The organism is Streptomyces sp. NPDC051578 (assembly GCF_044454045.1).
In the GTDB taxonomy this organism is placed as follows: Bacteria; Actinomycetota; Actinomycetes; order Streptomycetales; family Streptomycetaceae; genus Streptomyces.
The window spans coordinates 75,662-304,307 of the sequence record NZ_JBITDH010000007.1 but is presented as its reverse complement, the minus strand read 5'-3'; the positions used below and the strand labels follow the sequence as shown (position 1 = coordinate 304,307).

188 protein-coding genes, 4 tRNA genes, 3 pseudogenes and 1 riboswitch (1 of these 196 only partly in view) are annotated in these 228,646 nt (G+C 72.4%); of the genes and pseudogenes, 80 read left to right on the top strand and 115 right to left on the bottom strand.

All coding sequences use genetic code 11. From position 1 onward, the window contains the following. Both ACIA6C_RS26570 and ACIA6C_RS26565 read right to left on the bottom strand, forming a co-directional pair. A protein-coding gene (locus ACIA6C_RS26570; protein WP_399279483.1) for a DNA-3-methyladenine glycosylase family protein crosses the window boundary here: on the bottom strand, positions 1-314 show its 5' end (the start). 682 nt of this gene lie to the left of the window's left edge; the window shows 314 of its 996 coding nt (coding positions 1-314); its start codon is at positions 312-314; its stop codon lies off the left edge, out of view. Positions 315-406: 92 nt separating this feature from the next. Further along, the gene (locus ACIA6C_RS26565; RefSeq protein ID WP_399279481.1) at positions 407-1,828 is read right to left on the bottom strand and encodes a peptidoglycan recognition protein; all 1,422 of its coding nucleotides are present in this window, start codon (positions 1,826-1,828) and stop codon (positions 407-409) included. 139 nt (positions 1,829-1,967) lie between these two features. Here ACIA6C_RS26565 and ACIA6C_RS26560 point away from each other — a divergent pair, with 139 nt between their 5' ends. The 4 genes from ACIA6C_RS26560 to ACIA6C_RS26545 all read left to right on the top strand — a co-directional run bounded on the left by ACIA6C_RS26560 (position 1,968) and on the right by ACIA6C_RS26545 (position 7,867). Next, the gene (locus ACIA6C_RS26560; protein WP_399279480.1) at positions 1,968-2,717 is read left to right on the top strand and encodes a TIGR03089 family protein; all 750 of its coding nucleotides are present in this window, start codon (positions 1,968-1,970) and stop codon (positions 2,715-2,717) included. A gap of 179 nt (positions 2,718-2,896) precedes the next feature. After that, positions 2,897-4,093 (top strand): LCP family protein, encoded by a 1,197-nt coding sequence (locus ACIA6C_RS26555; protein ID WP_399279544.1) that lies wholly within the window; start codon positions 2,897-2,899, stop codon positions 4,091-4,093. Positions 4,094-4,314: 221 nt separating this feature from the next. Continuing rightward, positions 4,315-6,051 carry an LCP family protein gene (locus ACIA6C_RS26550; RefSeq protein ID WP_399279478.1) on the top strand — a complete coding sequence of 579 codons (1,737 nt, stop codon included), beginning with the start codon at positions 4,315-4,317 and terminating at the stop codon, positions 6,049-6,051. A 127-nt stretch (positions 6,052-6,178) separates the two neighbouring features. After that, entirely contained in the window at positions 6,179-7,867 is a 1,689-nt protein-coding gene (locus ACIA6C_RS26545; RefSeq protein ID WP_399279476.1) for an LCP family protein, read from the top strand. Positions 7,868-8,003: 136 nt separating this feature from the next. Here the strand turns inward: ACIA6C_RS26545 and ACIA6C_RS26540 are convergent, their stop codons facing one another. Next, positions 8,004-9,044, bottom strand: coding sequence for a glycosyltransferase family 2 protein (locus ACIA6C_RS26540; protein ID WP_399279474.1), 1,041 nt, complete (start codon positions 9,042-9,044; stop codon positions 8,004-8,006). A gap of 381 nt (positions 9,045-9,425) precedes the next feature. Between ACIA6C_RS26540 and ACIA6C_RS26535 the strand changes: the two genes are divergently transcribed. Next, positions 9,426-10,826 (top strand): LCP family protein, encoded by a 1,401-nt coding sequence (locus ACIA6C_RS26535; protein WP_399279472.1) that lies wholly within the window; start codon positions 9,426-9,428, stop codon positions 10,824-10,826. Between the two features lie 9 nt (positions 10,827-10,835). Here ACIA6C_RS26535 and ACIA6C_RS26530 read toward each other — a convergent pair whose 3' ends face one another. The 3 genes from ACIA6C_RS26530 to ACIA6C_RS26520 form a co-directional block, all read right to left on the bottom strand. Next, positions 10,836-12,350, bottom strand: coding sequence for a glycosyltransferase family 39 protein (locus ACIA6C_RS26530; RefSeq protein WP_399279470.1), 1,515 nt, complete (start codon positions 12,348-12,350; stop codon positions 10,836-10,838). Positions 12,351-12,495: 145 nt separating this feature from the next. Continuing rightward, on the bottom strand, positions 12,496-13,626 hold the full coding sequence (locus ACIA6C_RS26525) for an acyltransferase (protein WP_361137077.1): 1,131 nt from the start codon (positions 13,624-13,626) through the stop codon (positions 12,496-12,498). Positions 13,627-13,832: 206 nt separating this feature from the next. Continuing rightward, complete coding sequence (locus ACIA6C_RS26520) at positions 13,833-14,369, bottom strand: acyl-CoA thioesterase (RefSeq protein WP_329195740.1); 537 nt, start codon at positions 14,367-14,369, stop codon at positions 13,833-13,835. A 106-nt stretch (positions 14,370-14,475) separates the two neighbouring features. On the opposite strand from ACIA6C_RS26520, the gene ACIA6C_RS26515 reads away from it, so the two are divergent. Both ACIA6C_RS26515 and ACIA6C_RS26510 read left to right on the top strand, forming a co-directional pair. Continuing rightward, on the top strand, positions 14,476-15,741 hold the full coding sequence (locus ACIA6C_RS26515; protein WP_399279468.1) for an LCP family protein: 1,266 nt from the start codon (positions 14,476-14,478) through the stop codon (positions 15,739-15,741). Between the two features lie 173 nt (positions 15,742-15,914). Further along, positions 15,915-17,057 carry an acyltransferase family protein gene (locus ACIA6C_RS26510; RefSeq protein ID WP_399279466.1) on the top strand — a complete coding sequence of 381 codons (1,143 nt, stop codon included), beginning with the start codon at positions 15,915-15,917 and terminating at the stop codon, positions 17,055-17,057. A 64-nt stretch (positions 17,058-17,121) separates the two neighbouring features. Here the strand turns inward: ACIA6C_RS26510 and ACIA6C_RS26505 are convergent, their stop codons facing one another. The 3 genes from ACIA6C_RS26505 to ACIA6C_RS26495 all read right to left on the bottom strand — a co-directional run bounded on the left by ACIA6C_RS26505 (position 17,122) and on the right by ACIA6C_RS26495 (position 20,317). Further along, positions 17,122-17,928: a polyprenol monophosphomannose synthase gene (locus ACIA6C_RS26505; protein WP_399279464.1), complete on the bottom strand. Its 807-nt coding sequence runs from the start codon at positions 17,926-17,928 to the stop codon at positions 17,122-17,124. A gap of 24 nt (positions 17,929-17,952) precedes the next feature. Next, positions 17,953-19,035 (bottom strand): NDP-sugar synthase, encoded by a 1,083-nt coding sequence (locus tag ACIA6C_RS26500; RefSeq protein WP_361137081.1) that lies wholly within the window; start codon positions 19,033-19,035, stop codon positions 17,953-17,955. Positions 19,036-19,144: 109 nt separating this feature from the next. Beyond that, positions 19,145-20,317: an acyl-CoA dehydrogenase gene (locus ACIA6C_RS26495; protein ID WP_361137083.1), complete on the bottom strand. Its 1,173-nt coding sequence runs from the start codon at positions 20,315-20,317 to the stop codon at positions 19,145-19,147. 240 nt (positions 20,318-20,557) lie between these two features. On the opposite strand from ACIA6C_RS26495, the gene ACIA6C_RS26490 reads away from it, so the two are divergent. Together ACIA6C_RS26490 and ACIA6C_RS26485 are read left to right on the top strand one after the other, a co-directional pair. After that, positions 20,558-21,901, top strand: a complete 1,344-nt coding sequence (locus ACIA6C_RS26490; RefSeq protein ID WP_361137085.1) for a UDP-glucose/GDP-mannose dehydrogenase family protein — start codon at positions 20,558-20,560, stop codon at positions 21,899-21,901. Positions 21,902-22,073: 172 nt separating this feature from the next. Beyond that, positions 22,074-23,393: a glycosyltransferase 87 family protein gene (locus tag ACIA6C_RS26485; RefSeq protein WP_399279461.1), complete on the top strand. Its 1,320-nt coding sequence runs from the start codon at positions 22,074-22,076 to the stop codon at positions 23,391-23,393. 48 nt (positions 23,394-23,441) lie between these two features. On the opposite strand, the gene ACIA6C_RS26480 is transcribed toward ACIA6C_RS26485, so the two are convergent. The 4 genes from ACIA6C_RS26480 to ACIA6C_RS26465 all read right to left on the bottom strand — a co-directional run bounded on the left by ACIA6C_RS26480 (position 23,442) and on the right by ACIA6C_RS26465 (position 27,525). Continuing rightward, complete coding sequence (locus tag ACIA6C_RS26480; protein WP_366083173.1) at positions 23,442-24,521, bottom strand: dipeptidase; 1,080 nt, start codon at positions 24,519-24,521, stop codon at positions 23,442-23,444. A gap of 144 nt (positions 24,522-24,665) precedes the next feature. After that, the gene (locus ACIA6C_RS26475; RefSeq protein WP_399279459.1) at positions 24,666-25,844 is read right to left on the bottom strand and encodes a dipeptidase; all 1,179 of its coding nucleotides are present in this window, start codon (positions 25,842-25,844) and stop codon (positions 24,666-24,668) included. Next, positions 25,841-26,389 carry a 5-(carboxyamino)imidazole ribonucleotide mutase gene (gene purE, locus ACIA6C_RS26470; protein ID WP_361137093.1) on the bottom strand — a complete coding sequence of 183 codons (549 nt, stop codon included), beginning with the start codon at positions 26,387-26,389 and terminating at the stop codon, positions 25,841-25,843. The genes ACIA6C_RS26475 and purE overlap by 4 nt, the downstream gene beginning before the upstream one ends. Next, positions 26,386-27,525: a 5-(carboxyamino)imidazole ribonucleotide synthase gene (locus tag ACIA6C_RS26465; protein ID WP_399279457.1), complete on the bottom strand. Its 1,140-nt coding sequence runs from the start codon at positions 27,523-27,525 to the stop codon at positions 26,386-26,388. The genes purE and ACIA6C_RS26465 overlap by 4 nt, the downstream gene beginning before the upstream one ends. Before the next feature lie 258 nt (positions 27,526-27,783). On the opposite strand from ACIA6C_RS26465, the gene ACIA6C_RS26460 reads away from it, so the two are divergent. Then, positions 27,784-28,335, top strand: a complete 552-nt coding sequence (locus ACIA6C_RS26460; protein WP_361137097.1) for a GtrA family protein — start codon at positions 27,784-27,786, stop codon at positions 28,333-28,335. A gap of 86 nt (positions 28,336-28,421) precedes the next feature. Here the strand turns inward: ACIA6C_RS26460 and ACIA6C_RS26455 are convergent, their stop codons facing one another. Further along, the gene (locus ACIA6C_RS26455) at positions 28,422-29,687 is read right to left on the bottom strand and encodes an ATP-binding protein (protein ID WP_361137099.1); all 1,266 of its coding nucleotides are present in this window, start codon (positions 29,685-29,687) and stop codon (positions 28,422-28,424) included. A gap of 61 nt (positions 29,688-29,748) precedes the next feature. Continuing rightward, positions 29,749-30,426 carry a response regulator transcription factor gene (locus ACIA6C_RS26450; protein WP_136213631.1) on the bottom strand — a complete coding sequence of 226 codons (678 nt, stop codon included), beginning with the start codon at positions 30,424-30,426 and terminating at the stop codon, positions 29,749-29,751. A 503-nt stretch (positions 30,427-30,929) separates the two neighbouring features. Here ACIA6C_RS26450 and ACIA6C_RS26445 point away from each other — a divergent pair. Beyond that, positions 30,930-32,447, top strand: coding sequence for a peptide MFS transporter (locus ACIA6C_RS26445; protein WP_399279454.1), 1,518 nt, complete (start codon positions 30,930-30,932; stop codon positions 32,445-32,447). 80 nt (positions 32,448-32,527) lie between these two features. Here the strand turns inward: ACIA6C_RS26445 and ACIA6C_RS26440 are convergent, their stop codons facing one another. The 8 genes from ACIA6C_RS26440 to hutU form a co-directional block, all read right to left on the bottom strand. After that, a complete protein-coding gene (locus tag ACIA6C_RS26440) occupies positions 32,528-33,862 on the bottom strand; it encodes a hypothetical protein (protein WP_399279452.1) in 1,335 nt (444 codons plus the stop codon). Continuing rightward, entirely contained in the window at positions 33,859-34,941 is a 1,083-nt protein-coding gene (locus tag ACIA6C_RS26435) for a hypothetical protein (protein ID WP_399279450.1), read from the bottom strand. Before ACIA6C_RS26435 ends, ACIA6C_RS26440 begins: the two co-directional genes overlap by 4 nt. Further along, positions 34,938-36,020: a hypothetical protein gene (locus tag ACIA6C_RS26430; RefSeq protein ID WP_399279448.1), complete on the bottom strand. Its 1,083-nt coding sequence runs from the start codon at positions 36,018-36,020 to the stop codon at positions 34,938-34,940. Before ACIA6C_RS26430 ends, ACIA6C_RS26435 begins: the two co-directional genes overlap by 4 nt. Positions 36,021-36,037: 17 nt before the next feature. Further along, complete coding sequence (locus ACIA6C_RS26425; RefSeq protein WP_399279446.1) at positions 36,038-36,724, bottom strand: LPXTG cell wall anchor domain-containing protein; 687 nt, start codon at positions 36,722-36,724, stop codon at positions 36,038-36,040. A gap of 172 nt (positions 36,725-36,896) precedes the next feature. Beyond that, positions 36,897-38,072: an imidazolonepropionase gene (gene hutI / locus ACIA6C_RS26420; RefSeq protein ID WP_399279444.1), complete on the bottom strand. Its 1,176-nt coding sequence runs from the start codon at positions 38,070-38,072 to the stop codon at positions 36,897-36,899. A gap of 17 nt (positions 38,073-38,089) precedes the next feature. Then, complete coding sequence (locus tag ACIA6C_RS26415; RefSeq protein WP_399279442.1) at positions 38,090-39,430, bottom strand: formimidoylglutamate deiminase; 1,341 nt, start codon at positions 39,428-39,430, stop codon at positions 38,090-38,092. Beyond that, positions 39,421-40,611, bottom strand: a complete 1,191-nt coding sequence (locus ACIA6C_RS26410; protein WP_399279542.1) for an allantoate amidohydrolase — start codon at positions 40,609-40,611, stop codon at positions 39,421-39,423. Before ACIA6C_RS26410 ends, ACIA6C_RS26415 begins: the two co-directional genes overlap by 10 nt. A gap of 77 nt (positions 40,612-40,688) precedes the next feature. Then, a complete protein-coding gene (gene hutU / locus ACIA6C_RS26405) occupies positions 40,689-42,371 on the bottom strand; it encodes a urocanate hydratase (RefSeq protein WP_399279440.1) in 1,683 nt (560 codons plus the stop codon). Between the two features lie 103 nt (positions 42,372-42,474). Here hutU and ACIA6C_RS26400 point away from each other — a divergent pair, with 103 nt between their 5' ends. Continuing rightward, positions 42,475-43,875 (top strand): diaminopimelate decarboxylase, encoded by a 1,401-nt coding sequence (locus ACIA6C_RS26400; RefSeq protein WP_399279438.1) that lies wholly within the window; start codon positions 42,475-42,477, stop codon positions 43,873-43,875. 51 nt (positions 43,876-43,926) lie between these two features. On the opposite strand, the gene ACIA6C_RS26395 is transcribed toward ACIA6C_RS26400, so the two are convergent. Next, the gene (locus tag ACIA6C_RS26395) at positions 43,927-44,769 is read right to left on the bottom strand and encodes a MurR/RpiR family transcriptional regulator (RefSeq protein WP_399279436.1); all 843 of its coding nucleotides are present in this window, start codon (positions 44,767-44,769) and stop codon (positions 43,927-43,929) included. A 164-nt stretch (positions 44,770-44,933) separates the two neighbouring features. On the opposite strand from ACIA6C_RS26395, the gene ACIA6C_RS26390 reads away from it, so the two are divergent. Next, on the top strand, positions 44,934-45,320 hold the full coding sequence (locus ACIA6C_RS26390) for a hypothetical protein (RefSeq protein WP_399279434.1): 387 nt from the start codon (positions 44,934-44,936) through the stop codon (positions 45,318-45,320). 395 nt (positions 45,321-45,715) lie between these two features. On the opposite strand, the gene ACIA6C_RS26385 is transcribed toward ACIA6C_RS26390, so the two are convergent. Next, positions 45,716-47,101, bottom strand: coding sequence for a cystathionine beta-synthase (locus tag ACIA6C_RS26385; protein ID WP_366081262.1), 1,386 nt, complete (start codon positions 47,099-47,101; stop codon positions 45,716-45,718). A gap of 131 nt (positions 47,102-47,232) precedes the next feature. Between ACIA6C_RS26385 and ACIA6C_RS26380 the strand changes: the two genes are divergently transcribed. The 3 genes from ACIA6C_RS26380 (at position 47,233) to ACIA6C_RS26370 (ending at position 51,131) form a co-directional block, all read left to right on the top strand. Next, on the top strand, positions 47,233-48,369 hold the full coding sequence (locus tag ACIA6C_RS26380; RefSeq protein ID WP_399279432.1) for an SGNH/GDSL hydrolase family protein: 1,137 nt from the start codon (positions 47,233-47,235) through the stop codon (positions 48,367-48,369). Between the two features lie 199 nt (positions 48,370-48,568). Continuing rightward, a complete protein-coding gene (locus ACIA6C_RS26375; RefSeq protein WP_361137123.1) occupies positions 48,569-49,789 on the top strand; it encodes an acetyl-CoA C-acetyltransferase in 1,221 nt (406 codons plus the stop codon). A gap of 508 nt (positions 49,790-50,297) precedes the next feature. Beyond that, positions 50,298-51,131 carry a hypothetical protein gene (locus ACIA6C_RS26370; protein ID WP_361137253.1) on the top strand — a complete coding sequence of 278 codons (834 nt, stop codon included), beginning with the start codon at positions 50,298-50,300 and terminating at the stop codon, positions 51,129-51,131. Here the strand turns inward: ACIA6C_RS26370 and ACIA6C_RS26365 are convergent. Next, a complete protein-coding gene (locus tag ACIA6C_RS26365; protein WP_399279430.1) occupies positions 51,115-51,474 on the bottom strand; it encodes a hypothetical protein in 360 nt (119 codons plus the stop codon). The genes ACIA6C_RS26370 and ACIA6C_RS26365 overlap by 17 nt on opposite strands. 98 nt (positions 51,475-51,572) lie before the next feature. Between ACIA6C_RS26365 and ACIA6C_RS26360 the strand changes: the two genes are divergently transcribed. Further along, positions 51,573-51,803: a DUF4287 domain-containing protein gene (locus tag ACIA6C_RS26360; protein WP_136213617.1), complete on the top strand. Its 231-nt coding sequence runs from the start codon at positions 51,573-51,575 to the stop codon at positions 51,801-51,803. Positions 51,804-51,987: 184 nt separating this feature from the next. Here the strand turns inward: ACIA6C_RS26360 and ACIA6C_RS26355 are convergent, their stop codons facing one another. Beyond that, a complete protein-coding gene (locus ACIA6C_RS26355; RefSeq protein ID WP_361137127.1) occupies positions 51,988-52,836 on the bottom strand; it encodes a Bax inhibitor-1/YccA family protein in 849 nt (282 codons plus the stop codon). Between the two features lie 168 nt (positions 52,837-53,004). On the opposite strand from ACIA6C_RS26355, the pseudogene ACIA6C_RS26350 reads away from it, so the two are divergent. The 12 genes and pseudogenes from ACIA6C_RS26350 to ACIA6C_RS26295 form a co-directional block, all read left to right on the top strand. Then, positions 53,005-53,295: pseudogene (locus tag ACIA6C_RS26350) on the top strand (hypothetical protein); the annotation flags it as partial. 177 nt (positions 53,296-53,472) lie between these two features. After that, a complete protein-coding gene (gene eccD / locus ACIA6C_RS26345) occupies positions 53,473-54,828 on the top strand; it encodes a type VII secretion integral membrane protein EccD (RefSeq protein WP_399279428.1) in 1,356 nt (451 codons plus the stop codon). 61 nt (positions 54,829-54,889) lie between these two features. Next, on the top strand, positions 54,890-56,230 hold the full coding sequence (locus ACIA6C_RS26340; protein ID WP_399279426.1) for a MinD/ParA family protein: 1,341 nt from the start codon (positions 54,890-54,892) through the stop codon (positions 56,228-56,230). Between the two features lie 22 nt (positions 56,231-56,252). Then, positions 56,253-60,227 carry a type VII secretion protein EccCa gene (gene eccCa / locus ACIA6C_RS26335; protein WP_399279424.1) on the top strand — a complete coding sequence of 1,325 codons (3,975 nt, stop codon included), beginning with the start codon at positions 56,253-56,255 and terminating at the stop codon, positions 60,225-60,227. 162 nt (positions 60,228-60,389) lie between these two features. Next, positions 60,390-61,808: a DUF6177 family protein gene (locus tag ACIA6C_RS26330; protein ID WP_399279421.1), complete on the top strand. Its 1,419-nt coding sequence runs from the start codon at positions 60,390-60,392 to the stop codon at positions 61,806-61,808. A gap of 129 nt (positions 61,809-61,937) precedes the next feature. Continuing rightward, complete coding sequence (locus ACIA6C_RS26325; RefSeq protein ID WP_361137137.1) at positions 61,938-62,270, top strand: hypothetical protein; 333 nt, start codon at positions 61,938-61,940, stop codon at positions 62,268-62,270. A gap of 42 nt (positions 62,271-62,312) precedes the next feature. After that, positions 62,313-62,624, top strand: a complete 312-nt coding sequence (locus tag ACIA6C_RS26320; protein ID WP_329195808.1) for a pore-forming ESAT-6 family protein — start codon at positions 62,313-62,315, stop codon at positions 62,622-62,624. Positions 62,625-62,649: 25 nt separating this feature from the next. Continuing rightward, positions 62,650-63,090 carry a DUF6507 family protein gene (locus ACIA6C_RS26315; protein ID WP_366082719.1) on the top strand — a complete coding sequence of 147 codons (441 nt, stop codon included), beginning with the start codon at positions 62,650-62,652 and terminating at the stop codon, positions 63,088-63,090. Then, positions 63,087-65,897: a hypothetical protein gene (locus ACIA6C_RS26310; protein ID WP_399279418.1), complete on the top strand. Its 2,811-nt coding sequence runs from the start codon at positions 63,087-63,089 to the stop codon at positions 65,895-65,897. Before ACIA6C_RS26315 ends, ACIA6C_RS26310 begins: the two co-directional genes overlap by 4 nt. Beyond that, positions 65,894-66,754: an immunity 49 family protein gene (locus tag ACIA6C_RS26305; RefSeq protein WP_399279416.1), complete on the top strand. Its 861-nt coding sequence runs from the start codon at positions 65,894-65,896 to the stop codon at positions 66,752-66,754. The genes ACIA6C_RS26310 and ACIA6C_RS26305 overlap by 4 nt, the downstream gene beginning before the upstream one ends. 15 nt (positions 66,755-66,769) lie before the next feature. Further along, on the top strand, positions 66,770-67,183 hold the full coding sequence (locus ACIA6C_RS26300) for an Imm49 family immunity protein (protein ID WP_399279539.1): 414 nt from the start codon (positions 66,770-66,772) through the stop codon (positions 67,181-67,183). 7 nt (positions 67,184-67,190) lie between these two features. Continuing rightward, positions 67,191-67,958 (top strand): hypothetical protein, encoded by a 768-nt coding sequence (locus tag ACIA6C_RS26295; protein WP_399279414.1) that lies wholly within the window; start codon positions 67,191-67,193, stop codon positions 67,956-67,958. A gap of 63 nt (positions 67,959-68,021) precedes the next feature. Here ACIA6C_RS26295 and ACIA6C_RS26290 read toward each other — a convergent pair. Then, positions 68,022-68,106 (bottom strand) — tRNA-Leu (locus ACIA6C_RS26290). A 408-nt stretch (positions 68,107-68,514) separates the two neighbouring features. On the opposite strand from ACIA6C_RS26290, the gene ACIA6C_RS26285 reads away from it, so the two are divergent. Both ACIA6C_RS26285 and ACIA6C_RS26280 read left to right on the top strand, forming a co-directional pair. Next, positions 68,515-69,276: an ABC transporter ATP-binding protein gene (locus tag ACIA6C_RS26285; RefSeq protein ID WP_361137255.1), complete on the top strand. Its 762-nt coding sequence runs from the start codon at positions 68,515-68,517 to the stop codon at positions 69,274-69,276. A 53-nt stretch (positions 69,277-69,329) separates the two neighbouring features. Further along, complete coding sequence (locus ACIA6C_RS26280; RefSeq protein WP_399279412.1) at positions 69,330-71,882, top strand: ABC transporter permease; 2,553 nt, start codon at positions 69,330-69,332, stop codon at positions 71,880-71,882. A gap of 111 nt (positions 71,883-71,993) precedes the next feature. Here the strand turns inward: ACIA6C_RS26280 and ACIA6C_RS26275 are convergent, their stop codons facing one another. After that, positions 71,994-73,382 (bottom strand): class I SAM-dependent methyltransferase, encoded by a 1,389-nt coding sequence (locus ACIA6C_RS26275; RefSeq protein WP_399279410.1) that lies wholly within the window; start codon positions 73,380-73,382, stop codon positions 71,994-71,996. A gap of 364 nt (positions 73,383-73,746) precedes the next feature. Further along, entirely contained in the window at positions 73,747-75,132 is a 1,386-nt protein-coding gene (locus ACIA6C_RS26270; RefSeq protein ID WP_361137152.1) for an NAD(P)/FAD-dependent oxidoreductase, read from the bottom strand. Between the two features lie 681 nt (positions 75,133-75,813). On the opposite strand from ACIA6C_RS26270, the pseudogene ACIA6C_RS26265 reads away from it, so the two are divergent. The 5 genes and pseudogenes from ACIA6C_RS26265 (at position 75,814) to ACIA6C_RS26245 (ending at position 77,822) form a co-directional block, all read left to right on the top strand. Then, positions 75,814-76,087: pseudogene (locus ACIA6C_RS26265) on the top strand (type II toxin-antitoxin system Phd/YefM family antitoxin). After that, positions 76,084-76,353 (top strand): type II toxin-antitoxin system RelE/ParE family toxin, encoded by a 270-nt coding sequence (locus tag ACIA6C_RS26260; protein ID WP_399279408.1) that lies wholly within the window; start codon positions 76,084-76,086, stop codon positions 76,351-76,353. The pseudogene ACIA6C_RS26265 and the gene ACIA6C_RS26260 overlap by 4 nt, the downstream one beginning before the upstream one ends. 180 nt (positions 76,354-76,533) lie before the next feature. Next, the gene (locus ACIA6C_RS26255; RefSeq protein ID WP_399279406.1) at positions 76,534-76,806 is read left to right on the top strand and encodes a type II toxin-antitoxin system Phd/YefM family antitoxin; all 273 of its coding nucleotides are present in this window, start codon (positions 76,534-76,536) and stop codon (positions 76,804-76,806) included. Next, positions 76,790-77,044: pseudogene (locus tag ACIA6C_RS26250) on the top strand (type II toxin-antitoxin system RelE/ParE family toxin); the annotation flags it as partial. The gene ACIA6C_RS26255 and the pseudogene ACIA6C_RS26250, both read left to right, overlap by 17 nt. Before the next feature lie 532 nt (positions 77,045-77,576). Further along, on the top strand, positions 77,577-77,822 hold the full coding sequence (locus ACIA6C_RS26245; protein WP_399279405.1) for a hypothetical protein: 246 nt from the start codon (positions 77,577-77,579) through the stop codon (positions 77,820-77,822). 48 nt (positions 77,823-77,870) lie between these two features. Here the strand turns inward: ACIA6C_RS26245 and ACIA6C_RS26240 are convergent, their stop codons facing one another. The 7 genes from ACIA6C_RS26240 to ACIA6C_RS26210 form a co-directional block, all read right to left on the bottom strand. Beyond that, positions 77,871-78,206, bottom strand: a complete 336-nt coding sequence (locus ACIA6C_RS26240) for an ArsR/SmtB family transcription factor (RefSeq protein ID WP_399279403.1) — start codon at positions 78,204-78,206, stop codon at positions 77,871-77,873. A gap of 261 nt (positions 78,207-78,467) precedes the next feature. Further along, positions 78,468-79,532: a prephenate dehydrogenase gene (locus tag ACIA6C_RS26235; RefSeq protein ID WP_399279401.1), complete on the bottom strand. Its 1,065-nt coding sequence runs from the start codon at positions 79,530-79,532 to the stop codon at positions 78,468-78,470. Between the two features lie 188 nt (positions 79,533-79,720). Further along, the gene (locus ACIA6C_RS26230; protein ID WP_399279399.1) at positions 79,721-80,215 is read right to left on the bottom strand and encodes an asparagine synthase-related protein; all 495 of its coding nucleotides are present in this window, start codon (positions 80,213-80,215) and stop codon (positions 79,721-79,723) included. Positions 80,216-80,312: 97 nt separating this feature from the next. Beyond that, positions 80,313-80,780, bottom strand: coding sequence for a hypothetical protein (locus tag ACIA6C_RS26225; protein ID WP_399279397.1), 468 nt, complete (start codon positions 80,778-80,780; stop codon positions 80,313-80,315). Beyond that, a complete protein-coding gene (locus tag ACIA6C_RS26220) occupies positions 80,781-82,085 on the bottom strand; it encodes an MFS transporter (protein WP_399279395.1) in 1,305 nt (434 codons plus the stop codon). Between the two features lie 26 nt (positions 82,086-82,111). Further along, positions 82,112-83,098: an LLM class F420-dependent oxidoreductase gene (locus ACIA6C_RS26215; protein WP_399279393.1), complete on the bottom strand. Its 987-nt coding sequence runs from the start codon at positions 83,096-83,098 to the stop codon at positions 82,112-82,114. 75 nt (positions 83,099-83,173) lie between these two features. Next, entirely contained in the window at positions 83,174-84,196 is a 1,023-nt protein-coding gene (locus ACIA6C_RS26210) for a phenylacetate--CoA ligase family protein (protein ID WP_399279391.1), read from the bottom strand. A 238-nt stretch (positions 84,197-84,434) separates the two neighbouring features. On the opposite strand from ACIA6C_RS26210, the gene ACIA6C_RS26205 reads away from it, so the two are divergent. After that, positions 84,435-84,707: a hypothetical protein gene (locus tag ACIA6C_RS26205; protein WP_399279389.1), complete on the top strand. Its 273-nt coding sequence runs from the start codon at positions 84,435-84,437 to the stop codon at positions 84,705-84,707. Between the two features lie 156 nt (positions 84,708-84,863). On the opposite strand, the gene ACIA6C_RS26200 is transcribed toward ACIA6C_RS26205, so the two are convergent. The 7 genes from ACIA6C_RS26200 to ACIA6C_RS26170 form a co-directional block, all read right to left on the bottom strand. Beyond that, positions 84,864-85,835, bottom strand: a complete 972-nt coding sequence (locus ACIA6C_RS26200) for an exopolyphosphatase (RefSeq protein WP_399279387.1) — start codon at positions 85,833-85,835, stop codon at positions 84,864-84,866. Further along, on the bottom strand, positions 85,832-86,371 hold the full coding sequence (locus tag ACIA6C_RS26195) for a DUF501 domain-containing protein (protein ID WP_399279385.1): 540 nt from the start codon (positions 86,369-86,371) through the stop codon (positions 85,832-85,834). Before ACIA6C_RS26195 ends, ACIA6C_RS26200 begins: the two co-directional genes overlap by 4 nt. Before the next feature lie 40 nt (positions 86,372-86,411). Continuing rightward, positions 86,412-86,900 carry a septum formation initiator family protein gene (locus ACIA6C_RS26190; RefSeq protein ID WP_136213601.1) on the bottom strand — a complete coding sequence of 163 codons (489 nt, stop codon included), beginning with the start codon at positions 86,898-86,900 and terminating at the stop codon, positions 86,412-86,414. 122 nt (positions 86,901-87,022) lie between these two features. After that, positions 87,023-88,318 carry a phosphopyruvate hydratase gene (gene eno / locus ACIA6C_RS26185; RefSeq protein WP_361137154.1) on the bottom strand — a complete coding sequence of 432 codons (1,296 nt, stop codon included), beginning with the start codon at positions 88,316-88,318 and terminating at the stop codon, positions 87,023-87,025. A 272-nt stretch (positions 88,319-88,590) separates the two neighbouring features. After that, positions 88,591-89,307 (bottom strand): transglycosylase family protein, encoded by a 717-nt coding sequence (locus tag ACIA6C_RS26180; protein ID WP_399279383.1) that lies wholly within the window; start codon positions 89,305-89,307, stop codon positions 88,591-88,593. A 3-nt stretch (positions 89,308-89,310) separates the two neighbouring features. Continuing rightward, positions 89,311-89,482, bottom strand: a riboswitch (cyclic di-AMP (ydaO/yuaA leader). A 276-nt stretch (positions 89,483-89,758) separates the two neighbouring features. After that, on the bottom strand, positions 89,759-90,811 hold the full coding sequence (locus tag ACIA6C_RS26175; protein ID WP_399279381.1) for a transglycosylase family protein: 1,053 nt from the start codon (positions 90,809-90,811) through the stop codon (positions 89,759-89,761). Between the two features lie 114 nt (positions 90,812-90,925). Beyond that, positions 90,926-92,200, bottom strand: a complete 1,275-nt coding sequence (locus tag ACIA6C_RS26170; RefSeq protein WP_399279379.1) for a cytochrome P450 — start codon at positions 92,198-92,200, stop codon at positions 90,926-90,928. Positions 92,201-92,320: 120 nt separating this feature from the next. Between ACIA6C_RS26170 and ACIA6C_RS26165 the strand changes: the two genes are divergently transcribed. Next, a complete protein-coding gene (locus tag ACIA6C_RS26165) occupies positions 92,321-93,535 on the top strand; it encodes a globin domain-containing protein (RefSeq protein WP_399279376.1) in 1,215 nt (404 codons plus the stop codon). 69 nt (positions 93,536-93,604) lie between these two features. Here ACIA6C_RS26165 and ACIA6C_RS26160 read toward each other — a convergent pair whose 3' ends face one another. Continuing rightward, positions 93,605-94,591: a nucleoside triphosphate pyrophosphohydrolase gene (locus ACIA6C_RS26160; protein ID WP_399279374.1), complete on the bottom strand. Its 987-nt coding sequence runs from the start codon at positions 94,589-94,591 to the stop codon at positions 93,605-93,607. 28 nt (positions 94,592-94,619) lie between these two features. Continuing rightward, positions 94,620-95,243, bottom strand: a complete 624-nt coding sequence (locus ACIA6C_RS26155; protein ID WP_399279372.1) for a SurA N-terminal domain-containing protein — start codon at positions 95,241-95,243, stop codon at positions 94,620-94,622. Positions 95,244-95,480: 237 nt separating this feature from the next. Between ACIA6C_RS26155 and ACIA6C_RS26150 the strand changes: the two genes are divergently transcribed. Next, positions 95,481-97,826, top strand: coding sequence for a YfhO family protein (locus tag ACIA6C_RS26150; protein ID WP_399279371.1), 2,346 nt, complete (start codon positions 95,481-95,483; stop codon positions 97,824-97,826). 1 nt (position 97,827) lies between these two features. Here ACIA6C_RS26150 and ACIA6C_RS26145 read toward each other — a convergent pair whose 3' ends face one another. From ACIA6C_RS26145 to mfd, 3 genes are all read right to left on the bottom strand, one after another. Further along, positions 97,828-99,330 (bottom strand): protein kinase, encoded by a 1,503-nt coding sequence (locus ACIA6C_RS26145; RefSeq protein ID WP_366080177.1) that lies wholly within the window; start codon positions 99,328-99,330, stop codon positions 97,828-97,830. Further along, entirely contained in the window at positions 99,327-99,974 is a 648-nt protein-coding gene (locus tag ACIA6C_RS26140) for a hypothetical protein (protein ID WP_399279368.1), read from the bottom strand. Before ACIA6C_RS26140 ends, ACIA6C_RS26145 begins: the two co-directional genes overlap by 4 nt. Positions 99,975-100,130: 156 nt before the next feature. Continuing rightward, positions 100,131-103,664 (bottom strand): transcription-repair coupling factor, encoded by a 3,534-nt coding sequence (gene mfd / locus ACIA6C_RS26135; protein WP_399279366.1) that lies wholly within the window; start codon positions 103,662-103,664, stop codon positions 100,131-100,133. A 466-nt stretch (positions 103,665-104,130) separates the two neighbouring features. Between mfd and ACIA6C_RS26130 the strand changes: the two genes are divergently transcribed. Next, the gene (locus tag ACIA6C_RS26130; protein WP_399279537.1) at positions 104,131-105,390 is read left to right on the top strand and encodes a DUF2079 domain-containing protein; all 1,260 of its coding nucleotides are present in this window, start codon (positions 104,131-104,133) and stop codon (positions 105,388-105,390) included. Positions 105,391-105,483: 93 nt separating this feature from the next. Here ACIA6C_RS26130 and ACIA6C_RS26125 read toward each other — a convergent pair whose 3' ends face one another. Beyond that, a complete protein-coding gene (locus tag ACIA6C_RS26125; protein WP_399279364.1) occupies positions 105,484-108,060 on the bottom strand; it encodes an ABC transporter permease in 2,577 nt (858 codons plus the stop codon). Next, on the bottom strand, positions 108,057-108,833 hold the full coding sequence (locus ACIA6C_RS26120; protein WP_399279362.1) for an ABC transporter ATP-binding protein: 777 nt from the start codon (positions 108,831-108,833) through the stop codon (positions 108,057-108,059). Before ACIA6C_RS26120 ends, ACIA6C_RS26125 begins: the two co-directional genes overlap by 4 nt. Positions 108,834-109,532: 699 nt before the next feature. Between ACIA6C_RS26120 and ACIA6C_RS26115 the strand changes: the two genes are divergently transcribed. Beyond that, positions 109,533-111,032, top strand: a complete 1,500-nt coding sequence (locus tag ACIA6C_RS26115; protein WP_399279535.1) for an MFS transporter — start codon at positions 109,533-109,535, stop codon at positions 111,030-111,032. Positions 111,033-111,114: 82 nt separating this feature from the next. Next, complete coding sequence (locus ACIA6C_RS26110; protein WP_399279360.1) at positions 111,115-112,116, top strand: hypothetical protein; 1,002 nt, start codon at positions 111,115-111,117, stop codon at positions 112,114-112,116. 68 nt (positions 112,117-112,184) lie between these two features. On the opposite strand, the gene ACIA6C_RS26105 is transcribed toward ACIA6C_RS26110, so the two are convergent. From ACIA6C_RS26105 to ACIA6C_RS26095, 3 genes are all read right to left on the bottom strand, one after another. Continuing rightward, a complete protein-coding gene (locus ACIA6C_RS26105; protein ID WP_399279358.1) occupies positions 112,185-113,045 on the bottom strand; it encodes a cellulose-binding protein in 861 nt (286 codons plus the stop codon). Between the two features lie 162 nt (positions 113,046-113,207). Then, the gene (locus tag ACIA6C_RS26100; RefSeq protein WP_399279356.1) at positions 113,208-115,481 is read right to left on the bottom strand and encodes an SUKH-4 family immunity protein; all 2,274 of its coding nucleotides are present in this window, start codon (positions 115,479-115,481) and stop codon (positions 113,208-113,210) included. A gap of 7 nt (positions 115,482-115,488) precedes the next feature. After that, a complete protein-coding gene (locus ACIA6C_RS26095) occupies positions 115,489-116,484 on the bottom strand; it encodes an SMI1/KNR4 family protein (protein ID WP_361137170.1) in 996 nt (331 codons plus the stop codon). A gap of 304 nt (positions 116,485-116,788) precedes the next feature. On the opposite strand from ACIA6C_RS26095, the gene ACIA6C_RS26090 reads away from it, so the two are divergent. Together ACIA6C_RS26090 and ACIA6C_RS26085 are read left to right on the top strand one after the other, a co-directional pair. Then, on the top strand, positions 116,789-117,316 hold the full coding sequence (locus ACIA6C_RS26090; protein ID WP_399279533.1) for a YwqJ-related putative deaminase: 528 nt from the start codon (positions 116,789-116,791) through the stop codon (positions 117,314-117,316). 5 nt (positions 117,317-117,321) lie between these two features. Beyond that, the gene (locus tag ACIA6C_RS26085; RefSeq protein ID WP_361137171.1) at positions 117,322-117,846 is read left to right on the top strand and encodes an SUKH-3 domain-containing protein; all 525 of its coding nucleotides are present in this window, start codon (positions 117,322-117,324) and stop codon (positions 117,844-117,846) included. Between the two features lie 48 nt (positions 117,847-117,894). Here ACIA6C_RS26085 and ACIA6C_RS26080 read toward each other — a convergent pair whose 3' ends face one another. Continuing rightward, on the bottom strand, positions 117,895-119,154 hold the full coding sequence (locus ACIA6C_RS26080) for a sensor histidine kinase (RefSeq protein ID WP_399279531.1): 1,260 nt from the start codon (positions 119,152-119,154) through the stop codon (positions 117,895-117,897). Positions 119,155-119,285: 131 nt separating this feature from the next. On the opposite strand from ACIA6C_RS26080, the gene ACIA6C_RS26075 reads away from it, so the two are divergent. The 6 genes from ACIA6C_RS26075 to pth all read left to right on the top strand — a co-directional run bounded on the left by ACIA6C_RS26075 (position 119,286) and on the right by pth (position 124,447). Continuing rightward, a complete protein-coding gene (locus ACIA6C_RS26075; RefSeq protein WP_399279354.1) occupies positions 119,286-120,191 on the top strand; it encodes a hypothetical protein in 906 nt (301 codons plus the stop codon). Between the two features lie 11 nt (positions 120,192-120,202). Then, positions 120,203-120,273 (top strand) — tRNA-Gln (locus ACIA6C_RS26070). Positions 120,274-120,396: 123 nt separating this feature from the next. Then, positions 120,397-121,845: a bifunctional UDP-N-acetylglucosamine diphosphorylase/glucosamine-1-phosphate N-acetyltransferase GlmU gene (gene glmU, locus ACIA6C_RS26065; protein WP_366080168.1), complete on the top strand. Its 1,449-nt coding sequence runs from the start codon at positions 120,397-120,399 to the stop codon at positions 121,843-121,845. 145 nt (positions 121,846-121,990) lie between these two features. Continuing rightward, entirely contained in the window at positions 121,991-122,968 is a 978-nt protein-coding gene (locus tag ACIA6C_RS26060; RefSeq protein ID WP_136213578.1) for a ribose-phosphate diphosphokinase, read from the top strand. Positions 122,969-123,162: 194 nt separating this feature from the next. After that, complete coding sequence (locus ACIA6C_RS26055; protein ID WP_399279351.1) at positions 123,163-123,747, top strand: 50S ribosomal protein L25/general stress protein Ctc; 585 nt, start codon at positions 123,163-123,165, stop codon at positions 123,745-123,747. Between the two features lie 109 nt (positions 123,748-123,856). Further along, the gene (gene pth / locus ACIA6C_RS26050; RefSeq protein ID WP_361137175.1) at positions 123,857-124,447 is read left to right on the top strand and encodes an aminoacyl-tRNA hydrolase; all 591 of its coding nucleotides are present in this window, start codon (positions 123,857-123,859) and stop codon (positions 124,445-124,447) included. Between the two features lie 96 nt (positions 124,448-124,543). Here pth and ppc read toward each other — a convergent pair whose 3' ends face one another. After that, positions 124,544-127,237: a phosphoenolpyruvate carboxylase gene (ppc, locus tag ACIA6C_RS26045; protein WP_399279529.1), complete on the bottom strand. Its 2,694-nt coding sequence runs from the start codon at positions 127,235-127,237 to the stop codon at positions 124,544-124,546. 380 nt (positions 127,238-127,617) lie between these two features. Between ppc and ACIA6C_RS26040 the strand changes: the two genes are divergently transcribed. From ACIA6C_RS26040 to ACIA6C_RS26030, 3 genes are all read left to right on the top strand, one after another. Further along, positions 127,618-128,598, top strand: coding sequence for a fatty acid desaturase (locus tag ACIA6C_RS26040; RefSeq protein ID WP_366080164.1), 981 nt, complete (start codon positions 127,618-127,620; stop codon positions 128,596-128,598). Continuing rightward, entirely contained in the window at positions 128,595-129,272 is a 678-nt protein-coding gene (locus ACIA6C_RS26035; RefSeq protein ID WP_366080163.1) for a TetR/AcrR family transcriptional regulator, read from the top strand. Before ACIA6C_RS26040 ends, ACIA6C_RS26035 begins: the two co-directional genes overlap by 4 nt. 192 nt (positions 129,273-129,464) lie before the next feature. Next, positions 129,465-131,258, top strand: a complete 1,794-nt coding sequence (locus tag ACIA6C_RS26030) for an FG-GAP repeat domain-containing protein (protein ID WP_399279349.1) — start codon at positions 129,465-129,467, stop codon at positions 131,256-131,258. A gap of 63 nt (positions 131,259-131,321) precedes the next feature. Here the strand turns inward: ACIA6C_RS26030 and ACIA6C_RS26025 are convergent, their stop codons facing one another. Then, positions 131,322-131,684 (bottom strand): glyoxalase, encoded by a 363-nt coding sequence (locus ACIA6C_RS26025; protein WP_399279347.1) that lies wholly within the window; start codon positions 131,682-131,684, stop codon positions 131,322-131,324. A gap of 1 nt (position 131,685) precedes the next feature. Beyond that, complete coding sequence (locus ACIA6C_RS26020) at positions 131,686-132,543, bottom strand: trans-aconitate 2-methyltransferase (RefSeq protein WP_399279345.1); 858 nt, start codon at positions 132,541-132,543, stop codon at positions 131,686-131,688. A 176-nt stretch (positions 132,544-132,719) separates the two neighbouring features. Here ACIA6C_RS26020 and ACIA6C_RS26015 point away from each other — a divergent pair, with 176 nt between their 5' ends. Further along, positions 132,720-133,217: a MarR family winged helix-turn-helix transcriptional regulator gene (locus ACIA6C_RS26015; RefSeq protein WP_136213571.1), complete on the top strand. Its 498-nt coding sequence runs from the start codon at positions 132,720-132,722 to the stop codon at positions 133,215-133,217. On the opposite strand, the gene ACIA6C_RS26010 is transcribed toward ACIA6C_RS26015, so the two are convergent. From ACIA6C_RS26010 to rsmI, 12 genes are all read right to left on the bottom strand, one after another. Continuing rightward, complete coding sequence (locus ACIA6C_RS26010) at positions 133,176-133,949, bottom strand: LuxR C-terminal-related transcriptional regulator (protein ID WP_399279343.1); 774 nt, start codon at positions 133,947-133,949, stop codon at positions 133,176-133,178. The two genes, ACIA6C_RS26015 and ACIA6C_RS26010, sit on opposite strands and share 42 nt — an antisense overlap. Positions 133,950-134,484: 535 nt before the next feature. Next, positions 134,485-135,444, bottom strand: coding sequence for a UDP-glucose 4-epimerase GalE (gene galE, locus ACIA6C_RS26005; RefSeq protein WP_399279341.1), 960 nt, complete (start codon positions 135,442-135,444; stop codon positions 134,485-134,487). A 147-nt stretch (positions 135,445-135,591) separates the two neighbouring features. After that, positions 135,592-136,293, bottom strand: a complete 702-nt coding sequence (locus ACIA6C_RS26000) for a LuxR C-terminal-related transcriptional regulator (RefSeq protein ID WP_361137183.1) — start codon at positions 136,291-136,293, stop codon at positions 135,592-135,594. 129 nt (positions 136,294-136,422) lie between these two features. Continuing rightward, positions 136,423-138,195, bottom strand: coding sequence for a PQQ-binding-like beta-propeller repeat protein (locus tag ACIA6C_RS25995; protein WP_399279339.1), 1,773 nt, complete (start codon positions 138,193-138,195; stop codon positions 136,423-136,425). Positions 138,196-138,238: 43 nt separating this feature from the next. Continuing rightward, positions 138,239-139,915, bottom strand: coding sequence for a PQQ-binding-like beta-propeller repeat protein (locus ACIA6C_RS25990; RefSeq protein ID WP_399279337.1), 1,677 nt, complete (start codon positions 139,913-139,915; stop codon positions 138,239-138,241). A gap of 158 nt (positions 139,916-140,073) precedes the next feature. After that, positions 140,074-141,882, bottom strand: coding sequence for an ABC-F family ATP-binding cassette domain-containing protein (locus ACIA6C_RS25985; protein ID WP_361137186.1), 1,809 nt, complete (start codon positions 141,880-141,882; stop codon positions 140,074-140,076). A gap of 55 nt (positions 141,883-141,937) precedes the next feature. After that, positions 141,938-142,855 (bottom strand): 4-(cytidine 5'-diphospho)-2-C-methyl-D-erythritol kinase, encoded by a 918-nt coding sequence (locus ACIA6C_RS25980; RefSeq protein ID WP_399279527.1) that lies wholly within the window; start codon positions 142,853-142,855, stop codon positions 141,938-141,940. Between the two features lie 68 nt (positions 142,856-142,923). Beyond that, complete coding sequence (gene rsmA / locus ACIA6C_RS25975; RefSeq protein ID WP_361137187.1) at positions 142,924-143,826, bottom strand: 16S rRNA (adenine(1518)-N(6)/adenine(1519)-N(6))-dimethyltransferase RsmA; 903 nt, start codon at positions 143,824-143,826, stop codon at positions 142,924-142,926. After that, the gene (locus tag ACIA6C_RS25970) at positions 143,823-145,373 is read right to left on the bottom strand and encodes a ubiquitin-like domain-containing protein (RefSeq protein WP_399279525.1); all 1,551 of its coding nucleotides are present in this window, start codon (positions 145,371-145,373) and stop codon (positions 143,823-143,825) included. Before ACIA6C_RS25970 ends, rsmA begins: the two co-directional genes overlap by 4 nt. A 753-nt stretch (positions 145,374-146,126) precedes the next feature. Next, positions 146,127-147,032 carry a TatD family hydrolase gene (locus ACIA6C_RS25965; RefSeq protein WP_399279334.1) on the bottom strand — a complete coding sequence of 302 codons (906 nt, stop codon included), beginning with the start codon at positions 147,030-147,032 and terminating at the stop codon, positions 146,127-146,129. An 85-nt stretch (positions 147,033-147,117) separates the two neighbouring features. Continuing rightward, positions 147,118-147,618 carry a hypothetical protein gene (locus ACIA6C_RS25960; RefSeq protein WP_399279332.1) on the bottom strand — a complete coding sequence of 167 codons (501 nt, stop codon included), beginning with the start codon at positions 147,616-147,618 and terminating at the stop codon, positions 147,118-147,120. 159 nt (positions 147,619-147,777) lie between these two features. After that, the gene (gene rsmI, locus ACIA6C_RS25955; RefSeq protein WP_399279330.1) at positions 147,778-148,674 is read right to left on the bottom strand and encodes a 16S rRNA (cytidine(1402)-2'-O)-methyltransferase; all 897 of its coding nucleotides are present in this window, start codon (positions 148,672-148,674) and stop codon (positions 147,778-147,780) included. Positions 148,675-148,752: 78 nt separating this feature from the next. Between rsmI and ACIA6C_RS25950 the strand changes: the two genes are divergently transcribed. Together ACIA6C_RS25950 and ACIA6C_RS25945 are read left to right on the top strand one after the other, a co-directional pair. Then, positions 148,753-150,519, top strand: coding sequence for a dolichyl-phosphate-mannose--protein mannosyltransferase (locus tag ACIA6C_RS25950; RefSeq protein ID WP_399279328.1), 1,767 nt, complete (start codon positions 148,753-148,755; stop codon positions 150,517-150,519). Between the two features lie 200 nt (positions 150,520-150,719). Beyond that, positions 150,720-152,342, top strand: coding sequence for a penicillin-binding transpeptidase domain-containing protein (locus tag ACIA6C_RS25945; protein WP_399279326.1), 1,623 nt, complete (start codon positions 150,720-150,722; stop codon positions 152,340-152,342). A gap of 434 nt (positions 152,343-152,776) precedes the next feature. Here ACIA6C_RS25945 and ACIA6C_RS25940 read toward each other — a convergent pair whose 3' ends face one another. The 4 genes from ACIA6C_RS25940 to ACIA6C_RS25925 are packed head-to-tail and all read right to left on the bottom strand — an operon-like array spanning position 152,777 to position 156,564. Next, positions 152,777-153,943 (bottom strand): serine hydrolase domain-containing protein, encoded by a 1,167-nt coding sequence (locus tag ACIA6C_RS25940; protein ID WP_399279324.1) that lies wholly within the window; start codon positions 153,941-153,943, stop codon positions 152,777-152,779. Positions 153,944-153,957: 14 nt separating this feature from the next. Next, the gene (locus ACIA6C_RS25935; protein ID WP_399279322.1) at positions 153,958-154,770 is read right to left on the bottom strand and encodes an energy-coupling factor ABC transporter ATP-binding protein; all 813 of its coding nucleotides are present in this window, start codon (positions 154,768-154,770) and stop codon (positions 153,958-153,960) included. Beyond that, positions 154,746-155,507, bottom strand: a complete 762-nt coding sequence (cbiQ, locus tag ACIA6C_RS25930) for a cobalt ECF transporter T component CbiQ (protein WP_399279320.1) — start codon at positions 155,505-155,507, stop codon at positions 154,746-154,748. Before cbiQ ends, ACIA6C_RS25935 begins: the two co-directional genes overlap by 25 nt. Position 155,508: 1 nt before the next feature. After that, positions 155,509-156,564, bottom strand: a complete 1,056-nt coding sequence (locus ACIA6C_RS25925) for an energy-coupling factor ABC transporter permease (protein ID WP_399279318.1) — start codon at positions 156,562-156,564, stop codon at positions 155,509-155,511. Between the two features lie 181 nt (positions 156,565-156,745). Between ACIA6C_RS25925 and ACIA6C_RS25920 the strand changes: the two genes are divergently transcribed. Next, positions 156,746-157,132: an SsgA family sporulation/cell division regulator gene (locus tag ACIA6C_RS25920; protein ID WP_366083280.1), complete on the top strand. Its 387-nt coding sequence runs from the start codon at positions 156,746-156,748 to the stop codon at positions 157,130-157,132. Positions 157,133-157,265: 133 nt separating this feature from the next. On the opposite strand, the gene ACIA6C_RS25915 is transcribed toward ACIA6C_RS25920, so the two are convergent. Both ACIA6C_RS25915 and ACIA6C_RS25910 read right to left on the bottom strand, forming a co-directional pair. Beyond that, complete coding sequence (locus ACIA6C_RS25915; protein ID WP_399279315.1) at positions 157,266-159,458, bottom strand: MMPL family transporter; 2,193 nt, start codon at positions 159,456-159,458, stop codon at positions 157,266-157,268. A 138-nt stretch (positions 159,459-159,596) separates the two neighbouring features. Continuing rightward, a complete protein-coding gene (locus tag ACIA6C_RS25910; protein WP_399279313.1) occupies positions 159,597-160,187 on the bottom strand; it encodes a TetR/AcrR family transcriptional regulator in 591 nt (196 codons plus the stop codon). A gap of 154 nt (positions 160,188-160,341) precedes the next feature. On the opposite strand from ACIA6C_RS25910, the gene ACIA6C_RS25905 reads away from it, so the two are divergent. Then, on the top strand, positions 160,342-163,698 hold the full coding sequence (locus ACIA6C_RS25905; RefSeq protein ID WP_399279311.1) for a S41 family peptidase: 3,357 nt from the start codon (positions 160,342-160,344) through the stop codon (positions 163,696-163,698). A 117-nt stretch (positions 163,699-163,815) separates the two neighbouring features. Here ACIA6C_RS25905 and ACIA6C_RS25900 read toward each other — a convergent pair whose 3' ends face one another. From ACIA6C_RS25900 to ACIA6C_RS25890, 3 genes are read right to left on the bottom strand one after another with little or no spacing between them, the layout of a single operon-like run. Then, positions 163,816-164,709 (bottom strand): SDR family oxidoreductase, encoded by an 894-nt coding sequence (locus ACIA6C_RS25900; protein WP_399279309.1) that lies wholly within the window; start codon positions 164,707-164,709, stop codon positions 163,816-163,818. Continuing rightward, positions 164,706-165,656, bottom strand: a complete 951-nt coding sequence (locus ACIA6C_RS25895) for an alpha/beta fold hydrolase (RefSeq protein ID WP_399279307.1) — start codon at positions 165,654-165,656, stop codon at positions 164,706-164,708. The genes ACIA6C_RS25900 and ACIA6C_RS25895 overlap by 4 nt, the downstream gene beginning before the upstream one ends. Then, positions 165,653-167,236, bottom strand: a complete 1,584-nt coding sequence (locus tag ACIA6C_RS25890; RefSeq protein WP_399279523.1) for a flavin-containing monooxygenase — start codon at positions 167,234-167,236, stop codon at positions 165,653-165,655. Before ACIA6C_RS25890 ends, ACIA6C_RS25895 begins: the two co-directional genes overlap by 4 nt. A 161-nt stretch (positions 167,237-167,397) precedes the next feature. Between ACIA6C_RS25890 and ACIA6C_RS25885 the strand changes: the two genes are divergently transcribed. Beyond that, the gene (locus tag ACIA6C_RS25885) at positions 167,398-168,114 is read left to right on the top strand and encodes a MerR family transcriptional regulator (RefSeq protein ID WP_399279305.1); all 717 of its coding nucleotides are present in this window, start codon (positions 167,398-167,400) and stop codon (positions 168,112-168,114) included. Here the strand turns inward: ACIA6C_RS25885 and ACIA6C_RS25880 are convergent. Continuing rightward, a complete protein-coding gene (locus ACIA6C_RS25880) occupies positions 168,096-168,899 on the bottom strand; it encodes an exodeoxyribonuclease III (RefSeq protein ID WP_399279303.1) in 804 nt (267 codons plus the stop codon). The two genes, ACIA6C_RS25885 and ACIA6C_RS25880, sit on opposite strands and share 19 nt — an antisense overlap. 38 nt (positions 168,900-168,937) lie before the next feature. Here ACIA6C_RS25880 and ACIA6C_RS25875 point away from each other — a divergent pair, with 38 nt between their 5' ends. Continuing rightward, entirely contained in the window at positions 168,938-169,432 is a 495-nt protein-coding gene (locus ACIA6C_RS25875; RefSeq protein ID WP_399279301.1) for a GNAT family N-acetyltransferase, read from the top strand. 206 nt (positions 169,433-169,638) lie between these two features. On the opposite strand, the gene ACIA6C_RS25870 is transcribed toward ACIA6C_RS25875, so the two are convergent. The 7 genes from ACIA6C_RS25870 to galU form a co-directional block, all read right to left on the bottom strand. Continuing rightward, positions 169,639-169,712 (bottom strand) — tRNA-Ala (locus tag ACIA6C_RS25870). 78 nt (positions 169,713-169,790) lie between these two features. Continuing rightward, on the bottom strand, positions 169,791-170,807 hold the full coding sequence (locus tag ACIA6C_RS25865; RefSeq protein WP_399279299.1) for a hypothetical protein: 1,017 nt from the start codon (positions 170,805-170,807) through the stop codon (positions 169,791-169,793). Between the two features lie 146 nt (positions 170,808-170,953). Beyond that, the gene (locus tag ACIA6C_RS25860; protein WP_399279297.1) at positions 170,954-171,592 is read right to left on the bottom strand and encodes a GNAT family N-acetyltransferase; all 639 of its coding nucleotides are present in this window, start codon (positions 171,590-171,592) and stop codon (positions 170,954-170,956) included. Between the two features lie 17 nt (positions 171,593-171,609). Then, positions 171,610-172,155, bottom strand: a complete 546-nt coding sequence (locus ACIA6C_RS25855; RefSeq protein ID WP_361137265.1) for a MogA/MoaB family molybdenum cofactor biosynthesis protein — start codon at positions 172,153-172,155, stop codon at positions 171,610-171,612. Positions 172,156-172,202: 47 nt separating this feature from the next. Next, on the bottom strand, positions 172,203-172,715 hold the full coding sequence (gene moaC / locus ACIA6C_RS25850) for a cyclic pyranopterin monophosphate synthase MoaC (protein WP_361137206.1): 513 nt from the start codon (positions 172,713-172,715) through the stop codon (positions 172,203-172,205). A 74-nt stretch (positions 172,716-172,789) separates the two neighbouring features. Continuing rightward, positions 172,790-174,127, bottom strand: a complete 1,338-nt coding sequence (glp, locus tag ACIA6C_RS25845) for a gephyrin-like molybdotransferase Glp (protein WP_399279295.1) — start codon at positions 174,125-174,127, stop codon at positions 172,790-172,792. A gap of 4 nt (positions 174,128-174,131) precedes the next feature. Beyond that, a complete protein-coding gene (gene galU / locus ACIA6C_RS25840; protein WP_361137208.1) occupies positions 174,132-175,034 on the bottom strand; it encodes a UTP--glucose-1-phosphate uridylyltransferase GalU in 903 nt (300 codons plus the stop codon). 140 nt (positions 175,035-175,174) lie between these two features. Between galU and ACIA6C_RS25835 the strand changes: the two genes are divergently transcribed. Next, on the top strand, positions 175,175-175,795 hold the full coding sequence (locus ACIA6C_RS25835) for a 5-formyltetrahydrofolate cyclo-ligase (protein WP_399279293.1): 621 nt from the start codon (positions 175,175-175,177) through the stop codon (positions 175,793-175,795). Here ACIA6C_RS25835 and ACIA6C_RS25830 read toward each other — a convergent pair. Continuing rightward, positions 175,785-178,643, bottom strand: a complete 2,859-nt coding sequence (locus ACIA6C_RS25830) for a penicillin acylase family protein (protein WP_399279291.1) — start codon at positions 178,641-178,643, stop codon at positions 175,785-175,787. The genes ACIA6C_RS25835 and ACIA6C_RS25830 overlap by 11 nt on opposite strands. A 248-nt stretch (positions 178,644-178,891) precedes the next feature. Between ACIA6C_RS25830 and ACIA6C_RS25825 the strand changes: the two genes are divergently transcribed. The 6 genes from ACIA6C_RS25825 to mscL all read left to right on the top strand — a co-directional run bounded on the left by ACIA6C_RS25825 (position 178,892) and on the right by mscL (position 184,895). Beyond that, entirely contained in the window at positions 178,892-180,382 is a 1,491-nt protein-coding gene (locus tag ACIA6C_RS25825; RefSeq protein ID WP_399279289.1) for a potassium/proton antiporter, read from the top strand. Between the two features lie 439 nt (positions 180,383-180,821). Beyond that, the gene (locus tag ACIA6C_RS25820; protein ID WP_399279287.1) at positions 180,822-182,120 is read left to right on the top strand and encodes an MFS transporter; all 1,299 of its coding nucleotides are present in this window, start codon (positions 180,822-180,824) and stop codon (positions 182,118-182,120) included. A 108-nt stretch (positions 182,121-182,228) separates the two neighbouring features. Further along, positions 182,229-182,534, top strand: coding sequence for an FmdB family zinc ribbon protein (locus ACIA6C_RS25815; protein ID WP_399279285.1), 306 nt, complete (start codon positions 182,229-182,231; stop codon positions 182,532-182,534). A 112-nt stretch (positions 182,535-182,646) separates the two neighbouring features. Then, on the top strand, positions 182,647-183,480 hold the full coding sequence (locus tag ACIA6C_RS25810; protein ID WP_361137213.1) for an S-methyl-5'-thioadenosine phosphorylase: 834 nt from the start codon (positions 182,647-182,649) through the stop codon (positions 183,478-183,480). 149 nt (positions 183,481-183,629) lie between these two features. After that, the gene (locus ACIA6C_RS25805; RefSeq protein WP_399279283.1) at positions 183,630-184,208 is read left to right on the top strand and encodes a hypothetical protein; all 579 of its coding nucleotides are present in this window, start codon (positions 183,630-183,632) and stop codon (positions 184,206-184,208) included. A 147-nt stretch (positions 184,209-184,355) separates the two neighbouring features. Then, complete coding sequence (gene mscL / locus ACIA6C_RS25800; RefSeq protein WP_361137215.1) at positions 184,356-184,895, top strand: large conductance mechanosensitive channel protein MscL; 540 nt, start codon at positions 184,356-184,358, stop codon at positions 184,893-184,895. Positions 184,896-184,905: 10 nt separating this feature from the next. Here mscL and ACIA6C_RS25795 read toward each other — a convergent pair whose 3' ends face one another. Further along, complete coding sequence (locus ACIA6C_RS25795; protein WP_399279281.1) at positions 184,906-185,163, bottom strand: hypothetical protein; 258 nt, start codon at positions 185,161-185,163, stop codon at positions 184,906-184,908. 182 nt (positions 185,164-185,345) lie between these two features. Between ACIA6C_RS25795 and ACIA6C_RS25790 the strand changes: the two genes are divergently transcribed. Both ACIA6C_RS25790 and ACIA6C_RS25785 read left to right on the top strand, forming a co-directional pair. Next, the gene (locus tag ACIA6C_RS25790; RefSeq protein WP_399279279.1) at positions 185,346-186,500 is read left to right on the top strand and encodes a low temperature requirement protein A; all 1,155 of its coding nucleotides are present in this window, start codon (positions 185,346-185,348) and stop codon (positions 186,498-186,500) included. Between the two features lie 60 nt (positions 186,501-186,560). After that, on the top strand, positions 186,561-187,814 hold the full coding sequence (locus ACIA6C_RS25785) for a cytochrome P450 (RefSeq protein WP_399279277.1): 1,254 nt from the start codon (positions 186,561-186,563) through the stop codon (positions 187,812-187,814). Positions 187,815-187,896: 82 nt separating this feature from the next. Here ACIA6C_RS25785 and ACIA6C_RS25780 read toward each other — a convergent pair whose 3' ends face one another. After that, positions 187,897-188,391 (bottom strand): DUF5949 family protein, encoded by a 495-nt coding sequence (locus tag ACIA6C_RS25780; RefSeq protein WP_399279275.1) that lies wholly within the window; start codon positions 188,389-188,391, stop codon positions 187,897-187,899. 68 nt (positions 188,392-188,459) lie between these two features. Next, on the bottom strand, positions 188,460-189,074 hold the full coding sequence (locus ACIA6C_RS25775; protein ID WP_361137220.1) for a hypothetical protein: 615 nt from the start codon (positions 189,072-189,074) through the stop codon (positions 188,460-188,462). A 161-nt stretch (positions 189,075-189,235) separates the two neighbouring features. On the opposite strand from ACIA6C_RS25775, the gene ACIA6C_RS25770 reads away from it, so the two are divergent. Next, a complete protein-coding gene (locus tag ACIA6C_RS25770; protein WP_399279273.1) occupies positions 189,236-189,688 on the top strand; it encodes a DUF6299 family protein in 453 nt (150 codons plus the stop codon). Positions 189,689-189,807: 119 nt separating this feature from the next. On the opposite strand, the gene ACIA6C_RS25765 is transcribed toward ACIA6C_RS25770, so the two are convergent. The 4 genes from ACIA6C_RS25765 to ACIA6C_RS25750 all read right to left on the bottom strand — a co-directional run bounded on the left by ACIA6C_RS25765 (position 189,808) and on the right by ACIA6C_RS25750 (position 195,303). Further along, complete coding sequence (locus ACIA6C_RS25765) at positions 189,808-189,975, bottom strand: hypothetical protein (RefSeq protein WP_361137222.1); 168 nt, start codon at positions 189,973-189,975, stop codon at positions 189,808-189,810. Positions 189,976-190,057: 82 nt separating this feature from the next. Continuing rightward, positions 190,058-192,166: a SpoIIE family protein phosphatase gene (locus tag ACIA6C_RS25760; protein WP_399279271.1), complete on the bottom strand. Its 2,109-nt coding sequence runs from the start codon at positions 192,164-192,166 to the stop codon at positions 190,058-190,060. A 323-nt stretch (positions 192,167-192,489) separates the two neighbouring features. Next, positions 192,490-193,767, bottom strand: coding sequence for an NAD(P)-binding domain-containing protein (locus ACIA6C_RS25755; protein WP_399279268.1), 1,278 nt, complete (start codon positions 193,765-193,767; stop codon positions 192,490-192,492). A 138-nt stretch (positions 193,768-193,905) separates the two neighbouring features. Next, a complete protein-coding gene (locus tag ACIA6C_RS25750) occupies positions 193,906-195,303 on the bottom strand; it encodes an ATP-grasp domain-containing protein (protein ID WP_399279266.1) in 1,398 nt (465 codons plus the stop codon). A gap of 149 nt (positions 195,304-195,452) precedes the next feature. Here ACIA6C_RS25750 and ACIA6C_RS25745 point away from each other — a divergent pair, with 149 nt between their 5' ends. After that, a complete protein-coding gene (locus tag ACIA6C_RS25745; protein ID WP_399279264.1) occupies positions 195,453-197,051 on the top strand; it encodes a glycoside hydrolase family 26 protein in 1,599 nt (532 codons plus the stop codon). A gap of 59 nt (positions 197,052-197,110) precedes the next feature. Here ACIA6C_RS25745 and ACIA6C_RS25740 read toward each other — a convergent pair whose 3' ends face one another. The 9 genes from ACIA6C_RS25740 to ACIA6C_RS25700 all read right to left on the bottom strand — a co-directional run bounded on the left by ACIA6C_RS25740 (position 197,111) and on the right by ACIA6C_RS25700 (position 208,376). Further along, positions 197,111-198,253: a GNAT family N-acetyltransferase gene (locus ACIA6C_RS25740; protein ID WP_399279262.1), complete on the bottom strand. Its 1,143-nt coding sequence runs from the start codon at positions 198,251-198,253 to the stop codon at positions 197,111-197,113. Continuing rightward, positions 198,250-198,984, bottom strand: coding sequence for a lipopolysaccharide biosynthesis protein (locus ACIA6C_RS25735; RefSeq protein ID WP_399279260.1), 735 nt, complete (start codon positions 198,982-198,984; stop codon positions 198,250-198,252). The genes ACIA6C_RS25740 and ACIA6C_RS25735 overlap by 4 nt, the downstream gene beginning before the upstream one ends. A gap of 67 nt (positions 198,985-199,051) precedes the next feature. Further along, positions 199,052-200,416 carry a glycosyltransferase gene (locus tag ACIA6C_RS25730; protein WP_399279521.1) on the bottom strand — a complete coding sequence of 455 codons (1,365 nt, stop codon included), beginning with the start codon at positions 200,414-200,416 and terminating at the stop codon, positions 199,052-199,054. Then, entirely contained in the window at positions 200,413-201,189 is a 777-nt protein-coding gene (locus tag ACIA6C_RS25725; protein WP_399279258.1) for a polysaccharide deacetylase family protein, read from the bottom strand. Before ACIA6C_RS25725 ends, ACIA6C_RS25730 begins: the two co-directional genes overlap by 4 nt. Continuing rightward, positions 201,179-202,954, bottom strand: a complete 1,776-nt coding sequence (locus ACIA6C_RS25720) for a lipid II flippase MurJ (RefSeq protein WP_399279519.1) — start codon at positions 202,952-202,954, stop codon at positions 201,179-201,181. Before ACIA6C_RS25720 ends, ACIA6C_RS25725 begins: the two co-directional genes overlap by 11 nt. Before the next feature lie 125 nt (positions 202,955-203,079). Continuing rightward, a complete protein-coding gene (locus tag ACIA6C_RS25715; RefSeq protein ID WP_399279256.1) occupies positions 203,080-204,462 on the bottom strand; it encodes an O-antigen ligase family protein in 1,383 nt (460 codons plus the stop codon). Positions 204,463-204,464: 2 nt separating this feature from the next. Next, entirely contained in the window at positions 204,465-205,970 is a 1,506-nt protein-coding gene (locus ACIA6C_RS25710; RefSeq protein ID WP_399279253.1) for an exopolysaccharide biosynthesis polyprenyl glycosylphosphotransferase, read from the bottom strand. Continuing rightward, positions 205,967-207,160: a glycosyltransferase gene (locus ACIA6C_RS25705; protein WP_399279517.1), complete on the bottom strand. Its 1,194-nt coding sequence runs from the start codon at positions 207,158-207,160 to the stop codon at positions 205,967-205,969. Before ACIA6C_RS25705 ends, ACIA6C_RS25710 begins: the two co-directional genes overlap by 4 nt. 100 nt (positions 207,161-207,260) lie before the next feature. Beyond that, the gene (locus ACIA6C_RS25700; protein WP_399279251.1) at positions 207,261-208,376 is read right to left on the bottom strand and encodes a DUF3344 domain-containing protein; all 1,116 of its coding nucleotides are present in this window, start codon (positions 208,374-208,376) and stop codon (positions 207,261-207,263) included. A 400-nt stretch (positions 208,377-208,776) separates the two neighbouring features. Between ACIA6C_RS25700 and ACIA6C_RS25695 the strand changes: the two genes are divergently transcribed. The 4 genes from ACIA6C_RS25695 to ACIA6C_RS25680 all read left to right on the top strand — a co-directional run bounded on the left by ACIA6C_RS25695 (position 208,777) and on the right by ACIA6C_RS25680 (position 211,526). Further along, positions 208,777-209,187, top strand: a complete 411-nt coding sequence (locus tag ACIA6C_RS25695) for a rodlin (RefSeq protein WP_329195967.1) — start codon at positions 208,777-208,779, stop codon at positions 209,185-209,187. A gap of 243 nt (positions 209,188-209,430) precedes the next feature. After that, the gene (locus ACIA6C_RS25690; protein ID WP_399279249.1) at positions 209,431-209,664 is read left to right on the top strand and encodes a chaplin; all 234 of its coding nucleotides are present in this window, start codon (positions 209,431-209,433) and stop codon (positions 209,662-209,664) included. Positions 209,665-209,785: 121 nt separating this feature from the next. Beyond that, complete coding sequence (locus ACIA6C_RS25685) at positions 209,786-211,018, top strand: chaplin family protein (protein WP_399279247.1); 1,233 nt, start codon at positions 209,786-209,788, stop codon at positions 211,016-211,018. 160 nt (positions 211,019-211,178) lie between these two features. Next, positions 211,179-211,526, top strand: coding sequence for a hypothetical protein (locus ACIA6C_RS25680; protein WP_361137233.1), 348 nt, complete (start codon positions 211,179-211,181; stop codon positions 211,524-211,526). 81 nt (positions 211,527-211,607) lie between these two features. Here ACIA6C_RS25680 and ACIA6C_RS25675 read toward each other — a convergent pair whose 3' ends face one another. Next, complete coding sequence (locus tag ACIA6C_RS25675) at positions 211,608-211,850, bottom strand: chaplin (RefSeq protein WP_361137234.1); 243 nt, start codon at positions 211,848-211,850, stop codon at positions 211,608-211,610. 182 nt (positions 211,851-212,032) lie between these two features. After that, on the bottom strand, positions 212,033-212,524 hold the full coding sequence (locus ACIA6C_RS25670; protein WP_399279245.1) for a hypothetical protein: 492 nt from the start codon (positions 212,522-212,524) through the stop codon (positions 212,033-212,035). A 334-nt stretch (positions 212,525-212,858) separates the two neighbouring features. Here ACIA6C_RS25670 and ACIA6C_RS25665 point away from each other — a divergent pair, with 334 nt between their 5' ends. Continuing rightward, positions 212,859-213,269: a rodlin gene (locus tag ACIA6C_RS25665; RefSeq protein ID WP_361137271.1), complete on the top strand. Its 411-nt coding sequence runs from the start codon at positions 212,859-212,861 to the stop codon at positions 213,267-213,269. A gap of 154 nt (positions 213,270-213,423) precedes the next feature. Here the strand turns inward: ACIA6C_RS25665 and ACIA6C_RS25660 are convergent, their stop codons facing one another. Next, complete coding sequence (locus ACIA6C_RS25660) at positions 213,424-214,095, bottom strand: vitamin K epoxide reductase family protein (protein WP_399279243.1); 672 nt, start codon at positions 214,093-214,095, stop codon at positions 213,424-213,426. A gap of 183 nt (positions 214,096-214,278) precedes the next feature. On the opposite strand from ACIA6C_RS25660, the gene ACIA6C_RS25655 reads away from it, so the two are divergent. Further along, positions 214,279-215,040 (top strand): DUF6227 family protein, encoded by a 762-nt coding sequence (locus ACIA6C_RS25655; protein WP_399279241.1) that lies wholly within the window; start codon positions 214,279-214,281, stop codon positions 215,038-215,040. Between the two features lie 120 nt (positions 215,041-215,160). On the opposite strand, the gene ACIA6C_RS25650 is transcribed toward ACIA6C_RS25655, so the two are convergent. Further along, entirely contained in the window at positions 215,161-216,708 is a 1,548-nt protein-coding gene (locus tag ACIA6C_RS25650) for an MFS transporter (protein ID WP_399279239.1), read from the bottom strand. 62 nt (positions 216,709-216,770) lie between these two features. On the opposite strand from ACIA6C_RS25650, the gene ACIA6C_RS25645 reads away from it, so the two are divergent. Beyond that, positions 216,771-217,721, top strand: coding sequence for a YafY family protein (locus tag ACIA6C_RS25645; RefSeq protein ID WP_366080870.1), 951 nt, complete (start codon positions 216,771-216,773; stop codon positions 217,719-217,721). Between the two features lie 155 nt (positions 217,722-217,876). Here ACIA6C_RS25645 and ACIA6C_RS25640 read toward each other — a convergent pair whose 3' ends face one another. From ACIA6C_RS25640 to ACIA6C_RS25625, 4 genes are all read right to left on the bottom strand, one after another. Beyond that, positions 217,877-218,857, bottom strand: coding sequence for a sigma-70 family RNA polymerase sigma factor (locus ACIA6C_RS25640; protein WP_361137240.1), 981 nt, complete (start codon positions 218,855-218,857; stop codon positions 217,877-217,879). Positions 218,858-219,265: 408 nt separating this feature from the next. Further along, complete coding sequence (locus ACIA6C_RS25635) at positions 219,266-220,030, bottom strand: dioxygenase (RefSeq protein WP_399279515.1); 765 nt, start codon at positions 220,028-220,030, stop codon at positions 219,266-219,268. 161 nt (positions 220,031-220,191) lie between these two features. Next, positions 220,192-221,724 (bottom strand): MFS transporter, encoded by a 1,533-nt coding sequence (locus tag ACIA6C_RS25630; protein ID WP_399279236.1) that lies wholly within the window; start codon positions 221,722-221,724, stop codon positions 220,192-220,194. Positions 221,725-221,831: 107 nt separating this feature from the next. Next, on the bottom strand, positions 221,832-222,542 hold the full coding sequence (locus ACIA6C_RS25625) for a TetR/AcrR family transcriptional regulator (RefSeq protein WP_399279234.1): 711 nt from the start codon (positions 222,540-222,542) through the stop codon (positions 221,832-221,834). Positions 222,543-222,837: 295 nt separating this feature from the next. Between ACIA6C_RS25625 and ACIA6C_RS25620 the strand changes: the two genes are divergently transcribed. Both ACIA6C_RS25620 and ACIA6C_RS25615 read left to right on the top strand, forming a co-directional pair. After that, the gene (locus tag ACIA6C_RS25620; RefSeq protein WP_399279232.1) at positions 222,838-224,115 is read left to right on the top strand and encodes a M6 family metalloprotease domain-containing protein; all 1,278 of its coding nucleotides are present in this window, start codon (positions 222,838-222,840) and stop codon (positions 224,113-224,115) included. A gap of 125 nt (positions 224,116-224,240) precedes the next feature. Then, a tRNA-Arg gene (locus ACIA6C_RS25615) sits at positions 224,241-224,313 on the top strand. Between the two features lie 89 nt (positions 224,314-224,402). Here ACIA6C_RS25615 and ACIA6C_RS25610 read toward each other — a convergent pair. The 3 genes from ACIA6C_RS25610 to ACIA6C_RS25600 form a co-directional block, all read right to left on the bottom strand. Next, complete coding sequence (locus tag ACIA6C_RS25610; protein ID WP_361137244.1) at positions 224,403-224,606, bottom strand: hypothetical protein; 204 nt, start codon at positions 224,604-224,606, stop codon at positions 224,403-224,405. Positions 224,607-224,695: 89 nt separating this feature from the next. Further along, complete coding sequence (locus tag ACIA6C_RS25605) at positions 224,696-226,474, bottom strand: MFS transporter (protein ID WP_399279230.1); 1,779 nt, start codon at positions 226,472-226,474, stop codon at positions 224,696-224,698. 286 nt (positions 226,475-226,760) lie between these two features. Then, a partial coding sequence (locus tag ACIA6C_RS25600) for a hypothetical protein (RefSeq protein WP_399279228.1) occupies positions 226,761-228,646 on the bottom strand: 1,886 nt, incomplete at its 5' end.

Here is a 228,646-nt window from a genome sequence, read left to right as displayed (position 1 = left end):
TCGAGGGCCCAGGCCGCGCCGGGGCCCCAGGCTTCGGCGCGGACCTCGTGGGCGGCGGCGGCCAGGCGGAGGGTGGCGGGGCCGTCGGGGGTGCGGCTGGTCTTCCAGACGGAGCCGTCGGGGGTGGTGCGGAAGGTGGGGTCGGCGGGGCCGCGGCGCAGGGGGCCGAGGGTGAGGCCGAGGTCGACGGGGCCGGGCGGGGCCCAGACGCGGCTGCGGGCGCCGGCTCCGGCGGGGCGGCCGGTGCCCGCGGGCACGCCGGTGCGACCGCCGCGGGCGGCGGTGGGCGTGAGGGGGTCGAAGCGGGCGGCCACGCCTTGAGCGTATCCCGGGGCCGGGGGCCGGGATCCCCCCCGGCGCCCCCGGCCCGCCGGGCGGGCTCGGGGTGGGGCGGGGGGATTCGGGGTCAGCGGCCCTGGAGTCTGGCCGAGGTGGTGCGGGTCGGGGGGAGTTGGTCGTAGAGGCGGCGGCCGGGGCATTCCGTGGCGAAGCCGTCGCGGTGGCCCGAGATGACGTTCATCCGGACCTTGGTGCCCTTCTTGAACCGGTTGCCGCCGCCCGAGGTGAGGGTCGTCTTCGCGCGGGGATCGACGCCGAAGAGCCCGAGCTTCCAGGCCGTCAGGCCGGCCACCGCCTTGACCGCCGCGGCCGGCGGGGCGGTGGAGGTGAAGGTGCCGATCACCGCGACGCCCATGCTGTTCGTGTTGAAGCCCATGGTGTGCGCGCCGAGCACCGGCTTGGCGACTCCGCCCGCCCGGCCCTCGTACACCGTCCCGCACTTGTCGACGGCGAAGTTGTAGCCGATGTCGCGCCACCCCTCGCTCAGCACGTGGTAGCGGTACAGGCTGCGCAGCACCGACGGGGCGTCCTCGCAGGCGTAGTTGTTGCCGGAGGCGGTGTGGTGGACGAAGGCCGCCTTCACGGTGCTCGTGTACACGAACCCGGATTCGCGCAGGCTCTCGTCCGCGCCCCACCCCTTGCGGGTGACGATCCGGGGCCGCGGCCCGATGTAGGGGCGGGCGGCGGCGCTGAGGCCGCCGTCGCTCGCGGCGACCGCGTCGGCGGTGGAGTCGGCCTTGTCCAGGGCCGTGATCTCGTCGGCGCCGAGCGCCGCCAGCGGGACGTTCGCGGCGGAGGACTCCGTCATCTCCATGGTCATGCCGGGGGCCAGTTCCGCGTCGCCCTTGTCGTCGTCGCGCGGACGCCCCGCCGCGCGCCCGCCGGTCCCGCCGGGGTTCTTGCCGTCGGCGACCGTCGTACTGGTCTGCGTACCGGGGTCGACCAGTTCGAGCCGCATGCCCGAAGGCAGCGGGGAGGCCGCCCGGGTGCCCTGTTCGGCCTGGACGCGGACCTCGACGCCGTCCGATTCGCCGACCCACAGCGGGGCGGTGCTGCCGCGGACGCGTCCGGAGCCGCGTTCGGCCGTGTCGGGGTCGGCGGCGTGATCGCCGTTGTGGGTCTCGATGTCCTGCCAGTCGGACCAGGCCGCCGTCCGGGCGGAGCGGGTACGGACCTGTACGCGACCGAGGAGCCGGGTGTCCGCGTCGTCCCAGACCACGCCGACCAGCGAGAACTTCTCGACCTCGCGTGCGGTCAGGCCGCGGGTCTCGGGCAGGCGCGGGGCGGTGCTCATGCCGGGGACGCCGGGCGTGCGGTCCGCGGCCGGTCCCAGGGGGACCAGCGGCAGCGACTGGGTGGACCCGGCTGGGTTCACGGGGGCGGCCGTGCCGAGGGGCACGGCCGCCAGGGCCGGAGTGGTCAGGGCGAGCGGCAGGGCCAGTGCGGCAGCCGTCGCGACGCCGATCGAGGAAGCAAGGAATCCACGCATGGGAAGAATGCTGGGCACGCCCCTCGCGAACCGCCATCGGGGAACTGACGGCCCGTCCGCTGCAACGCGGATACCCCTCCACTGTACGGGGGAGCCGCCCTCCGCCGTACGGCGGAGGGCGGCGCGTACGCTGTGGCGGGTGAACGCCACTGACCGCACCCCTGCCGACCTGCTGCGATCCGCGCTCGCCGCCGATCCGGGCCGCCCCCTCGTCACGTTCTACGACGACGCCACGGGCGAGCGCGTCGAATTGTCCGTCGCCACCTTCGCCAATTGGGTGGCCAAGACCGCCAATCTGCTGCAGGGAGACCTGGGCGCCGAGCCCGGGACGCGGCTCGCGCTGCTGCTCCCCGCGCACTGGCAGAGCGCGGTGTGGCTGCTCGCCTGCGCCTCCGTCGGGGTCGTCGCCGAGGTGGGCGGCGATCCGGCCGCCGCCGATGTGGTGGTGAGCGGGCCGGACACCCTGGAGGAGGCCGCGGCGTGCTCCGGGGAGCGGGTGGCGCTCGCGCTGCGGCCGCTGGGCGGGCGCTTCCCGCAGCCGCCTGCCGGGTTCGCGGACTACGCGGTGGAGGTGCCGGGCCAGGGCGACCGGTTCGCGCCCTTCCAGCCGGTCGACGCGGACGCCCCCGGGCTGGTGGTCGGCGGCGAGGAGCTCTCGTACGCCCAGGTCGTCGGGCGTGCCCGCGAGGACGCGGCGAAGCGGGGCCTCGGCGAGGGTTCGCGGATGCTGTCCGGCCTGGGTTACGACACCTGGGAGGGGCTCTCGGCCGGACTCTTCGCCCCTCTCGCCTCGGGCGGCTCCGTGGTGCTGTGCCGGAACCTGGACCGGCTGCCGCAGGACGCGCTGGCGCAGCGGACCGAGAGCGAGCGGGTCACCCACACCGCCTGACCGGCGTTCGGCCCGTACCGCCCGCACCTTCGCCATTTGTCACCCGCACGGCCCTTTACAAGGCCCTGCCCCCGGGCCGCCCCGGCCGGCCGGGGGCAGGATCGGCACAGGCCGTACCCACCCGTGCGGCCGATCGGTACGGGTGAGGGGACGGTGCGGAAGTGAGGGGCAGCGCGGGCATACGAGGCGGCACCGGACGGCCCGGAGGTGTTCCCACGCCCCCGCGCGGCCGCCGGCGCCGTCTGTTGCGCTGGATCGCGCTCGGGCTGGCCCTGATGGTGCTGGCGGGGGCGGCCGCCGGCTGGTGGCTGTACCGGAAGCTGGAGGGCAACATCCGGGCGGACGCCTCCGCCGCCGCCGAGCTGGAGCGCTACGAGCGCGAGCGCCCGAGGCACCTCACCGATGGCGCCCAGAACATCCTGCTCATCGGCTCGGACACCCGTTCGGGCAAGGACAACGCCCGCTACGGCCGGGACAGGGGCACCCAGCGCTCGGACACCGCGATCCTGCTGCACCTGCCGGCGGACCGGAAGAGCGCGACGGCCGTGTCGATACCCCGTGACCTGGTGACGGAGATCCCGGCCTGCCTCAAGGCCGACGGCAGCCGCACCGAGGAGCAGCGGGCGCAGTTCAACTGGGCGTACGAGTGGGGCGGGGCCGCCTGCACCATCCGTACGGTGGAGAAGCTCTCCGGGATCAGGATCGACCACCACATGGTGCTGGACTTCGGCGGGTTCAAGAAGATGGTCGACGCGGTCGGCGGCGTGGAGGTGTGCCTGCGACAGCCGATGGACGACCCGGAGGCGAAACTGCGGCTGCCGGCGGGCCGTCAGCTGCTGCACGGGGAGCAGGCCCTCGGTTTCGTGCGCGCCCGTTACAGCCTGGGCGACGGCAGCGACACCGAACGGATGCGGCGCCAGCAGCAGTTCCTGGGCGCGCTGGTGCAGAAGGTGCAGAGCAACGGGGTGCTGCTGAACCCCGGGCGGCTCTACCCGCTGCTGGACGCGGCGACGTCGGCGGTGACCACGGACCCGGGGCTGGCAACGCTGCGGGGGCTGTACGAACTGGTCCGCGGGGTCAGGGACGTACCGACGGACGAGGTCAGGTTCCTCACGGTGCCGCGTCGGCCGTACGCCGCCGACCCCAACAGGGACGAACTGGTCGAACCGGACGCGGACCGGCTGTTCCTCCGGCTGCGCACGGACCAGCCGCTGACGGTCACCCCACCCTCACCGACGGCCCCCCAGCCGCCCGCGGGACCGTCCCCGACGGACGGGCCGAAGGCCGTCTACCCCTGGCTCGTGGGAACCGGCGTGCCCCCCTCACCCGTCCCGACGTTCACCGGGACCACGGCGGACACCCCGGGATGCCGGTAAAGCAATCCAAAAAGCCAACGGCTAACCGCACAGGTTGGGCGTTTTGGGCGTTATGCGGGGGGTGGGTTTTGTCACCGCCATGGTTTGCGGCCGACATGGCCGGATAAGGTGAGCGATCCGGTGCCCAGGCCGCTAAGGACGCCGGGTACCAGCAGCCGGACGTTGACCGTGCGCCTTGGGGGAGGCGCGTCGCGAGGCACCGACGGAGGATTCGAGCAACCGTGGATTCGCAAAGCCGTGGGCGGGCGGACGAAATCGACCCCGCTGACCAGTGGGTTCTCAACCCCCGCACCGGCAACTACGAACTGCGACTGGGCAATTCCGCTGCGCAGCAGCCGTCCGTCGCCGCCCCCCGCAGATCGCGCACTTCGCGTACGGCTCCCCCCGCCACCCCCGCGTCCCCGGCTGTCCCGGGGCCCCGGCGCGGCGACGTCCCGCCCGGGGGCGGCGGGCGCAAACCCGGGCGCTCCCGCAAGGGCGGCGGCGGGAAGCGCCCGTTCCGCGGCAGGAAGGCGCTGGTCATCGGTGGCGGATCCCTCGCGTTCGTCCTCGTCGCCGGCTCGTTGGGCGCGTACCTGTACTACGAGCACCTCAACAGCAATCTGAACGTCATCGACACCGGTTCCGCGGGCACGGGCGGGTTCAAGAAGGACCAGCCCATCAACATCCTGGTCATCGGCACCGACAAGCGCAGCGGCGAGGGCAACGAGGGCTACGGGGACGCCAACAGCGTCGGCCACGCGGACACGACGATCCTGTTCCACGTCTCCAAGGACCGCAGCAACGCGACGGCGCTGTCCATCCCGCGCGACCTGATCACCAACATCCCGGTGTGCCCGACGAAGCAGCCGAACGGTTCGGTCAAAGACATTCCCGGCCAGCGCGCGACCCGGTTCAACGAGAGCCTGGGCCAGGAGGGCCGTGACCCCGGCTGCACGATGCGCACGGTCCAGCAGATCACCGGGATCCAGGTCGACCACTTCATGATGGTCGACTTCAACGCGGTGAAGAACCTGAGCACGGCCGTCGGCGGAGTGCCGGTCTGCGTGGAGAAGGCCGTCCACGACAAGGACTCCAAACTCGACCTGCCGGCGGGCGAGAGCCGGTTGCAGGGCGAGCAGGCGCTGGCCTTCGTACGCACCCGCCACGCCTTCGGCAACGAGAGCGACCTGGACCGCATCAAGACGCAGCAGCAGTTCCTCGGCTCGATGATGCGCGAGATGAAGTCCAAGGAGACCCTGACCAGTCCGAAGAAGTTCCTCTCGCTCGCCGAGGCGGCCACCAAGTCGCTGAGCGTGGACCAGGGCATAGGGTCCATCGGGCAGCTCACCGCGCTGGCGGGCGAGCTGAAGAACATGAACCTCAAGAACATCACCTTCACGACGCTGCCGGTGCTCGACAACCCGAACGAGCCCGTGGGCCACAAGGCGACCGTCGTGCTGAACCCCTCGCAGGCCGATCCGTTGCTGCGGATGGTCCGGGGCGACGTCTCGCTCACCGAGGTCGAGCAGAAGGAACAGGCGGCGAAGCAGGACGCCAAGAACAAGCAGGACGCGCAGCTCCAGGGCAACCGCGCGCCCGCCGGGGACGTCCGGGTCAACGTGCTCAACGGCGGCGGTCCGGCCGGGTCGGCCTCGACCACCTTGACCTGGCTGCAGAACAGCAAGGGCGTGGGCAAGGCCAGCAACCTGGGGAACGCCCCGGTGAAGGTCGACACCACGCAGCTGGAGTACGCGCCCAACCAGGCCGACCAGGCCCGGGCGCTGGCGGACATGATGGGGCTCGCGGGCTCGGCCCTCAAGGTGGGGTCGATGGACGCCGCGCCACGGACTCCGATGAAACTGACCCTCGGCGCCGACTTCAAGGAACCGGGCGTCCCGATCTCGGGTCCCGTACCGGAGCAGGCGCCCGAAGGTGTCCAGCGGGTAGAGGCGGACAAGGCCATCTGCGCCAAGTAGCGGCGCCCGAGGGCGTCCTGGGGGGGCGGCTGACAGCCGCCGTGCTCGTCGACCGGCCGCCGAACGGCGGCCGGCAGCCGGCAGGACCGGCAGCACACCGATCGATGTGATCTTGAGGGGGGTACGCGTGAGGCACAGCAGCGTGCGTGGGGAGGGGGCGCCCGACCAGGCCACCGGCGACGGCATACCCGGCGGCGGTGGGGGTGCGACCGGCGTCGTGCCCCCACCGCGGTCGGGTTCCGCCGGGGCCCGGCCCCCGGGGCGCCAAGGGCGGCCCGTCCGCCGGCGCCGTCGGCGGGTGCTGTTCTGGGTGGCCTCGGTCCTGGCGTTCCTGATCCTTTCGACGTCGGCGGCCGGGTACCTCTACTACCGGCACCTCGACGGCAACATCCGCAGCGGCCAGCGGCTCAGCGGTGAGAGCGGCGTGGCCAAGACCGAGGCGAACGCCAAGGGCCAGCGTCCGCTGAACATCCTGCTGATCGGCTCGGACAGCCGGAACAAGCCGGAGAACCTGGAGCTCGGCGGCGACCGGGACGCCGTGGGAGCGCCTCCGCTCGCCGACGTCCAGATGCTGCTGCACGTCTCCGCGGACCGGAAGAACGCCTCGGTGGTCAGCGTTCCGCGCGACACCCTGGTGGACATACCCGAGTGCACCGACCCGAAGAACGGCGAGAAGTTCAAGAAGACCCACGCCATGATCAACGAATCCCTCGGGCGTGGGGGTCCCGGCTGCACGCTGGCCACCTGGGAGAAGCTGACCAACGTCTACATCGACCACTGGATGATGATCGACTTCTCCGGCGTCGTGCAGATGGCGGACGCGATCGGCGGCGTCGACGTCTGCGTGAAGGACAACGTCTGGGACCGCCCCCTGCCGACCTCCAACGGCGGCTCCGGCCTCAAGCTGAAGGCCGGCGTCACCAAGGTCAAGGGCGAGCAGGCGCTCCAGTGGCTGCGCACCCGTCACGCGTTCAGCAGTGACCTGGGCCGGGCGCAGGCGCAGCACATGTACATGAACTCGATGATGCGCGAGCTGAAGGGCCAGAACGCCTTCACCGACGTGGGCCGGATCACGGCCCTGGCGGAGGCGGCCACGAAGGCGCTGGAGGTCTCCGAGGAGATCGGCTCGGTCAAGAAGCTGTACGGCCTGACGATGCAGCTGAAAGACGTACCGGTCAACCGCATCACCATGACGACCATGCCGACGTTCCAGGACCCCCGGGACAAGGACCGGCTGATCGTCAACCAGGGCGACGCCGACAAGCTGTGGACGATGCTCCGCAAGGACGTGGCCTTCGACAAGAACGGCGACCCGCAGGCCGCCCAGAGCCCGCAGCCCGGCCAGCCGGCCCCGCAGCCCGGACAGAGCACGCCGGGCGCGGGCGCGTCGCAACAGCCGGTCACCGCGCCCGACAAGATCACCGTGCACGTGGTCAACGGCACGGGCGCCGGGATGCCGCTCGCGCCGCAGCGGGCCTCCGCCGTCGCGGGGGCGCTGGCCGAAAAGGGGTTCACGGGGGCCAAGGCGGACAGCGCGCTGATCCCGGAGAAGACCACCGTGGTCCGCTACCCGAGTGCGGACCTGGCCGATGAGGCGCAGAGCGTCGCCGCGGCGCTGGGCATCCCCGCGAGCGCGGTGCAGCAGTCGGCCGACGTCTCCCGGATCACGCTGATCGTGGGAGCCGACTGGCGTGAGGGGACCGCCTACCCGCAGCAGGCCGCCCCGGTGGCCGGGTCGGTCCCGGACACGGCCGAGGCGATCAACGGCGCGGACAGCGGGCAGTGCATGGACGTGTACAAGCCCTACCGGTGGTGACCTGAGCCGGAAGGGCGAAGGGGTGGCCCCGGTCCGCTGCTGCGGACCGGGGCCACCCCTTTCCCCTGCGGGCCGTCCCCTTCGCGTACGGGCCGTCCCCTTCGCGTACGGGCCGTCCCGTTCAGGCGCGGGCCGCTCAGACCTCGGAGGGGTCGCGGCGCACCGAGGGGCGGCGGCTGGCGATGACCTTGTCCGCCAGCGCGCGCGGGCTGGTCAGGAAGCCGAAGCCCCAGCTCATGTGCATGGTCGCCAGGGCCACCGGGATCTGCGCACGGGCCTTGAGGGAGAGCCCCTTGCCGGCCGGGACCGAACCCGCGGTGATCGCCGCGAGGTAGCCCGCGGGGACGGCGAAGGCCCAGGGGGTGAGGGCGACACCCGCCACCAGCCCGGCCGCAATGGCGCAGACGGCGGTCGGCGGGGCCAGGTAGCGCAGGTTGATCGAGCCCGAGTGGTAGCGGGCCACGACGTGGCGCCAGCGTCCGTAGTCCTTGTACTGCTTGGCGAGCGCCCGTACGGAGGGCCGCGGGCGGTACCGGACCTTGAGCTCGGGCGAGAACCAGATGAGCCCGCCGGCCTCGCGGATGCGGAAGTTCAGCTCCCAGTCCTGGGCGCGGATGAACTCCTCGTTGTAGCCGCCCTGCTGCTCCAGTGCCTCGCGCCGGAACACGCCCAGGTAGACGGTCTCGGCGGGGCCGGCCTCGCCACCGGTGTGGAAGGCGGCGTTGCCGACGCCGATCCTGGAGGTCATCGCGGCGGCGACGGCTTCCTCCCAGGCGTTCTCGCCCTCGGCGTGCATGATCCCGCCGACGTTCTGCGCGCCGGTCTCCTCCAGGAGGCGGACGGCGGTGGCGATGTAGTCCGGGGAGAGCATGCCGTGACCGTCGACGCGTACCACGATCGGGTGACGCGAGGCCTTGATGGCCGCGTTGAGGGCGGCCGGGGTACGGCCGGTGGGGTTCGGGACGGTGTGGACGCGGGCTCGTTCGTCGGACGCGGTTTCGCGTACGAGCTCGGCGGCGATCTCGTCGGTGCGGTCCGTGGACGGTCCGAGTGCGATCACCACCTCCATCTCGCCTGAGTACTCCTGGCCGAGGATGTGCCGGACGGAGTCACGCAGATGGCGTTCCTCGTTGAGCACCGGCATGATCACCGAGACTGCGGGCTGCTGGGCGGGCATGTGGTCCTTCACGGTCGGGTATCGGTGTCACGTTACCGCGTACGGGGGAACCGGGTGCGCGGCGGACGAGCGGTACGGCCGGACGCTGATCGTATGGGCCTACTGTTCTGACGATCCGCCAATCCCCCATAGCCGACAAAACCGCCGATATTACCTTTTTCGGCACTGCCTGTCCCTGCTGTCCCTGCCGCTCGCTGTCGTTCCCTGCCGCTCCTCCCCCTGCCCTGCTGCTCCCCCGCGGAGGTGTCCCCCGTGCCCCAGCCGCACCGTCCCACCCGTCCCGCCAGGCCACGGCCGCCCCGGCGCGCGCCGCACGGTGGTGGCGGCGGTGGTGGTGGCGGAGGCCCGGTCCGGCGCCCCGGGGAGGGGCCCCGGTGGGGGGTGCGGTTCGCGGGCGGCCTGGCGGTGGTGGTGCTGTCCTGCGGGGCCGTCGGGCACGCCGTGATGACCGGCCTGGACACCGGGATCGACCGGGTGGACCCGTTCAAGGACATGAAGAACCGCCCGCAGGCCGGGCACGGGATGAACTTCCTGCTCGTCGGCACCGACGGCCGGGACAAGATCACCCCGGAGGAGAAGCGGGAGTACCGCCTCGGCGGGGCGCCCTGCCACTGCACGGACACGATCATGCTGGTGCACCTGTCCGCCGACCGGGACCGGGCGACCGTGATCAGCCTGCCCCGGGACAGCTACGCCGAGGTCCCCGCCCACCAGGACCAGAACACCGGTCGCCCGCACAAGGCGCACGCCGTCAAGCTGAACGCCGCGTACTCGGAGGGGGGCCCCAACCTGACCGTGCGCACGGTGGAGAACATGACCCGGGTGAAGATCGACCACTACCTGGAGGTCGACTTCACCAGCTTCATGAAGACCGTCGACGCGGTGGGCGGTGTGACGATCTGCACCGCCAAGACGATGCGCGACAGCTACACCGGGCTGGAGCTGCTGCCCGGCACCCACCGCCTCACGGGGGGCCAGGCCCTGCAGTACGTACGTTCGCGCCACGTCGACGGGGCCGCGGACCTCGGCCGGATGCAGCGCCAGCAGCGGTTCATCGCGGCCCTGATCAAGCAGGCCACGAGCAGCGGGGTGCTGCTGAACCCGGTGAAGTTCAAGCAGGTCAGCTCGACGCTGCTGGGCTCGGTGCGGGCCGACCGGGACTTCGGCTCGGAGCAGATGCTGGCTCTGGGGCAGGCGATGCGGGGCTTCACCCCCTCCTCGTCGGAGTTCGCCTCGGTGCCGGTCGGCGACACCGCGTACGAGGTCAAGGGGATCGGCTCGACCGTGAAGTGGGACGAGGCGAAGGCGGCCAAGCTCTTCGAGTCGCTCCGCGAGGACCGGCCCCTGGCCGACGCCCCCGCCGGGCGGCCGGCCCAGCCCGCCCAGGGCGGCGGCCGGCCCCCGACGGCGGTCCCGGTCGACGTGCCGCCCGACGAGATCCGCGTCCAGGTGGAGAACGGCACCCGCATCGCCGGCCTCGGCGGCCGGGTGGACTCCGCGCTGCGCGCCACCGGCTTCGACACCACCGGGGTCCCCGGCGCCGGCGCCCGCCGGGACGTCAAGCGCACGGTGATCACCTACGACCCCCGCTGGGACCGCTCGGCCCGCACGGTGGCGACGGCCCTGCCCGGCAGCGAGCTGCGCGCGGTACCGGGCCAGGGCCGCACGGTCCTGGTGACGGCGGGCACGGACTACCAGAAGGTGATCCCGGTCCGCGCGGACGACCCTTACCGGGGCCAGTTCGCGGTGGCCACCGGCGACCAGGTCAACTGCGGCACCTAGCGGGCGGGGCTACTTCGTCCGCTCCAGCAGGGACACCTGGAGCCCGCGGACGCTGGTCTTGCGGAGCACCTTGTAGTGGCTCTGCAGTGCCTTCGCCTGCGCGTCGGGGAGCTTGTGGTACGGGTTGTCCGTCCCGCTCCAGGTGACGACCCAGATGCGGCGCGTGGTGTCGAGGCAGTCGACGGGCCGGGGGCACTCCTGCGGGAACAGGTCGTCGCGCTGCACCGCGGTGCGCTCGGAGAACACGTCCCGGAGCTTGACGCGGTCGGGGAGGAAGTACTCCACCTGGAAGTCGATCATGTACACGCTGTCGGAGCCCCGGACGGGCACGAAGCCGTCCCCGGGCTGGTACCCCTTGGCGATGATCCCCGCGGCCGCCTCGCCGTCGAGGCCCACCCTCACGAGCTCCGTGCGCTGCTGGCGCTGGTCGGGGAGGCCGAGGAGCACGATGGCGGCCAGCCCGGCCGCGCCCACCGCCTTCGGCTTGACCGCGGCCAGCCCGGCGGCGGCCAGCACCACCCAGGCGGGGACGGTGAACAGCAGGTACCGGTCCATGAAGTAGGAGGTGCTGCCCTGCGAGACGAGGAAGTCGGCCGCGACGGGGACCGCCCCGATCAGGCCGAGCTCCAGCGCGGGTCGCCGGCCCCGGGCCCATGCGAGGGGGAGCAGTGCGGCCGCCGCGACGGCGAGGGCCACGAGCGGGCTGCCGTAGAGGGAGCTCCAAAGGTCGGCGAGGCTCCGCAGGTGCGGGGTCTTGATCCAGCTGATCTGCCGGCCCACCTGGCGCTGGCCCAACAGCACCAGCGGGATCACCGGCACCAGCGCGACGGCGGTCGCCAGGGCGTACGTACCGACGGTGCGGCCCCGGCGGTCGCGCCGCCACCGCAGCAGCACGATCAGGGCGTGGGGCAGCAGGAAGAGCAGCGAGACGATGTGGAACAGCCCGGCCAGCGCCACCGCGAGGGCGTACGGGGCCCAGCGCCGCAGCGTCGGCCGGTCGAGCGCCCGCATCAGCAGCCAGGTGGCGGCGGTGACCGCGAGCAGCACGAAGGCGTACGACCGGGCTTCCTGGCCGTACCGGGAGACGGACGGGAGCAGGGCGAAGAGGAGGCCGGCGAAGACGGCGGTGCGGCGGTCGAAGAGCCGACGGGCCGTCAGTACGACGAAGCCCGCGGCGGCGGCCATGGCCAGCGCCGACGGCATGCGCAGCATCGTCTCGGAGTCGCCGGACACCGACATCCAGAAGTGCAGGACCAGGTAGTAGAGGCCGGAGACGGCGTCCACGTGGCCGAGCGTCTCGATCAGGTCCCCGGTGCTGCGCGAGGCGGCGCTCCAGCTCGCCAGCTCGTCGCGCCAGGGTTGCACCCCGGCGCTGCCGTAGACGGTGACGGCGAGGGTCAGCAGCGCCGCCCACAGCCAGTCGAAGCGCGCCGCCCGCGAAGCCGGTGCGCCGTCCGTCGCCGGGTGCGTCACGCGGTGGACCGAGCCGGCCTCCGGTATGGCAGCCGTACTCCTGCTCGTCATCTGCTCGTACCTTCCGGGTCCACGGGACGGCTGCGGTGCGCCGGCGCATGGGAAATCCGGACCGGGGCTCGACGTGCCAGGGTAGATCAGTCTCCGGGGCCGCAACCAATCCGCGACGGTTCGTACCGCGCTGCGCGGCCCGCGGTCACCTGGGGCGGACGGGCGGATCGCTCTTGGGCAGCGAGACCTTCGCCCCGTCCAGCAACCGCTTGAGCACCGCCGACAGCGGCCGCTCGGCGAAGCGGTGGACGAGCCAGGAGAGCAGCAGGATGACGGCCAGACAGAGGGCGAGCAGCTGGAACGGTGCGATGCCGTGGTTGCGGCCCCAGCGGATCATCGCCCAGCCGAGCTCCTGGTGGAGCAGGTAGACGGGGTAGGTGAGCGCACCGGCCACCGTGAGCCACTTCCAGCGGATCCAGTTGAGGGCGCCCATCGCCGCGGCGAGCATGACGAGGAAGGCCGCGGCGGAAACGGCCGCCATCACCGGCCAGGACAGGGTGTGGTGCACCTCGTACTCGTAACCGCCGACGGTGATGTGCAGCCGGTTCTGCGCGAGCAGCCAGGAGAAGGCGACCACTGCGAGCAGCAGTGGGTTCACGCCGAACCGGTAGATGAGGTACATCGCCACGCCCGCGATGAAGTAGGGGGCGTCCTGCGGCATGAAGACGGTGTCCATCAGTTTGCTGTCCGCACTCGGCGTGATCACCGCGAGGATCGTCCAGATCCCGCAGAACGCCAGCACCCGGCGGTACGTCAGGCCCATGACGGCGACGATCGCGAAGAGCAGGTAGAAGCGGAGCTCGATCCAGAGCGTCCAGTACACGCCGTCGGCCTCGGTCACGCCGAGGGGGCGCTCCAGCATCGTGAGGTTGGTCAGCACGTCGCTGACGCTCATCGGTTTGCGGCTGGCGCGGACGGTGGCCGCGAAGTTCACCACGAGGGTGGTGATGACGATGCCGGCCCAGTAGGCGGGGTAGAGCCGTACGACCCGGGAAGTGAAGTAGTCCCGGGGAGAACGGCCCCAGCACGACATGCAGATGACGAAGCCGCTGATGAGGAAGAACAGCTGGACGCCCATCCACCCGTAGGAGGCGACCCGGTGGACGCTCGGCATCAGCGTCCGCGGGGTGGCGCCCCACACCTCGGGGTGGATGTTGACGCCGGCCCAGTGGAAGGAGACCACGGAGAGCGCCGCTATCAGCCGCAGTCCGTCCAGGACGTAGAGCCGGGGGCGGCGCGCGGCGCCCCCGGCCTGCGGGGCCGTTCGTGCGGGCACGGCATCCAGCGCAGGCGGGGGTGGTATCACAGCTGACATGGGGGCTCGACTCCGCGATGTGTCCGGCTCGGGATCCGACGTCGCATCCGCTGGCGACCACGCCCCGACGTCTGACGCAACCTTACGGGCGGCTTACGGCGCCGCACGACGGGATGGCGGTTCCGTGATTCGAAACACGCGCCGATTCGATCCGCGCGCTCCCGGGCTCAGGCCTCGAACCCCTGGGCGGCGCGCTCCTCGCGCAGGGCCATGATCGCCTGGCGGCGGGCCAGCCGGTGGGTGCGGCGGATCTGGGCCTCCTGGAAGCGGCGCTCGTCCTGCTCCGTCTCCGGGAGGACGGGCGGCACCACGCGCGGCTTGCCGTCGGCGTCGACCGCCGCGAAGACGAGGTAGGCGCTGCCGACCTGGGTGGCGGGGGTGGATTCGTTCCAGCGCTCCGCGAGGACCCGTACGCCGATCTCCATGGAGGTGCGGCCGGTCCAGTTGCACTGGGCCTTCACGTGGACCAGGTCGCCGACCCGGACCGGGGCGAGGAAGGCCATCTCGTCCATGGACGCGGTGACCGCGGGACCGCCCGAATGACGCCCGGCCACGGCGCCCGCCGCGTCGTCCACCAGCTTCATGATCACTCCACCGTGGACGGTGCCCAGGAGGTTCGTGTCGTTGGCGGTCATGATGTGGCTGAGGGTGGTCCGGGAAGCCGAGATCGGCTTGCCCGGCGGATCGCCCGCTATCTCTGTCATACGAACACCTTAAAGCCGTCCCCGAAGCATCAGCTCTGCAACAGCACCGGTACGAACCGCCCACCGGGCTGTCGGGCGGCTCCGCCGGGAAGGCATCCTTGGGCACATGAATGACTGGCCCGAGCCCGAGGGTCCGCAGCGGATGCGGCACATCCAGCGGCAGCAGCCGCCCGTCCGGCAGCCCGGCCCGCCCCGGCCGCCCGCCGACCCTCCGGTGCGGCAGCCCGGGTACGGCGTGCCGCCGCAGCAGGCGCAGAGCCCCGGCGGTTACGACAGCGGCTACAGCACCGGGCAGGTCTACGGCACGCCCGCGGGCGGCGGAGGCGGGCGGCCGCCCGGCGGCCCGCGCCGGCCGGGGCAGGGCGGCCAGGGGCCCGTCCCCGTCCGGGTCGTCGTCGACTGGCGCAAGCGGATCAAGATCGGGGCGATCGTCCTCGTCTCCGCGCTGGTGGTCACCACGGTCGGCACCTACTTCTGGGCCGACTCCAAGGTGCGCCGAGAGGTGGACCTCTCGAAGGTCATCGAGCGCCCGAAGGAGGGCGACTGCACGACGTACCTCATCGTGGGCTCCGACAGCCGCGAGGGCATGTCCGACGAGGAGAAGCGCAAGCTCCACACCGGCTCCGCCGAGGGCAAGCGCACCGACTCGATGATGGTCCTGGCGAAGTGCTCCAGCGGGAACACCATGATCTCGCTGCCGCGCGACTCGGACGTGGAGATCCCGTCCTTCGTCGGCTCGCAGTCCGGCAAGAAGTTTCCCGCCCAGGGCCGCCGGGTCAAGCTCAACGCGGCGTACGCGGAGGACGGCCCGGAGCTGCTGGTGCGCACGATCGAGTTCAACACCGGTCTGCGGATCGACCACTACGCCGAGATCGGCTTCGCCGGTTTCGCGAACATCGTGGACGCGCTGGGCGGCGTGGAACTGGACATCGAGAAGGGGTTCAAGGACGAGAAGTCCGGAGCCGACTTCAAGGCCGGCCGGCAGACCCTGAACGGCAGCCAGTCGCTGGCGTTCGTCCGTACCCGGTACGCCTTCGCCGAGTCGGACCTGCAACGGACGAAGAACCAGCAGAAGTTCCTGTCGGCGCTGGCCAGTCAGGCGGCGACCCCGTCGACGATCCTCAACCCCTTCGCCCTCTACCCGGTGATGGGCGCGGGCCTGGACACGGTGATCGTGGACAAGGACATGGGCCTGTGGGACATGGGGCAGATGTTCTTCGCCATGAAGGGCGTCAACGGCGGTGACGGCGTGTCGATGAACATGCCCATCTCCGGTGAGCGCGGCGGCAACCTGATCTGGGACAAGGCCAAGGTGCAGCAGTTGGTGAAGCAGATCCAGAACGACGAGAAGGTCACCGTGCAGAGCCGCTGACCGCGTGCGGGGGGGCGCGGCGGCGCGGGCGTCGGCGTGCGCCGGGGTACGGGAACGGTCCGGTAGGTTGCCGTGAAACGTGTTGCGGCTCACGCGCCGGGGGGAGTCCGGGAGTCCGTGCTTTCGGTGCGGCATGGAACCGGACGGGCGTCCTTCCTCCCCCTGGAGCGTCCATGTCCCTGCATCCGTCCCCGCGCGCCTTCCCCAGGCCGCAGTCAGACGGTGACCACCTCGCGAGCCCTCGCGCCATCCCCGGACAGGCGGCGTCCGGGCGGGCGACCGGGCCGCGGCTGCGCGTCCTGGACGGGCTGCGCATCGTCGCGGCGATGGCCGTGCTCTTCCACCACTACACGCGCGAGGGACTCTGGGGGCGCGACGCCTTCGGCTGGCTGACGACCTTCGGCCGCTACAGCTGGCTCGGCGTCGAGCTGTTCTTCATGATCAGCGGTTTCGTCATCTGCATGTCGGCCTGGGGACGGCCGCTCGGCGGCTACCTGCGCAGCCGGGTGGTCCGCCTCGGACCGGCCTACTGGTTCTGCGTGCTGCTCACCACGGCCGTGCTGCTCGTCGACGGCGAGCCGTCGGGCGGTTCCGGCCCCGGGCTGAGCCAGGTCCTGACGAACCTGACGATGTTCCAGACACCGCTCGAACGCGACCACCTGGACATGTCGTACTGGACGCTGTGGTCCGAGGTCCGGTTCTACCTGCTCTTCGCCGTGGTCGCCCGGACGGGGCTGACGTACCGCAAAGTGATGAACTTCTGCTGGATCTGGACGGTGGCCTCGCTCCTGGCGCCGACGTCCGGGCTGCCCGTCCTCGACACCCTGGCGAACCCGGTCTATTCGCCGCTGTTCGTCTCCGGCATCTGCTTCTACCTGATCCGCCGGGAGGGGCCGCGCGCCGGCGAGCCGTGGGCCCTGGTGGGCTTCTCGTGGCTGCTGATGCAGCGCTGGCTGGACGACATCGTCCACTGGAACACCGTCAAGGGCGACCGGCTGTCCTGGGGGGCGTGCCTGGCCGTCATGAGCGCCTGCTACCTCGTGATGGCCGCCGTCGCCCTGCGGTGGCTCGACCGGATCGACTGGCGGTGGCTGCCGGTCGGCGGCGCGATGTCCTACCCGCTGTACCTGCTGCACCAGCAGATCGGCATCACCCTGCTGCGCCGGTGGCACCGCGACGTCGAACCGTGGACGCTGCTGCTGTCGGCGGTCGCCGTGATACTGGCGGCGGCCTGGCTGATCCAGCGCTACGTGGAACGGCCGTCCGCCCGGCTGCTGAGGCACTGGCTCGAAAGCCGGCCCGCGGCGCGCGCCTGACCGCCGGGCACGACGGAAGGGGCACCCCCGAGGGGGTGCCCCTTGCGTCAGGCGGGTTCGACGGCTACTTGCCGGCGCGGGCGCGGAGCTTCCACGGCATGGCGATGGACTCCAGCTGCACCGCGAGGTTCATCTTGGACTCGCCGACGGTGCGGTCCTCGAAGTGGATCGGGACCTCCATCACCTGGAAGCCGCGGCGCAGGGCCTTGTACTTCATCTCCACCTGGAAGCTGTAGCCGGCGCTGCCGATCGACGCGAGGTCGATCGCCTTGAGCGCGTCGGCGCTCCACAGGTTGAAGCCGCCCGTGATGTCGCGGACGCGGGTGCCGAGGATGGTGCTCGCGTAGGCGTTGGCCCAGCGGGAGAGCAGCTTGCGGTGCGCGCCCCAGGCATCGGAGAGGGTGCCGCCGGGCACGTAGCGGCTGCCGACGACGAGACCGGCGCCGGTGGAGCGGGCGACGCCCAGCATCTCGGCGATCTTCGCGGCGGGGTGGGAGCCGTCCGCGTCCATCTGGAGCACGTACTCGGCGCCGTCCTCGACGGCCTTGGCCATGCCGGCCGCGTAGGCACGGCCGAGGCCGTCCTTGGCGGTGCGGTGCAGGACCGACATGCGCGGCTTGCCGTCCTTGGTGAGGAAACCCTCGGCGAGCTCGTCGGCGATCTTGCCGGTGCCGTCGGGCGAGGAGTCGTCGACGACCAGCAGGCGCAGGCCCGGCTGGTCGAGGCCCATGAGCAGCTCGACCATGCCCGGCAGGTTGCCCGCCTCGTTGTACGTGGGCATGACCACGGTGAGCGGGGTGTGCGCCCAGCTGTCGGGGAGCTTCGTGGATGCGACGTCGGTCGCGCGGGGAGTCTGCTGCTCGCCTATCACAGGGTTATGCCTCACTGGAGTTGGTCACCGGTCGGAGGAGAAGCGGACGGATGCGGACGGCAGTTCTGCCTCGCACCACACCCGTGCCCCCGCGCGGAGTTCGTTGTCAGCCCCTACGACGGCGCCGTCCCCGATGACCGCGCCGTCAAGCACCGTGCGCGAACCCACCGAAGCGCGGGCGCCGATCAGGCTGGCGCTCACGTTGGTGTCCGCACCGATGATCGCGCCTTCCAGGACGATGGAGCCCTGGACGACCGCTCCCGCCCCGATGCGGGCGCCAGCCCCGACAACGGTACCGCCCGACAGCTTGGCGTCGTCCGCCACCTCGGCACCCGGGAGCACCAGGGCCTCACCGCGCGGGCCGGGGACGGCCGGGGAGGAGACGATACCGCGCACGAGGTCCGCGGAGGCCTGGACGAAGGACTCGGGCTTGCCGAGGTCCAGCCAGTAGGTGTCCTCGGTGACGCCGTGCAGCCTGGCACCGGAGGCGAGCAGGCCGGGGAAGGTCTCGCGCTCGACGGACACCGGCCGACCGGCCGGAATGGAGTCGATGACGCTGCGGCGGAAGACGTAGCAACCGGCGTTGATCTGGTCGGTGACGATCTCCTCGGGGGTCTGCGGCTTCTCGGTGAAGGCCAGCACCCGCCCCTCGGCGTCGGTCGGGACCAGACCGAAGGCGCGCGGGTCCTCGACCCGCACCAGGTGCAGGGAGACGTCGGCCCCGGCCGTCTGGTGGGACTCGACCAGGCCGGCGATGTCCAGGCCGGTGAGGATGTCGCCGTTGAAGACGAGGACGGGGGCGTCCGGTCCGCCCGTCAGCCGCTGCGCGGCGTTGCGGATCGCGCCGCCGGTGCCGAGGGGTTCGTCCTCGACGACGTACTCCAGCTTGATGCCGAAGTCCGACCCGTCACCGAAGTAGGGCTCGAAGACCTCGGCGAGGTAGCAGGTGGCCATCACGATGTGGGTGACACCGGCGGCGGCGGCCCTGGCTATCTGGTGTGCGAGGAACGGAACACCCGCGGCCGGAACCATCGGCTTGGGGGTGTTCACCGTCACGGGACGCAGCCGCGTCCCCTGCCCGCCAACCAGCAGGATCGCTTCCGTCATTGCTTTCTCCCCAACCGGTTCGGGCGTACGAAGGTTCAAATTTAGCCCATCAGCAGGCGCGCAAAGGCCGGAGGTGGCTGCCCCAGCCTCCTCCGGCCCGCTGTGCGTTCTACGGCAGGTTGCGCGCCATGACGATGCGCTGGACCTGGTTGGTGCCCTCGTAGATCTGGGTGATCTTGGCGTCGCGCATCATGCGCTCGACCGGGTAGTCGCGGGTGTAGCCGTAGCCGCCCAGGAGTTGGACCGCGTCGGTGGTGACCTCCATGGCGACGTCGGAGGCGAAGCACTTGGCCGCGGCGCCGAAGAACGTGAGGTCCTCCTTGTCACCTCCGGCGGACACGCGCTCGGACTTGGCGGCGGCGGAGTACGTGAGCTGGCGGGCTGCCTCGATCTTCATGGCCATGTCCGCGAGCATGAACTGCACGCCCTGGAAGTCGCCGATCGGCTTGCCGAACTGCTTGCGCTCCTGGACGTAGCCCTTGGCGTAGTCCAGGGCGCCCTGGGCGATGCCGAGGGCCTGGGCCGCGATCGTGATGCGGGTGTGGTCCAGGGTCTTCATCGCGGTGGCGAAGCCGGTGCCCTCGGCGCCGATCATGCGGTCCGCGGGGATGCGCACGTTGTCGAGGTAGACCTCGCGGGTCGGGGAGCCCTTGATGCCGAGCTTCTTCTCCGGCGCGCCGAAGGAGACGCCCTCGTCGCCCTTCTCCACGACGAAGGCGCTGATGCCCTTGGAGCGCTTCTCCGGGTCGGTGACCGCCATGACGGTGTAGTACTCGGAGACGCCCGCGTTGGTGATCCAGCGCTTGACGCCGTTGAGGACCCAGAAGTCGCCGTCGCGCACCGCGCGGGTCTTCATGCCCGCGGCGTCCGAGCCCGCGTCGGGCTCGGAGAGGGCGTACGAGAACATCGCGTCGCCCTTGGCCAGCGGGCCGAGGTACTTGGCCTTGAGCTCCTCGGAACCGGAGAGGATCACCGGGAGCGAGCCGAGCTTGTTCACGGCCGGGATGAGGGAGGAGGAGGCGCAGACGCGGGCCACTTCCTCGATCACGATCACGGTGGCGAGCGCGTCCGCGCCGGCGCCGCCGTAGGTCTCGGGCACGTGGACGGCGTGCAGGTCGTTGGCGACCAGCGCGTCGAGGGCCTCCTGCGGGAAGCGGGACTCCTCGTCGACCGTCGCGGCGAACGGCAGGATCTTCGCCTCGGCGAGCGAGCGGACGGACTCGCGGAGCATGTCGTGCTCCTCGGCCGGGCGGTACAGGTCGAAGTCGGCAGAACCCGCCAAGATCTCTCACTCCCCAGGTGTGATGCGTGGTGCGCGCTGCGTGATGTCGGCGCGCGGTCCGTGATGCTAACTACCGTTAAGTAACCCGAAGCTTAGTCTCCGGCGTCAGGGCAGCGATATGTACGGAGTACGTGAGCTGCGTGACAGCGGGGGTCCGTGGTGCCTTCGTGGGGAGCGTCCCCCGGGGCGGGCCCGACTATGCTCAGTGGCCGCAAACGGCCCCGCACCTCTGGAGCACCCATGGCCCCCCTCAGGATCACTGTGATCGGCACCGGCTACCTCGGCGCGACGCACGCCGCCGCCATGGCCGAGCTGGGCTTCGAGGTGCTGGGCCTGGACGTGGTGCCGGAGAAGATCGAGATGCTGGCCGCGGGCCGGGTCCCGATGTACGAGCCCGGGCTGGAGGAGCTGCTGGCCGCGCACGTGGCCGGGCTGCCGGGGTCGTCCGGGCGACTGCGCTTCACCCGGTCCTGGGAGGAGGTCGGCGCCTTCGGCGACGTCCACTTCCTGTGCGTCAACACGCCGCAGAAGCACGGCGAGTACGCCTGCGACATGTCGTACGTGGACTCCGCGCTGGAGTCGCTGGCCCCGCACCTGACCCGGCCCGTGCTGGTCGTGGGCAAGTCCACGGTCCCGGTGGGCTCGGCGGAGCGCCTCTCGGCGAAGCTGGCGGCGCTGGCCCCGGCGGGCGCGGACGCGGAGCTGGCGTGGAACCCGGAGTTCCTGCGGGAGGGCTTCGCGGTGCAGGACACCCTGCACCCGGACCGGATCGTGATCGGCGTGCAGGGCGACCGCGCCGAGAAGGTGCTGCGGGAGGTCTACGAGACGCCGATGGCGGAGGGCACCCCGCTGGTGGTGACGGACTTCCCGACCGCCGAGCTGGTCAAGACGGCCGCCAACTCCTTCCTCGCCACGAAGATCTCCTTCATCAACGCGATGGCCGAGGTCTGCGAGGCGGCCGGCGGTGACGTGGTGAAGCTGGCCGAGGCGATCGGCTACGACGAGCGGATCGGCTCCAAGTTCCTGCGGGCCGGGATCGGCTTCGGCGGCGGCTGCCTGCCCAAGGACATCCGCGCGTTCATGGCGCGGGCGGGCGAGCTGGGCGCCGACCAGGCGCTGACGTTCCTGCGGGAGGTCGACTCCATCAACATGCGCCGCCGCGGGCACATGGTGGAGCTCGCGCGCGAGGCGGTGGGCGGCTCCTTCCTCGGCAAGCGCGTCGCGGTGCTCGGGGCCACCTTCAAGCCGGACTCCGACGACGTGCGCGACTCCCCCGCGCTGAACGTGGCCGGGCAGATCCACCTCCAGGGCGGGCAGGTCACCGTCTACGACCCGAAGGGCATGGACAACGCGCGGCGCGTCTTCCCCACCCTCGGGTACGCGGGGTCCGCCGTCGAGGCGGCCCGGGGCGCGGAGGTCGTCCTGCACCTCACCGAATGGCGGGAGTTCCGCGAGCTGGACCCGGCCGCGCTGGGCGAGGTCGTCACGGACCGCCTCGTCCTGGACGGCCGCAACGCCCTGGACCCCGACCTGTGGCGGGGCGCCGGGTGGACGTACCGGGCGATGGGGCGCCCGCGCGCCTGAGGGAGCCGGGGCCCGCGCGGCATACCGCGCGCCTGAGGGGGCCGGGCCCGAGCGGCGTGCCGCGCGCCCGGAGGGACCGCGTCCCGAGCGGAACACGGTGCGCCGAGGGCCCGCCCGGGTCCGGTCCGGACCGGGCACCTCGGGGGGCGGCGGATCGGTAGAGTGGCGGCCGATGAGCGCTACCAGCAGCCCCGCGGCCGCCCCCGACTCGGCCCCGGCGGCCCCGCACGACGGCCGGGGGACCTCCCCGGCAGCCGCGCGCGGACGCGGCGCCCTCCTCGGTGTGGCGGCCCTCTGGGCGGCCACCCGGGCGCTGATGCTGTGGATGCTCGTGCACGACTTCCACAGCTCGAACCTCGTGCGCGTGGACATCAGCGGGACCTACCACAACTGGTACGACGTCCTGATCACCTGGTCGATGCCGCACGACGACATCACCTGGCAGTACCCGCCGGCGGCCGCGGCGATCTTCCTCTCGCCCGATCTGCTGCCCTTCCTCACCTACTTCCAGGCCTTCGTCGCCCTGACGGTGCTCTGCGACGGCGTCATCCTCGCGGGCCTGCTCCGCGCCGGCCGCCGCGGTGACGGCAGCATGGCCGGCGCCCTGCTCTGGCTGCTCGCGCTGCCGCTGCTGATGGCGACGCCGTTCGCGCGCTACGACGTCCAGGTGACGCTGCTCGCGGTCGGGTCGCTGCTCTGCCTGCGCCACCGCCCCCGGCTCGGCGGGGTGATCGCGGGTATCGGCGCGATGGTCAAGGTGTGGCCGCTGCTGACCCTGCTGGGCACCCCGCGCGGCAAGTCCACGCGGGAGGCCGTCACCGCGGCCGCCCTGTCCTGCGCGGCGCTGCTCGCCGTCTTCGCGGTCCTCTTCCGGGACTCCCTCGGCTTCCTCGGCAACCAGGGGGGCCGGGGCGTCCAGGTCGAGTCCGTCGGCGGTTCGGCACTGATGCTCGCCATGAGGACGAAGGTCTGGCCGGGGAAGATCACCTTCCAGTACGGCGCCTTCGAGTACGTCGGCCCGTACGTCCCGGCCGTCGCGCGGGCCTCGCTCGCCCTCACCGTGGTCGGCTTCATGCTGCTGCTCCTGTGGCGGGTCAGGGCACGTCGCTGGACGGCCGCGACCCCGCTGGACGCCGCGCTCTGCGCGGTCATGGTCTTCACGGTGACCAGCCGCGTCATCAGCCCGCAGTACATGATCTGGCTGCTCGGCCTCGCGGCCGTCTGCCTGACCTCCAGGCACACCACCCAGCGCCCGGTCGCATGGCTGCTGGCCGCCGCCGCGGTGCTGACCTCGCTGGTGTTCCCCGTCTGGTACGGCGACGTCCTGCAGAACACCTGGTTCGGCACGCTCCTGCTGTGCGCCCGCAACGGCCTGCTGCTCTGCGCGACCGTGTGGTCCGGCGTCCGGCTGTGGAGGGCGACCGTCGGCGCCGGGGCCGAGGAAGCCGGCCCGGCCCGCGACCCCGAACCCGCCGGGGCCCCGCGCGGGTAGAACGGGCGGCCGGACCGGGCGGGTAGAACGGGCGGCCGGACCGGGCGGCTAGGCCGGGCGGCGGTGCTGGGCCGCGCGGGCGGTGAACTCCGCGTCGCGCAGGACGCGTTGGGCGTTGCCCCAGGTGAGCAGGGCCAGGTCGGGTTCCGTCCAGCCGCGCTCCAGGAGTTCGGCGACCAGCCTCGGGTAGCCCGAGGGATCGGTCAGGCCGGCCGGGCGGGGGCTGCCGGGTTCGGCCCCGAACGCGGCTCCGAGGCCGACGCCCTCCGGGCCCGCGAGCGCCCGTACGTGGTCCACGTGGTCCGCCACCGCGTGCAGGGAGTCCCCGGTCCGCTCGGTGTCGAAGGTGACCATCGCCAGCCCGCCCGCCGCGCGCAGCGCGAGCAGCACCTCGTCGCTCACGTTCCCCGGGTGCGGGTTCAGGGCCGCGGCCCCGGTGTTCGAGATGACGACCGGCGCCTTGGAGGCGCCCGCGAGCTGGCAGGCCACCGCCGACGGGCATCCGGCCAGGTCGACCAGCATCCCCAGCCGGTTCATCTCCTTGACCACCTCGTGGCCGAAGACCGTCAGGCCCTCCCGGGCCCAGGGCGCCCCCGCGGGCGCGAGGAGGCGTACGCCCAGCGCGTGGAACGCGCGCAGGGCCCCCAGGGAGCCGCTCAGCGTCCGGCCGGGCACCGGGCCGAGGAACGCGGCGATCCGGCCCCGGTTGCGGGCGTCCGCCATGTCGTCGGGGGTCAGCGCGAGGCACAGGCTGTCGGGGTAGCGGCGCACGAGGGACAGCGCCACGTCGATCTGCTCCAGGGTGTCGGACACCACCTGGTCGGAGGCGGGCGCCTCGCTCGGCGTCAGCAGGGACCAGAACTGGGCACCGACCCCGCCGGCGCGCAGCCTCGGGATGTCGGTGTCGACGCCGAGGTCGGGGGTGTCGATGTCGTGGTACGGGCTCTGGCGCAGGGTCCAGACCAGCGTGTTGCAGCCGTCGGCGACGGGATGTTCGCTCAGCAGCTCCATGGCCCGGTCCAGGGCTCCGGGCGCCGCGCCGTGGGCGGCGAGGTCTTCGGATCCCAGGGAGCCGGGGCCCACGTCGGTGCCGGGGCTCGGAAGGGGTTCGTCCTGCAAGTCGGCCATGGCGTTCGCTCCGGTCTCGGCGCAGCAGGGAGAGAAGCGGGGTTCGTCTGGCCACGGTGACATGCGGGGCGCGCGGGTTCACGGCGGGTGTGGCGTTCGGGTGTCACCGCGGAGCGGGCACCCGAACGCCAAGGCGTCCCGGCCCTAGATCACCGCGTTGGAGGGGCCGCGGGTGGCCGACAGGTCGCGCGCCACCGCCTCGGCGTCGCGCAGCGCCCGTACCGCGTTGGACCAGGTCAGCTTGGCCAGGTCGGCCCGCGACCAGCCGCGGGCCAGCAGCTCCGCGATCAGGTTCGGGTAGCCCGCCACGTCGTCCAGCCCGGACGGGGTGAAGGCCGTGCCGTCGTAGTCGCCGCCGATGCCGATGTGGTCGACGCCCGCCACCTCGCGCATGTGGTCCAGGTGGTCCGCGACGGTGGCGGCCGTGGCCACCGGGCGCGGGTGCTCCGCCTCGAAGGCCCGGTGCAGGGCCATCGCCTCGGGGGTGGTGTCGAGGTGGTGGAAGCCGTGCGCGCGCAGGTTCTCGTCGGCGGCCAGCGTCCACTCGACGGCCCCGGGCAGGATGAACTTCGGCACGAAGGTGGCCATGGCCACCCCGCCGTTGGCCGGGAGCAGCGCCAGGACGTCGTCCGGGACGTTGCGCGGGTGGTCGCACACCGCCCGCGCGGAGGAGTGCGAGAAGATCACCGGCGCGGTGGACACCTCGATGGCGTCCCGCATCGTCGTCTCGGCGACGTGCGAGAGGTCGACGAGCATGCCGATGCGGTTCATCTCGCGCACGACCTCGCGGCCGAAGCCGGTGAGGCCCCCGTGCCGGGCTTCGTCGGTCGCCGAGTCCGCCCAGTCGATGGTGTCGTTGTGCGTGAGCGTCATGTACCGCACGCCGAGCTGGTGCAGGGCGCGCAGGGTGGCGAGCGAGTTGTTGATGGAGTGGCCGCCCTCGGCACCCATCAGCGAGGCGATCCGGCCGTCGGCGCGGGCCGCCTCCATGTCGTCCGCCGTCAGCGCCCGGGCGAAGGCCTCGGGATAACGGGCGATCAGCTGGCCGACGCCGTCGATCTGTTCCAGGGTGGCGCTGACCGCCGTGTCGCCCGCGTAGTCCGACCGTACGAAGACGGACCAGAACTGCGCGCCGACCCCGCCGGCGCGCAGCCGGGGGATGTCGGTGTGCAGGGTGCCGCGCTGGTCACCGGCGATGTCCAGCCGGTCCAGGTCGTAGCGGGCCTGCTCGCGCAGCGCCCAGGGCAGGTCGTTGTGTCCGTCCACCACGGGGTGCTCGGCCAGCAGCTCGCGCGCCTCGGCCAGGCGCTGCGCGGCGCTCACTTGGCGAATCCGAACGACTCCGTGCCGGCGACCTTCGTACGCAGCCGCTTGCCCTTCTCGGTGGCCTGGTCGTTCAGCTCCTGCTGGAAGTCCCGCATCCGGGCCAGCAGCTCGGTGTCGTGGGCGGCCAGCATCCGTACGGCCAGCAGGCCCGCGTTGCGCGCTCCGGCGACCGAGACGGTGGCGACGGGAACCCCGGCGGGCATCTGGACGATCGACAGCAGGGAGTCCATGCCGTCGAGGTACTTGAGCGGCACCGGGACGCCGATGACGGGCAGCGGGGTGACCGACGCGAGCATGCCGGGCAGGTGGGCGGCGCCGCCGGCGCCCGCGATGATGGCCTTGAGGCCGCGGGCGTCGGCCTGCTCCCCGTACGCGATCATCTCGCGCGGCATCCGGTGCGCGGAGACGACGTCGACCTCGTAGGGGATCTCGAACTCGTCCAGCGCCTGGGCCGCGGCCTCCATGACCGGCCAGTCCGAGTCGGAGCCCATGACAATGCCGATGACGGGGCCCGCGGGGCCTGCATGAGAGCTGGTGCTCATTCGGTGATCGTCCCTCTGAGGTAGCCGGCTGCGTGACGTGCGCGCTCCAGCACATCGTCCAGGTCGTCGCCGTAGGTGTTGACGTGGCCGACCTTCCGGCCGTGTTTCACGTCCTTGCCGTACATGTGGATCTTGAGCTGCGGGTCGTGGGCCATGCAGTGCAGGTAGGCCGCGTACATGTCGGGGTAATCGCCGCCCAGGACGTTCGCCATGACCGTCCAGCGGGCGCGCGGGCGCGGATCGCCCAGCGGCAGGTCCAGCACCGCCCGGACGTGGTTGGCGAACTGGGAGGTGACCGCACCGTCCTGGGTCCAGTGGCCGCTGTTGTGCGGGCGCATGGCCAGTTCGTTGACCAGGATCCGGCCGTCGGTGGTCTCGAACAGTTCGACGGCCAGGTGGCCGGTCACGCCGAGTTCCTTCGCGATGCGCAGGGCCAGCGCCTGGGCCTCGCCCGCCAGCTCCTCCGACAGGTCCGGGGCGGGCGCGATCACCGTGTCGCAGACGCCGTCGACCTGGATGGACTCCACGACGGGGTAGGCCACCGCCTGGCCGTGCGGGGAGCGGACGATGTTGGCCGCGAGCTCGCGGACGTAGTCCACCTTCTCCTCGGCCAGGACCGGGACGCCCGCCTTGAAGGGGGCCTCCGCGTCCTGCGGGGTGCGGACGAACCACACGCCCTTGCCGTCGTAGCCGCCGCGCACCGTCTTGAGGATGACGGGGAACCCGCCGACCTCTTGCGCGAAGGCCGCCGCGTCCGCCGGATCGCTGACGATCCGGTGGCGGGGGCTGGGCACGCCGATCTCGTCGAGCCGGGCGCGCATCACCCCCTTGTCGGCGGCATGCATCAACGCGTCGGGCCCCGGGCGGACGGGGATGCCGTCCGCTTCCAGGGCCCGCAGGTGTTCGATGGGTACATGCTCGTGGTCGAAGGTGATCACGTCACAGCCGCGCGCGAAGGCACGCAACGTCTCCAGGTCGCGATAGTCGCCGATGACGACATCGTTCACGACCTGGGCCGCCGAGTCCTGTGGGGTGTCACTGAGGAGCTTGAATCTGATGCCGAGGGGGATACCCGCCTCGTGGGTCATGCGGGCGAGCTGTCCGCCGCCGACCATGCCGACTACCGGGAACGTCACACCTCCAGGGTATCCGTCGGTATTCCGCCATCCGGACGCAGCCCTGGCGAGGACTCGCCGGGCCCCCCGTGTGCCGTGCGTCGCACGGGGCGCCGGGGGCGGACGCAGCCGGGGGGCGGCACTTACCATGGACGGACGACGAGATTCGGTTGACGGATACGTGTGACGCAGAAGACTGTGCGCCGAGACGGGTCGTCGACGACGAGTGACGCCTCCCGCACGGAGGGCGGCGACGACGGACAGGGACTGAGCCATCACATGAGCACGCCGAAGAACGTACCCGCCCTCGAACGCATACGCGGTATGGCTCGGGAGGTCGCCAAGTTCGGGGCGGTCGGCGGGCTGGGCGTGCTGGTGAACATGGGTGTGTTCAACCTGATCCGCAGCACGACCGACCTCCAGGTGGTGCGCGCCAGCGTCATAGCGACCGTGGTGGCCATCGCGTCGAACTACCTCGGCTTCCGCTACTTCGCCTACCGGGACCGCGCCGACAACAGCAGCCACACGCGCACGCGCGAGCTGACGCTGTTCGCCGCGTTCAGCGTGATCGGCCTGGTCATCGAGAACGGTGTCCTGTACACGGCCACCTACGGGCTCGGCTGGGACGGCTCCCTCGCGACGAACTTCTTCAAGTTCGCCGGTATCGGCATCGCCACGATCTTCCGCTTCTGGTCCTACCGGACGTGGGTCTTCAAGGCGCTGCCCGCGCCCGCCGCCTCGCTGGTCGTCGAGCAGCGCGACGGACAGGCCGCCACGGCGACCCCGGCGGCGCCCCTCGCGCCGGAGCCGGCCGCCACGCCGGTCCGCTGACGCACCCGGCCGCACGGACGGTCAGGCTGTGACGGCCCTGGCCGCACGGGCGGTCCGCTGACCGGCCCGGCCTCACGGATGGTCCGCTAGCGGACCGGACGCTCGGGCTCCGGCGGCGCGGGCGCCGTCCGGCTGAGGAACAGGGCGAACACCGGCGGCTGCGTCTGGAGCAGCTCCAGGCGGCCGCCGTCCGCCTCCGCGAGGTCCCGGGCGACGGCGAGGCCGATCCCGGTCGAGTTGCGCCCGCTGATGGCCCGCTCGAAGATCCGGTTGCCGAGGTCGGGCGGAACGCCGGGCCCCTCGTCCGTGACCTCCAGCACCGCCTGGTTGCCGATCACCCGCGTACGCAGCGCCACCGTGCCGCCACCGTGCATCAGCGCGTTCTCCACGAGGGTGGCCAGCACCTGGGAGACCGCCCCCGGCGTGCCCACGGCCCGTATGCCCGTCTTGCCGGAGCGCACGATGGCCCGTCCGGCGCTGCGGTAGGCCGGCCGCCACTCCTCCACCTGCTGCTTGACGACCTCGTCCAGGTCGAAGGGGACCGCCGAGCCGGTCCGGGGGTCGCGGGAGTTCGTCAGGAGCCGCTGCACCACGTCCGTGAGCCGCTCGACCTGCGTCAGGGCGATGCTCGCCTCCTCCCGGACGGTCTCGAGGTCGTCGGTGACGGTGATCTCCTCCAGCCGCATCGACAGGGCCGTCAGCGGCGTCCGCAGCTGGTGCGAGGCATCGGCGGCCAGGCGCCGCTCGGCCGTGAGCATCCGGGCGATCCGCTCGGCGCTGGAGTCCAGCACGTCCGCCACCCGGTCCAGCTCGGGGACCCCGTAGCGCTTGTGGCGGGGCCGCGGGTCGCCCGAGCCGAGCCGTTCCGCCGTCTCGGCGAGGTCGGTGAGTGGTGAGGCCAGCCGGTTCGCCTGCCGGACGGCGAGCAGGACGGCCGCCACGACGGCCAGCAGCGCCACCGCGCCGACCACCACGAGGGTTCGTCCGACCTCCTTGGTGACCGTGGAGCGGGACTCCTCGACCACCACCACCTCGCCCTGCTCCCCGCGGGCGGTGCCGCGGATGACGCTGTCCGGGATCCGTTCGCCCACCTCGACGGGCGGCCGGCCGGGCACGGTGATGCGGGCGTACCTGCCCATGTCCAGCTGCTCGGCGAGCGCGGTCGCGTCGACCGGCTTGCCCTCCAGGACGTCGGTCTCGACGATGCCCACCAGCCGCAGCGCCTCCGACCCGATGCGGTCCTGGGCGCTGCTGGTGATCGTCCGGGTCTCCACGATGACGAGGGAGACCCCGAACACGGCGATCACGACGAGTACCACGGCGAGCGTGGAGTTGATCAGACGGCGGCGCATGGCTCGGTCCGCACCCGGTTCTCGCTCGGTTCTTCTTCCGGCTCTTCGTTCAGCTCTTCGTTCAGCTCTTCTCGAAACGGAAGCCGACGCCCCGCACGGTCGCGATGTAGCGGGGGTTCGCGGCGTCGTCGCCCAGCTTCTTGCGGAGCCAGGAGATGTGCATGTCGAGGGTCTTGGTCGAGGACCACCACGTGGTGTCCCAGACCTCGCGCATCAGCTGGTCGCGGGTCACGACCCGGCCCGCGTCCCGGACGAGGACCCGCAGGAGGTCGAACTCCTTGGCGGTGAGCTGGAGCTCCTCCTCGCCCATCCAGGCCCGGTGCGACTCGACGTCGATCCGCACCCCGTGGGTGGCCGGCGCCTGCGAGGCCTCGTTCGCGCCGCGCCGCAGCAGGGCCCGTACGCGGGCCAGCAGTTCGGCGAGCCTGAACGGCTTCGTCACGTAGTCGTCGGCGCCCGCGTCCAGGCCGACGACCGTGTCGACCTCGTCCGCGCGGGCGGTCAGCACCAGGATCGGGAAGCCGTGCCCCTCCGCGCGCAGTCGTCGGGCCACTTCCAGGCCGTCCATGCCGGGCAGGCCCAGGTCCAGGACGACGAGGTCGACGCCGCCCTGCAGCCCCGCGGCCAGAGCGGTGGGGCCGTCCTCCCGGACCTCGACCTCGTACCCCTCCCGGCGCAGGGCGCGGGCCAGGGGCTCCGAGATGGATGCGTCGTCCTCGGCGAGCAGTACACGCGTCATGTGGGTGATGGTAGTGCGCGGCGACCGAATCGTGGGCCAGCCCGCAAACCCCTGCCGATCTGGGCTTATGGACTATCCGCCGCCTTCGAATATGGTCGAACGGTTCCCGGGGCGCCTGTGATCCATGTCTCAAGTCCTTCCATATGCCGCAGTGTCGTGTCGTATGGTGGCGAGACGCCTGATGCACTACCCAGGGGACCTTTGTGCCGAAAACGAGCCAGGGGTCTCCCCTTCTGTCCTGGGCGGACCGGCAGCTTGATGCGTACACGTGTCAAGTGATGCCCCGTCCGCCCCGGGTGAAGTGAATGACCTAGGGGCCGGGCCCTCGCGCGAAGGATGCGCGCAGGGCGTGGATCCCGGTTACGGACCTTCTTTCGCTCCCACCCCGTGGGGCGAGACCCCGAGGCGTGGGGTGGGCGGTCCGTCGCCGGTGCCGGCCACCCCCCACCGGGCGCTGTCGAGCTCACGAAGCCAGGCACCCGAATCAAAAGCAAGGATCGACCATGGCTTCCAGCCTGACGAAGGAATCGGCGGCTCCGGCCTCCGAGAAGACCTTCTTCGGCCACCCCCGTGGCTTGGCCACTCTGTTCATGACCGAGATGTGGGAGCGCTTCTCCTACTACGGCATGCGCGCCCTCCTCGTGTACTACCTGGTCTCGGGCGGCGCCGACGCCGCCACGGGCAGCCAGGGCGGCGGGCTGGCCATGACGGCCGCCACGACCACGGCCATCTACTCCGTCTACGTCTCCATGGTCTACCTGATGGCCATGCCGGGCGGCTGGTTCGGCGACCGCATCTGGGGTGCCCGCAAGACGGTCGCCATCGCCGGCTTCGTGATCATGGCCGGTCACCTCTCGCTGGCCCTGCCCGGCCAGGCGATGTTCTTCCTCGGTCTGATCCTGGTCGCGGTCGGTTCCGGTCTGCTCAAGGCCAACATCTCCACGATGGTCGGCCACCTGTACGACGGCCCGGAGGACCCGCGCCGCGACGGTGGCTTCACGCTCTTCTACATCGGCATCAACCTCGGCGCCTTCGTCGCCCCGCTGGTCGTCGGTACGGTCGGCAAGGAGCACAACTGGCACCTGGGCTTCGCCCTCGCCGCCGTCGGCATGGGCCTGGGCCTGACCCAGTTCCTGCTCGGCACCAAGCACCTGAGCCCGAAGAGCAGCCTGGTCCCGAACCCGCTGACGCCGGAGGAGCGCAAGGCCGTCCTCACCAAGGTCGTCCTCGCGGTCGTGGGCATCGCCGTCTTCTACGGCGCCGTGGTCGGTCTCGGCATGTACACGCTGAACTGGGCGCTGGTCCCGCTCACCTTGGCCGGTCTGATCATCCCGATCGCCGTGCTGACGCGCATCAAGCGCGACAAGGACCTGTCGGGCGCCGAGCAGTCGAAGATGACCGCGTACATCTGGTTCTTCATCGCCGCCGCCGTCTTCTGGATGATCTACGACCAGGGTGGCTCCACGCTGTCCCTGTTCGCCGACGACAAGACCGCCGGCACCGTGTTCGGCTTCGGCTTCTCGGCCACCTGGTACCAGTCGCTGAACCCGCTGTTCGTGATGGCCCTGGCCCCGGTCTTCGCCTGGCTGTGGCTGTGGCTGGCCCGCAAGAACCAGGAGCCGAACACCATCGTGAAGTTCGCGATGGGCCTGGTCCTGATCGGCGCCTCGTTCTTCGTCTTCATCATCCCGATGAACATGGCGGGCGGCGACGTCAAGGTCTCCCCGCTCTGGCTGGTCTCGATCTACATGATCCAGACCATCGGTGAGCTGTGCGTCTCCCCGGTCGGCCTCTCCGTCACCACGAAGATGGCCCCGCAGAAGTACGCCTCGCAGATGATGGGCGTCTGGTTCCTCGCCGTCACCGCCGGTGACTGCATCACCAGCCTGCTCTCCATCGCGGGCGTCGACCTGAACGGGCTCGGCATCATCGCGCTGCAGGCCGCGGCCGCCGCGCTGGCCGGCTTCGCGGTCTACGCCTACCGCAAGCGCGTGCAGACCCTCATGGGCAGCGTCCACTGACGCACCCCGCCAACGGAAACGGCCCGTCACACCTTCCGGTGTGACGGGCCGTTTCCGTTGCGGCGCCTCGCGGTGGAGTTTCAGCGGTCTGCGCGCAGGCGGCGCCAGGGGGTGAAGGTGAAGACCGCCGCGCCGAGCAGGACGACGGTGCCGGCGACCAGGCCGAGGGCCTTGAGGCCGCCCCCGTCCTCCGCGCCGGTCTCGGCGAGGCCGCCCGAGGCGGCGGACCCGCTGGTGGTGCTGCCGGTGGTGGAGGGCGAGCCGGATCCGCCGGGCTGGGCGGTGGTGTCCAGCTCCAGCGAGACGCCGCTGCTGGTGGCCTTGCAGGGGACGTTGATCGGCGTGGCGCCGGGGGCCATCGTGACGTCGATCGTCAGCTGGTCCGGGCTGAGCGTCACCTTGCCGGACTTGCCGGGCTTGTAGGTACCGGTCATGTCGCTGAGACTGACCGGGGCCTTGTCCGGGATCGGCTCCGCGTTGGCCGGGCCGGTGACCTTGACCGTACCGCTGTCGGCGCCGCCGAGCTTGATGTCCATCGAGGGCTTGAGGGCGCCCGCCGGGAGGGCCATGGGGCTGGCCATCGCGCCCTTGGCGGTCTTGACGGTGAGGTCGTAGCCGCTGCCGTTCTTCTTCGCGTTGATGGTGACCGGGGTCTTGATACCGCCGGGGACGACGGCCCCGCAGTCGAAGGCGACCTCGACGGGCTTGCCGGGGAAGTCGGTCTGGCCGCCGGCGCCACCGGTGGTCGAGCCGCCGGTGCTGCCCGTGGTGGAGCCGCCGGTCGTGCCGCCGGTCGTGGTGCCGCCGGTGCCGCCCGTGGTGGAGCCGCCGGTCGTGGTGCCGCCGGTGCCTCCTGTGGTCGAGCCGCCGGTGGTGCCGCCGCCCTCGGTGACCTTGATGGTGGCGCCGACCCCGGCCGCCTCCTGCGGGGAGCACTTCGTGACGAAGCCGCTGAAGTCCACGTCGTACTTGCCCGGCGTGATGGTGACGTCACCCGCCTTGGTCAGCTTGACCTTGCCCTTCATGTCGGACATGACCATGGGGGCCTTCTTCGGGATGGGCGGGTTCTTCCGCTCCCCCTCCAGCTTGACCTCCGAGCTGAGCGCACCGCCGAGCGTGACGTATCCGGTGGGCTTGACGGTGTCCTTGCCCAGGTCCATGAGGTCGGTGTTGTTCGACGCCGGTTTGACGGTCTTCCAGACCACCTCGACCTCGTCGCCGACCTTCGCGGTGGCGGGCGCGGTGATGGAGACGGTGGTGGTGCCCTGGACCGGGCCGCCACCGCCCGCGGGCGGGATGCACTCCACCTTGTAGGAGACGTCGGCCGCCTGGGCGGGGGCGGCCGCCAGCAGGATGCCCGCGCCGCCGAACAGCAGCGCGACCGCGGCCGCGCTCACCCTCCGTTGGGTCTTCACGAATGTCCCTTCGTCGTCGGACTGTTCTCGGACGGTGCGGATGTCTGCGGTGTACGTGGTGCGGGTGGTGACGGTGATGCGGGTGGTGCGTCTGTTTCCGGCGCGGTGTCCGGGGTGAACCACGGCAGTACCGCCGTGGGGGCTTCGGAGGCGACCGCCGGGGCGGCCGGGACGGGACGCGGGGCCGGGGCGCCGCGCGGGCGGACCCGGTCGACGACGGCCATGCCGATGCGGAAGACGGCCGTCGGGATCACCACCAGCAGCAGGGCCCAGAACAGCAGCACCCCGTACGGGCGCCCCACGCCCCAGGGCTGCGTGGCCACCACCTTGTCCCCGTACTTGAGCGAGACGGTGTAGTCCCCGTGCGCACCCGCGGCCAGGCTCACGTCCAGCCGGACCTCCGCCTTTCCGCCGGGCGCGATGGTGCCCTTCCAGCGGGCCTCCTCCCACAGGGGCGCGTACACCCCGTGCGAGGTGCCGAGTTGGAAGACCGGGTCCTTGACCGGGGCGGAGCCGAGGTTGCCGACGGTGACCGTGAACTTCCGCGTGGGCGGGGCCCCGAACCAGGTCAGCACCCCGTCGTCGCCCTCCAGCCGGACCCCGGTGAGCAGTGCGAGGCGGCCCGTGCCGGACTCGGCGGGCAGCTCGGCCACGGGGTGGTCGGTGATCTTGATCGGGAGGGCGATGGTGGACTGGTCCCCGTTGACGGAGGTCACGTTCACCACGCAGGGGCACGGCTTGGGCGGTCCCACGACGGGGAGCCGCGCGGTGAAGTGCCCGTCGTCGCCGACCGCGACGGCGACCCCGTCGGCGTTGGCGCAGCTGTTGGTGCCGCCGATCATGTTCTGTCCGCAGACCAGCAGCATCACCAGCGTCCCGGCCCGCCAGCCGGTACCGGTGACGGTGAGGCCGGCGCCCTTGGCGGCCTCCTGGAGGGAGAGCGCGGCCGTGGGCGTGCCGTCGGCGGCCGGGGCGGCTGAGGCGGCCGACGGCAGCAGCGCCAGGACGCACACCGCCAGGCCCGCCGTGAGCAGGGCCGTGATCCGCGCGCGGGCCGTCCCGCCGGAGTCGGCGCTCACCTGGACGCTCCCGTCAACTGTCGGCTCCGCTCGTTCGGCAGGGGTTGCGGTGCGGGGTCCTCGCGGAGGTCGCGGACCCTGCGGGCGCGCCGGGCGCGTACGAGGAGCAGGGCGGCCGCGGTGGCCCCGCCGAGGGCGAGGAGGCCGAGGCCGGCCCGGGCGGCGGTGGAACGCGGCAGGCACCACGCGGAGGCGGCGGCCGTGGCCCGGGCGGCCCCGGGGGCGGTGACGGTGAGCGTGAGGCGCACGCGGCCGAACTGCGGGGCTCCGGGCCAGGGCTCGGTCAGCCGGACCCGCCGGCCGGGCAGCAGTTCCACCGGCAGGGCGTGCGGGGCGCGCCCGGGGACCTCGCCGAAGCTGCCGTCGGCGCGGACCGCGAGGGTGGGGGCGAGGGCGACGTTGCCGCGGTTGACCAGGGTGTACGCGATGACCTCCGCCCCGGCTTCGTCCCGTACGGCGACGTCCTCGACGGTGAGGGCCGCCACGGCCGGACCGCCGACGCGCAGGTTGACCCGTACGGCCACCTCGCGGCCGGCTTCGGCGGCTCGGCCGGCTTGGCTCGATGCGCCGGCTTCGGCGGCTTCGGCGGCTTCGGTGGCGACCAGCGCGGCCGGGTGGTCGCCGGGCGCGGAGCCGGGCGGCAGGGTGACGGTGAAGGGCACCACCGCGCGGGTACGGGCGGGGAGCCGGACCGTCGCGCCCCGGCCGAAGCTGATCCAGGAGCCGGCGCCGGGGACGGCGCCGCCCTCCGCGCCGGGTTTCGCCGCGGGGCGTACGGCGAGGGCCCCGGCGGCGGTGTCGTAGGCGTCGGCCCCGCGCAGCGTGACGGTGTGTTCCCGGTCGGTGGGGTTGGCCAGCGCGAGGCTGTCCTCCAGCACCGTGCCGGGGGCGCCGGCGAGGTAGAAGTACGGGCGTACGGCGGCGCCCGCGCGGCCCGCGGCCGGCTCGGCGGTCCAACCGGGGCCGTCGGCGGCGTGGGCGGCCTTCGCGGGCACCCCGCCGAGCAGCGCGGTCACCGCCAGGAGGGCGAGGCCGAGCCGCCTGGGGACGCGGCGCCGGGGCGCGTGGGGCAGGGGCATGGGCGGGGCCGCCCCGTTCAGGGCCGGGTCCGCTGGACCGGCCGGCCGCGCCGGGTCAGCCAGAGCACCCCGGCCGCGCCGGAGAGCAGCACGGTGGCGCCCAGGGTGCCGAGCGCGAGGGCGGAGTCGGCGGGGCCGGTCTGCGGGAGGGTGTCGGGGGCGTCCTGGGCCCCGCCTGCGGCCGTCACGTCGAGTTCCAGGGACGGCTTGGGGCTGTTGCCGGGCGTGCAGGTGGTGGTGGTGCCCATCGCCTTGATGGTGAGCACACCGGCGGTGAAGGTGACCTTGCCGCTCTTCTTCGGGGTGTAGGTGCCCGAGAGGTCGGAGATCTTGATGGGGGTGTCGGCGGGTACCGCCTCGCTGTTGGCGGGACCGGTGACGGGCACCGACACCTTCTCGGCGCCGTCGGTCTGCAGGACGGCGCTGGGGTTCATCGCCCCCTTGCCGAGTTCGATGGGGCTGGAGGAGACGCCCTTCTGGAAGGACATCGTCAACTTGTAGGCGTCCCCGTCCTTGACGGCCTTGACGTCGATGGGCGAGACAGCCGACTTGTCCCCGATGGGGGTCTGGCAGTTGTACGCGACGTCGACCACGTCGGCGTGGGCCGCGGGGGCGGCCGCCAGCAGGGCGGCCGCGGACCCGGCCACCGCGCAGAGCAGGGCGGGGACCGGTACGGGCATGGTGGAGCGTTTCCGGTTGGACACCTTCGTCTTCCCCTCGGACCACAAGTTACTGACGGCACATCAGATCGGTGGCTCAAGGTACGCCCGGGGCCTTATGGAGGGAAGACAAAGGACGAGGGTGTTCCGGCGGGGCGCCGCACCGGTTCCGGGGCGGTGCGGCGCCCGCCTCCCGGGCGGTTCGGCGCCCCGTCCCTCAGGCGGCGCGGACGCCCCGCTGCCAGACGGCGGAGACCAGCGGGACGCCGGGCCGGTAGGCGAGGTGGACGTGGCTGGGGGCTTCCAGCAGGGCCAGGTCGGCGCGGGCGCCGGGGGTCAGGACCCCGATGTCGGTGCGGCGCAGGGCGCGGGCGCCGCCGGCGGTGGCCGACCAGAGGGCCTCGTCGGGGGTCATCTTCATGTCCCGGACGGCGAGGGCGATGCAGAACGGCATGGAACTCGTGTACGAGGACCCGGGGTTGCAGTCGGTGGACAGGGCGACGGTGGCGCCCGCGTCGAGGAGCCGACGGGCGTCTGGCCACTGGGCGCGGGTGGAGAACTCGGCGCCGGGGAGCAGGGTCGCGACGGTGCTGGTGCTCTGTGCGAGGGCGTCGACGTCCGCGTCGGTGAGGTGGGTGCAGTGGTCGGCGGAGGCGGCTTCGAGCTCGACGGCGAGCTGGACGCCGGGGCCGTGGGAGAGCTGGTTGGCGTGGATGCGCGGGATGAGCCCGGCGGCGGCACCGGCGGTGAGGATCGCGCGGGCCTGGTCGCCGTCGAAGGCACCCTTCTCGCAGAAGACGTCCACCCACCGGGCGTGCGGGGCGCAGGCCGTGAGCATGTCGCCCGTGACGAGGTCGACGTAGGCCGCGGGGTCGTCGGCGTAGTCCGGGGAGACGATGTGCGCGCCGAGGTAGGTGACCTCCTCGGTGTGCGCGGCGGCGATGCGCAGGGCGCGGGCCTCGTCCTCGACGGTGAGGCCGTAGCCGGACTTGGTCTCGAAGGTGGTGGTGCCCTGGCGGCGGGCCTCGTCGAGGTGGCGCAGCAGGTTGGCTTCGAGGGCGGCGTCGGTGGCGGCGCGGGTCGCGGCGACGGTGGTGCGGATGCCGCCCGCCGAGTAGGCGCGGCCCGACATCCGGGCGTTGAACTCGGCGGTGCGGTCGCCCGCGAAGACGAGGTGGGAGTGGGAGTCGACGAAGCCGGGGATCACGGCCCGGCCGGCGGCGTCGAAGGCGTTGTCGGTGGCGGGTGCTTTGCTGGATTCACCGACCCAGGCGATGCGGTCGCCGTCGATGACGACCGCCGCGTCCGGGATCAGTCCGAGGGGGGAAGCGTCACCGAGGGAGGGGTCGTTCGTGACCAGGTTGGCGATGTTGGTGATGACCGTGGTGCTCATGGTGTTCAGGGGCTCCTTCAGCCGCGTACGGCCGCGATCGACTCGGCGAGGGCTGCGGGGACGTCCGGGACCAGGGTGTGCACCCCGTCCCGTACGAGGTGACGGCCGCCCACGACCGTGTGGCGCACGTCCGCCGCGGAGGCGGCGAATACGGCCGTCTCGGCGCCCAGTCGGGGCAGCGGCCCCGCGGTCCTGACGGAGTCCAGGGCGATCGTGGTGAAGTCGGCGAGGGCGCCCCTCTCCAGGCGGCCCGCATCGGGGAGGCCGAGGGCGGCGTGGCCGTCGGCGGTGGCCGCGGTGAGCAGGGCGTTCGCCGTCCAGTGGCCGCGGGTGCGGCTGCTGAGGCGCTCGTTCAGCTCCATCGCCCGGGCCTCTTCCAGCAGGTCGATCACCGCGTGGCTGTCGCTGCCGAGGGAGAGGGGGCTGCCCGCCTGCTGGAGCTGGCGGGCGGGGCCGATGCCGTCGGCGAGGTCGCGTTCGGTGGTGGGGCACATGCAGGTGCCGGTGCCGGTGCCGCCCAGGAGGCCGATGTCCAGGTCGGTGAGGTGCGTGTTGTGGACGCCGGTGGTGCGGGACCCGAGCACTCCGTGTTCGGCGAGCAGCTCCGTGGGCGTGCAGCCGTGGGCGGCCTGGCAGGCCTCGTTCTCCGCCGTCTGCTCGGAGAGGTGGACGTGCAGCGGGGCCCGCTGTTCGTCGGCCCATCGGGCCACGGTGGCGAGCTGGCCGGCGGGTACGGCGCGGACCGAGTGGACGGCGGCGCCGATCAGGGCGTGCTCGCGGGGGCGCAGGGCGCTGACGCGCTCGGCCCAGGCGTCGGCGGTGCCGTCGGAGAAGCGGCGCTGGTGGGCGTTCGGCTCCTGGCCGAAGCCGGCGGAGAGGTAGGCGGTGTCCAGGAGGGTGATCCGGATCCCCGCCGCGGCCGCCGCCTCGATCAGGGCCTCGCCCATCGCGTTCGGGTCGGCGTAGGGGGTGCCGCCGGGTGCGTGGTGGAGGTAGTGGAACTCGCCGACGTTGGTGATGCCGGCCAGGGCCATCTCCGCGTACACCGCGCGGGCCAGGGCGAAGTACGTGTCGGGGGTGAGCTTCTGGGCGACCTCGTACATGAACTCGCGCCAGGTCCAGAAGGTGCCGCTGCCGACCTGGACGAGGGAGCGCAGCGCCCGGTGGAAGGCGTGGCTGTGGGCGTTGGCCAGGCCGGGGAGGGTGAGGCCCCGCAGGGCTTCCGCGCCGCGCGGCGGGGCGTGGACGCCGCCGGCCAGCCCGGCGATCCGGCCGTCCTCGGACACCTCCAGGGCGACGCCCGGCTCGACGTGGTTGCCGAGCCAGGCGTGTTCCAGCCAGTACGTCTTCAACGGCACGCGAGACCTTCCAGTACGTCGGCGAGGGCGAGGACTCCGGCGACGCAGTCGTCCTCGGCGGCGAACTCCCGCGGCGAGTGGGAGACGCCGGTGGGGTTGCGTACGAACAGCATCGCGGTCGGGACGGCGGCGGAGAGGATTCCGGCGTCGTGTCCGGCCCCGGTTCCGAGGACGGGGACGGCCCCGCCCAGGATCCGGTTCAGTTCGTCGCGCAGCGCGTGCTCGAACTCCACGACGGGGGTGAAGGACTCCCGGACCACGGCCAGGTCGATCCCGTCCTGCTCCGCGCGCTCGTGGGCGGCCTTCTCGATGGCGGTGACGACCGTGTCGAGGGTGGCCTGGTCGGTGGCGCGGGAGTCGAGCCAGCCCCGTACGAGTGAGGGGATGGCGTTGACCCCGTTGGGCTCGACCGCGATCTTGCCGAAGGTGGCCACGGCCCCGGCGAGCGCCGCCTCGGTGCGGGCGGCCAGGACGGTCGCCGCGTACGTGAGCATCGGGTCGCGCCGGTCCACGAGACGGGTGGTGCCGGCGTGGTTGGCCTCGCCGCGGAAGTCGAAGCGCCAGCGCCCGTGGGGCCAGATCGCGGAGGCGATGCCGACGCGGTCGCCGGACAGGTCCAGGGCCCGTCCCTGTTCGACGTGCAACTCGACGAAGGCGCCGATCCGGGCGAGGCGCTCGGGGTCGGCCCCGATCGCGTCGGGATCGTGTCCGGCGGCCTCCATCGCCCGGGGCAGGCTCACGCCGTCCCCGTCGCGGAGCTCGTACGCCTTCTCCTTGGTCAGCTGCCCCGCGGTGAGCCGGGAGCCGACGCAGGCGAGACCGAAGCGGGCCCCTTCCTCGTCGCCGAAGTTGGTGATGGCCAGCGGCCTGGAGAACTCCGCACCCCTGCCGCGGAGTTCGTCCAGGGCCGCGAAGGAGGACACCACGCCGAGGGGGCCGTCGAAGGCGCCGCCGTCGGGGACGGAGTCCAGGTGCGAGCCGGTGACGACGGCGTCCCCCGCGAGGGGGTCGCCGAGCCAGGCCCACTGGTTGCCGTTGCGGTCGGTCTCGTACGTGAGCCCGCGGGACAGGGCCTGCTCCCGGAACCAGGTCCGGCAGTCGGCGTCCGCGCCGGTCCACGCGTACCGGCGGTACCCGCCCGTGTCCGCGTTCCGGCCGATGGGGGCGAGTTCCTTCCACATGCTGTGGAAGGAGGGGGCGCCCCCGGGCGCCGCAGGGGCCGGGGCTCCGGCGGCGCCGTGGTCGGGGGTGTGCGAGGTCACGCGTCGCCCTCGCGCATCGGGACGCGCACGCCGCGCTCGTCCGCCACCGTCTCGGCGATGTCGTAGCCGGCGTCGACGTGGCGGATGACGCCCATGCCGGGGTCGTTGGTCAGGACGCGGCGGATCTTCTCGCCGGCGAGCTTCGTTCCGTCGGCGACGGAGACCTGGCCCGCGTGGATCGAGCGGCCCATGCCGACGCCGCCGCCGTGGTGGATGGAGACCCAGGAGGCGCCGGAGGCGACGTTGACCATGGCGTTGAGCAGCGGCCAGTCGGCGATCGCGTCGGAACCGTCGAGCATGGCCTCGGTCTCGCGGTACGGGGAGGCCACCGACCCGCAGTCGAGGTGGTCGCGGCCGATGGCGAGCGGGGCGGCCAGCTCACCGGAGGCGACCATGTCGTTGAAGCGCTCGCCGGCCTTGTCGCGCTCGCCGTAGCCGAGCCAGCAGATGCGTGCGGGCAGGCCCTGGAAGTGGACGCGCTCGCCGGCCATCTTGATCCAGCGGTGCAGGGACTCGTTCTCCGGGAAGAGTTCGAGCATCGCCTTGTCGGTCTTGTGGATGTCCGACGCCTCGCCGGACAGCGCCGCCCAGCGGAAGGGGCCCTTGCCCTCGCAGAACAGCGGCCGGATGTAGGCGGGGACGAAGCCGGGGAAGGCGAAGGCGCGCTCGTAGCCGGCCAGCTGGGCCTCGCCGCGGATGGAGTTGCCGTAGTCGAACACCTCGGCGCCGGCGTCCATGAAGCCGACCATGGCCTCGACGTGCTTGGCCATCGACTCGCGGGCGCGGGTGGTGAAGCCCGCCGGGTCCTTGGCCGCGTAGTCGGCCATGTCGTCGAAGGCGACGCCGGTCGGCAGGTAGGCGAGCGGGTCGTGGGCGGAGGTCTGGTCCGTCACGATGTCGATCGGGGCGCCCTCGGCGAGCATCTGCGGGAGCAGGTCCGCCGCGTTGCCGAGCAGGCCGATGGAGAGCGGCTTGCGGGCGTCGCGCGCCTCGACCGCGAGCTGGAGCGCGTGCCGCAGGTTGTCGGCCTTCACGTCCAGGTAGCGGTGCTCGATGCGGCGCTCGATGGCGCGCGGGTCGACGTCGATGCAGATCGCGACGCCGTCGTTCATCGTCACGGCGAGCGGCTGGGCGCCGCCCATGCCGCCGAGGCCGGCGGTGAGGGTGATGGTGCCGGCCAGGGTGCCGCCGACCCCTCCCTTGCCGATCGAATGCAGCTTCGCCGCGACGGCCGCGAAGGTCTCGTAGGTGCCCTGGAGGATGCCCTGCGTGCCGATGTAGATCCACGAACCGGCGGTCATCTGCCCGTACATGGTCAGGCCCAGGTGCTCCAGGCGGCGGAACTCCTCCCAGTTGGCCCAGTCGCCGACCAGGTTGGAGTTGGCGAGCAGGACGCGCGGCGCCCACTCGTGCGTCTGCATCACGCCGACCGGGCGGCCGGACTGGACGAGCATCGTCTCGTCCTGCTTCAAGGTGCGCAGGGTGCGGACCATCGCGTCGTACGAGCGCCAGTCGCGGGCGGCCTTGCCGGTGCCTCCGTAGACGACGAGCTTGTCGGGGTGCTCGGCGACCTCGGGGTCGAGGTTGTTCTGCAGCATCCGCAGGGCGGCTTCCTGCTGCCATCCCAGGGCGCTGAGCTCGGTGCCTCGCGCGGCACGTACGGGGCGGGGTCCTGACATGGCGGTGCCTCCTCCGATGTTGGTCAATCCATTCACATCCTCGCTGCATGAATAGATCCAGTCAACAGCTGCGGGCCACCGCGCCGGATGATGGGATGCGGTCATGGCTTGCGACAGCGCTTCCGAGACGACTCCCGCCGGCGCTTTCGACCGGTCGGCGCGCTCCGCCGCCCGGCGGCGCGACCTGGCCGTCAGAGCCGCCGTGGAACAGGGCCTGGTGGGCGGCGCGGAGGCGGCGGAGCCGCTGGTCTGCCTCCTGGACACCGCCGGGATCCGCGCCTCCGCCCAGGCCCTGAACAGCGCTTTCGCCTCGGTGCTCGCGCCGGGGACCCCCGTCCTGCACGCCTTCGCGGTGAAGGCCGCCCCGCTGGTCCCGGTACTGCGGCTGCTCGCCGACGAGGGGATCGGCTGCGAGGTGGCGAGCCCCGGGGAGCTGGCGCTGGCCCGGGCGGCCGGGGTGGCGCCGGAGGCCACCGTCCTGGACTCGCCCGCGAAGACGGTGGCGGAGCTCCGCCAGGCCCTCGCCCTCGGCATCGCCGTCAACGTGGACAACCGGCAGGAGCTGGAGCGGCTGGACGCCCTGGTGTCCGCGGGGCCGCCCCGCTCGCCGGTCGGCGTCCGGGTCAACCCGCAGACGGGCGCCGGCACGATCGACGCCCTCTCGACGGCGACCGCCACCTCCAAGTTCGGGGTCCCGCTGCGCGATGCGGGGGCCCGCGCCTGGCTGGTGGAGGCCTACCTGGCCCGGCCCTGGCTGACCCGGCTGCACGCCCACTCCGGGTCGCAGGGCGTGCCGTTGGCCCTGATCGCACAGGGCGTGCGGGAACTGCACGCGCTGGCGCAGGAGATCAACGCGGCCGCCGGCCGGCGCCAGGTCGACACCCTCGACATCGGCGGCGGCCTCCCGGTGAACTTCGCCTCGGACGCCACCGCCCCGACGTACGCCGAGTACGTGGCGGCGCTGCGGGAGGCCGTCCCCGCCCTGTTCGACGGGGGCTACGGCCTGGTCACCGAGTTCGGGCGGTCCCTGCTGGCCAAGCACGGGCTGATCCTGGCGCGGGTCGAGTACACGAAGGCGACGGGCGGCCGGCGCATCGCGGTGACCCACGCGGGGGTGCAATTGGCCACCCGCACGGTGTACGCCCCGGCGTCCTGGCCGCTGCGGATCCTCCCGTACGACATCAAGGGCGCCCCGCTGACCGGCCCGCCGCTGGCCCAGGACATCGCGGGCCCGGCGTGCTTCGCGGGAGACCTGCTGGCGACGGCCCGGGAGCTGCCGGAACTGTCGCCGGGCGACCTGATCGGGGTCCCGGACACGGGCGCCTACTTCTTCACCGCCCACTACGGCTACAACAGCCTGCCCCGCCCGGCCGTCCACGGCTTCACCCTGACCGCGCCCGGGGCCGCGCCGGGGGACGTCCGCTTCGCCTTGGTCCGGCCGGTCCAGCCCGTGACCTCGCTGGTCGAGGAGGCGGGAGGCGGGAGGCGGGACGCGCTGCTGTGAGGGGGCGGAGCCCGGGTCCGTGTCCGCGGCCCCGGAGCCTCCCCGGCCCCCTCACTCCACGAACAGCCCCCGCGACACCGCCCGCGCGTCGAACGCCTCCAGGCGGGACTGGGCGTCGGGGAGGGCGTCGGCCATCGCCTCCAGCAGGACGCGGCCCAGCAGCATCGGGGCGCAGGCGGTGTCGAAGGCCAGGCCCGTGCCCACCGGGGCCGGGATCAGCAGGTCCGAGTGGCGCGCCACCGGGGCGAAGGCCGAGTCGGCGACCGTCACCACGGTCAGCCCGGCCGCCCGGCCGTGCTCCAGTGCCTCGACCACCTCCCGGGGATGTCGGGGCAGCGCGAAGCACAGCATCGCCGACGCCCCGGCCGTCACCGCCGCGTCGATCCGGTCGGCGAGCATCGAACCGCCCTCGTCGAGCAGCCGTACGTCCGGGTGGACCTTCGCGGCGAAGTACGCGAAACCCCTGGCCTGCGAGGACGCCGCGCGCAGGCCGAGCACCGGCAGCGGGCGGGAACCGGCGAGCAGCCGGCCCGCCTCCTGGACGGGGGCGGGGTCGGCGAGCATGGCCGAGAGCCGGCGCAGGTTCTCGATCTCCCCTTGGACGGCCTGCTGGTACTCGTTGTACGGGTCCTCCCCGCCGCCCTCCGGCCGCTCGGCCGGGGCCACCTCGCGCAGGTGGCGGCGGAGCGCGGGGTACCCGTCGAAGCCGAGCGCCACCGCGAAACGGGTCACCGACGGCTGGCTGACCCCGGCCAGCTCCGCGAGCTCCACGCTCGACAGGAAGGGCACTTCCGCGGCCCCCCGCACCATGCAGTGCGCGATCCGTCGCTGGGTCGGCGTCAGCCGGTGTCCCTCGAACAGCTTCTGCAGCCTCGCGGCCGGGCTGTCGCTCATCCCGTCCCCTCCGTCCCCGTACCGGTGAATATTCAGTCACCGAGCACTCTGCATGTGGTTATGCAGGACGGCAAGCCGCGGGCCGCTCCGCGAGACGAGAGCCGGCGCGCGAGACGGGGGCTACCCCCAGTGCCGGGGAGCACGGAGGTCCCTACGGTGGGCGCATGGAGCGCCAGGAGCTGAAGAAGGAACTCGACGCGACGCTGGACGCGCGCCGGGAGCTGGGGCCGGAGTACGAGTCCGCGCTGGTGGACTCGTTCGTCGACAAGGTCCACACGCAGGTCAGACGCCGGCTGGCGGAGGACCGGATGGCGGCCGCCCGTGGCGACGACCCCGCCGGGCCCTCGGCGGACGGCGGCTTCGGCGAACGGTTCGGCTTCGCCGTCATCACGCTGGTACTGGCGGTTCCCCTGACGGCCATCGCCGCCGCCCAGGCCCACCTGCCGGGACTGCTCGTCGCCTGGGCGGGCATCGTGGCGGTGAACTTCGCCCATGCAGCGGGGCGACTGCCGCGCCGTGACCGACCCGGCCGGGGCGCCCCGTCGCACTGAGTCCCCGTGGACAGGGGTGTGCGCGGGAACCGCCGCACCCCCGGTTGCCCGGGGGGCGGGACGACGGCGGTCCCCGCGCGGGACACGGGCCGGGTCAGGGCCGTCCGCGTCCGTGGCGTTCACGCGGTCCGGGAGCCGCTCCGGAGGTACGCCAACGCCGTTCGGTGGTGTCGGCCGGGGCTCTTGCCGCTCCCCCGCCGACAACCACCACTGTGCCGGAGGCGTGTTAAGCCGGTGCTGCCGTCACGTGTCGGGCCCGTACCGTTTGGGCGACGGGCCGCACGAGGGGCATACCGACGGCCTAAAGCAGCGGCCGGACCGAAAGCCCGACCGGCCTCCCGGTCGTCACCCGGCGAACCGGCAACCGGCGCCCGGCCGTCACCCGGCGGACCGGCCTACTTGCCCGACTTCGCGAGGAACGCGAGCAGGTCCTGGCGGCTGACGACACCCGTGGGCTTGCCCTCCACCAGCACGATCGCCGCGTCCGCCTCGCCCAGTACCGCCATCAGCTCGGCCACCGGCTCGCCCGAGCCGACCTGCGGCAGCGGCGCGCTCATGTGCTTCTCCAGCGGGTCGCCCAGCGAGGCCCGCTGCCCGAACAGCGCCGCCAGCAGTTCCTTCTCGACGACGGAGCCGATGACCTCGGCCGCCATCACGTCCGGGTGACCGGCGCCCGGCTTGACGATCGGCATCTGCGAGACGCCGTACTCGCGCAGCACCTCGATGGCCTCGCCGACCGTCTCCTCGGGGTGCATGTGGACGAGGGACGGCATGGCGCCCTCCTTGTCCGCGAGCACGTCACCGATGCGCGCCGACGGTCCGGCCTCCTCCAGGAAGCCGTGGCCCGCCATCCACTCGTCGCTGAAGATCTTGCTCATGTAGCCGCGGCCGCTGTCGGGCAGCAGGACGACGACCACGTCGTCCGGGCCCAGGCCCTCGGCGGCCTTGAGCGCGGCGACGACCGCCATACCGCAGGAACCGCCGACCAGGAGGCCCTCCTCCTTGGCGAGGCGGCGCGTCATCTGGAAGGAGTCCTTGTCGGACACCGCGATGATCTCGTCGGTCACGTTGCGGTCGTAGGCGGTCGGCCAGAAGTCCTCGCCGACGCCCTCGACCAGGTACGGACGGCCGGAGCCGCCCGAGTAGACGGAGCCCTCGGGGTCGGCGCCGATGACCTTGACCTTGCCGCCGGACACCTCCTTGAGGTAGTTGCCGGTACCCGAGATCGTGCCGCCCGTGCCCACGCCGGCCACGAAGTGCGTGATCTTCCCGTCCGTCTGCTCCCACAGCTCGGGACCGGTGGTCTCGTAGTGCGAACGGGGGTTGTTCGGGTTGCTGTACTGGTCGGGCTTCCAGGCGCCCGGCGTCTCGCGCACGAGGCGGTCGGAGACGTTGTAGTACGAGTCCGGGTGCTCCGGATCGACGGCGGTCGGGCAGACGACCACGTCGGCGCCGTACGCGCGCAGCACGTTGATCTTGTCCAGGGACACCTTGTCAGGGCAGACGAAGATGCACTTGTAGCCCTTCTGCTGGGCCACGATGGCGAGTCCTACGCCGGTGTTGCCGCTGGTCGGCTCCACGATGGTGCCGCCGGGCTTGAGGGCACCGCTCTGCTCGGCGGCCTCGATCATCCGGACGGCGATCCGGTCCTTCACGGATCCACCGGGATTGAAGTACTCGACCTTCGCAAGGACGGTGGCCTGCAGGCCTTCGGTCACACGGTTGAGCTTCACCAGCGGGGTGTTGCCGACGAGGCTGATCATCGAGTCGTGGAATTGCACCATGTTCTCCAAGGAGGGGACTCCACGGGTTCTCCGGGAGGTCCGGCCAGAGTATGCGGAAAGGGATTGGCTGACCGGCTCTACGGGGCAGGAAGGTCATCGGGACCGGCAGGAAAGCGAGGTGCCCAAAGGTGTCCAGGGCGAGGACGGCCCGCCGGATCGCGGCGGGCGCGGCGTACGGAGGAGGCGGGCTCGGGCTGCTCGGAGTCGCCGCGGTGGGACTTGTACTGGCGGAGGTCCAGTTCGCCAAGCGCACGGTGGGCACCGGCCTGCCCGATCCGCCCCGCGCGGACGGGGTGTACGGGAGCGAGTTCGGTGGTCCCGAGCTTAGTCCCGGTCCGCTGCGGCTGGGCATGCTGGGCGACTCCACGGCCGCCGGTCTCGGGGTCCGGCGGGCGCGGCAGACGCCGGGCGCCCTGCTTGCCTCGGGCCTGGCGGCGGTGGCCGAGCGGCCGGTGGAGCTGCGCAACGTGGCCCTGTCGGGAGCGATGTCGGACGACCTCGACCGCCAGGTGGGGCTGCTGCTGGACGGCGACGCCCCGGCCCCGGACGTGTGCGTGATCATGATCGGTGCGAACGACGTGACCCGCCGGATGCCGCCCACCCAGTCGGTCCGCCTGCTGACCGCGGCGGTACGGAGGCTGCGGCTCTCGGGCTCGGAGGTCGTCGTCGGCACCTGCCCTGACCTGGGCACGATCGAACCGGTCTACCAGCCGCTGCGCATGCTGGCCCGCCGGGCCTCGCGCCAGCTGGCGGCCGCCCAGACGATCGGCGTGGTCGCCCTGGGCGGCCGTACGGTGTCGATGGGGGACCTGCTGGGGCCCGAGTTCGCGGCGAACCCGCGCGAGATGTTCGGCCCGGACTCCTACCACCCGTCGGCGGAGGGGTACGCGACCGCCGCCATGGCCGTCCTGCCGACCCTGTGCGCGGCGCTGGGCCTGTGGCCCGGATCGGACCGCCTCGACGTGTCCCGCGACGAGGACCTGCTGCCGGTGGCGGAGGCCGCCTCCGCGGCGGCGGGCGAGGCGGGCACGGAGGTCACCCCGGCCCGCGGCCCGTGGGCCCTGCTCAAGCACCGGCGGCGTCGGCGGGTCCCCGAGTCGGAGCCGATCGGCCAGCCGGCCGAGGCGGCGGAACCGGCGGAGGCGGGCGGTACGGGCGCAGCCGCCGGGCGTCTTGGAGCCACCGGGGCCACCGGGGCCACCGGGGCCACCGGGGCCACCGGGGCCACGGACAGCACGGACGACGCCCCGGTTTCCCGCCCCTGACGCGGGATTCCGGCCCCTGAGGCGGCCGCCCTCCCGCCGCCGGGCGGGACACCGGGGGCACCGCCGGCCGCCCGGCTCCCCCGCCGGCCGCGCCGGTGCGGTCCTCATCACACCGCGAGGCCGGTGACCTCGACGGTACGGGCCGGTAACTTCACATGCTGGTCCGGTACGAGCCGCAACGCACCCCCTTGGAGCCCCGATGCCCGAAGCAGTCATCGTTTCCACCGCCCGCTCGCCCATCGGGCGCGCCTTCAAGGGGTCCCTCAAGGACGTCCGCCCGGACGACCTGACCGCGACGATCATCCAGGCCGCCCTGGCGAAGGTCCCGGAGCTGGACCCGCGCGAGATCGACGACCTGATGCTGGGCTGCGGCCTCCCGGGCGGCGAGCAGGGCCACAACCTGGGCCGCATCGTGGCCGTGCAGATGGGCATGGACCACCTGCCGGGCTGCACGATCACCCGTTACTGTTCCTCGTCCCTCCAGACCTCCCGCATGGCCCTGCACGCCATCAAGGCGGGCGAAGGCGACGTGTTCATCTCGGCGGGCGTCGAGATGGTCTCCCGCTCCGTGAAGGGCTCCTCCGACGGCCTGCCGGACACCCACAACCCGCTGTTCGCCGACGCCGAGGCCCGCACCGCCTCCGTGGCGCAGAGCGAGGGCGCGTCCTGGCACGACCCGCGCGAGGACGGCCTGATCCCGGACGCGTACATCGCGATGGGTCAGACCGCCGAGAACCTGGCCCGGCTCAAGGGCGTGACCCGCCAGGACATGGACGAGTTCGGCGTGCGCTCGCAGAACCTGGCCGAGGAAGCCATCAAGAACGGGTTCTGGGCGCGCGAGATCACCCCGGTCACGACCCCGGACGGCACGGTCGTCTCCACGGACGACGGCCCACGCGCGGGCGTCACGCTGGAGGGCGTGCAGGGCCTCAAGCCCGTGTTCCGCCCCGACGGCCTGGTGACGGCCGGCAACTGCTGCCCCCTGAACGACGGCGCCGCCGCGCTGGTGATCATGAGCGACACGAAGGCGCGCGAGCTGGGCCTGACCCCGCTGGCCCGGATCGTCTCCACCGGCGTGACCGGCCTGTCCCCCGAGATCATGGGCCTGGGCCCGGTCGAGGCCTCCAAGCAGGCCCTCAAGCGGGCCGGCCTGACGGTCGGCGACATCGACCTCTTCGAGATCAACGAGGCGTTCGCCGCGCAGGTCATCCCGTCCTACCGGGACCTGGAGATCCCGCTGGAGAAGCTGAACGTCAACGGCGGGGCCATCGCCGTCGGTCACCCGTTCGGGATGACCGGCGCGCGCATCACCGGCACCCTGATCAACAGCCTCCAGTTCCACGACAAGCAGTTCGGCCTCGAAACGATGTGCGTGGGCGGCGGCCAGGGCATGGCCATGGTCATCGAGCGGCTGAGCTGAGCCGTAGCGGAGGGTAGGGACGCCCCGAGGCACGAGGGGCGCACCTGCCCGCAGCGGTGGCGAAGCACAGCGCGACCACAAAAACGAGCGGCTGAGCTGAGCCGTAGCGGAGGGTAGGGACGCCCCGAGGCACGAGGGGCACACCTGCCCGCAGCGGTGGCGAAGCACAGCGCGACCACAAAAACGAGCGGCTGAGCTGAGCCGTAGCGGAGGGTAGGAGCGCCCCGAGACAGGAGGGGCGCGCCCCGCGGTGCACCCCGGGGCACGGGGCGCGTGCGCCCGGTTTCCAACCCCGTCGCGGCCGACCTGTGACCGAATCTCCCCCAGGATGTGACCTATGTCCTGGGGGATCGGCATTTCCCCAGGTCAGGGACGTGCGTCAGACCTCCGGGGGACCTATGGCCTGTCCAATTCATGACGTAATGCACTGCATGCCATTCCCAGCACACGTCAAGCTGATGTAGGAAGTCGGGGGATCGAATCAACCAGGAGTTAGTCAGTGAGCGCCATGTCTCTTGCCCTGCTGCTGACCACGGCCGCTGCCACGGCCGTGGGCGCCGCTGCGCTGCACGCCGTACACGGTCTGCGTAAGCAGGTCACGGCCCTGCGCGGCGAGCTGGCGATGCCGGCCCACCCGCGCGGAGCGACCGTGCCGCACGCCCGCAGCGCCGTGGAGTCCCCCGCCGCCGAGATACGAGCCGCCGTCGCCGAAGCCCTCGCGGAGGAGCGGGAGCGGGAGCTGGCCGAAGCGCGGGCCTTCTGGGCCGCGCAGGAGGCCCGCGATGCCGCCGACGCCTCTCCCAGCTTCGCCGGGGAGGCCCCGACCTCGCTGCTGGGCGGGCTGCCCGGTCTCGGCGAGGACAGCCCGCTCTTCCTGCCCCGGCAGGCGGACCTGGTGGGCCTGGAGCCGGTCCTGGGCGAGGACCTCCTGGACGAGTACCCCGAGGACTCCGCCGAGCTGGCCGCGGCCCGCCGGCGTCACCCCTCGCACCCCGACTTCGTCCCCGTCCAGGCCCCGCACCCGGGCGTGGACCACGAGCGCACCGTCAGCCGCCTGGAGGAGCTCGCGGAGGCCCGTACGGCCCTCGCGGACGTCCGGCCGGGCCCGCTGGGCACGCTGGACGTGTACGTCTTCGCCGACGGCACCACGCTCTGCATGACCCCGGGGCACCGCGAGACCGCGGAGCGGCTGGCGGAGGCGCTGCGCTCGGGTACCGCGCCGGTCCTGCTGGGCGGCTCGGGGATCTCCGGCGCCTACGCCCTCACGTTCTCCTGCGGGGACTCCGAGGACCCGGACAGCAACGTCTACATCCTCGCGGACCGCGTCATCGCATCGCTCTGAGTTCTGCCTGCTCCACCAGCCGCACGGCCTCGTCCAGCATCTCGGACGGGGCCGTTCCGCTTTCCCCCTCGCGGATGCCGCGCAGCGCCTCGGCGAGGTCCTGGCCGGTGACGGCCACCTGGTCCCCGACCACGAAGACGCCCTCGTCCGGCACGACGCGCGCCGGAGCCGCCCCCTGCGGGTCCCGGACCCGGTCCTCCAGCCGCTGGGCCCGCAAGGCCAGTTCGCGGGCCAGTTCCAGCGCCTCGGCGGCGGCGCCACGCTGGAGCCGGCTCTGCGGGGCGGACCGCAGCCGGTCGGCGAAACGTTCGACGGCGGCGGTCAGGGGCGAAGTATCGAGCACCCGGCCGACCTTACGCGCCGCCCCGGCGCCATTGCCAACGGGCGAACGCTGAGGCACGGTGTCGTGAAGAGAACAAGGCGATACCTCCGGAGGCGCCCATGTCCGTAGAGTTCTCGGAGCAGACACACCGCAACATGATCGACAGAATCCCCCTGACCACCGGTCGTGAAGTGTCCGACTGGCTGCGCACCGTGGACGACGGCCCCTCCCTCGTCCGGTTCGAGGAGAAGGTCAGCTGGCTTCGCGGCGCGCACGACCTCTCGTACGGCCAGGCGAAGGCGATCATCCACGAGTACGACCTGCGCAGGGCCGCCCGCAGACTCGGCTGAGCCGCTGCCCCCGACAAGTCCCCCGACCGACCCCCATCCGTACCGCTTCGATCCGTACCACTCCACGACGCGGGAAGGCCCCGCGAGCGCACGCGCTCGCGGGGCCTTCCTCTGCCGGGTCTTCCGGGCCTGCCGGACCGCGCCGGGTCTTCCGGGGCTGCCGGACTGCCGGAACCGGCCGGATCTAGTCGTCGCCGGAGAGGATCTGGAACAGCCGCAGCAGCTCCAGGTAGATCCACACCAGGGTCAGGGTGAGGCCGAAGGCCGCCAGCCACGACTCCTCGCGCGGGGCGCCGTACGCGATGCCGTCCTCGACCTGCTTGAAGTCCATGGCGAGGAAGCACGCGCCGAGGATCACGCCGACGACACCGAACAGGATGCCGAGGCCGCCGCTGCGGAAGCCGAGGCCGTCGCCGCCCCCGAACAGGGAGAACAGCAGGTTCACGACCATGAGCAGCATGAAGCCCATGGCAGCGGCCATCACGAAGCCCGTGAAACGGCGCGTGACGCGGATCCAGCGCATCTTGTACGCGAACAGCACGGCCGCGAAGACGCACATGGTGCCCAGCACGGCCTGGATGACCACGCCCGCACCGATGTAGGTGCTGGTGGCCGAGCTGATGACACCGAGGAACACGCCCTCGAAGGCCGCGTACGCCAGGATCAGCGCGGGGACCGGGGTGCGCTTGAACGACTGGACGAGCGCCAGGACCATCGCGATGAGCGCGGCGCCGATGGCGATGCCGTACGACTTGTTGATGTTCGCCGGGTCGACGGGCAGCGCGATCCAGGAGATGACCGCGGTGAGCACCACGGTGCCGAGCGTCATGGCCGTACGGCTCACGACGTCGTCCATGGTCATCGCGTGGGTGCGCGCCGGCGCCTGCGGCATGCCGGTGACGGCGTCCGCGGCATAGGGGTTCGTCGCGTACGGGTTGGTCGCGGTCCCGGCCTGCTGCGCGTCAAAGCCCGCGTAGCCGCCGGTGTCGCGGCTGAACCCCCGTCGCGAGAAGACCGGGTTACTGCTCCTCATCTCACTCCTCCGTTGGCCGCGGGACGCGGCCGTCATGAACAAGAGTAATGCGTTAGCAAAGAAACCACCCTACTGCTGGAGGAGGATCTTAAGAGGGCCGCGCGTGTTCCAAGCTGATAAATGCTTTATGTTGCAGAGGCAAAACACGGGGGAGGCGGCGGACGGCACATGGCACGGGACTACGACAGCCAGTTGCTGGAGTCGGTGGCGGTACGCCGGCGCAGGATGCGCGACGCGCTGCTGTTCGGCGCGCAGCGGGCGCGGCGCACCGCGGACGAACGCCTCGGCAAGATGTTCGCGGGCATAGCCATCGCGGCCGTCCTGTGCGCGGGGTGCGTCGGATGGTCCTTCATCCAGGCCACGCTGGCGAAGCAGAAGGCCGAGCAGCAGAAGCAACAGCAACAGCAACAGAGCCAGATGCAGCAGTACGGGCAGACGCCCGGCCCGCCGCCCGGACCGGCGGGCTCGCCGGCCGCGTCGAAGGCCGTGGTCCCGCCCGCGTCGGGACACCCGTCCTCGAAATCGCCGAAGCCGTCGAAATCGCCGTCCTCGCCCGCCGTGAAGTCCCCCCGGCCGAGCGGCTCGTAGAAATTCCGTCCCCGAGGCCCGCGACACCGCGATGGTAGGTTCCTGCAAGTGGTGAGCACAGCAACGACTTCCCGAGCACAGCTGTCCCGGGTGACCCTGGTCGGCGAGCGGCGCCGGGCCGACATGGTCCTGCCTTCCGATACGCCGATCGGGCAGCTGCTCCCGGACATACTCCAGTTGCTCGACGACCGGGCCGCCTCGCGGCCGATGACGCGCCAACTGCTGACCTCGGACGGCTCCGCACTCCCGCAGGACAGCACCCTCGCTTCGGCCGGCATAGCCGACGGCGCGGTCCTACGGCTCGTCAGGATCCATTCGGCGCCGCCCGCCCCCGTCGTGCACGACGTGACCGACCTGGTGGCCGACGACCTCGACCTGCGGGCGTGGCGCTGGCGTCCCGCCGCCCGCAGGGGCAGCGCCGGGGTCGCGACCGTCGTCTTCACGATGACCGCCGCGCTGCTCGCCCGGCGCGAGGTCGCCCTCGGCTCCCTGGCCGCCGCCCTGCTGGCCGTCACGCTCGTGCTGCTCGCCGCCGGTGCGGTCGGCGCCCGGATCGGGCAGGGCAACCGGGGCCTCGCCACCGCGCTGCTGTTCGCCTCCGGCGGGCTCGGCGTGCTCACGGCGTGGACCGCCGCCGACGCCCACCACTGGCCCTGGGAACTGCGGCTCGCCGCCGTCGCGGGGGCACTGCTCGTGACGCTCGTCATGCTCGGCTACTTCTCCCCGCTCGGCCGTGGCGGGCTCATCGGTGCGGGGGCCGTCGCCGTCATCACCCTCGTGTGGGAGGCCGTCGCCGCCGTCCAGGGCGACCCGGCGCGGCTGGGCACGGTCATGGCCCTGTTCTCCGTACTGCTGCTCGGGCTGCTGCCGCGGCTCGCGCTGATGGCTTCCGGTCTGACCGCGCTGGACGACACGCGTTCCGGGGGGACCTCCGTCAGCCGCCACCAGGTGGGCAACGCGCTCGCCGCCACGCACCGCGGCCTCGCCCTCGCGACGGTCGCGACCGCCGTCTCGGCCGCCACCGCGGGCTGGCTGCTCACGCTGGCCGCGGAGCCGAACGTGTGGACCGTGGTGCTGCCGTCGCTCGTCGCGGTGGTGCTGCTGTCCCGGGCGCGGGCGTTCCCGCTGGTCGCCGAGGTCGTGGCGCTGCTGGCCGCGGCGGCGGTGCTGCTCGTACGCCTCGTGGTGCTGTGGATCGGGCACGGCGGCGGTACCGGGGCGATCGTCGTACTGTGCGTGGCCGCGCTGCTGCCGCTGCTCGGACTCGCCGTGCAGCCGCCCGAACACGTGCAGGTCCGGCTGCGGCGCACCGCCGACTTCGTGGAGTCGGTGGGGGTCGTGGGGCTGTTCCCGCTGGGTGTCGGGGTGTTCGGCATCTACGGGCAGCTGCTCGACAAGTTCTGAGTCAACTCGCAGGCGGCTCCGGGCGGGGCGGCAGGTCGGTACGAGAGGGGTAGGGGCAGGGATGCCGAGCGGAGAGAACTGGCAGGGCGATGTCCTGCGCGACCTGAGGGGCTGGGCCCAGCAGCCGCACCCCCAGGGGCAGGAGCCGGTCCGGCCGGACCCGCAGGCCGCGACCCCGGCCCCGAGCGCGGCGCCGGGCCCGGGCGCGGTCCCGGCGCAGGGCTCGACCCCCGCCCCGGCCCACGGGACTGTCCCGGCCCACGGCGCGGTCCCGGCCCACGGTGCAGTACCGGCCCCGGCCCCGGCCCACGGCGCGGCCCACGGCGCCGGAACCCCCGCGCCCGGCTACCCGGCCCAGGCGCCGCCCGGGCACGCCGCCGCCCCGCAGCCCCACGCCGCGCAGCCCCACGCCGCGCAGCCGCACGCCGCGTACGGGTACCCGCAGGGCGCCGCCGGAGAGGCCGCGGGCCGTCCGGGTCGCACGCTCGACTCCCGCCCCGCCGTCGACCCCGGCCTCGTCCGCGCGGGCCGCAAGCCCCGCAACGGCGAGCCCTTCGTGTCCCGTGCCGCCGCCGCGATCTGGCGAACCGTTTCCGCATCCGTCTCCCGCGAGGTCGCCGAAGCCTCCCGCACCGCGGAGCTGCTCCAGCAGCCCGTGACCACCGGCCGCCAGATCGCCGTCACCTCCATCCGCGGCGGCGCCGGCAAGTCCACGGTCGCCGCCCTGCTGGGCACGACGTACGCGCACTACCGCCAGGACCCGGTGCTCTTCGTCGAGGCCGACCCGGCCCTCGGCTCGCTGCCCATCCGGCTCGGCGCCGAGTCGCTGCGCTGGACCACCGGTGACCTCGCCGGGATCATCGAGCCGCAGATGTCGCTGCTCGACGTCACCGGCTACCTCGTCCAGCTCCGCGACAACGCCTGGCTGCTGCCCGGCAGCCAGGGCCAGATCGGCGCCATGCTCGACACCCGCTCCTACGAGCGGGCCATGGTCGCCCTGCGCCGCTACTTCGGCGTGACGGTCGTCGACTGCGAGACGCTGCCCGCCGAGGTCGCCCGCGTCGCGCTCTCCGCCTCCCAGGCCCGCGTCCTGGCCACCCCCGCCACCCTCGACGGCGTCGCCAGCACGTACGCGGTGCTCCAGTGGATGCAGGGCCTGCCCCCGCACGTGATCGCCGGCACGGTCGTCGTCCTCACCGAGCAGGCCCCGCACGCGGGCATCGACGTGGAGGAGGCGGTACGCACGCTGCGGACCACCGGCGCGAGCGTCCACGTCCTGCCGCACGACCGCCACCTGGCAGACGGGGGCGCCATCCGCAGCGACCTGCTCGCCCGGGCGACGAGGTCGGCCGCCACCCGGATCGCCGCGGACGCCTTCCAGCTCTCCCAGAAGCGCCACTGACGGACGACGACGGACCACGAAGATGAGCACCCGACTGATCCACCGCCCGGCCAGGACGGTCCGGCCCCCGGCCGCCTCCGAGGCCCGCACCATCGAGGCGCCGCCCAACCTCCCCGAGGGCAAGGCGGGCAACATCGCGATGTCGCTGCTGCCCGTGGCCGGCGTGATGTCGTCGGTGGTGATGATGACGGTCGTCCGCAACAGCCAGTTCGCGGCGCTCGGCGCGCTGATCCTCGTCGTCACCGTCGTCGGCTCCGTCGGCCTCGTCTTCTCGCAGCGCGGCAAGGCCCAGCGCACCCGCCGCACCCAGCGGGAGGCCTACCTCGCCTACCTGGAGGACCTCCGGGAGGAACTCGCCGCCGAGGAACGCGAGCGGGCGGAGCACGCCGGCGTGCTCAACCCGCCTCCGAGCGCCCTGTACGACATCGTGCGCGACCCGGCCCGGCTGTGGGAACGCCGCCGCGTCGACGGGGACTTCCTGCGGGTGCGCGTGGGGACCGGCGAGATGCCGGTGCGCGACCTGCGGATCGCCGAGCAGGGTTCGACGGTCCTGACCCCACCGGACCGCTTCATGCTCAACGAGGCCTCGGCGCTGACCGCCCGCTTCCGCACCGGCACCGAACTGCCGCTGACCGTCCCGCTGGACCGCGTCGGCAACGTCACCGTGATCGGCCCGCGCGAGGACGGGCTGCGCGTCGCCCGCGCCCTGATGATGCAGGCCGCCGCCACCCACGCCCCCGACGACGTGGCCATCGCCCTGGCGGTGCCCGGTGACCGGCTGGGGGACTGGGAGTGGGCCAAGTGGCTGCCGCACCTGCTGGACACCGAGCAGCTCGACGGCCCCGTCGCCGCCCGCCGGATCGCCCCGTCCACGCCGCAGCTCGCCCGCCTGCTGGGCCCCGAACTGCGCCGCCGGGCCTCCTACGCCGCCGAGGTGCGCCGCGGCCTGTCCGGCAAGGACGCCCTGTCGATGACTTCCCGGCTGCTCGTCATCGCCGACGGGCACGGGGAGGACGCGGTCGAACTCCCGCGCCCCGACGACGCCGTCGGGCTGCGCGAGATGGGCGTCACCGTCCTGCACCTCCTCGACCAGCGGATCCAGGAGCCGGGCCACGTCGGCGTACGGATCACCGTAGAGGGCGACCGGGTGCTCATCGAGGACCTGCGCGAAGAGCGACCGGTCAGCGCCCACGGCACGGTGGACGAGGTCGGCGTCCCCTTCGCCGAGGGCCTGGCCCGGATGCTGGCGCCGCTGCGCCTGTCCGCCGAGTCGCTGATCGACGCCCCGCTGTCGGGCCCCGTCGACTTCGCGAGCCTGCTGGGCATCGAGGACGTCGCCCAGCTCGACGTCAACGGCCTGTGGGCGCCGCGCGGGGAGCGGGCCTTCCTGCGCGTGCCCATCGGCATCAGCGACTCCCACGAGCCGGTGCTGCTGGACTTGAAGGAGTCGTCCGAGCTGGGCATGGGCCCGCACGGCCTGTGCGTCGGCGCGACCGGCTCCGGCAAGTCGGAGCTGCTGCGCACCCTCGTCCTCGCGCTGGTGGCGACGCATCCGCCGGAGGACCTCGCGCTGGTCCTCGTGGACTACAAGGGCGGTGCGACGTTCGCGCCGTTCGCCGGTCTGCCGCACGTCGCCGGAGTCATCACCAACCTGGAGAACCAGGCCGGTCTGGTCGAGCGCGTGCACGCCTCGCTCGCGGGCGAGGTCAAGCGCCGCCAGCAGGTCCTCAAGGACGCGGGCAACATCGCCGACATCGGCGACTACAACGCGCTGCGCGCCGAGCGCCGGCCCGATCTGGAGCCGCTGCCGCACCTGTTCGTGGTCATCGACGAGTTCGGCGAACTCCTCACCGCCAAACCGGACTTCATCGACCTTTTCCTGTCCATCGGGCGGATCGGCCGCTCCATCGGCGTACACCTGCTGCTGTCCAGCCAGCGGATCGAGGGCGGCAAGCTCAAGGGCCTGGACACCTACCTCTCCTACCGGCTGGGGCTGCGCACGTTCTCCGCCGACGAGTCCCGTACGGTCCTGGACACCACGGACGCCTTCCACCTCCCGCCGCTGCCCGGCTTCGGCTACCTCAAGGTGGACACCAGCCACTACGAACGCTTCAAGGCGAGCTACGTCTCCGGCGGCTACCGGGGCCCCGTCCAGCGCGCCGACGAGCAGGACAGCGGGCCGCTCGCCCTCCCGTACGAGGCGTTCAACAGCCCGGCCAGGCCGGACGGCGCGCAGGCGCAGGAGCCCGCCGCGCGGCGCCGCGAGACCGGTCCGACCGAGCTCGGGGTCATCGTCGGCCAGTTGGAGCAGGCCGCCGCACCGGTGCGCCGGATCTGGCTGCCCCCGCTGCCCGGCGCGATCGCGCTGGACACGGTCGCGGGCCCGCTGGACGTGGGCCCCCGCGGGATGCAGCTCGCCAGGCGGCGCGGCCGGCTGGCGGTGCCGCTCGGCGTGCTGGACGACCCGACGAAACAGTGGCAGGGCGAGTGGTACCTCGACCTCACGGTCGCGGGCGGGCACGCCGCCGTCATCGGCGGGCCGCAGTCCGGCAAGACCACCCTGCTGCGCACCCTGGTCCTCTCGCTCGCCCTGACCCACACCCCGCAGGAAGTCGGCGTGTACGGCCTCGACCTGGTCGGCGGCGGGCTCCAGGCCCTCGCCGGGCTACCGCACGTCGGCGGGATCGCCGGCCGGGCGGACCGCGAACGGGCGGCGCGGACCGTGGAGGAAGTGCGCACGATGCTCGCCGCCCGCGAGGAGCTCTTCCGCGAGCACGGCATCGACTCCGTCGAGCAGCTGCGCACCCTGCACGCGGCGGGCCGGCTGCCGCAGCTCGCCTCCGCGGAGATCGTCCTGGTCATCGATGGTTTCGGCGCGCTGCGCGACGACTTCGAGAGCCTGGACGACGCGGTCGTCGACATCCTCAAGCGCGGCAGCGGGTACGGCATCCACGTCGTCGCCGGCATGCTGCGCTGGAACGACGTACGGATCGCCACGCAGTCGAACTTCGGCACGCGGGTAGAGCTGCGGCTGAACGACCCCAGCGAGTCCAGCGTCGACCGCAAGCTGGCCGAGACGCTGTCGCCCGACGAACCGGGCCGCGTGCTGACCGACGGGAAGCTCTTCGCGCAGGTCGCGCTGCCCCGGACGGACGGCCGGGCCGACCCGTCGGAGCTGGGCGCCGTGCTGGAGCGCACGGCCCGAACGGTGCGCGCCACCTGGAGCGGGGAGACGGCCCAGCCGGTACGGGTGCTGCCGCACGTGCTGGAGCCGCACCTGCTGCCCGGTCCGGCCGCCGAGCCGAAGCGGGTGCCGATCGGCCTGGACCAGCAGGCGCTCGCGCCGGTCCTGGTCGACCTGTTCGGGCACGACCAGCACCTGCTGGTCCTGGGCGACAGCGAGTGCGGGAAGACGAACCTGCTGGCGACGATCGCGGGCGGGCTGATCGAACGCTATAACGAGGAAGAACTGGTCTTCGCCGTCATGGACCCGCGGCGCGGCCTGCGCGGGGTGGTCCCGGAGGAGTTCAACGGCGGCTACGCGTACAACGCGAAGCTGTGCGCCGGGCTGTCCGCCGGCATCGCCACCGAGCTGGAGCGGCGGATGCCCGACGACACCGCGCCGCTGGAGGACCTGGAGCCGGGCAGTTGGGGCGGCGGCCCGCGGATCGTCGTGCTCGTCGACGACTACGACGTACTGACCACGGCCGGGCAGTCGCCGCTGGCGCCGTTCCTGCCGTACGTCCCCTCGGCCGCGGACATCGGCCTGCACTTCGTCCTGACCCGCCGGGTCGCCGGCGCCTCGCGCGGCATGTACGAGCCGCTGGTGCAGGGGCTGCGCGAGTCGGGCGCCTCGGCCCTGGTCATGGCGGGCGACCGCAGCGAGGGCCAGCTGCTGCCCGGGGTGTACGCCTCGCAGCAGCCCGCCGGGCGGGGGGTGCTGGTGCGCCGGGGCCAGTCGAGCCGCCTGATCCAGACCGTGTACGGCCGCCGGTGAACGGTGGGCGGCCGCGGGTGCATCGCGCACGGCCGCGTGTGAACCACGCACAGCCGCGGGTGCATCGCGCACGGCCGTGTACGAACCGTGAACAGCCGTGGGTGAGCGCCGGACCCGTGCCCGCTCCCCGCACGCCTTTCGACCGAAGGATCTGACCAGCACATGACCAAGGACGTCGTCGCCCTCACCGAGCGGATGCCCGACCCGTGGACCGTGCTCGCCGGACTGCTCTCCGGCGGCCCCGACAAGCTGGTGAACGCGGCGGCCGAGCGGGCCGTGGTGCAGCTGTGCGACGAGCAGGGCCGCCCGCTCGTCTCCATCGAGGCGCCGCTGCTGGTGCAGGTCGAGGGGGAGGCCGAGCGGCTGCTCGGAGCCACCGCCCCGCCGGTCCCGTTCTGGTGGACGGAGGCCCGCGCCACCACCGGCGTCGAGGACGCCGCCCGGCTGGCGGGCACCTTCGCGGCCCGGCTGGCCGCGCTGGCGGGGGGCTCCGCCTGGCCGCGCGAGCCCGGGCGCTCGCTGGGAGTGGTGCGGACCGAGGGGGTGGCCGTGGCGCCGGAGCCGGCCGCCGCGCAGCCCGCCGTGGACGTGCTCACCGACCGGGTGGCCGTCGTCATCCAGGACCGCCCGGTGGTGGCCATGACCGCCTGGCTCTCGGACGCCTTCCGGGCCGCCGCCGAAGCCGAGCTGGGCCTGCAGATCGTCACCCCGCCGGGCACCACCCTCTCCCCCGCCGTCAGGGACGGCCTGAGCGGCTGGCCCTCGCGCTGGGTGGTGCAGGACGAGCGGGACGGCTACTACGACGGCCTCACCGGGGCCGTACTGCGCTGGCAGAGCGGGCTGTTCGCCCCGGTCGAGGCGCTGGACGCGACCCCCGAGGACCCGCGCACCCCGGTGGCCGCCGCGTTCCGGGACGTCGCCGCGACCGGGGAACGGCAGCTGGCCGTCACCTTCCGCGCGGTCCACCCCGCCGATGAACGGCTCGTCCTCGGGGACGCCCTGGAGGCCGTGTGGCGGGAGCTCACCGGCGGGCCGCCGGCCGGGTGGGGCACCGCGGAGCCGGCCAACCTCCCGTGGTCCCCGGCCCGGCTGACCGACGTCGCGTACGCGCGGGCGCCGGAGCCGTCCTGGTTCGTGGTGGTCGGCGGGCCGCAGCGCCCGGGCGTCGCCACGGTGCGGGTCCGCCGTACGAAGGCGGGCGTCGAGGAGGAGGTCACCCTCGCGTTCGGCTACGGGGCGGACGAGGAGCCGCCGTTGGACGCCCTGCCCCGGACCGCCGAGGTCCTCGCCACCCGCCACCACCTGCAGTCCATGCTCGTACAGCTGCGCAGGGCCCGCCGCGATCTGGCGGTGCCGCCTTGGTTCGAGGGACCGGGCGTGCCGGTGGCCTTCGTCCTGGGTGCGGAGGAGGTGCGTGCGATGGCGGGCGACCGGGCGCGCAACACCCCGCTGGCGCAGCGGCCGTTGCCGCTGGGTCCCAAGAGCCGGCCGGCGCTGTACTACCCGCTGCCGGGGGACCCGTCGGACCTGGCCGGGTGGGCGGACTTCGAGCTGCTGATGCGGCATCTGAAGGGCGCGTGAGGACACTGGTTGGGAGGCGGACATCGATGTCCGGCTTTGGTCACAGCTGCCGGTTGCTGGTTGCGAAAGCGATGTAGGTTGGCAGAATCGACCATACTTGTGGTCGTTCTCTGGTGATGGGGGTGTGGGATGAAGTTCGACATGGGGACGCAGGTTCTGACGAACCTGATGTCGGGGTCGCGGACGTCGAGTACGGATCTGGGGACGCTGATCCAGCAGTTGATCACGGCGGCGCATCCGTTGGAGGGCAAGTTCAACGGTCAGGGCAAGGTCGCCTTCGATTCGTTCAAGGAGCACTCGGACGGGATCACGAAGGAGCTGAACGCGGCTCTGTCGGCGATCCTGGGCGGTCAGTCGGGGATGGAGCAGGCCTTCGGCACCGGTGACCACGAGCAGGGTGACAACGCGCGGCAGCAGATGTCGGCGGCGAACTTCGACGCGGCCCGCTTCGCCGGCCGCTGAACGTCGTAAGTCTTTCCAACCACACGGGGAGTGTGATGTGTGATGGCCGGTGGCACGGACCGTCGTTCGTATGACACGGGTGCCTCGACCGAGGCGCAGGGCAACATCCAGGTCGTGATCGGGCAGCTGGAGCAGGTGATCGCGGCTCGGGACGCGCAGGTGAAGGCGGCGATGTCGGACTTCGCGGCCGATGGCGTGGCGGATGAGTACCACGGCAAGGAACTGCGCTGGAAGAACGCGTCGCAAGAGGTGAAGAACATCATCCACCTGTTGAAGTCGACGCTGGAGAAGAACGACGCGACGGCGCAGCAGACGATCGCGCGGGCGAAGGCCGCGGTCGACAACATCGGCTGAGCGGAAACGGTTTTTCGGGGGACGTATGACGGCGTGGGACATCAAGCCGCAGGGTGTGCAGAGCCAGCTCAAGCTCACCGGTGAGCGGGCGGGTGAGCTGGAGAAGGCGCTGAACGCGCTGATGACGCACATGTCGGAGGCGGCGTACGCGGCGGGCACGGCGGTGCCGGGTTCGGCGGCGACGGTGCCGAACGCGGCGCGGCAGGGTCCGGTGGCGACGGGGCAGGTGCCGTTGTCGCACCGGGGCACGACGGGGCCGGTGGGTGCCGCGCTGTCGCAGTACCTGGAGAAGCGCCAGCCGGACGTGAAGGCGATGGTGGACCGGATCCAGGCCGCGGTGCTGGGTGCGGCGAAGGCCACGAACGAGTACATCGAGGGTGACTTGGACGCGGCCAAGCACGCGCAGGACGCGGCGAAGAACGTGCGGCTGGACGAGCTGCGGGACGCCACGGGGGGCGCGAAGTGAGCAACAACGATCCGGTCGATCCCGCCGAGGTGCCGGTGTTCACCGGTGAACTCGCGGTGCTGGACGAGAAGGTCAAGGCGCTGTCGGGCGACGGCGGCGCGCTGGCGAACGCCGGCTCCTCGGTGCACACCACGTTCGGCGGAATGTCCGCGTACTACAAGGCGCCCGAGGCCGAGCAGCTCTTCGCGGTGACGAAGCCGGTCGTGGACACCACCTTGTCGTTCTCCACCGACATGTGCACCATCGCGGGCGCGCTGGGGACGTACGCGAGCGAGATCCGCCCGCTGGTGAAGAAGCTGGAGACGCTCAAGGCGGAGGCGGCGTCGTTCAAGTCCAAGGTCTCCGGCGACGACAAGTGGAACGAGGACGGGGATCTCGTCGATGAGAACCTCGACCGGCGCAACGAGATCGCCGAGGTGTGGTCGCAGTTCCAGACGGCGGAACGCAACGCGTACGACAAGATCGTGGCGCTGGTGTGCGGAGCGCCGCTGAAGGTCGACGACGGCTCGCACGGCGCGAACATGTACGGCTATGACGCGGAGGCGCTCAAGCACTCCAAGTCGCTTCCGTGGGGTGACGCGGTCGAGGAGTCGGTGCCGTGGTGGCAGGTGTGGGAGCACGCCTACGACTTCGGCAAGGGCGTCATCGTCGACGGCGTGTGGGGCACCATCAAGGGCCTGGGCACGCTGGTCGGCTTCGACGGCTGGGACGCCACCAAGCAGGCGTGGACCGGGCTCGCGAAGCTGGCCACCGGTGTGTCCATCGCCATCATCCCGGGCGTCGGTTCGGTGTACATGACGATGCCGAGCAAATACCTCCCCTCCTGGCTGCGTGATTCGCGGACGGCGATGAAGGAGACGGGCAAGGCGCTGCTGGCGTGGGACCAGTGGAGCGAGAACCCGTCGCGGGCGGCGGGCGCGGTCACCTTCAACGTGATCACCGCGATCTTCACCGACGGCGCCGGCGCGGCGGCCTCGGGCGCGGGCAAGGCGGGCGTCGCGGCGAAGGCGCTGTCGTTCGCGGGCAAGGCCGGGCGGGCCATCGACCCGATGACGTACGTGTTCAAGGGCGCGGGTGCCGGCCTGTCGAAGATCGGCGATGTGATGGCCGGTCTGCGGGGCATCGGCAAGGTCGAGATCCCCAAGATCTCCGACGGCGCGTTCGCCCTGCCGGACGGCTCGACGATGCTGCCTGACGGAACGATTCACCTCCCCTCCGGCACCGCCGTCCCCGAGGGTGCGATCAAGCTTCCCGACGGGGGCATCAAGCTCCCCGAGGGCACCGCCACCCTCCCGCCGGGCACGGTCAAGCTGCCCTTCGACGACAGCCCCGCGAAGTACATCGACGCGGCCGGCAACCTCTACACGAAGGACGGCAGCCTCTACCAGCACGCCGCCGACGCGAAGCCCGAGACGGTCCCGGCCACGGCCCACGCCCCCAAGGCCGAAACCCCCGTCCTGGTCGGCGTCGGCGCCCACAACGCCGACAACGCCATCCGCCTCGGCTCCGACATCTCCGACCCCGTCCACGCGGCCGACAACGCCGCCCACACCGGGAACCACACCCCGGGCGGCCACGCCCCGGACGGCATGCCCCGCAACGACCTCAACACCACCCCCGGCGGCGGCACCTCCCACCCGACGCACACCCCCTCCACCGGCGGCCACGGCCACGGCGACACCCCGAGCACGGGCGGCACCCACCCGGACGGCCCCTCCACCGGCGGCTCCCACCCCGACGGCCCGGGCACCGGCGGCTCCCACCTCCCCGACACCCCCGGCGCGGGCGGCTCCCACCTCCCCGACACCCCCGGCGCGGGCGGCTCCCACCTCCCCGACACCCCGGGCGGGGGCGGCCATGACAGCCACCCGACCACGGGTGGTCACGATCCCGCCCCCCGCCAACCTGTGAAACGTCCTGACTTCATGCAGGATGGCCCGAACCCCTACGGGGAACGCGAGAGCCTCACCAAGGAACAGATAGAAGAGATTCAGGTCTACCGGGCCAACGAGGAACCCGGCTATCGCGAGCGGTATTACAACCGTCTCGGTCGCCGCTTGCGCTTGGACCTCAAGGACGAGAGCGGGTTCACACCACCCCACCTCACCAAGCTGGCTGAGGATGCTCCTTGGATTCCTGCCAAGGACACACCCGAGCCCCCTGCACCCCACTTCCTGGACGACGACTACAAGCCTCTGGGGGCTGACGACGTCTCAGACCTTGACCGGCTCGACAATCTCCACGGATTCGCCCAGAGGCGTCATGCCGCCATCACGTGGAACAATCTCGTCACCGAGTGGAAAAACTCGTCCGGCTTGCCTCAAGCCGAAGCCGTGTACAAGGCGTCCCACACAGGAATGAGAGACGCGACCGAGGCATTCGGCGAAGCAACTGCCCGGCACCACTTCGTCGCAGAGAACTACCCGGACTTCGCCGAGCAAGAGCTACTGGGACCGAAGAACGGTAACGATCAGTTCGATCAGGTGTGGTTGCACGATGACGGACGAGCCCTCGTCATCGAATCGAAGAGCAGCATTGACACACGCCTCGGCAAACGCGACCTTCCGGCACCTCCCAACATGCCCGGCGTCAAGGGGCCGTCCGTTTCCCAGGGGACCAGGGAATACTTCCTCGACATCCTGAGGGAAATGGACAAGCGGGGTGAAACGGAGCTGTCGGACAAGCTTCGAGCGGCGCTCAGAGACGGCAAACTGGAATATATCGTCGTCAAGGGTGGCAAGAACACCGGAAGCTACACTGGCTTGGAGTACCGGAGGTTCGACATCAGCAAGAGGAGTCTTCCGTGACCACATCTGTCGCCCGGCACATCGCGCCCCGCCCCGATGCGGAAGAGTTCGCCGACCGGCTGAGCAAGCGGATGGTGGGCTACGTCGAGGAGCTCGAAGAGTCGCCGCACATGATCGACTTCACGTTCAGCAGCGCTCTCCTCGCATTGCAGGCACACGCCGTGGCCGATCCTTCGGGGGCCCGGCTGGAGACGTGGGAAGCCACGGTTACCGCGATGCAGGTCGGCTCGGCGCTGTTCGCCGTGACCGGCACGAGCGAGGGCTCCGTGCAGTGCTTCATCAACGACAAGTTGCGCACCATTCCGGCGATCGGCCACCAGCCGTTCGCCAATGCCGGAAACTGGCTGAGCGCCTTCTGGCTGGCCGTCATCTGCCGCGAGCAGAAGCGGATGACGCAGCTGTGCGAAGTCCCGATCGAGCGATTGCGCTCACCGGAAGGCACCTACGATGAATTCATCTATCACTGGATCGACGTCCAGCAGACTTACTGGCTCCGACGCCCGGGCTTGGCTGAAAAGCTCATGGCCGCGTTCGAGGCCTCGAATCCCGAGGTCGCACGCAACACCCCGCCCGATGCTCTGCAAGGCGTGATCTATCCGCCACTCAACCTTTTCTACCACTTCGTCCGCAAGCATGAGGAAGAATTCGGCCCGGCTTTGACGGAGGCGCTGAACTCGCACAAAGCGTACTGGACGATGGATGAGGAGCGGGCGACTGACATCGACGGCGCTCTCGCCCTCGGACCACTCGCCATGGCATGCCTGGCCTATGACGGGAAACTTCCGATCGGTGTGGAGTCCCCGTTCATTCCCAAGTACCTGTTGGAGCACGGATGGCTGGGCGAATTCCCCACCTGATCCGGCGCCGCCCCCCTGAACGCCGGTACCTGGGTGCAGGCTTTCCACCTCGCGCTGATCTGCCGGGAGACCGCCCGCCTCGACATGCCGGCGAAGGTACCGGTGTCGCTGCTGCGTGAATGCGGCGGTGTGATGGACGAGTACGTGTCAGGGAGAGCAGTGGTCGAGAGCGTGTCCCGCCACCCGTTTCCCACCGGGAACGCAGAAGCGGGAGTCGCCGGACTCCAGGAGAGTGCCGAAGGGTGGATCGACGGCCTGGAGGGCGATTGCACGGGTCTGGGCGAAGCCTTGGACACCACGCTCATGCTGGCCAAGGCCCACTGCCTGGTGGACCCGAAGGGCGAGATCTACCCGACTTGGGACGCCTGGGTGAACGCGATGCAGGTGGGCTCGGCCGTGTTCGCCGCCGCGACCGCGACCGGCGGCTGAACCTCAAGTGACCGACCATCCTTCGCGCACCGTGCTGGACCGGCTGCGTGCGGTTGACTGGAGTGACGAGACCTCGGCTTTCGGGCGGGAGCACTCGCGGGCGCTGCTGGTGCGGGAGTTTCTGCGCCGCTCGGCGCTGTGGGCCCGGGCCTGCGGGGCCGAGGAGGCGTGGCCCTTCTTCGACGTGGCGGAACACGTCGACGCCGAGGTGCAGACGCCCGCCGACGTGGCCGCGGAGGTGGAAGAGCTGGTGCAGGGTTTGGCGCCGGAGTTACTGCGGACGACGTGCCGCGCGGCCGTCCGCTGGGCCTGCCTGGGTGACGCCCGCACCGAGCCGACCGCCGGTCTGCCGGACCCGTACGAGCCGCTCCTGCTGATGTTCGAGCGCGGTGGCGGGTTCCACCTGGAGGAGTACCTCGACCTCAACGGCGTGATGATCCCGCTGGGCACCGTGGAGACCAACGCCTCCGCGCCCCCCTTCCTCACCCTCGCCCCCGCCACCCTGGACGCGCTGGATGCCGAGGGCGACGTCACGTACTACGCGAAGATCGACGAACGGCACCCGCGGCAGAGCCCGAGGGGCATCCTCCGCCGCCGGGTCGAAGAGGACGGGACCCACGACGAGGCATTCACCCGCAACCTCCGCTGGGAGCCGACCGAGTACCTCAAGCGCTACGCCCTCGGTCACGACGACATCGACCACGTCCCCGTCGCCGAGCACGAAGCGGCCGCGTTCATCGAGTCGGTGACGGCGAAGCCCACGGGCTCGGGGTGAGGCGGAGGGGTGGTGTTCCGCCGGGGCGGTGCGCCGGCGGGGCGGCCGGGGGGTGGGGGGGTGTGGTGCCCGGAGCCGGACTTGAACCGGCACGGCCCGAAGGCCAGCGAGGTTTAAGCTCGCCGTGTCTGCATTCCACCATCCGGGCAGGGCTTGGCGGCCCCCGTGGAAGAACTGTGGACGCCCAGGGTGAGCCTATCCGTAAGTATCCCTGCTCCGACCTGGGCGTCTGTCCGATGTTGTCTGATTCTATTGGCGCTTGAGTGGGCGTCAGGTGCGATAACGCACGGTCGGCACCTCGCGGGGGATGATCCCTGCCGCGCGCATTTGACGGGATTTCGCCTCCCCGCGCCACCCCACCCGCCACCCCCCGCGCACGGCGCCCTCACGGGGAGCGGCGTCATACCAGAGGAGGAGGTGTACGCCCCCGTGTCAGCCTCCAGTGGGCCGTCGAACCGGCACCGCGGCTGATCCGGGGCGGGGGTGCGCGCGGCGAGGATGGGAGGGTCCCGCCCCAGCGCAGCATCCCGCTCGACAGGAGTCACCCGTGACCGCCATGAACTACGCCCCCACCACCCAGGCGGTGGCCGCCCGTGCCACGCAGCTGTCCAAGGTGTACGGCCAGGGCGAGACCCAGGTGGTCGCGCTGGACAACGTCTCCGTCGACTTCGGCCAGGGCCGGTTCACCGCGATCATGGGCCCCTCCGGCTCCGGCAAGTCCACGCTCATGCACTGCGTCGCGGGTCTGGACACCTTCTCCGGCGGCTCCGTGCGTATCGGTGACACCGAGCTCGGCTCCCTCAAGGACAAGCAGCTGACCCAGCTGCGCCGCGACAAAATCGGTTTCATCTTCCAGGCCTTCAACCTGCTGCCGACCCTGACGGCCCTGGAGAACATCACCCTCCCGATGGACATAGCCGGCCGCAAGCCCGACCAGCAGTGGCTGGACTCGGTCATCCGGATGGTCGGCCTCTCCGACCGCCTCGGCCACCGCCCCACGCAGCTGTCGGGCGGCCAGCAGCAGCGCGTTGCCGTGGCCCGCGCCCTCGCCTCCCGGCCGGAGATCATCTTCGGTGACGAGCCGACCGGCAACCTCGACTCCCGTTCCGGCGCCGAGGTACTGGGCTTCCTGCGCAACTCCGTCCGCGAACTCGGCCAGACCGTCGTCATGGTCACCCACGACGCGGTCGCCGCCTCCTACGCGGACCGCGTCATCTTCCTCGCCGACGGCCGCATCGTCGACGAGATGCTGAACCCGAGCGCCGACGGCGTCCTCGACCGCATGAAGGCCTTCGACGCCAAGGGCCGCACCAGCTGAGGGACGCCCCCTCCCCGTCCCCGCTGACCCCCCGACCACTGGACGCCTCCACCATGTTCCGTACCGCCCTGCGCAACGTACTCGCGCACAAGGCCAGGCTGTTGATGACGGTGCTCGCCGTCGTCCTCGGCGTGGCCTTCGTCTCCGGCACGCTCGTCTTCACCGACACCGTCGGCAAGGCCCTGTCCGGCCAGTCCGCCAAGAGCTTCACCGGCATCGCCGTCTCCGTCACCGCCGACGGGCCCTCCCGCAACGACGACGGGACCAAGGAGGGCGAGCCGGGCATCAGCGCGCAGACCCTCGACAAGGTCAAGGCCCTCCAGGGCGTCGACACCGTCTCCGGCCGCGTCTCCGGCTTCGCCGGTGTCGCCGACCCCTCCGGCAAGCTGATCGGCAGCGGCTGGGCCAACCGCGGCTCCAACTTCGCCCCCGTCAAGGACGGCAAGGACCCGCGCTACGCCTTCACCCAGGGCAACGGCCCTGCGAAGGCCGACCAGATCGCCCTCGACAAGGAGACCGCCCGCCGCGGCGAGTACGCGGTCGGCGACAAGGTGCGGGTGGCCTCCAACGGCCTCCCTGGCGAGTACACCCTCTCGGGCGTGTTCACCACCGAGGACGGCCAGGTCAACGCGGGCGGCTCGCTGGTGCTGTTCGACACCGCCACCGCCCAGAAGCTCTACCTGGCCCCCGGCTTCTACCAGGAGCTCTCGGTCAGCGCGAAGCCCGGCACCAGCGCGGACCGGCTGCTGTCCGAGGTCAAGCCGCTCGTCGGCAAGGACGCCACGGCCAAGACCGGCGCCGAGCTGGCCGCCGAGCAGGCCAAGGACATCGAGCGGCAGATGGACACCACCAACCAGATGCTGCTGACGTTCGCGCTCATCTCGCTGTTCGTGGGCATCTTCCTGATCTACAACACCTTCACGATGCTGGTCGCCCAGCGCACGAAGGAACTGGCCCTGCTGCGCGCCATCGGCGCCAACCGCGGCCAGGTCAAGCGGTCCGTGCTGGCCGAGGCCCTCGTCGTCGGCGTGATCTCCTCCGCCGTCGGTCTGCTGGCCGGCGTCGGCCTCGCCGTCGGCATGCGCTCCCTGATGGACTCCATCGGCGCGAAGATCCCGGCCGGCCCGCTGGTCGTCAGCCCGGTGACCATCGCGAGCGCGATCGCCATCGGTGTCCTCGTCACGCTGCTCGCGGCCTGGCTGCCCGCCCGCCGCACCGCCAGGATCGCCCCGGTCGCCGCCATGGGCAGTGCCCACCTGCCGGCCACCGCCAAGTCCCTGGTGCTGCGCAACAGCATCGGCGGCGCGCTCACCCTGTTCGGCCTGGCCGGGATCCTCGGCGGCGCGCTGATGGGCAAGGACGGCAAGATGGTCATCGGTGGGGGCGCGTTCCTCACGATGATCGGCATCATCGTCCTGCTGCCCGCGCTCTCCCGCCCGGTCATCGCGGCCCTGCGCCCGGCGCTGCGCAAGGCGTTCGGCGTCGCCGGCAAGCTGGCCGCGCAGAACGCGGTGCGCAACCCGCGCCGCACGGCCGTCACCGCCGCCTCGCTCGCCATCGGACTGACCCTGGTCACCGCCCTGTCGGTGCTCGGCGTGACCATGGGCAAGGCCGTGGACCGGATGACCACCGACAAGCTCAAGGCCGACTACAAGATCTCCCTGTCCGGCGGTTTCGGCGGCCTCGACCAGAGCGTGATCGGCGCACTGGCCAAGGCTCCGGGCGTCAAGGCGGTCTCCCCGCAGCAGGCCGGCTCACTGCGCTTCGGCGGCGGCAAGGAGTTCTCCTCCGCCTCCGGCGTCGAGCCGTCCGCGATCGGGTCGCTCCTCAACATCGAAGTCGTGTCCGGTTCTCTGGACAGCCTCGGCAAGGGCCAGTTGGCGGTCGCGGACACGACGGCCAAGTCCCGTGGCCTCAAGGTAGGTTCGGTCCTCAAGACCGCCTTCGACGACGACAAGAAGGCCGATCTGGTGGTGGGCGCCGTCTACAAGGAGATGGACGGCATGCTCTCCCCGTACGTACTGGACTACAAGATCCTCAGCCAGCACGAGGAGAAGCCGTACCTGCCCGAGGTCTTCGTCAAGATGGACGGCGGCCCCTCCGCCAAGGCCCAGCAGACCCTCGTCGACGCCCTCGGCAAGAACCCGGCGATGAGCATCGCCACCCAGCAGGACATGCGCAACGAGCTGGGCGGCGCGATCAACACCGCGCTCAACATCATGTACGGCCTGCTCGGCATGGCGCTGATCATCTCGGTGCTCGGCGTCGTCAACACCCTGGCCATGTCCGTCTACGAGCGGACCCAGGAGATCGGCATGCTGCGCGCCATCGGCCTGGACCGGGGCCGGGTCAAGAACATGATCCGCCTGGAGGCCGTCGTGATCTCGCTGTTCGGCGCGGTCATCGGTGTGGTCCTCGGTACGTTCATCGCCTGGGCCGTCGGCCAGACCATCAAGGACGGGGTGCCGCACTACGCGCTGGTCGTCCCCTTCGACCGGATCGCGGTCTTCATGCTGCTGGCCGGTGTGGTCGGCGCCCTGGCGGCCATGTGGCCGGCCCGCAGCGCCGCCCGGCTGAACATGCTGACCGCCATCAAGACCGAGTAGGCGCGGCCCGCCTGCGGCGAGGCCCCGCGACCGCAGTTCCGCTCGCGCAGCATGCGGCGAGGCCCCGCGACCGGAGTTCCGGTCGCGGGGCCTCACCCGTACCACCACCTGCTACGGATTCTGCGGCGCGCCCCACTCGCGGGCCCGCAGCGGCATCCCGGAGACCCCGCCGCTCCCCGGGCGGACCGCGAGGACCTGGTTGACGCCGAGCCGGTTGTGCTCGAAGCCGAGCGCGGAGGCCGCCATGTACAGCAGCCACACCCGGGCGCGGCCGGGGGAGGTCAGCCGGACCGCCTCGTCCCAGTGCCGCTCCAGCCGGGCCACCCAGGCCCGCAGGGTCAGCGCGTAGTGCTCGCGCAGCGCCTCCACGTCGCGGACCTCGAAGCCGGCCCGCTCCAGTTCGCCGACGGTGGTGCCGATCGGGGACAGCTCCCCGTCGGGGAAGACGTAGGCGTCGATGAACTCGTCGATCCGGTAGGCCTCTTCGTCGGGCTCCGGCGGCCGGGCGATCTGGTGGTTCAGCAACCGGCCGCCGGGGCGGAGCAGTTCGTGCAGCGTGTGCGCGTACTCGCGGTAGCGGGCGGCGCCGACGTGCTCGGCCATGCCGATCGAGGAGATCGCGTCGTACGGGCCGTCCTTGACGTCCCGGTAGTCCTGGACCCGGATGTCGATCCGGTCGGCCAGACCCTCCTCGGCGACCCGCTTGCGGGCGTAGACGGCCTGCTCCTGCGAGAGCGTGATGCCGGTGACCTGGACCCCGTACTCACGGGCGGCGTGCAGGGCCATGGAGCCCCAGCCGCAGCCGACGTCGAGCAGGCGCAGGCCCGGGGCGAGGTCGAGCTTGCGGCAGACCAGGTCGAGCTTGTCGCGCTGCGCGTCCTCCAGGGTGCCGCCGGGACTCCAGTACGCGCAGGAGTACACCATCGAGGGGCCCAGGACGTGCTCGTAGAAGGCATTGCCGACGTCGTAGTGGTGGCTGATCGCCTGGCGGTCGCGGCCCTTGCTGTGTATGGCGCCCCCGCGGCGGGCGGCCTCCTCGGGGGGCGGCGCGGGCGCCGGCCAGGGCCGGGCCAGGGCGACGAGGTCGCGTACGGCGGCCCGTACCTCGGGGTCGCGCAGCAGAGCGGCCGTTCCGGCGGCGCCGGAGGCGGCGGCCGGCAGGTGCGGGCGCAGGGCGGCGAGCTTCGCGAGGCCGGTGGCCGCGGGCTTCGGGGCCGGCGCGGGGGCGGGCTCGCGCTCCCAGAGCAGCCCGGCCACCCGGTCCAGCAGCTCGAACAGGTCCCCTTCGACGGTCAGTTCACCGGCCACCCAGGCCCGGGCCAGACCCAGTTCGCCCGGTTTCCACACCATGCGGCGCAGCGCCCGGCGGTGGTTCAGGACCAGGGTCGGTCCAGTGGACGGGCCGGCCTCGCTGCCGTCCCAGGCTCGTATGCGCACGGGCACGGGGGCGCCCAGCAGGGTTTCGGCGAGAGCGGCCAGCCGCGGCGCGGCGTCGGTCATGGCAGGCACCTCCAGAAGTTCCGACCGAACGGCCTACCCATTTCCGGCGAGGGTTAGGCCCTGTACGGACGATCTTCGCGGAGGCGGCTCAAGGAACACCCCAGGACGGCACGAGGCGTGCGTGTCAGGGGCTCCGCCCCGAAGCCCGGGCCCCCGCCCGGAAGCCCGGGCCCGCGCCCGGAAGCCTGGGCCCGCGCCCCGAAGCCCGTGCCCCCATCCCGAAGCCCGGCCCCGAAGCCCCGCCCCGACGCCGGGGCCCCCGCCGACCGGGGGCCGCCGCGATGGCGGGAACGCCGAAGGGGCCGCCCGCACCACGGATGGCGGGCGGCCCCTTCGGGGCGTGCATGGCGTGCTCAGGCGCGCGTCAGGAGGCCTTCGCCTTCTGGGCCGGGGCCTGGGCGGCTGCCGGGGCCGGGGCCGGCTTGGCGGCCTCGTAGAACTCCTCGCGCGGGGACTCCAGCGCGCCGAGGGAGACGACCTCGCGCTTGAGGAACATGCCGAGGGTCCAGTCGGCGAAGACGCGGATCTTGCGGTTCCAGGTCGGCATGGCCATGCCGTGGTAGCCACGGTGCATGTACCAGGCGAGCCGGCCCTTGAGCTTGATCTTCATCTTGCCCATGACGATCATCGCGACGCCCTTGTGGAGGCCGAGGCCCGCCACCGCACCCTTGTTGGAGTGCGAGTACTCGGTCTGCGGGAAGCCCCGCATGCCCGAGATGACGTTGTCGCCGAGGACCTTGGCCTGGCGCAGCGCGTGCTGGGCGTTCGGCGGGCACCAGGCGTTCTCGACGCCGGCCTTGCGGGACGCGACGTCCGGGACCTGGGCGTTGTCGCCCGCGGCCCAGATGTAGTCGGTGCCGGTGACCTGGAGGGTCGGGGAGGCGTCGACGTGGCCGCGCGGACCCAGCGGGAGGCCGTAGCGGGCCAGGACCGGGTTCGGCTTGACGCCGGCGGTCCAGACGATGGTGTTGGAGTCGACCTCGAGGCCGTTCTTCAGCACCACGTGGCCGTCCACGCAGGAGTCCATGGAGGTGTTGAGGTAGATCTCGATGCCGCGGGACTCGAGGTGCTCCTTGCCCCAGGTGCCGAGCTTCGGCCCGACCTCGGGAAGGATCTTGTCCGCCGCGTCGACCAGGATGAAGCGCATGTCCTCGCGCTTGATGCTGGAGTAGTACTTGGCCGCGTCGCGGGCCATGTCCTCGACCTCACCGATGGTCTCCGCGCCGGCGAAGCCGCCGCCGACGAAGACGAAGGTGAGGGCCTTGCGGCGGACGTTCTCGTCCGTCGTGGACTCGGCCTTGTCGAGCTGCTCGAGGACGTGGTTGCGCAGGCCGATGCCCTCTTCGACGCCCTTCATGCCTATGCCCTGTTCGGCGAGGCCGGGGATCGGGAAGGTGCGGGAGACGGCGCCGAGCGCGATCACCAGGTAGTCGAAGGGCAGCTCGTACGCCTCGCCGACGAGCGGCGTGACGACGGCGACCTTGCGGTCCTGGTCGATGCTGGTGACCCGGCCGGTGAGGACCTCTGCCTTGGGCAGCACGCGTCGCAGCGGGACGACGACGTGCCGAGGCGAGATGCTGCCTGCGGCCACTTCGGGGAGGAAGGGCTGGTAGGTCATGTACGAGCGCGGGTCGACAACCGTGACGGTCGCCTCGCCGTAGCGCATCTTCTTCATGATGCGCTTGGCTGCGTACAGGCCTACGTACCCACCTCCTACAACGAGGATCCTGGGACGCTCCGTGGTGCTCATGGAACGAGTATCCAGCACCCCAAGGGGTGACGCTCGTGAGCCCCTTCACAAGGTACTCGGAACCCTCTGCTACACTGCGCCGCCCACGTGACCCACGTCATGGTGCCGAACGGGAACCACGGTGCAACGACAGACGTTGTTCACCCGTCCTGAACTGGCCTCCTAGGCCGAAAACGGAGTAGACCACCGGGTTCGTGGATACCTACCGAGCCGCGCGTCCGCCCTCCCGCAATCGCACGAACGCTCGCACAAAAAGGGCCCGCGGGGCCCGGGAACGCCCCGAAGGACCCTCCGCGTCACCCTGCGGACCTCTTTTCCTTGTGAAGAACTTCACGAAGCTCGTGCATTCGAAGGCTCTTCCGCCTCCCGAACAGGCCGCCACAAGGCCGGGTCGATACCCGCTCCAGGCCCGAACCACCCCCGGACCAGGCCGACTCCGGCCACGGAACTCCCGCCGCCGACTTCAAGGGTGGGCTACCGTCGCGGCGTCTGAACGCGGCCGAGGCGCCCCGGGCGGGTCACCAGGGCGGCGCGGGCTCAACGCGTCGGAAGGTCAGGGCCGGCGGTCCGCCGTCTCCACCGCTTCCGCGGCGTCGAAAGCGATACCGCCCTATCTCCGGTGAATCCGCACTCCGTCGCCACCCGTCGGCGCGTGTACACATCCGCGAGTACACTGCCGACATGAGTGAGGACGCAGTGACCGTGCGCGAAGCCCGAGCCCACCTCGCGGACCACATCAACCGTGCCGAACAGGGCGCACCGACCATAATCGCGCGGAACGGCGCCCCAGTGGCCGCCCTGGTCCCCATCGCGGACTTCAACGCACTCGACGAAGCGGCCGACGAACTGCTCGCCCGCGAGGGCGAGGCAGTACTTGCCGGAGGCGGCCCGACCGTGGCCATGGCCGAAGCTGCCGGCCGACCTGTTCAGCGAGGGGGGTGACGGCTCGGCGTGAAGCACGTCTTCCGGTTCACCACCTCGGCACGACGGCAACTTCGTGCGATCGACAAGCCGGCCGCGATGCGCATCCTCGCCGCGCTCACCGCTCTGGGTGACGATCCCTTGCGCGAGGACGCAGACATCAAGAAGCTGACCGGGCCCTCCGGCCTCTACCGGCTTCGGGTCGACAGCTACCGCATCGCCTACCAGGTACTCGACGGCGAGCTCGTCATCCTCGCCGTCAAGGCCGGCGACCGCCGTAACGTCTACCGCAACATCTGAAGCAGGGGGGTGGCGCTCCGATCGGCTCATCGAAGCGCCGCCTCAGCAGGCAGGACCGCTGCTTGTCGGTCTCGACCGCTTCCGCGGCGACGAACGCGATGCCGTCCAGTATCTCCGGCGAACCCGCACCGGTTTGACGCCGAACAGGTGCGTGTACACACCCGCGCGTACACTGCTGTCATGAGTGAGAACGCTGTGACCGTGCGCGAAGCCCGTGCCCATCTCGCGGACCACATCAATCGTGCGGAGCAGGGCGCACCGACCATAATCACCCGTAACGGCGCCCCGGTGGCCGCCCTGGTCCCCATCGCGGACTTCAACGCACTCGAAGAAGCGGCCGACGAACTGCTCGCCCGCGAGGCCAAGGCCGTTCTGGCCGAAGGCGGTCCGACGGTGACCATGGCCGAGCTGCTGGCCGACCTGTTCAGCGAACGGGGTGACGGCGCGGCGTGAGTACGCGTTCCGGTTCGCCACCCCGGCACAACGACAACTCCGGGCGATCGACAAACCGGCCGCGATGCGCATCCTCGCCGCACTGACGGCGCTGGGAGACGATCCGTACCGCGAGGACGCCGACGTCAAGAAACTCATCGGACCGTCCGGCCTCTACCGGCTCCGCCCAGTAGTTACCGGATCGCGTGAGAAGCCCTGGACGGCGAGCTTGATCCTCGTCGTCAAGGTCGGCGACCGGATAAGTATCGCGAACCCCACCCTGACCTGCACAAATACGACGCAGGAGGGAACTCGTAGGCGCCTCTGGGACTTTCCTGGGACTCAGGCCAGGCCGGAGGCTTCGAGTGACGGACACTGGAGTACTTATGTGGCCGTCCGGCGGACCGCTGGGAGGCAGTCCGCCGGCGGCCACAACGCGCGGCACCCGCGGCCAGTCAAGGGGATCCGGACGTAGGACCAGTCCAGGCCGAGCGCCGCCTACCCGCCTTTCCTGGGCGTCCACGCACATCGCATCCACTGGAGCCGGGTCGTGGAGAAGCGCGGCCCGGTGTGGAATCTGAGCGCAGCCTGGCATTCACCGGCCTGGAGGCCAGGTGCCTTCTGCGGCGGGAGTGGCAGCACTGGCTCGATGAGCGCCCGCAACCGTCGTCCGCGTCTCACGACTGGTTTCCGACGCCTCACCGAGGGCGGAATCGCTACCTGTCACCTCATGGACGACCGAGCAGCGGTCGATTACCTCCGACAGCTTCACTATCCAAGTCAGCTCCTGAGTGAGCCTGCTCTTCGCCGGCGCCGAGGCCATATGGGGGCTGCACCCTCTCTTACCGGCTTCGCTCACCGACCCGGACCGGTCGCTTCCCGTGACGCTGCGGGTCGCCGCACACCTCGGCGAGGCGCTGGTCGATTCTGTGCTGCGGGCTCTGTCGGACGCGCTGCACGACCTGCCCGTCGAGTTCCTGGCGATGAACCCGGCGATCGGGGATGTGCTGGAACTCACCCCAAGCTCCGCCGCCTGAGGCGCCGCACCGGGGGAACGGGCGCCCCGGAATCCCCCAGGACGGCTCCTACTCGCCGGTGACCGGCGCGGCGGGGGCTGGATGGGCCAGACAGCGGATCACGGCGTCGAACAGGCCGGGGAAGCGGGCCTCGAGGTCGTCGAGCCGCAGCGAGATGAATCTCCAGGTGCCGTCGACCCTGGTGTGGGTGATCCCCGCCTCCCTGAGCACCTTGAAGTGATGGGAGAGCGTCGACTTCGCCAGCTGTGTGTTGAGCTTGCTGCAGTTGCGTTCCTGACCGTTGGCCAGGTCCTGCACGATGTGCAGCCTCGCCGGGTCGCTGAGCGCGTGGAAGACGGCGGCGAGCTGGATGTCCTCGCGGGCGGGCTCGCTGAGAGAGCGCAACAGGGGCTCCGTGGTTCGCTTGTTCGGTGATCGTTGAACTTCAACCGTACCTCCCGCTGTGGCGGAAGGTGCGGTCCGGTGCGGCGGCCACCATCCAGATCGAAAAGGACGGTCCGATATGGCGGCCGGCCCGTCACCTCGTACGGCCGCCGTTGAGGGCCGGTTCGCGGACCGTCGACTCGTCGCCGCGTGACTCACCGCGCACCACGCGGAGCGACCGGCTCCCCCACGTTTCGACACGGACTGCCCATCCCTCGTCCGTCAACCCGCGTGCGAGATCCAGGGCCTGGTGGGGCGGCACCGTGAAGACGGCACGGCCTCCGGTCTCGTCGGCTCCGTAGTCCAGACCGCCGCCTGGGCAGTGTTGCCTGTCAACTCACCGGCCAGGTCCAACAGTTGGGATAGGGCTCCGGACTCGTCGGCGAAGGCCACGGCCACGGTGACCGTACCGGGTCTGGTTCCGGCCTGCGTCCCCGTCACCCGGGCCCGTCCGGCGACACCGCGGGCGAGCATGTCGGTCAGCACTGCTCCGTCCACCGCAAGCGCGCCGCCCCGGTCCGGACTCAGGGCGCGGAGGGTTCCTATGACCTGCGAGAGGTCCGCACTCACCAGGTCCAGGACGTCCGCCACGTCCGCCGCGTTCTGCTGGAGGATGTCCGCCCAGAGGACGGGGTCCGCGGCGGCGATCCGGGTCACGTCCCGCAGCCCCGTCCCGGCGAGCCGTACGGCAGCGTCGGGGGCGGGTATCAGCCGCGCCGCCATCAGGGCGGCCAGCACATGCGGCACGTGGGATGTCAGAGCGACGACCCGGTCATGGAGCCCGCTGTCCATCACCATGGGCACCGCCCCGCAGGTAGCCACCATGCTCAGGGTCCGGTTGAGCGTCTCGCCATCTGTCTGCGATGAGGGCGTGAGCACCCACGTACGGTCCTGGAACAGGTCGGCCCGCGCCCCGAGCGGCCCGGAGCACTCCCGGCCCGCCAGGGGGTGGCCCCCTATGAAGGTGGACGTGTCCACCCCGAGCTTCGCGAAGTGCCGTTCGGTAGCCCGCTTGACGCTGGCGACGTCGGTGTAGCTGTGCGCCAGCCGCTGCCGTTGCCACTCGGACAGGACCGGTCCCACCATGCTCGGCGGCACGGCCAGCACGGCCAGGTCGACCGGTTCCCTGGGCGCCGTCGGCGTCCCGGCCCCCAGGGAGGCGGCCGTTCGGACCGCCACGGCGTCGGTGTCCACAAGATGCACCTGGACGCCGGCCCGGCTGAGGGCGAGGGCCACCGACGTGCCGATCAGGCCGGTCCCGACCACGGCCGCGGTCCGCAGGATCACCGCGCGCTCCCCGCGACCGGGGCACGGCCGGCTGCCCACCGCGGCACCTCGGGCAGCAGAATCCGGGCCCGGTGAAAGGTGCTACGGGCAGACATCGTCAGCTGCCGGTTCACGGCCATGAATCGTTCCTTTCCCAGCGGTCGGGTGGTACCCGCGTGGCCTGCGCGCCGCTCGGGAGGACCGTGCCCTCAGAGGACGACATCGACCCGGTAGCGCCGCAGCCACGCGTCGAGCTGGAGGATGCGGGGCAGCATCGGCGGTGGGCTGAAGGAACCCGAGCCGCTCTCGGTCGCACGGACCATGCCCGCGACGGCATCCGTGTCGATCAGCGCGAGAACCGGCGAGGAACGGTCGGCCAGCAGTGCGCGGGCCCGCCCTCGGGTCGCCGCCAGATAGGCGGAGCCGACCCCCGACGGGAAGGCGCTCTTGGGCCGGTCGACGATGGCGTCGGGCACCAGTCCCCGGGCGGCCCGGCGCAGGACACTCTTCTGGACACCGTCGGCAGTGTGCAGGGACCAGGGAATGTTCCAGGCGTACTCGACGAGGCGGTGAACGCAGAGCGAGAGCCAGGTGCCAGCGGCGTCGGGTCCACGGCACACCATGGTCTGGGTCATGGCCTCCACCGTGTCCTTCTCCTGGGTGAGGTCACGTTCCCAGTCGGCCCGGCCGGCGATTCCACACATGCTTTCTCCTTGAAGATCTCTGCTTCGGTTACGTGTCGTACCGCGACGACACGGGTGCGGCACGATCGAGGGGTGCCGGAAACGCCGCCGGACCGGTTCAGTCCCCGGTGGGGCCGCCCTCGGTCCTGCAGGTCCAGCTGCAGCCCCGGTCGGCGAGTTCGTGAGAGAGCGTGGCTCCCAGCTGCTCGGCGGTGCGGTAGCGGAAGTCGACGCAGAACTCGCAGGGCCGCTTCAGGGTCAGTTCGACGCCCTGCTGCTGGACACGCTCCCGGTAGTCGTAGATGCCGCAGCGCCGGACTTCCAGGTGCTTGGTCCCGTCGGCTTCCGTGGTGGTGTAGTCGGAACCGTAGACGTCGAGCATGCTCGCCAGGCCGTCCAGGAGGCTGCGTGCCTGGTCCGCGGGGTCGAGCGGCCGCTTCCTGGTCGACTCGGCCGTGATCCCGGCCATGTACTCGGTCCACTCCGGGAGCCGTTCCGCTCCCATGTACTTCTCAATCGCCGCCTGGGGGCGGAAGTAGACCCCGAGGACGAACTGGGCCTTCTCGGCATCTGTCATGGCAGTCATTCAGCTGGCCTTTCCTTCGGGGCTCGATGCCGGGGCGGTGGAGGAGGCGCCGACGGCCCCCGGCTCGGCTGCGTCGGCGGTACGGGTCCGGGAGACCAGGACCAGGGGAACGACGATGAGCGTGCACAGCGCGCACAGCGCACCGATGACGAAGAAGCTGGAGCCGGCCGACAGCAGCGCGGTGGCGGCCGCGGTGCCCACCATGACCCCGACGTACTGGGAGGACGCGTTCAGCGACAGCGCCGTCCCACGGGCGCGGGGGCTCAGCTCGCTGACGAGGGTGGTCAGGGATGCCTGGCCGAAGCCGATCGCGGCGCCCCAGATGCCCTGCACCACGATCGCCGCCACGAGGGAGCCGGTGGTCAGGGAGAAGACGACGACGGCGAGCGCGGCAGCGACGCCGGCGATGGCGATCACCAGGCGGCGTCCGTACCGGTCGGCCGTCCTGCCGCCGTAAAGGTTGCCGAGCACGCTGCAGGCGCCCGCCAGCAGCATGGCCAGGCCGGTCTGTCCGGTGGTCAGGGAATAGGCGGACCGGTAGAACTCGCCGACGTTGGCGAACATGCCCTGCAGGCCCGCGCTCCAGAACATCGTCGAGCCGAGCACGAACAGCACGGGCTTCATCGACAGAGCGGCCTTGAACTGACCGATGTACACCTTGACCGGCCCGCCGGGCAGTTGGCGGGGCGGCTGACCGCCGGGGAACCGCAGCGCGGCCCATACCAGGGCCACGGCGCCCAGCGCACCGATGCCGAAGAAGCACCAGCGCCAGGAAGCCACCTGGGCCACCAGGGCGCCGGCCGGCACACCGATGACCGAGGAACCCATGAGCATGCCGGTGATCACGCCGATGGCGGAGCCACGGCGCTCCGGCGGGACCCGGTCGGAGACGGCCGCGAAGACGCTCGGCAGCAGCATGGCCGCACCGAGACCGGCCAGGGCGCGGAACGCCAGGGTGAGGGCGAAGCTGGAGCCCACACCGGTCAGCGCGGTGCTGACCGAGAAGACCACCAGGCCGGCCAGGGCGGTGGGCTTGCGGCCCCAGCGGTCGGAGACGGGGCCGAACAGGGGCCCGACCACGGCGTACACCAGGGCGTACGCGGTCACCAGCAGGCCCCCCGAGTGGGCGGAGGTGTGGGTGGCCTCGGCGATGCTGGGGATCAGGGGTGACACGACGAGCGTGTCGGACCCGACGAGCAGGGCGGCGAAGGCGCCGACGGTGAGCAGGGCCTTGGTGGGCGCGTCGAAGGACGCGGGCCGGCCGGTGCCGTCGGCGGTGGCGGTGGCGGTGGCGGTGGCGGACATGATTCCTCCGTGGGGGGACGTTGCGGTCAGGAGCCTGCCGGGGAGAGGGCGTGCAGGGCGGCTGTGGCGCCGGGCAGGCCCCCGCCGAACTCGGGTGGGGGGATGAGCGCGATGATCGTGGTGTCGATGCCGGCGGCCACGAAACGCTCCAGGTGCTCCCGGCACTCCTCAGGGCTGCCGTGCACGAACAGTTCGTCCAGCAGCCGGTCGGGCAGCAGGGTCTGCGCCCGGTGCCAGTCGCCGGCGAGCCAGGCTTCGCGCATGGGCCCGAGCAGGTCGGCCCGTCCCAACCAGGAGTGGAACGCCCAGTAGGTGCGGGCCATGAGCATCGGGGTCAGCACGCGCCGCCCGATCATGCGGCCGAGCTCCCGGTCGGCGGTCGGGCACACGAAGAAGCGCCCGAGGGCGCGATCACCAACGTCCTGACCGTCGAGGACGTACCGTGTGTCGCCAAGGAGTTCCGCGCCGAGGGCGGGGGCAAGGAGCTGATCGGCCTCGCGGGCGGCGAGCCGCAGCATGCCCGGCCTGAGGGCGCCGAGCATCACGCGCGGCGCCCTGGGCGGGAGCTGGGACAAGTGGAATCCCTTGATGCGGAAGGTGTCGAAGTCCCCCTGGACCAGCTCACCGTGGAACGCGGTGCGCAGGAACCGGGCGGTGTCCCGCACGTGCCGGTAGGGCTCGCGGAACGGAATGCCGTTGATGTCCTCGACGAACGGCGGGCCGGAGGCCCCGATCCCGACGACCACCTCTGCGTCGGTCGCCTCAGCCAGGGTCGCCGCCGTCATCGCCAGGGTGGCGGGGCCGCGGGTCTGGGCCGGGATCACCGAGGTGCCCAGCCGTAGCGATGGGCACCAGGCGGCGGCGAGCGCGAGGGGGGTGAAGGCGTCCGGACCCGCCGACTCGGCGGTCCAGACATCCGTGTAGCCCCAGTCGGGCGCCCTCTCCAGAAGCGTCCGGTGTTCTCTGAGCGGTAACCCCGGGATCGGGATCGAGAATCCTGCGCGGTGTGTCATGGCTTTCTCCAGGCGTCTCGGCTGCCGGAACGGCAACAGACCCTGACACTATGCATAGTTCGCTGGTTCTACAATCTACGAACTAGCCACCTCGGCAAGGGTCTTCCGGACGATGTCCGCGATCGGGGCCGGAAGTCGGCCCGGTCGGCCCCAGTTGCGCTCCTCGTCCGAGTCCAGCACGCGGGACAGCTTCCAGCCCAGGTACTGGCCCAGCGACGCCAGCGGAGGAAGCTGCTCCACCGCCCGGACCACCAGCCGCTTGCCGGGGAAGAGGTCCGCCAGCGTGTCCGCCATCTCCTCCGCCCAGGAAGGCGACGGCGGCTCGTCGGTCGTGGTCAGGCACAGCACGTCGTCGCCGCGCAGGATCAGCATGTAGTTGAGGACGACCGGCCGGGGAGCGGTCTGCGCCCACATCCTCGCCTCGACGTCGTTCTGCCGGATCCCCCGGTCGGACAGCGGCAGGACGTCCTGCGACCGACCTTGGGTGCGCAGCACCGGCAGCGCCAGGCCGCACGCGCAGCTGCCGGAGTCGGTCTCGACCAGGTCACCGGTGCGGTAGCGCAGCAGCGGCCGGCCGTCCAGATCGAGGGTGGTGACGACGAGTTCGCCGCGGTCCGGGCTGCCGTCGATCAGCCGAGTCCCCGAGTCGTCCAGCAGTTCCAGGACGTAGCTCTGGGTCTGTAGGTGCAGCGAGCCCTCCTCGCAGCTGAGGGCGGTGGTCCCGGTCTCGGACGAGCCATACGCGGCCACGTACGCCGTCGCGCCGGTGAGCCGCTCCATATGGCGCAGGAAGCTCGGGCCGGTCTGCTCGGCCATCAGCAACAGCGTCTTGAACCGCGGCACGGCCGCGCCCTGGCGCCGGGCGAACTGGATCAGCTCCAGCAGCCGGGAGGGCGGCCCGACGAAGACGTTCGCCTTCAGGTCCTCGACCAGCCGCAGAACCCGGCTGTAGTCGCCGGTGATGTTGTCGACCCAGGGGCGCAGCGACATCACGCCCAGGTACTCCAGCACCTTCTCGAACTGGTAGGCGGCCGGCGCGAAGGGAGCGTTGATGAGGATCATCGCCACGTCGCCGGGGCTCACGATCTGGCCCCACATTTCGCCGATTTGACCGTGTTGACCACCAGATCGTCCACGGCCTTGGGCGCGGCGATCGGGTTGCCGGTCGTCCCCGACGACTCGTAGTAGTGCACGAACTCGTTGAGCTGCCGGGTAAAGGCCCCCTGCCCCAACCTGCTCGGCAGAGGCTTCTCCAGGAGCGGCAGGGACGGGAGGACCTCGTCGCACCGAGCCAGCGTAGGCGAGCACCATGGCCATCTGCAGGAGTGTCTTCAGCTTGCCGCTGACCTGGTCGGCCCGAGCCCCGGGCGAGCGCTACCAGAACACCGACGACATCGTCGCCGCGCGGGGGCGCACGGTCGCCGGCATCTTCATCGAGGAAGGCGAGCCTGCCACGCGATCGAGAAGGGCCGTTCCAGCAACCATGAGCGAGTCGGTGACGCGGATCAACGCCAGCAGCACGGCCCGCACCGATCGACGACCCGCGGACCGTGGGAGTCCCCCTGGGGCTTTCCAGGACTTCCGGCTGCATGAACAGGCACGAGCGTGAAACACCCGAAAGACCATTACTGCATGTCAGCACCCCGTGATCGGCCAGCCCTGCAGGTCACAACGCTGGCTGGTCTCTTCCGCGGCATCTGAGTCCGGCACGACGACGGCGCCCCGGTCGGCTCACCGGGGCGCCGCGGCTCCGCGCGTCGGGGGGTCAGGACCGGCGGTTCGCCGTCCCCGCCGCTTCCGCGGCGGCGAACGCGATGCCGTCGAGGATGTCGTGCTCCGAGACGACCACCTCCGAGGCGCCGACCCGCTCCATGATCGCGAGGAGGACCAGGGCGCCCGCGCCGATGACGTCGACCCGGCCCGGGTGGATCACCGCGATGGCCTCGCGTTCGGCGTGCGTGGAGGTCAGCATCCGCTCGGCGACCTCGCGGACCTTCTCGTAGGGGATCCGGGAGTGGTGGATCGCCGACGAGTCGTACTCGGGCAGGCCCAGCGCGATCGCGGCGACGGTGGTCACCGAGCCGGCGAGTCCCACCAGGGTGCGGGCCCGGCCCAGCGGCACGGTCTGCGAGGCGAGGTCGAGGGCGGCTTCGACGTCGGCCCGTATGGCGGCGACCTGCGCCCCGGTCGGCGGGTCGGCGACGACGCCGTCCACCACCAGGTGCCGTTCGGTCATCCGGACGCAGCCCACGTCCACGGAACGGGCCGCCTCGACGTGCTCCGAGCCGACCACGAACTCGGTGGAGCCGCCGCCGATGTCCACGACCAGGAACGGCCGCTCCAGGTCGGTGCGGCCCGTGAGTTCCTTGGTGGCGCCGTTGAAGGAGAACTCCGCCTCCTGGTCGCCGGTGATCACCTCGGGCTCCACACCCAGGATGTCCAGCACGCCCTGGACGAACTCCGCGCGGTTCTCGGCGTCCCGCGAGGCCGACGTGGCCACGAAACGCACCCGCTCGGCGCCCAGCTCCTCGATCACCGCCGCGTACGCGCGGCAGGCCGCGAACGTGCGCTCCAGCGCCTCCGGGGCCAGCCGGCCCGTCTCGTCCACGCCCTGGCCGAGCCGGACGATGGTCATCCGGCGGTCGAGCTCCACGAGGTCACCCGTCGCCGGGTCGCAGTCGGCGACCAGCAGGCGGATGGAGTTCGTACCGCAGTCGATGCCCGCGACCCGGATCACTGCGACGACTCCTTCTCCCCGGTGCACGGCGTGACGCAGGGCCCCTTGGACCACCACTCGGGCAGCATCGCCAGCGCCTCGTCGCCGAACGGGTTCACCCCGGGCCCGGCCGCCAGCGAGTGGCCGACCAGGACGTGCAGGCACTTCACCCGGTCCGGCATGCCACCGGCGCTCGGGAAGCCCTGGAGCACCTCGATGGCGTCGCGGCGGGTGATGTAGTCCTCGTGCGCGGCCCGGTAGGCGGCGGCCAGCTCCGGGTCCTCGGCGAGCCGCGCCTGCATCTCCCTCATCACGCCGTTGGCCTCCAGCGTGCCGATGGCTCCGGCGGCGCGCGGGCAGGTCAGGTAGTACAGCGTCGGGAAGGGGGTGCCGTCGGGGAGCCGGGGCGCGGTCTCCACGACGTCCGGCTGCCCGCAGGGGCAGCGGTGGGCGATGGCGCGCAGGCCGCGCGGCGGGCGGCCGAGCTGCTGCTCGAACGCCTCGATGTCCGCGGCGGTCGGCTCGGTTCGGTCGGTCTGGGGCGGGGGCGTCTGCATGCCTGGAGTGCGTCTCTTCGTTTCGTGTGGGTGGTCTGGGTCAGTCGCCGGGCCGGTCGGCCTTGTCGACGCCGTCCCAGACGTTCGAGTACCAGGGCCGGTCGGAACCGGCCTGCCCGGTGCGGCGGTGCTCGGCGGCCTCGGCCCCGGGGTCGTTCATGATGTAGCCGATCTCGCCCGGGCGCAGGAAGTGCAGGTGCTTGCGCGCCTGCTGCTCGGCGTAGGCCGGGTCCTGCCAGCGGGCCTTCTCGTCGCGCAACTGTTCGAGGCGTTTGCGCGCGCCGTCGGCGGCCCGCTGCTGGTCCGCGATCTCCGAGCGCTGGGACACGTACTGGCGCATCGGATAGGCGAGGGCGACGACCAGCGTACAGAGGACGAGCACCAGCAGCGCCGCCCGGCCGGTGAGCCGGCTGCGGCGGACCTGGCGGCGCGACTGCGAGCGGTAGACGTGGGCGGCGGTCCGCTCACCGAGTTGCTTGAGCCTCGTCGCGGTCGAGAAGGTGGAGAACCGATCCCGGTTCCCGGCCATGGCCCCGCCTCCCCTTCACCCGCAGTACGCAATACGTCCCCGCACACGGTACGGGACCGAGTGCGGGGACGTACGGAGGCAAGAGGGTAATTACCCCTCGCCATCACACCTGCCTGCTGTGCCTACTGGTCCGCGGGACGGAACCGCGGGAACGCCGAGCGGCCCGCGTAGACGGCGGCGTCGTCGAGGATCTCCTCGATGCGCAGCAGCTGGTTGTACTTGGCGACACGGTCCGAGCGGGCCGGGGCGCCGGTCTTGATCTGGCCGCAGTTCACCGCGACCGCGAGGTCGGCGATGGTGACGTCCTCGGTTTCGCCGGAGCGGTGCGACATCATGCACTTGAAGCCGTTGCGCTGCGCCATCTCGACGGCGTCCAGCGTCTCGGTCAGCGAACCGATCTGGTTGACCTTGACGAGCAGGGCGTTCGCGGAGCCCTCCTCGATGCCGCGGGCCAGGCGCTCCGGGTTGGTGACGAAGAGGTCGTCGCCGACGATCTGGACCTTGGAGCCCAGGCGGTCGGTGACGGTCTTCCAGCCGGCCCAGTCGTCCTCGAACAGCGGGTCCTCGATGGAGACGAGCGGGTACGCCTCGACGAGCTCGGCGTAGTACTCGGTCATCTCGGCGGCCGAGCGGGACTGGCCCTCGAACTCGTACTTGCCGTCCTTGTAGAACTCGGACGCGGCGACGTCGAGCGCGAGCGCGATGTCCTTGCCCGGGGTGTAGCCGGCCTGCTTGATGGCCTCGACGATGAGGTCGAGCGCGGCGCGGTTGGACTCCAGGTTCGGGGCGAAGCCGCCCTCGTCGCCCAGGCCGGTGGACAGGCCCTTGGTGTGCAGGACCTTCTTGAGGGTGTGGTAGACCTCCGCGCCCCAGCGCAGCGCCTCGGAGAAGGACTCCGCGCCGATCGGGGCGATCATGAACTCCTGGATGTCGACGTTGGAGTCGGCGTGCGACCCACCGTTGAGGATGTTCATCATCGGGACGGGCAGCAGGTGCGCGTTCGGGCCGCCGAGGTAGCGGAAGAGCGGCAGGTCCGAGGCCTCGGACGCGGCGTGCGCGACGGCGAGGGAGACGCCGAGGATGGCGTTGGCGCCGAGGGAGGCCTTGTTGTCGGTGGCGTCCAGGTCGAACATGGCCTGGTCGATCAGCCGCTGCTCGGTGGCGTCGTAGCCGACGAGCTCCGGGCCGATCTGCTCGATGACGGCGAGGACGGCCTTCTCGACACCCTTGCCCATGTAACGGTTGGGGTCACCGTCACGGAGCTCGATGGCCTCGAATGCACCGGTGGAGGCGCCGGACGGGACTGCAGCACGGCCGGTGCTGCCATCGTCGAGGCCCACCTCGACCTCGACCGTGGGGTTGCCTCGGGAGTCCAGGATTTCCCGGGCTACGACGACGTCGATGGACGGCACGAGCATCTCCTTCTGGGATGTGACGCTGGGTGTGCGGTGGCGGGTGGCCGTGGGACGGCCCTGCCGACTAGAGCCTAACCGGCTCCGGGCACTGGACCGGCCGACCGCCCGGGTCCTGGGACGAAAAACCGGCCGGACACCCGTTTTCCAGGACAAAGGGTGCGCCGATCGGCCCGCTCCGGGTCCGGTTGCGGGCCGGGCCCGCACGCGCACGCACCACCGCCCGGCGCGTGGGGGGACGCGCCGGGCGGTGGTCGGAATCGGTGTTACCCGATGGTTCAGCCGAGCTTCAGCTTCTGGCCCGGGAAGATCAGGTCGGCGTCGGAGACGGTGTCCTTGTTGAGCTCGAACAGCTTCTCCCAGCCGCCCTTGACGCCGTTCACCTGGGCGATGGTGCCCAGGGTGTCGCCCTCCTTGACCTCGTACGAGCCGTTGCCCGCCTTCGGGGCCTCGGTCTTCGGCGCGGCCTTCGGGGCCGGGGCGGCCTCGGAGCGCTCGGAGCGGGTGACCGGGGCCTCGGGCCGCTTGGTCTCCTTCTTCGGCGCCGGCGCGGCCTTGGTCTCGGTCTTCGGCTTCGGCTTGGGCGCCTCGGCCGCGCCGCCGCCGCTGTACGAGGAGTTCGACAGGCCCACGCCACAGGACGGCCACGCGCCCTTGCCCTGGCTCTTGAGGACCTTCTCGGCGACGGCTATCTGCTGGGACTTCGAGGCCTGGTTGGCCTGGGCGGCGTACGCCTTGCCGCCGTAGGCGGCCCAGGTGGAGGACGAGAACTGCAGGCCGCCGTAGTAACCGTTGCCGGTGTTGATGGCCCAGTTGCCGCCTGACTCGCAGGCTGCGACGCGGTCCCACTCGGAGGCGGTCGCGGCGCTGGCGGAGCCGGCCGCCATGAGCGGCGCGGCGACGGCGACACCGGCGACACCGGCGAGCGTGACGATGCGGGTGGTCCGCTCAATGGCCGTGGCGCGGCGGTGCTTGCCCTTGCCGGAAAGCAGCATGGAGTTTCTCCTCACCGACGCCTGCGAGGTGAGCTGTCGGGTTCGGGCGAGTGAGTTGCCCGGCCGCGCGACCAGCGCGCGGCTTAACCCCTAGCCGGTTCCCCGGCCGTCTCTCAACGGCCGTTCCCGGCGCCTACCTTGGTTCCCCCGCTCCTGCCTTCGGCGCTTTACGCGACGACTGTTCTCTCCGTCCGCCGGCAGGATTCGGCGATGCGGTCGAAGAGGCTCGCGGTGGCGAGCGATTCAGAAGGTAGACAGGTCTCTCCCCGATGTTCAACGAGGGACATCGGGGAGAAATCGACCTGCTTGCGTTCCGCTTAAGGGCGTTTTCGCAGGTGAGGGCGGGGTTTGCGGGAGCTTCGGTACGAGACACGCCAGTTGACCGGAAGAGACGCATGTCTCACTTGCGGATAACGGGCATTCAGCTCTTTACGGCCGTCCGAAGTGCCCGTTATTTCTTGGTTAGATCCAGATTCTGACCGGGCTTGATGAGGTCGGCGTCGCTGCCGATGACCTGCTCGTTGGCCTTGTAGAGCGCGTTCCAGCCCCCCTTGAGCCCCTGGGCGTCCGCGATGGCGGTCAGGCTGTCGCCCGCCTTCACCGTGTACGTGGGGTCCGACGCGGCGTCAGGCGCCGCCGCGGGCGTCTCGACCGCGGCCGGGCCGCGGTGCTTGCCGCCGCCCTCCGTCACGGAGTCGGCCGCGGGTGCGTTCGGCGCGGCGGAGGGGGTCCCGGTCGCCGGGGCGGCGGGCGTGGAGGGCGCCCCGGAGGGGGACGGCGTGGTGGGGGTCGCGGAGGTGCCCGGGGTGGCGGGGGCGCCCGGGAGGGTCGGGGTCGCGGGGGCGGTGGCGTTCGGGTCGCCCGGCAGCGTCGGCGTCGGCGTCGCGGGGTCCGGGTCGGGCATGACGGGCAGCCCGCTGTTGGGCGCGAGCGGCGCGATGGGCAGCGTGAACGGCGCCGTGGCGGCCGGACCCGGGGCGGCGGGCGCCGGGGCGGCCGGGGTGGGCGCGCCGAAGTCGGTGGCGGGGTCGGCCGAGCCGGTGCCCGGCACCGCGTCGGGGCGCGAGGGGCTGGGGGCGACCTGCCGCGGGGAGCCGAGGGCGCCGGGGTCGACGTCGGCGGCGGGGCCGTCCTTGACGAGACCGGACGACGCCGCGCACAGCGGCCACGCCTGGGGGCCCTGCGAGGCGAGCACCCGCTCGCCGACGGCTATCTGCTGGGACCGGCTGGCGAGGTCGGGGCGCTTGGCGAATTCGAGCCCGCCGGCGTTGTTCCACTGCTCCTGCGTGAACTGGAGCCCGCCGTAGGCCCCGCTGCCGGAGTTGGCGCTCCAGGTACCGCCGCTCTCGCAATCGGCGACGCTGTCCCAGGTGGACGTGTCCGCTGCCGAGGCGCTGGTGGCCGCGAGCAGCGGCAGTGCCAGCGCGGAGCCCGTGACTCCGGCGGTTACGACCAGGGCGGGTACCTGGCGGGGGCGTCTGTGGCGGCCGTTCCCGGAACGCATGTAGTACACCTTTCGCATAACGGCTGGGTAACGGCAGAACCTAGCCGCCTTCGAACGCATGTCACAAGTTCGGCCGGGAACTGACTCCGGGTCAGGCGGCGCCCACGCCGGCCCTCACGTGTTTCGGGGTGTGAAGCGGACCGGAAGGGTGCGCAGGCCACGCATGATCAGTCCGCCGCGCCAGCGCAGGTCCGCAGGCGGAACAGCCAGTTCCAGATCTGGCAGACGCATCAGCAAACTCGCGAGGGCGGTCTGCCCTTCGAGCCGGGCGAGCGGCGCGCCGAGGCAGTAGTGGATCCCGTGGCCGTACCCGAGGTGCTGATTGTCACTGCGGGACAGGTCCAGGGTGTCCGGATCCGCGAACCGCCCGGGGTCGCGGTCGGCGGCCGCGAGGACCACCAGGACCGGGTCGCCGGCCGCGATGTGCTGCCCGCCGAGGAGGAACGGCTCGGTGGCGAAGCGCCAGGTCGCCAGCTCCACCGGGCCGTCGTAGCGCAGGAGTTCCTCGATGCCCGTGGCCAGCAGCGCGCTCTCCCCGGCGGCGAGCGAGGTCTGCAGGCGCTCGCGCTGACCGGGGTTCATGAAAAGGGCGTGCAGCCCGTTGCCGATCAGATTGACGGTCGTCTCGAAACCGGCGAACAACAGGATGAAAGCCATCGCCGTGGCCTCGGCCTCCGTCAGGTGGTCGCCGTGGTCGCTGGCGCGGATGAGGTCCGAGATGAGGTCATCGCCCAGATCATCCCTTTTGCGGTGGATGAGTTCGCCGAGGTACGTCCGCATCTGCTTGACCGAGCGGGCCACACCACCGCGCGGTCCGCCGCCGTGCCGGATCATCATCCCGGCCCAGTCCCGGAAGTCGTCCTGGTCCTCGCGCGGGACGCCGAGCATCTCGCAGATGGCGTAGATGGGGAGCGGGAACGCGAACTCGTGGATGAGGTCCGCCTCGCCCCTGCCCTCGAACTGGCCGATGAGGTGGTCGGTCAGTTCCTGCACGCGCGGGGTGAACTCGGCGACCCTGCGCGGGGTGAACGCCTTCGACACCAGCCGCCGCAGCCGGGTGTGGTCCGGCGGGTCGATGTTCAGCAGGTGCGTCATCAGCTCCGCCTTGCGCTCGCCCGGGATCCCGGTCTTGCCCTTGGCGTGCGCCGGCTCCGCGTGGTGCGCGGGGTTCTTGCTGAGCCGCTGGTCGGCGAGGGCCTGACGGGCGTCCGCGTAGCGGGTCACCAGCCACGCCTCGACCCCGCTGGGCAGCTTCGTGCGGTGCACGGGCGCGTGCTCGCGCAGCCAGGCGTACGCCGGATACGGGTCGGTGGCGAACTCCCAGTCGAACAGGGTGGGGCCCTGGGGGGAGGAGGGGTCTTCGGGGGCTGCGGGAGTCTGCTCGTGCACCCGTCGACCGTATCCCGGCCGCCGGCCGGCACCCGCTATGGCCGGTTCGTCGGGGCTGGCCGTAGATGTGCCGTCGCTTGACCCGGCCGCTCGCGCCGTTCCTACTTCGGTCCTGTGGACGTGAGGATCTTGAAGAGCAGCTTCGCGGTGGTGGAGAGACGCGCCGAGCACGCGGCCAGGTTCTTCTACTCCCACCTCTTCTGGCACCACCCCGAGCTCCGCGGGCTCTTCCCCGCCTCCGCCGAGGAGATGCAGCGGCAGCGGGACCGGCTGTTCGCCGCCCTCACGCATGTCATCGCCCAGCTGGACAGCGAGTCGCTCCTCCCCTATCTCCGCGACCTCGGCCGCGACCACCGCAAGTTCATGGTCGGTCCCGAGCAGTACGCGGCCGTCGGCAGCAGCCTGCTGGCCGCGCTCGCCGAGGCCGCCGGGGAGGCGTGGACCCCGGCCGTGGCGCGGGCCTGGACCGAGGCGTACCGGGTGATCGCCGGGGTGATGACCACCGCGGCCGAGCAGAGCGAGGACCCGCCCTGGTGGGACGCGGAGGTCGTGCGCCGGCTGCGGTACGGGCGGGACCTCGCCGTCCTGACCCTGCGCCCGCACGCCCCGCTCGGCTACCGGCCCGGCCAGTACGTGAGCGTGAGCAGCGACCGCGTCCCGGCCGTCTGGCGCACGTACTCCCTGGGCAACGCGCCCCGCCCCGACGGGACGGTCGACCTGCACGTCAGCCGGATCGAGGGCGGCCGGCTCAGCACCGTCCTGACCGGCGGCACGGACCCGGGCGAGGTGCTGCGGCTGGGCGCGCCCGCCGGCGGGACGACCCTGCGCCGCGAGGGCCGCCCCGTCACGTTCATCGCCGCCGGCACCGGCTGGGCCCCCGTCCGGGCCCTGCTGGAGGAACTCGCGCAGCATCCGCCCGATCAGGAGGTACGGCTCTTCGCGGTCGCGCGGGACGCCGCCCACCTCTACGACCGCCCGTTCATCGACGCGTACGCCGCCTCCGGGCGGCTCGCCGTCACCTACGTCACCCCGGCGCCCGGGCAGCACCGCAACGAGGCCACCGGCCGGCTGGCCACTGCCCTCGGGCGGCAGGGGCCGTGGTGGGGGCAGGACGTCTACCTCAGCGGGCCGCCGCAGTTCATCGAGGAGACCGCCCGTCTGCTGGAGGGACTCGGCGCACACCCCATGCGCGTCTTCCACGACACCGTGCCCGTCCCGGCCGCCGGTGGCGGCCACGGTCCGGACGGGCGCCCCCTCGGCTTCGGCGAGTGGTTCCTCAGCCGGCCCTCACCGCACTGGCACAACCCCGCGGCCCGCGCGCCCCGCCGGCCCTGACCACTCCCCTACCACTCCCCTACTACTGCCCTCCCCTACTACTGACCTCCCCTACTACTGCCGCTGCGACTACTCCTGCGCTGCGACGCCCTCCGCCGCGCGGATCGCCGCCCGGTAGGCGCGGGCCGCCGCGCGCAGCGCCGTCTCGGGGTCGATGCCCTGCGCCTCGGCGCGCGCCGCCAGTTCCAGCAGTTCGTAGCCGATGCCTTCGCCCCGGGGCAGCTCCACCTCTACGGCGGCCGCCCTGGCGCGGCCCGCCAGCTTGGCCGCGAGCGCCAGCCCGGGCTGGCCCAGCGGGACGCCGTCGGTGACCGACTCCCGCTGCTTCTCCACCGCCTTGGTGCGCTGCCAGTGCGCGCTGACGTCCTCGGGGGTCTCGGCCGCCTCGTCGCCGAAGACGTGCGGGTGGCGCCGGATCAACTTCTCGACCAGGTTCCCGGCCACGTCGTCGATGGAGAACGGCTCCTGCGTGTCCTCCTGCGCGATCCGCGCGTGGAAGAAGACCTGGAGCAGGACGTCGCCCAGTTCCTCCCGCAGCTCCTCGCGGTCGCCCGCCTCGATGGCCTCGACCAGCTCGTACGCCTCCTCGATGGCGTACTTCACCAGCCCCTCGTGGGTCTGGCGGGAGGTCCAGGGGCATTCGCGGCGCACCCGGTCCATGACCTGGACCAGATCGAGGAGGCGGGCGCCGGGCAGGTCGTAGGAGCCGGGCATCAGCTCCAGGTCGGGCATGGCGACCCGGCCGGAGCCGGCCAGGCGGGCCAGTCCGTCGGTGAGCCGCCGGTCGCCCTCACCGGCCGGCAGCACGACGACGGTGCGGCCGCCGGCGCACGCCTCGACGAGGGCGTGGGCGTCGGGGTCCTCGTGCTCCACCTCCACGCCCGCCTCGCGCAGGTACGGCAGCTGCGGGTGGTCGGGGTCCGCGCACAGCACCCGGTCGGCGGCGTGCAGGGTCTGCCACGCCGACCAGGACAGCAGGCCGGGGGCGACCCGGTGGCTGGTGGTCAGCAAGACGATGCGGCCGGTGGGCTCGGAGGGCGGCGCGTGCTCAGTCACCCTCCGAACCTACCTCCGCGCCCACGGGTCACGTCCCGGCGGGTGCCTGATCCGGCCGGGTCTGCTGGGTGATCCACGGGGTCGTCTCGTCGCCGAGCAGGATCTGCCGCGCGTCCCAGCGGCCGTAGCGCGGGTTCACCTGGACGTGCAGCGCCTTCGCGGCGGCGCTCAGCTTCTCCAGCGCCTTGTCCTGGTTGCCGTAGTGCTCGAACAGCTTGTCCCGCAGCAGCTTGAAGCGGGTGTCCGCGTCCATCTGGTCCGGGGCGAGCTGGGCCTGCTGGAGGGCCGCCGTCTCCAGCGCCGCGGGGGTGCCCGCCTGCTGGAGCTGGGCCTTGCGGACGTCCTCGATCTCCTTGGTCGTCACGCTGACCCCGGCGTCCTTCGCGGCGCGCTCCAGCACGGCGGACTGGATCATCCGGTTCAGCTTGGACCGGTCCAGGCGGGGCGTCGCCTCGATGAGCTGGGCGCCCTGATCGGAACGGTTCTGCGCGCTGCGGACCTCGTTCACCTGGGCCTGGAGGGCGGAGGTGGTGATGCGTTCGCCGCCCACGACGGCCGCCGTGCCGGGATGTGCCTGGCCGGAGCAGGCGGACAACAGGGGGGCCGCCGCGAGCAGGGCGGCGGAGACGGAGAGCGCTGTGCGACGGTGCAAAGGAGCCTCCAGGGCCGGGAGATTGTGCGGCAATGCACAAGAAGGCCGTGCGGTGATCGATGGTATGCAGTCGGGGGGTTCCGAGCCACCGGTTCGACCAACGATCCGCGCGGTGTCGGGGTGCGCCGCGCGTGCGCGGCGGCCCGCGGGCGGGGCTCGGTCGTGCGGCGCCTGTTCGTGCCGGCGCCACCGGGCGGTCACCGCGCGGACCGGTGCCGCTGTCAGGGTCGGCCCACCATGTCGACACCGCACCGCTCCCGGCGCCGCACCTCACTCCTGGGTGCGGTACTCGCCGCCCTGACCACCGCGGCCGCCGAGTGCGCGGGCGACGCCCTCGCACGCGTCTTCCCGTACGGGCACCGCCACCGCAGCGTCAACGACCTCGGCAACCAGTTCGTACCCTTCCACGCGCACCTGTGGGACCTGCTGCACGGGCGCGCCGGGGGCGGGATGCTGCTCAACTGGCAGTCCGGGTACGGCACGAGCTTCCTGCCCGACTACGGCACGTACCTGAGCAGCCCTTTCGCCCTGCTGGTCGGGCTCTTCCCGCGCGCCGAGACCGACCTGGCGGTGTACGTCGTCACCGTGCTCAAGACGGCCGTGGCGGGGGCGGCGACGGCCTGGCTGCTGCGCACGCAGCGCCGCGGGCCGTGGTGGGCGGCGGGACTGCTGGGCGCCTCGTACGCGCTGTGCGGCTGGTCGGTGATCGAGGCGTCCTACAACCCCATGTGGCTGGACGGGCTGATCGCGTTCCCGCTCCTGTGTCTGACGGGTGAGTGGGCGCTGCGCGGGCGGCGGCCGGTGGTCGGGGTGGCGGTGGTGGCGCTGTGCTGGACGGCGAACTTCTACACCGCCTACATGGCGACGCTGGGCGCCGCGCTGGTGCTGCTGGTACGGGTGGTGCTGACCGGGGACGGCGTGCGGGAACGGCTGCGGGTGGCGGGGCGGGCGGCGGTGACGACCACGTCGGGCGTGGCCCTGTCCGCGCCGGTGCTGCTGCCGGTGTTCCTGAGCTCGAAGCGGGCCTACCCGGGCTGGTCCAAGGAGTTCCGGCCGGTGCCGGCGGCCGACCTGCTGGCGCGGCTGCTGCCCGCCACCTACTCCTTCTCCTCCCCGGCCCTGTTCGTGGGCACCGGGACGCTGCTGCTGGCGGCCGCGCTGCCGTTCCACCGCGCGCTGCCGCTACGGGTCCGGCTGTGGTGGGCGGGCCTGGTGGTGGCGGTGCTGCTGTCCCTCCAGTGGACGCCGACCCATCTGGCCTGGCACGTCTTCGCGACGCCGAACGGCAGCCCGTACCGGCAGACCTTCGTCCTCGCCGGGATCGTGGTGATCGCCGCCTGGACGGCGCTGGCGGCGGGCCCGCCCCGCCCCGCGGCCCTGGCGGCGGGGGCGGGGGTGCTGGCCGCCGTCGCGCTCGGCGCGGGCGCGAGCGGGCTCGCGACCGGCTGGGGGTACGCCCTGTTCGGCGCGGGGGCCGCTCTTGCGGCGGCCGCCTGGGCCGCGCACGGCCGCCGCGGCCGGCCCGCCTGGCCGGCGGCCTGGGGGCTGGCCCTGGTCCTGGTGGCGCAGGCCGCGGCGACGACCGCGTACGGGCACCAGGGGACGCTGCGCGGACTGGACGACTACCCCTCCTGGGGCCCCGCCCACGCGGCGCGCGCCCGGGCGCTGGCGGGTGCCGAGGGCTGGCCCGCGTACCGGACCGAGCCGGGCCGGCCCGCCCTGACGGGCAACGACCCGTTGCTGCTGGGCGGGGAGGGCGGCGCCTACTACAGCAGCCACACCCCGGACGTGTTCACCCGCACGATGGCCGCCCTGGGGGCCGGCTGGACCTCGCGGGGCCGCAACGTGCAGAGCCTCGACAACCCCGTCACGGACGCCCTGTTCGCGGTCGGCGCCCGCCTGCGGCCCGACGGCACGCTCATCCGCGCCGACACCCTTCCGCTGGTCACGCTCCGCCCGCCGGGCCCGTCCCCCGCCTACGGGGAGTCCCCCTTCGCCAACCAGGAACTCCTGCTGGGCGCCCGCGTCTACGAGGACCCCGTCGCGCCCGGGGTGTGCCGGGCGGGCACCGAGGCGTTCCTGTGGGCGCCGCAGTACAACGCCACCGCCCGCCTGGCGGACGGTCCCGCGTTCCGCCTCAACTCCACTCCCCCGCGCAACCGGGCCGCCCTCCAGCCGCTGGGCCCCTCCCGGGGCGCCTCCTCCGCCCTGCTCTTCGACGCCCCGGCGCCCGCACGGTGGCAGCTGTCCTGCCTGGACCGGGCCCGCCTGGACGCGGCGGTGGCGGCGCTGCGCGCGTCGGGGCCGGTCGCGGTGCGGGTCGGCGCGTCCGGGGTCGGGGCCACCTTCCGCCCGGGCACCGAGGGCACCGCCGTCCTCGCCGCGCCCGCCATCGCCGGCTGGACCTGCGACGGGCGTCCCGCCGGGGCGCACCTGGGGCTCGTCGCCGTCCCGCTGGACGGCCGCACCACCACGGTGGACTGCTCCTTCCGGCCCCCGGGGCTGCTCCCGGGAACCGCCCTCGCGGCGGCGGCCCTGGCGGTGGTGGCCCTGCGGGCGGCCCGGCGGCGCCTCCGGCGCTGAGTCAGCGGACCTGGCCGAGCCACTGGAGGGTGCGGCGGATCTCCGAGGGCAGCGGGTGGGCCGGCCCGTGGAGGCGGTCCGCGTCGAACAGGAGGCGGACCAGGGTGTCGTGGGCCGCCGCGCGGTCGCCCATGGACAGCAGCAGGTGCGCTATCCGGCGCCGGACCTCCAGCGGCAGGCCCGGGTCCGGGTTGGCGTAGTGGTTCTCGAACAGCGGGAGCAGCGAGCGGTATTCGGCGAGCGCCGCCGCCGGTTCGCCGAGCTGTTCGAGGCACTGCGCGGCGTCGTAGCGAAAGCGCAGCGCCTGGGCGTCCCCGGCCGGGAACTGCTCGGCGAGCCAGCGCAGTTCGGGCAGGGCCCGGCGGTACTGGCCGTCGTCCATCAGCGTGGCCGCGTACTGCTTGCGCAGCGAGCGGACCACCGGCGAGTGCTCCCCGTGCTCGGCGGCGGCCGCCGGGAGGATGCCGCCGAGGATGTCCACGGCCTGGGTGAGCTGCCCCTGGTCCAGGAGCTTGCGCGCCTCGTCCACCGCTCCCGGGATGTCCGGCCGGGGCGCGGCGGGGGGCTGCGGCGGTGCCTGGGGAGCGGTGGCGCGGTCGGGCCAGGGCGCCTGGGGGCGCAGGAACGGCCGGGTGGGGTCGAGCGGGCCGGAGGGGGCGCCGCCCTGGCGGGGCAGCAGCGGGGCGAGGGCCTCGTAGACCGCCTGCGCGGAGGCGGGCCTGTCCTGCGGGTCCTTGGCCAGCAGGTGCAGCAGTACGGCCTCCAGCGCGTGCGGGACCTCCGGGCGTCCGGGGCGCACCGGCGCCGGGGGCTCGTACAGGTGCCGGTGCAGTACGCCCAGCGCCGTCGAACCGGCGAAGGGGACGTTGCCGCTGAGGAGTTCGTAGAGCAGCACGCCGAGCGCGTACAGGTCCGTGTACGGGCCCACCGCGCCGCCCATGGCCTGTTCGGGGGCCATGTAGGCGGGGCTGCCGATGGGGGTGCCGGTGTTGGTGAGGCGGGTGGTGTCGGTGTCCATCACGGAGGCGACGCCGAGGTCCAGCACCAGCACGGTGCCGTCGGGGCGGACCATGATGTTGCGGGGCTTCAAGTCGCGGTGCACGATCGGCACGGCGTGCACCGCCGACAGCACGGAGCACAGCTGCGCGACCACCGCGACGGCCCACTGCCACGGGTAGGGGCTGTGCTCCACCAGGTGGTCGGCCAGGTTGGAGCCGTCGACGTGGCCCATCACCAGGAACAGTTCGTCGCCGTCGTTGCCCGCGTCGTGGACCGTGACCAGGCCGGGGTGGTCGACCTGCGCCGTGACCCGGCATTCGCGCACGAAGCGGCGGCGCAGCTCCTCGGCGACGGTGCCGGGACCTGCGACCTTGTCGGGGCGCAGCAGTTTGACGGCGACGCGGCGGTCCAGGCGCCGGTCGTAGGCGGTCCACACCTGGCCCATGCCGCCCTGGCCGAGGAGGGAGGCGAGCTGGTAGCGCTCGCCGATGAGCCGGTCGGTCACTGCTCGGGGCCCTGCACGGCGGTCCGGTTCGGGTCCTGGTAGGGGCCGCCGGGGGGCGGCGGGGTCTGCTTGCGCAGCAGTTCGCTGAGCTCGTCGAGTTCGGCGCGGACCTGCCCGATGCGCGGGGGCGGCGTCGGCTGCGGCGGGACCTGCGGCGGCGGGGGCGTCGGCAGCGGCGTCTGCGCGGGGGACTGCATCGGCGGCTGGACGGGGGGGTAGCCGTAGGCGGGCGTGGTCTGCTGTTGCGGGCCCGAATAGGGCGGGTTCTGCGCGGCGTACCAGTGCCCGGCGGGGGCGGCGGCCCGCTTCTCGTGGTGGCGGATGTCGGCGACGAGGAAGTACACGCAGGTGGCGAAGCCGGTGAGGAGGATGATGCCGGCGCCGGCGTTGCCCTGCCAGCCGCTGGTGTCCGGGGTCGGGTCCGCGCCGATCAGCGCGACGGAGGCCACCGACAGCAGGCAGCTGAGCGCCAGCAGCGTCCAGTCACGGGTCGCGCGGGTCACTATCGCGAGCCGCAGCATCGTGCCCCAGGCCAGGAATCCGCAGCTGAGGACCGGCAGCAGCGCGAACAGCACGCGCAGCGCCACCACGCCCTCGGTACTGGGCCGGTGGTGATGCTGCGGCGGGATGCCGGGGGCGTGCATCGGTGCTCCTGACGGGCCGTGCGGAAGGGTTGCGGGTATGAGCGTATACAGCGTTTCCGGCCATGGTGAGGGGATGTGCCCAACCGTTGTACGGTCGCCGCACGATCCGCGGCGGGGCGGCCCGGACACCGGCTCCGGACCGCCCCGCGCCGGGTGTTACGAGCCGAGGATGGTGGTGAGGAACTCCCCGGTCCACCCCAGCAGCTCCCGCCCGACCAGCGGCTTCCCGCCGACCTTCGCGGTCTTCGGGCGCGGGATGAGCACCTGTGAGGTGGCGGGCTTGAGCACCGCCCCCGGGTAGAGCCGCTTGAGCCGCAGCTCCTGCGATTCGCGCAACTCCACCGGCCCGAACCGGATGTTGTTGCCCTGGAGGGTGATGTCGCCGACCCCGCAGGCCCGGGCCAGCATCCGCAGCCCCGCCACCAGCAGCAGGTTCTCCACCGGCTCCGGCAGCTTGCCGTAGCGGTCGGTCAGCTCCTCGCGCACGGCCTTGATGTCGGCCTCGGAGTTCGCCGACGCGATGGACCGGTACGCCTGCAGGCGCAGCCGCTCGCCGGGCGCGTAGTCGTGCGGGACGTGCGCGTCGACGGGCAGCTCGATCTTCACCTCCAGCGCCGGCTCCTCCTGCTCACCGCCTTCGACGGCCGCCCGGTAGTCGGCGACGGCCTCGCCGACCATGCGGATGTACAGGTCGAAGCCGACGCCCGCGATGTGCCCGGACTGCTCGCCGCCCAGCAGGTTGCCCGCGCCGCGGATCTCCAGGTCCTTCATCGCCACGTACATGCCGGCGCCCATCTCGGTGTGCTGGGCGATCGTCGCGAGCCGCTCGTGCGCGGTCTCGGTCAGCGGCTTCTCCGGCGGGTAGAGGAAGTACGCGTACCCGCGCTCGCGGCTGCGGCCGACGCGGCCGCGCAGCTGGTGCAGCTGGGAGAGGCCGAAGTTGTCGCCGCGCTCCACGATGAGGGTGTTGGCGTTGGAGATGTCGATGCCCGACTCGACGATCGTGGTGGAGACGAGCACGTCGAACTTCTTCTCCCAGAAGTCCACGACGACCTGCTCCAGGGCCTGTTCCGACATCTGCCCGTGCGCCGTCGCGATCCGCGCCTCGGGCACGATCTCACGCAGCTTCGCGGCGGCCCGGTCGATGGACTCGACCCGGTTGTGGATGTAGAAGCACTGGCCCTCGCGCAGCAGTTCGCGCCGGATGGCCGCGCCGATCTGCTTCTCCTCGTACGGGCCGACGAACGTCAGCACCGGGTGGCGCTCCTCCGGCGGGGTGGTGATGGTCGACATCTCGCGGATGCCGGTCACCGCCATCTCCAGGGTGCGCGGGATGGGCGTCGCGGACATCGTCAGCACGTCGACGTTGGCGCGCAGCTTCTTGAGCTGCTCCTTGTGCTCGACGCCGAACCGCTGCTCCTCGTCGACGATGACCAGGCCCAGGTCCTTGAACTTCGTCTCCTGCGAGAAGAGCCGGTGCGTGCCGATGACCACGTCCACCGAGCCCTCCTTGAGGCCCTCCAGGGTGGCCTTGGACTCGGTGTCCGACTGGAAGCGGGACAGGGCCCTCACGTTGACGGGGAACTGGCTGTAGCGCTCGGAGAAGGTCCCGAAGTGCTGCTGCACCAAAAGCGTGGTGGGGACGAGGACGGCGACCTGCTTGCCGTCCTGGACCGCCTTGAACGCGGCGCGGACCGCGATCTCGGTCTTGCCGTAGCCGACGTCGCCGCAGACCAGGCGGTCCATGGGGACGGACTTCTCCATGTCCTCCTTGACCTCGGCGATGGTGGTGAGCTGGTCGGGGGTCTCCGCGTACGGGAAGGCGTCCTCCAGCTCCCGCTGCCAGGGCGTGTCCGGGCCGAAGGTGTGGCCGGGGGCCGCCATCCGCGCGCTGTACAGCTTGATCAGGTCGGCGGCGATCTCCTTGACGGCCTTCTTCGCGCGCGCCTTCGTCTTCGTCCAGTCCGCGCCGCCGAGCCGGTGCAGGGTCGGGGCCTCGCCGCCGACGTACTTGGTGACCTGCTCCAGCTGGTCGGTGGGGATGTACAGCCGGTCGCCGGGCTGGCCGCGCTTGGCGGGCGCGTACTCCACCAGGAGGTACTCGCGGGTGGCGCCCTGGACGGTGCGCTGCACCATCTCGATGTAGCGGCCCACGCCGTGCTGCTCGTGCACGATGTAGTCGCCGGTCTCCAGCGTGAGGGGGTCGATGGACTTGCGGCGCCGGGTCGGCATCCGGCCCAGGTCCTTGCTGGCGGTGCGCTGGCCCGTCAGATCGGTCTCGGTCAGCACGGCGATCTTGAGGGCGGGGTCCACGAAGCCCTGGTCGAGCGAGGCGCACGACACGTGCACGATCGACGGCTCCAGGGTGCGCAGGTCCGCCTCCAGGCGGGCCGCGATGCCCTCGCCGCCGAGCACCTCGACGGTACGGGCGGCCGGGCCGTGGCCCTCGGTGAGGTAGACGGTGTGCCAGCCGTCGGCGATCCACCCCTTGGTGTCGGCGAGCGCGCGGGCGGTGTCGCCGCGGTACGCCTCGGGGGCGTGCATGCCCAGCTTGAGGGTGTCGCTCCCGGCCGCTTCCTCGTCCGCGGCGAACGGGGACACCGACCACCACATCATGCCCAGCTCGCGCGCGTGCTCCCGTACGTCCGCGATGCCGCGCAGCGAGGCCGCGCCGACGTCGATGGGCGCCTGGCCGCCACCGGCGGTCGCCGCCCAGGACGCCATCAGGAACTCCTGCGAGGTCGCCACCAGGTCGGCGGCCCGGGTCCGGACCCGCTCGGGGTCGCAGACCACCGCCATCGACCCGGCCGGCAGGACGTCCAGCAGCAGTTCCATGTCGTCGACGAGGACGGGCGCGAGGGACTCCATGCCCTCCACCGCGATCCCCTCGGCGATCTTGTTCAGCAGTTCGCCCAGCTCCGGGTGCTCCTCGGCCAGCGCCGCCGCCCGCTCCCGCACCTCGTCGGTCAGCAGCAGCTCCCGGCACGGCGGCGCCCACAGCCCGTGCTCGGCGATCTCCAGGGACCGCTGGTCGGCGACCTTGAAGTAACGGATCTCCTCGACCTCGTCGCCCCAGAACTCCACGCGCAGCGGGTGCTCCTCGGTCGGCGGGAACACGTCGAGGATGCCGCCGCGCACCGCGAACTCGCCGCGCTTCTCCACCAGCTCGACCCGCGCGTACGCGGCGGCGGCCAGCGCCCCGGTGACCTGCCCCAGATCGACGCTCTCGCCCTGCCGCAGGCTCACCGGCACCAGCTCGCCCAGCCCCTTGACCTGCGGCTGGAGCACCGAGCGGACCGGCGCGACCACGACGCTGACGGGGCCGGCGGCCGGGTCGTCCTTGCTGGGGTGCGTGAGCCGGCGCAGCACCGCGAGCCGCCGGCCCACGGTGTCGCTGCGCGGGGAGAGCCGCTCGTGCGGGAGCGTCTCCCAGGAGGGGTACTCCGCCACCTCGTCCGCGGGCAGGAAGGACCGCAGCGCGGCCGCCAGGTCCTCCGCCTCCCGCCCGGTGGCGGTCACCGCGAGCACCGTCCGCCCGGTGCGGCGGGCCAGCGCCGCGATCGTGAAGGGCCGGGCGGCGGGCGGGCCCACCAGGTCGACGTGCATCCGGTTGCCGTCCCCGGCCGCCGCGACCGCCTCGGCGAGGGCGGGGTCCCGGGTGACGGCGTCGAGCAGTCCGTGCAGGCTCATGAAGGAGGCTTTCCGTCCGGTGGAGGGGCAACGCGAAGGACCCGACACGTGAACGGGCCGGGGGCTCCCAGCGTACGACGCGGGACCGACACCCGCGCGAGGGATTGCCGCCGGGGCACGGCGCGGCCGGCCGCCGCCGGCGGTTCTCCGGCCGAGGGCGCCGCGGCCGAGGTCGCCGCGGCCGAGGTCGCGCACCGCGGGCCCGGGCCGCTGCGTGCCGCCGCCGCGCCTCTACGATGTCCCGGAAGTACCGACCGAGCGTGCCGCGTCGCCCTGCCGCAAGGGTTCACCCCCCGACCCCGACCGGCAGAGGGAGCACCACCGCGTGACGACTGACGCCATAGCCGGGCCCGCCGCCGTCCCCCGGGACACGGCGGGCCGCCACCTCCGCCGCGCCGAACCGTACGCACTGGCCGCCCTGCTGTTCGCCGCGTACGCCGTGCTCTCCCTCTCCCGCCACCGGCGCATGGAGACCACCTCCTGGGACCTCGGCATCTTCGAGCAGGCGGTCAGGGCGTACGCGCACCTCCAGGCGCCCGTCGCCGACCTCAAGGGCCCCGGCGCCAACATCCTCGGCGACCACTTCAGCCCCGTCATCGCGGTGCTCGCGCCCCTCTACCGGGTCTTCCCCGGCCCCGCCACCCTGCTCCTCGCGCAGGCCGCCCTGTTCGCCGTGTCCGCGGTACCCGTCACCCGCGCCGCGACCCGCCTGCTCGGCCGGGCCCAGGGCCTGTGCGTGGGCGCCGCGTACGGGCTGAGCTGGGGCGTCCAGCGGGCCGTCGACTTCGAGTTCCACGAGGTCTGCTACGCCGTACCGCTGCTCGCCTTCGCGCTGGAGGGGCTGCTCGCCGGCCGCCCCAGGGCGGCGCTGCTGTGGGGGCTGCCCCTGCTCCTCGTCAAGGAGGACCTCGGCCTCACCCTCGCCGCCCTGGCCGTGCTCGTCGCCCGCCAGGCCCGGCGCACCGACCGGCGGGCCGCACGGGCCGCCGCCGTGACCGCCGTCCTCGCCGTGCTGGCGGCCCTCCTCGTGTTCACCGTCGTGATACCGGCCTTCGGCGGCGGCTACGCCTACTGGGAGAAGGTCGGGGGTGCCTCGCCGCTGGCCGGGCTCGCCACCAAACTGGACACCCTCGCCTGGGTGCTGGTCCCCACCACCGGGCTGCTGGCCCTGCGCTCCCCGCTGCTGCTGGTGGCCCTGCCCACCCTGGGCTGGCGGTTCCTGTCCGGCGACGACCACTACTGGTCCACCGACTGGCACTACAGCGCCGTCCTCATGCCCGTCGCCGCCCTCGCGCTGACCGACGCCCTCGACAGGGCCCGCCGCGCCACCCGGCCGTGGCTGCGCGCCTACGCCGTCCAGCTGCCCGGCGCGCTCCTCGCGGCCGCCCTCACCCTCAGCGCCACGACCCTCCCCCTGGAACGGCTGGGGCACCGGTCCACGTACACCACGCCCAGCCGCGTCACCGAGGCCGACCGGCTCCTGGCCCGGATCCCCGACGGGGCGAGCGTGGAGGCCGACACCCCGCCGCTGTCCCGGCTGACCTCGCGCTGCCGGGTCTACTGGATCGGCTCCGCCCCGGGCGTGCTCCCGGCCTTCCTCGCCTTCGACACCTCCTCCGGCTGGGCCGGCGACGACCCGATCGCCTACGCCGGCCGCCTGCACCCCGGCACCCGGTTCGGGGTGCTCGGCGAAGCCGGCGGGATCATCGTCCTGCAACGGCTGTGACGACCCCCCGGCCCGGGATACGACACCGGCCCCGGCCACGCCCCTGCGGGCACGACCGGGGCCGGTGTACCCCCGTGGCGAACGCCTCCCGAACTAGTCGGTGGCGATCGCGTTCAGAACGTTCATCCGCCCCGCCCGGAACGCCGGGACGAGTGCGGCGAACAGGCCCACCAGGGCCGAGCCGGCGAACACCCCGAGGATCGTGGGCCACGGGATCTCCAGCACCTTCAGCCCTTCGAGCGCCAGCAGCCGCTGCGCCGTGGCGCCCCAGCCCATGCCCAGGCCGAGCCCGAGCAGCGCGCCGAACAGGGCGATGACCACGGACTCCAGGCGGATCATGCGGCGCAGCTGACGCCGGGACAGGCCGATGGCGCGCATCAGGCCGATCTCGCGGGTCCGCTCGACCACCGAGAGCGCCAGGGTGTTCACCACACCCAGCACCGCGACGATGATCGCGAGGGCGAGCAGCCCGTAGACGATGTTCAGCAGCTGTCCGACCTGGTCGCGCAGGACCTGCTTGTAGTCGGCCTGGTTGAGCACCTTGTACTGGGGGTACTGCGCCAGCGCGGCCTTGACCCCGTCGTACGCGGCGTCCGCCTGCCCGGACTTGGCGGTGGCCAGCAGCATGAAGGGGCGCGGCAGCCTGTCGGCCGGCAGGTTCGCCTCGGCGACGGCCGTGCTGATGTACTTCATCCCCTTGTCGAGGTTGCCTTCGTCGCTGGTGATCGCCGCGATCCTCAGCTTGGCCGTCTTGCCGCCGTTGAAGGCGACCGTCAGCTCGTCACCGATCTTGAGGTGGTGCTCGGTGGCGTAGAGCGAGCCGACCGACATCGCGTTCGGCCCGTACGCCGCCGCGTGCTCGCCTGCCGTCATCGTGCGCCGGATGTCCTTGGCGTACGTGGGGTCCGTGGCGCCCAGGCCGTCGTCGGCGCTCGACCCGTCGGGCGCGGTGATCTTCACCGGGATGTCGCGGTACGCGGTGACGTGGTCCAGGTTCGCGGCGGCCCGCAGCGCCTGTTCGGCCTGCGGCACGACCGGCTGCCCGGAGGGGGAGCTGACGATGTAGTCCGCGCCGACCGACTTGTCGAGCTCGGCGGTCGCGGAGGCCACCATCGAGGAGCCGACCACCGACAGGCAGGCGACCAGCGCCAGACCGATCATCAGCGCGGCGGCGGTGGCGCCGGTGCGGCGCGGGTTGCGCAGCGCGTTGCGTTCGGCCAGCCGGCCGACGGAACCGAAGGGCCGCAGCACCGGCGCGGACAGCACCCGTACGACGATCCCGGCGAGGAAGGGGCCGATCACGATGAACCCGATGAGGGTCAGGACGACGCCCAGCCCCAGCCACAGCGAGCCCTGGGTGGCCTTGTCGGCGGCCGAGGCGAGGAAGAGCGCGGCGCCGCCGAGCCCGGTCAGGACCAGGCCGAAGGCGGCCCGGATGCGGCCGGCCCGCTTGTCGCCGGGGGTGCCGGCCTCGCGCAGCGCGGCCATCGGCGAGACCTTCCCGGCGCGGCGGCCGGGGATGTAGGCGGAGACGACGGTGACGAGGATGCCGAGGAACAGGCCGACGGCCGGGGTGGTCCAGGCGACGGTCAGGTCGTCGGTGGAGAGGTCCATGCCCATCTGGCCCATGAGCTTCATCAGGCCCACGGCCAGACCCACACCGGCGCCGACGCCGAGGACCGAGCCGACGACGCCCAGCAGGAAGGCCTCGACGAGGACGGAGCGGTTGATCTGCTTGCGGTCGGCGCCGATGGCGCGCATCAGACCGATCTCGCGGGTGCGCTGGGCGACCAGCATCGAGAAGGTGTTGAAGATGAGGAAGATGCCGACCAGGAACGCGATCAGGGCGAAGCCGAGCATCGCGTACTTCATCACGTTGAGGAACGAGCCGACGCTCTTGCGGTTGGCGTCCGCGGATTCCTTCGCGGTCTGCAGTTTGTAGGCGCCCGCGCCGACGGCCTTGGCGATGTTCTGCTTGAGCTGCTCGTCGCTGACCCCGTCCTTGGCGGTGACGTTGACGTGCGTGAAGGCGCCGGGGGTGCCGAGCAGCAGCTGCTGGGCGGTGACGGTGTCGAGGTAGACGACGGTGGCGCCCGGGTTGGTGACGGTGAAGGAGGCGATACCGCTGATCTTCGCCCGGTTGTCGCCGGTGACGGCGATCGTGCGGATGTCGTCCCCGAGGGCGAGGTGGTGCTTCTTCGCGGTGTCGGCGTCGATCATCACCTCGGTCGGGCCGCGGGGGGCCCGGCCGGAGGTGATCTTCATGGACTTGAGTTCGTTCGCGGTCCAGTTGCCCGCGAGGGTGGGGGCGCCGCCGTCCGAACCGAGGTTCTCGTTCTTGGCGTTGACGACGGTGACCGCCGCCGAGATCACTCCGCCCTCGGCGGACTTCACGCCTTCGATCTTCGAGACGCGCTCGACGACCGGGCCGGCGAGCACCTCGGGCTTGCCGCTGTCTCCGGGGGCCTTGCCCGCGTCGGGCTCCTTCGGGCTGACCGTGACGTCGGAACTGGTGACCGCGAACAGCTTGTCGAAGGTGGTGTTCATGGTGTCCGTGAACACCAGGGTGCCGCAGACGAAGGCGACCGAGAGCAGCACGGCGATGGCGGAGAGGGCCATGCGTCCCTTGTGCGCGACGAAGTTGCGCCGCGCGGTCTTCATGACGGTCACGAGGTCCGCCCGCGTGCGTCGAAGTCCTTCATCCGGTCCAGGACCTGGTCGGCGCTCGGATTCGCCATCTCGTCCACGATGCGGCCGTCGGCGAGGAAGATGACGCGGTCCGCGTAGGAGGCGGCGACCGGGTCGTGGGTGACCATCACTATGGTCTGGCCCAGCTCGTCCACCGACTGGCGCAAGAAGCCGAGGACTTCGGCCCCTGCGCGGGAGTCGAGGTTGCCGGTGGGTTCGTCACCGAAGATGATCTGCGGGCGGGAGGCGAGGGCGCGGGCGACCGCCACGCGCTGCTGCTGGCCGCCGGAGAGTTCGGTCGGGCGGTGCTTGAGACGGCCCGCGAGGCCCACGGTCTCCACCACCCGGGCCAGCCACTGGGCGTCGGGCTTGCGGCCGGCGATGTCCATGGGGAGCGTGATGTTCTCCAGGGCGTTCAGCGTCGGCAGCAGGTTGAACGCCTGGAAGATGAAGCCGATCTTGTCGCGGCGCAGCTGGGTGAGCTTCTTGTCCTTGAGGCCGGTGATCTCGGTGTCGTCCAGGTGGATCCGGCCGCTGGTCACGGTGTCCAGACCGGCCAGGCAGTGCATCAGGGTGGACTTGCCGGAGCCGGAGGGGCCCATGATCGCGGTGAACCGGCCGCGGTGGATGTCCACGTCGACCCGGTCGAGGGCGACGACGCGGGTCTCGCCCGAGCCGTACGCCTTGACGACCTCGCGTGCCCGGGCCGCGACGGCGGGATGCCCCCCAGTGCCCCCCTGCCTGGTTTCGGTCATGGCCGTTGTCACGGTGCTTCCCCTCGTCGGTGGCCGGCGCAGCTCGCCGGCCCAAGTCTGTTGAACGGGGGCCCGTCGGGCACTGGTGCCCTACGCCGTGTCCGTACGGGGGTTACCCCCACCCCGGCCGTCCCGCTCATATGACTCAGTTAAAGACCCGCCGCGGGCCCGCACCTCCTCCGCGGGGACGAAAGACCCCTCGCCCTGGCTGCGGAGGAACCCCTAGGGGTTTTCATCCCTCGGGACGGCGGGCCTCGGGGATACCGCCGGCGCGCGCCCGGTGAGAGGGTGTTGCCCGCACACGCGTGCACGGTGGAGGGGACTGCGGTGGGCATGGGGGAGAGAGCGGGCGGCCGCCCTGGGGAGGGCGCGCGGAACCGCGCAAGGCGAAACGTTTCAGCCAATCCGTGGCGGACGACCAGACCGAGGCGGCCGACCAGCACCGCCGGGCCGGCCCGCCCCGCGGACGCGGGGGAACCGGCCAGAGCCGCCGACTCCGCGGAGCCGACACCCCCCACGGAGGCGGGCAGAGCCACCGACCCCGCGGAGCCGGCGACCACCGTGGACGCCGGCAGGGCGGCGGGCCCCGCGTACGCCGGGGAAACCCGAAGTGCCGCCCACGCCGGGCGTCCGGCGCGCTCCACGGACGCGGGCAGAGCCGGCCAGTCCGGGGAGGCGGGCACGGGCGGAGGGGCGGACGTGGTGGCGGGGCGCGGGCGGCCGAAGGCCGCCGTCGTCGCCGCCCTGATGCTGACCATGGGCCTCGTCGCCCTCGACGGCGCCATCGTCTCCACCGCCGTCCCCCAGATCGTCGGCGACCTCGGCGGCTTCTCGGTCTTCTCCTGGATCTTCGCCGGCTACGTACTCGCCGGCACCGTCACCCTCCCCGTCTACGGGAAGCTCTCCGACACCTACGGCCGCAAGCCCGTCCTGCTCATCGGCATCACCCTGTTCCTCCTCGGCTCACTGCTGTGCGCCGCCGCCTGGAACATGGCCGCTCTCATCGCGTTCCGCATCCTCCAAGGCCTCGGCGGCGGCGCCCTCCAGGGCACGGTCCAGACCCTCGCCGCCGACCTCTACCCCCTCAAGGACCGCCCCCGCATCCAGTCCCGGATGACCGTCGTATGGGCCACCTCGGCCGTCGGCGGCCCCGCGGTGGGCGGAGTCATCGCCACCTACGCGGACTGGCGCTGGATCTTCCTGCTCAACCTGCCGCTCGCCCTCGCCGCACTCGCGATCATCGCCCGCCACCTCACCGAACCCGTACGCTCCCCGGGGCGCCGGGGCCGCATCGACTGGGCCGGCGCACTCGGCGTGTTCGCTTGCGGCGGGGTCGTGCTCTTCGCCCTCGTCCAAGGCGGCGTCGCCTGGCCCTGGCTCTCCGCCCCCTCCCTCGGACTCCTGGCCACCGGCGCACTACTGGCCGCCCTGGTCGTCCACGTGGAACGCCGGGCCGAGGAACCGATCCTGCCCGGCTGGGTGTGGCGCCGGCGCACCATCGCCGCCGTCAACCTCGCCATGGCCGCCCTCGGCCTCCTCATGGCCGCCCCGCAGGTCTTCATGCCGACCTACGCCCAGGCCGTCCTCGGCCTCGGCGCCGTCAATGCCGGCCTGGTCGCCTCCGCCATGACCCTGACCTGGCCCATCACCGCCGCCGTCGCCCAGCACGTCTACCGGCGCATCGGGTTCCGCGACACCGCCGCCACCGGGGTCGCCCTGGCCGCCGTGGTCCTGTTCTCCTTCACCCTGCTCCCCTACCCGGCCCGGCCCTGGCAGGCGGCGACGGTCATGCTGCTGCTCGGCGCCGCCCTCGGCCTCTTCCAACTCCCGCTGATCGCCGGGGTCCAGTCCACGGTGGTCTGGGCGGAAAGGGGGACCACGACGGCCTCCGTCCTGTTCTCCCGGCAGGTCGGCCAGAGCGTGGGAGCGGCACTCATGGGGGCCGTCGCCAACGCCACCATCGCCGCCCGGCTGACGCGGGCCCCCGTTCCCGGACTACCGGACCACCTGGACGACGTATCGAAGGCACTGGACCGGCCGGAACTCCTCCCGCAGGCCGCCGCCGACCACCTGCGGGCCGCCGTGAACGCCGCCGTGCACCACATCTTCCTCGGCGCGGCGGTAGCCGCCCTGGCAGCGCTGCTGATCCTGCTGACGGTGGCGCCCCGCACGTTCCCCGTCCTGCCGGGCCAGGAGTAGCCCCCGCAAGTTGTCATGCTCCGGGCGTGCGGGTATTTCTCTGGAGGCGACCCGACGCCCGGCACCACCACACGGGGGACCCATGACTTCCGCACTCCTCGCCCTGGCCTTACTCGCCGCCCTGGCCGGCCCGACCGCCCTGCGGCTCTACCACCACCCCGGCTTCATCACCGGCCGCGACGGCCGGCTCTCCACCTCCACCACCCTCGCCCTGGCCTGGACCGTCATCCTGGTCTGGCTGCTGCTCACCTGCCTCGCCTACGGGCTGACGGCAGGCGGCGGAGCCACCTGGTTCCAGGGCGAGCACGGCCCGCTGTCCAACCTGACGACGGTGTACCTGCCGCTGCTCGGCGGCCCCTACCTGGCGCTGATCGGGGCCAAGACGGTCGTCGGGATCCGCGTGCAGAACGGCAGCCTCGCCAAGCCGGCCCCCAAGCCGACCACCACGGGCCGGCGGCCGCTGCGGGAGCTGATCGCGAACGACAGCGGACGCACGGACCTGGTCGACCTCCAATACGTGGCACTCGGCGCGGTGACGATGCTCTACGTCGTCCTCTTCTTCCTCGCCGACGTCGGCGGCGGACTCCCGCGCCTGCCCGGGGAGATCTGGGCCCTCACCGGAGCCCCGGCGGGTGCCTACCTCGTCAACAAGCTGGCCACCCGCGCCAACCCGGTCATCACGCACGTCACCCTCGCGGACGGCGTCCTCACCATCGAGGGCGGCGGCTTCGACGACGCCCGCGTCACCGTGGCCGACACTCCCGTCCCCACCGTCCTCGACCCCCTGACCTGCGCCCTCACCGCGCCCCTCCCCAACCCCCCGTCCACCCCCTTCACGGTGACCGTCACCTCCCACGGCCTCCGCAGCGACCCGTACGTCTACGCCCCGGCCGCAGACGCCCCATCCGGCCCCGCCGAATCCACCCCGGCCACCCCCTCAGGCGCAGCCGCCCCGTCAAACCCGGCGAACCCCGCAAGCCCGTCCAACTCCCCAAGCCCGGCCCACCCCTCAAGCCCGGCCGCCACCGCAAGTCCGGCCGCCACCGCAAGTCCGGCCCACCCCTCAAGCCCCGCAGGCGTTTGAGGCGCGGCGCGCGGGGCCGGGGTGCGCTGGGTGCGGGCGGAGCCCCGCACAGCCCGCCGCCGCCCCGCTCAGCCCTCCGCCGGAGCCCGCCCCGTCAACGCCGCCAGGCTCGACCGCACATGGCTCATGTGCGCCCGCATCTCCTCCTGCGCCTCGGCATGCTCCCGCAGGACCCGCTCCGTCTCCCGCCCCACCCGCTCCTCCCGCGCCCGCGCCGCCGCGACCAGCTCCGCCCCCCGCGCCTCGGCGTCCTCCTGGCCGTGCCGCGCCGCCTCCTCCGCCTCGGCGAACCCCCGCCGCGCCTCCGCCAGCCGCGCCTCCGCGTCCCGCTCCAGCTGCGACAACCGCGCCTCCTGGTCCGCCTCCCGTACGGCGATCTCCCGCTCCGCCGCCTCCCGGCGCTCCCGCTGCTCCTGCTCCTGCTCCGCCACCAGCACGTCCGCCCGCCGCCGCGTCTCCACCAGCGCCGCGTGCGCCTCCGCCCGCCACCGCGCCGCGTCGTCCCGCGCCTTGGCCCGCACCTCGTCCGCCTCGCGCTGCGCCCGCTCCAGCCCCTGGCGCGCCCGCACCTCGGTCTGCTCCACCACCGCGTGCGCGTCCTGCCGCGCCAGCTCCGCCACCCGCTCCGCGTACGCGTCCGCCGCACCCAGCGTCGCCGACGCGTCCGCGCGCGCGTCCCCCCGTACGGCTTCGCCCTCCTCCAGCGCCAGCGCCAGGATCCGCCGCGCCCGCTCGCTCAACTCGTCGTACGTCTGCGGCGCCAGCGAGGCCACCGTCTCCCGCAGCCGCTGCGCCTCCGCCTCCATCCGCTTCGCCAGGACCGTCAGCCGAGCCACCCGCTCCCAGGCCTCGTCCCGGCTGCCCGACAGCCGCGCGAGATACCGGTCGACCTGATCCGTCCGGTAACCGCGACCGCGCGCGGTCGCCAAACGCTGAGGTCCCTGAGGTGTCATCGGTGCACTCATGCTGGAAGCGCCTCTCTCGCGGGGATTCCCGTCAAGGATGCGTCATTTGCTCCCTGAAGCCGGAATGGCCGGGCCGGGAACCCCTCACGGAGGTCCCGGCCCGGCCACACCTGCCGACGGCCGCGATCAGAGCAGCCCGTCCCACATCTGCTCCACCAGCACCGACCACCAGCTCTCCGGCGAAGCCAGCGCCGCACTGTCCAGCCCCGCCAGATTCGCCTGGAAATCGACGGTCCAACGCCCCGCCTGCTCCGGCGTCAAATGCTGGCGCAACCGCCACATCTGACCCAGCATCGCCAGCGACCGTACGAACTGCGGCAGGCTCGAATTCACGAACTGCGGCGGCACCGGCGCCCCGCCCGGACCGGCCTCCACCGGAACCGCGACGATGTGCGCCGTCCCGTACTGCACGCACAGCGCCTTGCCGAAGTCACTGCCCACCACCAGGTACGAACCCGCGTCCGACGCCGCCTGCACCTGCCGCTGCGCCGCCAGCTCCGCCAACGTCGGCAACGGCTGACCCGGCACCGCCTGCGCCCAGAAGAACGGCCCGAAGTCCACCGGCAGACCCGACCACATCAGCGTCTGCGCCACGATCTCCGGCACACCCTGACGGGATACCGCCCGCTGATCGAAACGGAACACGCCCTGCGGCCCGAACGCCCCCGCCAGCTCCTGCGCGATCGCCTCCAGCGGGATCGCCGGCTGCAACGGAACCTGCGGCAGCGGCGCCCGCACCGGCGCGGGGCGCGCCGGACCGTCCGCCACCTGGTGCAGTTCACTCTGGTGGGTGATCAGATGCCGCATGCCCTGCTGACGGCTCGCGTGATCCGTGCCGTACGGGGCCACGCTCGTGATCCGCACCTGCGGCCACGTCTCGCGGATCATCCGCGCGCAGTAACCACCGGGCAGCTCACACGACGCCAGCTCCGTGTGCAGCTCCAGCACCTGCTGCGGCGGCACGTTCATCGCACGCAGCTCGTACAGGATCTGCCACTCGGGGTGCGGCGTACCGGGCGCCGAACGACGGATCAGCTGCTGCTCGGAACCGTCGGGCGCCCGGTAGCGCAGCACGGCCTGGTACCCGGGGCCCACCGTGGGCACGCCGGGCTGCTGCGCCGCCACGGGAGCCGGGCCGTGCTGCGGCGCGCCGGGCGGCGGACCGGGCGGGCCGGGCGGCTGCGGGACACCGGGGTTCGCGAGCATCGTCGCGGCATGATGCACGCCGCCGCCGGGCGTACCAGGAGCCGCAGGAGCACCCGCACCAGCCCCCGCGCCCCGGGACGGACCCCCAGGCACACCAGGAGCCGGCGGCGGCCCGGGCGGAACCGGCGGACCCACCACAGCAGGCCCCGCCAACATCGTCGCCGCATGATCAAGCCCACCACCCGGCCCACCAGAAGCACCGGCACCCACACCCGCACCCCCGGACGAACCCCCAGGCACACCAGGAGCCGGCGGCGGCCCGGGCGGAACCGGCGGACCCACCACAGCAGGTCCGGCCAACATCGTCGCAGCGTGATCAAGCCCACCACCCGGCGCACCAGAAGCCCCCGGCAGCGCCGGAGGCGCAGGAGGCACGGACGGCACGTCAGCCGGCGCACCGGCCGCTGCCCTGGAAACCCCCGGCCGTACCTGCGCCTTGCTCGTCGGCGCGTCGGCGATGCTCCCCGCACCCTCCCCCAGCGCCGGCGCTATCGCCGTCCTCGGCAGCTGACTGCCCCCGGACATCAACGTCGTCTTCGCCTCCGGAGCCACCCCCGAAGACGCCGCCGCGCCCTCCTCCACGTCCGACCCGGAAAGCGGCGGCGCGAACACCGTCGCCGGCAACGGCACCGACGGCTCGTCCGCCCCGGAATTCACATCCGTCCCCGCCCACGGGGTCGCCCCCGCCGGCACCCCGTCCTCGGCCGTCGGCTCGTACGGCACCTCGCCCCCGCCACGAGACGCGACCGCCCCCGGAGGAACCTCGCCCGCAGGAACCTCGGCAGCCGCGGAAACGGCACCCGAAGACTCCTCCCGGGGAATGCCCGCACGGTCCGCCGCCTCCTGCAACCACTCCGGCGGACTCAACATGAACGACGTCTGCTCCGAGTCGATCCGCGGCGACGGAACCGAAGCCTCCGCGACCGGCGCCGACGCCGCCCCGTACTCCTCCTCGTACCGCCGGATCACCTCACCCACCGGCAACCCCGGCCACAACGTCACCTCCCCGCTGTCCCGCGCGATGACCAGCCGCTGCCGCCCACCACCGGACACCGGACCCGCCGCACGGTCCTCCGCCCACACCACGAACCCCAGCCCGAACTCCCGCACCCGCACCTCACGGTGCTGGTACCCGGGCACATCCCCGTTGATCCACTCCTCGGCGCGCTCCTGCGCCTGCGCAAACGTCACCACCGCGCCGTCACCCCTCCACCGGAGCGGCACCCGCAACGGGAACCGAGCGTGCGAATCCGCCGTCCACCATCAGACCGGCCACCGTCTCCAACTCCGGCGGATTACCCGCCAACCGCTCCAGAAAGGCGTCGAAATCAGCACCGCACGGCAGCAACAGCCGCTCCACGCGCTCCTGCACCGACCAGCCGTCCCGGTCACGCCCGTCGTCGTAGGGAGAGAACCACACAGAACCGATCCCCTCACCCTTCACCTTCACCGCGAGCAACCCGCCCTGCACGAAGGCCACACACAGGTAGTCCTTCGTCAGGTGGTCCCGCAGACACTTGTTGACGTACACCAGGTCGTTGACCGCCGCCTCCTCACGCACTGTGAAGAACGGCTGGTCCACCAACAGACCCAGCTCCACATCCAGCCCCGTACCCACCGGAGCACAGCCTCCGGCCGCCTTGAGGAACGACCGGTACGCCTCCGGCAGCCGGTACCCGAGGTCCTCCTCGACCCCCTGCACCTGCCGCTCCGACACCGAAACCACCGACTTCGGCAGACCCAGGTGCACCGGACGCACCTCCTGCAAGGGCCGCGTCCCACGCTTGTCCTGATCCACCGGCGCCGACGCCAGCCCCGCGTGATGACGCAGCAACGCCTTCACCTCGACCGGAACCAGCTCCAGCCGGCGCGACCCCGCCACGTGGTGCCACGTCCACCCGTGCGGAGTCGCCACCGCACCGACCGTGTCCCACAGCTCGTGACCCACCGCGCGCATCGCCGCATTCGCGGACACGTAGTCCGTCAAACGCAACTCGTCCACACCGAAACCCTCCGGCGGCTCCGCGATCTCCACCGCCGCCCGCGCGTACGGAGAGAAATCAGGATGACCCTCACCACTCATCCGGACACCGTGAGGATGCCGGGCAGCCCGGACCGGGTCCGGAAAATGCACGACCTGCCCCGAATAAGCGGCGTTGGGTGGCGGGGCCTGCTGCCCGAGCCGACCTGTCGTCATGGCGGTAGCCCCCTGCTGGATCTGGCTGGTTCACCACAGCCTATGTGCTCCCGCAAGAGCGGCCCCCGCCCACCGGCCACCCACCCACACCACGGCCCGCAACATCCGAATTGATACGAAAATTCGACCCCGCTTCCACACCACACGGGACATTTGACAGGCTGTCCCCTCAGCACGGGGGCGTGCGCGACCGCGGCCACCACCGCCGCCACGGGAGGGAAGAGCGACCATGCAGCACACGGCAACACGCGCGGACCACGCCGAACCGGCACCCGCCACCGCCACCACGGCAACCACCGGCACCATGGCCACCACCGTCGCCGCCGGCACCACCGCGACCACCACCGCCACCGCCACCGGCGACCCGCGCCTGCGCTGGAGCACCACCGACGGCCACACCGCCCCCGTACTGCGCTTCCGCCGCGACGGCATCCTGCCCACCATCGCCGCAGCCCTCTCCGTACGCGGCGAAACCCTCACCGGCACCGCCGGCAAAGCCGACCAGCCCCCCGCACTCCACCCACTCGTCCAGGACTACCTCGACACCCTCACCAGCAGCCAACGCGAACGCTTCACCGGCCGGTGCCCCGAAGCCATACTCCTCTCCCGGCACATCACCACCACCGAAGCCACCCGCAGCAGACGCGCCTCCCGCAAACCCCTCACCGCGAGCGAAGCCCGCCGCTCCCTCAAACACGCCAAGATCACCGCCCGCCACATCCGCGAAGACGGCGACCCCCTCCACGGCACCTACGCACCCCCCTGCCGCTCCTGCCAAGCCCTCCTCACCCACTTCGGCGTACGCCCCGTCGACCTCTCCCACACCGAGTAGCCGCCATGACCACCTCCGCGTCCTACGACCGCTCCTCAGCCACCCGCTTCCCCGCCCCCATCGACAACGCCCTGCGCACCGCCGGCTGGGAACCCGGACGCTGGGACATCAAGCAGGCCGAATACTGGGCCGACGCCCTGCGCGACCACACCACCCCCGCCGGCCACCGCCACACCGTCTTCCCCGCCGCGGTCGAAGCCTGGGCCGAATTCGGCGGCCTCACCGTCACCGCCCCCGGCCCCGGCCGCCAGATAGCCCCCACCCCCGTACACCTCGACCCCCTCACCGGCCTCCACCTCGCCCGCACCTTCGCCGACCTCGGCCGCGCCCTCACCACCGAACTCAGCCCCCTCGGCATCGACGCCGACACCGGCTCCCACCTGGCCATCGACCGCGAAGGCCGCGTCTACGGCATCGACCACACCGGCGACTGGTACCTCGGCGCCTCCCTCGACGAAGCCCTCACCCTCCTCCTCACCGGCCTCCAGCCCACCCGCCTCACCACCGGCCAGGGCAGCCGGCTCGGCTAGGCGGCCAGAACAACCAGGTCGGCCAGGGGGCCAGGGCGGCCCGTTCGGCTAGGCCCGCACGGGCGCACACGGCAGCACGGCCGACACCCGGAAACCACCCGAGTCCGTCGGCCCCGCCACGAACACCCCGCCCAGCCCCAGCACCCGCTCCCGCATCCCCACCAGACCGTTCCCCCCACTGGGCAGACCCGCCCCACCCGCATCACCGTCACACGGCCCGTTCTCCACCTGCATCGCCACCTCACCCTCCCGGTGAGCCAGCCGCACCTCGACCTCCGCACCCGGCGCGTGCTTGTGGCAGTTCGTCAACGCCTCCTGCACCACCCGGTACGCCGTCTGCTCCACCTCCGCCGCATACCCCGGCCACTCCCCCCGCACATCCAGCCGCACCACCATCCCCGCCTCCCGCGACTGCCCCACCAGCACCTCCAGCTCCGCCAGCGACGGTCCCTCCTCCTGGCCCGCAACCACCACCGGCACCACCGGCACCGCCACCGGCTTCGGCGCCACCGGAGCCCGCAACACCCCCAACATCTCCCGCAACTCCGTCAACGCCTGCCGGCCCATGTCCCCCACCAAAGCCGCGTTCCGCGCCGCCTTCACCGGATCCTTCACCGCCACCGCCTGCAACGCCGCCGCATGCACCACCATCAACGACACCCGGTGCGCCACCACGTCGTGCATCTCCCGCGCGATCCGCGTCCGCTCCTCCGTACGCGCCCACTCCGCGCGCTCCTCGGCCCGCTCCGCGAGCAGCGACAACTCCCGCTCCAGCGAATCCGCCCGCTCGTGCAGGCTCTCCATCAACCGGCGCCGCGCACCCACGTACATGCCGAGCAGCACCGGCGGCACCGTCAGCGCCACCGCCACGAACACCGACAGCGAGAGCAACAGGGTCTGCGTCACCCCCGCCTCGTCGTCGGTCCGCATGTAGATCACCACCAGCGTCGCGACGAGCGACATCGAAGCCACCGTCGCCGTGACCCGCCGGGGCACCTCACACGCGGCCAGGGTGTACAGCCCCACCACCCCGAGCAGGAACCCCATCACCGCCGGCGTCACCGCGATCGCCACCAGCACCACGGCCACCGGCCAACGCCGCCGCAGCACGAGCGTGGCCCCCACCACGGCCCCGAACAGCACCCCCAGCACCGCCGGCACCCCGGCCTCGCGCGCGAACGGCACCCCTTCCCACGCGCACTCCAGGGCGGACGCCGCCCCGATCCCCACGTCCCACACGACGTCCCGCCGCCGCTCCCACCACAAAGGCGGCCCAGCGCGGCCTTGCTCTTCCCCCGTACTGGTCATGCCGTCCAGCGTACGCAGCACCCGCAGCACAGGGCCGACGGATTTACCGGCAAACCATCGGTAATCGCACGTACGACTGAATGTCCCGCCCATCGAAACCTGAATCCCGCATTCCGGACGACATTGGCCACATGACCGAAACCCGACGCCGCCCCGGCGACGGCACCGGCGGCCTCCGTACGGGCGCCACCACCTTCGAGGCCCTGCGCGAGCAGGCCGTCACCCTGCGCCGCGAAGGCCTCAGCCGCCGCCAGATCCGCGACCGCCTCCACGTCCACAACAACGACATCCTCAACCGCCTCCTGGAAGGCGAACCCGCCCCCGAATGGACGAAGCGCCCCAACGCCAAGGACGACCTCCGCGCCAAGGCCCGCGAACTACGCCTCCAGGGCCTGACCTACGACCAGATGCAGGTCGAGCTCGGCTGCTCGAAGAGCTCCATCTCCCTCTGGGTCCGCGACCTCCCGAAGCCGGAGCGGCACCGCACCCCGGAAGAGGCTTCCGTGAACGCCAAGCGGGGCTGGGAGCGGACTCTCGACGCACGAGATGAGGAGCGACGCCGCATCAAGCAGGAGGCCGCGGCCGAGATCACCGAGCTCTCGGAACGGGAACTGTTCATCCTGGGCGTCGGCCTCTATTGGGCAGAGGGCAGCAAGGACAAAACCTACGACCGGCGCGAGCGTGCGATCTTCGTCAACAGCGACCCGGACATGATCCGCACGTATCTCACTTGGTTGCGCCTGCTGGGCGTCGACGGCAAGCAGATCCGCTGCGCGATCACGATCCACGAGTCGGCCGACGTCCCGGCGGCGGAGGCGTACTGGGCGGACCTCGTGGGCAAGAGCGGAGCCGTATTCCTCAAGACCACGCTGAAGCGCCACAATCCGAAGACGGTGCGAAAGAACACCGGCGAGAACTACTACGGCTGTCTCGCGGTCCGCGTACTCCGAAGCGCCGGTCTGTACCGTCGCATCGAAGGCTGGTGGTGCGGCATAGTAGGGGCTGCAGCCGCAGCCGATCACCAATATCGGACATAGTGGGCGAACCATCCCGGATCGTCTAAGGGCAGGACAAATGGTTTTGGTCCATTGAATGAGGGTTCGAATCCTTCTCCGGGAGCTCACACACATCAGTTGCTCAGGTTCGGGTCCTGACCTCCGCGGTCGGGACCCGGCCTCGTTTCCGGGGGCCGGGCCACCGGTATCCTTCACGGGTCCACCCCCGAAGCCGAAGGGCACCCCCGTGAGCGCAACCCGCCCGGCAGCCGTCGTCGTACTCGCAGCGGGTGAAGGCACCCGCATGAAGTCGGCCACTCCCAAGGTTCTGCACGAGATCGCCGGGCGCTCGCTCGTCGGCCACGTCGTCGCCGCCTCACGCGAGCTGGACCCCGCGCACCTCGTGGTCGTCGTGGGCCACGCCCGCGAGAAGGTCGCCGCGCACCTCTCCGAGATCGACGCGGGCGTGCGTACCGCCGTCCAGTACGAGCAGAACGGCACCGGGCACGCCGTCCGGATGGCCCTCGAAGAGCTCGGCGGCGAGATCACCGGGACCGTGGTGGTCGTCTGCGGCGACACCCCGCTGCTGACGGGCGAGACGCTCCGGCAGCTCGCGCACACGCACGAGGCCGACGGGAACGCCGTCACCGTGCTCACCGCCGAGGTCCCCGACTCGACCGGCTACGGGCGGATCGTGCGGGACGCGGCGACCGGTGCCGTGACGGCGATCGTGGAGCACAAGGACGCCACCGAGGCGCAGCTCGCGATCCGTGAGATCAACTCCGGGGTCTTCGCCTTCGACGGGGCGCTGCTGAGCGATGCGCTGGGCAAGGTCCGTACGGACAACAGCCAGGGCGAGGAGTACCTCACGGACGTCCTCGGGATCCTGCGTGAGGCCGGCCATCGGGTGGGGGCGGCCGTGGGGGCGGATCACCGGCAGATCCTGGGGATCAACAACCGGGTGCAGCTGGCGGAGGCGCGGGCGTTGCTGAACGCGCGGTTGCTGGAGCGGGCGATGCTGGCGGGTGTGACGGTGGTGGATCCGGCGAGCACGTTCGTGGACGTGTCGGTGACGTTCGGGCAGGACGCGGTGGTCCACCCGGGTACGCAGCTGCTGGGGAGCACGCATGTCGCGGAGGGGGCCGAGGTCGGTCCGAACACGCGGCTGAGGGACACGCGGGTGGGTGCGGGTGCCCGGGTGGACAACACGGTGGCGGATTCGGCGGTGGTCGGCGAGTCGGCGACGGTGGGTCCGTTCGCGTACTTGCGTCCCGGGACGGTTCTGGGTGCGAAGGCCAAGGCGGGTACGTACGTCGAGATGAAGAACGCGACGATCGGTGAGGGTACGAAGGTGCCGCACCTGTCGTACGTCGGGGACGCGACGATCGGTGAGTACACCAACATCGGTGCGGCGAGTGTCTTCGTGAACTACGACGGTGAACACAAGCACCACACGACGATCGGTTCACACTGCAAGACGGGTTCGGACAACATGTTTGTGGCGCCCGTCACGGTCGGGGACGGTGCTTACACGGCGGCCGGGTCGGTGATCACGAAGGACGTGCCGGCGGGTGCGCTGGCCGTTGCCCGTGGCCAGCAGCGGAATATCGAGGGTTGGGTGGCTCGTAAGCGTCCGGGGAGTGCCGCTGCTGCGGCGGCCGAGTCGGCGGTCGGGGAGGGCTCGGGGTCGCGTTGAGCGGCTGTCCGGGTGAACTGACCGGAAACAGGTGCGTCGGCGACGGCGTACCGTGATAGGTGCACGCAATTCGGCTGGCTCACCGTGTGCGGGACGGACGCGCACGGGGGCGAGCAGCTTTCAACACGTCTGAGGAGACTGTGCTGTGACCGGGATCAAGACGACCGGCGAGAAGAAGCTGATGCTCTTCTCCGGCCGCGCCCACCCCGAGCTGGCCGAGGAGGTCGCGCACCAGTTGGGCGTCGCTCTGGTGCCGACGAAGGCTTTCGACTTCGCGAACGGTGAGATCTACGTTCGGTTCCAGGAGTCGGCGCGTGGTGCGGACTGCTTCCTGATCCAGAGCCACACGGCTCCGATCAACAAGTGGATCATGGAGCAGCTGATCATGATCGACGCGTTGAAGCGTGCTTCGGCGCGTTCCATCACGGTGATCGTGCCGTCGTACGGGTATGCCCGTCAGGACAAGAAGCACAAGGGCCGTGAGCCGATCTCGGCGCGTCTGGTGGCGGATCTGCTCAAGACGGCGGGTGCGGACCGGATCCTGACGGTGGACCTGCACACGGACCAGATCCAGGGCTTCTTCGACGGTCCGGTGGACCACCTGTCGGCGCTGACGGTCCTGGCGGACTACGTGGGTGCGAAGGTGGACCGGTCGAAGCTGACGATCGTGTCTCCGGACGCGGGCCGGGTGCGGGTGGCGGACCGTTGGTGTGACCGTCTGGACGCGCCGCTGGCGATCGTGCACAAGCGTCGTGACAAGGACGTGGCGAACCAGGTGACCGTCCACGAGGTCGTGGGTGAGGTCAAGGGCCGGGTCTGCGTCCTGGTGGACGACATGATCGACACGGGTGGCACGATCTGCGCCGCGGCCGACGCGCTGTTCGCGCACGGTGCGGAGGACGTGATCGTGACGGCGACGCACGGCATCCTGTCGGGTCCTGCCGCTGATCGTCTCAAGAACTCGAAGGTCAGCGAGTTCGTGTTCACGAACACGCTGCCGGACCCGTCGGACCTGGAGCTGGACAAGATCACGGTGCTGTCGATCGCGCCGATGATCGCGCGTGCGGTGCGCGAGGTGTTCGAGGACGGTTCGGTCACGAGCCTGTTCGAAGAGCAGCAGTAGGGGCGGTCGGCGCCCTGCGCCGCTGATCCTTTTGGGTGTGGCCTCCCGGCCGGGTAGACTCGTCGAGTTGCTCGGCGAGGGAGGCCGTACCTGTTTTTCGGGTGCGGGTGCTCCGTTATCGACGCGCTCTTCGTAGCAGGCCGTTCCGGCCGGGTGACCGTCGTCCTTTTTCCGTCACCCCACGAGGAGTGAGCATGTCCGAGGTCAAGCTTTCCGCCCAGCTCCGTGACACCTTCGGCAAGGGCTCTGCCCGCCAGGCCCGTCGCGACGCGCTGGTTCCCGGTGTCATCTACGGTCACGGCACCGACCCGAAGCACGTCAACGTCGAGGGCCACGGCCTGCTGCTGGCGCTGCGTACGCCGAACGTCCTGATCTCCCTGGACATCGCGGGCGGCGGCACCGAGCTGGTCATCCCGAAGGCCGTGCAGAAGCACCCGCTGAAGCGCTCCATCTCGCACGTCGACTTCCTGATCGTCAAGAAGGGCGAGAAGGTCACGGTCGACGTTCCGGTCGTCACCGAGGGCGAGCTGGCCCCGGGCGGCAACCTGCTGGAGACCCTGCTGAACACGATCTCCGTCGAGACCGAGGCCACCCACATCCCGACCGAGGTCACCGTCTCGATCGCGGGCCTGGAGGCCGGCGCGACCATTCACGCTTCGGACCTGGTTCTGCCGAAGGGCACCACCCTGGCCGTCGACGGTGAGACCCCGGTCCTGCAGGTCGTCGCCCCGCAGGCCGAGGAGCCGGCCGCCGAGGCCGCCGAGGGCACCGAGGCCTGAGTTCCGCCTCTCCCCCTCAGCATTCGCAGCACTTGCTGAACGACCGCCGTCCGGCTCCACTGGAGCGGGACGGCGGTCGTCTTCGTTCCAGGCACGTAAGGAGCTTTTGATGTCGGACGACGCGGCGCCCTGGCTGATCGTCGGTCTCGGGAATCCCGGGGCGGAGTACGCGGGCAACCGCCACAACATCGGGTTCATGGTGGTGGACCTGCTGGCGGAGCGGATGCGCGGGAAGTTCAAGGCGCACAAGGCGCGGGCGCAGGTGGTGGAGGGCCGGATCGGTGCTCCGGGTCCGGCGAACCGGCGGGTGGTGCTGGCGAAGCCGATGTCGTTCATGAACCTGTCGGGTGGGCCGGTGTCGGCGCTGCGGGACTTCTACAAGGTGCCGTTGGAGCGGGTCGTGGCGGTGCATGACGAGCTGGACATCGACTATCCGACGCTGCGGTTGAAGCTGGGTGGCGGTGACAACGGGCACAACGGGTTGAAGTCGATGACGAAGGCGATGGGGCCGGACTACCACCGGGTGCGGTGCGGTATCGGGCGGCCGCCGGGCCGGATGCAGGTGGCGGACTTCGTGTTGAAGGATTTCTCTTCGACGGAGCGCAAGGAGCTGGACTGGTTCGTGGACCGGTCGGCCGATGCGGTGGAGTGTCTGGTCCAGGAGGGCCTGGAGCGGGCGCAGTCGGCGTACAACGCGTAGTGGTCCCGGCGGGGGTCCGTCCTCGTGGGGATGCCGGAAGGGGGTCTTCCCGGGCCGTGGGGCGCGGGGAGACCCCCTTGCGTTTGCGCGTGCCGGTCAGCCGGTGTTGCGCAGGCCGGCGGCTACGCCGTTGACGGTGAGGAGGAGGGCGCGTCCGAGGAGGGGGTCGGGTTCTTCGCCTCGTTCGGCGGCGGCGCGCTGGCGGGCGAGGAGGGAGACCTGGAGGTAGGAGATGGGGTCGAGGTAGGCGTCGCGGACGGCGAAGGTCTGCTGGAGGACGGGGTGGGAGTCGAGGAGCTGTTCGCCGCCGGTGATGCGCAGGACTTCGCGGACGGTGAGTTCGTGTTCGGCCTGGATGCGGTCGAAGACGTGCTTGAGGTGGTCGGGTACGAGGGTGTCGACGTAGTGGCGGGCGATCCGCAGGTCCGTCTTGGCGAGGGTCATCTCGACGTTGGACAGGAAGTTGCGGAAGAAGTGCCAGCGCTTGCCCATTTCGGCGAGGGCGTCGTCCTGGCCGGCTTCCCGCAGGGCCTTGAGGCCGGAGCCGACGCCGTACCAGCCGGGGACGATCTGGCGGGACTGGGTCCAGCCGAAGACCCAGGGGATGGCGCGCAGGCCGTCGAGGCCGGCGCCGGAGTCGGGGCGGCGGGAGGGGCGGGAGCCGAGGTGGAGGTCGGCGAGCTGGTCGACGGGGGTGGCGGCGAAGAAGTAGGCGGGGAGGTCGGGGTCTTCGACGAGGGCGCGGTAGGCGGCGTGGGCGGCGTCGGAGACGGTGTCCATGGCCGCGTCCCAGCGGGCGAGGTCGTCGTGGGACTGGCGGGGGGCGGTGTGCAGGGCGGAGGCCTGGAGGGTAGCGGCGACGGTCAGTTCGAGGTTCTCGCGGGCGAGGGACGGTACGAGGTACTTGTCGGAGATGACCTCGCCCTGTTCGGTGACCTTGATCTCGCCTTCGAGGGTGCCCCAGGGCTGGGCGAGGATCGCGTCGTGGGAGGGGCCGCCGCCGCGGCCGACGGTGCCGCCGCGGCCGTGGAAGAGGCGCAGGCGCACGCCGTAGCGGTGGGCGACGTCGCGCAGGCGGCGCTGGGCGCGGTGGATCTCCCACTGGCTGGTGGTGATGCCGCCGAACTTGGAGGAGTCGGAGTAGCCGAGCATGACCTCCTGGACGTCGCCGCGCAGGGAGACGAGGCGGCGGTAGGAGGGGTCGGCGAGCATGGCGTCGAGGATGACGTCGGCGGCCTTGAGTTCGTCGGTGGTTTCCAGGAGCGGGACGATGCCGATCTTGGCCCATCCGGCGTGGAGGTCGATGAGGCCGGCTTCGCGGGCGAGGACGGCGGCGGCGAAGACGTCGTCGGCGCCCTGGCACATCGAGATGATGTAGGACTCGATGACTTCGGGGCCGAACTTCTCGAAGGCGTCCTTGATCGCGAAGAAGACGCCCAGGGTCTTGGCGCCGGCCGCGTCGAGGGGTGCGGGGGTGGGGGCCAGGGGGCGGCGGGAGCGGAGTTCCTTGGCGAGGAGCTTGCCGCGGTAGTCGCGGGGCATGTCGGCGTAGCGCCAGGATTCCTCGCCGAGGCGGTCGAAGAGCTGGCCGAGGGCGTGGTGGTGGGCGTCGGCGTGTTCGCGGACGTCCATGGTGGCGAGCTGGAGGCCGAAGGCGGCCAGGGTGCGGATGGTGCGGTCCATGCGGCCGTCGGCGAAGAGGACGGCGCGGTGTTCGCGCAGGGAGGTCTGGATGAGGGTGAGGTCGGCGAGGAGTTCGGCGGTGCCGAGGTAGTCGCGGCCGTCCTGGTGGGGGGTGCCGCCTGCGAGGCGTTCGCGGGTGTTGAGGAGCTTTTGGCGGATGCAGGTGGCCTTGAGGCGGTAGGGCTCTTCCGCGTTGAGGCGCTTGTACCGGGGGCTGATCTCGGGCAGTCGTTCGAGGTCGGCCTGGAGGGAGGTGAGGAGTTCCTCGGTGGCTCCGGTGTAGCGGATGGAGTTGGACAGCAGTCCGCGCAGTTCGTCGATGGCGGCGAGGGCGTCGGTGATGCCGTGTTCGTGCTGGAGGATCAGGACGTCGCGGGTGACGTCGGGGGTGACGTTGGGGTTGCCGTCGCGGTCGCCGCCGATCCAGGTGCCGAAGGTGAGGGGGCGGGTGCCGGGGGGCAGTTCGACGCCGACGCGCCGGAGTTCGGCGGCGAGGTCTTCGAGTACGTCGCCGACGGCTCCGGCGTGGAGTTCGTCGAGGTAGTAGATGGCGTTGCGGGCTTCGTCGGCGGGTTCGGGACGTACGACGCGCAGTTCGTCGGTCTGCCAGACGAGGTCGATGTTCTCGGCGAGCCGCAGGTCGTGGCGGCGGCGTTCGCCGGCGCCGGTGACGGGCTCTTCGAGGAGGGCGGCGATGCGGCGCAGCTTGTTGAGGACGCTGCGGCGGGCCGCTTCGGTGGGGTGGGCGGTGAAGACGGGCCGGACGTTGAGGTTCCCCACCGTTTCGCGCAAGTGTGCGGGGTCGGCGTCCTTGAGCATGTCGGCGGTGCGGGCGAGGAGGCCGCCTTCGGCGGCCCGGTGGGCGCGCAGTTCCTTGCCGCGGTGTACCTGTTCGGTGACGTTGGCGAGGTGGAAGTAGGTGGAGAAGGCGCGCACCAGCTTGGCGGCGGTTTCCAGGTCGGTTTCGCCGAGGAGCCGGGCGGCGGCCTCGCCGTCGGTGCGGGTGAGGGCGCGGACGCGTTCGACGAGGTCGAGGAGGTCCTGGCCTTCCTGGCGTACGAGGGTCTCGCCGAGGAGGTCGCCGAGGCGGCGGATGTCGGCGCGCAGTTCCGCGTTGGCGGTGGCGGCCTGCGTGAGGGTGGCCTTGGTGGCCGGGGCCTGGGTGACGGGGGCCTGGGCGGCCTGGTCAGCACTGCTCACAGGTGCGGCTCCTTGCAGTGTTCGAGCGCTACTGGGCGGTGGGCTCCCGGGGCGGGCGCGGCGGTGCCGCTGCGCAGCCCGGGCTGCCCGTGCGGACCGCGCTGTCCGACGTGACCAGGATAGGTGGCCGGTGCTCGTGGGACGGCAGCGCGGGCCTGCTCCCCTCGGCGGGCGTGCTCCTCTTGCCGCGGGCGCGAGCTTTGCCATACTTACGTTGCCGTAGGTTACGGGACCGTAGGGTCCGTGATCATGCGCTCTTCGTCTCCTCACCCCCCAGGGGATCCACTGTGGCCATCACCGACGATCTGATCGAGGGCGCTTCGGCGCCGTCTGCGACGAGTGAGCCGTCCGCGACGCGCGGCGGCGAGAGCAAACGGTCTGTCGAGCAGATCGCGCTGTTGTTGTTCATCGTCCTGCCGTTCGTGGCGCTGCTGGCGGCGGTCCCGCTGGCGTGGGGCTGGGGGGTGAGCTGGCTCGACATGGGCCTGATGGTGTTCATGTACTTCCTGGCGTGCCATGGCGTCACGATCGGTTTCCACCGCTATTTCACGCACGGTTCCTTCAAGGCGAAGCGGCCGCTGCGGATCGTGCTGGCGGTGATGGGCTCGATGGCGGTGGAGGGGCCGCTGGTGCGGTGGGTGGCGGATCACCGCAAGCACCACAAGTTCTCCGATCACGAGGGTGACCCGCATTCGCCGTGGCGGTTCGGCGAGACCGTCCCGGCGCTGATGAAGGGGCTGTGGTGGGCGCACATCGGATGGCTGTTCGATGAGGAGCAGACGGACCAGCAGAAGTACGCGCCGGACCTGATCAAGGACCCGGCGATCCGGCGGATCTCCCGGGACTTCGTGCTGTGGACGGTGGTGTCGCTGGCGATCCCGCCGCTGGTCGGGGGTCTGGTGACGATGTCGTGGTGGGGGGCTTTCACGGCGTTCTTCTGGGGTTCGCTGGTGCGGGTCGCGCTGTTGCACCACGTGACGTGGTCGATCAATTCGATCTGCCACGCGGTGGGCCGGCGTCCGTTCAAGTCGCGGGACCGTTCGGGGAACGTGTGGTGGCTCGCGGTGCTGTCGTGCGGCGAGTCGTGGCACAACCTGCACCACGCGGAGCCGACGTCGGCGCGCCACGGCGTGCTGCGGGGGCAGGTCGACTCCAGTGCGCGGCTGATCCGCTGGTTCGAACAGCTGGGGTGGGCCTCTGACGTGCGGTGGCCCTCGGCCTCCCGCATCGATGCCCGGCGCAAGGAAATGTCTTCGAACGCGGCATGATGGGGGACGTGGCGATCGACGGCAGCAGTAGTTCCAGCGGTGACAAGCCCCGGCGTGGCCGTCGGGTGCGGATGACGGGGGCGGAGCGACGTCAGCAGCTGCTGGACATCGGCCGGATGCTGTTCGCCGAGAAGGGCTTCGAGGGCACGTCGGTGGAGGAGATCGCGGCGAAGGCCGGGGTGTCGAAGCCGGTGGTGTACGAGCACTTCGGGGGCAAGGAAGGGCTGTACGCGGTCGTCGTGGACCGCGAGATGCGGCAGCTGCTGGAGGGAGTGACGGGGGCGCTGACGGCCGGGCATCCGCGGGAGCTGCTGGAGCAGGCGGCGTTCGCGCTGCTGGACTACATCGAGAGTTATACCGACGGGTTCCGGATCCTGGTGCGTGATTCGCCGGTGGCGCAGTCGACGGGTACGTTCGCGTCGCTGATCAGTGACATCGCCACGCAGGTGGAGGACATCCTGGGCCTGGAGTTCAAGGCGCGGGGTTTCGATCCGAAGCTGGCTCCGCTGTACGCGCAGGCGCTGGTGGGCATGGTGGCGCTGACGGGCCAGTGGTGGCTGGAGACGCGGCGTCCGAAGAAGGCCGAGGTGGCGGCGCACCTGGTCAACCTGGCCTGGCACGGCCTGGAGAACCTGGAGGCCCGCCCCCGCCTGGTGGGCCACCGCAAGAGCTGACCCCGCGCCGCCCCGACCGACACCAGGTCGAAAGGTTGTACGGAAAACTACTTTGACCTCGGGAAACGCACCAGTAGGGTGGGGCCACTCCCGGGGGGGAAGTACGACCCGACGCCCAGTGCCCTTCTCGGCCTGCGCCGGCGACCGTCGTGATGACCACCCGGTTCCACTGCGAGTCACTGGGGAACCCACTTGCGCTCTTCGCGCCTCGGCCGCATCGCGGCCTGCACCGCTCTCGCCCTCTCCGCGGGCACCCTGCTCTCCGTAGGCCAGGCGACCGCTGCCGGCAAGACGTCGGACCGCCCGGCACCCGCCGCGGCCAAGGCGTCGACCGGCCCCCGGGCCGCCGTCCCGCACGCCGCCGCCCCGGCTCCCGGCGTGGTGGCGCCGAACGCCAAGTCCGCGAACAAGGGCGCGCGCTCGGCCGCTCCGCAGGGGGTCGCGGCGGCCGCCGCCGGAACCGTCTCCCAGCCGCGCCTGGACCTGGACGGCGACGGTTTCAGCGACCTGGTCTTCCGCGACACGCGCGGCTTCACCGGCGCCTTCGCGACCAGCGCTCCCGCGGGCAACCCCGCCACCGACTTCCGCATCCAGGGCGACGAGACCGAGACGGTCAAGGACATCATCGCCCTCGGCAACGTCGGCGGCAGCTGGAACCCCGAGATCCTCACGCTCACCTTCGACGGCAAGCTCCAGCTCCGCGAGACCTCCGGCGGCTACGCCGGTGCGCCGACCTGGACCGGGTCCGGCTGGCAGATGTACAACCGCGTCATCGCGGCGGGCGACCTGAACAAGGACGGCCGCCCCGACGTCATCGCCCGTACGCCGGCCGGTGACCTGTACTACTACAAGAGCACGGGCAACCTCGCCAACCCGTTCGCGGCCGCGGTGAAGGTCAGCGGCGGCTGGAACCAGTACGACCAGATCGTCGGCCTGAGCGACATCGACGGCGACGGCGACGCAGACGTCCTGGGCCGTACGTACACGGGCGAGCTGTTCCTGCACAAGGGCACCGGCAACGGCGCCAGCCCGTTCGAGTGGCGTACGCAGATCGCCACCGGCTGGACCGGCTACACGCAGATCATCGCCGCCGACGACATCGACGGCGACGGCAAGGCCGACATGATGGGCGTCACCCCCACCGGTGACCTGTTCTGCCACTTCTCCGAGGGCAACGGCCTGTTCAGCCAGCAGTACGACTGCGGCTCGAACTGGAAGAGCACCGAGCTCTTCCTCGGTGCGGGCATCACCCCGGTCTACGGCAAGCACAACGTCGGCACGGTCGACGCCGCCGGCCAGTACTGGTCGTACGACAACAAGAGCGACGGCACGCTCTTCGAGCCGCGCAAGTCCGGCGACTTCGTCTGGCCGGACGACGGCTCCAAGCTGGTCGGCGTCACCGGCCTGGACAAGACCAGCTGGGGCCACAAGTTCCAGTTCAACCAGTGGGGTCTGACCAACCGCACCACGAACCAGAACATCGCCGGCGACTGGTGGGGCGTCACCAACGCGGTCCTCGGCGGCGGTGACGTCTCCGGCGACGGCAAGGGCGACCTGCTGACCCGCGACATCTGGGGCAACCTGTACGTCCACCAGGGCAACGGCACCGGCAACGCCTTCGCCGCCCCGATCAACGTCGGCGGCGGCTGGGACCAGTACAAGCAGCTCGCCGCCGGCGACTTCAACGGTGACGGCTTCGCCGACATGGTCGGCATCGACAACACCGGCGGTCTGTACTTCCACCCGGGCACCGGCAAGGCCTCGGCACCGTTCGGCACCCGCTGGCTGGTCTACGGGTTCATGGGCGGCTTCAAGGACGTCGTCTCGCCCGGCGACCTCACCGGTGACGGCAAGGCGGACCTGGTCCTCGTCGACGCCGGCGGCAACGCGTTCCGCATGGAAGGCGGCCACAGCCTGTTCGGCAGCGAGGTCCTCACCCCGCACGTCATGTTCCGCGGCAACATGACCTACCGCAGCATCGGCTAGCCCGCCGGTCAGCACGCCACGGCGCCCCGTCACCGGAAATGCGGTGACGGGGCGCCGTCGTGTTCACGGGGTGGGTTCGAGGAATTCGAGGCGGTTGCCGACCGGGTCGTGGGAGAAGAACCGCTTGCGGCCGGGCAGGGCGGTGTCCCAGTGGACGTCGGCTCCGTGGTCGCGGAGCCGGCCCGCGTACGCCTCGATCCCGCAGACCCGCAGGCCCGGGTGGGCTTTGCGGGCGGGGCGGAAGTCGTCCTCGATGCCGAGGTGGAGCTGTACGGGCCCGGCGGCGAACCAGCAGCCGCCGCGGGCGGCGAGGGCGGGCGGTTTGGGCAGCTCGGTCATGCCGAGGGCGTCGGTGTAGTAGCGGCGCAGGAGGTCCTCGGAGCCGGCCGGGGCCGCGAGTTGGACGTGGTCGAGTGCGCTGAGCACCTCAGGCCTCCTTGCGGGCGACGGCGAAGATGCGGCGGAAGGGGAACACGGTGCCGCGGGGGCCCGGCGGGTAGGCGGCGCGCAGGGCTTCGCGGTATTCGGCGAGGAAGGAGTCGATGGCCTCCTTGTCGTCGCCGAGTTCGGTCAGGACGGGCCGCAGGGCGGTGCCCTTGACCCAGTCGAGCACCGGGTCGGGCCCGGACAGCATCTGGTGGTAGGTGGTCTCCCAGACGTCGACGGCGCAGCCGAGTTCGGTGAAGCGGGCGAGGTATTCGGCGGGTTCGAGGATGTGGACGTAGCGCGCGCCGTGGCCGGCGAGGCGGTCGCGCCAGCGCGGCGTGTCGCACAGGTCGGCGAGCATCCGGTGGCTGGGCGCGGTGAAGTTGCCGGGGATCTGGAAGGCGAAGGTGCCGCCGGGCCGCAGTGCGTTGATCCAGGCCGCGAAGGAGCCGGGGTGGTTGGGCACCCACTGGAGGGCGGCGTTGGAGACGATCAGGTCGTAGGACTCCTCCGGGTGCCAGAGGGCGAGGTCGGCGTGCGCGAAGTCCAGGTGGCCGCCGCCGGGGGTGGGTCCGGCGTGGTCCTGGGCGGCGCGGCGGAGCATCTCCGGGGAGAGGTCGAAGCCGGTGATGCGGGCCTGGGGCCAGCGGTCGGCGAGCAGGGCGGTGACGTTGCCGGGTCCGCAGCCGAGGTCGGCGATGCGTGCGGGGGTGGTGGGGAGCTCGGGTATGCGCGTCAGCAGGTCGAGAAAGGGGCGCGTACGGTGCCCGGCGTGCCGGAGGTACTGCTGGGGGTCCCAGACGGGTGCCACGGAAGCGGCGACGAGGGGCGTCGGGGCCGGGGCGGTATCGGAGTGCATGTGCGAAGCCTCCCTGCTGGTGGGGCGGTTGGAAGCGGAAGCCGTCCGGCCCCCTCCATTCCCATCCTGGCCCAATATATATCTTGATGTCAAGATACTCGATATCGAGGTATCCAGCACCCAAGATCCTTGAATTGAAGAGACTTCACGTCGACAGACCCCTTACACTGATCGGCATGGAGGACGAGGTCGACCGACTGGTCGCGGCATGGCGGCGAGAACGCCCTGACCTCGACGTTGAACCGCTCGAAGTGCTGAGCCGGGTGAGCCGGCTCGCCCGCCACCTCGACCGCGCCCGCAGGCTGGCCTTCTCCGAGCACGGCCTGGAGCCCTGGGAGTTCGACGTCCTCACCTCGCTGCGCCGCGCTGGCGCCCCGTACCAGCTCTCCCCCGGCCAGCTCCTGACCCAGACCCTGGTCACCTCGGGCACCATGACCAACCGCATCGACCGCCTCGCGAAGAAAGGCCTGGTGGAGCGGCTTCCCGACCCCAGCGACCGGCGCGGCGTACTGGTCCGGCTGACCCCGGAGGGCCGCGACCGCGCCGACCAGTCCCTGGCCGGGCTGCTGGCGCAGGAACGCGCCATCCTCGCCCAGCTCTCCCAGGGCCAGCGCGGTGACCTCGCGGCGCTGCTACGCAGGCTGACCGCTCCGTTCGACAACATCCCCGGCTAGCTCCGCCGGCCGCACGCCGGCCCGCCGGGCCAGTGCCACCGCCGCGAGCGTGGAGTGCACCCCGAGCTTGCCCAGGACGTTCTGCATGTGGGTGCGGACGGTGTGCGGGGACAGGAACAACCGCGCCGCCACGTCCTTGCGGCCCAGCCCGGCCACCATGCAGCGCAGCACCTCGTGCTCGCGCGGCGTCAGGGACTCCACCAGCCGTTCACTGTCCGTACGGTGCTTGCGCGCCGCCGTCAGCTCCCGCAGCACCCCGGTCAGCAGGGCGGGCGGCAGGTGCGTCTCCTCCCGCAGGACCCCGCGGATGACGGCCAGCAGCCGCGAGAGCGAGCAGTCCTTGGCGACCCAGCCGGAAGCCCCCGCCTGGAGCGCGAGCGCGGCCCGGCGGGGGTCGTCGCGTTCGGCGAGGACCACCGTACGCGCCCCCGGATGCGCCGTGCGCACACTCGCGACCAGCGCGATCCCGTCCGCGCCGGGGGGCGCGGACGGTGGTGCGGAGCCCGGTGCGCGCTGTACGGGCACGGTCCCCGCGGCGGCGCCCAGGTCGGCGTCCACGAGCATGACGTCGAAGCGGCGGCCCTCGGCCGCGGCGCGTTCGAGGCAGCGCGCGGCCGCCGGAGCACTGCCGGCCGCGGACACGTCCACGTCCGGCTCGGCCGCGAGCGCGGCCGCGAGAGATTCGGCGAAGATGCGGTGATCGTCGACGACGAGAACGCGGATACGGACCACGAAAACCCCCACGGGTCGGGGAACGGACGACGGCGGGTACGGCGCCCGGACCGGGTGGTGATCCGCAGCAGCCGCGGCCGCCGCCGAGACATCTCTGCACTACCCCGGAGCGGACGCCGTACCCGGCGTATCTCGACCCCTGAATCAACACCGGCCCCCACCGGTGTCACGCATCAGCGTAGAGCGGCTGGGCTCCGGCGGATGGCCGAATAGCAGAAGTTTTTCGACGGATTTTCCGGCCCCCAGGCCCCGAACCGCGGTCGGCCTGGCCGGAATTCACCTATCCGCGTGATCCGGCGGACGGTCCGGCCGACGGTCGGGTACCGGTTCGCCGCCGGTTCCCGGCCCGGTGGGTGCCACGGGCAGTTGCACGGAGGCCGGTTCACCCGGCGTACGCACGCCGGGCGCCCGCGTAGGGCGCCCGGCGGCAGCGCGCGGGAAACCGGCGCGCGCCCCTGCCGTGCGGGCACTGTCGGCCCGGTCGGCGGATACGGGCTGGTCAGGAGGGTACGGCCGGTCCCGAGGGGGGCGCCGGTCAGGAGTGGCTGCGGCGCGCGAAGTTCCAGGCGTCGGTCACGATGCCGGTGAGGTCGGAGCGGGTGGGGGTCCAGCCGAGGCGCTCGTGCGCCGTGCGCGCGGAGGCCACCAGCACCGCCGGGTCGCCCGGGCGGCGCGGGGCGACGACCTCGGGGATCTCCCGGCCGGTGACCTTGCGGACGGTCTCTATGACCTCGCGGACCGAGAAACCGCTGCCGTTGCCGAGGTTGCAGATCAGGTGCTCGCCCTCGGTGGCGACGCGCAGCGCCGACAGGTGGGCCTGCGCGAGGTCCGCGACGTGGATGTAGTCGCGGATGCAGGTGCCGTCGGGGGTCGGGTAGTCGTCCCCGAACACCGAGATGGACTCGCGCTGTCCGAGCGCGACCTGGAGGACCAGCGGGATCAGGTGCGTCTCGGGGTCGTGCCGCTCGCCGAACTCGCCGTAGGCGCCCGCCACGTTGAAGTAGCGCAGCGACACCGCGGCCAGGCCGTGCGCCACGCACTCCCCCGCGATCATGTGGTCGACGGCGAGCTTGGAGGCACCGTAGGGGTTGGTCGGCGCGGTCACCGACGTCTCCGTCAGCAGGCCTTCGGTGGGCTCGCCGTAGGTGGCGGCGGTGGAGGAGAAGACGAGCTTGCGCACGCCCGCCGCGCGCATCGCGTTCAGCAGGGCGAGGGTGCCGCCGACGTTGTTGTCCCAGTACTTGCCGGGGTTCACGACGGACTCGCCGACCTGCGAGGAGGCCGCGAAGTGCAGTACGGCGTCGAAGGAGGGGTCCAGGTGCTCGGCGGCGTCCTGGATCCGCCCCTCGATCAGGGTGGCGCCAGCGGGGACGCCCTCGCCGAAGCCGGTGGAGAAGTTGTCGAGGACGGTCACCTCGTGGCCGGCTTCCAGGAGGTGGGCGGCGACGACGCCGCCCACGTATCCGGCGCCGCCCGTGACCAGGTACTTGCTCACTGCTGCTGCCTCTCGCGGGGGAACGCACGCGGGAAAGCGTGCAGGGTCCGGCTTACCGGATCGCACGCCTCCGGGGAAATCCGCGGGGGCGCCGTGCCCGCAATCGCCCGTATCGCGGGCCCCGCGAGCCCCCTGGGCCCGGGAATCTCAGGTCTCGGCGGACGGCGGCCACACCGGCGGTGCGGGCGGCGCGGCCCGGTCCAGGAGGCCGGTACGGGCGGCCAGCGCGGCCGCCTCCAGCCGCGAGCCCACGCCCAGCTTCATCAGGACCCGCTGGACGTGCGTACGGGCCGTGCTCGGCGCGATGGCCATGCCGGCCGCGATGAGCCGGGTGTCCTCGCCCTCCGCGACCCGTACCAGCACCTCCACCTCGCGCGGCGTGAGCAGCCGCAGCAGCCGGCTGCCCTCGTCGTCGGGCTGGGCGGCGGGGTTGAGCAGTTCCGCGAAGGCGCTCTGCAGCAGCTGCGGGGAGACGGCCACCTCCCCCGCGCGCGCCTTGGCCAGGGCCCGTTCCACGCCCTCGATGCGCTCGTCGTGGCGTACGTACCCGCAGGCGCCCGCGGCGAAGGCGGCGGCGATCCCGCGCGGGTTCGGCACCGGGCCGAGGACCACGACGGCGATCTGCGGGCGCTCGCGCCTGATGCGGACGACGGGTTCGAAGACGGCCGGCTCCGCGGGGGTGGCGGTACCGAAGAGGCAGACCTCGGGGGCGCGGCTGATGACCAGCTCGGCCGCCCCGGCGGCCGGCGCGGCGGCGGCGAGGACCCGGTGGCCGCGCAGTTTGAGGGCCGAGGCGAGCGCCTCGGCCAGCAGGCGGTGTTCGTCGACCACCATGACCCGTACGCCCATCAGGGCACCCTCCCCGTTCCTCCTGACCCGGCAAGCTACACGCTTGTTCGACGGGGCGCGGCGGTTACCGCGCGAAAGCCCCCGGAAGCGTGGGGTCGTCCGGGGGCTTTCGCGCGGGGGGTGGTGCGGTCAGTTGGCGACGAAGGACACGAACAGGTGCTCGGGTTCGCTGGTGCTGGAGTAGGGCTTGCGGACCATCGTGCGGGCGATGAACAAGTGCCCGTTGTGGTAGCGGAACTCCGAGTGGTCGACCACGAACTGCGTCTCGGCGCTGTGGACGGCCTTGTCCGACGGGTTCTGCATCAGGACGGTCTGCTTCATCGTCTTGCCGTCGATGCTGACGATCTGGCCGCCTCCGTCGTACGGGGGCTCCTTGTAGGCGATGATGTTCGACCCGTCCATGCGCAGCGGGAACATCGTGTACCGCTCACCGGCGTCGGCGCGGTCGGTGGTGCCCTTGCCGGTCTCCAGGTCGAAGGAGACCAGTTCGTTGGTGCGGCCGACGGAGGAGGACGCGCCCTGGTGCTCGTAGGTGGGGATGTAGACCTTGCCGTTGCCGACGACCATGCCGGAGCACTGCTCGACCTCGGTGGCGGGGCAGTCGGGCGCGTAGTTGCCGCTGGAGAGCCCGATGCGGGACTTGAGCTGGCCGGCGTCGTCGATGACGAAGAGGTCGCTGACGTTGGTGGCGTTCTTGGCGGTGTTGCCGACGTTGGCGGCGACGATGAGCGGCTTGGTGGAGATGATGCCCGCCCACTCGATGCCGGGGGCCAGCTTGTACGAGGCCTTCGGCGCGCCCGTGGTGGGGTCGAGGGACTGCGCGTAGAGGGTCTGGTTGGGCTCGCGGCCGCACTTGCGCAGGACGGCGAGGGCTTCGCCGCCCGCGTAGCCGAGGTCGTAGCAGCCGTCCGCGTCGGGCTTGGGCGTCCACAGCGGCGCGCCGTCGGCGAGGTTCCAGGCCGCGCCGCCGCTCAGGCCGCCCGCGGCGACGGTCTGGCCGCTGAGGGTGACCTCGGTGAACGGCACGGGCTTGTCGCCGTTGGTCTGGGACTTGGCGGTGCCGGACCAGACGAGCTTGCCGGCGTCGAGGTCGATGACGCCGACCTGGGTGCACCGGGGGTACTTGTTGCTGTCGTTGGCCATGCCCTCCTGGAAGAGGATGGCCGTCTTGTTGCCGCTGACGTGCTTGGTCGCGCCGCAGATCTGGGCGGGGAGCGGGATCTCCCACTTCTTGCCGCCGTCGACGAGGTTGTAGCCGACGACCTTGGCCACGTCGGACTTGACGTAGGTGGTGTCGGTCAGCCAGGAGCCGTCGACGGAGACGACGTCGTCGGGCGCGGGGCTGGGGACGTTGACCAGGGTCCGGGACTTGGTGTTGGCGGGCACCTTCTCCGTGCCGCCCGAGGGCGCCGGGCCCTTGTTGTTGCCCGTGTTGCCGCTGGGGCCGCCGCCGTTGGCGGTGGGCGGGTTACCGCCGCCGTTGTCCTGACCGGAGACGTACCAGAATCCGCCGCTGACGATGAGGACGATGGCCAGCAGCGCGGCGCCGACGATCATCAGCTGGGTGCGCTTGTCGCCACCGCCCGCTCCGCCCTGGCCGACGGCCTGGTGCGGTGCCGTGGGATAGCCGGCGGGCTGCTGCGGGTAGCCGTAGCCGGCCGGTGCCTGCGGGGGGTAGCCGTACGAGGGCTGCCCGGGCGGGGCGGCCGGGGGCTGCTGCGGGACCGGCGGCGCCGCGGGCGGGACCGGCGGGGGCGCGCCGTACCCGCCCTGGGGCGGCTGGTTCGGCGGCGGGGGCGCGCCGTAGCCGCCGGGCGGTGGCTGGTTGGGCGGGGGCGGGGGCGCGCCGTAGCCGCCGGGCGGCGGCTGGTTGGGCGGGGGCGGGGTGCTGGGCGTGCTCATGGGGGGATCTACTGCCTCTCGGTGGGCGGCTCGGTGGACTCGTTCACTTGCCGAAGGCCATCAGGAGCTTCTCGTCCTTGCCGTCGGCCTGCAGACGGGTGACGGACAGGAAGAACCGGCCGTCCACGTAGTCGAGCTCCGGGGAGTAGAACGCGCTCTCGACCTTCGAGGCGGCTCCCGACGGATTGTGCAGCAGCACGGTCGGACTGCCGCCGGCGGCCGGGACGGCGACGATCTCGCCGCCCTTGTCGGAGGACAGGCTCTTGCGGTAGGCGATGAGCCGGCCGTTCTCCGCTCCCAGCGGGGCGAGGACGGTGTTGTCCCCGGAGGGGGCGCGCCACTTCGCCTTGCCGGTGCCCAGGTCGAAGGCGACGATCTCGTTGGACTTGCCGCCCGTCGCGGACGCGGTCGCCAGGTACAGGGTGTCGTCGGCGACGGCGGAGGTTCCGCAGCCCTGGCGGCCCTCGTCGCCCCCGGGGCAGACGCTGAACGAGCCTTCGGCGGACATGCTGGCCCGCTTCTGCCCGTCGGGGCCCAGGGAGAGGACGGCCCGTTCCTTGGTGTCGCGGTTGCCGACGTCGATGACAAGGGGGTCCACGGAGTAGACGCTGCTGACGGTGAAGCCCTTGGGCAGGCGGTAGGTCCAGCCCTTCTTGCCGGTGGCCGGGTCGACGCCCTGGACTTCGACGGTGCGGTCGGCGTCCTCGCAGGTGGCGATCCCGATCATCTTGGTGCCGCCGCCGACGTAGGCGTGCGGCTTGCAGCCCTCGGGAACGTTGCCGGTGAAGAGCTTGTCACCGGTGCTGATCTTGTAGGCGGTGCTGGAGATGAGGCGGTTGACGGTGACGGTGTCGCCGACGATGCTCGGGTAGGCGCTGATGGCGGTGTCGAAGAGGTTCTGCTGCTCGACGGTCTTCGTCCAGCCCTCCTTGCCCGACTTGAGGTCGACCAGCTTGAGCTGGTTGCAGTCGGCGGTGGCGCTGTCGTCCTGCTTGAGCAGGACCGCCGTCTTGCCGTCGCCGGTCGTCTGGTCGGTGGTGCCGCAGATGTCGGAGGGGAGGTCGAGCTTCCACTTCTGCTTGCCGTCGGTGACCTGGTAGCCGACGAGGGACTTGCCGACCGCCTTGACGGCGAAGTCGCCGACGACCCACTGGCCCTTGGCGGGGATGCCGGCGCCCGGGCCGTCGATCTTCGCGCTCTTGTACCAGAGGACCTTGTCCTCGCCGGGCGCGCGGCCCGCGTTGAAGTCCTCGTGGTCGCCCGCGCCGGTGCCGCTGCCGTCGCCCGTGTCGGCGGAGGGCGAGCCGGACGGCTTGTCGTCGGCGGACGCACTGCCCTGCGCGACGGGCGGTCGGGGGACGTCGCCGCCGTCCCGGCCGAAGGCGAAGTACGCACCGGTGCCCAGGACGAGCGCGGCCGCCACGGCCGCCGCGATGACGACGACCCGCTTGCGGTTGCCCGGACCGCCGGGGCCACCGGGCGCGCCCGGCAGGCGCTGCGGCGCGCCGGGGGGCGGCGGCGGGTAGCCGTAGCCGGGCTGCGGGAACTGCTGGTGCGAGGGGGGCTGCGGGACGTGCTGCTGCGGGGCCGTCGCGGGCTGCCGGGCGTACGGGTTCTCGCCCGGCGGCGGAACGTACCCGTGCTGCGGCGGTCCGGGCAGGTGGCCGTAACCGGAAGGCGGTGGCGGCTGGTTCGGCGGCGGCTGGGGCGGCTCGGTCATCAGCGCATACCTTCGGCGTGGGACGGTCGTGACGGGAGAATGACCTTTCTATCACTGACGTCGCGCATACATCGGGCCGGTCCACGCCCTGTTCCCAAGGGAGGACCGGCCCGTGACGTGGCCGTTATCCGGTCGGCGGGCGACCGGCGGTGGCCGGATCAGGCCTCTTCGGCCAGCTCCAGCCAGCGCATCTCCAACTCGTCCCGTTCTGCGATGAGTTCACGCAGTTCCGCGTCGAGCTTGGCGACCTTGTCGTAGTCGGTGGAGTTCTCGGCGATCTGCGCGTGCAGGTTCGACTCGCGGTCCGACATCTTGTTGAGCTGCCGCTCGATCTTCTGCAGTTCCTTCTTCGCGGCGCGCCCGTCCTTGGACGTCGCGGTGCCCGCCGAGGCGGACTTGGCGGCGGGTGCGGGCGCCGGCGCGGCGGCCTCGATCATCGCCCGGCGGCGCTCCAGGTACTCGTCCAGGCCGCGCGGCAGCATCCGCAGGCTCGCGTCACCGAGCAGCGCCATCACGGTGTCCGTGGTGCGCTCGATGAAGAACCGGTCGTGGGAGATGACGATCATCGAGCCGGGCCAGCCGTCGAGGAGGTCCTCCAGCTGGGTCAGGGTCTCGATGTCGAGGTCGTTGGTCGGCTCGTCGAGGAAGAGGACGTTGGGCTCGTCCATCAGCAGGCGCAGGATCTGCAGGCGCCGGCGTTCGCCGCCGGAGAGGTCGCCGACCGGCGTCCACTGCTTCTCCTTGGTGAACCCGAACTGCTCGCAGAGCTGACCGGCGGTCATCTCGCGGCCCTTGCCGAGGTCGACGCGGTCGCGGACGCGCTGGACGGCCTCCAGCACGCGCAGCGACGGGTCGAGTTCGCCGACCTCCTGGGAGAGGTAGGCCAGCCTGACGGTCTTGCCGACGGTGATGCTGCCGCCCGCGGGCTGCTCCTCGCCCTGGGTGCGGGCGGCCGCGGCGAGGGCGCGCAGCAGGGAGGTCTTGCCGGCGCCGTTGACGCCGACGAGGCCGACGCGGTCGCCGGGGCCGAGGTGCCAGGTGAGCTGCTTGAGGAGGACCTTGGGGCCGGCCTGCACGGTGACGTCTTCCAGGTCGAAGACCGTCTTGCCCAGGCGGGCGTTGGCGAAGCGCATCAGCTCGGACGTGTCGCGCGGCGGCGGTACGTCGGCGATCAGCTCGTTGGCGGCCTCGATGCGGTAGCGCGGCTTGGAGGTGCGGGCCGGGGCGCCGCGGCGCAGCCAGGCCAGCTCCTTGCGCATGAGGTTCTGCCGCTTGGACTCCTCGGTGGCGGCAATCCGTTCGCGTTCGGCGCGGGCGAAGACGTAGTCGCTGTAGCCGCCCTCGTACTCGTGGACGGCTCCGCGCTGGACGTCCCACATGCGGGTGCAGACCTGGTCGAGGAACCAGCGGTCGTGGGTGACGCAGACGAGCGCGGAGCGGCGTTCCTGGAGGTGCTTGGCCAGCCAGGAGATGCCTTCGACGTCGAGGTGGTTCGTGGGCTCGTCGAGGACGAGGAGGTCCTGCTCGGCGATGAGGAGCTTGGCGAGGGCGATGCGCCGGCGCTCACCGCCGGAGAGGGGGCCGATGACGGTGTCGAGGCCCTGCCCGAAGCCGGGCAGGTCGAGGCCGCCGAAGAGACCGGTCAGCACGTCGCGGATCTTGGCGTCGCCGGCCCACTCGTGGTCGGCCATGTCGCCGATGATCTCGTGGCGGACGGTGGCCTGCGGGTCGAGGGAGTCGTGCTGGGTGAGGACGCCCATGCGCAGGCCGCCGGACTGGGTGACGCGGCCGGTGTCGGGTTCCTCCAGCTTGGCGAGCATCCGGATGAGGGTGGTCTTGCCGTCGCCGTTGCGGCCGACGACACCGATGCGGTCTCCCTCGGACACGCCGAGGGAGATGCCGTCGAGCAGGGTACGGGTGCCGTACACCTTGCTGACTGCCTCGACATTGACCAGATTGACGGCCATCAGACGCGCTCCAGGTGCGGGGTCCCCCCGGCCGGTGTCCGGGAGAGGGTGTGGATCAGCCCCTCAGCCTAACCCTCCCGGACGGCGCGGAGACGACGGTGGCTCCCGGGGCGGGGCCGTCGGCGACGCGGGTGGTGCGGCAGGTTCCGGAGGCTTCGAGGGCGGCGGCGACCGTGGAGGCGGACTGCGCGTCGCGGACCAGGAACGCGGTGGTGGGACCGGATCCGGAGACCAGGGCGGCCAGGGCTCCGGCGCCGGTGCCCGCCGCGAGGGTGTCGGCGAGCCCCGGCCGCAACGACAGGGCGGCGGGCTGGAGGTCGTTGGCCAAGGTCGCTGCGAGCGCGTCGGGGTCGCCCGAGGCGAGGGCCTCCAGCAGGGCCGGGGAGGCCTGCGGGGCGGGGACGTCCTGCCCGGCGGTGAGGCGGTCGAACTCGCGGAACACGGCCGGGGTCGACAGCCCGCCGTCGGCGACCGCGAACACCCAGTGGAAGGTTCCCGCGGCCACCGGCGTGAGGACCTCCCCGCGGCCCGTGCCGAGCGCCGCCCCGCCGACCAGGCTGAACGGCACGTCGCTGCCCAGCTCGGCGCAGATGTCCAGCAGCTCCGCGCGCGGGGTGTCCAGGCCCCACAGTTCGTCGCAGGCCAGCAGGGCGGCGGCGCCGTCCGCGCTGCCTCCGGCCATGCCGCCCGCGACGGGGATGTTCTTCGCGATGTGGAGGTGCACGGACGGGCTGAGGCCGCTGCGCCCGGCGAGGATCTCGGCGGCACGGGCGGCGAGGTTGCTGCGGTCCAGGGGCACCTGGTCGGCGTCGGGGCCCTCGCAGGTCACCGTCAGCGCGTCGGCGGGGGCGGCGGTGACCTCGTCGTACAGGGACACGGCGAGGAACACGTTCGCCAGGTCGTGGAAGCCGTCGGGCCGGGCGGCGCCCACCGCGAGGCGGACGTTGACCTTCGCGGGGACCCGTACGGTCACGGCGCGGCTGTCGCAGTCGCCCGCGGGCCGGCTCGGGGAGCGGTCCGCGGGGTGGTTCGCGGCGCGGCTCACAGGGCGGGCCTCTCGGCAGCGGGCTTGTGCTCGGCGATCGCGGCGAACTCCTCCACCGTCAGGGACTCCCCGCGGGCCTGCGGGGAGACGCCCGCGGCGACGAGGGCGGCCTCGGCGCCCGCGGCGGAGCCGGCCCAGCCGGCGAGGGCGGCGCGCAGGGTCTTGCGGCGCTGTGCGAAGGCGGCGTCGACGACCGCGAAGACCTCCGCCTTGGAGGCGGTGGTCTTGATCGGCTCGGACCGGCGGACCAGCGAGACCAGTCCGGAGTCGACGTTGGGGGCGGGCCAGAACACCTTGCGGCCGATGGACCCGGCCCGCTTGACGTGCGCGTACCAGTTGGCCTTGACGGACGGCACCCCGTACACCTTGTTGCCCGGCTCGGCGGCGAGCCGGTCGGCGACCTCCGCCTGCACCATCACCAGTGTCCGCTCGATGCTCGGGAAGCGGTCGAGCATGGTGAGCAGGACGGGCACGGCCACGTTGTACGGCAGGTTCGCGACGAGCGCGGTCGGCGCGGGGCCGGGCAGCTCGGTGACGAGCATCGCGTCGGAGTGCACGAGCGCGAAGCGGTCCTTGCGCGCGGGCATCCGCGCCTCGATGGTGGCGGGCAGCGCCGCGGCGAGGACGTCGTCGATCTCGACGGCGGTGACCCGGTCCGCGGCCTCCAGCAGAGCGAGCGTGAGGGAACCCAGACCCGGCCCGACCTCCACGACCACGTCGTCCGGCCGCACCTCGGCGGTGCGGACGATCCGGCGGACCGTGTTGGCGTCGATGACGAAGTTCTGGCCCTTCTGCTTCGTCGGCCGGACGCCGAGTACGGCGGCCAGTTCCCGGATGTCGGCGGGTCCGAGGAGGGCGTCGGAAGGTGTCTCGTTGGGCTGCTGCTCTGCGGTGCTCACCGGTAAAGCCTACGGCCGCAGTGCGGCCAGGGAGTCGCCCCCCGCTGCACGTAGAGCTTCTTGGCCCGGTACGTCTGCTCCGCGCCGGAGGCGTCCTGGGGCCGTCCGCTGCCGCCGAGGCTCTGCCAGGTGCTCACGTCGAACTGGTACAGCCCGCCGTAGGTTCCCGAGGCGTCGGTGGCGGAGGGCCGGCCGCCGGATTCGCACTGGGCCAGGGCGTTCCAGTCGAGGTCGTCGGCGCCCGCCACGGAGGTCGGCAGCGGCTTGGTGCCGACCTTGACGAGCTGGGTGACGGGCTCGCGGATCACCTCGTCGGAGATCCGGCGGGGCTTCTCCTGTACGCCGTTGACGGTGCGCAGGCTGTAGGTGACCCGGCGGGCGCCGGGCCGGCCGGCCCGTTCCACCAGCTCGGTGCCGGCGAACAGGCTGTCGTCCTCGGCGCGCTCCGTCTCGAACGGGATGCGTTCCTCGCGGACCTCGCGGGTGCCGGTGACGCGCAGCACGGTGACGGTCTGCCCGTCGCGCGGGAAGGACTCCGGGGCGACGGAGGTGGTGTCCTGGCCGCGCAGGGTGATGCCGGCCTGGTCGAGGGCCTCGCGGACGGTCGCGGCGTTGGTGCGGATGGTGGTCTCGTGGCCGTCGGCCATGAAGGTGACGCCGCGTTCGGTGCGGACGGTGAGGGCGAGTCCGGCACGCGGTACGACGGTGGCGGGGGCGGCGGAGAGGTAGGCGCCTTCGGCGCGGACGCCGAGCTGGCGCAGGGCGCCTTCGACGGTGCGGGAGGTGGTCCACACCTGGCGGGGCGTTCCGTCGAGGGTGAGGTGGAGGGGGCGCCCGTAGCGGACGACGACCTCCTCGCCGTCTTCGAGGGCGGTGTCCCGGCCGGGGGCGACGAGGTCGTGGGGGCCGACGCCGAGGTGTTCGGCGGCGAGCAGTTCGTCGACGCCATCGGCGAAGGTGTGGAGGGTACGGGGGACGCCGTCGACGGTGAGGCGGACCGTCTTGTCGGCGGCGACGAACGCGGTGGTGCCGCCCGCGAGGAAGGCGACGACCAGGGCCTGCGGGACGATGCGGCGCCAGTGGTCGGGGCCGTGCGGTGCGGCGGCGGTCACGGGGGCGGTGACGGGGGCGGCGCGGCGTCTGCCGGTGCCGGTGCCGGTGCCGGTGCCGGTCGGGGCCGGGGCGGGCGGCGGGCTCTCGCTCCGGCGGCGGCGCCCGGGACCGGTCTCGGCGGGGGGCCAGCCGGTGGCGGGGCCGCCGACTTCCGGACGGCGGCGCCGGCCGGGCCCCGGGGGCTCCTCCGCCGGGGAGCGGTACGGGTCCTCGTGGGGGGCGGCGGTGCGCCCCCGGCCCTTGCGGCGCCGCGCGGAACGGGGTCCCGGGACGGCGGGGTCCGCCTCCGCGGGCGCGGGGCGTCCCGGCTCACCGCGGGGGCCGAGGAGATCGCTGAGCGCGCTGCCGCGGGGGGCTTCGTACGGCCCGGCCGACGCCGACGCGGCCTCGCGGTGGGTGGCGTACGGACCGTCGGCCAGGACGGCGGCCGGCAGGTCGGCCCGGACGGCGGCTCGGCCGTCACCGCGGGCGCCGCCCTGGCGCTCGTACGGGGGGCCGTCCCGGTGGCCGCCGTCCCAGCCACCGTAAGGGCCGTCGCGGTGGGTGGCGTCCCGACCACCGAGCGGCCTGTCCCCCGGCTCGGCGCCCTGGCCCCCGAGCGGGCCGTCGCGGTGGGTGGCGTAGGGCGCCTCGTCACGGCCCCCGCGCTGGCCCCCGTGCGGGGCGTCCCCCCGACCGGCGCCTTGGCGCCCGTACGGGCCGTCCCGGTGGCCGCCGTCCCAGCCACCGTAAGGGCCGTCGCGGTGGGTGGCGTCCCGGCCATCGAGCTGGCCGTCACCGCGGGTGGCGTACGGCGTCTCGTCAGGGCCGCTGTACGGGCCGCCGTAGCGGGTATCGGCGGGGATGCCGTACCGGTCGGCGTAGGGGGCCTGCGGCGGGCCTTCGCCCGGGGCGGCCGGGGGCGCGGGCCAGGGGGGCGGGGAGGTCCAGGACGGGACCGGCGCGTCGGCGGCGGACGGCCAGGCCGCCGGCTCCGCCGCGTCGAAGCCCGCGGCCCATCCCTCCCTCGCCCCGGCCGGCCGGGGCGCGGCCGTCCGCGCGGCCCGGCCGCCGCCACTGCCCTGTGTCTCGCTCACGACGTCGCTCCACGTGTCCGGCCCCGCTGGTTCGGGCACGGCACCCTAGCGGCAACGGCCGTCACTCATCAAAGCCGCGTGGATACCCAGCGTGTCGGAGTCGACGGCCCCTCAGTAGCCGAACGCGCGGGCCGTGTTGGCGGCCAGGGCGGTGGCCATCGCGTCCTCGTCCAGGCCCCGCACCGCCGCCATCGCCCGTACCGTCAGCGGAATGAGGTAGGGCGCGTTCGGCCGCCCCCGGTACGGCGCGGGGGTGAGGTACGGGGCGTCCGTCTCCACGAGCACCAGGTCGAGCGGGGCGACCGCGAGCGCCTCGCGCAGCGGTGTGGCGTTCTTGAAGGTGACGGTCCCGGCGAAGGACATGTAGTACCCGGCGGCGGCGCACTCGCGGGCCATGGCGGCGTCACCGGAGTAGCAGTGGAAGACGGTCCGCTCCGGGGCGCCCTCCTCGCGCAGCACGCGCAGCACGTCGGCGTGGGCGTCGCGGTCGTGGATGACCAGCGCCTTGCCCTGACGTTTGGCGATCTCGATGTGCGCGCGGAAGGAACGCTCCTGCGCGGCCACGCCCTCGGGTCCGGTGCGGAAGTAGTCCAGCCCCGTCTCCCCGACCGCCTTGACCTGCGGGAGCGCGGCCAGGGCCTCGATCTCGGCCAGTGCCTCGTCCAGCGCCCCGTCGCCGCCGCCGCTCCGTGCGCCCTGCCTCGACCGGCCTCCCCCGGCCCCAGGGGGCTGGGAGGTACCCACGTGATCACCGTGCACGATGCGGGGCGCTTCGTTCGGGTGAAGGGCGACCGCTGCGTGGACGTTCTCGTACGCGGCGGCGGTCTCGGCGGCCCAGCGCGAGCCCTTCACGTCGCAGCCGACCTGGACGACGGTGGTCACGCCCACGGAGGCGGCCTTGGCCAGGCCTTCTTCGACGGTTCCGGACTGCATGTCCAGGTGGGTGTGCGAGTCGGCGACCGCCACCCGCAGCGGTTCGGGCAGTGGGGGCGGCGCGTCGTTCGGGGTACGGCTCATGAGGCCGATCTTATGACCGGTCGGGCGGCGGGTCCCGCCGCCCGACCGCTGCCCTTCGGCTGCTCGGTCGGCGCTCAGCCGCCGCTCACCTGCGGAACAGGCTCCGCAGTCGGGCCAGCGGGCCGCGCCGTACGGCGGGGGACCCGGCGGGCACCGGGCCGGGGCCCTCGTGCGTGAGGGGCGCCTTGCGCGGCTTCGGCGGGCGAGGGGCGTCCTGCGTGGCCGGGACCGGCCCGGCGATGCCGGGGTGGATGGCCTGGTGGTAGAGCTGGTCGAGCATGCCGAGGACCGACTTGACCTGTCCCTCGCGCATGATGCGGACGATGTGGCCCCCGCAGTTCATGCAGGTCGGGTTGGACAGGGGCGACGGAACCCGCTCGCTGCCGGCCGTGTACACGATGAAGGGCTGGCCCTTGCCGTCCACGTGGTGTTCGATCTCGTACCCCTGCTCCCAGCCGTAGCCGCACTTCATGCAGGCGAACGAGTACGCCTCGTGCACGGTGTGTACGGACGGCCTCGGCGGGGCGGTGGGTATGGCGGCGGCGGCGGTCGGTGCGGGTGCCGGGGTCTCAGCGATCTCACTCATGCCAGCTCCTCTTGTTCCACTGGTGCATTGCCAGTGGACGCCTCTTCGGGCAGGAGCGCATCAGGCCCTGTCCAGTGTTGGACGGACTTTTGGCCACTCATGCCCAAAAGGGCCGGTGCGCGGTCTGAGCTTTGCTTTTCAGGTTATCTCTTTACCGACCTACGCCTCGTTCCGTGCCGCATTCTTTGCCGCCACCACCGCGTCGAAGACGTCACGCTTGGGTACACCGGCCTCGGCGGCGACCGCGGCGATGGCCTCCTTGCGCCTCTCCCCGGCCTCCTCGCGCACCCGCACCCTGCGCACCAGCTCCTCGTCGTCGACGTCGCCCGGCGCGGCCGCCGGTGCGCCCTCGACCACGATCGTGATCTCGCCACGCACGCCTTCCGCCGCCCAGGCCGCCAGCTCGGCGAGGACGCCACGCTTGACCTCCTCGTACGTCTTGGTCAGCTCCCGGCACACCGCGGCCCGCCGGCCCTCTCCGAACACCTCGGCCATCGCGGCGAGGGTGTCGTCCAGCCGGTGCGGGGCCTCGAAGTAGACGAGCGTGCGCCGCTCGGCCTCGACCTCGCGGAGGCGGCCGAGGCGCTCGCCCGCCTTGCGCGGCAGGAACCCCTCGAAGCAGAACCGGTCGACGGGCAGTCCCGACAGCGCGAGCGCGGTCAGTACGGCGGAGGGGCCGGGGACGGCGGTGACCTTGATGTCCTTGGTCACGGCCGCGGCGACGAGGCGGTATCCGGGGTCGGAGACCGAGGGCATCCCGGCGTCGGTGACCAGCAGCACCCGCTTGCCGGACTCCAGGGCCTCGACCAGCTCGGGGGTGCGGGCGGACTCGTTGCCCTCGAAGTACGACAGCACGCGCCCGGTGGTGTGCACACCGAGCCCCTGGGTGAGCCGGCGCAGCCGCCGGGTGTCCTCTGCGGCGATCACATCGGCCCGCTCCAGCTCGGCCCCGAGGCGCGGCGGGGCGTCGGCGAGGTCGCCGATCGGGGTCCCGGCGAGCACGAGCACGCCGTTGGCGGAGGGGGTCACGGCGGCGCGGGGCTGGTCAGTCGTCACCGGTCCATCCTCTCAGCCGCCCCACGGGACTCGCGCAGGCACTGGGGTTCCCACAGCCGCGTTCCCTACGATGATCCGGTGACCAGTACCGCGACGCCGTCGCCCAGCCCCGCGGGGGCCCCGCCCGTCCCGCCGGGCGGCCGCGGCCCCGACCCCGAGCCGCCCGTCTGGCTCCGCCGCCTGCGCGGCTTCGGCTACGCCCCGCGCGCACGGGGCGCGGACGTCCGCACCCGTCTCGTGCCCGCGTACGCGCGGCCCTCCGAGCAGCTGTGGACGGCGCTCGGCGTGCCCGTCGCGGCGCGCGAGCGCTGGCAGCGCGTCATGGCGTGGGTGGGTCCGCTGCTCGTGACGCTGGTGGCGGGGGTGCTGCGGTTCGCCCACCTCGGCAGCCCGAAGGCGGTGATATTCGACGAGACGTACTACGCGAAGGACGCGTGGGCCACGATCCGGCAGGGCTACGAGGCGAGTTGGCCCAAGGACGTCGACAAGTCGATCCTCGCCGACCCGAACGGGGTCGCGCTGCCGCTGGAGCCCGGCTACGTCGTCCACCCGCCGGTCGGCAAGTGGGTGATCGGCCTCGGCGAGTGGATGTTCGGTTTCGATCCGTTCGGCTGGCGGTTCATGACCGCGGTGCTGGGCACCTTGTCGGTCCTGATGCTGTGCCGGATCGGCCGGCGGCTGTTCCGCTCGACGTTCCTGGGCTGCCTGGCCGGTGCGCTGCTGGCGGTGGACGGGCTGCACCTGGTGATGAGCCGGACCGCGCTGCTCGACCTGGTCCTGATGTTCTTCGTCCTGGCCGCTTTCGGGGCGCTGGTCATCGACCGGGACCGGACGCGGGCGCGGCTCGCGGCGGCGCTGCCCGTGGACGGCGACGGCCGCACCCGGCCGGACGCCGAGGTCGCGCGGACGCTGCGGCTGGGGTGGCGCCCGTACCGGCTCCTGGCGGGCGTCTGCCTGGGCCTGGCGTTCGGCACGAAGTGGAACGGCCTGGTGGTGCTGGCCTTCTTCGGCGTGCTGACGGTGCTGTGGGACGCGGCGGCGCGCCGCACGGCGGGCGCGGGCTCCCCGTACGCGGCGGTGCTGCGCCGGGACGCGCTGCCGGCGTTCCTGTCGACGGTGCCGGTGGCGATCGGCGTCTACCTGGCGTCCTGGACGGGCTGGCTCCTGAGCGCGGACAACGGCAAGGGCGGCTACTTCCGCGACTGGGCCGCCAAGAACGACCGGGGCAGTTCGCTGTCCTGGCTGCCGGAGTGGCTGCGCAGCCTGTGGCACTACGAGACCGAGGTGTACAAGTTCCACGTCGGCCTGACCTCGGGTCACACGTACGAGTCGAACCCGTGGAGCTGGCTCGTGCTGGGCCGGCCCGTCTCCTACTTCTACGAGTCCCCTGCGCCCGGCACGGACGGCTGCCCGGCGACCGCGACGACCAAGTGCGCCCGCGAGGTGCTGGCCATGGGCACTCCGCTGCTGTGGTGGGCGGGCTGCTTCGCGCTGCTGTACGTGCTGTGGCGGTGGTTCTTCCGCCGCGACTGGCGGGCGGGCGCGATCGCGTGCGCGCTGGCCGCGGGCCTGCTGCCGTGGTTCAACTACCAGGAACGCACGATCTTCTACTTCTACGCGGTGGTCTTCGTCCCGTACCTGTGCCTGGCGGTGACGATGATGATCGGCGCCCTCCTGGGCCCGGCGGGCTCCTCGGAGCGCCGCCGCGCCCTGGGCGCGATCGGCGCGGGCGTCCTGGTCCTGCTGATCATCTGGAACTTCATCTACTTCTGGCCGATCTACACGGGCGGGAGCATCCCGCTGGACTCCTGGCGCGGCCGCATGTGGCTGGACACCTGGGTTTGAAGCCCCGTGAGACCTGGGTGAACGCAGGACGGACGTGGTCCGGTGCCGTCAGGGCGCCGGACCTTTCGCGTGGGGGCGAGAATCGGCCAGGACGTTCCGGTCCGGTAACGAGACGTGTCCGCGGGTTTCGCAGCGCGTAAGGTCCACACCAAAAGGTTCTTGAACATGTTCAGGGACTGTGGCCCGGGGAGGGGACGCAAGTGAACGGGGCGGCGAAGGGTGTCATCGTCGGCGGGGTGTTCCTCGCGGCGGTCGGCGGGGCCGGGTGGGGCGTGTACACGCTGGTCGGGGAGGACGTCGCCGGGGCGACGGGCACGGCGGCCACCGCCAAGGAGACCGGTCCCCCGAGCACGAAGGAGACCGAGCAGACCGCAAAGGCCTTCCTCGCCGCCTGGGCCTCGGGGGACTACCGGGCGGCAGCCGACCTGACGAACAACGCGCAGGAGGCGCAGACCGCGGTCGCCGACTTCGCGGCCAAGGCGTACGTGTCGAAGGCCGTGATCACCCCCGGCACGCCGAACGGCACCACCGTGCCGTTCAAGGTCGAGGCGGAGGTGACGTACGAGGGCACGACCAAGCCCCTCGCCTACGACTCCCAGCTGAGCGTCGTACGCGGCGTCTCCACCGGGAAGGCGCTGGTCGACTGGCAGCCGTCGGTCCTCCACCCGCAGCTCCAGAAGGGCGAACGGCTGCGCGTCGGGGCGCCCGCGAGCGCACCGGTCAAGGCCGTGGACCACAGGGGTGAGGAGCTGACGGCGGAGAAGTACCCCTCACTGGGCCCGGTCCTCGCCGAGCTGACGCGGACGTACGGCGCGAAGGCGGGCGGCAAACCCGGTGCGGCGCTGTTCATCGAGCCGGCCGTCGCGGGCGCGCCGCAGCGGACCCTGCTCACCTTGGCGGAGGGCGAGCCCGCGACGCTCACGACGTACCTGGACGCGCGGGTGCAGGCGGCGGCGGAGAAGGCCGTGGGCCGGTACCCGGAGTCCTCGGTGGTCGCCGTCCAGCCCAGCACGGGGCACGTCCTGGCCGTGGCGAACAACCGCAAGGACGGCTTCAACGCGGCGATGCAGGGCGCCCGCGCCCCCGGCTCGACGATGAAGATAGTGACGGCGGCGATGCTGCTCGACCGGGGCAAGGCGGCCGCCGACAAGCCGGCGGAGTGCGTCAAGGAGGCGGCCTGGGGCGGCCGTACGTTCCACAACCTCGGCAACTTCGAGCTGCCCGGCGCGAGTTTCGCGACCAGCTTCGCCAAGTCCTGCAACACCGCCTTCATCAAGCAGATCGACGACGTCAAGGACGACGCGGCGCTGGCGAAGGAGGCGAAGGAGGTCTTCGGCATAGGCCTGGACTGGAAGACGGGCGTCCAGTCGGTCGACGGCAAGGTCCCCGTCACCTCGGGCGCGGAGGCGGCGGCCGAGTACATCGGGCAGGGCAACATCACCATGAACCCGCTGAACGTCGCCTCCCTCACGGCCACGGCGCGCAGCGGGCAGTTCCACCAGCCGCTGCTGGTGCCGGCGGAGCTGGACGGCCGGCCGGTCGCGGCGGCGGCGCGGGGGATGAAGCCGTCGGTGCGGCAGCAGCTGGTGTCGATGATGCGGCTGACCGCGTCGAGCGGGACGGCGGCGGGCACGATGTCCTCGGTCGGCGGCGACAAGGGCGCCAAGACCGGCTCCGCGGAGGTGGACGGCGTCAGCCCGGACAGCTGGTTCACCGGGTTCAGCGACGACGTGGCGGCGGCCGCCATGGTCGAAGCGGGCGGCCACGGCGCGGACGCGGCGGGCCCCGTCGTCGCGGCGGTGCTCCGGGCCTCTTCTTCCTGACGCGGCCCTCGCACCGCTCGGCCCCGGCGGGCCTCCCGGGCTTCGCGCCGCTGCGCCGGACTCCGTCCGGCGGACGCCGGGCGGAGCGGCCGGGCCGGCCGCCGCGGGGGCCCCGCACCAGTCGCGGCGCGGGGATGCCCGGATGAGGGTCAAGGGCCCTCGCGCCGATCAGGGCGCGCGCCGTCCCGGCTGCCGGGCCCCAGCCCCGCCCAGGAGACGGCGGCTGCGGTCGCTGCCGTACGGAACCGCCCCCGCACGGCAGGCGAGGGCCGCCGCGGCACGACGGCCGCGAAGACCGGGCCGGGCAGGGCGTCAGGCCGCCGAAGACCCGCGCCGCGGCACGAAAGCCACGGCCCCCAAGGCTCCAAGGGCAGGCGTCAGGCCGCCGAAGACCCGCGCAGCGGCACGAAGGCCACGGCCCCAAGGGCAGGGCGTCAGGCGGCCGACAGGGATGCGTGCAGGGCGCGGATCAGCGCCTGGGGGCGGGGGTCCGCCGTGACCGACTTGGCCAGGGCGTTCGTGACGTAGCCGAAGCCGATGCCCGCCTCCGCGTCGGCGAACGCCAGGGAGCCGCCCCGGCCCGGGTGGCCGAACGACGCCGGGGACAGCAGGGGCGAGGCCGGGCCGTGCAGCATGTAGCCCGGGCCGAAGCAGGTGTTCACCACCAGCACCCGGTCCGGCCCCGACGACAGCTCGCGGGACGCCAGCGCCGCCGTCCCGGGGGTGAACAGCCGCGCGCCGTCCTCGGTGTCCCCGAGCAGCGCCGCGTAGAACCCGGCCAGTGCCCGCGCCGTCCCGATACCCGCCGAGGCCGGCAGCTCCGCCGCCCGGTACTCGGGGGCGTTCTCGTCCGGCAGCGGGGCTATCGCACCGAAGGCGCGCCGGGTCAGGGAGGACGGGTCCGCGTACGCCTGCGAAACGTTTCGCCGCGGGCGCGTGCGAAGGCCCCCCTCCGGCTCCGGCGGCTCCACGGCCCCGACCCGTCCCACGCGGGCCGCTTCCGCTTCCGGCAGGCCGATCCAGAAGTCCAGCCCGAGCGGGCCGGTGACCTCGCGGGCCAGCCAGCTCCCGATCGATTCCCCGGTCACCCGCAGCACCAGCTCCGACAGCAGCCAGCTGTAGGTCTGCGCGTGGTAGCCGTGCTCCGTGCCCGGTTCCCAGAACGCCTGCTGCCCGGCGACCGCCCGCGCCCCCGAGACCCCGTCGACGGCCTCGGCCGGGTCCAGCGGCCGGTCCAGCGCCGGCACCCCCGCCCGGTGGGCGAGCAGGTCCCGGACCAGCGCGCGGTCCTTGCCGCCCGCCTTGAACTCCGGCCAGTACGCCCCCACCGGCGCGTCGAGGTCCAGCAGCCCCCGCTGGTGGAGCAGCAGCGGCGCCGCCGCCGCCACGCCCTTGGTCGCGGACCGCACCACCTGTGCGGTCCCCTCCTCCCAGGGCCCGCCGCCGTCCGCGTCCTTCGTCCCGGCCCACAGGTCGACGACCCGGCGCCCGTCCCGGTACACGGTGACGGCCGCACCCCGGTCCCCGCGCACCTCGAAGTTGCGTACGAAAGCGTCCCGGACGGGCTCGAAGCCCTCCGCCACCTCACCCTGGATGTTCACGAGCGCTCCAACAATCAGCCGAAGGCACTTATGCCGGCCCCTGCCGCCGCCACCGGCAGCGTCACCGACCGCGGGTCGAAGCCGAACGGCAGCTCCAGCCGGTGCGCCCGCATCAGCTCCTCGTCGCACAGCAGGTCCTGCGTGCGCCCGTCGGCCGCGATGACCCCCTCGCTGAGGACCACCGCGCGCGGGCACAGCTCCAGCGCGTACGGCAGGTCGTGCGTCACCATCAGCACCGTCACGTCCAGCGAACGCAGGATGTCCGCGAGCTCGCGCCGCGACGCCGGGTCCAGGTTGGAGGACGGCTCGTCCAGCACCAGGATCTCCGGCCGCATCGCGAGCACGGTCGCCACCGCCACCCGGCGGCGCTGCCCGAAGGACAGGTGGTGCGGCGGCCGGTCCGCGAAGGCGGCCATCCCCACCTGCTCCAGCGCCTCCTCCACCCGTGCCCGCAGTTCCGCGCCCCGCATCCCGGCCGCCGCCGGTCCGAAGGCCACGTCCTCGCGCACCGTCGGCATGAACAGCTGGTCGTCGGGGTCCTGGAAGACGATCCCGACCCGGCGGCGGACCTCGGCGAAGTTCCGCTTCTCCACGGGCAGCCCGGCCACGCTCACCTTGCCGACGCCACCGCCCAGGATGCCGTTGAGGTGTAGTACGAGGGTGGTCTTGCCCGCGCCGTTCGGGCCGAGCAGCGCCACCCGTTCCCCGCGCCGGACGGTCAGGTCGACGCCGAAGAGCGCCTGGTGCCCGTCGGGGTAGGCGTACGCGAGGCCGGAGACTTCGAGAGAGGGTGCGTCGGTGGTCACAGCGTCCATCCCATCAGACATACGGCGAGGGCCGTCACCGGGAGTGCGGCCGCGTGCGCCCACTGGGCGCGCGAGGCCGCGATGTCTTCGATCACCGGCATCGAGCCGGCGTAGCCGCGGCTGACCATCGCGAGGTAGACCCGCTCGCCGCGCTCGTAGGAACGGATGAACAGCGAGCCGGCGGTCTTGGCCAGCACCCCCCAGTGCCGCACGCCGCGCGCCTCGAAGCCGCGCGAGCGCCGGGCGATGGACATCCGCCGCAGCTCATCGGTGATCACGTCGCCGTACCGGATCATGAAGGTGGCGATCTGGACCAGCAGCGGCGGCAGTTTCAGCCGCTGCAGGCCGAGCAGCAGCGCCCGCAGTTCGGTCGTCGACGCGAGCAGCACCGAGGCGGCCACCCCGAGAGTGCCCTTGGCCAGCACGTTCCAGGCGCCCCACAGGCCGGAGACGCTCAGCGACACGCCGAGCACCTCCACCCGCTCGCCCTGCGCCACGAAGGGCATGAGGACCGCGAAGGCGACGAACGGGACTTCGATCAGCAGCCGCCGCAGCAGGAAGCCGGCCGGGATCCGGGCCGCCGCCGCGGCGGCGGCGAGCAGGACGGCGTAGAGGGCGAACGCCCACACCGCCTCGCGGGGCGTGGAGACGACGACCACCACGAAGGCGAAGGCGGCGGCGAGCTTGCACTGCGGCGGCAGCGCGTGCACCGCCGAGTGCCCGTGGCGGTAGAGCTTGTGGCTGTGGCCCGCGCCCATGTCAGCCGGCGGCCGAGGTCGAGGTGGCCGTGAGGTCCTCCGCGCGGCGGCGGCGCACGGTCCAGAAGATCCCGGTGCCGACGGCGACGGTCGCACCGACGCCGATGACGCCCGCGAGACCGCCGGACAGACGGGTGTCGGTGACGTCCTTGACGCTGTAGTCGGCGAGCGGGGAGCCTGCGGCGGCGTGCTGTCGCTCGTTGCGGTCGATGCCCTTGTCGGCGGCGACCTTCTCCAGGCCGTCCGGGCTGGCGGAGGCGTAGTACGAGACGAACCCGGCGAGCACGAGGGCGGTGAGCAGCCCGGTGATCCACACGGGCCTGGTGGAGCGGGGGCCGCCGACGGGCGCGGCGGGCGCGGTGGCGGGCGCGTCGACGAGTTCACCGCCGACGCGCAGCTTGAGCGGCGTGCTCAGCCCGCGCGCGCCGTGCACCAGGTCGGGGCGTACCGCGAGGACCGCGCCCACCGTCGCGGCGGTGATGACCGCCTCGCCGAGGCCGATGAGGACGTGCACGCCGACCATGGCGGTGAACACCTTGCCGAGCGGTACGTCGGTGGTGCCGCCGAGGGCGTAGAAGAGGGTGAACATGACGGCCGCGCCGGGTACGGACAGCAGGGCGCCGGTGAAGGCGGCGGCGGTGACCGAGCGGCGGGTCTTGGGCAGCACCTTCACCAGGGTGCGGAACACGGCGTAGGCGACGACGACGGTGACGACGGCCATGTTCATGACGTTGACGCCGAGGGCGGTCAGACCGCCGTCGGCGAAGAGCACGCCCTGCATGAGCAGCACCACCGACACGCAGAGCACCCCGGTGTAGGGGCCGACGAGTATCGCCGCGAGCGCTCCGCCGAGCAGGTGTCCGCTGGTGCCGGCGGCGACGGGGAAGTTCAGCATCTGCACGGCGAAGATGAAGGCCGCCACCAGCCCGGCGAGCGGCGCGGCGCTGTCTTCGAGCTCACGGCGGGCGCCGCGGAGGCTGACGGCCACCGCTCCGGCGGCTGCGACACCTGCGGCTATGGAGACGGGGGCATCGATGAAGCCGTCGGGCACGTGCATGGGTTTGGCTCCGCTTCCTGCGGTTGACTCGCGACACTGTTTAACCGTTCAAGAATAGTGCCCAGTTGCAAACCGTTGGCAAGAGCGCGCACCGCACGAATAGAAGCGGGCGGTTTCGTGGAAATGTGCGAGGCTGGGGGGCATACGGACCCATATGTCCCGATATGGAGGAGTCTTGGAGATGTCAGCCACCGCCGAGAATCCCCACGCGACGGCCACCGCGACCGCAGTCGAGGAACGGGTCCGCGCCCGCGTGATCACCGACGATCCGCTCTACCGCGCCATTCCGGTCGCCCTTCGCTTCACGCCCGACGAGCCGCTCGCCGTCCGGATCGTCTTCCCCGCCGGCGTCTCCCCCGAGGGCACCGACAACGAGTGGGTCTTCCCCCGCGCCCTGCTGGAGGCGGGCCTGCTGGCCCCGAGCGGGACGGGCGACGTACGCATCTGGCCCTGCGGCCGGGTGCAGGTGATCGTGGAGTTCCACTCGCCCGAGGGCGTGGCCGTCGTCCAGTTCGACAGCGCCGCGCTGCGCCGCTTCCTGCGCCGTACGTTCGCGGCGGCCCGCTAGCCGGCGGACGCGGAACGGAACGGACCGGCCCCGCACCACCTGGCGATCAGGCGGTGCGGGGCCGGTCGTCCACCCGGGCGTCGTCCACCCGGGCATCGCTCCTGCGGGCGTCGTTCACCCGTGCGGTGCAACGTCAGGCGTCGACCAGCTCCCGGTCCTTGTCCGGACCGTGCGCGGCCTCCCCGAGGTGTTTGCGCAGGCTCTCGCCCTCCACGTCCACGTTCGGCAGGATGCGGTCGAGCCACTTCGGCAGCCACCACGCCTTGTGCCCGAGCAGCGCGAGCACCGCCGGGACGATGGCCATGCGGACCACGAAGGCGTCGAAGAGGACGGCCACGGCCAGGCCGAAGCCGATCATCTTGACCATCGCGTCGCTGGCTCCGAGGAAGCCGGAGAAGACGGCGATCATGATGACGGCGGCGGCCACGACCACGCGGGCGCTGTACTGGAAGCCGGTCACCACAGCCTGGCCCGGGCGCTCGCCGTGGACGTACGCCTCACGCATCCGGGTGACGAGGAAGACCTCGTAGTCCATGGCCAGGCCGAAGACCACGCCGACCATGAAGATCGGCATCATCGACATGATCGGACCGGTCTGCTCCACCCCGAAGAGCGAGCCCAGCCAGCCCCACTGGAAGACGGCGACGACCGCGCCGAGGGCGGCGACGACCGACAGCAGGAAGCCGAGGGCCGCCTTGAGCGGGACCAGGACCGAGCGGAAGACCAGCATCAGCAACAGGAAGGCGAGGCCGACCACGAGCGCCAGGTAGGGCAGCAGCGCGTCGTTCATCTTCTGCGAGAAGTCGATGTTCATCGCGGTCTGGCCGCTGACGAACACGTCCTTGCCGTTGCCCTCGCGGATCGAGTGGACCAGGTCCTCGGTCTCGACGGAGGACGGACGGTCCTTCGGGATGACGCTGACGATCGCCGCGTCCTTGGCCCCGTTCTGGACCGGCGGCATCACGACCGCCACCCCGTCCAGGCCCTTGATCCGCTCGGCGGTCTTGTCGGCGAGCGCCTTGTCGCCGTCGACGACCACCATCAGCGGGCCGTTGAAGCCGGGGCCGAAGCCCTCGGACAGCAGGTCGTAAGCCCTGCGCTGGCTGGTGGAGGTCGGCTTCGCGCCGTCGTCCGGCAGGCCCATCTCCAGCTTGCTCGCCGGGATCGCGACAGCGCCGAGGCCGATGAGGCCGGCCAGCAGCACGATGACCGGGCGGCGCAGGACGAAGCGGGCCCAGCGGGTGCCGCCGTTGGCCTTGGGCTCGGCGCCGGCCGGCTTGCCCTTGCCGAACAACCGGCTCTTGGTACCGGCCGGGAGGACCTTCTTGCCCGCGAAGCCGAGGATGGCCGGGACCAGGGTGAGGGCGACGAGGACGGCGATGACGACGGTGCCGGCGGCCGCGAAGCCCATCTTCGTCAGCATCGGGATGTTGACGACGGCCAGGCCCACCAGGGCGATGACCACGGTCAGACCGGCGAACACCACGGCGGAACCAGCGGTTCCGGCGGCCCGGCCCGCGGCCTCGTCGCGCTCGCGGCCCTCGGCGAGCTCCGCGCGGTAGCGGGAGACGATGAAGAGGGCGTAGTCGATGCCGACGGCGAGGCCGATCATCATCGCGAGGGTGGAGGTGGTGGAGCCGAGGTCCAGCACGTTGGCGAGCGCGGTGATGGAGGAGACGCCGATGCCCACGCCGATCAGCGCGGTCAGCAGCGGCAGTCCGGCCGCGATCAGCGAGCCGAAGGTGATGACCAGGACGACGGCCGCGATCAGGATGCCGATGACCTCGCCGGAGCCGGTCTCGGGAGCCTCCATCAGCGCGTCACCGCCGATCTCGACGGTCAGCCCGGCCGCCTGGGCGTCCTTGCCGGACTCCTTGAGCGCCTCACGCGTCGCGTCGGTCAGCTCCATGCCGCTGACCTTGTACTTGGTGCTGATGTAGGCGGTACGGGAGTCCTGGCTGATCGCCTTGGACTGGTACGGGTCGTCGACCGACGCGATCTGGGCGGCGCCGGCGCCGCCCTTGAGACCGGAGACGATCTTCTCGACCTGGGCCTTGGGGGCCGGGTCGGTGACCTTGGCCCCGTCCGGGGCCTTGATGACGATGCGGGCGGTCGCGCCGTTGGCGGTCATGCCCGGGAAGCGCTGCTCCAGCAGGTCGAAGGCCTTCTGGGCCTCCGTGCCGGGTATGGAGAACGAGCCTGAGGTGGGGGCGGACGCCGTCGCCGCGCCGAAGCCGGCGGCGAACAGCAGTGCCACCCAGAGGAGGGCGACGAAGCGACGGCGCCGGAAGGCGCCCCTGCCGAGTCGGTAGAGGAAGGTGGCCACGTCGGTGGTTCTCCCGTTCGGGTCGTGGAAGGGGTGGGGGCGCCGTGAGGCACCCCCCGAGGGCATGGAGAGCCGGCCCGACGACGAGAGCGGCGTGTCAGGAGCAGCGGACCACCCCGGGGAGGGTGGGCGGAGAGGTCAGACGCCGAGGGCGGGGAACACCACGGCGTCGATGAAGCGGCCGAGGAAAGCCCGGTCGACCGAGCGGTCCTCGATCAGCGGGAGCGCGATGAACGCCCCGATGAGCATGTGCGGTACGAAGTCGAGCGCCGGACAGTCCGGGGCGATCTCGCCCCGGTCCACCGCGCGCCGCAGCATGACCTGCAAACCGTTGAGTTCGGGGTCCACCAGCAGGTCGCGCAGCGCCTTGTGGAGCTCCGGGCTCTCGTGGACCGCGTGGGCCAGGCCCCGCATCAGGGCGGTGTCCTTGGCCATCTGCGCGTCGTCGGAGTGCTCGACCATGAGGGCGAGGTCCCCGCGCAGACTGCCGGTGTCGATCTCCCGCAGGGAGACCGGCTGGGTGCACCGCAGGGCCTTGGCGACCAGCTCCGGCTTGCTCCCCCACTGGCGGTAGAGGGTCGCCTTGCTGGACCTCGTGCGGGCGGCGACCGCGTCCATGGTCAGCGCCTCGTAGCCGACCTCGCGCAGGAGGTCCAGGACCGCCCCGTGGAGTTCGGCTTCCCGTTCGGGGGTGATCCGGGTGCGCCGCGACGAGACCTCTTCGAGCATCTCCGCACCTCCCATCCGAACGGAACCGTTTCGTACACGTCGAACCATACCCCTCGCGCCCAACGAAACGAAACCGTTCCGTTTCGATCGGGCGAGGTGGCATGGATCACCTGTACGAGTTGCCAGGGCCCCTCCGCACGGAAAGCATTGGGGGGTGAGTCACGACGGCGCGTACCTCCGATACCCGCACCTGCACGACGACCTCCTGTGCTTCGCCACCGAAGACGACCTCTGGGTGGCGCCCCTCGTCCCGGCCGGCGCCGACGCCGGCCGGGCCTGGCGGATCACCGTCGACCGGACGCGGGTCGGGCACCCGCGCTTCTCCCCCGACGGGCGCCACATCGCCTTCACCACCTGGCGCAGCCTCGACCCGGAGATCCACCTCGCCCCCGTGGACGGCGGGCCCGCCCGCAGACTCAGCTACTGGGGCTCCACCGACACCCGGGTCTGCTGCTGGACCCCGCCGGACAAGGACGGCCGCAGCGACATCCTGGCCGTCTCCTCGCACGGCCAGCCCTTCTCCTACTACTCCTGGGCCTACTGCCTGCCCACCGACGGCAGCCCCGGCGGCCGGCTCCCCTGGGGCCCGGTCTCCGACATCGCCGTCCAGGACGTCCCGGGCGCGAACGGCGCGCCCGAGCGGCGCACCCTGCTGCTCACCGGCAAGCCGCCGCACGAACCGGCGGCCTGGAAGCGCTACCGGGGCGGCGCCACCGGCCGGCTCTGGCTGCACGGTACCCGGCTGCTGGAGGACATCGAGGGCCACCTCGACTCGCCCATGTTCGTGGACGGCCGGATCGCCTTCCTCTCCGACCACGAGGGGATCGGCAACCTCTACTCCTGCCTGCCCGACGGCACCGACCTGCGACGCCACACCGACCACGAGGAGTTCTACGCCCGCCACGCCTCCAGCGACGGCGCCCGGGTCGTCTACCAGTGCGCGGGCGACCTGTGGCTCGTGGACTCGCTGGCCGCCGACGCCTCCCCGCGGCGGCTCGACGTCCGCCTCGGCGGCCCGCGCGCGGGACGGCGCACGTACCAGGTACCGGCCGCCAGCCACGTCGACTCGCTCTCCGTCGACACCACCGGCCGGGCCAGCGCCGTCGTCGTGCGCGGCAGCCTGTACTGGCTCACCCACCGCGACGGCCCTGCCCGCACCATCGCCGACACCCCCGGCGTGCGCGTGCGGCTGCCCGAGATGCTCGGCAGCGGCGGGCAGGTCGCGTACGTGACGGACGCCGAGGGCGAGGACGCCATCGAGATCGCCTACCTGCCCCGGGCCTCCGGGCCGCGGCAGCCCCGCCGGCTGGCCTCCGGGAAGCTCGGCCGGGTCCTGGAACTGGTGTCCGACCCGGACGGGGAGCGCCTGGCCATCGCCTCGAACGACGGGCGGCTGCTGCTCATCGACACCACGGAGGAGCCGGAGGCCGGCGAAGCGGTGGAGGGCTCCGACGGCCCCGAAAGCGCAGAAGGCTCCGGCGGCTCCGGCGGCGAGGTCACCGAGCTGGTGCGGTCCGTCAACGGGCCCGTCAACGACCTGGCGTTCTCGCCCGACGGCTGCTGGCTGACCTGGTCGCACCCCGGCATCGGACGGTCGCTGCGCCAGATCAAGATGGCGCGCATCGCCGGCCCCGGCCCCCGCACGGTCGTCGACGTCACCAACGGCCGCTTCGAGGACGAGAACCCGGTCTTCACCCGGGACGGCCGCTACCTCGCCTTCCTGTCCTGGCGCGGCTTCGACCCGGTGTACGACGTGCACACCGGCGACCTGTCCTTCCCGCTGGGCTGCCGCCCGTACCTGGTGCCGCTGTCCTCGGCCACGCCCTCGCCGTTCGCGTTCACCCCCGACGGCAGGCCCGCCGCGGGCGGACTCGACCCGGTGGAGGGCGAGTCGGGCGAGGGCGACGGCGCGGTGACGGTGGAGGTGGAGGGGCTGGAGAGCCGGGTGACGCCCTTCCCGGTGGCCGCGTCCAAGTACTCCGCCCTGTACCCGGTGCACGGCGGCGGGCTGGTCTGGCTGCGCTGGCCGATCTCGGGCGCGCTCGGCGAGACCTTCGCCAACCCCGCGGACATGACCGGCAAGCCGACGCTGGAGTACTTCGACATCACCAAGGCGCGCAAGACCGAACTGGCCTCCGGGCTGGACTGGTTCGCGGTCAGCGGCGACGGCACCCGGCTGGTGGTCAACGACGACGGCGATCTGCGGGCGGTCCCCGCGACCGAGTCGGGCGACAGCGACTCCACCGTCTACCTGGACCTGCGGCGCATCCTCCACGAGGTCGACCCGGCCGCCGAATGGCGCCAGGCCTTCGAGGAGGCGGGCCGGCTGATCCGCGCCTACTTCTGGGAGCCGGACATGTGCGGCGTCGACTGGGACGGGGTACTGCGCCAGTACCGCCCCCTGGTCGAACGGGTCGCCTCGCCCGACGAGTTCGCGGACCTGCTGCGCGAGGTGCTCGGCGAGCTCGGCACCTCGCACGCCTACGTGTCCCCCGCGCGCCGCAACGAGGGGCCCCCGCACTACCAGCGGGCCATCGGCCTCCTCGGTGCCAACCTGGTCCCCCGCGACGGGGCCTGGGTCGTCTCGCGGATCCTGCCCGGCGAGTCCTCGGACTCCAAGGCCCGTTCCCCGCTCGCCGGTACCGGCATCCGCGAGGGCGCGGCCCTCACCCACGTCGACGGCCGCCCGGTCGACCCGGTGGCGGGTCCGTACCCCCTGCTGTCGGCGGCGGGCGGCACCACGGTCGAGCTGACCTTCGAGCCGGCCGAGGGCGAGGGCCGGGCGCGCCGGGTCGCGGTCGTCCCGCTCATCGACGAAAGGCCCCTGCGCTACCAGGACTGGGTCTCCAAGCGGCGGGCGGTGGTCCGTGAGCTCAGCGGCGGCAAGTGCGGCTACCTCCACATCCCCGACATGGGCGGCTCGGGGTGGGCCCAGTTCAACCGGGACCTGCGCATGGAGATGTCGCGGCCCGCGCTGATCGTGGACGTGCGCGGCAACGCGGGCGGGCACATCAGCGAGCTGGTGGTGGAGAAGCTGACCCGGTCGATCCTCGGCTGGGACCTCACCCGGGGCGCGCAGCCGGTGTCGTACGCCTCGAACGCGCCCCGGGGTCCGATCGTGGCCCTGGCCGACGAGGCGACCTCCTCCGACGGGGACATGATCACGGCGGCGTTCAAGCTGCTGGGGCTCGGGCCGGTCGTCGGCCAGCGCACCTGGGGCGGGGTGGTCGGGATGACCGGCCGGCACACCCTGGGGGACGGCACGGTGATCACCGTCCCGATGAACGCGGCGTGGTTCCCGGAGTACGGCTGGTCGGTGGAGAACCACGGCGTGGAGCCGGACCTCGCGATCCTGCGCACCCCGCTCGACTGGGCGGAGGGGCGGCACGCGCAGCTGGACGACGCCGTGCACCTGGCGCTGGAGCTCCTGGAGCAGGACCCTGCGGCGGTCCCGCCGGGCTACGAGGACGTGCCTGACCTGCGCCGCCCGAAGCTGCCGCCGAGGGCGTAGGCGCGGGGGCGGCCCGCCCGGGCGGGCCGCCCCCGGCGGCCCCGGGCTCCCGCGCCTCCGTGCCCCGGGCCCCGAGCCCCCTCGCTCCCGGCCCCCCGCGCCCCTCGGCCTTGCCGGTCAGGCGCGCGGCGCGGCCGCCGTCCGCTCCTGCTCGTCGGCAGCGCCCCCCGCGCCCACCAGCCCCCGCGGGATGCCGGCCAGCCGGGGCTCGAAGTGCCGCATCTCCCGCCGGCCGCCGGCCGCGATGAGCGCCGGCAGGTAGCCCCGTACGCCCTGCGTGCCCCGCAGCCACCACTGCGCGTACACGTGCGCCGAGCGCCTCTCGATGCCGGCCACGATCCGGTCGACGGCCGGGCCGAGCGGGTAGGTGCGGTTCGCCGGCCACGGCAGCCGGCCGCGCAGCTCCCGCATGACCTCGTCCTGGTCGGCGCCGCGCACCATGTCGGTGTCGGTCCAGGAGAGGTAGCCGACGCCCACTTTCACGCCCCTGTAGCCGACCTCGGCGCGCAGGCAGTGCGCGAACGCCTCGACCCCGGACTTGGACGCGCAGTACGCCGTCATCATGGGCGCCGGGGTGATCGCCGCGAGGGAGGCGATCTGGAGGAAGTACCCGCGGCTCTCGGTCAGTACGGGCAGGAACGCGCGGGCGGTCACGGCTCCGCCGATCAGGTTGACCTCGATCACCCGGCGCCAGGCGTCGGGATCGGAGTCGGCGAACGGCCCGCCGGAGGCGACGCCCGCGTTGGCGACGACGACGTCCACCTTGCCGAAGCGCTGCTTGACCTCCTGCGCGACGCGGGCCATCGCCTCGTGGTCGGTGACGTCGGCGTGCCAGTGGGCGCTGTCGGTGTGCAGCCGCTCGGAGACCTCCTTGAGGGCCTCCGGCTCCAACCCGACCAGGGCGACCTTCGCGCCGCGCGCGGACAGCTTGCGGGCCAGCAGTTCACCGACCCCGCGAGCGGCACCGGTGACGACGGCGACCTGGCCTTCCAGGCTCCTGCGAGTGCTCACGGCGTCTTCTCCTTCGGGGCGGCCTGCGGGGTGTCGGGGCGGTGCTGCGCCGGGCGGCGGGCGGCCAGCTCGCGTATCACGCGGATGACGGCGTCCGGCGCCTCGATCGGGGTCATGTGGCCCATGCCGGGCAGCTCGGTGAGGCCGGTGCAGTCGGGCAGCGCGGCGGCGAGGGCGCGGGCGTGCAGGATCGGGGTCAGCCGGTCTTCGGTGCCGCCGATGACGGCGGTGGGCACGGTCAGCGCGGCCAGGCCGGCCTCCAGGTCGAGCCCGGCGAGCACCTGCGACCAGGCGTGCCGGACGCCGGTGGGGCAGCCGTGCACGATGCGGGCGCAGGCCTCGATCTGGTCCGGCGTGGCGGCGGGGCCCATGGTGGCGTACCTCAGCACGCGCTTGCCGACCGGCGTGACGGGCCCGAGGGGGGCGCGGGACGCGAGGATCGCGCCGGTGATACGGGTCCGGGCGCGTCCGGCGGGCACCGGCAGCACCAGTGCCTCCGCGACGAGCCGCGAGCTGCCGGTGCTGCACAGCAGGGCGGCCGCCACGCGCTCGGCGAAGCCCGGCCGCCCGGCGGCGGCCATGATCGTCATGCCGCCCATGGAGTGGCCCGCGACGACGGCCCGTTCACCGGGGGCGAGGGTGGCGTCCAGCACCGCGAGGAGGTCGTCGGCGAGCGCGGCGGTGGAGTACCAGCGCCCGGCGGGGCTGCGGCCGTGGCCCCGCTGGTCGTAGGCGATGACCCGGTGGTCCCGGGCCAGGTCGCGTATCTGGGCGGCCCAGAAGGCGGTGGAGCAGGTCCAGCCGTGGGAGAGCACCACGGGCGGGGCGCCCTCGTCGCCGTGGACCTCGACGTGCAGCCGGGCCCCGTCGGCGGAGACGGCGACCAGTTCGCGCCCGGCGGGCGGGGGCGCGTACCGGCCGGAGGTGACGTGCGCCGGGCGCCTCATGCCGCGCCCTCCTCGACGGGAGCGGGGGCGGCGGCGGGGGCGTCGGCCGCAGCGGCGGGACCGGCGGGCGCCGGGACCACGGCCTTGGCGGCGGCGACCCGGTCGCGGTCCCGGACGCGTACGACCTCGTACTCCGCGAGGTCGACGGAACGCGTCTCGCGCCGGAACTCGCCCGTGGTGCCCGGCCAGACGGTCGTGTTGCGGCCGCTCGGGTCCAGGTACCAGCTGGTGCAGCCGCCGGTGTTCCAGACCGTCCGCTCCATGCGGGCCTGGACGCGCCGGTTCCAGGCGCCGACCGCCGAGGGCCTGGCGGCGAGGGCGGCCCGCCCGCCGAGCACGTTCAGCTGACGCAGGTAGTCGGCCATGTAGTTCAGCTGCGACTCGATCATGAGGATCATCGAGCTGTTGCCGAGCCCCGTGTTCGGCCCGATGATCGTCATCCAGTTGGGGAAGCCGGCCGCCGTCGCCCCGCGCAGGGCCTGCATCCCGTCCTTCCACGCGTCCGCGAGCGTCCCGCCCCCGGCACCCACCACCCGGTCGGCGATCGGCATGTCGGTGACGTGGAAGCCCGTGCCGAAGATGACGGCGTCCACCTCGGCCTCGGTCCCGTCCGCCGCCACGAGCGTGCTGCCGCGGACCTCCGCGAGTCCGGAGGCCACCAGGTCCACGTTGGGCCGGGCGAGCGCCGGGTAGTACTCGCTGGACAGCAGGATCCGCTTGCAGCCGATCCGGTAGGAGGGGGTCAGCTTGTCCCGCAGCTGCGGGTCCTTGATCGAGCGCGCCATGTTGGCCTTGGCCAGGGACTCGATCAGCCCGAGCTGGTTCGGCCGCTTGGTGAAGGCGCTGACCTGGAGTTCGCGGATCCCCCACAGCAGCCCGCGCCGCGCCGCCCGGGTGAACGGCAGTTGGCGGTGCAGCCAGCGCTCGGCGGTGGAGATCGCCCGGTCCGTCCGGGGCATCACCCACGGCGGGGTGCGCTGGAACAGCGTCAGGCGCTCCACGTCGGGGGCGATGGCGGGGACGATCTGGATCGCCGATGCGCCGGTGCCGATCATCGCGACGCGCTTGCCGCGCAGGTCGTAGTCGTGGTCCCAGCGGGCGGAGTGGAAGACCTTGCCCGGGAACGTGTCCAGGCCCGGGACCTCCGGCATCTTCGGGTCCGACAGCGGCCCGGTCGCCGACACGACGACGTCGGCGGTCAGTTCACCCGCGGAGGTCTCGATCTCCCAGCGCAGCTCGTCGGCGTCCCAGCGCATCATCCGGACCTCGCTGTCCAGCCGGATGTGCGGGCGCAGCCCGAAGGTGTCGGCGACGTGTTCCAGGTACGCGCGGATGGCGGGCTGCCCGGAGAAGGTCCGGGGCCAGTCCGGGTTGGGGGCGAAGGAGAACGAGTACAGGTGCGAGGGGACGTCGCACGCGCACCCGGGATAGCTGTTGTCGCGCCAGGTGCCGCCGACGGAGCCGGCCCGTTCCAGTACGACGAAGTCGGTGATCCCTTCGCGCCGCAACCGTACCGCGGCGCCCAGCCCGCCGAACCCGGAGCCGATCACCGCCACCCGCACATGTTCGCGCCCGTCCATGCCGCCCATGCCCGCCCGCCTTCCGCTTCCACTGTCCCAGCCGCACCATCACCGAACACTGCCAGCAATCACTGGCACAATCGGGAGAGTAGAGCAGCCCCGTACCCATGGGTAGGGGTCTCGCCGGGAAAGTTACTGCGGGTACGCCCTACGCTGCGCATGTGGCGGAAGAGAAGACACACGAATACCGTACGGAGGAGCTGGCCGAGGCGGCCGGCATCCCGGTGCGCACCCTGCGCTTCTACCGCGAGCGCAAGCTCCTCCCACCGCCCCGCCGCGAAGGCCGGATCGCCTGGTACGACGAGCACCACCTCGCCCGGCTGCGCACCATCGCCGCCCTCCTGGAACGCGGCCACACCCTCGGCGGGATCGCCGAGCTGACCGCCGCCTTCGAGCACGGCCGCGACGTCGGCCAGCTCGGCGAGCTGCTCGGAATCGGCTGGTCGGAGGAGACCCCCGTACGCCTGACACCCGAGGCGCTGGCCGACTTCTTCGAGGGGGAGGTCACCTCGGAGAACCTGGCGGCCTCCCTGGACCTCGGCTACCTCGCCGTGGACGGCGACGAGATCGTGCACGTCAGCCGCCGTCTGCTGGAGGTCTCCTCGGCCCTGGTCCGCGAGGGCGTTCCGCTCGCCGCAGTGCTGGAGACGGGCCGCCGGGTGCGCGAGCACGCCGACGCGATGGCGGCCCTGTTCACGGAGCTGATCTCCGCGCACCTGGCGCAGGACGCCCTGCCGCGGCTGCGGCCGCTCGCCAAGAGCGTGGTCGAGGCGGAGCTCACCATGGCGATGGACCGCCTGCTGGCCTCGGGGGCGCCGGGGACCGCGGGGGCGCCGGAAGCGCCGGGGGCCTGCGAAGGTCAGGACCCGAGCTCGTAGACCACCGTCACCGGGGCGTGGTCGGACCACCGCTCCGGGTGCGTCTCGGCGCGCTCCACCCACGCCTTGACGGCGCGGCCCGCCAGTCCCGGGGTGGCCACCTGGAGGTCGATGCGCCAGCCCGCGTCGTTGTCGAAGGCCCGGCCGCGGTAGGACCACCAGGAGTACGGCCCTTCGGTGTCCGGGTGCAGCACGCGCACCACGTCGACGTAGCCGGCCTCCCGGTACACCTTGCCGAGCCACTCCCGCTCCTCGGGCAGGAAGCCGGCGTTCTTGCGGTTGGTCTTCCAGTTCTTGAGGTCGGCCTCCTGGTGGCAGATGTTCCAGTCGCCGCAGACCACGACCTCGCGCCCGTCGGCGGCGGCCCGCGCCTTGAGCTCGGCGAGGTGGGCGATGAACTCCTCCATGAACCGGTACTTCTCGTCCTGCTTCTCCGTACCGGCCTCCCCGGACGGCAGGTACAGGCTCGCCACGGTCACCCCTGGCAGGTCCACCTCGACGTACCGGCCGGAGCCGTCGAACTCGGCGCTCCCGAATCCGATCTGCACCCGCTCCGGCGCCCGGCGCGTGTACAGGGCGACCCCGGCCCGGCCCTTGACGGCGGCCGGGGCGAACACGATGTGCCACCCCTCGGGCTCCCGCGCCTCCACCGGGATCTGCCCTTCCTCGGCCCGTACCTCCTGGAGGCACACGACGTCGGCGTCGGACCCCGCCAGCCACTCCACGAAGCCCTTCTTCGCTGCGGCGCGGATCCCATTCACATTCACGGTGGTCACGGTGAGCATCCCCGCACGATAGCGGGAGCGTTCCGTACGATGTTCCGATGTCTCACGGGATAACCCTCCGCGCCGTGCCGTACGACCACCCGGACGCGGTCAAGCTCAACGACCAGGTCCAGCTCGAATACCAGGCCCGCTACGAGGGGGAGGGCGACGCCACGGTCCTCGACCCGGCGATGTTCGCCCCGCCGAACGGCCTGTACTTCGTGGCCTACGACACATCGGACGCCCCGGTCGCGAGCGGCGGCTGGCGGGCCCGTGACGAAAGCCCGGAGGGCTACCTCGACGGCGACGCGGAACTCAAGCGGATGTACGTCGTCCCCGAGGCCCGCGGCCTCGGCCTGGCCCGCCGCATCCTCGCCCTCCTCGAAACCGACGCCCGCGAGGCCGGCCGCCTGCGCATGGTCCTCGAAACCGGCGACCAACAACCGGAGGCCATAGCCCTCTACCGCTCCTCGGGCTACTCCGACTGCCCCAAGTTCGGCTACTACCGCACGTACGACTCCAGCATCTGCATGTCCAAACCCCTGACCCGCTGACCCCTCGCCGACGGCGTGTCAGCCCGTCCCCTCGACGAGGAGCCCGACCGTGCCGATCCGCCTGACGGCCGTCGGTCGGGGTCGGCGGCGCTCGGGGCGCGGGCGAGCGGGGGGGCTCCGGTCCGCAACGCAGAAGATCCCGCCCGGTCTTTCGACCGGGCGGGATCTCATGACGTTCTCGGGAGCAACCCGGGAACTGTCGTTTGTGGACCTGTGGGGATTTGAACCCCAGACCCCCTCGATGCGAACGAGGTGCGCTACCAGACTGCGCCACAGGCCCTTGCGACGTGTGAAACATTAGCATCCCCGCGCGGGTGCTCCAAAACCGGTTCCCGGGAGCGTCCGCGCAGGTCACCGATCACTCGTTCGCGGCGCGCGGGCGGGACTCGCCCTCGTACTGGTCGAAGAGCGGGGTGCGGCCGCCGTCGCGGCCGCGGGGGCGCGGGGGCTTCGGTTCCGCCGCGGGCTTCGGGGGGCCCGGCTGGGCGCGCAGGCGGGGTTCGGTCGGCTCCGCGGTGCTGGAGCGGGTCGCGCTCCAGGCGTCGGGCGCCGCCGGGCCGGTGGCGCGGGGGGCGACCGGGGCCGTCACGTAGGTCGGCAGGGGGACCGGCACCGGCTCCCAGCTGTCGCCGCGCGCCGGACCCCGCTCGCGTTCGCGCTGCTGGTCCACCCACTCGGCGTGGTCGGTCTGCTCCACCACCGCGCGCCGCCCCGCCTCCTGCGGGGACACCGGCGGCGCGGGGTCGGGTTCGACGCCGGCCGCGGCCTCGGACTCCCGGCGGCGCGAGTGGTGCTCGCGCAGCCGCCGGGCGGCCGCCTCCGCCCGCCGGCGGTCCATGGTGAACTCGTAGCGGCGCCGCTCCTGGACCCGCAGGTGCACGATGTACGCGCTCAGCAGCAGCGCGGGGGCGGCCGGCGCCCACAGGAAGCCCAGCCCGCCGACCGCGGCGACGACCGCGCCCAGCGTGAAGATCAGGAAGAGCAGCGCGGTGGTGCGCCGACGGCGGGCGAGGACCTGGAGGCGCTGCTCGCGCCGGGCCCGCTCCGCCCGCTGCGCGCCCGCGGACCTCGGTTCCGCCCTGGTCGGGGGCACGACGAAGGCCCGGGCGTCGGCTTCCACGGAATTCACCGTTTCCGTCGCCGCGTCCGGGTCCGTGTGGGGCTGGGGTTCCACCTCTTCGGCACCGCGCTCACGCAGTCCCTTGGCGTAACGGCGCTCCATTCCCGCCCGGCCGGAAAGCAGCCGGATGGCAGTGGAGAAGCGTTCCGTCGGACGGGCTTCGTTCAGCTCGTCCTGCCTCCGGAGCCACATGGGCACCAAGTAGGCGGCCCAGGCCCCGACAATGACTGCGTAGATGAGGCCGCTGCTGCTCACACCCCACACCGTAGAGGGATGCGGCCGGGGGGATCGGCCAATTGGGCCGGTGTGTCGCGCGATCTCGCTGATATCACGGACTTTTTTTGTGATTCTTCGGATCAGGTTATGGACGCACCCGAAAGAATTCGAACGCTTTTGCGATTTTATGAATTCGGGACGCCCCCGGTCCCCGTGGGTCCGTCCCCGTGACGCGCCCCCGCCCTGCGGTGCCAGCGGCGCAGCAGCCCCTCGGGGACCTCCTCCGCCGTGAGCGCGAAGACCAGGTGGTCCCGCCAGGCACCGTCGATGTGGAGGTAGCGCGGCCGCAAGCCCTCCTCGCGGAACCCGAGCTTCTCCACCACCCGCCGGCTCGGCCCGTTCTCCGGCCGGATGCACACCTCGATCCGGTGCAGTCCGACCTTCGTGAAGCAGTGGTCCACCGCGAGCGCGACGGCCGTCGGCATCACCCCGCGCCCCGCGACGTCCCGGTCCACCCAGTAGCCCACGTGACCCGCGCACATCGAGCCCCAGGTGATCCCCGCGACCGTCAACTGGCCTACCAGCCGCCCCTGGTACTCGATGACGAACGGCAGCATCCGCCCCGCGTTCGCCTCCGCCCGCAGATGGCGGACCATCTGGCGGTACGTCGGCCGGTGGACGACCGGCCCCCACGGCGCGGGCGGCGGGATCGTGGCCTCCCACGGCCGCAGCCAGTCCCGGTTGCGGCGGTTGACCTCGCGCCACGCGCGCTGGTCCCGCAGCTTTATCGGCCTGAGCGTGACATCACCGTCCGTCAGCACCACGGGCCAGGAAGGGCCGTTCAGCTCGCGCTCCCGGAAGGTCTGGGGTGATCGCCGCCCCGGATCTGGTCGACGGCGTGCGGCAGGATCCGCTCCAGCACCGCGAGGCCGTCGCGCACCCCGCCCGTCGAGCCGGGCAGGTTGACGATCAGGGTGTGGCCCGCCACGCCCGCCAGGCCCCGGGACAGCGCGGCCGTCGGCACCTTCGCCAGGCCCTCGGCGCGGATGGCCTGCGGGATGCCGGGGACCTCGTAGTCCAGTACCCGCGCGGTGGCGTCCGGGGTGCGGTCGGTCGGCGAGATGCCGGTGCCGCCGGTGGTCAGGATGACGTCGTACCCGGCGGCGACGCCCTCGCGCAGCGCCTCCTCCACGGGGTCCCCGTCCGGCACCACGCGCGGCCCGTCCACGGCGAAGCCGAGCCGGCCGAGGCCCTCCGCCAGCAGCGGGCCGCCCTTGTCGGCGTACACGCCCGCCGAGGCGCGGTTCGAGGCGGTGACGACCAGGGCGCGCGGGGTGCGTACCGGCTCCCCGGCGGCCGGTCCGGCCGTCCACGCCTGACCCTGCACCGGGGGGACGTGGCTGTGGCTGAACGCCTCACCGCCGCGCGGGGCGTTCACGCCCGGCTCCAGTCGCCGGACTTGCCGCCGGTCTTCTCCTCCACCCGGACGTCCGTGATGACGGCGCCCTTGTCGACGGCCTTGACCATGTCGATCACGGTCAGCCCGGCGACGGCGACCGCGGTCAGCGCCTCCATCTCCACGCCGGTGCGGTCGGTCGTCTTGACCGTGGCAAGGATCTCCACCGCGTCGTCGGCGACCGACAGGTCGACCTTCACCCCGGAGACGGCCAGCGGGTGGCAGAGCGGGATCAGGTCGGGAGTCTTCTTCGCCCCCATGATCCCGGCGATCCGCGCGGTGGCGAGGGCGTCGCCCTTGGGTACGCCCTCACCCCGCAGCAGCTCGATCACCCGGGGGGAGACCAGGACGCGCCCGCTGGCCCGGGCCGTCCGGGTGGTGACGTCCTTCTCCGAGACGTCGACCATCCGGGCGGCGCCGGCCTCGTCGATGTGCGTCAGCCTGCCGTGCTCAGGGGGTCCGGGGTTCTCCGCCCGGGAAAACGCTGCCATAGGTTCGTGCCGCTCCCGCTCCGGGCCCGCGAGGGGCCTGTGTGGTGCAACACGCTACCCGCACCGGCCGGTCCTCAGCCGAGCAGGACCACTTCCAGCTCGGCCCCCGGCTCCACCGTCGTGACGTCCTCCGGTACGACCATCAGGGAGTCCGCGTGCGCCAGGGCGGCGATCAGGTGGGAGCCCGATCCGCCGACCGGGCTGACGGTTCCGCTGTGCGCGTCGTAGGCACCGCGCAGGAACTGGCGGCGGCCGGCGGGGGAGCCGATCGCCCGGTCCGCCTTGAGCACGGCCCGTACGGCCGGACGGCTGACGTCGGGCAGGCCCCTCAGCGCCCGGATGGCGGGGCGGACGAACAGCTCGAAGGAGACGTAGGACGACACCGGGTTGCCGGGCAGCGCCAGCAGCGGGGTGTGGTCGGGGCCGATGGTGCCGAAGCCCTGCGGCTTGCCCGGCTGCATGGCCAGCTTGCGGAAGTCGATCCCGGCGCCGCCGACCTCGTCGGAGCCGGTGGCGACCGCCGTCAGCGCCTCCTTGACGACGTCGTACGCGCCGACGCTGACCCCGCCCGTGGTGACCAGCAGGTCGGCCCGGACCAGCTGGTCCTCGATGGTGGCGCGCAGCGTGTCCGCGTCGTCCGCGACGGCGCCGACCCGGTAGGCGATGGCGCCGGCGTCCCGCGCGGCCGCGGCCAGCGCGAAGCTGTTGGAGTCGTAGATTGACCCGGCGCCCAGGGCCTCGCCCGGCTGGACCAGCTCGCTGCCGGTGGACAGCACGACCACCCGGGGCCGCGGCCGGACCCGTACGCTGCCCCGTCCGATGGCGGCGAGCAGCGCGATCTGCGGCGGACCGAGCACCGTTCCGGCGGCCAGTGCCAGGTCACCGGCCTGTACGTCGCTGCCGCGCGAGCGGACGTGCTGCCGGGCCTCGGCGGCCCGGTGCACCCGTACCTCGCCGCCCGCGCCCTCGGGCGCGGCGCTGGCCGGGGTCATCCCCGAGGCCGCGCCGCCCCCCGTGCCGCCGTCGGTCCACTCGACCGGTACGACGGCCTCCGCGCCGGGCGGCAGCGGGGCACCGGTCATGATGCGGGCGGCCTGGCCAGGGCCCACGGTGGGCAGCTCGCCGCTGCCCGCCGCGACGTCCCCGATCACCGTCAGCACCGCGGGGAACTCCTCGCTCGCCCCCTGGACGTCGGCCACCCGGACGGCGTAGCCGTCCATGGAGCTGTTGTCGAAGGGCGGCAGGGCGACGGGCACGGTGACGTCCTCGACCAGGACGCAGCCCTGGGCGTCGAGCAGCTGGAGCTCGATGGGCTCCAGCGGCCGGACGGCGGCGAGGACGTCCGCGAGGTGCTCGTCCACCGACCACAGACGGTGCGGGCCGGTGTCCTGCGGTGCGTCGGGGCTGCTCAAGGTGCTACATCTCCTCCGTGACGTAACGGTGAAGCCAGGTGCGGAACTCGGGGCCCAGGTCCTCCCGCTCGCACGCGAGTCGGACGATGGCCCGCAGGTAGTCACCGCGGTCCCCGGTGTCGTAGCGGCGGCCCCGGAAGACCACGCCGTGCACCGGGCCGCCCACGCTCTCGTCGGCGGCAAGCTTCTGCAGGGCGTCGGTCAGCTGGATCTCGTTACCGCGGCCCGGCTCGGTCTCCCGAAGTATGCCGAAGATCGCGGGGTTGAGGACATAGCGTCCGATGACCGCGTAGTTGCTGGGGGCGTCCGCCGGCTCCGGCTTCTCGACGAGTCCGGTGATCCGTACGACGTCCGGCTCGTCCGTCGACTCGACGGCGGCGCAGCCGTAGAGGTGCACGTTGGCAGGGTCGACCTCCATCAGGGCGATGACGGTGCCGCCGGTGCGGGCGTGGACGTCGACCATCTGGCGCAGCAGCGGGTCGCGGGGGTCGATGAGGTCGTCGCCGAGCAGGACCGCGAAGGGCTCGTCGCCGACGTGCGGCTCGGCGCACAGCACGGCGTGGCCGAGGCCGCGCGGGTCGCCCTGGCGGACGTAGTGCATGGTGGCCAGGTCGCTCGACTCCTGGACCTTCTTGAGCCGGTCGTCGTCGCCCTTGGCGATGAGGGCGGACTCCAGTTCGTAATTGCGGTCGAAGTGGTCTTCGAGAGCGCGCTTGTTACGTCCTGTGATCATGAGTACGTCGTCGAGCCCCGCCGAGACGGCCTCTTCGACCACGTATTGGATGGCGGGCTTGTCCACGACCGGAAGCATTTCCTTCGGGGTTGCCTTGGTCGCCGGAAGGAAGCGAGTGCCGAGGCCCGCGGCCGGGATGACGGCCTTCTTGATCACGGGGTGCAACTGATTCATGCGCAGAACGATAGTGGGTTACGCAGAAACGCCAGGTCAGATTCCGGGGAGAAGATCCCGGTCTGTGCCGTTTCGGAAGGAAATCTGATCCAGCTGTGGTAGGGAACCAGTCGGACGCGTCCGGCCAGAGGGCGGCCCGCGTGGCCGAGAAGGCGGCCTTGCGCCGCGAGCTGCTCGCGGCCCGCCGCGCCCGCTCCCCCGAGTCACTCCGTACGGCGGCCCGCGCGCTCGCCCGCTCCGCCTCGGGACTGCCCGAACTGGCCGGTGCGGCAACGGTCGCGGCGTACGTCTCCGTCGGCACCGAACCCGGCACCCGCGAACTGCTCGACGCGCTGCGGTCGGCCGGGAAGCGGGTCCTGCTGCCGCTGCTCCTGCCCGACAACGACCTCGACTGGGCGGTGTACGAGGGCCCGGACAGCCTCACCGCCACCGCGCACGCGGGGAAGATGGCGCTGCTGGAGCCGTCCGGTCCGCCGCTGGGCCCGGAGGCGGTGACCGGGGCGGACGCCGTCCTGCTGCCGGGACTCGCCGTCGACGCGCGCGGCATGCGGCTCGGGCGCGGCGGGGGCTCGTACGACAGGGTGCTGGAGCGGCTTGAGCGCGCCGGGGCGCATCCGGCGCTGGTGGTGCTCCTCTACGACGAAGAGGTGGTCGCGCGGGTCCCGGAGGAACCGCACGACCACCCCGTCCGGGCGGTGGCCACCCCCTCGGGGGTGGTCCGCTTCGAAGGCCTCGGGGGCTCCCCGAGCCCTACGGCTTGAGCGTCAAGGTGTCGACCGTGGCCTTGTCCACGGCTTCCTTGCCGAACGGCCAGTCCAGCAGCTCGCCCTTGGCCCACATCGTGGTCTGGTCGGTGTAGTGGGAGTTGTACGCGTGCCCCGAGGCGCCGGTCAGGTTGATCCAGCGGGACTTGTCGAGGTCGTTGAGGTTGACGACCATCCGCATCGACGGGACCCAGGTGACGCCGTAGCCGCTGGAGGCGTTCCAGCCGGTGGCGTTGACGGTGGCCTCGCCGCCGCCGAGGTTCCACGGGCCGCGGTTCAGCAGCCAGCGCATGAAGCCGGGACCCTCGGTGCCGATCGTCTGGTTCTTGAGGGTCAGCTGGTGCAGCCGGCCCCAGCTCCAGGTCGACTGGTCCTTGCCGAGCTTGGCGGTCAGCTCCCAGCGGGCGTCCTTCATGGCCCGGGCGAACAGCTCGTCGCGGGTCGTGGTCGGCTTCTCCCGCACGGTGCCGGGCGACTTCCACCACGCCGACTTCTCGTCCTTGACCAGGCGGCGGACCACCTCGAACCAGCGGTCGCCGCCGTCGGGCTGCGCGGTGTCGGCGCCTCGGGTCCCGCACTCGCGGACGATGGCGGCGAGGTCGTCGGCGGGCCCGTTGCCGCTGTCCTGGACGTTCATGCAGGTGTTGGTGACGCGCAGCTCCATCGGCATCTTGTCGCCGAACGCGCGCTTGAGGATGTTGCGCCACACGGCGTTGAAGTAGGCGGCGGCCGCCGAGTCGGGCTCCTGGGTGTAGTTCCAGTCCTCCAGCAGCTTCTGCGCCGAGCGCACGTCCGGGTCGGAGACCTGGATCTTGGCCAGCATCGGCGTCAGCAGCGCGGCGATCTCGCTGCTGTTGTCCATCTGCATGGTGCGCATGTCATCGGTGGAGATCTTGCCGTTGTCCTTGGTCTTCGCCTCGATGAGGTCGTTGATCCGCTGGCTGCGGGCGCCGTAACCCCAGTCGGTGGTCAGCACGTACGGGTACTTGCCCGCGCCGGTGCCGCTCTCGGTGACGGCCTGGTTGGCCGTCACGATGTAGCCGCGCGCCGGGTTGAGCTCGTACGGCATCTCGTCCTGCGGGACGTAGCCGCTCGCGCCGTCCTTGCCGCCCTTCCAGGCGTACTTCGGGTCCCAGCCGGGCGCCGGCATGCGGCCGTCGCCGAGGCGGATCGGGATGCGGCCCGGGGCCTGGTAGCCGATGTTGCCGCTGGGGCCCTTGTTGTCGGCGTAGATCAGGTTCTGGGACGGCACCTCGAAGTCGCGGGCGGCGGCGCGGAAGCCCGCGAAGTCCTTGGCCCGGTCGAGCTTGAAGACGGCGTCCATCGACTTGCCCGGGTCCAGCGCCGTCCAGCGCAGGGCCACGCCGTAGCCGTCGCCGCGGTCGGGGGCGGAGCCGGGGACCGGGGCGCGGGAGCCGACGGTGGCGAGCTCGTCGCTGCGGTCGGAGATCAGCGGGCCGTTGTTGGTGGTGCGGACGGTGATCCGCTTGCTCTTGCCGCCCGCGACCTTGATCTCCTCTTCACGGGTCGTGAAGGGGACCACCTTGTTGTCGTAGACGTAGCCCTCGGGCTTGATCTGCTCCAGGTAGAGGTCCGTGACGTCGGCGCCGAGGTTGGTCATGCCCCAGGCGATGTCGGCGTTGTGGCCGATGACCACGCCCGGCATGCCGGAGAAGGTGAAGCCGGCCACGTCGTACTGGCACTGGGGCGAGACCGCGCGGCAGTGCAGGCCCATCTGGTACCAGACGGAGGGCAACTGGGGCGCGAGGTGCGGGTCGTTCGCGAGCAGCGGCTTGCCGGTGGTCGTGTACTTGCCCGCCACGACCCATGAGTTCGAGCCGATGCCGCTGCCGTTGGGGCCGAGGATGGCCGGGATCTCGTCCAGGGTCTTGGCCAGGGAGGACAGCTGGGTGCGCAGGCCGACGCTCGCGCCCTGGGCGGAGGCGTTGTCGGCGAGGCCGGTGGTGATGCCGCCGTTCGGGCCGGCCTGGGAGCCGGTTCCGGTGCCCGTGCCGGTGCCGGTTGCCGTTCCGGTGGAGCCCGTACCGGTGCCCGTGCCCGTCGAGCCCGCGGACGCCGTGCCCTGGGGGACGTACTTGCCGCCGGAGACGGCGCCGCCCTCGACGATCGGCTTGTTCCGGTCGAAGGGGTACTGCGGGTAGAGGTCGTCGATCTGCTGCGGCGTGAGCTTGCCGGCCATCAGCGAACGGTCGATCTCGTCCTGCATGTTGCCGCGCAGGTCCCAGGCCATCGCCTTGAGCCAGGCCACCGAGTCCACCGGCGTCCACTGCTCCGGCGTGTAGTCGCCGGTCAGCTTGAGGGCCGCGTGCTCCACGGAGAGGTCCTTGCCGGACTTCCCCTTGAGGTAGGCGTTGACCCCGTCGGCGTACGCCTGGAGGTACTTCTTGGTCTCCGGTGAGAGCTTGGTGTCGTACTCGGTCTGCGCGACCTGGCGCCAGCCCAGCGTGCGCAGGAAGGCGTCGGTCTCGACCTGGCCGGAGCCGAACATCTCGGAGAGCCGCCCGGAGGTCATGTGGCGGCGGACGTCCATCTCCCAGAAGCGGTCCTGCGCGTGGACGAAGCCCTGCGCGCGGAAGAGGTCCTCGTCGTTGTCGGCGTAGAGCTGCGGGATCCCGTGCTCGTCGCGTTTGACCTCGACGGTCCCGGTGAGGCCGGGCAGCTTGAGGGAGCCGGTGGTCTGGGGATAGGAGGCACGGACGCCGTCGACGCTCCAGTACGCCCCGTAGCCGAGTCCCGCCAAGAGCGCCAGGACCATGACGAGCACGATCAGACGTGCGCGTCGTCCCTTCTTCTTGACGGAAGGGCCGGATGAGTTGGCGGGCATCGCTGTCCTTAGAGGGGCAGGGTGGTCCTGGGATTGCTGGAAGCCACCATAGGCGCAGGACCGCCCTCGATGATCCGCCAGGGGTCGAGGTCCGTAGGACAGGGGCGGGCGGGCGTTTCACAATGTGGTTGTCGAGTAAAGACTCCGTCAAAGATTAGGTAAGGTAACGAAGTACTTGTCGCACGTGCCTCCGGAGGAACGATCCGTCAGGGCACATGGAGGGAAAGGGCCGCCCGCTGACTGTCCACATGCTCAATGAGCTCCTGCTGGTCTGCTCGCTCGTGCTGCTCGTCGCGGTAGCGGCGGTACGCGTCTCCTCGCGCAGCGGTCTGCCCAGCCTGCTCATCTACCTCGGCATAGGCATAGCGATAGGCCAGGACGGCATAGGCAACGTCGTGTTCGACAACGCCGAGCTGACCCAGGTCATCGGCTACGCCGCACTCGTCGTGATCCTCGCCGAGGGTGGTCTGGGCACCAAGTGGAAAGAGATCAGACCGGCCCTGCCGGCGGCGGTCTCGCTCTCCCTCGTCGGGGTGGCGGTCAGCGTGGGGGTCACGGCGGCGGGGGCGCACTACCTGGTCGGGCTGGAGTGGCGCCAGGCCCTGCTGATCGGCGCGGTCGTCTCCTCGACCGACGCCGCGGCCGTCTTCTCGGTGCTGCGCAAGGTGCCGCTGCCGTCCCGCGTGACGGGTGTGCTGGAAGCGGAATCCGGCTTCAACGACGCCCCGGTGGTCATCCTGGTGGTGTCCTTCGCGACCGTCGGCCCGGTGGACGAGTGGTACGTCCTGCTCGGCAAGATCGCGCTGGAACTGGCCATCGGCATCGCCATCGGCCTGACGGTGGGCTTCCTGGGCGCCTACGGCCTGCGGCACGTGGCTCTGCCCGCCTCGGGCCTCTACCCGATCGCCGTGATGGCCATCGCCATCACCGCGTACGCGGCCGGCGCGATGGCGCACGGCTCCGGCTTCCTCGCGGTGTACCTGGCGGCGATGGTCCTCGGGAACGCGAAGCTGCCGCACTGGCCCGCCACCCGGGGGTTCGCGGACGGGCTCGGCTGGATCGCCCAGATCGGCATGTTCGTCCTGCTCGGCCTGCTGGTGACCCCGCACGAGCTGGCGGGGGACTTCTGGCCTGCGGTGATCATCGGACTGGTGCTGACGATGGTGGCGCGGCCGCTGGAGGTCTTCATCAGCCTGCTGCCCTTCCGGATCCCCTGGCCCGAACAGGCCCTGATGTCGTGGGCGGGCCTGCGCGGCGCCGTGCCCGTCATCCTGGCCACCATCCCGATGGTGACCGGGATCGAAGGCAGCGACCGGGTCTTCAACATCGTCTTCGTGCTCGTCGTCGTCTACACGCTGGTCCAGGGCCCGACCCTGCCGTGGCTGGCCCGCAAGCTCAAGCTCGGCGACACGGACGAGGCGGCGGCGGACCTCGGCATCGAGTCGGCGCCGCTGGAGAAGCTGCGCGGGCACCTGCTGTCCTTCGCCATACCGCCGGCGTCACGGATGCACGGCGTGGAGGTCGGCGAGCTGCGGCTCCCGGCAGGGGCGTCGGTGACGCTGGTGGTCCGGGACGGGAAGAGCTTCGTACCGGCGCCGTCGACGGTGCTGCGCCGGCAGGACGAGCTGCTGGTGGTGGCCACGGACCAGGTCCGGGACGCCGCGGAGGCGCGGCTGCGGGCGGTCGCCCGGGGCGGCAAGCTCGCGGGGTGGCTGGGGACGGGCTCGAACGGGTCTTGAGGCGGGGCTGCGAACGGCCGGAAGAGGCGCGGATGGCCTGGGCGACCACCTGCGCGATCGCCTGCGCGGAGCGTTAGAGCAACGTTCTAAATCTGTGATTTCGCGGTTCCGTGGGCCCCTCTGCCCTGTTTTGGGGGCATGCGGAATGCGAACTTCCAGTTAATCGCAGGTGAACCCATTGCTTGTCGTCGGAATCACAGGGCGTAAGCGGCGCTCTGCCTGTACGATAAAGGCACACCAGAACGAACCAACTCTGCCTGACGCAGAGCTGGCGCGACCGCAAAGCGGCCGTGGCCCCCGCAGTGGGCGCCCAGGTATCACTCGGTTCTGCGCAAGAGGACAGCTCTCGGGGCTCCCACATGTACGGGTGCGACTCGCCCACAAGGTGACGCACCGTCCGCAGACGGGGAGTTCTACCAGGCAGCGGAAAGGCAAGGCCGTGACATCCGCGGTCACGACCGAATCGTCCGCCCGCCCCGGCTACGGACAGCTCCTGCGCACTCCGGGCGCCCTCGGCTTCCTGCTCCCGGGCTTCGCCGCCCGCCTGCCGTTCGGCATGCTGACCATCAGCATCCTGCTGCTCGTCCAGCACACCACCGGCTCCTACGCCGACGCCGGCATCGTCTCCGCCGTCACCGGCATCTCCATGGCGCTGTGCGCCCCCCTGATGGGCAACCTGACCGACAAGCACGGCCAGAGCGCCGTCCTGCTGCCGGTCGTGCTCGTCCACGCCGCCGCCGTGAGCGCCCTGGTGGCACTCGCGCTGCTCGGCGCCCCCGTCCTCGCCCTCGCGGCCGCCGCGATCCCGGCCGGCGCCTCGGTGCCGCAGGTCGGCCCGATGGTCCGGGCCCGCTGGGCCGCCAAGCTGGAGGGCTCGCCGCTGCTGCCGACCGCCGCCGCGTTCGAGTCCGTCACCGACGAGTTCACCTTCGTCGTCGGCCCGGTCCTCGCGACCGCGCTGTGCACCGGCCTGCACCCCTCGGCCGGCCTCATCACCGAAGCCACGCTCTCGCTGCTCGGCGGCCTGCTCTTCGCCGCCCAGCGCGCGACCCAGCCCAAGGGGCACGCCCAGGCCGCCACCGGCGGCAAGCGGGCCTCGGCCCTGTCCTTCCCGGGCCTGCGCGTCCTGATCGTCGCCTTCCTCGGGATCGGCGCCGTCTTCGGCGGCATGCAGGTCTCGATGGCCGCGTTCTCCAGCGAGATGGGCAACCCGGGTGCGAACGGCCTGCTGTACGGCGTCTTCGCGGCGGGCAACATGCTCGCCGGAATCGCCTGCGGCGCCATCGCCTGGAAGATCGGCCCGCGCCGCCGGCTGCTGTTCGGCTACATCGGGCTGACCGCCGCCGCGTCGCTGCTGTGGACCGCCGACTCGATGCTGGTGCTGGCCGCCATCGGCCTGCTCGTCGGTCTGTGCATCGCCCCGGCCCTGATCACCGGCTACACGATGATCGAGGCGCTGATCCCGGCGAACGCCCGCACCGAGGCCTTCACCTGGCTGACCGGTGCGGTCGCCTTCGGGCAGGCCGTCGCCGTGATCGTGGCCGGCCGTCTGACGGACGCGCACGGGTCCTCGTACGGGTTCCTCGTGCCGGCGGCCGCCACGGCGCTGGCACTGGTCACGCTGCTGTCCCTGCGGGCGCGGCTCGCGCCGAAGGCGGGCGGCCGGATCGTCAGCTCTTCGCAGACCCCGCAGGCCCGGGATAACCGGGACCGGCAGCGGGACCTCAGCACCGTCTGAGGGTGGTGTCGGTCACCGCGCGGCCGAGATCGGTGGACTGTTCCGCCGGAATACGTCACCATGGAGCGTCGTTAGCACTCATTGAGTGAGAGTGCCAGGAGGAAATTCGTGCCGACCTACCAGTACCAGTGCACCGAGTGCGGTGAGGGCCTTGAGGCCGTGCAGAAGTTCACCGATGACGCACTGACCGTGTGCCCGAACTGCGACGGACGCCTGAAGAAGGTGTTCTCTGCGGTCGGCATCGTCTTCAAGGGCTCCGGTTTCTACCGGAACGACAGCCGTGGTGCGTCGTCGAGCAGCACGCCCGCTTCGAAGCCGGCTTCGTCCACGACGTCGACCGCCGCCGCCCCGGCCGCCGCGTCGTCGTCCTCGTCCTCGTCGACCACGAGCAGCAGCTCCACCTCGGCCGCCTGAGCCGTCCGTTTTTCCGCAAGGCCCCGCCGCCCTCACCTGGGCGGCGGGGCCTTGCGCGTGCCCGGCCGAGGCGCCCGCCGGGGCAGGACGGGAGAGCCCTTAGGGTGACCGTATGGCGAACGCAGAGATCGGTGTCATCGGCGGCTCGGGGTTCTACTCCTTCCTGGAGGACGTCTCCGAAATACAGGTGGAGACCCCGTACGGGCCCCCCAGCGACTCCCTGTACCTGGGCGAGCTGGCCGGCCGGTCGGTGGCGTTCCTGCCGCGGCACGGGCGCAGCCACACCGTCCCTCCGCACAAGATCAACTACCGGGCCAACCTGTGGGCGCTGCGCTCGGTCGGCGTGCGCCAGGTGCTGGGGCCGTGCGCGGTCGGGGGCCTGCGGGCCGAGTACGGGCCGGGCACGCTGCTGGTGCCGGACCAGCTGGTGGACCGTACGAAGTCCCGCGCGCAGACCTTCTTCGACGGGGAGCCGCTGCCGGACGGATCGGTACCCAACGTCGTGCACACCACCTTCGCCGACCCGTACTGCCCGATCGGCCGGGCGGCGGCGATGGGCGCGGCGCGCGGGCGGGGCTGGGAGCCGGTGGACGGCGGCACGATGGTCGTGGTGGAGGGCCCCCGGTTCTCGACGCGCGCGGAGTCGCTCTTCCACGCGGCCATGGGGTGGTCGGTGGTCGGCATGACCGGGCACCCGGAGGCGGTCCTCGCACGGGAGCTGGGCCTGTGCTACACGTCGATGGCCCTGGTGACGGACCTGGACGCGGGCGCCGAGACGGGCGAGGGCGTCTCCCACACGGAGGTGCTGCGGGTGTTCGGCGAGAACGTCGGGCGGCTGCGCGAGGTCCTGTTCGACGCGGTGGCGGCCCTGCCGCCGACGGAGTCCCGGGATTGCCTCTGCACGCACGCGCACGACGGCTGGGACCTGGGCATCGAGCTGCCGTAGCGCACCGCGTTCACCCCGGGGGGTGACGCAGTTGTCCACAACCTGGGGACCGTCCACAGGCGTGAGCGGGATCGGGCGTCGGGGCGGATCGTGAGGGGGGTCCGGACGCCGGGTCCGGACACCGAACTCACAGCCAGGTGGTGTCCAGCATGTCCGCGTTCCCTTACCCCCAGCTCTCCTCTTCCTCCCAGCTCTCCTCTTCCTCCCAGCTCTCCTCTTCCTCCCAGCTCTCCTCTCTCCCCTGCTCTTCTCCTGCGGGCTCCGGCGCGCGCGCCGTACCGCTCTTCCCGCCGCTGCGGGTGGGGCGCGGCGGGGACCGGCTCGGGCGCGCCCTGCGACGCCGGCGGCGGGCCGGGGCGGCCGGGCTGGCCGTGGCCGCGGCCGCGCTGGCGGTCGGCGGGACGCAGGCGCGGGCCTCCCGCGGGGCCGGGCCGCCGCAGGCACCACCACCGCCCGCGGCGGTGCGGATGGTGTCGGCCCCCGTGCGCATCGCGGACGCGGCGACGGTACGGCTGCTGCGGCCCGGGGACCGGGTGGACGTGGTGGCGGCGGAGCGCGCGGGGCCGCCCCGGGTGGTGGCGGCCGCGGCTCGGGTCGCGCGTGTGCCGGAGCCGGAGAAGACGCCGGGCGACGGCGGGGCCCTGGTGGTCCTGTCCGTGCCCCGGGAGACCGCGCGGGCCCTGGTCGGCGCCGGCAGTGTGGCACGGCTGGCGGTGACGTTGTGCTGAATCGGACAGGTGACCCGTCACACCGTCTTGGGGCGGGCTTCGATTGGACAGGCGGGGCCCCGGCTGCCGTAGTTTGCGCAACCGTTGGCTCCGTGTTCCGTAGACGGTTCCGCGAATGGTTCCGCAGATGCGAGATGAGGCTCAGTCGTGAGCAAGAAGAACGAGAGCGTCCTGGCGGGCTTCAAGGCCTTCCTGATGCGCGGCAACGTCGTCGACCTGGCGGTGGCCGTGGTCATCGGCGCCGCGTTCACCAACATCGTGAACTCCGTGGTGAAGGGGATCATCAGTCCGCTGGTGGGCGCCTTCGGCACGAAGAACCTGGACGTCTACTCGTCCTGCCTCAAGGCCCCGTGCGGCGTCGACGCGAAGGGGGACCCCACCGGGGTGAACATCATGTGGGGTTCGGTGCTGAACGCCACGCTGACCTTCCTGATCACCGCGGCGGTCGTCTACTTCCTGATGGTGCTGCCGATGGCGAAGTACCTGGCCAGGATGGAGGAGCGGCGCAAGGCCCGGGAAGGCGTGCAGGAGACCATGGAGATCACCGAGCTGGAGGTCCTCAAGGAGATCCGCGACAACCTGGTCGCCCAGCGGACGGGCTCCGGCCCGGCCGGCGTCCAGGGCGCCCAGGGACCGGGCTACGGCCAGGCACCGGGCTACGGCCAGGGGCGCGACGGCTCCATCTGAGCCCCGGCGCTCAGACGTGGTGCGGGGGCTTCTCGTCGAGGAAGCGGGCCAGGTCGGCCGCGCTGCCGCCGGCGGGGGGCCGCTCGCCCCAGCCGCGGTCCGTGTCGTCCGAGGACTGCTGGTCCAGGGGGTCACCGAAGTCGAGCTTGGGCTTCGGCTTCGGCTTCGGCTTCGCCGCCGCGGTGGGGGCTGCGGCCCCGGGCCCGGTCGTGGGGGAGCCCGACGGGTCAGCGGGGTCCTGGCGGTCGGAGGCGGGGGCGCTGCTCATGCCCCCAGGGTACGGCCGCTCCCGCCCGAGCCACCGGCCGGCCGCCGGCCCCCGCCCCCTTGGCGGCGTGGAACCACCGGCGCGCACCGTCAGACGCGGCGGGCCGGCGCGCGGTACCCCGTTTCGCCGAGGGTCCGCGCGCCTCGGGTGCCGGCCGGCCCACGGCTGCTGTCCTGGGCGCCATGATCTACGTACCTATGACCGCCCGGCGCCCGGACGAGGCGCACCGGACCGCGACGCCGCTGGAGCTGTTCTTCGACCTCTGCTTCGTCGTCGCGGTCGCCCAGGCCGGGGCGCGGCTGGTCCACGCACTGGCCGAGGGGCACATCGGCGCCGGTATCACCGGCTACCTCTTCGTCTTCTTCGGGGTGTTCTGGGCCTGGCTCAACTTCTCCTGGTTCGCCTCCGCCTACGACTGCGACGACATCCCGTACCGGGTGGCGACCCTCGTGCAGATCGCCGGCGTGCTGATCTACGCGGCCGGGGTGCCCCGCGCCTTCGACAGCCAGGACTGGACCGTGGCGGTCCTCGGCTACGTGGTGATGCGCATCGCGCTGACGGCGCAGTGGTTGCGGGCCGCCGCGGGCGAGAGCGGCCCGGCCCGGCGCTCGGCGCTGGTCTACGCCGCCGGCCTGGTGGTGTGCCAGGCGGGTTGGATCGCCCTGCTCGCGGCTCCCGCGGGTGCGCGGCGCTGGCTGTTCCTCGTGCTGGTGGCGGCCGAACTCTCCGTCCCGGTGATCGCCGAGCGGCGTCACCAGACGACCTGGCACCCACACCACATCGTGGAGCGGTACGGCCTGTTCACACTGATCGTCCTCGGCGAGACGGTTTCGGCGAGCACCGTCGCCGTGCAGTCCGCCCTCGACGAGCAGGAGGCGCTGGGCGTGCTGCTGCCGATCGCGGCCGGCGGCCTGCTGATCGTCTTCGCCGCCTGGTGGATCTACTTCGCGGTCCCCGCGCACGAGCGGCTGTCCGACAACCGGCAGGCGATCCCGTGGGGTTACGGGCACTACGTGATCCTCGGTGCGGCGGCCGCCGTCGGAGCCGGGATGGAGGTGGCGGTCGAGCAGGCGGTGGGCAAGGCCCACATCTCACAGCTGGCGGCGAACCTGACGGTCACGGTACCCACCGCCCTGTACCTGGCGGCCGTCTGGTTCCTGCACGCCCGCCACTTCAAGCGCACGAGGGCCCAGCAGCTGCTGCTGCCGCTCTCCGCGCTGGCGATCCTGGCCTGCTCCTGGAGCGGGGAGTACGCGGTGCTGTGGTCCGGCCTGGTCATGGCGGCCTCGGTGGCGGTGGGCGTGACCTTGGCCGAGCGGACGCGTTCTGGTGCGTGAGTACAGACGGTCGGGGGCGGCACGGCGACTGCGCCGACGACGAGGAAGAAGGTGCGGGCCATGACAGTCCCGGCACAGCGGTACGCGGACCGGCCCGGGCAGGAGCTGGCCGATCCGTCCTTCTGGCAACTGCCCCCCGAGGACCGCCTGGCCGCCTTCGCCCGGCTGCGGGCGCTCGACGCCCCGGTGTTCGTGCCCGAGGGCCGGGGCCGCGGCCACTGGGCGCTCGTGCGGCACGCGGACGTGCAGGAGGCGAGCCGGCTGCCGAAGGTGTTCGCGAGCGCGCCCGGGGTCACCACCCCGGAACCGGCCCGCTGGGTGCGGGCGCTGTTCGGGGACTCCATGGTCAATCTGGACGGGCCGGACCACGCGCAGTTGCGGAAGATCGTGCAGCGCGCCTTCACGCCCCGGCTGCTGGCCGCCGCCGAGGCCGACATCCACGCGGTGGCCGCGCGGATCGTGGACGACGTACTGGCGCACCGGCCCGACGAGTTCGTCTCGGCGGTGGCTTCCCGGCTGCCCCTGGAGGTCATCTGCAACATGATGGGCATCCCGGAGCACTATCGGCCGGAGATCGCCGACCGGGTCAACCACGCCTCCGAGAACATCGGGGTCGAGCGCGGCCTGGCGGCGCGGCTGCGGATGCCCGGGCGGGGCCTGCGGGCGCTGGCCCGGATGCAGCGGATGGTCGCGGGCATCGGGCGGGAGCGGCGCAGGAACCCGCAGGACGACCTGATCTCCGCGCTGGTCTGCGCGAACGTGGACGGCCAGGCGCTCGGGGCGCGGCAGCTGGGCGCGTTCTTCTCGCTGCTGATGGTGGCCGGGGTGGAGACCACCCGCAACGCCATCACCCACGGCCTGACCCTGCTCACCGACTTCCCGGGCCAACGGGAGCTGCTGCTCGGCGATTTCGAGACGTACGCCGACGGGGCAGTGGACGAGATGATCCGCCACTCGACGCCGATCATCCAGTTCCGCCGGACGGTGAACGCCGAACACCGGCTGGGCGGCCACCTGTTCCGGCCGGGGGACAAGGTGGTGCTGTACTACGCCTCGGCCAACCGTGACGAGGCGGTGTTCCCCGACCCGGACGCCTTCGACATCACCCGCTCGCCCAACCCGCACCTGGGGTTCGGTGGCGGCGGCCCGCACTTCTGCCTGGGTGCGCATCTGGCCCGGGTGGAGATGAAGGCGCTGTTCCGGGAACTGCTGACCCGGCCGGTGGGGCTGCGCGCGGCGGGCCTGCCCGATCTGGCGGGCTCCAGCTTCGACAACCGGGTCCGCTCGCTCCGGTTCGCCTTCGACCAGCCCTGACCAGGGCCGGTTCGCGAGCGGTCGGCGGGTACCGGCCGCCGGGCGGGCTGGGGGCCCGGCGGCCGGAGAAGGGGGCGCCGGGCTACCGGCGCAGGCTCTGCACCGTGATGACGCAGTGGGCGCTGCCGGTCAGCACGGCCTCGTTGCCCGCGAACGCCTGGAGCACCTCGGGGCTCACCGGCCGGCCCGGGACGGCCTCGGGCCAGGCGGTGGTGGCGAAGAGGAAGTACGCCTGCCCGCTCTCGGTCGCCGCCGTCACCCACTCGTCGGGGGCGGTGCAGGTGGCGTTGAGGCCGGGCAGGGTGAGCGCGACCTGGTTGCCCGCCAGCACGATCTGCACCGCGAAGGTGGAGGGGTTGCGGGTGCCGTCCATGACCACGTCGCCGATGGGCAGCCCGATCTCCTCCAGCAGCCCGCGGGCGGCCGCCTCACCGGCCTCCTTGCCCTTCGGGCCGTCGCCGAGGGTGTAGGCGAGGAGGTAGGGGATGTCGTGGCCTTCGGAAGGGTCGCCGATCCAGGCGAGCACCGAGAGGGTGCCGAGTTCGGACCGGTCGATTTCGGCTTGGGTTGAAGTCATGCGCCGCACCTTAGTGCTCTCTCCTACGGCCCTTTCACGGCCTTTCACCCGCGCGGGCTACGGCACCGCTAGACCGCCCAGAATCCCCCGCCGGAATTCGCCTGGATGTTCGCGTCCTGGTACTGGAGCCGTACGACGCGCACCTTTTCCGGAATTTCGAACACCACCCACCCTTCGGCCCGTTCCCCGACCGCGAGGGAATCGAAGACGAGCGGTTTGCCCGTCGTCAGCTCACCGGTGGGCACCACCGCGTGCCGGCCGCCGGCGCTGTCGTACGCCCACATGCGCCCGAGCGCCCCGTACGAAGCGCCGCCCACGTTGACGAACGACATCGAGGCGGCCACCCAGCGCGTCCCGGCGGCCGGCGCGAAGTTCTTGTCGACGCTGACGGCCGGGTCCACGTACGCGTTCAGCACCACCTGGAGGTGACGGCCCACCTGCCGCCCCCGCACCCGTACGGACTCACCCACATGAGCGTCCTTCGAGGCTCCGGCCGGGCCCTGCGCGCCGGATCCGACCGGATCCTCCCCGGCGCCGGGCGCACCGTCGTCCACCGGGACGCCGGGCGCCGCCGCGGGGGCCGAGACGTCCCCGGCGGGCGCGCTCTGGCAGGCGGTGGCACCGAACAGCAGACAGGGCAGGAGGGCGGCGACGGCGAGGGCGGAAGCGGAGTGGCTGCGCATACGGGATCCCTTCGGGGATCTTCGGGGATGTATTCCGGCCAGTTTCACGCGGCCGGGCGGGAAATTGCACACACCGACACGAGCCGGCGAAGCACATCGGCGCCCGACTGCCAGCACAATGCGTTCCGGCGGAATTCCGCCACCCACATCCACCTGGAGGAATGATGGCCCTGACCGGCCCCCGAATGGCCCTGCCCCTGTTCTCCGCACTGGCCGCCGCAGCGGTATTCGCCACCCCCGCCACCGCCACCTCTTACGAAAATTCGATTTCCGTACGGCCGTACGCCCACATCACACCGGAGGGCACGATCACCCTTTCCGGGACGTACGTCTGCAACGACCCGTCACCCGCGGGGGCGGTCCAGCTGATGACCGTGGTCGTCCAGGACTCCGTCCGCCTCGGCGGCAACGCGGACGAGGAGCCCGTCTGCGACGGCGCGGTGCACGAGTGGGACAGCCACGCCAGGCTCGCCTGGACCCCCGGCCTGCACGCCGGCGAGGCGGCCGTCGAGGCGCGGCTCCAGCGGGTCAACCGGGCCGGCGGCATCATGCCGAAGTCGGTCGACACCCTGGCGGAGGACGTCCACGGCGCCGAGGTGGTCGACCACCGGTGACCGGGACCGCGAGCCCGGCAGGCATAGCGCCGGCCCCTCCGGTAGCCGCCGCTACCGGGCGGGACGGCCGCGGCCGGGTCTCCCGCGAGAACCCGCGCGCAGCGGCGGGTGGCGGGCCGTCAGCGGCAGTGGGGTGCGACGCCGGTCATCGACATGAACGCGACCGTCTGGCAGCCCGGGTCCGCGTGCGGGCGGCCCGTCGTCCAGTCCACGACGGCCGGGACGCCGGCCAGCAGCAGGAGCAGGGCGAGGATCCCGGTGGCGGCCCGCCCGTTCAGGCGGCGCACGTCAGGGTCCCCGCGTCACACGTCGGTTCCATGGCCGCATCATCACCCCGCACCACGGACCGCACAACCCGTGACATTCCGGTCACGTTACGCCGCGGGGCGCGCCCGTCGCCTCGAACTCGCACCAGACGGCCTTCCCCTCGCCCCGGGACTCCACCCCCCAGTGCGAGGCCAGCGCGTCCACCAGCAGCAGCCCGCGCCCGGTGGTCGCCGACTCCCCCGGGGTTCGCCGCCGCGGCCACACGCTGGAGCGGTCCTTGACCCACAGCCGGATCCGCCGGACCGGCTCGGGCAGCACCTCCATCGTCAGCACCGCCCCGCCGTCGGTGTGCAGCAGGGCGTTGACCAGCAGCTCCCCCGCCGCCAGCTCCACGTCGTCGGCGAGCTCCGGCATGCCCCAGTCGCGCAGCGCCTGCCGCAGGGCGTAGCGGGCCTCCGAGAGGCCTTCCGGGTCGGCCTGGTGGATGTACTGGTGGATCCGGGGGGCGCGGTGCGTGCCCGGGTCGGGGGCCCGGCGCAGCACCAGCAGGGCCACGTCGTCCCCGGAGCCCCAGCGCTCCCAGAGCCGGTCCGAGAGGTGGTCGGCGAGGGCCCCGGCGTCCTCGGGACCGCTGCGCACCGCGTGGGCGAGCGCCTCCATGCCCTGCGTGATGGCGGTCCCGGGTTCCTCCACGAGCCCGTCGGTGCACAGCACGAGCGTCTCGCCGGGCACCAGGTCCAGGCGGGTCTCGGGGAACTCCTCCTGCTCGAACACCGAAGCCAGCCCGAGCGGCAGGCCGCCGCGCACGTTGGGCCAGCCGGTTCGGCCGTCGGTGTGCCGGATCAGTGGCCCTAGGTGGCCCGCGCGGACCGCCCGTACGCCTCCCGTCTCCAGGTCCACCTGCGCGTACATGCAGGTCGCGAAGCGTTCGGTGTCCAGTTCGGCGAGGAAGCGGGAGGCCCTGGCGAGGACGGTGGACGGGGGGTGCCCCTCGCCGGCGTAGGCCCGCAGCGCGATCCGCAGCTGGCCCATGATGGCCGCCGCGTGCGTGTCGTGGCCCTGCACGTCGCCCACGACGATGCCGACCCGGTCGCGCGGCAGCGCGATCACGTCGTACCAGTCACCGCCGACCTCGCGCCCGCTCCAGGCCGAGTGGTAGCGCACGGCGATCTCCCCGCCGCTGATCTCGGGGATGCGGCGCGGCAGCATGGCGGCCTGGAGGCCGGTGGCGAACTCCCGCTCCTGGTCGAAGAGCAGGGCCCGCTGGAGCGACTGGGCGACGATGCCGGCCAGGCCCAGGCACAGGTTGCGTTCCTCGGGGCTGAACTCGCTGCGCCGCCGGTAGAACAGCACCAGCCCGCCGATCGCCTTGGCCTGCGCGATCAGCGGGAGGTAGGCGGCCGCGTCGTACGGGATCCGGGCGAGGTAGTCGGCGAGCAGCGGGAACTCGGCCGCGAGCCTGGTGAGCGAGGTGACGAAGCGCGCCTGCCGGGTGACCACGGCGTGCGAGAGCGGCAGCGAACCGTCCAGCCGGGTGAACTGCCGCTCGCTGAGGATCTCCAGGCTCTCCCCGCTCAGCGCGATGATCTTGATGGCGTCGTTCTCGACCAGCCCCAGCGCCAGCCCGTCCGCGCCGAGCCGCTCCAGTGCGCCCGCGCCGGTCAGGCTGGCCGTCACATCGTCGACGGTGACCGCCCGCGACAGGGCCTCCGTGGTGCGCTGCACGATGGTCGCCTGGTGGGCGCGGGCCGTCTCCAGTTTCCGCAGGGCGGTCAGCTGGGCGAGTTCGGCCGTCGCGTCCCGGACGATCCCGATGATCCGCACGGGCCTGCCGCGCGAGTCGCGCAGCACCCGGCCCTGCGTGTGCGTCCACTGGTCGCGGCCGTCGCGCCGGCGCACCGTGAAGTACGCGCCGTACGTATCCTCCCCGCCGTCCAGGGCGCCCTGCACGGTGTCCGCGAGGCGCGCGCTGTCATCGGCCGGGATCCGCAGCCCGAGGCCCTCCGGGGTGTCGTGGAACTCCGCCCGCTCCAGGTCGAAGACGGTCAGGCCGGCGTCGTCCAGCACCAGCACCCCGGTGCCCAGGTTCCAGTCGAAGCTGCCCATGCCGTTCAGGGCGAGCCGTTCCCCGGGCCCGGTCAGGGGCTCCCGTGATTCCGGGCCGTCCGGCCCGGGTCCGTCGGATCGCTCCGCCGCTGCCAAGAGACTCACACCACCTAACGGCCTGGCCAGCACTGCTGGGAGATGAGCCGCTCCCACTCCTCGTCAGGATGCCCCGGAAGGGTCCGCCCGGCCTCTCGCCAGCGCGAGAGGAGGGCGAGGTAGATCGTGTGCTGCTCGCCGGACGCATAACCGGAACCGAACCCGGAACCGAACCCGGGACCGGAACCGCGGCCGGGACCGGGGCCGGGACCTGCGGCGGGCCCGGCCGGGTGTTGCTCCCCGCGGCTCGCCGGAATGCGTACCCAGCCACGGCCGCCGCCCTGTGCTCGCTCCGCGCCCATCACGACCCCTTCTCCGCGCACCGACGTCGCTCACCGCAGATACGTCTTGGGATACCCCGCGGGCGCCCGGTCGACCCTGGTCCCGCCGGGGGAGCCCGGCAGTGCGCCCCGGCCTCCGAGGCGCCCCAGGACTCCCTTGACCAGTCTCCCCGCCGTGAAGCCGGCGCCGTGCACGAATCGCATGGAAGGGCCGAACGAGGGAGCGGTCAGCAGCCCCGCGAAGAACAGACCGGGCCACGAGGACTCGAAACGCGGCCCCAGCTGGGGCGTGCCGCCGTCGCCCACCGTCGCCAGCGCGGCCCGCAGCCCCGCGTCCAGCAGCTCCAGCCGGCGCAGCTCCGGGGCGAACCCGGTCGCCGCGATGACGTGCGCGACGTCCAGGACGACGGACTCCCCGGCCGCCGTCGTCAGCCCCAGCCGGGTCCGCTCGCCGACGGCGACCGCCCGGTGCAGGCGGTGCCCGAGCAGCACGGGCACACGCTGCTCGAAGCGGTCCCTCAGCCACCACGCCCCGGCGGGCCCCAGCGCGGTGGCTGCGATCCGCTCCCGGGTGGTCGCGGGCAGCCTCCGTACCGCCCAGGGCAGCTCCGACCACACCCAGCTGCGCCAGCCGGTGCCCAGACCGCTGTGCGGGTCGCGCAGGGCGCGGGTCAGGGGCCGCTCCAGCGGCTGCGGGACGGTGTTCCAGTGCAGTCGCGGACGCCGCGCCACCAGGCACGGCCGGGCCCCCGCCTCGGCGAGCAGCGCGGCGGTCTCCAGGGCGGCCTGCCCGGCGCCGAGGACGGCGACCTCGTGGCCGGCGAACCGTGTGAGGTCGCGGTGGCCGCTGCTGTGCGAGTAGTGGCCGGGCGGCAGGTCGCGCAGCGCCCGGGGGAAGTTCACGAACGGCATGACCCCGACGGCGAGGGCGACCGTACGGGTGAGCAGCGGCGGCCCCTCCGCCGTCCTGACCACGAACCCGTCGCCGCGCGGGGCCACCTCGGTGACGGTCACCTCCTCCACCTCGGGACCGCCGGCGTGCCGGGCGAACCAGAGCCCGTACGCGCTGAACGTGCGGATCGGCAGCGGGCTGCCGTGCTCGGCGGCCAGCCCCCGGGTGGCGCAGTAGTCGGCGAGGGTGTGCCGCCCCGCGGGCGCGGACAGGTTGGAGGACCAGGGCTCCGACTTGAGGTACATCCCCGCGGGCATGTGGTCCCGCCAGGACGCCATGGGCCGTCCCAGGACCCGTACCCCGAGCCCGGCGGCCGCCGCGTGCGCGGCGATCGACAGCCCGTACGGTCCCGCGCCGACCACCACGAGATCGTCCATCCGCGTCATCGCTGTCCTTCCAGTCCCTGGATGCCCGGCCGCCCCCTCGTGCGTGCGGCCCTCGCCCCGGCCGCGGCAGGCCCCCGCGCGGCCCGGCGGGCGGCGCGGGAGGTCCGGCGGTCTCACCGGGTCACCGGGTCACCGCGTCACCAGCTCGTCCGGTTCCGCCGGGGCCTCCGGCGGCGCGGCACTCCGGTTCGCCGGGCCGCCCGAAGCGGCCGCAGGCTCCTGCCGGCCCCGCTGACGGGGTGCGCGGACCACCGCCCGGGCGGTGCGCCGGCCCCGCGCGGGCACCCCGCGCAGCACCCGCGCCCCCTTGTCCGCACCCCGCCCGAGGAACGCGGCCAGCATCGCGAAGAACGGCGCCAGGTCGTCGGCGGCGAACCAGGCCGCCTCCACCCGGCCGGCCCGCGGCGCGGCCGGGCCGGCCGTCCCCGCATCCCGCCCGGCGCCCGGGCCGAACGGCAGGCGGCGGCCCCGTACGGCCGCCAGCAGCGCGTAGTTCTCCGCGAGGAACACCCGGCCGGGACCGCCCGACGGCTCCGGTACCCGTTGCCCCGTCAGGTCCATGTACATCGCCTGGACGACGTCCAGCCCGCTCGCGTCGGTGAACAGCCGGAACTGCGCGCCGGGACGCGGGTTGAAGTCCACCAGCCGGAAGCAGCCCCGCTCGTCGCGGCGGAAGTCGAGGTCCAAGATGCCCTGGTAGCCGAGCCGTTCGGCGAGTCGCAGCCCCGCCTCCTCCACCGCCGGGTCCGGCAGCCACCGCCCCACCGCCGTGAGCCCCGTCCGCACCGGCCAGGACAGCTCCTTGCGGCCCGAGCCGACGAGCAGCGGGTGGCCGCCCCGGGCGAAGGCGCCGTGGAAGAACCAGTCCGTGTCCGTACCGGCCGGCAGGAACCGCTGGAGCAGCAGCGGGCTCCCCGCCTCCGCCGAGCGCTCGTAGAGCCGCCGCGCCTCGGCGGCGCCGTGCAGCAGCGTGGTGCTCCGCAGCCCGGCGCCCGCGGGCAGCAGCCACGGCCGGCTCCACTTCGCCACCACCGGCAGCCCCAGCCGCCACGCCGCCTCCGCGGCCTCGGCCCCGCTCGCCGGGATCACCGTCTCCGGGTGCGGGATGTCCCAGCGCGCGCACAGCCGGGACAGCTCCGCCTTGTCGGCGACCCGGGCGGGCAGTCCGTCGGGCTGATGGGGGATCCGGTAACGCCCGGTCAGCATCGGCGCCATCCGCGACACCGCGATGGCGCTCAGGTCGTCCATCGCGACCAGCACCGCCGGCCGCCCGATCCGCTCGGACACCCCGACGAGGCACTCCAGCAACGCCTCCGGCGCCTCCGGATCCAGCCCTCCCTCGGGCCCCGGATGCGCGGCGCTCAGGTACCGCGAACGTCCCATGGGACCTCCCCCGGCCTCGACGACGGCATGGACCTCCACGCCCTTGCGGCCAAGGGATCTGACGGCGCCAAGGGTTCCGTGGTGGAACGGATTGCGATCGAGTCTGAGCAGAACAGCGGGCACATGGTTGGCGAACGCGTGCATGGCAGCGGTGTCTTTCACCTAGTCGGACCAAGCGGGAAGGGTACGCACCTGCGAATGGCCTACTGATGGGTCATCGGACAGGCCATTCGTCGGATGTGATGTCTAACGTCGTTGGTGACCGCACCGGTTCAGGAAGCTCGGGAGATGCCATGCGCAGACCACACCGCCGACTGGCGAGCACCTGCATCGGTACGGTCACGGCGGGACTCCTCGCGTCCGGCGCGGCCCTGGCGGCGCCCGAACCGCGGCCGCCGGCCGACTCCGGTTCCGGCTCCGACATCGCCATGGGCGCCTACCTCGACTACGGGCCGCCCGGTGTCGCCCGGATCCCGTACCTGTCGCGCTGGCTGGGCGGCAGGGAGATCCGGGTCGGGCACACGTATCTGCCCGGCGACCGGTGGGCCGGGATCGAGGGCTCCGTCGACTTCCTGGAGGACTGGGCCGAGTGGCGCCAGGCCCGGGACGACCGGATGTTCGTGCTCAACGTGCCCATGCAGGCCCGCAACGAGGACCGGGTGCCGGACTGGCAGGTGGCCCGGCTGATCGGGGCGGGCGCCCGGGGCGATTTCGACGGCCACTTCCGCAGGCTCGCCGAGCGGCTGGTGGAGCTGGGCGTGCCGGACACCGTCATCGTGCTCGGGTGGGAGATGAACGGGTCCACCTACACCCACCGCTGCGGTCCCGACCCGGACCACTGGAAGGCGTACTGGAGGCGCGTCGTCAACACCATGCGCTCCGTGCCCGGACAGAAGTTCAAGTTCGATTTCGCCCCGAACCGGGGTTCGGACGCGATCGGCTGGACCCGGTGCTACCCGGGTGACGACGTGGTCGACATCATCGGGATGGATTCGTACGACCAGGCCCCCGGCCGGACGTTCGACGAGCAGATCAGCCAGCCGTACGGGCTCCAGCAGCACGTCGACTTCGCGAAAGCACACGGCAAGCCGATCTCGTACCCGGAGTGGGGACTGTTCCGGCGCGGGGACAATCCCGAGTACGTGCGGCGCATGCTCAAGTGGATCGAGGAGCACAAGCCGCTCTACCACACCATCACGGACTACTGCCCGCACGGCGTGTGGCAGTGCAAGGCGAACCCGCGGTCGGCCCAGGCCTTCCGCGCCGCGCTGACCCCGCACAGGCCGGACCCGGTCACCCCGACGCCCGTGGTTCCGACCCCACCGGTCGTCCCGACGCCGCCCGTCGTCCCGACGCCGCCCGTCGTGCCCACGCCACCCGCGGTCCCGACGCCGCCGGTCGTGCCCAGCCCCGGCCTCCCGACCCCCGTCGCGTCCGAACCCGTGGCGCCGAGCCCACAGGTCCCGTCGCCGACCCCCACTCCCACGCCCGCCATCCCCAGTCCGCAGGCGCCGGCGTCCGAGACCCCGGTCCCGCTGCCGAGCACACCGGATCCGACCCCCGCGGGGCCCTCGGTCCCGCCGGCCGTCCCGGTCGTTCCCGTCCCCGACCCGGTCCCCGTCCCGTCGGTCACACCCGAGCCCACGCCGAGCCCCACGGCGAAGCCCGAGCCCACACCCACGCCGACACCCGCCCCGTCGGTCCTGCCGAGCCCGCTGGTTCCCGTCGCGCCCAACGTGCCCGTGGTGCCGCCCAAGCCGGAGCCGCCCGGCACGAACAGCACCCAGTGGTGCGTGCCGATCAACTTCGGCGAGTGGCTGTCCAAGCTCGTCGGCAACCAGGCGGTCTGCATCAAGATCGACTGGAGCAAGGGCTCGCTCTGGCCGTTCTAGCCGCCGGCCCCGGCTCCGGCCGGGGCACCACCGGCCCGGTCGCGGGCGCGTCCCTCCCGTCATCGCACCCGCAGTTCGTTCAGCCGGGCCCGCCAGTCCCTGGCGGCGGGCAGCGCCTCGCGCAACGCGTCCACGGCCCGCTCGCGCCCCGTCAGCTGCGACTCGTGCAGCCGCAGCAGGGGCGCGAGCGCGTTCGTGGACAGCAGGAGCCGCTGGTTGACGACCGTCTCGGGCCGCCAGTGGTTCTTGTACGGCTCGTTGCCGCGCAGGAAACTCACCACCGGGCGGCCCTCGGCGAGGGCGCGGCCGGTCTCGTAGCGCAGCAGCAGGGTGGCGATGTCCACCTTCCGGTCGCGCAGGTCCGGATCGGCCCCGTACAGGTAGCCGCCGCTCAGCGCCGCGGACAGCAGCGTGACGTTGGCGGCCACCACCTTGCCGTCCAGCCGGAACTCCGTCAGCCGGCCCTCGCCCGCCCGGACCATCCGCCGGGTCGCCCGCGTGAGGTGCTCGGCGAAGCGCGGCTTGAGGTGCTCGGGGGTGACCCCGCGTCCGCGCCACTGCTTCTCGTGCAGCCGCAGCAGCGTCCGTACCGCCCCCGGCACCTCCTCTTCGGTGACCTCGTGCTCCTCGATCCCGGCGGCGTCGGTCTTGCGGAGCTTGGCCCGGACCCGTTGGGCGCCGGACGCGGGCATGCGCTTGACGAGCTCGTCGAACGGCATGGTCGGCAACTCCATGCAGGTCGAGTCCGCCAGCTTGGCGCGGGCACCGGACCACGCCTCGAAGACGGCTTCGGCCGCGGCGCCGGGCCTGACCTCGCGCAGGTCCACGACGGCGCCGCGGGCAGCCCGGTGCAGGCCCTGGGCCAGCGCCGGGACGACCTGGTCGGCGTGAGCGGGGGCCACGAGCACGTCGAAGTAGTCGGTGATCCCGCCGCCGAGCGCCACCAGCAGCGGCAACGGCCGGTGGACGAGGGTCAGGGCGGCCGCGCCGACCAGTTCCCGCCCGCGCCGTACGAGGAGCAGCCGCAGCCTGCCCTCACGGCCGTAGGACAGCCACCAGGAGTGCAGCCAGGCGTGGCTCTGGAAGGGGGTGGCGAGGGGGCAGGCACGCAGGAGCCGGTTCCATTCCTCCTCCAGCGCGGCGAACTGCCGGGGGTCGCGGCACAGCGTCACCGAGAGGGCCCCGGTGCAGCCCGCAGTCATCGCACGGGCTCCTTCTCCTTGGCCGGGGCGGGCTCGCCCTGCGCGGGCAGCGAGGCGTACTCCTCCACGACGGCCTCCTCGGCGGCGGTCCCTTCCACGGCGGTCCCTCCCACGGCCCCGTCGGCGGCATGGGTCCCGCGGCGCCGCCGCGCGGGGGCGGCCAGCAGCCACAGGCCGCCGAGCAGACCGCCGGCGCACATCCCGACGGCGCCGCTGACGGGTGCCGATGGGGAGGCGGGCTCGGCCGGTGCGACGGCCTGGTTGAACAGGATCAGCTGTACGCCGGTGTTCTTGGCGGCCTGATTGCTGCTCAGGGAGAGCGCGTCGGCGACGGCGTTGGCGATGTCGGCGGCCTCCGACGGGCTCTTGGACGTACCGGTGATGGCGATCATCGGGGAGTCGGGCGAGGTCTCCGCGCGCACCTGCGTGCGCAGCTGCCGGGCGCCGATCCCCGCGCGGGGCTGGGCGTAGGCGAGGGTGGAGCTGCTGGTGGCGATGCGGGCGTAGGCCTGGGCGAAGCCGAGCGCGGTGGCGGGCTCGGTGGTCTCGTTGGGGACGGCCACGACGTAACTGGTGGCGGCGTACTCGGGCGCCTTGAGCACCCCGTAGGCCCCGCCGGCGGCCAGCCCCAGCAGCGCGCAGGCGGGCAACGGCCACCAGGCGGGCGGGCGCGGGACCCGGATCCGGCGGCGGTGGTCGGACTTCTTCTTCTGGTCGGCGGTGTCGGCCATGTGCGTGCTCGCTTCCTGGATGGAGGGGACTTCCTTCGGCCCCCGGACGGGGACCCTTGCGGGAGGACTACTCACCGGACGTGATCGCCGGCGCATGAGGGGAACCCGGCCCCGCCGGCGCTTGAGCCAGACCCGGCCCCGCCTGCGCCTGGTCCGGACCCGGCCCCGCCGGCGCCTGGGACGACATGAGCCGCGTGGGGGCACCCCCGGCGGTGGCCGCGGGAGTTCGGGGCGCGGGGTCCGGGGCGGCGGTCCGGCCGTCCCGGACCGCGGGCCGGGGCAGCTCCGGCCCCACGGGAGCCGGGCCGCGGCCCCACCCCGGCAGGACCGTGTCGTAGACGGCGAGGAGCCGCTCCGCACTGTGCGCGATGTCGTACCGGCGCACCACCGGAGGTACCGGAAGGCGCCGCGCCCCCGCCTCCATGTGCCCCCGCAGCGCCGCGACCAGCTCCTGCGTGCCCGTCCCGATCCGCCGCGCCCCCGGCGCCTGGGCCGGTGGAAGGTCGTCGATCGCCGGGCAGGTGACGTGCAGCACGGGCAGGCCCGCCGCCAGTGCCTCGACTACGGCCAGGCCGAACGCCTCCTCCCGGGAGGGGGACACGAACACGTCCATCGCCGCCAGCAGCGCCGCGACCCCCGGCGTGCGCCCGTCCGGGCCGTCCCCCAGCGGGTCCCGTTCCCCCACGAGGTGGATCCGGCCCTGCGCCCCCAGCTCCCCGGCGAGCCGCCGCAGCGCGGACCGCTCCGGACCGTCCCCGGCCAGCAGCAGGTGCGCCCCGGGCAGCGCCGCCACGGCCCGCACCAGTACGTCGAACCGCTTCCCCGGCACCAGCCGCCCGACGCCGCCCACCACGAAAGCCCGTTCGGGCAGTCCGGTCCGGGCCCGTGTGGAGCGCCGTACGCCCGCGTCGAAGCGGAACCGGGCGGCCTCGATCCCGTTCGGTACGACGTGCACCCGCCCGGCCGGCACCCCCCATGCCTCCAGCCGGGCCGCCACCGTCTCCGAGACGGCCACCGTCGCCGCGCCGAGCCGCTCTCCGGCCAGGTACAGCGCCCGTACGCCGCCCGACAGCGGCCGGCCCTCGATCTCGGCCGCGCCCAGGGAGTGTTCCGTGGCGACGACCGCCCCGACCCCCGCGAGCCGGGCCGCGAGCCGCCCGTACAGGCAGGCCCGGTACAGGTGCGTGTGCACCAGGTCGTACCGGCCGCGCCGGATGAACCGCACCAGCTTCGGCAGTGCGGCCAGGTCCCGGTTCCCCTTCATGGCGAGGTGGACGACCCGGACGCCGTCGGCGCGCAGCCCCTCGGCGACGGATCCCGGGTTGGTCAGCGTCAGCACGTCGCACTGCATCGGCATGTGCCGCAGCAGCAGCCGCAGTTGCTGCTCGGCGCCGCCCACGCCCAGGCCCGTGATGATGTGGAGCGCCTTCACCACCGCACCCCGCGCACCATCTGCCGGGCCTGGTGGCGCAGCTGCTTGACGCGCAGCCGGGCCCCGCCGTCAGCCTGGCTGACGTGCGTGCGCGGCAGGGCGTGCCGTCCCGCGAGCCGGCCGGGGTCGATGGCGCACGCGTACCCGTACCCGGCGGCGGCGGTCGCCGCCACGACTCGGGGGTCGAGGTGCCCGTACGGGTAGCAGAAACCCTCGGGCAGGGTCCCGGTCAGCTCGCGGATCAGCTCGCGGCTGCCGCGCAGCTCCTGCTGGAGCACGTCGTCGGGCGCGGCGGTGAGGTCCTGGTGCAGCAGCCCGTGCGAGCCGATCTCCTGGCCCGACGCGGCGGCTTCGCGGATGCCTTCGGCGGTGAGCAGCGGCTTGCGCGGTCCGAGCGGGTCCCACACGTTGTCGACGCCGAGCCGTCCGGGCAGTACGAACAGGGTGGAGGTGCAGTCGTGGCGGCGCAGCAGGGGCAGCGCCCGGGTCAGGAAGTCGGTGTAGCCGTCGTCGAAGGTGAGCCCCACGAGTCCGGCGTCCCTCCCTGCGTCGCGGGCCCGCAGGAGTTCGCCGACGGAGACCCCGCGCAGGCCCCGGGAGCGCAGCCACAGGAGCTGGGCCTCCAGTGCGTCGGGGGTGACAGTGATGCCGTACGGGTCCTCGGCGGGGTCGGTGAACTCGGTGACCGAGTGGTACATCAGGACCCAGGGGGACGGGGTCCGGCGGGGTGGTACCACCGTGGCGGCGGGCGCCGTGTCGGTGTCAGCGGGCATGACGGAACCTCTGGGTGAGCTGGGAGGTGAGCTGGCTGATCTGTTCGGGCAGGGCGGTGATCTCCAGGGCCCGCATGGCCATCCCGGTGGCCCCGAACATGGCCGGGACGAGCAGGCAGCCGAGTGCGGCGCTGAGCAGCGGGTCGGGGACCTTCGGTCCGGCGATCCACCCGGTGGCGCAGGCCGCGAAGGCGGCGACGGCGAGCCGGCCGATGCTGACGGCGACCCGGCGCACCTGGATCGGGACGATCCGCGAGCCGAGTCCGGTGAGGAGGAGGGCGGCGGTGGCGGTGATGCCGACGGCGTTGGCGGCGGCGATCCCGTAGGTGCCCCACCAGCCGACGGCGAAGGCGCCGGCCACGATGTTGACGAGCAGCCCGGCGCCCATCGCGAGCGCGGGGAACCAGGTGGGCCGGTCGGTCGAGAAGAAGGGCCTGCTCAGCGCCCCGACGAGGCAGTGGCCCAGCAGCCCGAGGCCGTAGACGCGCATGACGGAGGCGGTGGCCTGGGTGTCGTGGTGGGTGAACGCCCCGCGTTCGAAGAGGACCTGGATGATCTGGGGCGCGTACCCGATGACGAAGGCGGTGCCCATCAGGACGGCGAGCGAGGCCAGCGCCAGGTCCTGTTCCACGCGTCGGCGGGCCTTCTCCCGCTCGCCGCCGGCCATGGCCTGGGCGACGACGGGGAAGGTGACCGTGCAGATCATCAGGGAGAGCACCATCGGCATCTGCGCGACCTTCTGCGCGTAGTTGAGGTGCGAGATGGCGCCGGGCGGCAGGGAGGCGGCGAGGAAGCGTTCGACGAGGACCTGCGACTGGCGGAACACGGCGAAGAAGATGACCGGGGCGATCAGCCCGAAGGCGATCAGCGTCGGCCGGTCGCGGTCGCGCTCGCTGCGGTGGGCCGCCTTCACGCGGCCCGGTCCGAAGCCCACGTTGCGGATGAAGGCCGGGAGTTGGACGAGGACCATGAGCGCTCCGCCGACGGCGACTCCGGCGGCCGCCGCGCGCACCCCCCAGAGGGCGTGCAGCGTGATCATCGTGCCGATGATGCCGACGTTGTACGAGACGTAGATCGCGGCGGGCGGCAGGAACGAGCGGTGAGCGCGCAGCGCGGCGCTGAAATACCCGGCGACGCCGAAGGTGAGGACGGTGAGCGCGGTCATCCGGGTGCACTGGACGGCGAGTGCGGGGTCGGGCAGGCCGGGCGCGAGCACGCCCACGACGAGCGGCGCGGCGAGGATCAGCAGGGAGGCGACGGCGGCCAGGAACACGGCGAGGCGCGGCAGGGTGGCTCCGACGAGCAGCCGTACGGGGTCCTGGCTGCGGGCCTCCTTGCGGGTGCGCCCGGCCCGGCTGGCGGCCCGGCGGGCGAGGGCGTGGCTGAACGCGGGCACCATCAGCAGTGCCATGGCGTCCTCGATGAGCAGCGTGGAGGCCATCTCGGGGACGGTCCAGGCGATGAGGAACGCGTCGCTGTCGTGCCCGGCGCCGAAGAGGTGCGCGATGGTCTGGTCCCGTACGAGGCCGAACACCGCCCCCGCCGCGGTGAGTCCGGCGGTGACGGCGGCGGCCTTGGCCAGGAACCGGCCGAGCGGGGCCGGTCCGCCCCCGCCGCGCCGCGCGTCCTGCCCGGGCACGTCACCGGCCGGCCCGGTCCCGTCGGTGCCGGGCGCCGCCGCCGTCTGCGGCGTCGGCGCCGTCTCCGGCGTCGGCGCCGTCTCCGGCGTCGGCGCCGTCGGTTCGGTGCGGGCGGCGCGGGGCAGGCGGACGCGTTCCCCGGGCGGCTCGCCGGGGGAGGCGGCCGACGGGGGCTCCGTGTCCGGCGGACGGCCCGCGGCCGCGGCGAGGTCGGTCGCCGAGGCCCGGGGCCGCCACGGCGTCGTATCGGTCACCGGCCGGCCGGCCCCTCGGGGACGGGCCGGGCCGGGAGCACGGAGGCGGCACCCCCGGGTCCGGAGGGCAGGGCCCACCACGCGGCCAGTCCGATGATCACTCCGGTCAGCACGGTCGACGGCCCCCCGATGTCGGCGTAGAGGAAGTCGGTCAGCTGCCACACGAGCAGTCCGACCGCGATCAGCCCGCAGTCGCGCAGGCCGCGTTCACCGCCGGCCGTGTACCGGCGCAGGCCCGCGACCAGCAGTACGGCCCAGCCGCCCGCCAGCGCGGTCAGTCCGATCAGCCCCTGCTCGCTCAGCACCAGCAGGTACATGTTGTGCGGGGACAGCAGCGGCTGCTTGACGAAGGCCTGGCCGGCGCCCGCGGTGTCACTGCCCGAGGACAGCGCCAGCGAGGAGTGGCCGTCCCGGTTGGCGGGGAAGCCCTTGAGGCCCACCCCGGCGGCCGGCCGCTCCCGCCACATCGACTCGGCGGCGGCCCACATCGTGTACCGGTCGGTGACCGACTGGTCGGGGGCGTCGGAGACCTGGGTGATCGAGGTCAGCCGCTCGGCGACCATCTCGGAGCCCACCCCGAACCCGCCCACGAGCACCACGCCCACCGCCGCCAGCGCCACGACCACCTTGAGCGCCCGCCGGATCCCGGCGAGCACCATCACCAGGACCGCCGCGCCGGCCGTCGCGATCCACGCGCCCCGGCTGAACGACAGCACGAGCGGCACCGTCAGGGCCGCCGCGCAGCCGGCCGCGATCCGCCGGACCCGGCCGGGCAGTCCCGGCGCGAGGGCGGCGGCGGTCGCCACGACCAGCCCGTAGGCGACGACCGTGGCCATGCCCATGACGTCGCCGGGGCCGAAGGTGCCCACCGCCCGGATGTCCGCTCCCTGGTACGAGGCACCGGTGTGGGTGGCGAACTGGACGACGCCCAGCGCGCCCTGCACCAGCGCCAGCACCACGAAGCACCCCGCGGCCAGCCGGAACTCCCCGGCGTCGCGCACCAGCAGCACGATCGCCGCCGGCACCAGCACGAAGACCTGGAGGTAGCGCACGAACCCCGGCAGGGCCGCGTACGGGTCCCCCGCCGTCACCGTCGCCACCGCGAGCCCCACTGCGGGCAGCCCGAGGACGAGCGCGCCGAGCGGGCTCAGCGCCCGTACCCGGCCCTGGAGGGCCCGCAGCGCGCAGACGGCCACGAGCAGCAGGGAGGCGGCGTCGGCCGGCCCGACCTTGCCGGAGGTGCTCGCGTCCCCCGCGGGCAGCGGGGCGAGCAGCAGCAGGACGGTCGCGGCCAGCGGCAGCAGCGGCCAGTGCCGGCGCAGCAGCGGCCCGGCGTACGGGCGGCCCCGCGGGCGGGAGTTCGATACGGCGAGAGTCATGCTCAGCTGCCTCCCAGCCGGAAACGGAAGAAGGAGGCCGCGGTCCGGGCCAGGATCCACAGGTCCTGCCACAGCGACCAGGTGTCGATGTAGTGGTTGTCGAAGCGGGCCCGGTCCTCGATGGAGGTGTCCCCCCGCAGGCCGTTGATCTGCGCGAGCCCGGTGATCCCGACCGGCATCCGGTGGCGCGCCTCGTAGCCCGGGTGGACGGTGCTGAACTTCGCGACGAAGAAAGGCCTCTCGGGGCGGGGGCCGACCAGGCTCATGTCACCCCGTACGACGTTCCACAGCTGCGGCAGCTCGTCCAGCGAGGACTTGCGCAGGAAGGAGCCGATCGGGCTCATCCGGCGGTCCCCCGCGACGGTCCACCGGGTGGCGGACTCGTGCGCGTCGGCGCTCAGGGTGCGGAACTTGAGCAGGGTGAAGGGCCGCCCGTACAGGCCGACGCGCTCCTGACGGAAGATCACCCCGGGCCCGTCGGAGAGCCGTACGGCCAGCGCGCACGCTCCCATCACGGGTGCCGCGGCCAGCAGCGCCACCGCGGCGAGGGAGGAGTCGATGATCCGCTTCGCGTGCCGCTCCAGCGACCGGGAGGGCCGCGGGAGCAGCGGCTGCACGGCGTACCCCCACAACTGGTCGGCGGGCTCGGCCACCCGCATGCCGGTCACCTTGGCGGTCCCGGCCGGATCGGCGAGCCAGAGCCGGCAGCCGTGGTCGTGGAAGAGCCGGACCAGCGAGGCGGTGCGCTCGTCGGCCTCGGGCGGCCGGGTGAACACGGCGTGCCGGACGGAGTTCTGGATGACGGCGCGCCGCACGTCCTCGTGGGTGGAGAGCACCGGCAGCGGGCCGCTGTCCGCGTCGGGCGCTGAGCCGGTGTCGGCGATCCCGACCGGCCGCAGCCCGTACTCGCGCCGTCCGTGCAGCGCGGCGGCGACGGCTCCCGCGCCCTCCCCGCGCCCGACCACCAGCGCGGAACAGGGTCTGCGCAGGGCCGCCCGGCGGCGGAGCTGGTTGACGAACCCCCGACCCGTGCAGGCCAGTACGGTCTGCACGCACAGGGCGCCGAGCAGCACCTGCCACCCGAGCGCCTGCTCCGGCCGGACGGCGGCCAGCACGGCGGCGGCGCCGCACCACAGCACGGCGGCCCGCCCGGCCAGCGCGGGCAGCTCGCGCAGCGCGGAGGGCGCGAGCCGGGGCCGGTAGAGCCCGGCCTGCGCGTGCAGTGCGGTGACCAGGACGGCGAGGGGCACCGCGAGTCCGGCGGTGGGCTGCAGCCCGGGTACGGCCGCGGTGGTGAGGACGGCGGCCAGCGCGTCGGCGGTCAGCAGCGGGAGGTTCCCGTAGCCGCGCCGGGCCCGCTGCGGCCGGACGGCGGGCCGGGCCTGCTCGGCCTTGGGCCGGCGCGGGGGGTGGATGGCGGTCACGGCACGGCGGACGGCGGTGGTGCCGCCGGCGGGCCCCGTGCCGCTCTGCCCGGTGTGCCGGGCGGGTGCGCTGTCCATCGTCATCGGCTGATGCGCTCCATGTTCGAGGGCTTGGGGGTCCCCCCGGCGGGGCCGGGGGTCTGGTCCCGGCCGGGCGGGGGGGCGGCCGTGCCCAGCAGTTCGAGGTACAGGCCGGTGACCGCGTCCGTGGTCCTCCGTACGTCGAACTCGGTCCGGGCGTGCTGCCGGGCCTGCTCCCCCAGTTCGGTGAGCAGCCGCGGTTCGGCGAGCAGCCGTCCCAGGGCCTTGGCCAGCGCCGTCGGGTCCTGCGGCGGCACCAGGCACAGCCGTCCCTGGCCGGGCGGCAGGCTCTCCCGGGCACCGCTGACGTCGGAGACCAGGACCGGTCGGCCGCAGGCCATGGCTTCGAGCGGGGCGAGCGCCATTCCTTCCCACCGCGACGGCAGTACAACGATGTCGGCGGCCCGAAGCCACGGTCGGATGTCGGCGGCGGCTCCGGCGAAGTGCACGCCGGGCGGCGCGCAGTGCCGTAGCGCTTCGCCGTCGGGGCCGTCGCCGACCAGCACCAGACGGGCCTGCGGGACCGTCCCCAGCACCTCGGGCCAGGCGCGGAGCAGGATGTCCTGGCCCTTCTGCGGGCAGAGCCGTCCGACGCAGACGGCCAGCGGCCCCTCGCCCCGGAAGGCGTCGGGCAGCGGCAGCGCGGCGCGCGCGCCGGCCCGGTCCTCGTCCCGGTCGGAGCGGCCGGGGCGGAAGTGGGAGAGGTCCACGCCGTTGCGGATCACCGACCAGCGGGCGGTGATGCCTTCCGACTCCCCGGCCCGGCGCTCCGATTCGCTGACGCAGAGCACCCGGTCGGCCCAGCGGGCCCCGAACCGCTCCCAGCGCAGCGCGAGCGCGGCGGTGGCCCCGCCGACGGCGTCGAAGGACCAGGCGTGGGGCTGGAAGACGGTGGGCACGGAGCCTCGTACGGCGAGCCGTCCGGCGAGGCCGGCCTTGGCGCTGTGGGCGTGCAGGAGGTCGGGGCGGACGCGGCGGACCAGCCGCAGCGCGCCGAGGACTTCGGCGGGCAGGGCCGGCCCGGGGGACCGTCCCGCGTGCCAGGTGTGGACCTCGGCCCCGGCCTCACGCGCGGCTCCGCCGAGCTGTCCGCCGTCCGGGCAGCCGACGACGACGCGCAGCCCGGCGGCGGACTGGGCCCGCACGAGGTCGGTGACGACGCGGGCGACCCCGCCGTCGACGGGCTGGACCAGGTGGAGGACGGTGAACGGCTCTGCGGCCGGGTGTGGGGAGGGGCGGTGCGGGGACTGTGCTGTCGGACGATGTGTCGGCACGTGGAGTGGTCTCCTGCGTTCAGCGGCGCGCGTCTGTCTGAACGAAGAGCACGCCGAGGAATTGACCCTGGCTTTCGCCCGTGAACTTGAAGCTCAGACTGCGGGCGCCACCGGACAGGGCGGGACTCAGATCGAACACGTCCGCGTCGTATCCGAGATTATTCATATATTCAGGCTGTCGCACGAACGACTGCCCGAATTCCGTGATGGTGGAATTCATGACGTCGTTGAAGGGGTTTTCCGAATCGCTGATGCTTACCCGGCGGCCACTGTCGGCGGTCACCGTCAGTGAGTCCCCCAGGTTCCCCCGGTCGCCGTCGTAGGCGACCACCCCGAGCCGCCCCGCGGAGCCCGCCGGGGCGTTCAGCCCGGCCAGCTCCACCGTCTCCCCGGCCGCCTCGCCGGCCCCGGACTCCAGACCCTCGAAGCCGTCCCAGAGCGAGACCCGGCGCAGCGGCTCCTGCGGCTGCTCGTACGCGGCGACGAGCGTCCAGCCGCCCCAGGCGCCCGCCTCCGAGCGGCCCATGGCGATGTTCAGCTGGGCCACCGTCCACATCCCGGTCCCGCCCTTGCGCACCAGCGGGGTCACATCGGCCGAGGCCTGGTAGGCGTCGCTCGCCGCGTCGGTGCGGTGCCCGACCACGGTGTCCGCCAGCACTTCCTTGTACGCCCCGCCGGGCTCGGCGACCAGCACCCGGCCGCTGTCCTCCGGCGGCTTCTGCTCGCCCACCCGCAGGTTCCCGCCCCAGTACAGCCGGGCGTACGCGACCTTCGCCCCCTGCGGGATCTTGAGCTCGGCCCGGGTCGAGTTGTAGGTGTCGGGGTCCTTGTCGACCTCCGTGTAGAACATGTCGTAGTCACTGTTGACCCCCGCCGCACCGCGCTTCACCTCCGCGCAGGGCTCGGACTGCGGCGCCTCCTCCTTGCGGCAGGTGATCGAGGAGTTCGACGCGCGGACCAGGCCGCCGTGCAGCACCGCCTGGTAGCGCTGCGTGAACGGGACGCGGGGCAGCTCCCTGACGGCGGCGGTCTCCGCCGCGGCGGGCGTGGCCGCACCGGCCACGGGGACGTTGGCCGAAAGCATGAGGCAGGACAGAAGACCGAGCGCGCCGAGGATTCTTCGGGGGGAACCCATGACCCTGCCTCCTATTTTCGATCAAGGGGACAAAACAGGAGTGAACTTTGTCAGAAAGCAGGGCTGAAATCACGCGGGACTCGCTCGTACGGCCTTTTGGGCGATAACTCGCACCCTCGCAGCGGGCGGGTCGTTATGCAGGTGCACCTTGTTCGAACGGAAAGGGAAAAGCGGAGATGAAGGACGGTGCGACGGCGGACACCCCCGCCCCGCGCGTCCCCACCGCCGCGCCCGACTCCGCGCCGTAGCCCCTCGCTCGGCACCATCCTCGTCAACGCCCGCCGTCAACCGTGATGTCCGAAACTTCGGCATCCGGGTGAAGACACGCAACCCGAGCCGGGGCCGGGCCGTTGATCCGGATGCTCCAAGTAACGGGCAATCCTGCAAAAAAGGGACGACAATGATCAAGAAGTTTGCGGCCGGCGCAGCGGTTGCCGCCTCCGTCGTGGGCCTTGGTGCCGCCATGGCGCCCCAGGCGATGGCCATCGGCAACGACAACGGCATCAACACCGTCAACGGCAACGGCGCCTCGCAGATCTACGGCAACCAGGCCACCTACGGCAACATGAGCCCCCAGATGGCGCTGATCCAGGGCTCGTTCAACAAGCCCTGCATCGCCCTGCCGGCCAAGGCCAACGTCCAGTCGATCCTCGCCCTGGTCAACGTCGGCGTCCAGGACGTCCCGATCCTGTCCAACCCGCAGAACCAGCAGTGCACCGAGAACTCCACCCAGGCCAAGGGCGACGAGCCGCTCTCGCACATCCTGGACAACATCCCGGTCCTGTCGGGCAACGTCTCCTCCGGCAGCTGAGCGCACCCCGCGCCGGGGACGGGGCCGCCGCACCTTCGGGTCGCGGCGGCCCCGCCGCGTATGGACCCTTTCCGCGGGCCGGCGCGGGCCCCGGCCGAATCCGCCGGAGAATTCCGACGCGCGGATGCGGGGGCGTCGGGGTGAAATGACCGACCACCCTCGGAAATAGCCGGTTTCTTTTTCCGGACCCACTCGTTGTTAATTTTGCAGTGGATACGCCTCTGCAGGAAGGATCGAAAACAAATGACGTACAAGAAGGCAGTGGTGCTGGCCGCCGGCGTTCTGATGGCCGCCGGTGCCGCCTCTCCCGCCATGGCCGACGCGGGTGCCGAGGGTGCGGCCGTGGGGTCCCCCGGTGTCCTCTCCGGCAACCTGGTCCAGGTCCCGGTGCACGTGCCGATCAACGTCTGCGGCAACACCGTCAACGTGATCGCGCTGCTGAACCCGGCGTTCGGCAACGTCTGCGTCAACGACTGACGAAGCGCTCGCGCCCGCAAGGGCACACCTCCTCGCCAGTGGCCTCGGAGTGCACGGCGGTGCACTCCGAGGCCATTTCGATTCAGCACCGGCGAGAGCGCCGGTAGACAGGGAAGGACCCATGCGACAGGTACTGAGCCGACAGGTACTGGGCAAGGGGGTGCTCACGGCGGCGGCCGCTTCGAGCCTGCTGTCGATCGCGACCGGCGCGGCCTACGCGTTCCCGGGGGCCATGGCCGAAGCCGCGCACTCGCCGGGCGTGGCGTCCGGCAACGCCGTCTCCGTACCGATCACGTTCTCCCCGAACGTGTGCGGCAACAGCGTGGACGGGGGTGCGGCGCTCAACCCGGCGTTCGGGAACACCTGCGCCACCACCACCGGATCCGACGCCGACTTCGACTACGAGCGCTACCTGAGCCCGGAGCACGCCGAGGCCTTCGAGCGCTACCTCGACGAGCATCAGGGCCGTCACGCGCTCCCCCGCCAGCGCCACGAGGAGGAGGCGGCCCCGGCCACCCGGCAGCACGCCCCGCGCCACGCGGCCCCGCAGCCCTCGGCCCCGCCCCGCGGCTCCATGCACCACGAGGCCCCGGCGGCGGCCCCGCAGCAGCCGGCCCCGGCGCACGCCGCCCCGCAGCACGCGGCGCCGCAGCACCAGGCTCCGCAGCACGCCGCGCCGCACCACCAGGCCCCGGCGGCGGCCCCGCAGCACCAAGCCCCGGCGCACGTGACCCCCGCACACGCCGCCCCGCAGCACCAAGCCCCGGCGCACGCGACCCCGCAGCACGAGGTCCCCCGGCACGAGGCCCCCCGCGCCGAACCCGCGCGGCCGGCGGCCCCGCACCACGAGTCCCCCCGTACCGGGCTCCCGCGGCCGGCGGAGTCGCACGACGGTTCCGGGTACGGCGGCGGCCGGGGCGAGGAGTGCGACGACCACCCGCGGGCCGCGCACCCCGCGCCGCCCGCGCCGCCGCAGGCCGAGGAGGAGGCGCCCCACACCCTCCCGGCCCCGGTGGAGGAAGAGGCCCCGCACACCCTCCCCGCCCCGGTGGAAGAGGGCCCCGGCGGACCGCCGCACGGCAGCCAGGTCGTGGAGCACCCCGCGCCCGCGCCGGAGGCGCCGCGTCCCGCCGACCAGCCGCCGGCCGCTCCCGCCGGGGACGTCCCCGTCCACGTGCTCCCCGCACCGGCCCCCGCTCCGGCACCGGCTCCGGCCCCCGTCCCGGCCCGCCCGCAGGTCCAGGCGCCGGAGCTGGCCGCCACCGGCGCCGGCCAGCCCGGTGCCGCGGCGGCGCTCGCCGCGGCACTGGTCCTGGGCGGCGCCATTCTCTACCGGCGGTCGCGGGCCGCCTGACGAGCAATACCGGTAATCAGAAGAAATGTCGGCCGGAGAATCCCAGGTTCGGATTCTCCGGCCGCCGCCGTGCCCGCTCGCGCGTTTCCGTATCCCCCGGGAATCGTTAGCCAGGTCGAAAGCGGCGCGACGGTCGCCGCTGGAAAAGGATTTCGAGAAAATGAAGTTCACGAAGGTCGCCGCAGTAGTCGCCGGCTCGGTCGCCGCCCTCGCCGCCACCGCTCCCGCCTTCGCGGCCGAGACGGCGGCGGCCATGCCCCCCATGAGTCTGACGGGCGGGGTGACGGAGACCTTGAACGCCGTCAACCCCGTCTCCGAGGCCCTCCCCCAGACGGCGGGCAACGCGCTGGCCGAGCAGGGCGACACCGTGGGCAAGGTCGTCGGCACCGTGCAGAGCGTCAACAGGGTCCGCAACAACGCGCCCGGCGAGGTGATGAAGCTCGCGGACGGGGCCACCCAGGCGACCCCGATGCTCGGCGGCGTCCACCTCAACGGCGGGGCCAACTGACCTGCGGGAACCGGCCGGTTCCCGGCATGACTGTGGGCGCCACCGGCGAGGCCGGGGCGCCCACAGTCGGATGTGCCGACGTCAGTCGTTGACGCAGACGTTGCCGAACGCCGGGTTCAGCAGCGCGATCACGTTGACGGTGTTGCCGCAGACGTTGATCGGCACGTGCACCGGGACCTGGACCAGGTTGCCCGAGAGGACACCGGGGGACCCCACGGCCGCGCCCTCGGCACCCGCGTCGGCGGTGGCGGCACCCGCGGCACCGGCCACGGCGAGACCAGCGGAGGCCAGGGCCACGGCGGCCTTCTTGGCAGCAGAGTTCATGGGAAGTGCACCTTCTCTTCGACGTCCTGCCCCGATCCCGGGGCTCACATCGAGCGAAACGGTTCAGTTCCCCGAACGACACGGGTACGGGCGGGACCAGACCTGTTCAGCCCAATAGTCGTAATCCCGCACCGTGTTCGCGTCCGCACTCCGCCACCCGGCGAGGACGGCCCGCCGCACCCTCAGGGAAGGTCGGGCACGTCGGGGATCTCGGGGATCAGGTCGGTGGGCGGCTTGAGCGGACTCGCCACCGGCGGCACTGCCGGAGTGGCGGGTACCGCCGGGACGGAGACCGACGGGGTCTTCTTGACCGCGTCGACCGGCAGCGTCGGCAGTGACGGCAGGGAGGGCAGCGCCGGCAACGCGGGGATCTCCGGCAGCTTCGGCAGCTCGATCGGCGGCAGGGTTACCCCGGCAGGCAGCAGGCTCGTCAGCGACTTGAGCAGGTCCTGCAGCGTCTTGAGCAGACCGGCGAGCAGATCGTCGATCGGCCCGGCCGCCGCCTTGGCCGCCTCCACTTCCTTCACCTGCTGCTGGACGGCCGCCACCCGACGCGTGAGCGAGGCGGCACTGTCGCCGCCCACGGCACTTGCAGGGGCTGCCGCGCCGGCAAGTATGACGGCGGCGAGGGCCGACGGGACAAGGACGCGGGTGCGGAACGGCTTCGTGCGCATGGGTTTCCTTACGGTGGTCGCACAGAAGTGGACCCCAACGATCCACTTCCTTACCCACCGTGCGAACACCTTGCACGGAGCGCAACCGGAGGGCCACGGACGGCCCTCCTCGTGCGGGCCGTCCGGGCGGATCGCCCCTGCGGGCCGCCCGGACAGCTCGTACGTGCGGGCCGCGTCCGGATTTCACGCGCACGTCCCCGGGGCGCTCCCGCCCCGGCGGCAACCGCGCTACTCCGAACGGGCCGTTTGAGTGAAGCAGCGGAACCAACCCCGTGGAGGAGCAGTTGATCAGGGCGCTCCACTAGCGGGCACTCGTGCGACAAAAGGACCAATGATGCTCAAGAAGATCATGACTGCTGCCGCGGTCACCGCCGCCGCCGTCGGTGCGGGCGCTGCTGTCGCGGCCCCGGCCATGGCCATCGGCAACGACAACGGGATCAACACCGTCAACGGCAACGGGGCGACCCAGATCTACGGCAACCAGAAGACCGAGGGGCCCCTGAGCCCGCAGCTCGGCCTGGTCCAGGGCACCCTGAACAAGCCGTGCATCGGTCTGCCGGTCAAGGCCAACGTCCAGTCGATCCTCGCCCTGGTCAACGTCGGCGTCCAGGACATCAACGTCCTGTCCAACCCGCAGAACCAGCAGTGCACCGAGAACTCCACCCAGGCCAAGGGCGACGAGCCGCTCTCGCACATCCTGGACAACATCCCGGTCCTCTCCGGCAACCTGTCCAACGGCAGCTGATCGCCGTTCCCCCGGCGGCCCGACCGGCCGCGGGGTCCGGGCCCCGGCGCCCGTGGAGCGACGCGGTGACGCGGTCGAAGCGATGCGGTGTGTGAAGTGACGAGGGCCCCGGCAGCCACCAGCTGCCGGGGCCCTCGCGCGTGGCCGGGCGGTCTCACCTCGTCCAGAACTCCCACCACCGGGTGAGGATCAGCATCCCGATCACTCCCAGGTGCAGGGCGGGCGGGGCCCAGCCGAACTCGGTGAAGAACTGTCGCAGCGCTCCGGGGGCCGCGCTCGTACGGACGTTGTGCGCGGTGACCGCCCAGAACATCAGCAGCGTCGCCGCCCAGGTCAGGCAGCACCACAGGCAGAGCGCGTTGATCTCGTAGAGGGACTGGACCATCAGCCAGGTGCAGAAGCCGGTGCCGAAGAGCGTCCCGGCGTTCAGTCCGAGCCAGAACCAGCCCCGGTAGCGGGCCCCGGCCAGCAGGCCCGCGCCCACGCAGACGACGACCCCGTAGGCGACCAGGCCCAGCATCGGGTTGGGGAAGCCGAAGGCCTGCGCCTGCTCGCTCTGCATGACGCTGCCGCAGGAGACGACGGGGTTCAGGCTGCACGCGGGCTTGAAGGACGGGTCTTCGAGCAGGAGGAACTTGTCGAGTGTGATCACCCAGGAAGCCAGCACCCCGGCGCAACCGGTGAGGACCAGCAACCACGCCAATCCGCGCGGGGTGCGGCCCGGTTCGTCGGCGGTCCGTCTGGAGCGGTCCTGTTGGCGCGGGAGGCCCACTGGGGCGGATGTGGTGCTGTCGGGTGCCATGCCGTTCGTTGCCATGCGGCCCATAGTCCCGCGCTTCGCAGCAGACCTGGGCCAACCGTACGCATTCGTACGCAAGTTGACCTGATGGGGTGGCGGGAACCCCTGATGCTTCCCGGACGTTTTACCGAATCCCGGACGTGATGTCAGTGCCAGGGGCTACGTTGTGCTTCCGCGAAGTGACAAGCTGCGACGGCCTGGAGACCCACCTTGAGCGATCCGTACGAGACAACCGAGGCCCACCTCGATCGACTCCTGGGCCGCGCCCTGAACTCCTTCGACCTGCCGGACGCGCTGGTCGGGCGCCTGCGTACGGCGCTCGCCCACAGCTCTTCGCTGCACACCACCCACCACAGCCCGTCGGCGGGGCTGTGGCGGGAGACCCACCGGCACACCTACCTCCTGGCCGACGGCGGCGCGGAGTCGCTGTGGGAACTGGTCTACCGCCGGCGGGACGACCGGGTCGTGCGGTACGAGCTCTTCGCCGGCCGGTCCGAGCTCTGCCTCGCGGTGGGCCGCCTGTTCGGCGAGGTGCCCTCGCAGGTGGCGCGGGACCTCGCGCCGCAAGGGGCGGAGCAGCAGGACGACGCGGCCGCCCTCAGCGCCCTGTTCGCGGAGCCGGCGCCGGCCCCGCACCGGGAGTACGCGGTGGAGCAGTCCGCCGACCACGCCCGCCGGGTGCTGCGGCGCGCGGAGAACGCGGACCGGCCCGGCGAGCGGGTGGCGCTGCGCCTGCGCTCGGCGTACGCGCACCAGATCACCCAGGCGTTCGGCGGCCGTCAGTGGCTTTCGGACGGGCGGGGCGTGGGTTTCACCCTGTACGAGCACGCGTTCGTGCTCGTGGACGGCAGCGAGGTGAGCCTGTGGGAGGTCGAGCACACGGCCACGCCGGACGGCCGCCACATGTGCGAGGTGTACGAGAGCGAGGCCGCCGCGCGCGAGGCGATGGAGCTGCGCTCCCGGGTCCGCTGACGCGGGCGGCGCAGCCCGCACAGGCCGCGCAGGCCACGCAGGCCGCATGGGCCGCACAGCACGACGGACGCGCCCACCCGGAGGTGGACGCGCCCGTCGGGTGCCCGTCGGTCACGGTGCTCAGGCGGTCTCGGCGCCCTCGCGCTCGTCCGTCGGCACCTGCTTGCGCGGCAGCATGAACATCACCGCGGAGATCACGACCAGGACCGCCACGACCCACCACAGCGCACTGCGGAAGGCCTCGACGTACGGGGCTCCGTAGACCATGTCGTTGTCGATCACCCCGAAGAACACGACGGACGTCAGACCGAGGCCGAGCGCGTTGCCCATCTGGCCGGTGGTGTTGATCAGGCCGGAGGCGGAGCCGGCGTGCTCGCGCGGCACCTGCGAGAGCACGGTGTCGGTGAGCGGGGCCACGATCAGGCCCATGCCGATGCCCATGACGACGAGGGGCGCGGCCATCTGCCAGGAGGCGATGTGCATGCCGTAATGGGCGGACTCCCAGATGTAGAGGAGCAGGCCCGCGGCCATGGCCAGCGCACCCGCCTGGAGCACCTTGCGGCCGAAGCGCGGTACGAGCTTCTGGACGGAGATGCCCGCCGCCGCCGAGACGGCGATCGAGAAGGGGATGCCGGTGGTTCCCGCGCGCAGCGGGGTCCAGCCGAGGCCCATCTGCATGTAGAGCGTCCAGACCAGGAAGAAGATGCCGGTCGCGATGCCGAAGGTCAGCTGGACGGCGATACCGCCCGCAAAGCTCTTGATCTTGAAGAGGGAGAGCTCCACCAGCGGCGAGCCGTCCTTGCGGATCTTGTGCTTCTCGTAGGCGATGAACCCGGCGAACAGGAACGGTGAGGCGATCATGCAGACGAAGCCCCACAGCGGCCAGTCGTTCTCACGGCCGTGCGTCAGCGGGAAGATCAGCATCACGAGGGCGAGGGTCGCGAGCACGACGCCCACCAGGTCGAGCCGCAGCGCCTTGGGGGCCTTGGACTCGCTGATGAACTTGATGCCCAGGATCACGCCCGCGATACCGACGGGCAGGTTGATCAGGAAGATCGGGCGCCATTCGAGACCGAAGAGGTTCCACTCGGTGAGCAGCGCGCCGAGCATCGGGCCCGAGACGGCACCGAGGCCGACGATCGCGCCGAACATGCCGAAGACCTTGCCGCGCTCGTGGGGCGGGAAGGTGACGTGGATGATGGCCAGCACCTGCGGCACCATCATGGCCGCCATACCGCCCTGGAGGATGCGGGAGGCGACGAGCACGGACGGGTTGGCGGCGATGCCGCAGAGCGCCGAGGCGGCGGTGAACCCGGCGATGCCGATGAGGAAGAGGCGCTTGCGGCCGTAGATGTCACCGAGACGGCCGCCCGTGATCAGACCGGCGGCGAAGGCGAGGGCGTACCCGGCGGTGATCCACTGGATCGCGCTGGTGGAGGCTCCGAAGTCCGCGCGCATGCTGGGTATCGCGATGTTGACGATCGTGACGTCGACCAGGTCCATGAACGCCGCGGTCATCACGATGGCGAGGGCCAGCCAGCGGCGGCGGTCGGCGGGTGAGCTGCTGCTCGCGTGGTCGTTCGTGGGGTCGTCGAGGGTGTCGTTCCGCTCTTCTCGTACGGGCCCGGTCTCTCTTCCGGGCGATGTCTGGGCTGTCTCGGTGCTCATAGGAAGCAACCTAGACGGCATGTAGGTCAGGTGGTGTCCTATTTCCCTGGCAGCCTGTTGTCATGAACGACACTCCCGGCCGGCTGCTCACCCTGCTCTCGCTGCTCCAGACCCCGCGCGAGTGGCCCGGCAGCGAGCTGGCCGAGCGGCTGGGGGTCAGCGCCCGGACCATCCGGCGCGACATCGAGCGGTTGCGGGAGCTGGGGTACCCGGTGGAGGCCACGCTGGGCTCGGAGGGCGGGTACCGGCTGGTGGCGGGCGCGGCGATGCCGCCGCTGCTGCTGGACGACGAGGAGGCGGTGGCGATCGCGGTGGGGCTGCGGGCGGGCGCCGGGCACGCCATCGAGGGGGTGGAGGAGGCGTCCGTACGGGCCCTCGCGAAGCTGGAGCAGGTCCTGCCGGCGCGGCTCCGGCGCCGGGTGGGCGCGCTCCAGTCGGCCACGGTGGCGGTGACCCGCGGCGACGGGGCGAGCGTGGATCCGCGGACGCTGACGACGATGGCGGCGGCGGTGGCGGGTCCGGAGCGGCTGCGGTTCGCGTACCGGGCGCGGGACGGGGCGGAGTCCCGGCGGCTGGTGGAGCCGTACCGGCTGGTGAGCACCGGGAGCCGGTGGTACCTCGTCGCGTACGACCTGGAGCGGGACGACTGGCGGACCTTCCGGGTGGACCGGGTCAGCGACCCGTTCGCGACGGGCGCGCGGTTCGCCCCGCGGGCGCTGCCGGTGGACGCGGCGGAGTTCGTGCGGCGGGGGCTGCGCGGGGAGCAGACGTACGCGGTCGAGGTGACCTTCGACGCGCCGGCCGAGGCGCTGCCGGGGTGGCTGAGGGGGCAGGAGGTGCCGGTGGCGCAGGGGTGCCGGGTGCGGTTCGAGAGCGGGGACGCGCCGGAGTGGCTGGCGGCCCGGCTCGCTCTGACGGGGGCGGACTTCACGGTCCACACCCCGCCGGCGCTCGCGGAAGCCGCCCGGGCGCTGGGGGCGCGGCTGGCGAGGTCGAGCCCCGCCGGGGCGTGAGATGGGGGCTCGGCCGCCGGGCCCGGGGCGGGCGGTCGCTCCGCCCGGACAGCGGGGAGCCCCCGGCGCCTGGGGGGGATAGGCACCGGGGGCTCGTTCTGGGGTGCTCCGTCTTCCGCGGCCGTTCGGGCGGGGGCCGATCGGGCGGGGGCCGATCAGGCCACGGCGTCGAAGCCGGTGTCGCGCGCCATCCGCTTGAGCTCCAGCAGCGCGTGCTTCTCGATCTGCCGGATCCGCTCGCGGGTCAGGCCGTGCTGCTTGCCGACCTCGGTCAGCGTGCGCTCGCGTCCGTCCTCGATCCCGTACCGCATCTTGATGATCGACGCGGTGCGCTGGTCGAGCTTGCCGAGCAGGTCCTCCAGCTCCTCGCTGCGCAGCAGGGACAGCACGGACTGCTCCGGGGAGATAGCGGAGGTGTCCTCCAGCAGGTCCCCGAACTGGGTGTCGCCCTCGTCATCGACGGACATGTTGAGGCTCACCGGGTCTCGCGCCCAGTCCAGCACGTCACCGACGCGCTTCTCCGTCGTGTCCAGCTCGGCGGCGATCTCCGCGTGCTCCGGGTCCCGCCCGTTCTCACGGTTGAACTCGCGCTGGATCCGGCGGATCCGGCCGAGCTCCTCGACCAGGTGGACGGGGAGGCGGATGGTCCGGGACTGGTCGGCGATGGAACGGGTGATGGCCTGGCGGATCCACCACGTGGCGTACGTGGAGAACTTGAAGCCCTTGGTGTAGTCGAACTTCTCGACCGCGCGGACCAGGCCGGCGTTGCCCTCCTGGATCAGGTCGAGCAGGGGGAGCCCGCTGCGCGGGTAGCGGCGGGCGACGGCCACGACCAGGCGGAGGTTGGAGCGGATGAAGACTTCCTTGGCGCGCTCTCCCTCGGCCGCCAGGGCCTCCAGCTCCTCGCGCGCGGGGGTCTTCTCCCCGGCGCGCTCTATCGCGCCGTCGAGGATCTGCCGGGCGTAGACGCCCGCCTCGATGATCTGCGACAGCTCCACTTCCTTGGCCGCGTCGAGCAGCGGGGTGCGCGCGATCTCGTCCAGGTACATGCCGACCAGGTCGCGATCGGCGATCTCGCCGCCCGCGGCGCGGGCACTGCCCGTGGACTGACTGCGGGCGACGGCGCGGGTTGCCATGCGTGCTCCCTTGCGATGCGATGGATTTCGTTCGCGGTGCGGCTGCCGGACGCCTCGGCTGTGAGAAGTACGGCACGGTCGACGCGTCCTCCGGACACTCTCCCGAGTGCCCGCTTCCGATGGAAACAACGACTGGAATCGGGACAGAATTCCCATGGGGGCCGTCTTTTTTCCAGATCTTGCAGTACCCTGCCCCGCCATCGCCGTCTTTCACGGCCGCGCGCCGTCCATCTCGGGCGTCGTATATCCGCGCAAGCGCAGGGCACACCTTCTGCTGTCAAGACGGCCCCGGCCGGCTCCTGGTTGCCTGGACTGGTGAGCGAATGACCCGATTGGCCGGATACGGAGAGACCTGCATGGCTCTGCCCGGAACGGACCCGGCCTGCCCGGAGCAGGCCCGGCCGCGGTCTAGCCGAACTGGAGCGAGCGCTTCGACAGCCCCATCCAGAAGCCGTCCACGGGTGTGACCGGAGCGCCCAGATCGCCCGAGGCCTCGGCTGCGCCCAGGGTGACGAAGAGCGGCGCGAAGTGCTCCGTGCGGGGGTGGGCCAGGCGGCCGGCCGGGGATTTCGCCTCGAAGTCGAGCAGGGCGTCCACATCGGCGGCAGCCAGCGCCTCGCGGCCCCAGGCGTCGAACTCCGTCGACCAGCCGGGAACGCCGCCCGCGTGGCGGAGGGCGGCGAGGTTGTGCGTGAAGAAGCCGCTGCCCACGATCAGGACCCCTTCGTCGCGCAGCGGGGCGAGGGTGCGGCCGATCTCCATCAGGCGGACCGGGTCGAGCGTCGGCATGGATATCTGGAGCACCGGGACGTCGGCTTCCGGGAACATCTCCACGAGCGGGACGTACGCCCCGTGGTCGAGCCCCCGGTCCGGTATCTCCTGGACCGGGGTCCCGGGCGCATGCAGCAGTTTGCGTACGGAGGCGGCGAGCCCGGGGGCGCCGGGGGCGTCGTAGCGCACCCGGTAGTAGTGCTCGGGGAAGCCCCAGAAGTCGTACACGAGCGGGGCCCGCTCGGTGGCTCCGAGGGCCAGTGGGGCCTCTTCCCAATGCGCGGAGACCATCAGGATCGCGCGGGGGCGGGGCAGGGCGGCCGACCAGGCGGCCAGTTCGCCGGGCCAGACCGGGTCGTCGGCGAGCGGCGGGGCGCCGTGGCTCAGGTACAGCGCGGGCATGCGGCCCGCTCGGGGGGTGGTGTTCGTAGGCACGGTGCGCGCTCCTCATGACCGGTGGCGGGGGTCCCGTACGCGGTCCCACGAAAAGACTAACCCCGCTTCGTTCAAATTTGAACGAAGCGGGGTCATCCGTCATTCCCGTACGGCGCGCGGGGCCCGCGTCAGTGGGCGACCACCGGGATCCGCACCTCGTCCGCCACGCCGCCGCCCGAAGCGACCGGGCCGGCCGAACCGGGGCGGCCCGTGTTGATCAGGGTGAACGCGATGAGCGAGCTGGTGACCAGGATGCCGACGGCCCACCAGATGGCGGAGGAGTAGCCCTCGACCATGGCCTGCGCCTGGATCAGCTTCGCCGCCGCACCGCCCGCGGCGGCCTGGGCCGCGTGGTCGGTCAGGTACGCGGCCGTCGCCGAGGCGGCGATCGTGTTCAGCAGCGCGGTACCGATGGCGCCGCCCACCTGCTGCGAGGTGTTCGCCATGGCGGAGGCGACGCCGGCGTCGGCCGGGTTCACCCCGTGGGTGGCCAGCGACATCGCCGGCATGAACGCCGAGCCCATGCCCAGGCCCAGCAGCAGCTGCGCCGGGAGGATCAGCGCCGGGTACGAGGAGCCGACCTCCAGCTGCGTGAGCAGCAGCATGCCGGTGGCGGCGAGCAGGAAGCCGGGGCCCATCAGCAGCCGCGGCGGGACGCGGGTCATCAGGCGGGCGCCGATCTGGGTGGAGCCCGTGATCATGCCCGCGATCATCGGAAGGAAGGCGAAACCGGTCTTGACGGGCGAGAAGCCCTTCACGACCTGGAGGTAGTAGGTGAGGAAGAGGAACAGCCCGAACATCGCGATGACGGCCAGACCGAGGGAGAGGTACACGCCACCGCGGTTGCGGTCCAGCAGGACGCGCATCGGCAGCAGCGGGGCGTTCACCTTGCGCTCGACGAGGACGAAGCCGCTGAGCAGCACGGCGGAGGAGACGAACATGGCCACGGTGAGGGCGTCCGACCAGCCGGCGGACTCGGCGCGCGTGAAGCCGTAGACGAGCGCGACGAGGCCGAGGGTCGACAGGATCACGCCGGGGACGTCGAGCCGGGCGCGGTTGCGGCCGCCGGCGGGTTCACGGATGACCAGCCAGGCACCCGCCGCCGCGATGATCGCGAAGGGGATGTTGACGAAGAAGGTCCAGCGCCAGTTGAGGTACTCGGTGAGGAAGCCGCCGAGGATCAGGCCGACGGCGCCGCCGCCGCCCGCGATCGCACCGTAGATGCCGAAGGCCTTGGCCCGCTCCTTGGCGTCGGTGAACATGACCGCCAGCAGCGAGAGCGCGGCGGGCGCCAGCAGTGCGCCGAAGGCGCCCTGGAGGGCGCGGGCGCCCAGCATCATGGCCTCGCCGGTGGCGGCGCCGCCGAGCGCGGAGGCGAGGGCGAAGCCCGCGAGTCCGGTGATGAAGGTCTTCTTGCGGCCCCACTTGTCGGCGATGCGGCCGCCGAACAGGAGGAGGCCGCCGAAGGCCAGCGCGTAGGCGGTGATGACCCACTGGCGGTTGCCGTCGGAGATGCCGAGGTCGGTCTGGGCGGACGGGAGGGCGATGTTCACGATGGTCGCGTCGAGGACGACCATCAGCTGGGCCAGGGCTATGAAGACGAGGGCCTTCCAGCGGCTGGGGTCCGCAGCCGACGGGGGTGTCGCGGCTGTTTTGGACATGGGGGTACCCACTTCACTGTGCGGAATGACGGCACTGCTGCGGCAACGCGGCACTGCTGCGAAATGACGGAACTGCTCCTACAAGAACGGTTGCTCGACCCGGGGCATCACATGGCGGTCCGCCTCAGGTCCTCCAGGGTCGTCGCGCCGCCTGGCAGCTCGGAGCGGGCCGGAGCGCGCAAACCGTCGAGGAACACCTGGAGGTGACGGTGGATGAAGCGGTCCGCGTCCATGCAGCCGGTGTCCGGCAGGGGGCGGCCGAGCTGGGAGAGGGCGACCATCAGGTCACCGACCCCGATGTCGGTGCGGACCAGTCCGCCGCCCTGGCCCGCGGCCAGCAGGTTCTCGATGGCTTCCGCCAACGCGCCGCGTGCCGCGAGGAGTTCGGGGTGGTCGTGGTCGAAGTCGGCGGAGAGCATCGGGCACAAGGCGCCGAACCGCTCGTCCGCGGCCGCGTGCGTGAACCGGCACAGCGCGGCGAAGGCGTCGGGCTCCTCGGCGAGGGCCTCCTCGGCGTGGAGGACGACCCGGTCCATGACGTAGAGCACGACGTGGTGGACCAGGGCGGCCCGGTCCGGGAAGTGCCGGTACAGCGTGGCGTTGCCGACGCCGGCCCGGCGCGCGACCTCGTCGAAGGGGGCGGCCGAGCCGAACTCCACGAAGAGCTCGCGGGCCGCCGCCAGGATGCGCTCCCGGTTGCGGACGGCGTCGGCGCGCGGGCGCGGGAGTCCGCCGCCGCGACCGGGGGCCGGGGCGGTGAGGTCCACCGATGCCCGGGGCGCGGCGGCAGCCGCGGCGGCGGTGGTGGAGCGCTTCATTCCGGGGCCTCCTCGGCACTGGACTCGCAGATGGCTCGTCGATGGCTCGTCGATGTCCCGCGGGTGCGGCGGCCACCTGAAACGGGGAGGCCGTCCCCGTTTGCGGGGTCAATACTCCAAACGGGGATGGACTCCCCGGTTATTTCACTCATCCGTGTGGCCTGGGTCACACTCCCGCGGCCCGGGGCTCCCGTTTGGCCGCTCCTGACGCGCGGGCGCGCCGCAGCCGTCGGAGGGTGAGCGCACGGAGAGCAGACCGGGCCCGGCCGGCTGCCGCGGCCCGAAGGCGAGCTCCATGACGCAGACCCGCCACCGGATACGCAGTCCACGCCGCACCTGCGCGTACGTCGGCATCGCCGCGCTGGCCATCGCCGTCACGGCGACCGCCAGCGCCGGGATATCCAGCCGCACCCACTCCGCCGCCGGCCCCGTGGCCACGAGCGTCGATTCGGCGCTCGCGCCCTGCCGGATCGCGAGCACGATGGGCGTCCAGATGTCCGAGGGGCTTCCGACGCCGCCCGGGTACTCGCGCTCGACCGGCGAGGTCCGGGCACTGAACCTGATGATCGACTTCCCCGACGCCAAGGGCGAGGGCTCGGCGATGGACCGGCTGGCGGAGTTCTTCCCCCAGACCTCGGACTGGTTCCGGACCAGTTCGTACGGCCGGCTCACCTACCGGGCCGAGGCGCCGATACGGAACTGGCTGCGGATGCCGATGCCGTTCGCGGCGTACGGGATCGGGCGCGGGTCCGCGTACGAGCCGGGCTACCGGCAGCTGGTCGAGCACATAGCCCAGGCCGCCGACGCGGAGGTCGACTTCAGCCGCTACGACTTGATCAACGTCCTGGTCACTCCGAACGCCGGGCCGTCGGCCCTGGACACCGTCCTGTCGGTGACGTTCTCCGGCAACGGCGAGGCGCCGATGGCCGACGGGGTGCCGCTCTCCAACACGTCCTTCGTGTTCAGCCGGCAGGACGACGGCTCGGGCTCCTACCGGCAGACCGGCTACCGGGTGCTCCCGCACGAGAACGGCCACGTCTTCGGGCTGCCGGACCTGTACACCGCCGACGGGGGCGGCGCGGTCGGGCACTGGGACATCATGAGCGAGGACTGGGGCGCCAACAACGACCTGCTGGGCTGGCACAAGTGGAAGCTCGGCTGGCTGGACAGCAACCAGATCGGCTGCGCGTCGAAGCCCGGGATCACCGAGCAGGTACTGACGCCGCTGGGGGTGGAGGGCGGCAGGAAGCTGGCCTTCGTACCGCTGACGGAGAACAGCGGCTACGCGGTGGAGGTGCGCACCCAGGCCGGGAACGACGAGTCCGTGTGCAAGCCGGGGGTGCTGATCTACAAGGTCGACTCCCAGGTGGACACGGGCCGCGGCCCGGTCACGGTCTCCGACAGCACGACGGGAAGCGGCGGCTGCACCCGCCGCCCGAACGTCCACTCGGAACTCTCGGACGCCCCCTTCCGCGCGGGCGAGACCTTCACCGACCCCAAGGCGCGCATCACCATCGCGGTCACGTCCGAACGCCCCGACGGCACCTTCCAGATCCGCATCACCCGCCCCTGACCCCCACCGCCCGCCCTGATCCCCCCGCGCCCACCCGCCAGTGCAGGGACCGCAGATGCGGATCAAGCGTCACCCGCTACACTGACCGCGGTGGCCCGGCCTCGCAGTCGGGTCCGCACGCTCCCGCCTTCGTAGCTCAGGGGATAGAGCACGGCTCTCCTAAAGCCGGTGTCGCAGGTTCGAATCCTGCCGAGGGCACGTTGATGTGGCATGGAGAAGGCCCCCCGCCGGGTAGGTGGGGGGCCTTCGGGGTTTGCGGCTGCCGGGGAGGACGGGCAGGCGACGGGTCAGCTCAGGCCTTTGGTGCGTTCGCCGATGCGGTCGCCCTGGGGGGCGCCGGAGCGCTTGAGGGCTGCCTTCGTGTGGGCCCCGCCCTTGACCTTGCTGGGGACCGGACCTTCGAAGCCGTGACCCGGCGTGCGGGGCAGGTGGGTCTGCTCCGCGGCCTTCGTGATCGCCGTCCGGACGTCCTGCTTGTGCTGTTTACTCATCCCGTCGTCACTCCCTCGGGAAGCACCCAATCGGTCTGCCAATCGGTCTAACCGGATCGTATGCAGGTACGGGGGACGGCGCACGCCGATCAAGGGCCGTGGAGGAGTTCCTCCGGGCACGGGGTACCCCGGGGGAGCTGGTACTTCGCCGACACCCGGTACTGTCCCGCCGTCGGGGCCAGCAGCTCCGTCCAGACGTCCCCGTCGGTGTCCACCGGGGCCTTGAACAGGCAGCCGGCCGTGTTCGCGTACTGCTTCGGCGCCGTGGCGGCCGCCCTGGACGCGAAGGTCTCCTGCGGCGGCGCCACCGCCCTGCCCGCCGCGTCGACCAGCCCCAGCCAGGGCGAGTGCGGGATCCGCACCAGGACGCGCCCCGGCTCCCGTACCGCGATGACCAGCTGGTCGGCGCTCGCCCGCACCACCGTGGCGGCCCCGGCCACCAGGTCCGTCGGGGCGAGCACCTTGTACAGCTGCCAGTTCGCGTCGCCCCACACCTGCTGGAGGTAGGGCAGCCCCTCCCGCACGAGCTTCGCCTCGTCCGCCCCGCCCGAGTCGGGTTTGTCGGCAGGCAGCACCACGTAGTGCACGGCCCAGCGTTCCAGCCAGGACCGGTAGCTCTCGGCCGTGAGGGTGTCGTCGTAGAAGAGCGGGTTGCGCTCCAGGTCGGCCTGGCGGTTCCAGCCGCGCGCGAGGTTCACGTACGACGGGAAGGCCGACGACTCGCGGTGGCTGCTGGCCGGGACCACCTCTACCCGCCCCCGGTCGGCGCCCGCCTTCTGGAGCTGGTCGACCAGGGGGGCCAGCTCCCGGTTCCAGGCGGCCAGCGGGGTGGTACGGATGATGTCCGTGATGCTGTTGGCGGTGATCCAGGCCGTCAGCCCGGCGAAGGCGACGGCCACCGCGTACCAGCGTCGCGAGCGCGGGAGCGAGTACGGGAGCGCCGCGAGCAGCACCGCCCCACCGAACAGCATCACGAGGCGGGTGACGTTCGACCCCACCTGGGAGTCGATCGCCCAGGTCAGGAACACGCCGACGGTGTACACGGCCGAGGCGATCCGGACCGTCTTCCATCGCTTCGGCACCAGGAACAGGATCGCCAGCCCGAAGACGAACGGCAGCCAGGCCGAGCCCAGCTTCATCGGCTGCGTCCCCGAGAACGGGAACAGCCACGCAGACAGCCCGACCACGGCCACCGGCGCCAGCCCCAGCGCGTACGCCCCCGGCCGCCGCCCGCTCAGGAACAGCGCGGCCGCGACCACCCCGAGGAAGAGGCCGGCCACCGGGCTGGAAGCAGTGGCGAGCCCCGCGAGCGGGGCGGCGACGGCGGCCTTCGCCCCGCGCCGCTCCGCCCACTTGCGCGGCCAGCAGAAGACGGCCGCGACGGCGGCCAGCGCGAACATCGCGCCGAGCCCGAAGGTGACGCGCCCGGACAGGGCGTTGCACAACAGCCCGTACACCCCGGCGAGGGCCGGCCACAGCGGACGCCGTACGGCGCCGCGGCACCGGGTCAGGATCAGCGCGAGCAGCGCCGCCGAGACGGTGCCGACGACCATCATCGTGGTCCGGACGCCGAGCACGTGCATGAGGTACGGCGAAACCACGCTGTACGAGACCGGGTGCATGCCCCCGTACCAGGCGAGGTTGTACGCCGTGTCGGGGTGGCGGCCGACGAACTCCGCCCACGCGTCCTGCGCCGCCAGGTCGCCCCCGCTGTTGGCGAAGCTGAAGAACCAGACGACGTGCAGGACCGCGGCGAGGGCGGCGGCGACGGCCACCGGGTGCCGGTGCGCCCAGCTCCCGCCGGACCCTTCGCGCGGTCCGGTGTCGTGGGCGCGCTCCGGTCGCCTGTACTGCTCAGCGGTGGTCACTGCCGACGCTCTCTTCCGTCGCGTTCACGCGTCCGTCCGTCCCCCGGCCCTTGCGGCCTTCCGGCCCTTCCTTCCCGGCGCGGGCTCCCTCTTCACTGACGCGCTCAGGCGCCCCGGGGTTGTCCGGGGCGCCCGTGCGGATCGTGGGCCGAGGGCGTGGGGCCGAGGGCCGTGGGCCTTGGGGCTGTGCGGCCGAGGGCCTTGGGGCCGTGAGGCCGTGAGGCCTTGGGGCCGTGAGGCCTTGGGGCCTTGGGGCCGTGAGGCCGTGGGGCCTTGGGGCCGTGGGTCAGCCGACGCGAGTCAGTTTGCTGCCGATGCCGGGCGCGACGAGGTCGCTCTTCAACGCCACCGGCACCTTCACCTGACTGGCGCCCTCGCCGACGGTCAGCATCCCGACCTCGGTGCCCGCCTTCGCGGTCTCCGGCAGCTTGGCGCCGCCGTCGCCCAGCTTCACCGTGACGGTGAGCGAGGGCCAGCCGACCGCCTGCACGTCGCCGGTGGCGACCACCGGGGTGTGACCGCCGAGCCCGTCGTCCACGTACCCGACGACATCGCCCTTCTTGACCACGGTCGCGTCCATCAGCGCCTTCTGCGTGGCGAGCATGACGTCCTTGCTCGCCGCGATGGCGGTGCCGAGGATCGGGGTGCCGTACTGGCCGAGCACCGCGCCGACGATCAGCTGGTTGGTCTTGCCGACCTTCTTCTCGGCGGCGAAGAGCAGGTTGCCGCCGGCCTTGGTGGTGGAGCCGGTCTTGATGCCGACGGCGCCGTTGTACGGGACGAGGTCGTTGTAGTTGCGCCAGGTCTTGCCCGTGGGGTCGGTCCAGTTCGGGAGCTTGGTGATCGCGAGCAGCTCCGGCATCTCGACGACCTTGAGACCGAGCTTGACCTGGTCCTCGGCGGTGCTGACCGTCGTCGGGTCCAGGCCGGACGGGTCGGTGTACGTGGTGTTCGTCATGCCGAGTTCCCGGGCGGCGTCGTTCATCTTCTTGACGAACGCCTCCTGGTCACCGCCGGTGTCCCAGCGCGCGAGCAGGCGCGCGACGTTGTTGGCGGACGGGATCATGATCGCGGCGAGGGCGTCGTACTCGGAGATCTTGCCGCCCTCGTTCAGCGTGTTGACCGTGGACTCGCCCTCGGACTCCTTGCGGCCGTCGTCCACGGCGGTCTTGTCGACGTCGATCATCGGACCCTTTTCCCTCGGCTTGAGGGGGTGGTTCTTGAGGATCACGTAGGCCGTCATGGTCTTGGCGACGCTGCCGATGGCGATCGGCTTCTGCTCGCCGAAGGTGCCGACGGTGCCGAGGCCGGCGGCGGCCATGAAGCCCTGGCCCTCCTTCGGCCAGGGGAGGGTGGGTGCGCCGCCGTCGAAGGTGTACGAGGACTTCGCGCTCATGGCGAGGCGGGGCGCCGGCAGCGGGCGTACGAGCTGCACGACGGCCAGGACGACCGCGAGGAGCAGGACGATCGGCGCGTAGATCTTGACCCGCCGGACCGCGGTGCGGAGGGGGGTCGGCGGCGGGGGCGGGTTGTTGGTGAGGTCCGCCAGCATGTCGAGCGGCGGCTTGGGGGGCAGCGGCTGCTGCGTGGTCCGCTCGGCGTCGGGCGAGGGGTGCGGGCGGGCCGGGGGCCGGACCGGCTCGGAGGCGGGCGGGCGGGGGCCGTCGCCGCCGAGCGGTACGAAGGTGCTTCCGCGCGGGTTGGCTCCGGCCGGCCTGGCGGCGGTCGGCTTGGCGGCGGGGCCGCCGGCCGGGGCGCCGGGAGCGGGCTTGGCCGAATCCCGGCCCTCGGCGGTCGGCGCGGGCGCGCCCGGCTTCACGGCGCGGAAGACGGCGGTGCGCTCGCTGTCGGCGGGCTCGGCGGCGGCCGGCTTGCCCGGGGCGGTACGGGGGTCCCCGGAACCTGGCTTGCGGAAGACGGCGGTGCGCTCGCTGTCGGCCGGGGCCGTACCGGTGTCCCCGGAGGGCTGCTGGGAGCCGGGCTTCGCGACGCCGAACGCGGTCTTCTCCGGCTCACCCGACCCGGACGCCTTGGCCGAATCCCGACCAGCGGAACCCTGCCCGGCGGTGCCCGGCTTCACGGCACGAAAGACGGCGGTGCGCTCACTGTCGGCCGGGGCCGGCTTCTCCGCCGCAGCGGAACCCCGCTCGCCCTCGGCAGCCGCACGCGGCT

Excerpts from the sequence above, each read along its gene's own strand:
- ACIA6C_RS26565 (WP_399279481.1), bottom strand. The coding sequence starts at position 1,828 with ATGCGTGGATTCCTTGCTTCCTCGATCGGCGTCGCGACGGCTGCCGCA.
- ACIA6C_RS26540 (WP_399279474.1), bottom strand. The coding sequence starts at position 9,044 with ATGCCCGCCCAGCAGCCCGCAGTCTCGGTGATCATGCCGGTGCTCAAC.
- ACIA6C_RS26530 (WP_399279470.1), bottom strand. The coding sequence starts at position 12,350 with ATGACGAGCAGGAGTACGGCTGCCATACCGGAGGCCGGCTCGGTCCAC.
- ACIA6C_RS26520 (WP_329195740.1), bottom strand. The coding sequence starts at position 14,369 with ATGACAGAGATAGCGGGCGATCCGCCGGGCAAGCCGATCTCGGCTTCC.
- ACIA6C_RS26515 (WP_399279468.1), top strand. The coding sequence starts at position 14,476 with ATGAATGACTGGCCCGAGCCCGAGGGTCCGCAGCGGATGCGGCACATC.
- ACIA6C_RS26510 (WP_399279466.1), top strand. The coding sequence starts at position 15,915 with ATGTCCCTGCATCCGTCCCCGCGCGCCTTCCCCAGGCCGCAGTCAGAC.
- ACIA6C_RS26500 (WP_361137081.1), bottom strand. The coding sequence starts at position 19,035 with ATGACGGAAGCGATCCTGCTGGTTGGCGGGCAGGGGACGCGGCTGCGT.
- ACIA6C_RS26490 (WP_361137085.1), top strand. The coding sequence starts at position 20,558 with ATGGCCCCCCTCAGGATCACTGTGATCGGCACCGGCTACCTCGGCGCG.
- ACIA6C_RS26485 (WP_399279461.1), top strand. The coding sequence starts at position 22,074 with ATGAGCGCTACCAGCAGCCCCGCGGCCGCCCCCGACTCGGCCCCGGCG.
- ACIA6C_RS26480 (WP_366083173.1), bottom strand. The coding sequence starts at position 24,521 with ATGGCCGACTTGCAGGACGAACCCCTTCCGAGCCCCGGCACCGACGTG.
- purE (WP_361137093.1), bottom strand. The coding sequence starts at position 26,389 with ATGAGCACCAGCTCTCATGCAGGCCCCGCGGGCCCCGTCATCGGCATT.
- ACIA6C_RS26460 (WP_361137097.1), top strand. The coding sequence starts at position 27,784 with ATGAGCACGCCGAAGAACGTACCCGCCCTCGAACGCATACGCGGTATG.
- ACIA6C_RS26455 (WP_361137099.1), bottom strand. The coding sequence starts at position 29,687 with ATGCGCCGCCGTCTGATCAACTCCACGCTCGCCGTGGTACTCGTCGTG.
- ACIA6C_RS26450 (WP_136213631.1), bottom strand. The coding sequence starts at position 30,426 with ATGACGCGTGTACTGCTCGCCGAGGACGACGCATCCATCTCGGAGCCC.
- ACIA6C_RS26445 (WP_399279454.1), top strand. The coding sequence starts at position 30,930 with ATGGCTTCCAGCCTGACGAAGGAATCGGCGGCTCCGGCCTCCGAGAAG.
- ACIA6C_RS26430 (WP_399279448.1), bottom strand. The coding sequence starts at position 36,020 with ATGCCCCTGCCCCACGCGCCCCGGCGCCGCGTCCCCAGGCGGCTCGGC.
- hutI (WP_399279444.1), bottom strand. The coding sequence starts at position 38,072 with ATGAGCACCACGGTCATCACCAACATCGCCAACCTGGTCACGAACGAC.
- ACIA6C_RS26410 (WP_399279542.1), bottom strand. The coding sequence starts at position 40,611 with ATGTGGAAGGAACTCGCCCCCATCGGCCGGAACGCGGACACGGGCGGG.
- hutU (WP_399279440.1), bottom strand. The coding sequence starts at position 42,371 with ATGTCAGGACCCCGCCCCGTACGTGCCGCGCGAGGCACCGAGCTCAGC.
- ACIA6C_RS26400 (WP_399279438.1), top strand. The coding sequence starts at position 42,475 with ATGGCTTGCGACAGCGCTTCCGAGACGACTCCCGCCGGCGCTTTCGAC.
- ACIA6C_RS26395 (WP_399279436.1), bottom strand. The coding sequence starts at position 44,769 with ATGAGCGACAGCCCGGCCGCGAGGCTGCAGAAGCTGTTCGAGGGACAC.
- ACIA6C_RS26390 (WP_399279434.1), top strand. The coding sequence starts at position 44,934 with ATGGAGCGCCAGGAGCTGAAGAAGGAACTCGACGCGACGCTGGACGCG.
- ACIA6C_RS26375 (WP_361137123.1), top strand. The coding sequence starts at position 48,569 with ATGCCCGAAGCAGTCATCGTTTCCACCGCCCGCTCGCCCATCGGGCGC.
- ACIA6C_RS26370 (WP_361137253.1), top strand. The coding sequence starts at position 50,298 with ATGTCTCTTGCCCTGCTGCTGACCACGGCCGCTGCCACGGCCGTGGGC.
- ACIA6C_RS26360 (WP_136213617.1), top strand. The coding sequence starts at position 51,573 with ATGTCCGTAGAGTTCTCGGAGCAGACACACCGCAACATGATCGACAGA.
- ACIA6C_RS26355 (WP_361137127.1), bottom strand. The coding sequence starts at position 52,836 with ATGAGGAGCAGTAACCCGGTCTTCTCGCGACGGGGGTTCAGCCGCGAC.
- ACIA6C_RS26340 (WP_399279426.1), top strand. The coding sequence starts at position 54,890 with ATGCCGAGCGGAGAGAACTGGCAGGGCGATGTCCTGCGCGACCTGAGG.
- eccCa (WP_399279424.1), top strand. The coding sequence starts at position 56,253 with ATGAGCACCCGACTGATCCACCGCCCGGCCAGGACGGTCCGGCCCCCG.
- ACIA6C_RS26330 (WP_399279421.1), top strand. The coding sequence starts at position 60,390 with ATGACCAAGGACGTCGTCGCCCTCACCGAGCGGATGCCCGACCCGTGG.
- ACIA6C_RS26325 (WP_361137137.1), top strand. The coding sequence starts at position 61,938 with ATGAAGTTCGACATGGGGACGCAGGTTCTGACGAACCTGATGTCGGGG.
- ACIA6C_RS26320 (WP_329195808.1), top strand. The coding sequence starts at position 62,313 with ATGGCCGGTGGCACGGACCGTCGTTCGTATGACACGGGTGCCTCGACC.
- ACIA6C_RS26315 (WP_366082719.1), top strand. The coding sequence starts at position 62,650 with ATGACGGCGTGGGACATCAAGCCGCAGGGTGTGCAGAGCCAGCTCAAG.
- ACIA6C_RS26285 (WP_361137255.1), top strand. The coding sequence starts at position 68,515 with ATGAACTACGCCCCCACCACCCAGGCGGTGGCCGCCCGTGCCACGCAG.
- ACIA6C_RS26280 (WP_399279412.1), top strand. The coding sequence starts at position 69,330 with ATGTTCCGTACCGCCCTGCGCAACGTACTCGCGCACAAGGCCAGGCTG.
- ACIA6C_RS26275 (WP_399279410.1), bottom strand. The coding sequence starts at position 73,382 with ATGACCGACGCCGCGCCGCGGCTGGCCGCTCTCGCCGAAACCCTGCTG.
- ACIA6C_RS26270 (WP_361137152.1), bottom strand. The coding sequence starts at position 75,132 with ATGAGCACCACGGAGCGTCCCAGGATCCTCGTTGTAGGAGGTGGGTAC.
- ACIA6C_RS26255 (WP_399279406.1), top strand. The coding sequence starts at position 76,534 with ATGAGTGAGAACGCTGTGACCGTGCGCGAAGCCCGTGCCCATCTCGCG.
- ACIA6C_RS26230 (WP_399279399.1), bottom strand. The coding sequence starts at position 80,215 with ATGTGTGGAATCGCCGGCCGGGCCGACTGGGAACGTGACCTCACCCAG.
- ACIA6C_RS26225 (WP_399279397.1), bottom strand. The coding sequence starts at position 80,780 with ATGACTGCCATGACAGATGCCGAGAAGGCCCAGTTCGTCCTCGGGGTC.
- ACIA6C_RS26220 (WP_399279395.1), bottom strand. The coding sequence starts at position 82,085 with ATGTCCGCCACCGCCACCGCCACCGCCACCGCCGACGGCACCGGCCGG.
- ACIA6C_RS26215 (WP_399279393.1), bottom strand. The coding sequence starts at position 83,098 with ATGACACACCGCGCAGGATTCTCGATCCCGATCCCGGGGTTACCGCTC.
- ACIA6C_RS26210 (WP_399279391.1), bottom strand. The coding sequence starts at position 84,196 with ATGTGGGGCCAGATCGTGAGCCCCGGCGACGTGGCGATGATCCTCATC.
- ACIA6C_RS26195 (WP_399279385.1), bottom strand. The coding sequence starts at position 86,371 with ATGCAGACGCCCCCGCCCCAGACCGACCGAACCGAGCCGACCGCCGCG.
- ACIA6C_RS26190 (WP_136213601.1), bottom strand. The coding sequence starts at position 86,900 with ATGGCCGGGAACCGGGATCGGTTCTCCACCTTCTCGACCGCGACGAGG.
- eno (WP_361137154.1), bottom strand. The coding sequence starts at position 88,318 with ATGCTCGTGCCGTCCATCGACGTCGTCGTAGCCCGGGAAATCCTGGAC.
- ACIA6C_RS26180 (WP_399279383.1), bottom strand. The coding sequence starts at position 89,307 with ATGCTGCTTTCCGGCAAGGGCAAGCACCGCCGCGCCACGGCCATTGAG.
- ACIA6C_RS26175 (WP_399279381.1), bottom strand. The coding sequence starts at position 90,811 with ATGCGTTCCGGGAACGGCCGCCACAGACGCCCCCGCCAGGTACCCGCC.
- ACIA6C_RS26150 (WP_399279371.1), top strand. The coding sequence starts at position 95,481 with ATGTCGACACCGCACCGCTCCCGGCGCCGCACCTCACTCCTGGGTGCG.
- ACIA6C_RS26140 (WP_399279368.1), bottom strand. The coding sequence starts at position 99,974 with ATGCACGCCCCCGGCATCCCGCCGCAGCATCACCACCGGCCCAGTACC.
- mfd (WP_399279366.1), bottom strand. The coding sequence starts at position 103,664 with ATGAGCCTGCACGGACTGCTCGACGCCGTCACCCGGGACCCCGCCCTC.
- ACIA6C_RS26130 (WP_399279537.1), top strand. The coding sequence starts at position 104,131 with ATGGAGACCACCTCCTGGGACCTCGGCATCTTCGAGCAGGCGGTCAGG.
- ACIA6C_RS26120 (WP_399279362.1), bottom strand. The coding sequence starts at position 108,833 with ATGACCGAAACCAGGCAGGGGGGCACTGGGGGGCATCCCGCCGTCGCG.
- ACIA6C_RS26110 (WP_399279360.1), top strand. The coding sequence starts at position 111,115 with ATGACTTCCGCACTCCTCGCCCTGGCCTTACTCGCCGCCCTGGCCGGC.
- ACIA6C_RS26095 (WP_361137170.1), bottom strand. The coding sequence starts at position 116,484 with ATGACGACAGGTCGGCTCGGGCAGCAGGCCCCGCCACCCAACGCCGCT.
- ACIA6C_RS26090 (WP_399279533.1), top strand. The coding sequence starts at position 116,789 with ATGGCCACCACCGTCGCCGCCGGCACCACCGCGACCACCACCGCCACC.
- ACIA6C_RS26085 (WP_361137171.1), top strand. The coding sequence starts at position 117,322 with ATGACCACCTCCGCGTCCTACGACCGCTCCTCAGCCACCCGCTTCCCC.
- ACIA6C_RS26080 (WP_399279531.1), bottom strand. The coding sequence starts at position 119,154 with ATGACCAGTACGGGGGAAGAGCAAGGCCGCGCTGGGCCGCCTTTGTGG.
- ACIA6C_RS26075 (WP_399279354.1), top strand. The coding sequence starts at position 119,286 with ATGACCGAAACCCGACGCCGCCCCGGCGACGGCACCGGCGGCCTCCGT.
- ACIA6C_RS26055 (WP_399279351.1), top strand. The coding sequence starts at position 123,163 with ATGTCCGAGGTCAAGCTTTCCGCCCAGCTCCGTGACACCTTCGGCAAG.
- pth (WP_361137175.1), top strand. The coding sequence starts at position 123,857 with ATGTCGGACGACGCGGCGCCCTGGCTGATCGTCGGTCTCGGGAATCCC.
- ACIA6C_RS26035 (WP_366080163.1), top strand. The coding sequence starts at position 128,595 with ATGATGGGGGACGTGGCGATCGACGGCAGCAGTAGTTCCAGCGGTGAC.
- ACIA6C_RS26020 (WP_399279345.1), bottom strand. The coding sequence starts at position 132,543 with ATGCACTCCGATACCGCCCCGGCCCCGACGCCCCTCGTCGCCGCTTCC.
- ACIA6C_RS26015 (WP_136213571.1), top strand. The coding sequence starts at position 132,720 with ATGGAGGACGAGGTCGACCGACTGGTCGCGGCATGGCGGCGAGAACGC.
- ACIA6C_RS26000 (WP_361137183.1), bottom strand. The coding sequence starts at position 136,293 with ATGGGCGTACGGGTCATGGTGGTCGACGAACACCGCCTGCTGGCCGAG.
- ACIA6C_RS25995 (WP_399279339.1), bottom strand. The coding sequence starts at position 138,195 with ATGAGCACGCCCAGCACCCCGCCCCCGCCCAACCAGCCGCCGCCCGGC.
- ACIA6C_RS25990 (WP_399279337.1), bottom strand. The coding sequence starts at position 139,915 with ATGACCGAGCCGCCCCAGCCGCCGCCGAACCAGCCGCCACCGCCTTCC.
- ACIA6C_RS25985 (WP_361137186.1), bottom strand. The coding sequence starts at position 141,882 with ATGGCCGTCAATCTGGTCAATGTCGAGGCAGTCAGCAAGGTGTACGGC.
- ACIA6C_RS25965 (WP_399279334.1), bottom strand. The coding sequence starts at position 147,032 with ATGAGCCGTACCCCGAACGACGCGCCGCCCCCACTGCCCGAACCGCTG.
- ACIA6C_RS25960 (WP_399279332.1), bottom strand. The coding sequence starts at position 147,618 with ATGAGTGAGATCGCTGAGACCCCGGCACCCGCACCGACCGCCGCCGCC.
- ACIA6C_RS25935 (WP_399279322.1), bottom strand. The coding sequence starts at position 154,770 with ATGTCTGATGGGATGGACGCTGTGACCACCGACGCACCCTCTCTCGAA.
- cbiQ (WP_399279320.1), bottom strand. The coding sequence starts at position 155,507 with ATGGGCGCGGGCCACAGCCACAAGCTCTACCGCCACGGGCACTCGGCG.
- ACIA6C_RS25925 (WP_399279318.1), bottom strand. The coding sequence starts at position 156,564 with ATGCACGTGCCCGACGGCTTCATCGATGCCCCCGTCTCCATAGCCGCA.
- ACIA6C_RS25920 (WP_366083280.1), top strand. The coding sequence starts at position 156,746 with ATGTCAGCCACCGCCGAGAATCCCCACGCGACGGCCACCGCGACCGCA.
- ACIA6C_RS25910 (WP_399279313.1), bottom strand. The coding sequence starts at position 160,187 with ATGCTCGAAGAGGTCTCGTCGCGGCGCACCCGGATCACCCCCGAACGG.
- ACIA6C_RS25895 (WP_399279307.1), bottom strand. The coding sequence starts at position 165,656 with ATGAGGCGCCCGGCGCACGTCACCTCCGGCCGGTACGCGCCCCCGCCC.
- ACIA6C_RS25890 (WP_399279523.1), bottom strand. The coding sequence starts at position 167,236 with ATGGACGGGCGCGAACATGTGCGGGTGGCGGTGATCGGCTCCGGGTTC.
- ACIA6C_RS25880 (WP_399279303.1), bottom strand. The coding sequence starts at position 168,899 with ATGCTCACCGTGACCACCGTGAATGTGAATGGGATCCGCGCCGCAGCG.
- ACIA6C_RS25875 (WP_399279301.1), top strand. The coding sequence starts at position 168,938 with ATGTCTCACGGGATAACCCTCCGCGCCGTGCCGTACGACCACCCGGAC.
- moaC (WP_361137206.1), bottom strand. The coding sequence starts at position 172,715 with ATGGCAGCGTTTTCCCGGGCGGAGAACCCCGGACCCCCTGAGCACGGC.
- galU (WP_361137208.1), bottom strand. The coding sequence starts at position 175,034 with ATGAATCAGTTGCACCCCGTGATCAAGAAGGCCGTCATCCCGGCCGCG.
- ACIA6C_RS25830 (WP_399279291.1), bottom strand. The coding sequence starts at position 178,643 with ATGCCCGCCAACTCATCCGGCCCTTCCGTCAAGAAGAAGGGACGACGC.
- ACIA6C_RS25825 (WP_399279289.1), top strand. The coding sequence starts at position 178,892 with ATGCTCAATGAGCTCCTGCTGGTCTGCTCGCTCGTGCTGCTCGTCGCG.
- ACIA6C_RS25810 (WP_361137213.1), top strand. The coding sequence starts at position 182,647 with ATGGCGAACGCAGAGATCGGTGTCATCGGCGGCTCGGGGTTCTACTCC.
- ACIA6C_RS25805 (WP_399279283.1), top strand. The coding sequence starts at position 183,630 with ATGTCCGCGTTCCCTTACCCCCAGCTCTCCTCTTCCTCCCAGCTCTCC.
- ACIA6C_RS25795 (WP_399279281.1), bottom strand. The coding sequence starts at position 185,163 with ATGAGCAGCGCCCCCGCCTCCGACCGCCAGGACCCCGCTGACCCGTCG.
- ACIA6C_RS25790 (WP_399279279.1), top strand. The coding sequence starts at position 185,346 with ATGATCTACGTACCTATGACCGCCCGGCGCCCGGACGAGGCGCACCGG.
- ACIA6C_RS25785 (WP_399279277.1), top strand. The coding sequence starts at position 186,561 with ATGACAGTCCCGGCACAGCGGTACGCGGACCGGCCCGGGCAGGAGCTG.
- ACIA6C_RS25780 (WP_399279275.1), bottom strand. The coding sequence starts at position 188,391 with ATGACTTCAACCCAAGCCGAAATCGACCGGTCCGAACTCGGCACCCTC.
- ACIA6C_RS25775 (WP_361137220.1), bottom strand. The coding sequence starts at position 189,074 with ATGCGCAGCCACTCCGCTTCCGCCCTCGCCGTCGCCGCCCTCCTGCCC.
- ACIA6C_RS25770 (WP_399279273.1), top strand. The coding sequence starts at position 189,236 with ATGATGGCCCTGACCGGCCCCCGAATGGCCCTGCCCCTGTTCTCCGCA.
- ACIA6C_RS25755 (WP_399279268.1), bottom strand. The coding sequence starts at position 193,767 with ATGGACGATCTCGTGGTGGTCGGCGCGGGACCGTACGGGCTGTCGATC.
- ACIA6C_RS25750 (WP_399279266.1), bottom strand. The coding sequence starts at position 195,303 with ATGCACGCGTTCGCCAACCATGTGCCCGCTGTTCTGCTCAGACTCGAT.
- ACIA6C_RS25745 (WP_399279264.1), top strand. The coding sequence starts at position 195,453 with ATGCGCAGACCACACCGCCGACTGGCGAGCACCTGCATCGGTACGGTC.
- ACIA6C_RS25740 (WP_399279262.1), bottom strand. The coding sequence starts at position 198,253 with ATGACTGCGGGCTGCACCGGGGCCCTCTCGGTGACGCTGTGCCGCGAC.
- ACIA6C_RS25735 (WP_399279260.1), bottom strand. The coding sequence starts at position 198,984 with ATGGCCGACACCGCCGACCAGAAGAAGAAGTCCGACCACCGCCGCCGG.
- ACIA6C_RS25725 (WP_399279258.1), bottom strand. The coding sequence starts at position 201,189 with ATGCCCGCTGACACCGACACGGCGCCCGCCGCCACGGTGGTACCACCC.
- ACIA6C_RS25715 (WP_399279256.1), bottom strand. The coding sequence starts at position 204,462 with ATGACTCTCGCCGTATCGAACTCCCGCCCGCGGGGCCGCCCGTACGCC.
- ACIA6C_RS25710 (WP_399279253.1), bottom strand. The coding sequence starts at position 205,970 with ATGACGATGGACAGCGCACCCGCCCGGCACACCGGGCAGAGCGGCACG.
- ACIA6C_RS25700 (WP_399279251.1), bottom strand. The coding sequence starts at position 208,376 with ATGGGTTCCCCCCGAAGAATCCTCGGCGCGCTCGGTCTTCTGTCCTGC.
- ACIA6C_RS25695 (WP_329195967.1), top strand. The coding sequence starts at position 208,777 with ATGATCAAGAAGTTTGCGGCCGGCGCAGCGGTTGCCGCCTCCGTCGTG.
- ACIA6C_RS25690 (WP_399279249.1), top strand. The coding sequence starts at position 209,431 with ATGACGTACAAGAAGGCAGTGGTGCTGGCCGCCGGCGTTCTGATGGCC.
- ACIA6C_RS25685 (WP_399279247.1), top strand. The coding sequence starts at position 209,786 with ATGCGACAGGTACTGAGCCGACAGGTACTGGGCAAGGGGGTGCTCACG.
- ACIA6C_RS25680 (WP_361137233.1), top strand. The coding sequence starts at position 211,179 with ATGAAGTTCACGAAGGTCGCCGCAGTAGTCGCCGGCTCGGTCGCCGCC.
- ACIA6C_RS25675 (WP_361137234.1), bottom strand. The coding sequence starts at position 211,850 with ATGAACTCTGCTGCCAAGAAGGCCGCCGTGGCCCTGGCCTCCGCTGGT.
- ACIA6C_RS25670 (WP_399279245.1), bottom strand. The coding sequence starts at position 212,524 with ATGCGCACGAAGCCGTTCCGCACCCGCGTCCTTGTCCCGTCGGCCCTC.
- ACIA6C_RS25665 (WP_361137271.1), top strand. The coding sequence starts at position 212,859 with ATGCTCAAGAAGATCATGACTGCTGCCGCGGTCACCGCCGCCGCCGTC.
- ACIA6C_RS25660 (WP_399279243.1), bottom strand. The coding sequence starts at position 214,095 with ATGGGCCGCATGGCAACGAACGGCATGGCACCCGACAGCACCACATCC.
- ACIA6C_RS25650 (WP_399279239.1), bottom strand. The coding sequence starts at position 216,708 with ATGAGCACCGAGACAGCCCAGACATCGCCCGGAAGAGAGACCGGGCCC.
- ACIA6C_RS25645 (WP_366080870.1), top strand. The coding sequence starts at position 216,771 with ATGAACGACACTCCCGGCCGGCTGCTCACCCTGCTCTCGCTGCTCCAG.
- ACIA6C_RS25640 (WP_361137240.1), bottom strand. The coding sequence starts at position 218,857 with ATGGCAACCCGCGCCGTCGCCCGCAGTCAGTCCACGGGCAGTGCCCGC.
- ACIA6C_RS25635 (WP_399279515.1), bottom strand. The coding sequence starts at position 220,030 with ATGCCCGCGCTGTACCTGAGCCACGGCGCCCCGCCGCTCGCCGACGAC.
- ACIA6C_RS25630 (WP_399279236.1), bottom strand. The coding sequence starts at position 221,724 with ATGTCCAAAACAGCCGCGACACCCCCGTCGGCTGCGGACCCCAGCCGC.
- ACIA6C_RS25625 (WP_399279234.1), bottom strand. The coding sequence starts at position 222,542 with ATGAAGCGCTCCACCACCGCCGCCGCGGCTGCCGCCGCGCCCCGGGCA.
- ACIA6C_RS25620 (WP_399279232.1), top strand. The coding sequence starts at position 222,838 with ATGACGCAGACCCGCCACCGGATACGCAGTCCACGCCGCACCTGCGCG.
- ACIA6C_RS25610 (WP_361137244.1), bottom strand. The coding sequence starts at position 224,606 with ATGAGTAAACAGCACAAGCAGGACGTCCGGACGGCGATCACGAAGGCC.